A 224,477-nucleotide genomic window follows, 5' to 3' on the forward strand; every position below is an offset into this window, starting at 1 on the left:
GTCAAAGCGGATCACCACCTGCTCTGGCTACTGGTGTGAGCGCGGCTACGGTGATGAGATATCGGCTATCCCCTCCCCACAGGGCGTTTAGCGTGCGTTAGGCGAGCCGCAGTGGATTGCGCGCGCTTGATGGTGAGGCTTCAACGCCGGGCTGGGACTCTGCACGGCGCGGCCTCCGCTTTTGCGTGTCAGGCTGATCGCCTCGCTGCTACACTGTCCGTTTTTGTACCTAGAGGTTAGCTGTGGTCGTTACCTACCCGGATAGTCCCTACCGCCTGCACCAACCATTTCCTCCAGCGGGCGACCAGCCGGCGGCGATCAATCAGCTGACGGAAGGCTTGTCCGATGGCCTGATGTACCAGACCCTGCTTGGCGTGACGGGGTCCGGCAAGACTTACACCATGGCCAACGTGATCGCCCGCAGTGGTCGGCCGGCTATCGTCATGGCGCCGAACAAGACGCTTGCGGCCCAGCTCTATGCTGAGTTTCGCGAGTTCTTTCCTGAAAATGCGGTCGAGTACTTCGTTTCCTACTACGACTACTATCAGCCGGAAGCCTATGTTCCCAGCCGAGATCTGTTCATCGAGAAGGATTCGCAGATCAACGAGCACATCGAGCAGATGCGTCTGTCGGCAACTAAGGCACTGCTTGAGCGGACCGATGTCGTGATTGTCGCGACGGTATCGGCCATCTACGGTATCGGTGATCCCTCCGACTACCATGCGATGATCCTGCATCTGCGCGAGGGTGAGAAGAAGGCGCAACGAGACATCATCACGCGTCTGACGACGATGCAGTATGAGCGCAACGAGCTCGATTTCAAACGTGGTGTTTTTCGGGTCAAAGGGGACGTTATCGATGTGTTCCCGGCCGAAAGCGCGGAGCTGGCGCTACGCATCTCGTTGTTCGACGACGAGGTGGAAACCCTGTCCTTGTTCGATCCGTTGACCGGCCATGTGAAGCAGCGTGTTGGCCGCTTTACCGTGTTTCCGTCGAGCCATTATGTGACACCGCGGGCAACGGTGCTGCGGGCGGTCGAGACGATCAAGGTGGAGCTGGCGGAGAGGCTCGAGTTTTATCGGCGCGAACTTAAGCTGGTCGAGGCGCAACGGCTCGAACAGCGCACCCGCTTTGATCTCGAGATGCTCAACGAGATGGGCTTTTGCAAGGGCATCGAGAACTATTCACGTCATTTCTCAGGCCGCGCCGCCGGTGAGCCGCCGCCGACGCTGATCGACTACCTGCCACGGCAATCGCTCATGTTCATCGACGAATCGCACGTAACGATTCCACAGGTCGGGGGCATGTATCGTGGCGATCGTGCCCGCAAGCAGAATCTCGTGGATTATGGCTTTCGTCTTCCCTCGGCGATGGACAATCGGCCGCTCAAGTTTGAAGAGTTCGAGAAGCTGATGCCTCAATCCATCTTCGTATCGGCTACGCCTGCCGATTATGAGGTAACCCATCAGTCGCAGGTGGTGGAGCAGGTGGTGAGGCCGACGGGCCTGGTCGATCCGATCGTGCAGATGCGCCCGGTCGCGACGCAGGTGGATGATCTGCTGTCGGAGATCAATCTGCGGGTCAAGGTGCACGAACGGGTGCTGGTCACGACCCTGACCAAGCGCATGGCCGAGGACCTGACCGATTACCTGGGCGAGCACGGTGTGAAGGTGCGCTACCTGCATTCGGATATCGATACCGTCGAGCGGGTGGAGATCATCCGCGATCTGCGTCTGGGCGAGTTCGATGTGCTGGTCGGCATCAACCTGCTGCGCGAGGGGCTGGATATTCCGGAGGTCTCGCTCGTCGCCATTCTGGATGCGGACAAAGAGGGCTTCCTGCGTTCCGAGCGCTCGCTGATCCAGACCATCGGCCGCGCGGCCCGTCATTTGAACGGCACGGCAATTCTCTACGCCGACAGGGTGACCGAGTCGATGCGCAAGGCGATAGGCGAAACCGAGCGGCGGCGTGCCAAGCAGACGGCATTCAACGAAGCAAACGGAATCACGCCCAAGAGCGTGTCCAAGCGCATCAAGGATATCATCGACGGTGTTTACAGCAGCGAGGCGGCCCAGCGCAAGCAGCAGGTTGCCGAACGCGAGGCGGGTTATCACGCAATGAGCGAGAAGGACCTTACACGAGAGGTCAAGCGTGTCGAGAAGGAGATGCTCGATGCGGCGAAGAATCTGGAGTTCGAGCGTGCCGCCGAGTTGCGTGACCGGCTCAAGCACCTCAAGGAGATGCTCTTCGGCATCGAGGAGTGAGCCGGCCCAAGCTGGGAAGGGCGTGCGCGGCCTGGCGCACGCCTGCCGGGATCAGTGCTGCGATTCGCTCAGGTGCTTCAGATTGGCCAGGCCCTTGTCGAAATCAGGGCCAACCAGGCCATCCATCATCAAGGCAAGGTAGTGCATGAGCGGGTTGCCGCCCATGTCGCCGTCGTTACTCCAGGTGACCTTGGTCTGGCCGCCTTGTTCCTCGAGTGTCAGCTTGCCGTTGGAGCGGCTGTCGAAGTCGGGAAAGATCAGTTCGTATTCAAGCTGCTTGCCGGGTTCCACGTGTGTGAAGGTCATGGTGCCGTTGCCCTCGGTGCGGCTTTGCCAGCTCCATTTGGCGCCAACGCCTCGATCGGGGCCGGCATAGCTGAGTTGCATGGCTGGATCGCGGCGATTCCACTCGCTCCAGTGCTGCCATTGCCTGGGGGCATCGAGCTGGGCAAAGATGCGCTCGGCCGGTGCGGCGATCACGATGCTGCGGCTGACGTGATAGCCCGATGGCAGGAAAAAGCCGATCACGACAAGCAGCAGGATCAGCCCCAGCAGGGCCAATAGCATATTCTTCAGGAATCTCATTTACAGTCTTTCGATGTTGGCCCGCGGCCATTGGGTTGGGTCTTGCACGACCGCGCTAGTGTAGCCGTCTGTCTTGAGCACGACAAAACGCCCCGCTGAACGGGGCGTTGTGTTGCTGCATTGGCGGCTGGTGCCGTGCTTCAGTCGCGCAGCCAGGTTTGCGTGCGGCCGAGCAAGGCGATGCCCAGGTACCCGCGTACCTCGAGCTTCTTGCCGCCGTCGGTCAGCTTCATCTTGGCGCTGTAGACATTGCCTTCTTCCGGATCGAGGATCTGCCCGCCGTTGAACTGCTCGCCATCCTTCTTCAAACCCCAGAGGAAGGTCAGGCCGACGATCGGTTTGCCTTTTTTATCACCGGGGCACTTGTCGCACTTGCCGTTGGGATCGTCACCGGGTTTGACGGGGATGATCTTGAGCACCTTGCCTTTCAGCTCGCCGTTCTCCTCGTAGATCTGGACGACGCTGTTCTGCTTGCCGGTCTTGTCGTCAATGGTCTTCCAGGTGCCAACCGGAGATTCGGGATTGCTGTCCGCCCAGGTAGGGAGGGCCAGGGACGAGGCGAGCAGGGCCAGGGTGAGTGGAAGGTGGCGCATAGGGTTCTCTCCGGAATAGTGTAATTGCTCGGAGATTAAACAAGCGTTCGACCAAGGCGTCAAGTGGCTGTTGTCGAAAGGAAAAAAAGCAGCCCGGAAGGCTGGCCTGGGAAGGTCGCTTGGTGGCGCGGGGGGCAGCTGGTGGCGGGAGGCAGGAATCCGCACGAAAAAAAGGCCGGAATGGTTGTTCCGGCCTATCAGCACAGTGTGGAAGGTATTACTGGGTTTGGCAGGACAGGCTCACGGCCTGCCCCGCGCATTCTTGCCGCTTACTCTTCGCGAATCCAGGTCTGGCTGCGGCCGAGCAGCGATACGCCGATGAAGCCACGGACTTCGATCTTCTTGCCGCCATCGGTCACCTTCAGCTTCGAGCTGTAAACCTTGCCCGATTCCGGATCGAGAATGGTGCCGTCGGTGTATTCGTCGCCACTCTTCTTCAGACCTTCGAGGAAGACCAGGCCGATGATCGGCTTGCCCTTCTTTTCGCCTTCGCACTTGTCGCAGACTGGATTTTCCGGATCGCCCGGCTTCGGGAAACGGCCGGTGATCTTGCCGGTCAGCACGCCGTTCTGTTCGGTGATTTCAACGAGGCCACGCGGCTTGCCGGTGTTGTCGTCGATGGTCTTCCATTTGCCGACCGGGGAATCAGCCGCAGCCAGGGCCGGCAGAGCAATGCCAGCAGCCAGCAAAGCGACGACGGCGCCGCGGATCAGGGTTTGCACGTTCATGACAGCTCTCCTTGTGTTGAATCTTTTGTTTTGATGATATGGGCATAATCTTAAAAAGTACGGCCCCCCCCGTCAAGCATTTTTAGAGTAAACGCTCTCAAGTTGAACCGATTTTCCCTGGGCGGGGAAAAGCGGGTGGTCAAGAATGGTGGATGGGGCCGATAATGAGGCCCGTATTTGTTTTTGCTGATGAAAGCGCGTCCACCGGATGCTCATAGATACTCACTGCCACCTCGATGCCGCCGAATTTGACGCCGACCGTGACGATGTCGCGGCCCGCGCCCGCGCCTTGGGGGTGGCCCGCATCGTCGTGCCGGCGGTTGGCCGTTTCAATTTCGGCTCGACCTGCCGTATGCGGACGCTCTATGGCTGCGACATCGCGTTGGGCCTGCATCCGATCTATGTCGGGCAGCATCGCGACGAAGACCTGCCGGCCCTGCGCAAGCTGTCCGAAGATGTGCGCCCGGTGGCGATTGGCGAGATCGGGCTCGACGGCTTTGTGCCCGGCCTCGATATGGCGCGGCAGGAATGGCTGTTTGTCGAGCAGCTGAAGATCGCACAGACACTGGATCTGCCGGTGCTGCTGCATATCCGCCGCGCACAGGACCAGATACTGAAGTACTTGCGGCGTTATCGCGTCAAGGGTGGCGTGGCCCATGCCTTCAACGGCAGCCACCAGCAGGCCGACGAGTTCATCAAGCTCGGCTTCCGGCTTGGCTTTGGCGGCGCGATGACGTTCGAGCGGGCGTTGCGTATCCGCGAGCTGGCGGCCAATCTGCCGTTGGACAGCATCGTGCTGGAAACGGATGCGCCCGACATCGCGCCGGCGTGGGCCTACCGGCAGCGCAATACACCCGAATACCTGCCGCATATCGCCGAGGTGCTCGGCGGGCTGCGCGGCCAGTCGCAGGCGGCCGTTGCTCGCGCCACCACCGCCAATGCCGCTGCTACTCTGGGGCTGACTCTTTAACCAAACACGTCCCGCCGGGGACATCACCACCGATACCCACGCCCATGCTGTTACTTTTCCTGCTGTTGCCTTTTCTCGGGGCCTTGCTGATGCCCGCCACGGTGTGGCTCGGCCAGCGCACCGCCGCGTGGCTGGCTGGCGCTGTCTCGCTGGCTGGCTTCGTCTGGCTGCTGTGGCATGCACCGTGGCCTGGGCTCGATTTCTCGCTATCGCTGCCGTGGATGCCGGCCATCGGCCTCGCGTTTTCATTGCGCCTCGATGGGCTGGCCTTCCTGTTCGGCCTGATGATCACAGGCATTGGTGCTCTGGTCGTGCTCTATGCCCGGTATTACCTGCATCATGGCGATTCCAGGCCGCGCTTCTACGCCACCCTGCTGTTGTTCATGGGGGCCATGCTTGGCGTGGTGCTGGCCGACAACCTGTTGCTGCTGCTGGTGTTCTGGGAGCTGACCAGCCTCAGCTCCTTCCTGCTGATCGGCTACTGGCATGAGCGTACGGCGGCGCGGCAGGGTGCCCGCATGGCGCTGACGGTGACCGGCCTCGGCGGCCTGGCGCTGCTGGCCGGCGTGCTGATCCTCGGCGACATCGCCGACAGCTTTGCCGTGCGCGATGTCATCGCCGCGCGCGCGGCCATCATTGGCGATCCGCGCTACCCGCTGGCGCTGGGCCTGATCCTGCTCGGCGCATTCACCAAGTCCGCACAGTTTCCTTTCCATTTCTGGCTGCCGCAGGCCATGGCGGCGCCCACGCCGGTATCGTCCTATCTGCACTCGGCGACCATGGTGAAGGCTGGCGTCTTCCTGCTGGCGCGGCTCTATCCGGCGCTCGGCCATACCGACTGGTGGTTCGCGCTGGTGGCGCCGGTCGGGCTGGCAACGCTGCTGGTTGGCGCCTACTTCGCGCTGTACCGCGACGATATCAAGGGGCTGCTCGCCTATTCGACGATCAGCCATCTCGGCCTGATCACGTTGCTGTTCGGGCTCGATACCGAGCTCTCGGCCATCGCCGCGCTGTTCCATATCGTCAACCATGCCACCTTCAAGGCCAGCCTGTTCATGACTGCGGGTATCGTCGACCATGAGGCCGGGACGCGCGACATGCGCGTGCTGGGTGGGCTGGCACGCTACATGCCGTACACGGCGACGCTGGCGACCGTGGCTGCGTGCGCCATGGCCGGCGTGCCGCTGCTCAACGGCTTCCTGAGCAAGGAGATGTTCTACGACCAGACGCTGCAGGCCGCGCCGCTGGGCCCGTCCAACCTGCTGTTGCCGGCGCTGGCCTGGCTCGGGACGGCATTCAGCGTCGCCTATTCGCTGCGCTTCGTGCATGCGGTGTTTTTCCGCCGCAGCACGGCCGAGCTGCCGCGCATCCCGCACGAGCCGCCGCGCTGGATGCGCATCCCGGTCGAGCTGCTGGTCCTGCTGTGCGTGGCGGTTGGCCTGGCGCCGCATTACACGGTCGATACCGTGCTGCGGCTGGCTGCGCGCAGCGTGGTCGGCGAGACCTTGCCGCCGTTCGAGCTGGCGTTGTGGCATGGCATCAACCCGCCGCTGATCATGAGCGTGCTGGCCCTGCTGACGGGGCTGGCGCTCTATCGCTGGATGGCGCCCGTGGGGCGCATCGAGCGTACCGTGCCCACGCAGCTCGGCAGCCGGATTTTCTCGCATCTGCAACGGCGCCTGCTGTCGCTGGCGGGCAGGCTCGATCGCGCGATGCAGCACCCTGGTCTGCGCGCTTATCTGCTATGGCTCGTGCTGGCGGCGCTGGTAGCGGGCTGGGGCGGCTGGTGGCTGGCCGATGCGCAGTGGATGGCGACGGGCGCGACCTGGCAGCAGTCGAGCTGGGGCTTTCTCGCGCTGGCCGCGCTGGCGGCGGTCTCGGCCTTGCTCGCGGTGTGGTGGCGCAAGCGGCGCGTGCTGGCGCTGGCGGCTGTAGGGGTGACGGGCTTGATGGTGGCCTGGGCATTCGTGCAGTTTTCGTCGCCCGACCTGGCCCTGACCCAGGTGGCGATCGAGGTGGCGACCTCGGTGCTGATGCTGCTTGCCCTGCGCTGGCTGCCGCATGCCAGCGACAGTCGTCCCGATCCGATCCCGGTGCGGCTGCGCGATGCCGTGCTGGCGGTGTTGGCAGGGGCGGGCATGTTCGGCATCCTGCTTGCGGTGCTTGGGCGGCCGCTGGAGCCGATCTCCGGCTTTTACCTGGAGCACGCGCTGTCGCTCGGCGGTGGTGCCAACGTGGTCAACGTGATCCTCGTCGATTTCCGTGGTTACGACACCCTGGGTGAGGTGACCGTGCTGGCGCTGGCCGGGTTGCTGCTGGCCAAGCTGCTGGAGGACTACTCGCTGCGCACCGGCCCGGGGCCGCATGATTCCCTGCTGCTGGCCATCGGCGCGCGGCTGCTGCTGCCGTTTGCGCTGATGGTGTCGCTCTACCTGTTCCTGCGTGGCCATCAGCAGCCGGGCGGCGGCTTTGTCGCGGGCCTGGTGACGGCCGCGGCGCTTGTGTCGCAGAGCCTGGCCTTCGGCCTTGGCTGGTCGCACAACAGGCTGCGGCTGCATGCGACCTACTGGAGTGCCACCGGGCTGCTGCTCGCGCTGGTGACCGGGCTGGGCAGCCTGGGCTTCGATGCCAATTTCCTCACCAGCAGCCACGGCCACCTGCACTTGCCGCTACTCGGCGAGATCGAGTGGGCCAGCGCAGCCTTGTTCGACCTCGGGGTGTACCTGGTGGTCGTGGGCGCGACCATGAGCATGCTGGGCAAGCTCGCCGGCACGCAAGATCCGCATGCCGAGAAAGGATCGATCTGATGGAACCCGTGTTTGCCGCCGTGGTGGCGGTGCTGACCAGCTGCGGCGTGTACCTGATGCTGCGGCCGCGCACCTTTGATCTGGTGCTGGGGCTCACGCTGCTGTCGTATGCCGTCAACCTGTTCATTTTCGCCATGGGCCGGCTCACCGTCGGCGCGCCGCCGCTGTTGCGCGGCACGGCCGACCACTATGCCGACCCGCTGCCGCCGGCGCTGGTGTTGACGGCGATCGTGATCGGCTTCGCCATGACGGCCCTGCTGCTGACGCTCGCCGTGCGCAACCGCTTTGCCACGCGCAGCGATGCCAGCGACACGGGCGAGGCCGCCCATCCGCTGTCGCGGCGGGAGCAGCCATGATCCAGCACCTGTTGATCCTGCCGGTGCTGCTGCCCCTGCTGGCGGCCTGCGCCTGCCTGCTCGCGCCCGAGCGCATCGCCATCCGGCGCCTGATCGTGCTGCTCGCCAACGGCCTGCTCGCTGCCGTGGCGGCCGTACTGGTGTGGTGGGCCGACAGTGGCCTGATCTGGAACTACATGCTCGGCAGCTGGCCGGCGCCGTTCGGCATTGCGCTGCTGCTCGACCGGCTGTCCGCGCTGCTGCTGCTGACCACGGCGCTGCTTGCCAATGTCTGCTACGTATATGCCTGGGCGCGCGACTGGGACAAGCGCGGCAGCCATTTCCACGCCTTCTGGCTGCTGCAGCTGATGGGGCTGAACGGCGCCTTCCTGACCGGCGACCTGTTCAACCTGTTCGTCTTCTTCGAGGTGCTGCTCGCCGCATCGTACGGGTTGCTGATCCACGGCGACGGCGAGTTGCGGGTGCGCTGGGGGCTATCCTACGTGGCCTTGAACCTGGCCGGCTCGGCGCTGTTCCTGATTGCCGCCAGCCTGTTCTATGGCACGCTCGGCTCGCTCAACCTGGCCGACCTGGCGCAGCGCATCGCGGCGGCCGACCCCGATAGCTGGGCCTTGCTGCGCGTCGCTGGCATGCTGCTGTTCGTCGTGTTCGCGTTCAAGGCGGCGCTGCTGCCGCTGCACCTGTGGCTGCCCGGCGCCTATGGTGCGGCGAGTGGGCCGGTGGCGGCGCTGTTCGCGGTGATGACCAAGGTCGGCGTGTATGCCATCGTGCGCGTCTATTCGCTACTGTTCGGCGTCGAGGCCAACGGGCTGTCCGACCTGTTAGCGCCCTGGCTGTTGCCGCTGACGCTGGCGACCGTGCTGCTTGCGTCGCTGATGGCGCTGGCCGGGCGCAATCTGCGCCGGCTCAACGGCGCCCTGGTGCTGGGCTCGGTCGGCATGCTGCTGCTGGGGGTGGCGCTGCATCACACCGACAGCCTAGCCGCGACGCTGTTCTACCTGCCGCACAGCACGCTGGCGGTGGCGTTTCTCTATCTGTTCGCCGACTGGCTGCAGGCAAGACGTGGTGCGGTCGGCGACGGCTTCGCGCCGGGGCCGCGGCTACCGGTGCACAACCTCGGCGGCGTGGCCTTCCTGCTTGCCGCGATGATGGTGGCCGGCCTGCCGCCGTTCGGCGGCTTCCTGGCCAAGGCGTGGATGCTGCAAAGCCCGACCGCCAGCGGCTGGGTGTGGGGCATCGTGCTACTGGCGAGCGCGCTGACGCTGGTGGCACTGGCGCGCGCGGGCTCGCTGCTGTTCTGGCATCTGTCCGAGCACGAAACGCCGGCCAGCGACGAGGAGCAGACCGCCGCCGAGTGGGTGCCGATGCTCGCGCTCCTCTGCCTGCTCGTGGTGATCTCGTTCGGCGCCGGCCCGCTGGGGGACTACTGTCGCCGTGCCGCCGAGCAGCTGCGCGACCCGGCACAATACTGGCATTCGCAGCAGCAGGGCGGGGAGGGGCGGCATGGCGCCTGATCGCATGAAACTCGGGCTGCGCGCGTCAGTGCTGCTGTTCTGGCTCGCGCTCAACAGCAGCGTGGCGCCGGCACAGATCGCGCTCGGCCTGCTGCTGGCCTGGCTGATCCCGCTGTTCCTCGCGCGGCTGTGGCCCACGCCGCTGGGGCGCGTGCGGCGGCCCGGGCGGGCGCTGCGGCTGGCCGGCGTATTCCTCTACGACATCGTCGCGGCCAACCTGACCGTGGCGCGCCAGATCCTGTTCGAGGCGCCCAGGCTCCGGCCGGCCTTCGTCTACGTCCCGCTCGACATCGACGACCCGCTCGCGGTTGCGGTGCTCGGCGCGATGATCACGCTGACGCCGGGGACGGTGACGGTCGAGGCCGACGCGGCGGCGCGCAAGCTCGTGCTGCACGTGCTGCACACCGACGACCCGCTGGCGGTGGTCGAGGCGATCAAGCGCCGTTATGAAACCCCGTTGAAGGAGATATTCGCATGCTGAACTGGGCATTGCCGCTGGCCCAAGGGGCCGTCGTGCTGGCCATGCTGCTGGCGTTCTGGCGCCTCGTGCGCGGCCCCGATGCGGTCGATCGGGTGCTGGCGCTCGATACGCTGTACATCGACAGCATCGCCTTGCTGGTCCTGGTCGGCATCGAGTTGTCGGACAGCAGCTATTTCACCGTCGGCATCCTGATCGCGATGATGGGCTTCCTGTCGACGGTGGCGCTGGCGCGCTATCTCGCGCACGGCAAGGTATTTGGCTGAGGGCGCGATGATGGAGATGCTGATTGCCATATCGCTCATCGCCGGCGCCGGCTTCACGCTGATCGGCTCGCTCGGCCTGTGGCGGCTGCCTGACCTCTACATGCGGCTGCATGGCCCATCCAAGGCCACCACGCTCGGTCTGGGCTGCCTGCTGGTGGCGTCAATGCTGCATTTCAGCCGCAGCGGCTGGAGCCTGCAGGAGCTGCTGGTGACGTTCTTCCTGCTGCTGACGGCACCGATCAGCGCCCAGCTGCTGGCCCGTGCCGGGCTGGCCCGCCGCGTGCACTCGCAGGCCAAGGCGCCCGACGACGGGCACGCCGCGCCGCCAGCCGCGGCCGACGACTGATCGCTCGCCGCAGCCGGCTCAGCCCTGCCTGCGCCGCAGCAATGCGGTGAGGATCGGCGGCGTCAGCAGCGTGGTGAGGATCACCACCACCACGATCACCGAGAACATCAGCTCGCTGACCACGCCGACCTGCTTGCCGACGACGGCGAAGATCAGGCCGACCTCGCCGCGCGGCGCCATGCCCCAGCCGACCAGCCATTTGTCCACCGGGCCCGCGGCGAGCCCCGACACCAGCTTGCCCGCAAAGGCCACGGCGGCGATGGCGAGCGCGATGCCGAGCACTGCCGGGTCGAACAGCGTGGCGAGCCTCACCTGCATGCCGGTGTAGAGGAAGAACAGCGGCACCAGGAAATAACCGAGCGGCGCCATCAGGTCCTGCAGCCGATGGCGCGTGCAGCGTTCGAGCGCGGCTTCGACGGCCCGCCGCGTGCCCGGGTCGGCCTCGCCGATGGCGGCCCGCACCTCGCTGACCACCGGCGGCGGTGCGAATTTTGCGAACTGCACCTGATCGAGCACCAGGCCGGCCGCGAAGGCGCCGACGATGGGCGCGAGCCCGATGCGGTTGGCGGCGTAGGCGAACACCAGGCAGAACGCGATCAGCAGCGTGAATTTCATCCCCGTGCCGGTATGGATGCGCGACAGGGCACGCGACAGCGGGCCGGCACTGACGCGGCCGATGACGATGGCGGCGGCGAGGAACAGGATTGCCTTGCCGCTGATCCACACGATGTCGCCCACGCCGACCGAGCCGGTGCGGGCCACGGCCGACACCACCGCCAGGATCACCAGGCCGATCACGTCGTCGATGACGGCCGCGCCCAGCACGATCTGCGCCTCCTTCAGATGGAGCTTGCCGAGGTCCTGAAACACACGCCCGGTGATGCCGACCGAGGTGGCCGTCAGCGCCGCACCGAGGAACAGGTAGGCGTTGCCGGGCAGGCCCGGCATCAGCCACGGGCCGACCAGCAGCGTACCCAGTGCGAACGGCGCTGCGACACCCACGCAGGCCACCCAGAAGGCGCGCCAGCCCACGCTCTTCATCGTATCGAGATCGGATTCGAGGCCGATCTGGAACAGCAGGATGACGACGCCGAGCTCGGCCAGAAAGGCGATGATCGCATCGTGCCTGACACCCTCGAACAGCGGCACGCCAAGCAGCGTCAGGTTGCCCAGCAGTACCCCCATCAGCAGCTCGCCGAGCACTGCCGGCTGGCCCGCGCGCTCGATCAGCGTGGATAGCTTGGCCAACACCAGCAGCACGGCGATCCACAGGAAATGTTCGGCGGCCGGGGCATCACCGGCATGGGCCAGGGCCGGGAACAGCGTCGCGGCGGCGAGCAGGGGGCGGGGCAGTCTGGCGCGGCGGCCGGGCATGCGTATCTCCATCGACGGTTTGCCAGTATTGAAGCCCAAGCCTGGCCGGGCGTCCATTCGGAAAACACGTAGCAGCGCAGGCCGTACCGCCATGCCGTCAAGGCCCATGGCGGCGCGGCGGCCAGCCACCCGCCTTGATCTGTATCAAGATTGGCGGTTCATGATGCGCTTATATTGCACCGCAATATGAACGGGCATCGATACGGGAGCGACACATGGCGATAGAGCTATACAACGATGGCGAGCACATCTGCCTGATGTTCGAAGACCTGGTGGACGATACCGCGGGCGCCGTGCAGGCCAACCAGTTCCTCATCGTCACCGGCGGCGAGGGCGCCTTGATCGACCCCGCCGGCAACATGACCTATTCCTCGCTGCTGATGGCGATGAGCCGCTATTTCCCGGCGCGCGAGCTGAAGTACATCCTGGCCTCGCACCAGGACCCGGACATCGTCGCCTCGCTCAACAAGTGGATGGTGTCGTCCAACTGCAAGCTGGTCGTCTCCAAGCTGTGGGGGCGTTTCGTGCCGCATTTCTGCTCGGCGGGCAATCTCGACGGGCGCATCATCCCGGTGCCGGACGAGGGCATGAACATCATGCTCGGCGGGACCCGCATCAAGGCCGTGCCCGCACACTTCCTGCATGCCGAGGGCAATTTCCATTTCTATGACGAGCGCTCGAAGATCCTGTTCTCGGGCGATCTCGGCGCCTCGCTCGTGCATCACGAGGCGGTGGCCAGGCCCATCACCACGGCGGCCGAGGTGCGCGAGCACATCGCCTGCATGGAGGGCTTCCACCGCCGCTACATGGTGTCGAACAAGGCCTGCCGGCTATGGGCGGCGATGGCGTGCGAGATGGACATCGCCTGGTTGGTGCCGCAGCATGGCCGCAGCTTCAAGGGGCGCGAGGCGATCGGCGCCTTCATCGACTGGATCGAGCGGCTCGAATGCGGCATCGACCTGTTCACCGGGCAACACTACTGTGTGCCGGCCTGAGCCCAGCTATCCCTGGTCCCAGCCCCAGTCGGCCGTCGGCAGCGAGGCGAACGCCGCGCGCAGGCACTCGCCCCAGCCGCGGCGGATCTGCTGGAAGTAGGCGTCGTCTTCCTCGACACGGCGTTTGAGGCCTGCGCCGAGGCTGTCGGCGCGGTATAGCAGCATGTCGATCGGCAGGCCGACCGACAGATTGCTCTTCATCGTCGAATCGAAGCTGATCAGCGCGCACTTGGCGGCTTCGGGCAGCGCGGTCTGGTAGGAGATCACGCGGTCGATGATCGGCTTGCCGTACTTGGCCTCGCCGATCTGGAAATAGGGCGTGTCGATCGTGGCCTCGATGAAATTGCCCTGCGGGTAGAGGTTGAACAGCCGCTGGTGCTCGCCCGCAATCTGCCCGCCGAGCAGAAACGAGCAGCCGAAGTCGATATTCGACTGCGACAGCGCCGGGCCGTCGCGCTGGCCGATCTCGCGCAGGGTCTCGCCGACGAGGCAGGCCGCGTCGTACATCGAGGCGACGGTGTAGAGGTTGTGGCCGTCCGGCTCGGCCTTGGCGCGCTGGCGCAGCAGGCTGACCACGCTCTGCGTGGTGGCGAGGTTGCCGGCGGACAGCAGGACGAGCTGGCGTTCGCCTTCGCGCTCGAAGGTCTGCATCTTGCGAAAGGTCGAGACATGATCGACCCCCGCATTGGTGCGGGAGTCGGACGCGAACAGCATGCCTGTCTCCAGGCGCATCGCAACACAGTAGGTCATGGCATCAAACTAGCCGAAAGCCGCTGGGCGGACAAGCGTCGCGCTCATTGATCGTCGAGCCATACCCAGGCCGAGGCATCCATCTCTTCCGCGCCGCCGCCGTTGCGCACGCCGCGGATCGGGCAGGCGTCGAGGTAGTCCATGCCGATGGCGAGCTTCAGATGATTGTCGTTGGCCGGTGTGCCGTTGGCGATGTCGAAGCTGTGCCAGCGGCCGTTGATCCACGCCTCGGCCCAGGCGTGGCTCGCCACGTGGCGCGCCACATGGCCCGGCGAGTAGATGTAGCCGCTGACATAGCGCGCCGGCACGCCGAGATGGCGGCTGCACGACAGGAATACGTGGGTGTGGTCCTGGCATACGCCTTGGCCGCGCGCGAAGGCTTCGGCGGCCGAGGTCTGCACCGTGGTTTCGCCGGGCGTGAACGGCATGTGCTCGCGGATGGCGAGCATCAGCCTGGTCAGTGCGAACTCGATATGTGCCTCGTCGCGATAGCCATCGGCGAAGGCCTTCAAGGGCTCGTCCGGCGCCGTGAGCTCGGTGTGGCGCAGGAAGAACAGCGGCGGCAGCTTGTCTTCGGGCTCCGGCCCCAGGTCGTCGGTCTCGACCACGCCATGCGCCTTGATGCTGATTTCCTGGTGCGGGAAATCGAGCGTCAGCACGTGCAGGATGTTGCCGTAAGGGTCGACGCTCTTGAACGCCGGCACCGGCAGCTCGAGCTCCCAGTCGAGCACGCGCTGGCGCAGGCTGCTGTGCGGCGTCAGGCGCAGGTACTGGGTGCTGTGGCGCACCGGGGCATCGTAGCGGTAGATGGTTTCGTGGCTGATCGAGAGTCGCATGGTGTCGTGCCTTTCCGTTGTTGGGCCGGTGGCGCCTCGTGGGCGCTCAGGCGGCTTCCAGATAACTGCGATGAATGGCAAAGCCGAGCTGGGTGGTGTCGGCGATGAAATGGTCGAGGTAGCGCTGCAGGCCCTCGGCGAAGATGTCGTCGATATGGCCGTAGGTAAGCCGCGCCTTCAGTTCCGCCGCCAGACGCTTGGCCGGGTGGCCGGTGTTGCCCTCGATATTGGGCAGGATCTGCGAGATCTCGTCGAACGCCGCGCGCAGGCTGCGTGGCACGTCAGGGCGCAGGATCAGGAGTTCGGCGACACGCTGCGGCGTGATGCGGTCGCGGTAGATGTCGCGGTAGGCCTCGAAGGCGCTCACCGAGCGTAACAGCGCCGCCCACTGGTAGTAGTCGAGGATGTTCTCGCTGACCGGCTCGCTGTCCTTGATCTGCTTGAACTTCACATTGAGGATGCGCGCGGTGTTGTCGGCGCGCTCGATGAAGGTGCCGAGCCGCGAGAAATGAAAGGCATCGTTGCGCAGGATGGTGCCGTAGGTGACGCCACGGAACAGGTGCGAGCGCTCCTTCACCCAGTCGAGCAGCGCCGAGGCGGTGGCTGCGTCGAGGTCGCGCCGCGCCCACTCGCGCATTTCGAGCCAGGTCGCATTGAGCTGCTCCCACATCTCCGAGGTGATCTTGCCGCGCACGACTCGGGCGTTTTCGCGCGCATAGCGGATGCAGTTGAAGATGCTGGCCGGGTTGTCGGCATCGATCGCCAGCGCGCGCAGCACGGCCTCTGCCATGGGCTCGCCATAGCGCTCGCGGTAGCTCTCGGTCTGCCCGGTGACATCGAGCGGCACCATCAGCTCGGCGCTACCGCCGCCATGCAGCAGCGACATCTGCAGGCTCACGTCGAGCAGGCGCGCGGTGTTCTCGGCGCGCTCCATATTGCGCGCCATCCAGTACAGGCATTCGGCTGTGCGACTGAGCATTTAATCCTCCAGAATCCAGGTGTCCTTGGTGCCACCACCCTGCGACGAATTGACCACCAGCGAGCCCTCCTTCAGCGCCACGCGGGTCAGGCCGCCGGCGACCAGCTGCACCTTGCGCCCAGACAGCACGAAAGGCCGCAGGTCGATGTGGCGCGGGGCGATGCCGGCCTCGACGAACGTCGGGCAGGTGGATAAAGAGAGCGTCGGTTGTGCGATGAAGTTCGATGGATCTGCCAAAACGCGTGCGCGATAGGCCTCGATCTCGGCCCGGCTCGCGGCCGGCCCGACAAGCATGCCGTAGCCTCCGGCACCGTGGACTTCCTTCACCACCAGTTCGGGCAAATGTGCGAGCACGTATGCGAGATCGTCGGGCTTCCTGAGCTGCCAGGTCGGCACGCTGTGGAGGATGGGCTCCTCATCGAGATAGAAGCGGATCATGTCCGGCACATAGGGGTAGATCGACTTGTCGTCGGCCACGCCGGTGCCCACCGCATTGCACACGGCGACCCGCCCCTGGCGGTAGACCGACATCAGCCCCGGCACGCCCAGCATCGAGTTCGGATTGAATTCGAGTGGGTCGAGATAGGCATCGTCGAGCCGGCGGTAGATCACGTCGACGCGCTGCGGCCCCGCTGTGGTGCGCATGTGCACCAGGCCATCCTTGACGAACAGGTCCTGCCCCTCGACCAGCTCCACGCCCATCTGGCTCGCCAGGAAGGCATGCTCGAAATACGCGCTGTTGTACTGCCCCGGCGTGAGCACCACTACCGTCGGGTTGCCGACCTCGGGCGGCGCCACCGCGCGCAGCGTCTCCAGCAGCAGGTTGGGGTAGTGCTCGACCGGCGCCACACGGTGCCGGGCAAACAGCTCGGGGAACAGCCGCATCATCATCTTGCGGTTTTCCAGCATGTAACTGACGCCGGACGGCGTGCGCAGATTGTCCTCGAGCACATAGAAGCCGCCGTCGTGGTGGCGGATCACGTCGACCCCGGCGATGTGCGAATAGACCTGGTGAGGCAGGTCGAGCCCCTGCATCGCGATCTGGTAGCCCGTGTTGGTCAGGATCTGCGCCGCCGGCACCACGCCCGCCCTGAGGATGTGCTGCTCGTGGTAGATGTCGTGCAGGAAGCGGTTGAGCGCCGTCACGCGCTGGATGCAGCCGGTCTCGAGCGTCTGCCACTCGGCCGCCGAGATCACGCGCGGAATGGTATCGAACGGGATCAGCCGCTCGGCGCCGCTCTCGTCGCCATACACGGCAAAGGTGATGCCGACGCGGCGGAACAGCGTGTCGGCCTCGGCCTGCTTTTGCCGCAACCAGTCAAGCGGCTGCGGTTGCAGCCAGTCGTTGAACGCCCGGTAGGCGGGGCGGGGGATGCCGTCCAGCAGCATCTCGTCGTAATGGCTCGGGTCGAGCGGGGTGATGGCATGCATCGTGTGCGCTCCTCGTGTTGAGCAAGCTAGTGCAAGCGCCGTGCCAGTGTCGGTTTTCCAGCTAAAACAGTAGCTTAATCGGCAGCCATCGGCACGGTTCCGTGCCGGCGCACCCGATCGGTGCGCCGGCCGCCGGGTTTTGAGGCGGCCGCACGGGCACGCCTGAAGCCCGCGGATTTGCACCGTCCGCTGTACTACAGTTAGGTGGGGGCGGCGTCGACCCCCATTGCCTCCCGTTCGCCGGCGCGATGCCGACGTCCCTTACCGGCCCAAGCATGGACAAGGAGCTGACATGGCCAGATATTTTGAAGGCAGGCGACAAGTCGCGACGTTCTCTCACCTCTTGACCGACGAGCGGGCAAAAGTCGACTGCCGGATATTCGAGGAGTGGGTGGACATCGACAACAGCACCACCGTCCACTGTGGCGCCGAGGGCCAATGCACGGTCGAGAGGGAGATCGGGCTCAGCGAGAAGGCCACCTACACGCTGAAGGGCGCCATCGAGAGCACCATCGGCATCAAGGACGTGCTGAGCATCAAATCGCAGGTCGAGGAATCCATCGGCCACGAGGTGAACTGGAGCAGCGCGGTCAGGACAAGCAAGACCTTCCCCTACCGCGCGCCGAAGTGCGGCCGCTATACGCTCACCATCTACCAGTTGGTACGGATCTACGAGCTGACCTATTCCCGCAAGCGCTGGATCGCCTGGCAAGGCGAGGCATGGAGCCAGCGCTGGCTGCGGACCTTCCGCGAGGGCACCAACAACCACGATGCGCTGCCCGATGTCGAGCAATTCGACGACGGCTGCAAATGCGCCAGCCCGCCTGAGCATGCGCCGTCTGCCGACGGGGTGCTCGTGGTGGATTTCGGCCATATCAGCGTGCGCGCGCCCTACCGGCTGACCGACGACGGCTTCGAGGTGCAACTGGTCGACAAGGTGATTGCCTACAGCTTCACCGAGTACGCCTCGATCATGCGCGGCCTCGACAACGGCCTCGACACCGTGCTGCCGACCGACCTGATCCCCGCGCCGCTGCGCTTTCTTGGCGGCGTGCACGAGGCGGAGCTGGAAGCCAGGATCCAGCGGATCGTGATGGAAGAGGTGGGTACGGCCAGGCCGCTCGAAGGCGTGCTGATCGGCGCTGCCGCAGTGGGCCAGCTGTTGGTACCGCAAGTGCAAAAGCCGGAACCGCTCGAAGGCTGAAACGGGGCGTTGGCGCTGCGCCCGGCTCATGCCCATCGGGCTGGCGGCAAGCGGCGCGGGCTGGCGCAGGCGTGTGAACGGACGGGTCCCTGGGGCTCGATGCCGGCGAGGCGAGGCGAGGCGCGGCCCGTGCCAGTGCGCATGGGGCGTCCGCCAGGCCGCGGTGAGGCGGCCAATCATGGCTGGGCGCGTGGCCGGGAGCGGCGCCCAGTGTGCCGATTCGGCCGTAGAAGCGCGTGGACCAAATGCCCTTCAACCCTTATAGTGGCTGCCGATTTTGATTGTCATTCCGGATGCCCCTATGACCCTGTTTCGCATTGCCGGCCCGTCCGGCTCACCCGTAGCGCGGGAGGCCCGCCATGGCCGGTAGCAGCCTGCTCGTTCTGCTCGACGATATCGCCGCCATCCTCGACGACGTGGCGGTGATGAGCAAGGTGGCCGCGAAGAAGACCGCCGGCGTGCTCGGCGACGACCTCGCGCTCAACGCGCAACAGGTGGCCGGCGTCAACGCAGAGCGCGAGCTGCCGGTGGTGTGGGCGGTCGGCGTCGGCTCGCTGCGCAACAAGGTCATCCTCGTGCCGACCGCGCTGATGATCAGCGCCTTCGTGCCGTGGCTGGTGACGCCGCTGCTGATGCTGGGTGGCGCCTACCTGTGCTTCGAGGGCTTCGAAAAGCTCGCGCACAAGTTCCTGCACAGCGCGGCGGAGGACGATGCGCACCATGACGAGCATGCGCAGGCGCTGGCCAACCCGGCCATGGACATGGTCGCCTACGAGAAGGAGAAGATACAGGGCGCGGTGCGCACCGATTTCATCCTCTCGGCCGAAATCATCGTGATCGCCCTCGGCACGGTCGCCAACGCGCCGTTCGCGCAGCAGGTGGCGGTGTTGTGCGCCGTGGCGGTGCTGATGACGCTGGGCGTCTACGGCCTGGTGGCCGGTATCGTCAAGCTCGACGACCTCGGGCTCTACCTGAGCCGCAAGCGCGGCGCGGCCGGCGGCCTGCTGCGCGGCATCGGCACGCTGCTGCTGCACGCGGCGCCGCTGTTGATGAAGGCGCTGGCCGTGGCGGGCACGGTGGCGATGTTCCTGGTCGGCGGCGGCATCCTCACCCACGGCATCCCGGCCGCGCACGAGCCGATGCACCACGTCGAAACTGCCGTAGCGGCCATCCCCGTTGTCGGCGGTACGCTGGGCGCCATCACGCCGGCCTTGCTCAACGGCCTGGCCGGCATCGTCGCGGGCGCGCTGGTGCTGGTTGGCGTGACCCTCACGGGCCGTCTGGCCAAGGCCTGGCGGCGCTGACGGCCCCCGGAGCAGGCATCGAGCTGCATCACCCATGCGCCAAGTCGTGTACGCCCTGCTGGCGATCATCGCCGGGTTGATCATGCTGAGCAGCTATATCGGCCAAGACCGCGAGAATCGCCTGATCCGGCGCTACGGCGTGGCGGCCGTCGCGCAGCCCATTACCCGCTACACCGAGCGGCGGCATCGGGGCTACACCACCTATTCCGTCGAACTGCGCTTCGTGACGCGCTCCGAACGCGAGATGGTCGTGCCGCATGGCGTATCGAAGCGGATCATCGACAGGTTTGTGGCCGGGCAGCGCGTGACCCTGCATTACCTGCCGAGCGACCCGAGCAAGGTGCTGGTCGATGGCGACGACGGCAGCGAGGGCGACTGGCTGCTGCCGCTGCTCGGCGTGGCGGCGCTGATCTATGGCGGCTACGGGCTGTATTCGAAATACCGCGAGGCGATGGGCACCGCCTGAGTGCCTGTCCACGGCCTTGCCGCACCGCGCCGACTGGGGGCTACTTGCCTCGCCGCACTCCGCCGGTGACGGCGAGAGCCGGGTCTAGGACGAACAGCTGACGCTGATCTGCTGTGCCCACTCCGGCGGTAGCGCGGCGTAGCGATCCATCCCCGGCTGCTCGTCGAAAGGCGCGGCCAGCAGCGTGCGCAGCCGCTCGATCTCGCTGTAATCGCGCTCGATGGCCTGACGGATCGCCGTCTCGGCCAGATGGTTGCGCAGGATGTACTTGGGGTTCGCGCGCAGCATCGCCGCCTGGCGTTCGCGCGGATCACGGCTCTCCTGGGCGAGCCGCGCGGCGTAGTCGGCGGCCCAGTCGTCGAAGGTCTCGCGCTCGATGAACAGGTCGCGCAGCGGCGCGTTCAGCTCGCCCGGAATGAAGCCCGCCAGGCGGCGGAAGAATACGGTGTAATCGACCTGCCCCTGGTACAGCCGCCCGAACAGCTTCACGATCAGCTCCTCGTCCTTATCGCCTTGCGCCGCGAACCCCAGCTTGGCCCGCAGCCGCTGCCCATAAGCCGCCTCGAACAAGGGCTGGAAGCGCTTGAGCGCCTCGATGGTGGCATCCATGTCGAGCAGCGGGATCAGCGCCTGGGCGAAGCAGTGCAGGTTCCACAGCGCGATGTTCGGCTGCTGGTCGAAGGCGTAGCGCCCCGAGTGGTCCGAGTGGTTGCAGACATGGCCCGGGTCGAAGGCATCGAGAAAGCCGAACGGGCCGTAGTCGAGCGTCAGCCCCAGCACCGACATATTGTCGGTATTCATCACCCCGTGGCAGAAGCCGACGGCCTGCCAGTCGGCCATCAGGCTGGCGGTGCGGGCGATCACCTGATCCAGCAGTGCCTGGTAGGGCCTAGCCGCGTCGCGGCAGGCCGGGTAATAGTGGTCGATGACGAAATCGGCCAGCTCACGGATCGCATCGTGCTGATTGCGGTAAAAGAACACCTCGAAGCTGCCGAAACGGATGAAGCTCGGGCTCATGCGCAACACCACTGCCGCCGTCTCGGCCGTCTCGCGGTAGACCGGATAATCCGAGCCCATGATGCTGAGCGCGCGCGTGGTCGGGATGCCGAGGCCGTGCATCGCCTCCGAACACAGGTATTCGCGGATCGACGAGCGCAGCACCGCGCGGCCATCGCCCATGCGCGAATACGGCGTCTCGCCGGCGCCCTTGAGCTGCAGCTCCCAGTGCTCGCCCCGCTCGTTGCGCGCCTCGCCGAGCAGGATCGCGCGGCCATCTCCGAGCTGCGGCACGTAGACGCCGAACTGGTGCCCCGCATACAGCGCGGACAGCGGCTCGTGGCCCGGCAGCACCTGGTTGCCGGTCATCACCTGCTGGCTCACCGGGTCGTCCGCCGCCTCCGGCGCCAGCCCCAGCAGCGCGGCCGCATCGGGGTTGAAGGCGACGAGATAGGGCGAAGGCAGCGGCGTCGGCTGCTGGGCCGAATGGAATCTGCCGGGCAGGCGCGCGAAACGGTTGGTATAGTCGAGTTGCTGCAGGGTACGAGGCATGGTCATCAGGGGCGGCCCATCGGGCCGGGTAAGCGTCTGCCGACAATTATACGACCCATGCCTGCGACAAATAACGCCACTGATCAAAGGGTGATTGCAATGCAAAAACAAACCTTGGTGTCCACTGACTGGCTCGGCCAGCATCTGCGCGACCACGACGTCATCGTTGTCGACGTGCGCCACAACCTCGCCGACCACGAGGCCGGCCAGCGCACCTATGGCTTCTCGCACATCCTCGGCGCCCACTTCGTCAGCGTCGAGCGCGAGCTGTCCGGCCCCAGGACCGGCCACAACGGCCGCCACCCGCTGCCCACCATGGCCGGTATCAACAAGCTGCTGCGCCGGCTCGGCGTCACCACCGACAAGATCATCGTCGCCTACGACGACGCCGGCGGCATGTTCGCCGCGCGCATGTGGTGGATGATGCGCTGGATCGGCCTCTACAACTGCGCCGTGCTCGACGGCGGCTGGCAGAAATGGCTGGCCGAACACCGTCAGGTCAGCCGCGAGCTGCCGCATGTGCCCGAATCCGACATCCACTGCTTCGTGCAGGACAAGCTGCGCGTCGATGCCGACTACCTGCTGCAACACCTGGGTGACCGCGCCGCCATGCAGATCGTCGACGCCCGCGCCCCGGACCGCTTCCGCGGCGAAAACGAAACGCTCGACCCGGTCGGCGGCCATATCCCCGGCGCCCTCAACCGCTTCTTCCAGCACAACCTGACCGGCACCGGCGTCTTCAAATCCCCCGGCGAACTGCACCAGGAATGGACAACCCTGCTCGGCCCGCGCGAACCCGCCACGGTGGTCGCGCAATGCGGCTCGGGCATCACCGCCTGCCACAACCTGCTGGCCATGGAAATCGCCGGCCTGCACGGCGCCAAACTCTACCCAGGCTCGTGGAGCGAATGGTGCAGCGACGTGTCGCGGCCGGTGGAGACGGGGGAGTAGATGACTGGCGCTGCCTGCTGGAGGGTAGCAAGATGTGGCGGGCAAACATTGCCCGTCGGCGTGTGGCTCAGCCTGCGTGTGGTTCAGATTCGCGGCGGTTATCGCCTGGGCAACAAGTTACCCACACTGCTTGGCTGGGAATGAAGTGGGATACTGGACGTTGAATTACGACATCCAGAATTAAACAGTGCTTAGGCGTCTCAGAAAGAATACGCTGAGACGTCTAAGTCATGTCATGAAAAGTAATGCCTTTGCTGGATGAGTGTATAAAGCGGTCCAGGTTGTAAATTGTATGAAGCGCTTCATTCCGGTAGTTTTTTGCAAAAGCGAGCTCTTGCTCTCCGTCATTTATTGCCTCTGATACGACACTTAGCATTTTTTCGAAATGTTGAATCGCATCCACCGGCTTATCGGGGGTCGTTCCATCGATATCCCCAAGCATGCCAATCATGGCGCCGACTGCGTTGTCGGAAATTTCTCCCCTCTTGTAAAGCTCTCCTCCTAGTTCGGCTAGCTGCCGAGGGGTAATTTGTCGCAGATCATATTTTGACAGCAGTTGTATCAAATCTGCTGGCTTGTCAGTTATCGCTGCGTCATCTAGCTGATTCCCGATAGGAGATGCATTCTGGACATGGCTGTTTCGAAATGGCCCTATGTCCTGCACTTGGCTAGCGAACAGGTAATTCAGACCGATCTGCATGTCTGTCTCCAATATCAGGCAGGTTTCAGGCTAGTCAAGGTTGGCTATATTTTCAAAATTCAATTGCTTAGCTAAGAAGGTGTAGCCCGGATGCAGCCGCAAGGCGTAATCCGGGGGCCGACGGGCCGTGGCCATGTCCACCGGCTTGCTGTCGAGATACCGTGTGTTTCCCCGGATTCCGCTGCGCTGCATCCGGGCTACATTCGGGCTGGCAAGCCGTGACCGACCTGGCTGCCGCCCACGCAATACCGCCTCGCCGCCGCTCAGGCGGCGGTTCATACGTACTTCCCCCCGCTCAGCCCTGCCTGGGCGCCTTCAGAATCAGCACCTGCTGCGGTGCGAGCTTGAGCTCGCATGATTTGCCGCTGGCCGGCACGGCCTTGGCGGCGGGTTGCGACACCACGAGCTGCAGCGACTTGCAGTCGATGCCACCAGGCAGGCCGATGCTGGCGGGGCGGGCGGCGTAGTTGAGGGCGACCAGCAGGCGGGTGTCGCCCTGTTCGCGCAGGAAGGCGAAGATCGGTTCGTGTTCCTTGCTCAGCGCGGTGAAGCTGCCGGTCGACAGTGCCGGCTCGGCGGTACGCAGCTTGATCAGCGCGCGGTAGAAGCTGAGCAGCGAGCCGGGTTTGCCATCTTCGGTCGCGACATTGTGGGTCCTGGCGTTCTCGACCAGCGGGCGGAAGGGCTTGCCGCTGGTGAAGCCGGCGCCGTTACCGGCGGTCCAGCTCATCGGGCCGCGCAGTTCCTGGTCCTGTTGCGCGACCGGGGTGGAGGCCGACAGGCCGATTTCCTCGCCGTAGTAGATGAACGGCGTGCCGGGCAGCGTCAGCAGCGTGGCGGCGGCGAGCTTGTAGGCCGCTTCGTCGCCCTGCAGCTGCTGGTACAGCCGGTTGCCGGCAAACGCGTCGTGGTTGGCGAGCAGGGTGCCCATGCGCGCCACTGGCAGCGTCTTCAGCGTGTACAGCACGTCGGGCATCAGCCGGCCCATCTTCACGCTCTTGATGATGTGCTTTTGCAGGCCGAAGGCGAAGGCGCTGCCGCAGGAGTCGGGGGCGGCGAAGGCGCCGGGGTCGCTCGGGGCCTCGCACACCATGTAGCGCTTGCCGTACTGGTCGAGCAGCGCGCGCACCTTGTGCATGATCTGGTGGTTTTCCGGCTGGTTTTCCCACGCGACCGAGCTGTTTTCGACCAGCACGCCGACGGCATCGAAGCGGAAGCCATCGACGCCGCGATTGAGCCAGAACTTCAGGTTGTCGAGGTGGAAGTCGAGCACGGCCGGGTTGCGCAGATTGAAGTCGGGCAGCGCGTCGCCAAAGGCGCCGTAGTAGGCCTCGTCGCCGACCTCGTGCCAGGGGTCGCCCGAGAACGTGGTCCAGCCGCTCGGCTTGGGCTTGGCCCAGACATACCAGTCGCGGTAGGGCGAGGTTTTGCCGTCGGTGGCGGCGTCGAACAGCGGGTGCTCGGCCGAGCTGTGGTTGAGCGTGTAGTCGATGATCACGCCGATACCGCGCCGGTGCGCCTCGGCGATCAGGCGGTCGAAATCGGCGAGGGTGCCGTAGTCGGGCTCGATCGCGCGGAAATCGGTGACGTGGTAGCCGTGGTCGTGATCCTGGCTCTTGAAGATCGGCATCAGCCAGATGCCGGATACGCCGAGCGATTTGAGGTAGTCGAGGCGCGAGGTCAGGCCGTTGAGGTCGCCGATGCCGTCGCCGTTGCTGTCCTGGTAGGCGCGCACCAGTATCTCCACGAACACGCCATGCTGCGCCCAGCCCTCGGGCAGGCCGCTGTCGCGGGCCTCGACGGCGACCGGGCCCAGGTCGGGAATGCTGGCCGCCTGGGCGGCATGGAGGGCAATGAGGCCGGCCAGCGCGCAGCCGAGAAGCGATTTGATCACGGTGTCTCCATCCTGTTCTGATATGTTTGCGGCCTACGCTACACCTGTCTCGCCGCCGGCGCTTGATCAAACGTGCGGCGCGACCAACGGGCAGGGCGGTATTCGGCGCCGGCATGACCTAATCTCCATTTTTGGGGGAAATTGAAAAAAGTGTGTAAGAAGCGGCAGGGCCCCGCGACCAAACGGCGTGTGGCACCCTGCCATGTCGATCGGGGCGCTTGCCGGGGCCGTCGGCCGCGGCCGGTGCAATCCGGTCAGTTCATCGACTTTCACGGAGATACAGCAATGGACAAGAAACAAATGATGATCAGCGCAGCCCTCGCCGGTGTACTTGGCATGAGTCTGGCCGGCAACGCCATGGCCGACGAGGCGAAGCAGGACAAGTGCTACGGCATCGCCAAGGCCGGCAAGAACGACTGCGCGAGCGCCTCTGGCGCGCATTCCTGCGCGGGCCAGACCAAGGTCGACAATGACCCGAACGACTGGAAATACGTGCCCAAGGGCTCCTGCGAGAAAATGGGTGGCATGCCCAAGGCCGGCATGAAGAAGTAAGCCTGTGCGGGCGCCGCGATGGTGGCGCCCGTTTCTCCCGTCTTTGCCAAGAAGCCTCCCATGACCTTCACCACCCTGCCTGCCAGTGCCGGCATCGGCCTGCGCCTGCCGCATGTGCGCGAGATTATCGATACCCGCCCGGCGATCGGCTGGTTCGAGGTGCATGCCGAGAATTTCTTCGGCGGCGGCGCCAATCTTGCCGCGCTGATGCGCGTCAGGGCGGATTATCCGATCAGCCTGCATGGCGTCGGGCTCGGCCTCGGTTCGTCCGGGCCGCTCGACGAGCGCCATCTGGCCGCGTGGCAGGCGCTGATCGAGCGCATCGAGCCCGCCGCCGTGTCCGAGCACCTGTGCTGGAACCGCTGGCAGGGCGAGTATTTCAACGACCTGCTGCCGCTGCCCTATACCGAGGCGGCGCTGTCGCGCATGGTCGAGCGCGTGTCGCAATGGCAGGAGCGCATCGGCCGGCCGGTGCTGATCGAGAACCTGTCGAGCTATGTCGCCTTTCCCGAGGATGTGATCTCCGAGGCCGAATTCCTGGTCGAGCTGGCGCGCCGCAGTGGCTGCGGCCTGCTGCTCGACGTCAACAACCTGTATGTCAACGAGCGCAATCTCGGCCGCGATGCGCGGGCCGCGCTCGATGTGATTCCACCGGCGCTGGTGGCCGAGATCCATGTCGCGGGCTTCGAGCTGCGCGACGACGGCCTGCTGATCGACAGCCACGGCGCGCCGGTGTGCGATGCCGTGTGGGACTTGCTCGACGCCGCCTGCACGCGCTTTGGCCGCGTGCCGACCCTGCTCGAGCGCGACACGCATCTGCCGCCGCTGGCCGAGCTGCTCGCCGAGGCTGGCGAGATCGAGCGCAGGCTCGCGGCCCACCGGCCATCGCCGCATTCAGCCGCAGTGAAGGAGCTGACGCCATGAGCCTCGACGCAAGCCTTGGCCGTTTCGCCGGCGCGGTTGCGCAGGGCGGCGACAGCGACTGGCTCGGGCCGCATGCGCGCGGCGTGTCGGCCTACGCCGCCAACCGCCTGTTCAATCGCGCCGATGCGCTGGCCGAGGTCTACCCGACCCTCGTGCTGCTCGTGGGTGAGCCGTTCTTCGCGGCGATGGCCCGCGAATTCGCCCGCTGCACGCCGTCGTTGAGTGGCGACCTGAACTGCTACGGCGCCGGCCTGCCCGATTTCATCGCGGGCTTCGAGCCTGCGCGCGATCTGCCCTATCTGCCCGACATGGCGCGCCTCGACTGGGCCCGCCACCTGGCTTACTACGCGGCCGACGTGGCGGCCTTCGACCCGGCCGGCCTGGCGGCAACGCCGCCCGAGCGCCACGGCGCCTTGCCCGTGCGCCTGCACCCGGCCGTGGCGCTGGTCGAGTCGGGCTATCCGATCGTCTCCATCCTCGATGCGCACGACAGCGGTGCCTGGCCCGATCTCGGCCAGGGCGGCGAGACGGCGCTCGTCTACCGTGCCGCCAACCGCGTCCGGACGCGCCTCTTGGCCGCGCCGGAAGCCGCGCTGCTATTGGCCTGGCGCGATGGTGCCGATCTTGCCGGCGGGCTCGCCGCCGCGCTGGCCTGCGACGAGGCCTTCGATTTCAGCACCGCGTTGCCGCGCCTGATCGGCGACGAGGTGATCGCCGCCATCGGCTGACCCTTTTCCCATCCCAGCAGGAGTCGTCTCATGAACGCCACCGTTCAAGCCTTGATCCATCTCGCCAATCGCGCCATCGCCGCGCTCGACTGCGTGCTTGCGCCGCTCGTCGACCTCGCCGTGCGGCTCTATCTGGCCAGCGTGTTCTTCCAGTCCGGGCTTACCAAGATCGCCGACTGGAGCTCGACCGTGGCCCTGTTCCAGGACGAATACAAGGTGCCGCTGCTGCCGCCCGAGCTGGCAGCGGCGATGGGCACGGGCGGCGAGCTCGGCTTGCCGGTGCTGCTGGTGCTGGGCCTGGGCGGGCGCTTCGCGGCGTCCGGGCTGTTCGTCCTCAACGCCGTGGCGGTCTACTCCTATTACGACAGCCTGGTCGAGGCGACACGGCTGCACCATTATCTGTGGGGCGCGCTGCTGGCGATGCTGCTGGTGCACGGGCCGGGCGCGATCGCCGTCGACCGCTGGATCAAGCGGCGCTGGGGTAGCATCTGACCTGGCGGATAGCCGCGCCAGCCTTATAATTGAGGCCCGATGCCAGCCCGGCATCGGGCCTCTTTCATTGCCTGCCGAACCTATGCCCACGCCTCGTCGTCTCCTTGCCTGTGTCCTTCCGCTGGTGCTGGCCGCCAGCGCCACTGCCGCCAGTCTGCCGCCCGAGGTCGGCGTGCTGCTCAAGCAGGCCGGCGTGTCGCCCGAGCACGTGGCGATTTACGTCAAGCCGGCCGACAGCCGCAATCCGACGCTGAGCTGGCATGGCGATCGCGCGATGAGCCCGGCCTCGGTGATGAAGCTGCTGACCACCTACGCGGGGCTCGAGCTGCTCGGGCCGGCCTTCCGTTGGCAGACCGAGTTCCATGCCACCGGCGACATCGCCAATGGCGTGCTCGACGGCAACCTCGTGCTGCGCGGCGGCGGCGACCCCAAGCTGTCGCTCGAACGGCTGTGGCTGATGCTGCGCGAGTTGCGTGCGCGTGGCGTGCGCGAGATACGTGGCGACATCGTGCTCGACCGCCTGTACTGGCAGCCCCAGGCGGCCGACCCGAATGCCTTCGACGGCCATGGCTATCGCACCTACAACGTCGGACCCGACGCGTTTCTCGCCAATTTCCAGTCGGTCGAGCTGCGCCTGCGGCCCGCCGCCGGCAGCGTGGAACTGATGGCCGACCCGGCCTTGCCGTCGATGAAGCTCGACAACCAGCTCAGGCTCGACGGGGCTGACTGCGGCGACTGGAAGGAGAAGATCACGGTCAAGGTCGGCGACGATGGCCGCGTGCTGCTGCATGGGCCGCTTGCCGCGAGCTGTGGCGAGCGCCACCTGTATGTGAGCCTGTACAACCCGCCGCGCTATTTCGATGAGGCACTGCGCTGGATGTGGCAGGACATGGGCGGCCAGTGGCGCGGCAGGCTGCGCGACGGCCAACTGGCCGACTGGCCCGAGGCGCGGCCGCTGTTTGTGTTCGATTCGCTGCCGCTGGCCGAGGTGGTGCGCGACATCAACAAGTTCAGCAACAACACCCAGGCGCGCATGCTGTTCCTGGCGCTCGGCGGCGCCTACCAGCCCGTCGACGCGCTGCTGCCGCAGGCCGCGGCGCGCATCAAGGGCTGGCTCGCGGGCAAGCATCTCGATTTCCCCGAGCTGGTGATCGAGAACGGCTCGGGCCTGTCGCGCGACGAGCGGATCAGCGCCGAGCACCTGGGCCGCCTGCTCGAATCGGCGCTGACGAGCCCCGTCGGGCCGGAGCTGCTGTCGTCGCTGCCGGTGGTGGCGGTCGATGGCACCATGAAAAAGCGCCTGAGCGGCAGCGGCGTAGCGGCGCACATCAAGACCGGCTCGCTCGACGGCGTGCGCTCGGTGGCAGGCGTGGTGCACCTGCCGGACGGCCCGGTGATCGTCGTCGGCATCATCAACGACGCCAGGGCCGCTGCCGCCGTCCCCGCGCTCGATGCGCTGATCGAGTGGGCGGGGCGGCCTGCGCGGCCCTGAGGCACAGGCCGTGCAGGGGCCGCGGGCTAAAGCCGTACGGGGTGCGGTAACACCTATGCCAGCGCCGCGCCCCAAGCCCGGCGCCTACCCGGAGAGCCGCGTCCGTATTGGTGCTGCCTGATATCTTGGTTAGCAGGCGTGCTGCCTTGCAATGTGAGCAAGGTGTGGGTATCGGCATTATCTTGCATGGCAAGATACCTTGCGTTATGCTTGGTTGGTGACGCACTGGAAAGTGCGTTTTTGTGGCACAGCTATCTTGTGATGTAAGGTAGCTTTCAATAAAAGAGAGTAAATCCTAAGTCGATGAAAACACAGCTGAAAAAAGGGACGCTCGAGATGTGTGTGTTGGCCTTGCTGGAAAAGGCCGACAGCTACGCGTACGAAATAGTCTCGAAGCTGGCAGACGGGGTCGAGATGAGCGAAGGCACGATTTACCCATTGATGCGGCGCCTGCAGAACGAGGCCTGGGTGACGACCTATCTGGTCGAATCCGAGTCGGGGCCGCCTCGCAAATACTATAAATTGACGGATACCGGCCGGCAGGAGCTCGCCGGCATGAAGCAGGAATGGTTCGAGTTCCTGGCGGAAGTGAACAAGATTCTGGGGGAGGGCAATGAATAAGGAGCAGTTCCTCAAAAGCATGAGGAAGGAGTTGTCGCGGCTCCCCAAGGCTGAGCTCGACGAGATCATCGCCGATTATCAGGAATACTTTCACGATGGCATGGCCAGCGGGCGCAGCGAGGAAGAGATCGCCCGCGCGCTGGGCGATCCGAAGAAGCTCGCTCGCGAATTGCTGGCGCAGCAGCATATCGACGCCTGGAAGGCCGACAAGAGCATCGGCAACCTGATGCGCGTGGTGCTGGCCGTCGCCGCGCTGGGCAGCCTGAACCTGTTCCTCGCCATCCCGATGCTGGCCTTCATGGCTGTGCTGACCGTGTCCTACGCCTGCTCGATGGCCTTGATCGTCATCGGCATCGTGTTCGCGCTGAGCCTGATCCCAGGCTTCTCGTCGCTGACCGGGCTCAACGGCAACATCGTGATCGGCCACGACAGCAAGAATGCGAGCCTCGGCATCCAGCTGATGGATGACTACAAGGCTGGTGACGGCCAGCGCCGCGGCACGCTGCCCGAGCCGCCCGACGCACCCGAAGCGACTGAGCCGCCGGAACCGGACAGCGACATCCCACCGATTACGCCCGCTCCGAAAGGCCATGCGGCTGACACCGGGGTCAAGCTCGGCATCGGCGCCGACATCACCGGCGACGACGGCAGCGTGGTCCACATCGAGCGCAAGGACGGCCAGATTATCCGCCGCGAAATCCATGGCAAGAACGGCGACAAGGTGCTGATCGAGCGCGACGAAAAGGGCAACGAGCATGTGCGCATCGAGGGGGCGGACGGCGACCGCGTGGTGATCGACCGCCACAGCGACAAGCGCCCATCCAGCGTGCAGATCCACGACGCCAAGGGCCAGGATATCCATATCGAAGGGCTCGGCGGCATTACCCGGACGCAGGCGCAGCTTGCTGGCGCCGCGATCGGCATCGTCGGCGGCGGCCTCTGGCTGTGGCTCAATATGGTATTCACCCGCCTGGTGTTCCGCGGCTTCGTGCGTTATGTCCGCCTCAACGCGTCGATCATTCGCGGCCATGCGGGCGAAGCCAGGGAGGCAGCGCATGAGCTCAAGCGCGACCTGCGCGGCTAAGCACGACGGCCGCTGGCGGCGGCGCCTCGCGGCCAGGCTGCGCGCCAGCCTGATCGACGAGCCGGCGTTGCTACCGCCACTCGCGCTGGGCGTGCCCGTGGTGATCGCGCAGGCAGCGGGCGCCAATGGTTTCCTGAGTGGTTGCGGCGGCCTGCTGACCAGAGAAGATGCCGGTATCGCCAGCGTGTTGCTGCTCGATGGGCCGAGGGCGGGCCTGGTCTGGCGCTTTTATCGGCATGAGCTGGCGCGCGCCTGAGCGGGCCGACCAGCATCGAAGAACAAGGGGCTCACGCCCCTTTTTTCATGACTCGGCCGCGGCCGGGCGGCTTGCACCGCGCAGGCTGGCCGCCAGGCGGGTTTCGAACTCATCCACCGCGTGCGACGCCAGGCGGATCAGGTTAGCCAGCGCGGTGGCCGGCGATACCGTCGGCCGCGGTGGCTGGATCAGCCCATGCGGGTAGGGCTCGAAGGTGGTGGGCGGCTCGGTTTTGCTGTAGGCGTCGGCCAGCTGCGTCATGCGCTGCCGCAGGGCGGTATTTTCATGCCACAGATGAGTCAGTTGATCGGTATCGAGCCCGAGCGGCGAGCTGGCGGTCAGCGAACGTGTCAGGCCGGCGAAGGTCCTGAGTGCGGCATCTTCGAGCAGATGCTGGATTTGCCGCACGAAATGCCCGGCGCCGACGGCACCGCAATGCAGCCAGCCGGCCTGGCTCACCGGGGCCAGTGCGTCGAGGGCCGGCGCCGCCCGTTCGAGCTGGGCACGCGTGCCGCCGGCCATCAGGGCAAAGCCGTAGGGCACCCCCCAGGCGTTGCCCGCTACACCGACATCGAGATAGCCGACTTGGCGTGCGTCCAGCATCCGGGCACGCAGCGGGCTGTGCAGGCAGTCACCGTGGCCGCAGTCCACCAGCAGGTCGCCGGGTTGCAGCAGGTCGCCGAGCCGCGTCAGCCAGGCCTCGGCATGATCGGTATGGGCGGACTCGAGCCATAGCTGCCGGGGCCCCGTGAGCCCGTCCAACAACGCCTGTGCCGCGTCCGCCTCATGCGGCAGCATGAGGCAGGGCCGCCCTTGCTGGGCGAAGCGGTCGCCAAGATGGCGGCCGAGCGGGCTGGTGGCGAGTAAGGCGAGGTGCATGCGGGTCAGGGCCGACCCCCGGGGGGCGCCGTGCGCTCGGCACGGCTCTGGCGGCAGGAAAACTATACGCGCCGATTGTACGCGGAAACCCGTCGGCTTGCCCGCTCAAGTCTGTTACCGCTGGGTGACGCGGCAGGCCCGCGAATCAGCGCAGCCCCTGCAGCAGTTGCTGCAATGTCGCATCGTCGCTCAGGTGGCGGATGAACCAGTGCAGCGCCTTGCCTGGCTGCCGCGCGCGCCAGGCAAGGTTGAGCTGGGCCACGGGCTTGGCCTCCTGCACGTCGAGCACCCGCAGCCGCCCCTCGTCGACATAGCGCTGCGCCAGGCCGCGCGGCAGGAAACCCACGCCGAGCCCGGCGGCCTGGGCTTCGGCCTTCTGCCGGATATCGCTGACGGTCAGCACATCCTGGCCGGTGAGCAGGCCGGAGGTGCGTGGCGACAGCGCGCGCGAGCTGTCGGCGGCCGAAACGGCACGGTAGTGGCGGACCAGCTCGGGTGGCAGCGGCTGCTGTGCGCTGGCGAGCGGGTGGCTCGGTGCCACGGCGAACACGAATTCCACCTCGCCCATCGGCCGCACGCTGTAGCCGCCGCCGGGCGGGCCATCCTCCATGGCGCCGATGGCGATGTCGGCCCGTGTGGAGACCAGTGCATCCCAGGTGCCGCCGAATACCTCGGTCATCAGCTTGATGCGGCTGGCGCCGCCCGCTGCGTCGAAGGCCGCCATCAGCGGGTACAGGCAGCTCATGTCGATGAGGTCGGAGACCGCGATCTTGAGGTCGGTCTCCCAGCCGGTGGCGATGCGCTTGACGCGGCATTCGAGTAGGTTCGCGGCATCGAGCAGGTGGCGGCCTTCGCGCAGCAGCTCCTCGCCGGCCGGGGTCAGCTTGGCGCGGTGGCCGGAGCGGTCGAAGATGGTGACGTCGAGGTCTTGTTCCAGCTTCTGCACCGCGTAGGTCACGGCCGAGGGGACGCGATACAGCTCGTCGGCAGCTGCTGCGAAGCTGCCTTTGCGGTCGATGGCGTCGAGTACCAGCAGGGCGTCGAGAGAAAGGCGCATCTTCGGATTTTCTGAATGGCGATGATGTTTCTAAAAGCCCGTCCGGGCTCGCTTGCTTCAGTCTAGGCGTGAAGCCTGGCTATCGCCAGTGCGAGGCCGTTCGGAATTCGCAAAGCGTGGCGTGCGGGAAAGAAAAAGCCCCGACGAATCGGGGCTGGGCAGGTAGGCGGCGCGCCCCGGTCAGATTTCGACCTGGGTGCCGAGCTCGACCACGCGGTTGGGCGGAATCTTGAAGAAGTCGGTTGCCTTGACCGCGTTGCGCGACATGATCGCGAACAGCTTTTCGCGCCACAGCGCCATGCCCGGCATGTCGCTCGGGATCAGGGTTTCGCGCGACAGGAAGAACGAGGTATCCATCATGTCGAACACCAGGCCCTGCTTGCTGCAGTCTTCGAGAATCTCGGCGATTTCCGGGTCCTCCTTGAAACCGTAGGACGCCTGGACCTTGTAGAAAGTCTCGCCCAGGCGCGAGATCTGCACGCGGTCGATGTCGGGTACGAAGGGGATATCCTCGGTGATGACCGTCAGGATCACCACGCGCTCGTGCAGCACCTTGTTGTGCTTGAGGTTGTGCAGCAGCGCATGCGGCACGCCTTCCTGGTTCGAGGCCATGAAGATCGCCGTGCCCTGCACGCGGGTCGGCGGATGGGCTTCGATCGCCTCGACGAAGCTGGCGAGCGGCAAGGCATCGGCCGACATGCGGTCGAGCAGGATCATGCGGCCGCGTTTCCAGGTTGTCAGCAGGGTGAAGGTCACCAGCCCCATGACCAGCGGGAACCAGCCACCCTGGGAAATCTTCAGCGCATTGGCGCCAAGGAAGGCGGCATCGACGATGGCGAGCCCGATGAACAGCACGCCCAGCGCGAAACTGTTCCACTGCCACAGATTGCGCGCGACGATGAAGGCCAGGATGGTGGTGATCATCATCGTGCCGGTCACCGCGATGCCGTAGGCCGCCGCCAGGTTGCTCGAGGAGCGGAAGCCGAGCACCAGGATGATGATCGAGACCAGCAGCATCCAGTTGATCGACGGCACGTAGATCTGGCCGATCTCCTTCTCGGAGGTGTGCAGGATGTCGATGCGTGGGAAATAGCCGAGCTGGACCGCCTGGCGCGTCATCGAGAAGGCGCCGGAGATGACCGCCTGCGACGCGATCACGGTCGCGGCGGTGGCCAGCACCACCAGCGGCAGCAGCGCCCAGCGCGGCGCCAGCAGGAAGAAGGGGTTTTCGACTGCCGCGGGGTTGTGCAGTACCAGTGCGCCCTGGCCGAAATAGTTGAGCAGCAGGGCAGGCAGCACGAAGCCGAACCAGGCGTAGCGGATCGGCTGTTTGCCGAAGTGGCCCATGTCCGCGTACAGCGCCTCGGCCCCGGTCAGGGCCAGCACCACGGCGCCGAGCGCGATGAAGGCGTGCCAGGTGTATTCGGTGAAGAAGTGCACGGCGTGCCAGGGATTGATTGCCGACAGCACTTCGGGCGAATGGGCGATATTGGCCACGCCGAGCACGGCGAGTACCGCGAACCAGAGCACCATGATCGGGCCGAACAGGATGCCGACGCGGGCCGTGCCCCAGCGCTGCATGGCGAACAGGATCACGAGCACGGCAATGGTGATCGGCTCGATATAGTGTTCGAGTGATGGGGCGACCACATTCAGGCCCTCGACCGCCGACAGTACCGAGATGGCCGGCGTGATCATGCCGTCGCCGTAGAACAGCGAGGCGCCGAAGATGCCGATCAACATCATCAGCCACTTGCTCTTGGGGTGGGTATCGCTGACCGAGCGCAGCGCGAGTGTCATCAACGCCAGGATGCCGCCTTCACCCTCGTTGTCGGCACGCATGATGAACACCACATACTTGAGCGACACGACGATCAGGATGGACCAGAAGATCAGCGACAGGATGCCGAGCACATTGGCAGGCGTGGCCGGAATGGCGTGGGTGCCGGCGAAGCATTCCTTGATCGTATACAGCGGGCTGGTGCCGATGTCGCCATAGACGACGCCGATGGCGCCGAGCACCAAGCCGGCCAGACCATGTTTGCTACTACCTGCCTGCGACATTTTTCCTCCGTTGAGCAGGGCGCGTGAAGCGTGACCACTATTGCATGTTGTGGAGCTGCGAATCCGCCCGGGGCAGACGTGGCGACGAATGTTAGCACTTCGTTTGTAGGCCTAGAAGTGGGACTATAGGAAATATTTGTGCATTGCGACATATGCGTTTCGCGCCCGCTCGCGCCGTTGCTGGCGCTGCCGTCAATCCTCGCGATGGCGGCCGGCCAGGCTTTGCGGCGATACGACTGGCATGAGTCGCAGAGCGTGAATTATGCTTATGCCAATCCACCAAGCCCAATAAAGGACAAACCTGGCCATGAAACGCGTGATCTTCAATCAGAAAGGCGGGGTCGGGAAATCGACGATCACCATCAACCTCGCGGCGATTTCTGCCTGTGAAGGCCTGAAGACGCTGGTCATCGACCTCGACCCACAGGCCAACTCGACGCGCTACCTGCTCGGCAGCGAGACCGAGTCGGCCAAGCCGACCATCGCCGACTTCTTCGAGCAGACGCTGAGCTTCAGCCTGTATTCGAAAAAGGCCAGCGAATTCATCCACCCGACCCGCTTCGACAACCTGTTCGTGCTGCCGTCCGACGCGGCGCTCGCCGACCTGCAGACCAAGCTCGAATCGCGCTACAAGATCTACAAGCTGCGCGATTCGCTCAAGGAGCTGGAGAAGGAGTTCGATGCGATCTATATCGACACGCCGCCGGCGCTGAATTTCTACACGCTGTCCGCGCTCATCGCGGCCGACTCCTGCCTGATTCCGTTCGATTGCGATGATTTCTCGCGCCGCGCCCTGTATGGCCTGCTCGACAGCGTGCGCGAGATCCGCGAGGACCACAACGCCACGCTCGAGATCGGCGGCATCGTCGTCAACCAGTTCCAGGCGCGTGCGGCCCTGCCGACCAAGCTGGTGGACGAGCTCAAGGGCGAGGGCCTGCCGGTGCTGGATGCCTACCTGTCGTCCTCGGTCAAGATTCGCGAATCGCACGAGCTGGCGACGCCGATGGTGCACCTGGACGCACGGCACAAGCTGTCGCGCGAATATGCCGAACTCTACCGCGCGATACATGCGGGCTGACCTGCAGCCAGCGCGCCACGAGGCGAGGTTTAATGCCTGACAAGCTGCGACACCCGCGTGGCACTGCGCGCTCGCGGTTCGCCGTCCGTGGCGTGCTGGTCATCGGCACCGCGCTGTCTCTGGTGGTTGCGTGGCGGACCTGGGACGAGCAGCAGGCGCGGGCGCGGCAGCAGTTCGAGATGCTGGCGAATGGCCGGGTGCAATTGCTCGAACAGCAGCTGGTGCGGATGCAGGCCCATGTACAGCAATACCAGGCCTATTTCCAGGCCGAGCCGGACGGCAGCTACGAGCGCTTTCTGAACTATGCGACAGGGCTTGGTGGCAAGCCGCCGGGCATAGTGGTGGCCGGGCGCATCGCGCGCGTGCGTCACGATGCCGTCGCCGCTTTCGAAGCGCGCGCGCGCGTCGAGTTGCCGGGCGCGGAGGGGTTTCCGTGGCAGCGCGTGGTCTCCGGGCGACCCTATTATTATCCGCTGTATTTTGCTTCGCCGGCCAGCGTCTGGCCCAACGGCAGCGATATGCTGACTTATCCCACGTTGCGCAAGGCCATCGCCGATGCGCTGAATGCCGGGCATACGGTGGTCAGTACGCCATTCAGCGTGCCGCAGCAGCAGGCGTTGGCGCAGGGGGGGGTGGCCCTGCTGACGCCGATCGGCATGGGGGCGCCGGATGGGGCCAGTGGTCTGGTGTTCGGCGTGATCGACTTGGGCGCGCTGTTCGCGCCGCTATCGGCCAGGCGGCCGGGCGAGGCCGCGATAACGGTGACCGTGCTCGACGTCAGCGAGGCACATTTTGGCCGCCGCCTCTACCCGCTTGCCGAGGATGGCGCCGAAGCCAGCGTCAGCGCGCCGCCGGGGCTGCGCTACAGCCGTATCCTGCCGTTCGTGGACCGGCGCTGGGCGGTATATCTGGATGCCGACCCGACACTCGATTTCCGTGCCGCCTGGATCAACCTGGGGCTTGGTCTACTCGCTACCGTTGCGCTCGCGGTGCTGCTGCAGCTGGGGCAGACTCGGCAACGCTCGCTCAGCGAGCTGGCCGGCGAGCGCGCCCGCCGCGTGACGGAATCGAATGAGGCGCTGCGCTTGCTGCTGCAACAGCGCGAGGAGACCGAACGCGCCCTGCGCGCCTCGGAAGAACGCATGCGCAGCGTGCTCGACACCGCCAGCGACGCGATCGTGCTGTCCGACCGCCTGGGCCGCATCGAGCTATTCAACCCGGCGGCGGAGCGCGTGTTCGGCTACCCGCAGGCCGAGGCAATCGGTCTCCAGGTGGCGATCCTGTTGCAGGACTGGCAGGCGCAGGGAGCAGGCCCAGGCAATGCGGTCGACCTGCTGTCGCGCATGGCCGGCCAGATGCGCGAGGTCGTCGCGCTGCGCAAGAACGGCGAGCTGTTTCCGCTCGAGCTGACGGTCAACGAGGTACGGCTGTCCGGCGAAGGTTATTTCGTCGTGATCGCCCGCGAGATCACCGAGCGCAAGAAGGCCGAGCGCCTGCTGTTCGACAGCGAATACAAGCACCGCGCCATTCTCGACGCCTCCTTCATCGGCATCTGCGTGTTGCAGGATGGCGGGCTGCGCTACGTCAACCCGACGCTGGCCCGCTATTTCGCCTACGACCGCGAGCAGTTGCTGGCCATCCATGATCCGATGGGCCTGATCGCCGACGAATCGCGCCCGGCCTTCCAGGCGCTGCAGGCCGCGGCATTGCAGTCGAACGACACGCTGCGGCCGATCGAGATCGCCTGCATACGCCGCAACGGCAGCCAGTTCCATGCCTTGCTGACGCTGCAGCGCATCAATTACGACAATCGCCCTGGGCTGACCGGCTCGCTGCTGGATATTTCCGAGCGCAAGGCGGCCGAAGAGGCCGTGCGCCAGTCCGAGCAGAAGAATCGCACGATCCTGTCGGCCCTGCCCGATACCACGCTCCGCCTCGACCTGATGGGGTCGATTCTCGATGCGCGCAGCCCGGCGACGGAAGCCGGCCAGGCATTCAGCGACCTGCAGCCGGGCTCGATGCTGGAAGAGGTGCTGCCGCAGCGCGTCGCATCCCAGATGCGCACCGCCATGCTCGACGCCGAGCAGACCCGGCGCACGCAGCGGCTCGAGTTCGAGATGATGGTCGGCGAGCGCGGCATCGCGTTCGAGGCACGCCTGACGCAATACGGTCCGGCCGAGTTCCTGCTGATCCTGCGCGACATTACCGACCGCAAGCAGGCCGAGGCCGAGCTGATCCGCCACCGCGACCACCTGGCCGAGATGGTGAGCGAGCGCACGGCCGAGCTGCGGGCCATGCTCGACACCAGCCCGCTGGCCATGGCGCGCCTGTCGCAACGCTGCTTTGTCGACATCAACCGGGCGATGGTGGAGCTGTTCCTGCGGCCCGAGCCGGATTTCATCGGCCAGCCCACGCGCCTGCTGCACCCAGACGACGAGGCCTATCAGGTGCTGGAGCAGCGGATCTACCCGGTGCTGGCCAGCGGCGAGGTGTTCATCGACGAAGTCCGTTTCGTGGATGGCCAGGGCAACGCGTTCTGGTGCTCGATGTACGGCAAGGCGCTGGACCCGGCCAACCCGCTCGGCAACTCGGTGTGGGTGTACCAGGATGTGACCGAGCGCAAGATTTCGGAGCTCGCGCTGCACGAGGCCAAGGAGCTGGCTGAATCGGCCAACCGGGCCAAATCCGAGTTCCTCGCCAATATGTCGCACGAGCTGCGCACACCGATGCATGCCATCCTCGGCTTCGCCGACATGGGGCTCGGCAAGGCCGAGAGCGCCACGCGCGAAAAGCTGGCCCACTATTTCGACCGCATCCACGTGAGCGGCAAACGCCTGCTTGCGATCCTCAACGATCTGCTCGACCTGTCCAAGCTCGAGGCCGGCAAGATGCAATACCACCTCGCGCGTCGCGAGGTGTTGCCGATGATCGTGGAGGCAGTCGAGGAAATGCAGCAGATGGCGGCGGAAAAACGCCTCAAGCTCGAGGTGAGCGCGCTGGGCGAGAGCTGGGGCGACTTCGACGACCTGCGCATGAGCCAGATCTTGCGCAACCTGCTGTCGAACGCGATCAAGTTCAGCCCGCCGGACAGCCTGGTCGAGATCAGTTGCGGGCGCAGCGAATGGAACGGCCTGCCTGCCTTGTGGCTGCAGGTGCGTGATTTCGGCCCCGGCGTGCCGCCAGGCGAGATCGACCGCATCTTCGACAAGTTCATCCAGAGCAGTCAGACCAAGACCGGCGCCGGCGGCACCGGCCTGGGCCTCGCCATCTGCCGCGAGATCGTCGATGCCCACCACGGCGAGATCAGCGCGCATAACCTGCCGGGCGGTGGTGTATGCTTCGTGGTCTACCTTCCCGACAAGTCCAATCTGCAACTGACGTGACATCATGGAATCAGGAACCAGCGGCAACCTGCTCATCGTCGACGACGAACCCTTCAATCTGGAAATCCTCACCGAATACCTGCACGACGCGGGCTACGGCGTCACCGCGGCTGAAGACGGCCAGGCGGCGTGGGACATCCTGCAGCAACCCGGCAACCAGTTCGACGCGGTGCTGCTCGATCGCATGATGCCGCGCATGAACGGCATGGAACTGTTGGCCAAGGTCAAGGCGCTGCCCGAATTCGATACGCTGCCGGTGATCATGCAGACCGCCATGGGGTCGCCGGATTCGGTGCGCGAGGGCCTGCAGGCCGGTGCCTATTATTACCTGACCAAGCCCTTCGAGCGCGACACGCTGCTCGCCATCGTCGGCGCCGCCATCAAGGACCGCCGCGAGCAGCGCGCGCTGATCCGCCAGCTGGCGCAGCAGGTATCGACGCTGACCCTGCTCAGCCAGGGGCGTTTCCGCTTCCGCTCGCTCGAGGATGCGCAAAATCTGTCGGCGCTGCTGTCGTCGATGTGCCCGAATCCCGAAAAGGTGTCGCTGGGGCTGTCGGAATTGCTGATCAATGCCGTTGAGCATGGCAATCTCGGTATCAGCTATCGCGACAAGTCCGAGCTGCTCCATGCCGGGCGCTGGCGTGACGAAGTCGATGTGCGCCTGACCCTGCCGGCCTATTGTGCGCGCCAAGTGACGGTCGATGTCGAGCGCAGCGAGCAGGAGATACGCATCACCATCACCGACGAGGGGGAGGGCTTCGACTGGGCACCCTTCCTCGAATTCACGCCCGAGCGCGCCTTCGACCCGCATGGCCGCGGCATCTCGATGGCGCGCATGCTGAGTTTCGACCGGCTGCAGTATCAGGGCAAGGGCAACCAGGTGCTCGCCGTGGTGCGCCTGAAGCCGCTGGGGCTGCACTAAGCGACGCCCGCTGCTCTCCCCGTGCCGTGCCGCAACTCGGCCTAAGGCGCATCCCACCAGTAGTGCCGGCTCGGCGAGCGGTAAGCATGGACCTCGATGCCGGCCGGGCTCAGGTCGAATTGCAGCGCACCGTCCTCATCGGTACGCAGGATGCGGCTGCCGGCATCGCGATAGCGCTCGACGATGGCTGGTTTCGGATGGCCGAAGCGGTTGAGGTAGCCGGCACTGATGACCGCGTAACGCGGCGCGACCGCGGCAATGAAGCGCGACGACGACGAGGTGGCGCTGCCGTGATGGGGCACTGACAGGATGTCCGCCGCAAGCTGGGCCTGCCCGTCGAGCAGGTCCCATTCGCCATCCCGTTCCAGATCGCCCGTCAACAGCACACTGCCGTGCGGCGAATCGATACGCAGCACACAGCTCTTGGCGTTGTCCTTGATGCCGGCTTGCGCCAGCAGCGCGGGGCTCGGGCTCAGCATGGTGAAGCGGATGCCATCCCATGCCCAGTGCTGGCCCGTGACACAGGCGATCGGGCGTACCCCGCGTGCTGTCAGCGGATGGCCCGGTGGCAGTGACGATAACAGCCAGCCAACCGGCATCGCCGCCATCAGGGAGGCTGCGCCGCCGCTATGATCGGCATCGTTGTGGCTGACGACGAGGCCACCGAGCGTGCCGATGCCGCTGCCGCGCAGATAGGGCAGGATGTTGCGCACACCGGCATCGGTGTCGGGGCCGAGGCTCGGGCCCGCGTCGTAGAGCAGGCTGTGCCGGGCTGTCTGCACCAGCACCGCCAGACCTTGCCCGACATCGATAAAAACGACACGCAACACATCACGCTGCGGTGTATCGGGTGCTACCAGGAACAGCGGCAGCAACATCAGCCCGCCGAGCGGCCGGCCCGGCAGGCCCGCCGGCGCCAGCCACCAGACGACGCCGAGCAGCGCGAACAGTGTGGCCCAGGCCGGTGCGGCCGGCTGCGCCCACAGTGCATGGGGCAGGTCGGCGAGCAGCTGCAGCCCTGCCATGCCGAAGGCCAGCAGCGCGTGGGTGGGGATCAGCAATGGCGTGAACACGCAGCCCAGCAGCGACAGCGGTGTCACGATGCTGCCGATCAGCGGTATCGCCAAGGCATTCGCAACGGGTGACAGCAGCGGCAGTTGCTGGAAATACAGCAGCAGCGCAGGGGCCAAGCCCAGCGTGACGGCCCATTGCACGCGGCCCCACACGGGCAGCCAGTGGGGCGTGCCCAGCCGGTTGGTGCTGACCCACAGGATCAATCCCACCGCGCCGAACGACAGCCAGAAGCCCGGCGCGAGCACCGCCCACGGATCGAGCACCACGCAGGCACCCAGCGCCAGTGCAAGAATACGGCTCACCGCGACCGGCCTGCCACGCCATAGCGCGATACTGGCGATGGCCAGCATGTAGAGCGTGCGTTGGGCGGGCAGCGACCAGCCGGATAGCACGACGTAGCCGAGCGCGGCCACGCCGCCGACCACGATCGCAACCTTGCGCGGCGGCCAGCCGGTGCTGCTCATCCTGGCCGTGCGGCTCAACCACGCGCCAATGGCCCCGGCCAGTGACGCCACCAGCGTGATGTGCAGGCCCGATACCGAAACGGCGTGCGTGATGCCGGTCCGGGCAAACAATTGCCACTGTTCCGCCGGGATCGCCTGCTGATCCCCGATCGCCAGGGCCACCACCACCCCGCTGTATTCCCGCGTCCCCAATGTCGCCAACATGCGTTCGCGGATCGCCGCGCGCAAGCGGTTGACGAGGTGGATCGGCGCGAAGCTGGTGCCGTTCAGGCGTTGCGCCTGGCGTATCGACCCCGTGGCGCGGATGCCCTGCTGCAGCAACCAGCCCTCGTAATCGAAATTGAACGGGTTGGCTTGGCCGTGCGGGCGCTTCAGCCGCACGACCAGATGCCAGCGTTCACCCGGCTGAAAGCGCTCGGCCTCGCCACCGAACCGGGTCAGCTGCAGCCGCGACGGGATGTGGGCGCCCGGCGTCAGCACCTCATCCACATCCACCACCAGGCGGGTCGAGTGATCGCCATCGACGGGGAGCTCGCGGATCACGACTGCGATTGCCACGTCGCGCATTTCCCACTCGTGCGGCAGCTCGTCGGCCATGCGCCAGTTGGCCCACGCATTGGCCCAGCAGAAGCCGATGCCGACGGCGATGACAAGCTGTCCCAGCCGCTTGGCCGGTGCCGGCAGCATGCACACGATCAACGTGAACGGCAGCAGCGCCAGCCCGACCCACGGTGACGGCAGCCCGGCTTGCTGTTGCAGCAGCCAGTCGCCGAACACGAAGCCTGCAATCAGGCTGAGCGGCAGGTGTCGGTGTGGGGCCATCGGCGCAGTCGGCAGGAAGAGGCTCTTAGCATAGAGCAGGCGCGGTGGACTATCATGGCTTGTTCGCGTCGAGCGGGGCGCTTCGGGAGTGTGCGGGTGATTGCAGCTAGAATCGTCGATCCGAAAGCCTTTTTTGATGCCTTTGTCGAGGCGGCGGAGCCACACCATGCCGACCTGATGAAATACTGGCGGCGTGGCCTGGGCAAGTACACCGCTACCGTCCGCACCTTTCTGCCTGATGTGGCTAGCAGGCTGGGCCTTCAGCTGTACAACGGCGACTATTACACGCTCGATGCGGTGTTCTACCAGGAAAGGGACTTGGTGAATTTTTCAGCGCATCAGACATTCGTCAAGTACATCTGTGTCGCGTTCGAGCATGAGAATGCGATTGGCGGGTCTGCCAACGAGATTTGCAAACTTCAGCTGATAAATTCTCCGCTGAAGGTGCTCGTCACTTACGGCAATGAGGTGGACAGGTCGGACTATCTGGCACGATACGCCCGCATCATCGCCGATGCGGACACGTTTGGAGACCTCTCGACATTGAGGCGCCAGCTGGTGATTTTCGGAGAAGAGGGCGAGGGTATGCCGGTCTGGCATCCCTATCTCTATGCAGACAATGGATTCGTTTCGCTGATATGAGCACCCAACCATCCACCGCAGGCCATGGCCCAGCCCCATTGCAGCCTGAGCCCAAACGACAGGCACCATGACGCTCACAACACCGCAGCGCATGGCGCTGCTCTCGATCTGCACCTCGGTCGTGGTGCTCGGGCTCAAGTTCCTCGCCTACGGCCTGACCGGCTCCGTCAGCCTGTATTCGGACGCAATGGAATCCTTCGTCAACCTGGCGGCGGCGATGGTGGCCTTCGTCGTGCTGACTGTGGTGGCCATCCCGGCGGATGACGGCCATCCTTACGGCCACGACAAGGCCGAGTATTTTTCCAGCGGTGTCGAGGGCGGGCTGATCCTGCTCGCCGCGATCACCATCATCTACGAGGCCGTGAAACGGCTGCTGTCGCCCGCGCCGATTCACGATCTAGGCGCCGGCCTGCTGGTGTCGATACTCGCTTCGGCGATCAACGCCGGTGTCGCGCTGGTGATGCTGAGGTCGGCAAAGATTCACGACAGCATTACGCTGGAGGCCGATGCCAAACACCTGCTGACCGACGTATGGACCTCGGTCGGTGTCGTCGCCGGCCTGGCGGCGTTGCTGGTGGCGCCACCTAGCTGGCGGGTGCTCGACCCGCTGATCGCCATCGCCGTGGCGCTCAACATCATCAAGACAGGGGTGGACCTGCTGCGGCGCTCGCTCGACGGCCTGATGGATGCGACCTTGCCGCTCGATGACCTGGGGCGTATCCGCAGCGTCCTGCAGTCCAGGCTTGGCGACGACTATGACTTCACCGGCCTGCGCACCCGCAAGTCCGGCTCGCGCCGTTTCATCGAGTTCAACCTGCTGGTGCCGGGCTCGATGTCGGTGGATGCCGCACACCAGCTGTGCGATCAGCTCGAAGACGCGCTCAGCGAGGTGTTGAACAACGCCATGATCAATATCCACGTCGAGCCGGCCCGGAGAGGAGTGGGGCGGTCTGAAAACTAAGCTAGGAGCGCCTTCTGGATATCGCGCCCAGCTTGGCTTGTGAGCCAGCCCAGTGCTGCGCAGTTGAGCAATACGGTTGTCCAGAACCCGATCTGGAATGATGATTTGCTCGATTTGTGCCGGTATCGCCGTTGGGCTATCAGGGCGCCGGGCCAGCCACCCAGAAGGTCGGCAAGATGCAGCGTCGCCTCAGACGTGCGCCAGCGATCGTGCTGTGCGGCTATTTTGTCCTGCCGATAAAGATAGAAACTTACGATACTGAACAAAAAATAGGCTACCAGCACGGCAACATGCAATTTCCCTTGCATGACGGCAAGCACCGGAAAGAAAAGGAAGCAGCAAGCCAGCACGGGTAGAAAGCGGTCACCAAAAGATTTCTGATTGCACCGCAGGGATTGACGCTTGGTGTGCGCTATCAGTTGGACCGTGACCGCACGATAGCCCTTTTTGCCATCTTGCTCTTCTTTGTAGGTGACGATATCTCCAATCACGGGGCGTTGCTGTCCGCGCTCGAATGCGGTGATATGAACGAAGATACGCTTGGCGCTTCCGTGCCGGGTGACAAAGCCGAAGCCCTTTGCGTCATTCCAGTCGGTGATTTTGCCTTGGAAACGCACCAGCGGCCCCGTTTCAGTTCGTTGACGTTGGTTGAAGCCCTAACGTTGCCTTCTGCAGCTCCACCAGTTCACGGATGCCCTGTTCGGCGAGCGCCGTCATGGCGAGCATCTCGTCATGTGAAAACGGCTCCCCTTCGGCCGTCCCCTGGATCTCGACAAAACGGCCGTTACCGGTCATCACCACGTTCATGTCGGTCTCGCAGTCGCTGTCCTCTATGTAGTCGAGGTCGAGCACCGGCTGGCCCTGGTACACGCCCACCGACACCGCCGCGACATGATCCCGGATCGGCGAGGTGGCGAGCTTGCCGCTTGCGATCAAGCCGCTGATGGCATCGTGCACGGCAACGAAGGCGCCGGTGATGCTGGCGGTGCGCGTGCCGCCATCGGCCTGGATGACGTCGCAGTCGATATGGATGGTGCGGTTGCCGAGCTTGCTCAGATCGACCACGGCACGCAAGGCGCGGCCGATCAGGCGCTGGATTTCCTGCGTGCGGCCGGACTGTTTGCCGGCGCTGGCCTCGCGCCGCATGCGCGAGCCGGTGGAGCGCGGCAGCATGCCGTATTCGGCGGTCAGCCAGCCCTGGTTCTTGTCGCGCAGGAAGGCCGGAACCGTTTCTTCAACACTCGCCGTGCAGATGACCTTGGTATCGCCGAACTCGACCAGCACGGACCCTTCCGCATGCTTGGTGTAGTTGCGGGTAAGCGTGACTGGGCGTAGCTGGTTGGATTCGCGTTGGCTGGGGCGCATGGCAGACCTCGGGGATGGGAAGTCCGCCATTATACAACGGCATCGAGCGTCGCCCCCGGCAACACCCGCGCCACGGATTACTTCGAGTATTTCTCGATGGTGGCTTTGATCTCGGCGATGGCCGCCTCGATGTCCATCTCGCTGACTTCCTTGTCTGCACGCATGATCTGCTCGGCGTCGAGCTCCTTCAGGCGTGTGGTGAAGCTGTCCAGCGGCAAGGTCTTGGTGTGCACGGCATGCTTGTCATCAGAGGCCGTGTCTTCTTCCAGCCAGGTGATGCCGAGCACCGACAGGTTGTCGCCGTGCTTGCCGCCGCGCACTTCCGCGCGGTCCATCAATTGCGGGAGCGCATAGAGCACCGGGTAATTGCCGAGGAAGCTGACCAGCTCGTCTTCCGGCAGCGGCCCCCAGAAGCCATCCGTACACAGCAGCAGGGAATCTCCCTCGTGCAACGGCACCTTGCCGCCGGACTCGATCTCGGGGGGCGCGAGGCCACCCAGGCAGCTATAGATCTTGTTGCGCTCGGGGTGGCGCAGGGCTTCTTCCTCGGTCAGGAAGCCATTGTCGACCATCTGCTGCACCTTAGAATGGTCGCGCGTGTGGCTCAGGATGGCACCCTTGCGGAAATGATAGAGGCGGGAATCACCAGCGTGCGCCCAATAGGCGGTGCCGTCCTGCACCAGACAGGCGATACAGGTGGTGCGCGGCGTCTCGAGCAGGTGATGGTTGGCGGAATAATTGAGGATCGCGTCGTGCGCCTTCGCCAGCGAATCGACCAGGAAGGCCGCCGGGGCGTTGATGACGGGGCGCGCGCGTTTCTGGAACTGATCGGCCAGCAACTCGATGGTGATCTGCGAGGCCACCTCGCCGTGAAGATGGCCGCCCATGCCATCGGCGACTACCAGCAGCAAGGCGTCGCGGCTATAGGAATACCCAACCCGGTCCTGGTTGTATTTGCGGGCGCCGCGCCGGCTTTCTTGGTAGATGGAGAACTTCATGACCGTTATGGAATATGTTGTCTGGATAATTATAGGGTGATTGCAGGGCGGCGTAAAACGCTAAAGATCAGGCCTAGCGCATGCGAATCTTGGCCAGCGTACCCTTGAGGTTGCTCAGGATTGTGGCCTTGGGCGGCGGTACATGCGGCTTGTGGCTGAGGGCCTTCTGCAGCGCATGCACGCTTTGCGGGCGATCGAGATGGTTGAGCTTCAGGCACCAGTCGACGATATCCAGCAGTTCGTCCGAATACTTGCCTTTCCAGAGCTTCTTGGCCGACGCCAGCTTGTCGTCTTCCAGCCGTGCATCGGCCGCCTGTGGCGCAAAGCCGGCCATGCAGGCAAAGATGCTGGCGCCTACCGCATAGATGTCGGTCCACGGCCCCAAGTGCTCGCGCCCGCGGTACTGCTCGGGGGCCGCGAAGCCGGGCGTGTACATCGGTGTGAACCGCTTCACCTCGCTGGTCAGGGTTTGCCGTGCCGAGCCAAAGTCGAGCAGGACCGGGCTGGAGTCACGCCGGATATAGATGTTGGCGGGCTTGATGTCGAGGTGCAGCAGCTTGTTCAGGTGCACCTCCCGCAGCCCGTTGAGCATGTGATAGAACACATGCCGGATGATGTCCTCGCGTACCGACTGGTGCAGCTGGATCTCGCGCTGCAAGGTGCGGCCGCGCTCATACTCCATGGCCATGTAGACCGTCTCGTTGGCACGGAAGAAATTCAGCACGCGCACCACGTTCGGATGCTGGATGTGCGCCAGCGTCTTGCCTTCGTCGAAGAAGCACTTGAGGCCGAATTTGAACGTCGCGAGCTTGTCGGGGTCTGTAGCGACTATCTTGTCGCCCTCGGTGCGCAATACCAGCGAATTGGGCAGATACTCCTTGATCGCCACGGGCTTGTCGTTCTCGTCGTGAGCCAGATAAACGATGCTGAAGCCACCGGCCGACAATTGCTTGACGATCGTGTAGTTGAGCAACTGGTAACCACGGGGTAGAGGCCGGTTGGTTTGATTAGCCATCGCTGATATTGGTATATGGTATAGTACTTAAACCGGGCCATGCATTGTCATGGCTCCAGCCGCGCAAGTAAAGAGTCAAGTAATTACTCTATATAAGTATAGCCTAATAAATGCCTCCGCTCATAGCGGAAGCAGCCTACACGGAGCGCTCACCATGATTTTTAGCATGACCGGATATGCCAATACCAGCCGAGAATTAGGTGGGGTGTCGCTGACGCTGGATTTGCGCGCGGTCAACCACCGCTATCTGGAAGCGCAATTCCGCATGCCGGACGAGTTGCGCGTGGTGGAGCCCCAGTTGCGCGAGCTGATCGCCAGCAAGCTGTCGCGCGGCAAGGTCGACTGCCGTATCCAGATGAATGTGCAGGCCGGAGCGCAGACGACGCTGACGCTCAATCAGGCACTGGTCGAGCAACTGCTTGCGCTGAGCCGCCAGGTACGCTCCATCTCGCCCGATGCGGGCGAACTCAAGGTCGGCGAGCTATTGCGCTGGCCCGGTGTGCTGGCGACTGACGACGTGCCGGCCGAGCTGCTTCAGCAAACGGTAGTCGAGATGCTGAATCAGTCGCTCAACGACTTTTCGGCCAGCCGCCAGCGCGAGGGTGCCAAGCTCGCAGACATCATCCTGCAACGCGTGGCCAAGATGGAAGTGCTGGTCGATGAGGTTGAGCCCAAGATTCCCGCACTGGTCACGGCCTATCAGGAGAAGATCGGCGCCCGCCTCAAGGAGGCGATGGTCAACGTCGAAGATGACCGCATCCGCCAGGAATTTGCGATGTTCGCGCAGAAGATCGACGTCGACGAAGAGGTCGGCCGCTTGCGGACCCATCTGGGCGAGCTCAAGCGCATCCTCAAGGCCGGCGGATCGGTCGGCAAGCGGCTCGATTTCCTGATGCAGGAATTGAACCGCGAAGCCAATACCCTGGGTTCCAAGTCGGTGGCTGCGGATGTGTCGCAGATATCGATGGAGCTCAAGGTGCTCATCGAACAGATGCGTGAGCAGATTCAGAACATCGAGTGACGGCTTGGGCCGCAATGCCGGCTTGTGGTAATCTCATCGTTTATATTTTCCTCTGAGCTCGCACGGCGCGAGCCTGCCAACGCCAATGCAACAAGGTTCCATTTTTGTCGTGGTCGCGCCCTCCGGTGCTGGCAAGACGACGCTGGTCCGCGGCCTGCTTGCCGCGGATTGCGACATCAAGCTGTCCGTCTCTTACACGACTCGCGCGCCACGCGACGGTGAAACAGATGGCCTGGATTACCATTTCGTGACGCGCGAGCAGTTTCAGGAAATGGTCGGCCGAGGCGAATTTCTGGAAAGCGCCGAGGTCTACGGTAATTATTACGGTACATCCCAGCCCTGGCTCGCCGACCAGATCGCCGCGGGGCGGGATATCCTGCTCGAGATTGATTGGCAGGGCGCGCGCCAGGTGCGGCAACTGTTCCGCGAGGCCGTCGGCATTTTCATCATGCCGCCTTCGCGCGTCGAGCTGGAAGGCCGCCTGCGCGGTCGCGGCAAGGATAGCGAAGAGGTCATTGCCAAGCGGCTGGCGGCCGTTTGCGACGATATTTCCCATGTCGACGAGTTTGACTACGTGGTGGTCAACGACGATATCGACACCGCGATCGGGGACTTGCTGGCGATCGTGCGCAGCCAGCGCCTCAAGCTGGCTCAGCAGGCTGCCAGGCACCACATCCTGTTTGCCGAACTCAAGGGCGGTAGCCTTTGATGCAGTTGTGGCTTGCAAAATGCCGGCCACACTGCAAAATTGACAGTAATCCATTTAGTTAGCAAGGAAACACCATGGCCCGTATCACCGTTGATGACTGCCTGCATCTCATCCCCAATCGTTTTGATCTGACCCTGGCCGCAACCTACCGCGCGCGCCAGCTCGCCAACGGCGGCACGCCGTTCGTGGATGCCGGCAAGGATAAGTTCACCGTCATCGCATTGCGCGAAATTGCTTCCGGCCACGTCGGCACCGAGATCCTCAATCGGGGGCAGGCGTAAGCCGCCGTCGGCGAGGGGCCTGACATGCTGGGCGTGCAGCAGACGATTCCGTCCAAACGTCCCCCGGTCGGCCCCGACCCGGACCCCGTCTTGCCTGAAGCACAGGCACTGCTGGATAAGGTTTCCGCCTATCTGAAGCCGGAAGAAGTCCACCAGCTCGAAGTCGCATACCATTTCGCCGCGCGTGCCCATCACGGGCAGTTCCGCAAGAGCGGCGAGCCTTACATCACCCATCCTGTCGCCGTCGCCGGCATCCTGTCCGAGTGGTTTCTCGATTCGCAGGCGCTGTGTGCCGCGCTGATGCACGACGTGATGGAGGATACGGGCGTCACCAAGCTCGAGATTGCCGAACAGTTCGGCAAGCAGGTCGCCGATCTGGTCGACGGCCTGTCAAAGCTGGAACGCCTGGAGTTCCAGACCAAGGAAGACGCCCAGGCCGAGAACTTCCGCAAGATGCTGCTTGCGATGGCGCGCGATATCCGCGTCATCCTGATCAAGCTCGCCGACCGTCTGCACAATATGCGCACGCTGGAGGCGATGAACCCGGAAAAGCAGAAGCGCATCGCGCGCGAGACGATGGAAATCTACGCGCCGATCGCCAATCGCATCGGGCTCAACGCGGTATACCAGGAGCTGGAAGACCTGGGCTTCCAGTATGTCTACCCGCACCGCTACCAGGTGCTGGCGAAGGCCATGCGCGTCGCGCGCGGCAACCGTCGCGAGGTGGTGGGCAAGATCATGGATGCGGTGCGCGGCAAGCTGTCTGAATCCGGGGTCGAGGCGCTGGTGTCCGGGCGCGAGAAGCACCTGTTCTCGATTTACCGCAAGATGCAGGAAAAGCACCTGACCTTCTCGCAGGTGCTAGATATCTATGGTTTGCGCGTGATCGTCAAGGATGTGCCGTCCTGTTACCTCACGCTCGGCATGCTGCACGGCCTGTACAAGCCGATTCCCGGCAAGTTCAAGGACTATATCGCCATTCCCAAGGCCAACGGCTACCAGAGCTTGCATACGACCTTGTTCGGCCCTTATGGCACGCCGCTCGAGGTGCAGATCCGCACCCAGGACATGCACAAGGTGGCAGAAGCCGGCGTGGCGTCGCACTGGATGTACAAGTCGGGCAACGTGAGTATCAACGAGGTGCAGCAGAAGACGCACCAGTGGCTCAAGAGCCTGCTCGAGATCCAGTCGGAAAGCGGTGATTCGGTCGAATTCCTGGAACACATCAAGGTCGACCTCTTTCCGGACGAGGTCTACGTGTTCACGCCCAAGGGCAAGATCATGGCCATGCCGCAAGGCGCAACCGCTGTCGATTTCGCCTATGCCGTGCACACCGATATCGGCAACCGTTGTATCGCAGCCAAGATCAATTACGAGCTGATGCCATTGCGCACCATCCTGCGCAACGGCGATCGTGTCGAGATCATCACGGCCAGTACGGCCAAGCCGAACCCCAGCTGGCTCAACTTCGTCGCCACCGGCAAGGCGCGGTCGCACATCCGCCATTTCTTCAAGACAATGCGTTACGAAGAATCGGTTGCATTGGGCGAGCGCATGCTGAGCCAGTCGTTGCACGCACTGAAGACCGACCATGTCGAGCTGAGCGATGCGCTGTGGGAAGGGATGCTCAAGGAGTCCGGCGACAAGTCGCGGCAGGAAATCCTCTCGGACATCGGCCTCGGCAAGCGCCTGCCGGTGGTCGTGGCGCGGCGCCTGCTGCAGCTCTCCGGGCAGATGCCGGTGGAGGCGCAGAAGCCTGGTGCGATCACCATCTACGGTACCGAAGGCATGGCAGTGCAGTTTGCCAACTGCTGTAGCCCGATCCCTGGAGACCCGATCATCGGCATGGTCAAGAAGGGCCAGGGCCTCATCGTGCACACCCATGATTGCCCGGTGCTGCGCAAGAGCCGGCCTGACCCGGAAAAGATGCTCGACGTGCAGTGGGATCCGGCCGTCAAGCGCATGTTCGACGTCGCCGTCAAGGTGCTGGCGGTGCACGAGCGTGGCGCACTGGCGCAGATCGCCGCGACCATCGCCGATGAAGCCGCCAACATTCAAAATGTCCACATGGAAGATGAGCAGGCGCAGACGGCCTATTCGGTGCTCAATTTCACGCTGCAGGTCGAAAACCGGCAGCATCTCGCACGCGTGATGAAATCACTGCGCCAGCTGCAGGTGGTGGTCCGCATCAACCGCATGCGCACGCCCGGATGAGCGGGGCTTGCAGGTAAACCCGGGTTGGAAGTGCGCGAGGCGCGCATGATAGAATCGCTTCCCTTTCTCCCCCGTTTCATCCCGTGATTACTGTCCACATCAACGGCCAGGCTCAGGTCTTCGAGGCCCAGCTTACCCTGGCCGAGCTGCTTACCCGAATCGACTTGGCCGGCAAGCGGCTCGCGGTGGAATGCAATGGCGACATCGTGCCGCGTAGCCAGCATGGCGACGCCGTCATCGTGGATGGAGATCGTCTGGAAATCGTGGTGGCGGTCGGCGGTGGCTGACCTGCGCGGCGTGTCCCGTTGGCACGGCTATGTTCAACAAGGTTAAAGCATGACAACTCAAGCCCAGCATGATTTGCTGACGATCGCAGGCCAAGCGTATGGCTCGCGCCTGTTGGTGGGTACCGGCAAGTACAAGGATTTTGCTGAAACGCGTGCTGCCATCGAGGCAAGCGGCGCGGATATTGTCACGGTGGCGATCCGCCGCGTGAATATCGGCCAGGACCCGAGCCAGCCCAATCTGCTCGACGCCGTGCCGCCATCGAAATACACGATACTGCCCAATACAGCCGGCTGCTATACGGCCGACGACGCGGTGCGCACCTTGCGGCTCGCGCGCGAGCTGCTCGATGGGCACAAGCTCGTCAAGCTCGAGGTGCTGGGCGACCCCAACACACTGTTCCCCAATGTCCTGGAAACCCTGAAGGCCGCCGAAACGCTGGTCAAGGATGGCTTCGATGTGATGGTGTATACCTCCGACGACCCCATCATCGCCAGGCAGCTTGAAGAGATCGGCTGTTGCGCGATCATGCCGCTGGCGAGCCTCATCGGCTCCGGTATGGGCATCCTGAATCCCTGGAACCTGCGGCTCATCATCGAGCAGAGCAAGGTGCCCGTGCTGGTGGATGCCGGCGTGGGTAGCGCATCCGACGCGGCCATTGCGATGGAGTTGGGGTGCGATGGCGTGTTGATGAATACTGCCATTGCCCATGCTGGCCAGCCGATATTGATGGCCAGTGCGATGAAAAAGGCCGTGGAAGCCGGCCGGGAGGCTTTTCTCGCTGGCCGTATGCCAAGAAAGCTCTACAGCGCCGACCCGAGCTCGCCGATGAGCGGGTTGCTCGGCAAAAACTGATTTTAGAACGGCGCGCCAGGCCGCGCCTGACCCTCTCTGCAAGCAAGAAGTCTTCATGTCCAACGACGTCTACACCAACCCCGATGACCCCAAACTTCGCCCTATCCGCAGTTTCGTACTGCGGCAGGGGCATTTGACCGACGCGCAGGCGAGGGCCATCGACACGCTCATGCCGAAATGGGGGGTTGGCTACCAGCCTGTGGCAATCGACCTCGATGCAGCGTTTGGCCGGGCGGCGCCCAAGGTGCTCGAGATCGGCTTTGGCATGGGCGGTGCGACTGCCGATATCGCGCAGGCCAAGCCGGATGTCGATTTTCTCGGTATCGAGGTGCATAGCCCCGGGGTTGGCAACCTGCTCAAGCTCATCGACGAGCGCGGCATCGGCAACCTGCGCCTGATTCGCCACGATGCGGTCGAGGTGGTCGACAACATGCTCGCGCCACAAAGCCTCGACGGCTTTCATCTGTTCTTTCCCGACCCCTGGCACAAGAAGCGCCACCACAAGCGTCGCCTGGTGCAGCCGCCCTTCGTCGACAAGATCGTGCGATTGCTTAAGCCCGGCGCATACATCCACATGGCGACCGACTGGGAAGACTACGCCATCCAGATGCGCGAAGTGTTGTCGGCAAGTCCAGCGCTGGTGAACACCGCCGATGGCTACGCGCCGAAGCCTGAATATCGCCCGTTGACCAAGTTCGAGCAGCGTGGCCTCAACCTCGGGCACGGGGTGTGGGATCTGGTGTTCCGTCGCAAATGAACGTGCCAGTTGCCACAGGGGGGATTTTCGCCGAACAGCTTGAGCGCATCGTCGCCGGGCTGGTACGGGATGGGCTGGCGATCGAGACCGCCTTCCTGTCGCCGGCGCAGGTCGATGGCCTGCTTCGCGAGGCCCGCCAGTCCTGGGCTGCCGGCCGGTTTCACGCTGCGGGCGTGGGGCGGGGGCAGGCACAGCAACGTCAGGAGTCCATCCGTGGCGACCATGTGTTGTGGCTCGACGAGCACGCCCCGGCCGATGTGGCCCTGGCGGACTACCTGTCGCGCATGGATGCCTTGCAGCAGACGCTGAATCAGTCGCTCTATCTCGGGCTGTTTGAGTTGGAGACGCATTTTGCCGTCTACCCGCCGGGCAGCTACTATCGCTGTCATGTCGACAACTTCCGCGGTGCAGGTGAGCGCCGCGTGACGACCATTCTTTACCTCAATCCCGAGTGGCAACCCGAGCACGGTGGCGCCTTACGGATTTATCTCGAGGGTGAGCACGGCGCCTATCTGGATGTCCCCCCACTTGGCGGGACACTGGTTACCTTCCTGTCCGAGCGCTACTACCACGAGGTGCTGCCAACCACGGTGGATCGAATCAGCTTGACCGGGTGGTTCAGGCGACGCCCCTGAACGCCAGCCATCCAGATGCCCATACTCCACCGCCGCACATCGTTCAGACGATGGGGCGGTGGCTCTGCAGCTCCTGAACGACCAGCTTCGCCAGGTCGGTCAGCATGGTGATTTCCATCGCGTCCAGGTGCCTGGGGGCGCTATCGATGATGCAGAAGGTTCCGATCGCCACCCCGTTGTCCATTCTCAATGGCGCACCGGCATAGAACCGAATGCGCGGGGGGCCAGTTACCAGCGGGTTATCGGCAAAGCGGTCGTCCGTCAGCGTGTCTTCGATGACCAGCGGGGTGGCGGACAGAATGGCATGGCCGCAAAACGAAATCTCGCGAGAGGTCTCGCTGGCTGTCAGGCCGCATCTCGACTTGAACCACTGCCGATTGGCATCGACCAGGCTGACCAGTGCAATGGGTACATTGAAGAAGCCGGCGGCCATATTGGTGAGATTGTCGAAGTACTGCTCAGGCTCGGTATCGAGAATCAGCAGGCTGCGCAATGTCGAGATGCGCTCCTGTTCGTTGCTGGGTAGGCTCGGGGCTTGCATGGTTCGCGTCGATCTCTACAAGGGCGGGCGCGGCGGCGATTGTTTCGCCCCTCGCCAGCATGGGGGGGCTCTGCTATACTCGCGCCTCTCGAAATTTCGAGGCCGCCTGCGTCGGTGGTGAAATTGGTAGACACAACAGGTTTAGGTCCTGTCGGCTGCAAGGCTGTGGAGGTTCGAGTCCTCTCCGACGCACCAGAATATCAACGCCATTGGCCTGCGCCAATGGCGTTTTCGTTTTGTGGGTTCGCCCGTCATCTACCAGATTTGAGCCGGTTGAAATGCAGGGTGATCAGCCTTTGCTGTTCTGTCGTCAGCGGCTTCTTGGGCTGCAGATTCGCCAACGCTTCGGCCGTCATGTAGATCTTCGGGTCGTCCCTGAGGTGCTGCGTCACCAGTGGCGTGGCTTTGATGTTGGGGTTGGCATAATTCACCTTGTTGGATATCGCCGCCGCTACCTCCGGGCGAAGAATGTAATTGATCCATAGATGGGCGTTATCGACGTTTCTGCTGTCCTTCGGGATGGCGAGGCTGTCGATCCATAGCGTCGCCCCCTTGGTAGGGATTTCATATTCGATGCGGAACGGTTTTCGCGCTTCACGTGCTCGGTCCGCGGCGATATACACGTCGCCGTTGAATGCCAGCGCCACGCATACGTCCCCGTTGGCCAGCAGGTCGATCGGCGATGAGTTGAATACGCGGATGTCCTTGCGTACCGGCTTGATGGTCTGGTTGTTGTCTTCGAGCGCTTCCTTGCTGAAATCGTTGGCATCGCGCCCACGATAGATGTTGATCATGGAATAGACGTCGGAGCCGGTATCCATATAGGAAATGCCGCAGGCCCTGAGCTTGCGGGTGTAGTGGGGGTTGAACACCAATTCCCAACGATCCGCCGGCATGGGCTCGTCGCCTAGCGCCTTCCTGACCTTGTCCACATTGATGCCAAAAGCTGCGGTGCCCCACATATAGGGCACGAGATACTCGTTGTTGGGGTCGGCCTCCCTCATCTTCGCAAGGATGGCCGGGTCGAGATTGTCGAGATTCGTCAGCTTCGCCTTGTTCAGCTTCAGGTACAGCCCGGACTTGATCTGTCGCGCGGCGAATTCGAGTGAGGGCACGACGATGTCGTAGCCACTCTTGCCGGTCAGCAGCTTGGCTTGCAGGGTTTCATTGCTGTCGTATAGATCATATCTGACCTTGACTTGCTGGGCCTGGCCGAAGTCCGCCACCGTCGTCTCGCCAATATAGTCGTTCCAGTTGTAGATGTTGAGCTGGCCAGCGGCGTGGGCCATACCGGCGGAAAATGCCGCAATCAGGCTGGCGGCAACAAGGCAAAGGGGTCTGACGGGCATGCTCGGCTCTCCTGGTGGCTCAATATACGGTGACGTTGACGGTTCCCGGTTACGGCGTTGCCGGAACCGAGGCTCACTCCACTCTCATCGTAGTATCTAATTGTCATTTAGCGACCGCCGCGACCAGGGTGGTGGATGCTTGGCCGAAGGGCTCGCTACGCCCGCTGCCACAGCGCTTTAGCCTTACCGGCCGGGCCGGCTTGCCTGTTGGCCGGCCGGATGGCATCATTCACGGTTTGCAGTCAAACCGACTCTGCCGATTTTCGGGCCACGCTGGTCTTTGGCGCTGGCTGCGTGGATTGAATTCAAGTAATTGATCATTAAGGAATTGCAATGCAAGTGAATCTGGAGACACTGGGCCAGCTGGAGCGCCGTCTGAATATCGTTGTTCCGTTTGCACAGATCGACGGCGAAGTATCGAGTCGCCTCAAGCGCGTATCGCGCACCGCAAAAATCCAGGGCTTCCGCCCGGGCAAGGCGCCGATGCGCATCGTCGAGCAGTTCTACGGCCCACAAGTGCGTGAAGAAGTGCTGGGTGAAACGGTTCAGCGCAGCTTTTCGCAAGCTGTCTCCGAACAGAACCTGCGTGTAGCCGGCTATCCGCGTTTCGAGCCGGTTGCGGCCGAAGGCGAATCGACTGACTTCACGTTCAGCGCCGTGTTCGAAGTCTATCCGGAAGTCCAGGTCGGTGAGTTGTCCAGCGTCGAAATCGAAAACCCGGTCACCGCCGTGACCGAGGCAGAAGTCGACAAGACCGTCGACATCCTGCGTAAGCAGCGTACCAGCTTCAAGGCTGTCGAGCGCGCCGCCCAGGAAGGTGACCGCGTGATCATCGACTTTGCCGGCAAGATCGACGGTGAAGTGTTCGAAGGCGGCAGCGCACAGAATTACTCCGTTTGGCTGGGTCAAGGCCAGATGCTGAAGGACTTCGAGGCCGGCATCATCGGCGCGAAGGAAGGCGAAACCAAGGCCTTCGATATGACCTTTCCTGAGGATTACCACGGCAAGGATGTTGCCGGTAAGGCCGTATCGTGGGAAATCACCGTCAAGAACGTGGCTGAATCCGCACTGCCTGAGCTGAACGAAGACTTCGCCAAGATGCTCGGCATCGAAGACGGCGACGTTGCCAAGATGCGCGACGAAGTGAAGAAGAACGTCGAGCGCGAGGTCAGCCGCCGCCTCAAGGTCCGCACCAAGGAAGCCGTGCTGCAGGCACTGATCGACAACGCCAAGTTCGACGTACCCAATGCGCTGATCCAGCTCGAGGTTGGCCGCCTGCAACAACAGGCCGCCAACGATTTCGCTCAGCGCGGCATCGATGTCGCCAACATGCAGCTTCCTGCTGAACTGTTCATCGAACAGGCTACCCGCCGTGTTTCTTTGGGCCTGATCCTTGCAGAATTGGTGAAGCACCACAATCTGCAAGCCAAGCCGGAACAGATCCGTGCGATCGTGGAAGAGTTCGCCGAGTCCTATGAGCAGCCTGAAGACGTGGTCAAGTGGTACTACGCCAGCCGTGAGCGCCTGGAAGGGCCTGAAGCGTTGGCTACCGAAGAAAACGTCGTTGCTTGGGTCAAGACCCAGGCCAAGGTCGTGGACAAGGAACTCAGTTTTGATGAACTGATGGGGAATAAGTAATGTTCCAAAGATCGGATTGGCAGCCTCAAAACATCGGTTTGATCCCGATGGTAGTCGAGAGCAGTGGGCGCGGCGAGCGTGCCTACGATATCTACTCGCGTCTGTTGAAAGAACGTGTTGTATTTCTGGTCGGCCCGGTGACGGACGATTCTGCCAATCTGGTCGTGGCGCAGTTGCTGTTCCTCGAATCGGAAAACCCCGACAAGGACATCTCGTTGTACATCAACTCGCCCGGTGGTTCGATCACTGCCGGCATGTCGATCTACGACACCATGCAGTTCATCAAGCCCAATGTCAGCACGCTCTGCATTGGTCAGGCATGCAGCATGGGCGCGTTCTTGTTGGCCGCGGGCGAGAAGGGCAAACGTTTTGCGCTGCCCAACTCGCGCGTGATGATTCACCAGCCGCTGGGCGGCTTTCAGGGGCAGGCCTCGGATATCGAGATCCATGCGAAGGAAATCTTGTATCTGAAGGACAAGCTCAATCGCATGTTGGCCGATCATACCGGCCAGCCGCTGGATACTATCCAGCGCGATACCGACCGCGACAATTTCATGAGCGCCGAGGCTGCCCGTGAATATGGCCTGATCGACCAGGTCATCGCCACTCGCGGTTGATTTGCGCAAGCCGGGGCGGGCCGCTTGCGGCCCGTTTCCTACTTGACTGAAATTCGCTACACTGACCCGATATTCCGGGTCTTTCTCTCAGCTCTAGCGACGAGCTGCCATAGAAGTTCTCTTCCAGTTTTTTCGGGGATACGGCCATGTCCGACAGCAATGAAAAGATGCTTTACTGCTCCTTCTGCGGCAAGAGCCAGCATGAAGTACGCAAGCTGATCGCCGGCCCCCAGGTGTTTATCTGCGACGAATGTATCGAGTTGTGCAACGACATCATTCGCGAAGAAACCCAAGGCCAGCAGGCAGGGGACAAGATCCAGGGTGATAGCCGCCTGCCGGTTCCCGCCGAGATTCGTTCGATTCTCGATAGCTACGTGATCGGCCAGGATCAGGCAAAGAAAATCCTGGCTGTTGCCGTCTACAACCATTACAAGCGGCTGGCCCAGCAGGACCGCACGTCCGAGGTCGAGCTGGCAAAGAGCAACATTCTGCTGATCGGCCCCACTGGTTCGGGCAAGACGCTGCTCGCTCAGACGCTGGCGCGACTGCTCAATGTACCGTTCGTGATGGCCGATGCAACGACGCTGACCGAGGCCGGCTATGTCGGCGAAGATGTCGAGAACATCATCCAGAAGTTGCTGCAGAAGTGCGACTACGAAGTCGAGAAGGCGCAGCGCGGTATCGTTTATATTGACGAAATCGACAAGATTTCGCGCAAGTCCGATAACCCGTCGATTACACGGGACGTGTCGGGTGAGGGCGTGCAGCAGGCCTTGCTGAAGCTGATCGAGGGTACGGTTGCTTCTGTTCCCCCGCAGGGCGGGCGCAAGCACCCCAACCAGGAGTTCGTGCAGGTCGATACCACCAACATCCTGTTCATTTGTGGCGGTGCCTTCGATGGCCTGGAAAAGGTCATCCGCAACCGCTCGCAAAAAGGTGGGATCGGTTTTGGTGCACAGGTACATAGCAAGGACGACAACGTGGCGGTCGGTGAGACCTTCCGCGAGGTCGAGCCCGAGGACCTGATCAAGTTTGGTTTGATTCCCGAGTTTGTCGGCCGTCTGCCTGTCGTGGCGACACTGAAGGAGCTCGACGAATCTGCTCTGGTAACGATCCTGACCGAACCCAAGAATGCACTGGTTAAGCAATACCAGAAGCTGTTCGACCTCGAAGGGGTTGAGCTGGAAATTCGTGAGGATGCCCTGCGCGCCACGGCCCGCAAGGCACTCGCCAGAAAGACGGGCGCGCGTGGTTTGCGTTCCATCCTCGAACAGTCCCTGCTCGATACGATGTACGATCTGCCTAGCCAGACCGGCATCAAGAAGGTTGTGGTCGATGAAAACTGCGTCACCAACGGCACACAGCCCCTGATGATTTACGAAGATCAGGTGCAGCCGGCACAAAGCGCAAGCTAATCAGTTACATCCAGCCGTATATGAAAATCCGCCCGGTTTCCGGGCGGATTTTTTTCTACTGTGGCTAGGCAAATCGGCTAACATAGCCATAAGCCTGTCCCCTTGGGCAAAGCGGCGCCAGACTTGAATTATCCTGTGCCGCCTCCATCTGCCCACCTATCAACTACATGATCGGGTGAATGCCATGTCACAACAAGATGAACAATCTCCCAGCCTGTCGGTGTTGCCACTGTTGCCGTTGCGCGACGTAGTGGTCTTCCCGCACATGGTTATTCCGCTGTTCGTTGGCCGCCCGAAATCGATCAAGGCTCTGGAAACCGCGATGGAGGATGGCAAGCAGATCCTGTTGGTTGCCCAGAAGTCCGCTGCGAAAGATGAACCGCAGCCAGACGATCTCTACAACGTTGGCACCATCGCGACCGTGCTGCAGATGTTGAAGCTGCCTGACGGTACGGTAAAGGTGCTGGTCGAAGGTGCCCAGCGTGCCCTGATCGACAGTGTCGCCGACGAGCAGACTCACTACACCGCCAGCGTGACGCCCGTCGAAAACGACGATCGCGAGAATCACGAAGTCGAGGCAATGCGCCGGGCCTTGATTGGGCAGTTCGACCAGTATGTGAAACTGAACAAGAAAATTCCGCCGGAAATTCTGACCTCCTTGTCGGGTATCGACCAGGCGGGTCGTCTGGCGGATACGATCGCTGCGCATCTGCCGCTCAAGCTCGAGCAAAAGCAGGAAGTGCTGGAGATGTTCCCGATCAAGGCTCGGCTTGATCATCTGCTTGGCCAACTCGAAGCGGAAATCGACATTCTGCAGGTTGAAAAGCGCATTCGCGGCCGCGTGAAGCGCCAGATGGAGAAGAGTCAGCGCGAGTATTACCTCAACGAGCAGGTCAAGGCGATTCAGAAGGAGCTTGGCGAGGTCGAAGAAGGCGCGGACCTCGAAGAACTCGACAAGAAGATCAAGGCCGCAGGCATGAGCAAGGAAGCCAAGGCAAAAGCCGAGGCTGAGCTCAAGAAGCTGCGCATGATGTCGCCGATGTCGGCGGAAGCTACCGTCGTGCGTAACTACATCGATACGGTGATCGGCCTGCCCTGGAAGAAGCGTACCAAGATCAGCAAGGATCTGGCTCAGGCGGAACAGATTCTCGATCAGGATCACTACGGCCTGGATCGTGTCAAGGAGCGGATTCTCGAGTATCTGGCCGTCCAGCAGCGTGTTGACAAATTGAAGGCGCCGATCTTGTGCCTGGTCGGCCCTCCGGGGGTCGGCAAGACCTCTCTCGGACAGTCGATCGCACGCGCGACCAATCGGAAGTTCGTGCGCATGGCGCTTGGCGGTGTGCGCGACGAATCCGAGATTCGAGGCCATCGCCGTACCTATATCGGGTCCATGCCGGGCAAGATTTTGCAGAACATGACCAAGGTGGCGGTTCGCAATCCGCTGTTCCTGCTCGATGAAGTCGATAAGCTCGGCATGGACTTCCGTGGTGATCCGAGTTCGGCACTGCTTGAGGTGCTCGACCCTGAGCAGAATTCGTCGTTCGTCGATCACTACGTCGAGGTTGAATACGACCTGTCGGACGTCATGTTCGTCGCGACGGCCAACTCGACCAATATCCCGGCCCCGCTGCTTGACCGCATGGAGCTGATTCGTCTCGCTGGCTACACAGAAGATGAAAAGGTCAATATCGCAGAGCGCTACCTGATCCCCAAGCAGATGAAGGCGAACGGGCTGCAGGACGGTGAGCTGACTGTTGCTGAATCGGCGGTACGTGACATCGTGCGCTACTACACCCGCGAGGCGGGTGTGCGTAGCCTTGATCGCGAGATTGCCAAGATTGCGCGCAAAGTCGTGAAATCCTTGTTGCTAAAGAAGGATAAGGCAGCCAAAGCCGTGTCGGTGACCTCCCGTAGCCTGGAAAAATACCTGGGTGTGCGCCGTTATACCTATGGCCTTGCAGAGCAGGCCAATCAGGTGGGCCAGGTGACGGGCCTTGCATGGACCGAAGTCGGTGGCGAGTTGTTGACCATCGAAGCAGTCAGCTTACCGGGCAAGGGGAAGATGACGACCACGGGCAAACTGGGCGAGGTGATGCAGGAATCGATCCAGGCTGCGCTGTCGGTCGTGCGTAGTCGTGCGCGAAGCCTTGGCATCGACGAGGAGTTCTATCAGAAGAAGGATATCCACATCCACTTGCCTGAAGGAGCTACCCCCAAGGATGGTCCGAGCGCGGGTATTGCGATCAGCACCGCGATGGTCTCCGTACTGACTGGGATACCAGTTCGTTGCGATGTTGCCATGACCGGCGAGATTACCTTGCGTGGCGAGGTGCTGCCGATCGGTGGGCTCAAGGAGAAATTGCTTGCGGCACATCGCGGTGGTATCAAGGATGTGTTGATTCCTGAAGGCAACGTCAAAGATCTTGCTGATATTCCTGACAATATCAAACACAAACTGGCCATCCACCCGGTTAAATGGATCGATCAAGTGTTTGAGTTGGCGCTTGAACGTCGCCCCGTAGCATTGCCGGAGCATGATGACGGAATAAGTGCGCCGCCAGCAGCAGAAGAGTCCGCTACAGGCGCGGCTTTGAAGCACTAATCCGGCCGGCAATTTGCTTGACATTGCGATTTTGCCCTTGCTATAACAGCCCTGTAGGACGTTTGTGTTAAACCAATAACTGAGTGGAAAGGGGACGTTCGTGAACAAATCCGAATTGATCGATGCGATCGCCGGGCACGCCGAGATTTCCAAGGCTGCTGCTGGCCGTGCATTGGACGGCGCGATCGAAGCAGTCAAGGATGCACTAAAGAAGGGTGACATGGTAACGTTGGTTGGTTTCGGCACGTTCTACGTGGGTGAGCGTTCCGCTCGCAATGGCCGTAACCCGCGCACGGGCAAGACGATCAAGATCGCCGCTGCCCGCCTGCCGAAGTTCCGCGCTGGCAAATCGCTGAAAGAGTCGGTGCAGCCACAGAAGAAGTAAGCTGCAAAAAAATAAAAATACTTGCCACTTTAGAAAAGTATATGTATAGTGCCGGTCTCCGTTGCACAAGACGCAAGTCAGCGCGCAGCGAGATCGGGCGCTTAGCTCAGTTGGTAGAGCGTCTGCCTTACAAGCAGAATGTCGGCGGTTCGACTCCGTCAGCGCCCACCAGATCAAATTTGGAGCGGTAGTTCAGTTGGTTAGAATACCGGCCTGTCACGCCGGGGGTCGCGGGTTCGAGTCCCGTCCGCTCCGCCAAATTGCAAAAGGGTGAACTTAGGTTCACCCTTTTTGTTTTCTGTTTTACCCAATCATTATTCGAAATGCTTGCCGCCGGCCGTTTTATGGCTAGAATGACGCGCTGGCCCTTGTATTTATCACAACAGAATTAGTCTGGTTTCGAATTCACATGTTTGCATTTGCCGAGAAGTACAAAACGCCCTTGCAGGTCATGCTTGGCGTGATTGCCCTGTCATTTGTAGGGTTGGGTGTGGGGAGTTACAACGTATCGGAAGATCCGAACGTTGTGGCTGAGGTAGGCGGCCAGAAGGTTTCCCGCCAGGAGCTCGCCGGCATGATGCAGAACCTGCCTTCGACGCCAGAGGCCCGGGCCGAGGCGCTCAAGACGCTGATCAGCCAGCGCCTGCAGATTGTCCATGCCCAGAAGGAGGGAATGGCGATTTCTGATGCAGAGTTGGCGCATTTCCTGGCATCCCAGCCCGCACTCCAGGAAAATGGCCAGTTCAGCAAGGCGCGCTATGAGCAGCTGCTCAAGGCCCAAGGCATGTCCGCCGAGGCTTTGGAGGCCAAGGTGCGACATGACCTGTTGACACGACAGCTCGTCGGTAGCTTGCTCGATAGTGCATTCGTATCCCAAACCGCTGCGGCCAAGGTTGCGGCATTGCTTGGCGAGCAGCGCGAAGTGCTGGCTGCAACCATTGCGCCGGCGCAGTTCCGGGAGAAGGTCAAACTAGGAGCGGATGCAGCCAAGCAGTATTACGATGCCCATCTTGCCGAGTTCAAGCAGCCGGAGCAGGTTCGGGTCAAGTATGTGGTGCTGTCGCAGCAGGCGATTGCGGATCAACAGGTCGTCTCGGAAGACGAACTCCACAAGTATTTTGATGAACATAAGGCAAATCTCGGCGGGGAGGAGCGCAAGGTTGCTCATATTCTGCTGTCCGTTGCCGCAGATGCACCTGCCGCCGAGAAGGAAAAGGTCAAGGCAAAGGCTGAGGCCCTGTTGAAAGAAGTCCAGGCCACGCCCGGCAAATTTGCGGAGCTGGCTCGGCAGCAGTCGCAGGATCCTGGTTCTGCCGCAAAGGGTGGGGATCTCGGCTACTACGCAAAGGGTGGTGGTTTCGTCAAGCCGTTTGAGGATGCCGTGTTTGCAATGAACAAGGGCGAGATCAAGGGGCTGGTCGAGACCCAGTTTGGCTACCACATCCTCAAGCTCGAGGACGTCAAGACCAAAGGGTTTGACGACGTCAGGCCGCAGATCGAGGCCTTGCTGAAGGGCCAAAAGGCATCGCAACAGTTCCAGGGAGTTGCCGACAAATTCAATGATGTACTGTATAACCAGCCGGATAGCTTGGAGGCTGCTGCCGGTCAATTCAAGCTTGAAGTCAAGGAGAGTGGCTGGTTGGCCCGTGGCCAGGCCGCCGAGCCAGAGTTGAATAATCCCAAGGTGTTCGACGCTGTCTTCACTGATGATGTGGTGAAGAAAAAGCACAACAGCGAGGCCGTGGAGATTGCGCCGGGCAAGCTGCTGGCAGCCCACGTCCTGGACTATCGGGCGGCCGGGCAGCGTCCGCTGGCCGAGGTGCAGGATCAGATCATCGCCAAGCTGGCTGCAGCGCAGGCGCAGGAACTGGCCATCGCCGATGGCAAGGCCAAGCTAGCTGATCTGGTGGCTGGTAAACCCGTCGAACTCGCCTGGGGCGGGGCGCAGACCTTGTCCCGCCAAGCGGCCGGCACGGTCGATCCCGCCGTGTTGCGCGACATCTTCAAGGCGGATGGGGCCAAGCTGCCGATGTATGCTGGCGGGGCGATCGCCAACGGTTTTGTTATCTACAAGATTACCAAGGCTGTGCCGGTGGATGGTTCGGTAGACAAGTTGAAGCCGATTGCGGCCGGTCTGGCGGGCCTGGATGCCAAGGCACAAGGGCTGGCTTACCTGAAGGGGTTGGAGAGCCGTTACAAGGTTGAAATTCGAAAGGGTGCGCTGGAACGCGAATAAGCGTTACGGCATCTCGCTTGCAAAAACAAAGCCCGCTTGATGCGGGCTTTGTTTTTGGGCTGTATCCACACTGCCGGTTACGACTGGCCTGCGGGGGCCTGTGGGCCGGGAGGGATTTCTACTCAATTATGAATTGCTTCTCTAAAGCCGCTACAGGCATAGATCATCTATCCAACTATGACAAAAGTACCGGTGGAATTACCGTCATTTCGAGCGGGGGCTTGTTTATGCTCCTCGACACCGTTTTGGCGGGGTGAGCTTCGCTCCTGTCCATTGTGTTGTCTTTCATCGCGCATCTTGGGGCGTTCATGACGGTTTGAGGCCTTTGCGATGCGATTTTGGCTTTGCCTTTGCCGCATCCTCCTGACGAGCCTTGGCGCCGACTTTGGTGTCGAATGGGGGCTTGCCCTCGGACTTCTTTTCGCCCTTCCGCTTGTCGTCTTTTGTGGGGGCCGACACTGAGATCTTCTTGCTCGGGTAGTCCGCCTCTTCGAGCGGGCGCCCGGATAGGTGACTGATGCGAAGCTGTTGCCCGGATACCGACACGATCTTCAGTTTTTCGAACACCTCTTTCGGCATGCCTTCCGGTAATTCGAGCACGCTGTAGTTCTCATGAATGTCGATACGGCCGATGTATTTGGGGGCAAGGCCCGCTTCGTCGGCGATTGCACCGGCGATATTGGCCGGCTTCACGCCATGTTCATGACCTACCTCGATGCGGTACGTCTGCATGTTGACCGCGCCGTGGCGGGTTTTACGCTCGTTCTTCTGTGCTGCTGGCTTTTCAGCTTCCCCATGGCGTTCAGCGTGAGCTTTGCTATGCAATTTGTCACCGCGCAAACCGCCACTTTCGGATGCTGGTGAGGCCAATTTCTTGTTTGCGCGCTTGACCGCCGTCGGCGATTCGCCATCGCGACTGATGCGCAACTGCTGGCCGGCTACCCAGACCGTTTTGAGACGACTGAGGAGATCATCCGGCAGGCTGTCCGGCAAATCCAATGTGCTGTAGTCATCGTAGATTTCAATGCGGCCGATGTACTTGGAGTCCAGCGCCGCTTCGTTGGCAATGGCGCCAACAATGTTGCCCGGTTTGACGCCATGCACATGGCCAACTTCGATGCGGAAGGTTTGCATACCGGCCTCAGGCGTGCGGTCCACTCGCTGTTTTCTCGGGAACGCGGGTTGCTCGGTCATCTCCCGGTGTCTGTGGCGTTCCGGTTTGCCCTGGCGGTCATTGCGCACAACGCGGTCCGTCGGCTCTCGGAAACCTGCTTTGTCGTCCAACCCGATGCCTTTGGCCTGAGGTTCGCGCCTGTTCCTGTCGAGCAGCAGCGGTATGTCGCCACGCGCGAGTTTAGCCAGCGCAGCGGCGATCTCGATGGCAGGAACATTCTGTTCGCGCTCATAGTCTTCAATCAGCAACTGGAATTCCTCCAGCCCACCGGCTGCCAGCGTGTCGCTGATCTGGTCCTTGAATTTGGCGATGCGCACATCGTTCACTGCCTGGATGGTTGGCAGTTCCAGCGGTGCCACCGGCTGGCGCGTCGCGCGCTCAATGACCTTGAGCAGATTTCGCTCGCGTGGCGCAATGAATAGGATCGCCTCGCCGCTGCGCCCGGCACGCCCGGTCCGGCCGATACGATGGGTATAGCTCTCCGGGTCATGTGGCACGTCGTAGTTGATCACGTGGCTGATGCGTTCCACATCCAGCCCGCGCGCAGCGACATCCGTTGCCACCAGGATGTCGATCTTGCCGTCTTTCAGCTGTTGAATGGTGCGTTCCCGCTGCGGCTGCGCCATGTCGCCATTGATCGCGGCCGCCGAGAAGCCACGCGCCTGCAGCTTGGTCGCCAGCTCTTCCGTCCCCAACTTGGTCCGCGCAAAAATGATCATGCCGTCGAACGGCTCGGCTTCCAGGATGCGCGTCAGCGCATCGAGCTTGTGCATGCCACTGACCAGCCAGTAGCGCTGGCGGATGTTGTCCGCCGTGCCGGTCTTGGCGGCGATGGTGACTTCGGCGGGATTGTGTAGATAGGTTTGTGCGATGCGGCGGATCACGCTTGGCATCGTCGCTGAGAACAATGCGATCTGGCGCGATTCTGGCGTGCTTTGCAGAATGGTTTCAACGTCATCGATGAATCCCATGCGCAGCATTTCGTCCGCTTCGTCGAGCACCATCGTCTTGAGCTGCGAGAGATTCAGTGAGTTCTTTTCGATGTGGTCGATCACACGTCCAGGTGTACCGACGACCACATGCACGCCGCGCCGCAACGCCGCCAATTGCGGACCGTAACTCTGGCCGCCATAAATCGGCAGTACATGAAAACCGGGGATATACGCGGCGTACCGCTGGAACGCCTCGGCCACCTGGATCGCCAGCTCGCGCGTCGGCGCCAACACGAGGGCCTGCGGCGCCCCTGGCTTGATATCGATACCTGCAAGTATGGGTAGGGCAAAGGCCGCCGTCTTGCCGGTGCCGGTCTGCGCCTGGCCAAGCACATCGCGTCCCGCTAGCAACAGCGGAATCGCTGCGGCCTGGATTGGTGATGGGGACTCGTAGCCAAGGTCTTGCAACACGCGAAGCAAGGGCGGGTTTAGCTGAAGGTCGGCAAACAGCGGAAAGGACGTATCGGACATGGCGTTTCTCACAAAGATCTTCGGATCCTGTCTGGTGAAGGCGACAGAACAAGTGATGTAGTCTACGCCGTTACGACCTGGAAGAAATCTTGATTGCCGTTCAGCAGTGCGTGAGCCTGCTTGAGCACGGAGGATATCCGCCGTCGTCGACGATGCAAGGAACCGGCGATCAAGTTGCAGTTCTCCTGTGCGTAAACGGATACACTCTGACTCTCTTCCTGATTTTTTGCACCCTCATGACGTTCTCCTCTCTTGGTCTGATTGACCCCATATTGCAGGCGCTCGACGAACTCGAGTACAAAACCCCGACGCCAGTACAGATGCAGGCGATTCCCGCCGTCCTCGCCGGACGCGACCTGATGGCGGCAGCACAAACCGGAACCGGTAAGACGGCGGGCTTTGCGTTGCCATTGCTGCAACGCCTGATGACGGAAGGCTCGCCGGTGGGCAGCAATCGCGTACGTGCACTTGTGCTGGTGCCGACACGGGAGCTGGCAGAGCAGATGCATGCAAGTTTTCGTGGATACGGCCGGCATCTACCTTTGAGAGCCCACGTGGCCTACGGTGGCGTCAGCATCAATCCGCAGATGATGAAGCTGCGCAAAGGCCTCGATATCCTGATTGCCACGCCCGGTCGCCTGCTCGATTTATTTGGGAAGAACGCGGTCAAGTTCACGCAATTGCAGACTATCGTTCTTGATGAAGCCGATCGGATGCTCGACCTTGGATTTTCGCACGAGCTGGACGCCTTGATCGCCGCGTTTCCGAAGCACCGGCAGACACTACTTTTTTCCGCGACGTACTCGGACCCAATCCGCACGCTGGCGGTGTCGCTGCTCCGCGATCCCCTGACCATTGACGTCAGCCCGCGCAACAGCACAGTAGAAGGCATTAAGCATTGGCTCATTCCGGTCGACAAGAAACGCAAGTCCGAACTGTTTAGCTATCTGCTGCGGAAAAACGCCTGGGGCCAGGTACTGGTGTTTGTGAAGACTCGCCAGGGCGTGGAGCAATTGGTGGATACCCTGCGCGCGCAGGGTATCCGTGCCGACTCGATCCATGGCGACAAGCCTCAATCCGCCAGGCTACTTGCGCTCGAGCGGTTCAAGTCAGCCGAGGTGCAAGTCTTGATCGCGACCGATGTGGCCGCGCGCGGACTGGATATTGAGGATCTGCCACTCGTGGTCAACGTCGACCTGCCGATCGTTGCCGAAGATTACATTCACCGAACCGGCCGTACCGGTCGCGCTGGCGCAACCGGCGAAGCAATCTCACTGGTGTGTGCCGACGAGGTGCGGCAGTTATCGGCAATCGAAGTATTGATGCACCAGACACTGACGCGCATCGACGAGCAAGGCTTTGAGCCGGAGCATCGTGTGCCGCTGACTGATGCGCTCGGACAGGTACTGAAAAAACCGAAGAAACTCAAGAAACCCAGGTCTGGCAAACCCTGATCTACTTGGCGATTTTTAGGTGGCGGGCTATTAATTCTAAGGTATTGATTGTTTTTAATAAATATTAAGTTCTTGCCGACACCTGTTGCCTAATCGATCGGCGGTAAATCATTGGTTATCGGGTTTGCTTGGCAAGTAAACCGACCGATCTGCCGTCCACAAAATTCGCTTGTTAGCGATAGTTGTCGATAGCAGGAAAAAGTAAACCCCAGTAGAAACTGGGGTTTACATGGGCTATCTAGATAGATGCCGATAGTGCGGGGCAAGTGTTAAATCACTCCCACTCAATCGTCGCTGGCGGCTTGCCGGAGACGTCGTACACCACGCGATTGATGCCGCGTACTTCGTTGATGATGCGGTTGGATACGCGCCCAAGCAGGTCGTAAGGCAGTTCCGCCCAGTGGGCGGTCATGAAGTCACTGGTGACCACCGCGCGTAGTGCCGTTACATAGTCATAGGTGCGCCCGTCGCCCATCACGCCAACGGACTTAACCGGCAGGAACACGGCAAATGCTTGGCTGGTCTTGTCATACCAGCTCAGGCCGTCCGCATCCTTGGTATTGCGCAATTCCTCGATGAAGATGGCGTCTGCGCGGCGCAGCAGGTCGGCGTACTCGCGTTTGACTTCGCCGAGGATGCGTACGCCCAGACCAGGGCCGGGGAAGGGGTGGCGGTATACCATCTCGTGCGGCAAGCCCAGGGCAATGCCGAGCTGGCGGACTTCATCCTTGAACAGCTCGCGCAGGGGTTCGAGCAGCTTCAGATTCAGGGTTTCCGGCAGGCCTCCGACATTGTGGTGGCTCTTGATCGTGTGTGCTTTCTTGGTCTTGGCGCCAGCCGATTCGATCACGTCCGGGTAGATGGTACCTTGTGCGAGCCACTTTGCGTTTGGCAGCTTCTTGGCTTCGCGCTGGAAGACTTCGACGAATTCGCGGCCGATGATCTTGCGTTTGGCTTCGGGGTCGGTGACGCCCTCCAGGTGCTTCATGAACTCTGCGCTGGCATCGACATTGATGACCTTGACGCCGAGATTGCGGGCGAACATGTCCATCACCATGTCGCCCTCGTTCAGGCGCAGCAGGCCGTGGTCGACAAAGACGCAGGTCAGCTGGCTGCCGATAGCCTTGTGAATCAGTGCCGCAGCCACCGAGCTGTCGACGCCGCCGGACAGGCCGAGAATGACCTCTTCGCTGCCGACTTGCTGGCGAATCTTGCAGACCGCTTCGTCGATGTAGTTCGGCATGGTCCAGCTTGGTTTTGCGTCGCACACATGCAGCACGAAGCGATGCAGGATTTCTGCGCCGCGCTTGGTGTGGGTGACTTCCGGGTGGAACTGGACGCCATAGATATGGCGGTTTTCGTCTGCCATGCCGGCGATAGGGCAGGAGGGGGTTTCGGCGATCTGCTTGAAGCCCGGCGGCAGTTCGGTGACCTTGTCGCCATGGCTCATCCAGACGTCGAGCAGGCCGTGCCCCGCGTCGTTGGCGCGGTCCTGCAGGCCTTCCAGTAGCTTGGAGTGGCCGCGGGCGCGGATCTCGGCGTAGCCGAACTCGCGCTTGTCTCCTCCCTCGACCTTGCCACCGAGCACTTGGGCGGTCCATTGCATGCCGTAGCAAATGCCCAGTACCGGGATGCCGAGCTCGAACAGCTTCGGGTCGGCTTGATAGTCGCTCTCATAGACCGAGTTCGGGCCGCCGGAGAGGATGATCCCCTTGGGCTGGAAGGCGCGAATCTCGTCGATGCTCATGTCGAACGGATGCAGTTCGCAATAGACATGGGCCTCGCGTACGCGGCGAGCGATGAGTTGGGTGACCTGGGAGCCAAAGTCGAGGATGAGGATTTTGTCCATGGCTTGCTCTCTGAATTGAGGGGTGATGGAAGTGATGCGGTTGATCAGCCTTTATTGCGGATCAGGCGGGCTTTTTCGCGCTGCCATTCGCGATCTTTTTCCGCTTCGCGTTTATCGTGCTGCTTCTTGCCCTTGGCCAGGCCGATTTCCGCTTTGATGCGGCCCTTGCTGAAATGAAGGTCGAGCGGCGTCAGCGTATAGCCTGCGCGCTCCACCTTGCCGATCAGCTTGCGGATTTCTTCGGCCTTGAGTAACAGTTTTCTCGTGCGGAGTGGATCGGGCTTGATGTGCGTGGAGGCTGAGAGCAGGGGCGTGATGTGCGCGCCGATCAGGAAGATTTCACCGTTCTTGACGATGACGTAGGCTTCCTTGATTTGTGCCCGGCCCGCCCGGATGGCCTTGACTTCCCAGCCTTCCAGCACGATGCCGGCCTCGAACTTTTCTTCGATGAAGTAATCGTGGAAGGCTTTCCGATTGTTGATGATGCTCATCGCGCCGGGGAATCGGGTAAAATCGCGTATTCTAACAGTTTTTTCATGTCTGAACGATGCATCAAGTGGTAAAAACCGTGCTGGTCGAGCACACTGCAAAGCAAATGTACGATCTCGTCGAGGCCATCGGTACGTACCGCGAGTTCCTGCCCTGGTGCGCTGGTGCCGATCTGCTAGAACGTAATGGCAACGAAATTACGGCAACCTTGCACATCGACTATCACGGCCTCAAGCACAATTTTACGACCAAGAACACGCACCTGCCCGGTAGCCAGATCGACATGCTGCTGGTGGACGGGCCATTTCAGCATCTCGAAGGGCTGTGGCGATTCATCCCCCTGGGGGATGCCGCCTGCAAGATCGAGTTTCGACTGAGTTACGAGTTTTCCTCCGGCGTGCTGGAGAAGGTGATTGGCCCGGTATTCAACAAGATTGCCAATACCTTCGTCGATGCCTTCATTCGCCGCGCCGACAAAGTCTATGGGGCATGACCATGCGTGTCGAAGTGGTCTACGCGCTGCCGCAACAGCAACGCCTGATCGCGCTTGAGGTAGCCGAAGGCACGACGGCGGCGCAAGCGCTTACGCTGTCCGGTGTGATGACGGAATGCCGCGAGGCCGCTGACAGGCTACGCATGGGGATTTTTGGCCGGACCGTTGAAGGCGCCACGGTGCTGCGCGATGGTGATCGGGTGGAAGTCTATCGTGCCTTGCTGGCGGACCCGAAGGAAGTGAGGCGGACTCGCGTTCTTGCCGCAAAATCCAGGGGGTGTTGAGGTGGTGAAGCTGAACCGTTCCGCCTATTTGCCTCTGCGATCGAGCGGGCCGCGCAGACGTCGATCCGGTTTGGTATAGCTGCGGCGCTCCACGCCTGGCTGAAGCTGGATTTCGGCATGAAAGCGCCGATCCAGCGAAGCGCGCCGTTCCTTGCCTTCCCGACGCTCGATGCCTGCCGGCACGCCATTGACGAAATACATCTGCGCAGGCTGGATCAGCTGCTCGATGAACTCGAGCAGATCATTCTGCGCATAATGAGCCTTACCCTCTATCAGCATGAAGGAGATGACCGGGTCGCTGTTGCGGTCGCTTCTTAGCCATTCCGCCGCATTCTTGTGGAGCAGAAACGGCTGCAGGAACTCGGCTGCTTCCTGCTCGCTCAGCAACGTGTTCTTCCCCCCTTGGCTAGCGGCACCTTCTCGCTGCTTGAAATAATCCATCCAACGCCAAACGCTCATTTTCTTTCCATCTCCGTCCTTTGTTTCTCGACATTTCACGACGTCGGGAGTGATTGATGGAACCATAGCAAATTTCGCGCCATTTTCCGAAATCGTTGTGAAGTCAAAGGATTCTGCCTGGCCATCCGCAATATGACGCGATCAGTGTAAAAATTGCCGACGAACGTTGTTTTTGACTGTGTCGGGCGCGCAATGTTCCGTCATGCTGACTCGCAGGTGGTAAGCTCTGCGCCACCAATGCAAGCAAGGTCGATGATGAGTAAGGCTAAGACGGTTTATCAGTGCAGTGCCTGCGGCGGGCAGTCCCCGAAATGGCAGGGGCAATGCCCTCATTGCGGCGAGTGGAACGGCCTGCTGGAGGTCGTGGCCGGTACGGCCCCGCGCCGCTATGCGAGCTTGGCCGCCAGCAGTACGGTACAGAATCTTTCGAGCATCAGCGCGGCGGAAACGCCGCGGCATCCAACTGGCATTGAAGAGTTGGACCGCGTGCTGGGCGGCGGTCTTGTCCGTGGGGCGGTGATATTGATCGGGGGCGATCCCGGCATCGGTAAATCGACGCTGCTGCTGCAGGCCTTGGCCAAAGTGGTCGAGTCGCGCCAGGCGCTCTATGTCAGCGGTGAAGAGTCCGCCCAGCAAATCGCGCTGCGGGCCAAGCGGCTTGCGGTGGAGTCGGCGCCCATCCGGTTGTTGGCCGAAATCCGGCTGGAAAGCGTCCTGGCGACATTGGTGCAGGAGCAGCCCGAGGTGGTGGTGATCGACTCGATCCAGACGGTGTATACCGATAGCCTGCAGTCTGCCCCGGGCAGCGTGGCGCAGGTCCGCGAGTGTGCGGCGCAGTTGACCCGGCACGCGAAGCAGCATGGCACGACCATGATCCTCGTCGGCCATGTCACCAAAGAGGGGGCACTTGCCGGGCCGCGGGTGCTGGAGCACATCGTCGATACGGTGTTGTATTTCGAGGGCGATACCCATTCGAGCTTCCGGCTGGTGCGGGCCATCAAGAATCGCTTTGGCGCAGTCAACGAGCTTGGCGTGTTTGCCATGACGGACAAGGGGCTGCGCGGTGTTTCCAACCCCTCGGCCCTGTTTCTGTCCCAGCACGAAGAGCCCGTGGCGGGCTCCTGCGTGATGGTGACGCAGGAGGGGACTCGCCCATTGCTGGTCGAGGTGCAGGCGCTGGTGGATGAGGCGCATTCGCCCAATGTCCGGCGCTTGGGGGTGGGGCTGGAGCAAAATCGCCTGGCCATGCTGCTGGCTGTCCTGCATCGCCATGCCGGTATCGGCTGCTTTGATCAGGATGTGTTCGTCAATGCGGTCGGCGGCGTCAAGATTGCCGAGCCGGCCGCCGACCTGGCCGTACTGCTCGCCATCGTCTCGTCGCTGCGTAACAAGCCCTTGCCGGAAAAGCTCGTCGTGTTCGGCGAGGTTGGCTTGGCAGGTGAGGTGCGGCCGGTTCAGCGTGGCCAGGAGCGCCTGAAAGAGGCTGCCAAGCTTGGTTTCACCAAGGCCATCGTACCCAAGGCCAACCGGCCCAAGCAGGCAATCGAGGGGATGGAGATTGTAGCGGTGGAGCGCCTTGAGCAGGCTGTAGAAGGATGTCGCTGATCTGGGCTGGCGCTCAGTTGGTGCGCATCAGCTTGCGATAGTCGTATTCGTTGAACTCGAAGCAGTCGGCCGGGACGTCGTCACTGTCGGTGGTGTCGATGACCACTTTGACGTAACGCCCGATCTTGCGCCAGATCGCAATGGAGACCCGGTCGGCGAACGCCTGCTCGTTTTCGTCGGGCAGGAAGCTGGCTTCGGCCGAGGTCTGCAGAAAGTACACCTTGTTGCGCTCGATCTTGTGGACGTAATGCGGCGCAGTCCATGCCTCGCGTATCGCGAGCAGGGTTTTGTTCAATTCGGATGCACCCAGCGGGGCGACGGAGATGTGGACTCGGTAGTGCGTGCTCATCGCGGCTCCGTAGTGTCACAGACTAAAGGCGGACAATTCGTTTTATCACGAAGCCCCCACCGACTCAAGGCGATTTCGGCCTCGCGCTGAAAATGAAAAAAGGGGCCTTGGCCCCTTTTTTGCTGCTGGGTGCCAGGGCGGTTACTCGACCTTGGCCTTGCCGCGCAGGTCGCGCATCAGGGACTCCAGCTGCTTCTGCTGCAGGAACTGGGCGATCTGCGGCTTCATCTCGTCGAGGGAGGGTACCGGCGATTCGCGGACGTCTTCGAGTTTGATGATGTGGTAGCCGTATTCGGTCTTGACCGGTTCGGCCGTGATCTGGCCCTTCTGCAGCTTGGTCAGTGCATCGGCAAACGGCTTCACGTAGTTGCCCGGGTTGCTGTAGTCCAGGTCGCCGCCCTTGGCTGCCGAGCCCTTGTCTTCCGAGTACTTGGTCGCCAGTTGGTCGAACTTGGCGCCCTTCTTGAGCTGGCTCAACAGATCCTTGGCGGTCTTTTCGTCCTTAACCAGGATGTGGCGGGCACGGTATTCCTTGCCTTGCTGCGATTGGGCTGCCTTGAACTTGTCGTACTCGGCCTTCACGTCCGCATCGGCAACAGGGTGGCCCTTGATGTAGTCCTGTACATAGGCGCGGAATAGCACGCTTTGGCGAGCGACTTCCAGCTCGGCCTGCACGTCCGGCGTCTTGTCCAGGCCCTTCTTGACGGCTTCCTGCTCGACCAGTGCGCCGGTGATCAGGCTGTCCTTGATCGCGTTGCGCAGTTCCGGGGAGTCTTTCTGGCCGCGGGCGACCATGGCTTTCAGCTGCGCGTCCAGCTTGGCTTGCGGAATGGCCACGCCATTGACGACAGCCACGTTGGCGGGATCTGCGGCAACGGCAGCGGTGGCAATGGCGCCGGCGAGCAGCGCGGCAAGCAGACGGGAAGTGAGTTTCATGTGTTGTTGATCCTGATAGATTTAGACTTCTTCGGAGGAATAGGCCTGGATGCTGAGCGCGTGTATCCGGCTATGCATCATGTCGCCCAGCGCGCCGTAGATCAAACGGTGGCGTTCGAGACGGCTGCGCCCGGCAAACGCAGGCGATACGATGGTCATCCAGTAGTGTCCGCCGCCGCCCTTGGCGCCTTCATGGCCAGCGTGCTGCGACGATTCGTCATGGATTTCCAGGGTTTGTGGCATGAGCGCCTCTAGGCGCTCGCGCATCAATTCCATGGTGCCGGCAGAAACGGTCATGCCGGAAAGACTTTCTTGAACGGCTTGACGCTGACGCAAGCATAGACGCCCTCCGCCAGGTAGGGGTCCTGATCGGCCCAAGCTTGGGCGTCTTCCTGCGATGCGAATTCGGCAACGATCAGGCTGCCGCTGAAGCCGGCGGGGCCTGGGTCGTTGCTGTCGATTGCCGGGAATGGGCCGGCCAGCACGAGCCGCCCAGCCTCCTGTAGCGTCTGCAGACGGGCGAGATGGGCTGGACGCACGCGCAGGCGGGCGTCGAGACTATTGGGGGTGTCAGTGCCGACAATCGCGTAGAGCATTATTTACGGGGTTCCTGTTTTTCATCGATATGTTTGGCCAGCATCAGGCTTTGCAGCACGACAAAGACCAGCATCAGGCCAATGCCGCCGAACAGCTTGAAGCTGACCCACGTGGCCTCGTCGAAGCTGAAGGCGACGTAGAGGTTCAACGCGCCCATCAGTAAAAAGAATACAACCCACGACCACATGAGCCGGCTCCAGATTGCCTCCGGCAGCTGCATCTGGGCTTCCATCACGCTGCGGATCAGGTTTTTGCCCATGAACAGCTTGCTGACGGACAGCGCGAGAGCAAAGACCCAATAAAGCGCGGTTGGTTTCCACATGATGAAGGATTTGTTGTGCAGCAGCAGGGTCGCACTGCCAAGCCCTACCACTAGGACCAACGATAGCCACAGCATGGCATCGACCTTGCGGTGCTTGAACCAGGCCCAGCCCACTTGGGCAATGGTGGCTGCGATGGTGACGCCCGTTGCGGCGAAGATATCCTTGCTGAGGAAATACGTCGCGAAAAACAGGATGATGGGGAACAAATCGAACAGGAATTTCATAGCGGGCGATTATGCAATGGCATGCCAGCGTTGTCCACGCACCGGCGGTGCGTCGTGCTCGCCCCCATGTCAAGGCAACTGTCCATAGTGTTGCAGGCGCGCTGTAGCCGCGGTTTTCCAAGGGGTAGGCGATTTTGTTATCATATAAGGCCTGCCTCCAAGTTTTTCCCATGCTCAAGATTGATCTCCATTGCCACTCGAACTGCTCCGACGGCGCGCTTGCACCTGCCGAAGTGGCGGCTCGTGCCGTCGCGGCCGGATGTGACGTCTGGGCACTGACCGATCACGACGAGCTCAAGGGATTGGACGAGGCGCGTGCCGTGGCCGAGGCTGCAGGCGTGCGCTTCGTGCCTGGCGTCGAGATTTCCGTGACATGGGACAAGATGACGGTGCATGTCGTCGGCCTCAATATCGACCCGGCCAACGAAACCCTGCGTGCCGGCCTCGAATTCGTGCGTAGCGGCCGCGTGCGGCGCGCTCAGGCGATGGGGGTGGATCTCGCCCGCGCCGGTATCGCAGGGAGCTTCGAGGGCGCCTTGGCGCTGGCGGAGAACAAGGAAATGGTCGGCCGTACGCATTTCGCCCGCTTCCTGGTCGATAACGGCCATGTCAAGGATGTCCAGACTGCGTTCAAGAAGTTCCTGGTCAAGGGCAAGCCCGGCTACGTGCCGCACCAGTGGACGACCCTGGCCGATGCCGTGAGCTGGATCCGCGCTGCAGGTGGGCAGGCCGTGCTGGCCCACCCCGGACGCTACGAGATCGGCAAGGCGCGCATGCTGGCGCTGCTCGAAGAATTCAAGGCCGTGGGCGGCGTGGGCATCGAGGTGGTGACGTCCAATCATACGGCCGAGCATGTAACCCGCTTTGCCCGTCTGGCCGCCGAGTTTGGCCTGCTGGCTTCGTGCGGCTCGGATTTCCATAGCCCGACCGAGGGTTGGTGCAGCCTGGGCAAGCTGCCGGCCTTGCCGCTCAGCTGCACACCCATCTGGCACGATTGGCCGCTCGTGCATTGAGCGCCACCAAACCACCCCCATATTGAAACGATGGCACAATTTTTTTCCATACATCCAGAAACGCCGCAGCCGCGTCTGATCGCGCAGGCGGTGAAGATCATTCGCGAAGGCGGCGTGGTTGTCTATCCGACCGACTCCTGCTATGCCATCGGCTGCCAGATCGGCGACAAGGACGCGGTCGAGCGCATCCGGCGTATTCGCCAGGTCGACGACAAGCATCACTTCACGCTGGTCTGCCGCGACCTGTCCGAGCTGGCGACCTATGCGCGTGTCGACAATGCGCAGTTCCGCATGATCAAGGCCGCGACGCCGGGCAGCTATACCTTCATCCTCACGGCAACGAAGGAAGTGCCGCGCCGCTTGCAGCATCCCAAGCGCAATACGATCGGCCTGCGGGTGCCGAGCCACCCCGTGGTGCAGGCCCTGCTGGCCGAGCTTGGCGAGCCGCTGCTGTCATCGACCTTGCAGTTGCCCGGCGAAGAGCTGCCGCTCAACGACCCGTATGAAATTCGCAGCCTGCTCGAACATCAGGTGGACCTGATTCTCGACGGTGGCTATTGCGGTATGGAGCCGACCACCGTGATCGACCTGCATGAAGGTGAGCCGGTGCTGGTGCGCCAGGGCTGTGGCTCGTTGAAACCGTTTGGATTGGAGGACTGAGTGGGTGGAGAGTTGAATGCCGTGCAGACGATTGCGATCTATGCGCTGCCGGTGCTGTTCGCGATCACGGTGCACGAGGCGGCCCATGCTTATGCGGCTAAGCGTCACGGCGATGCGACGGCCTATATGATGGGGCGCATGACGCTCAACCCGTTGAAGCACATCGACCCGATCGGTACGGTACTGATTCCGTTGCTGGCGGTGACGCTTGGGGGCTTCCTGTTCGGCTGGGCCAAGCCGGTGCCGATCAATTTTTCCAACCTCAACAACCCCAAGAAGGACATGGTATGGGTCGCCGCGGCAGGGCCGGGCGCCAACCTGGCGATGGCCTTCATCTGGGCGATGCTGTACAACCTTGCCGCGCTGAACCCTACCGGTTATTTCGCCTTGCCACTCTCGCTGATGGCGCAGGCAGGCATCCAGATCAATGCGGTGCTGATGGTGCTCAACCTGCTGCCGATCCCGCCGCTCGATGGCGGCCGCATTGCCGTCGGCCTGTTGCCGCGCAACCTGGCCTTGCCGCTGGCGCGGCTCGAGCCCTATGGCATGTTCATTCTGGTCGGCTTGATGATCACCGGTATACTCGGCGTCATCATGCGGCCGTTTCTTGCCGCAACATTCAAACTGATTTCATTGTTTTTGTAAGGATTGGGAATTCACATGTTCGCCGACCGCGTCCTCTCGGGCATGCGCCCGACCGGCAGTCTGCACCTGGGCCATTATCACGGCGTGCTGAAGAATTGGGTCAAGCTCCAGAGCGAGCATGAGTGTCTGTTTTTCGTGGCCGACTGGCATGCGCTGACGACCAACTACGATGATCCGCAGATCATCGAGCGCAGCGTGTGGGATATGGTGATCGACTGGCTCGCTGCCGGCGTTGATCCGGCCCAGGCTACGCTGTTCATCCAGTCGCGCGTGCCCGAGCACGCGGAGCTGCATCTGCTGCTGTCGATGATGACGCCGCTGGGCTGGCTCGAACGCGTGCCGACCTACAAGGACCAGCAGGAGAAACTGAGCCAGAAGGACCTGTCGACCTATGGCTTTCTCGGCTACCCGCTGCTGCAGTCGGCCGACATCCTGATTTATCGCGCCAACCAGGTGCCGGTGGGCGAGGACCAGATCCCACATATCGAGCTGACGCGCGAGGTGGCTCGCCGCTTCAATCACCTGTATGGCCGTGAGCCCGGTTATCAGGAAAAGGCCGAGGCCGCCATCAAGAAGATGGGCAGCAAGAAGGCCAAGCTCTACGAAGAACTGCGCGATCGCTTCCAGGAGCAGGGCGATCAGGAAGCGCTCGAAGCCGCGCGCGCGCTGCTGGGCGAGCAGCAGAACCTGAGTCACGGCGACCGCGAGCGTCTGTTCGGCTACCTTGAAGGCGGCGGCAAGATGATCCTGTCCGAGCCGCAGTCCCTGTTGACCGAAGCCTCGCGCATGCCGGGGCTCGATGGGCAGAAGATGTCCAAGTCCTATGGCAACGCGATCTCGCTGCGCGAGGGTGCCGAGTCGGTCACCAAGAAGATCCGCACCATGCCGACCGACCCGCAGCGCGTGCGCCGCACCGATCCGGGCGATCCGGCCAAGTGCCCGGTGTGGCAGCTGCACGAGGTGTATTCGAACGACGACACCAAGCAGTGGGTGCAACAGGGCTGCAAGAGCGCCGGTATCGGCTGTATCGAGTGCAAGCAGCCGGTGATCGAAGGCGTGCTGCGCGAGCAGGAGCCGATGCGTGAACGCGCCCAGCTGTATCTCGACGACCCGACGCTGGTGAAGAACATCATTGCCGACGGCTGTGAGAAGGCCCGCAAGCTCGCGCAGGAAACCATGCGCGACGTGCGCGAAGCCATGGGGTTGAATTACTGATCCCGTCGCCGGGTGGCGCTGGTGCTCGCCGGCGCCACTGGCGTGATCGTCGACTGAAACCAACCATGAGAAACGCACTTATTCCCGTCGCCTTGATCGTGATCGGCATCGCCTGGCTGCTGGAGGAATTCCATGTCTTCCCCGAAGTCAGCTGGCTGTGGATCAGCGGCTTCATCGCGGGCGGCGTGGCGATTCTGGTGCTCGATGGCATCAACAAGAGTTCGGTCGTGACCGGCCCCTTGCTGATCGGCGCGGGCGTGACTACGTTTATCCGCCAGCATTTCGACCTGAGCCTGCACATGCAGTTGCCCGCCTTGATGATTCTGCTCGGTGTGCTGATGCTGATTGCCCGTTCGCCATCGATCCCCGATGTCACCGCTCGCCGCGGCGAGCCCAGCGTGAAAGATTGAGGCCGCCGGCCGCCGATATCGATGACCGTCATGCATACGCGCGCCGCCACCGGTTTGGCCCTGGCGGCGATTTTTCTTTGGGCCAGCCTGGCGTTGCTGAGCGTGCGCCTGTCTGCCGTGCCGCCATTCCTGCTGGTTGGCGTCAGCTTGTTGATCGGCAGCCTGGGTAGTATCCACCGCCTGCGCGAGTGGCGTGTGCCCCCGCTTACCTTGCTGCTGGGGTGCGCCGGGCTGTTCGGCTACCATTTCTGCCTGTTCCTCGCGCTGCGTCTGGCGCCCGCCTTGCAGGCCAATCTGCTGAATTACCTGTGGCCGCTGCTGATTGTCCTGCTGTCGCCGCTATTACTGCGCGGCTACAGATTGGGTCCCAACCACATCGTGGGCGGCTTGCTCGGCTTTGCCGGCGCGGCCGTGCTGATCGCGAGCCGTGGTTCGGTCAGCATCAGTAGTGCGCATTGGGGGGGCTATCTGCTGGCAATACTGGCCGCGTTCATCTGGGCGAGCTATTCGTTGCTGACCAAGCGGGTCGCGGCTTTTCCGACCGCTGCCATCGGCGGTTTCTGCGCGCTGTCCGGCATGCTGTCGCTGCTTTGCCATGCCGCGCTGGAGCCCGCCTACCGGCCCAGTTCGAGCGAGTGGGGGTTCTTGTTGATGCTTGGCATCGGGCCGCTCGGCGCGGCGTTCTTTCTGTGGGATGCGGCGCTGAAACGCGGGGATGCACGGACCATCGGCACGCTGGCCTATTTGACGCCGCTACTGTCGACTTCCCTGCTGGTGCTGTTCGGCGGCGGCGAGCTGACCTTGCCTGCGATGGCTGCGCTGGTGTTGATCCTCGGTGGCGCCTGGCTCGGTAGCCGGCCGGTGCGCCAGATGGCTGCTCAGTGAACAAAGCGATGACGGTCGAGCAAGCGGCACAGCCCCTAGCCAGCCTGTTTGGTGAGCCGGTGCTGGCGCTGCCGCAGGATCTCTACATTCCGCCCGATGCCTTGCGCGTATTCCTGGATGCATTCGAAGGCCCGCTCGATCTGTTGCTCTACCTGATCCGCAAGCAAAATATCAATGTCGTCGATATTCCGATGGCGCGCATTACCGCGCAGTACCTCGAATACATCGAGCTGATGCAGCAAAACCGGTTGGAGCTTGCCGCCGAATACCTGCTGATGGCGGCGGTGCTGATCGAGATCAAGTCGCGCATGCTGTTGCCGCGCCCTGCCGACATTGCGGACGAGGATGGCCTCGACCCGCGTGCCGAGCTCGTCCGCCGTTTGCTGGAGTACGAGCAGATGAAGCTTGCCGCTTTCAATCTGGACCAGCTACCCCAGGCCGACCGCGATTTCGCCTGGGCGCAGGCGGCGCTCGAGCAATCGGCCATGGTGCGCCACCCGGACGTCAGTATTGACGACTTGCGTGACGCCTGGCTCGGTATCGTGGCACGTGCCAAGATCAACCTGCACCACAAGGTTACGCGCGAGCAACTGTCGGTGCGCGAGCACATGACGCGCATTCTGCGTTTGCTGGCCGACGGACGTTTTCTGGCGTTTCGGCAGCTGTTCGACGACAATGCGGGCCGGCCGGTGCTGGTGGTCAATTTCATCGCCGTGCTCGAACTGGTGAAGGAGAGCCTGGTTTTCGTGACCCAGGAGCAGCCTTACGCACCAATCTATGTCAGACTCAGTTATGTCACCACAGAATCAGCTGAAACTGGTCATTGAGGCCGCTCTGTTCGCTGCGCAGGAGCCCTTGTCGGTATTCGACATCAAGCGCCTGTTCGATAGCGACATTCCGGCCGACAAGATTCGCAAGGCGGTGGCTGCTGTCAAGGCCGACTGGAGCGACCGCGGCATCGAGCTCGTCGAGCTGGCGTCGGGGTGGCGCTTCCGGGTGCGGGCCGAATTCATGGGGCACATCGAACGGCTCAATCCGGAGCGGCCGCCGCGTTATTCCCGTGCGGTGATGGAAACGCTGGCCATCATCGCTTACCGGCAACCCGTCACGCGTGGCGATATCGAACAGATTCGCGGTGTGTCGGTCTCCAGCAATATTGTCAAAACACTCGAAACCCGCGGCTGGATCGATGTCATCGGCTATAAAGAAGTGCCGGGCCGGCCGGGTTTGTATGCCACAACCAAGAAGTTTCTAGACGACCTGGGCCTGAGCTCCCTGAAGGAGCTGCCACCGCTCGAAGAGCTGGGCCAGCTAGTCCTCCCCGAGGTTCAAGAAGATGTCCAAACCGAGTAATCGCGCACCGCGCAACACCCAACAGTTTTTCAAGACCGGCGCGCCCGACGAGCGTGCCGCCGGCGGCCGCCGCCAACCTGATGCAAAACGTGCCGACCCTGCGGGCGGCCCGCGTCGAGGCAAGCCGTTTGCCGCTGCAGAAGCCCCGGTGGCTGGCCGCAAACCCGCCACTGGTGGCCGTTCCCGCCCGGCAGGCAAGGGCGCGGCGCATCCCGCCGACGAGTGGAGCGGCAAGCCGCCCTCGCGCGGCCAACGACCCGATGGCAGCGCGCCATCAACGGGGCGCCGCCCTGTTGCCGGCAGTCCGGCGGTTGTCGAAGGACAGGGGGAGGGCGCGCCGAGGCGTCGCCCACGCGTCATTGAGGCGGGCGCCCCCCAGGGGGCACCATTCGAACCCCATCAGCCCAAGCAGCAGGTGCAAAAGGCGCGCAAGCTGCGCGAGCGTGCCGGCTCGCTGAAGGAGCAGAAGCGCGCCGACGACCTGCGCGATCGCCGTGTCGATCCCAAGGATCTCGAGGACATGCGCCTGCAGAAGATCCTGGCGCTGACCGGGCTCGGCTCTCGCCGCGAGATGGAAGAGCTGATCTCCGCCGGCAGGGTGGAGATCAATTTCAAGGTTGCCGAGTTGGGGCAGAAGGTCAGCTATGGCGACAAGGTCAGGGTCGATGGCAAGAATGTGTCGCTCAAGTGGCCGGACCGCTTGCCGCGCGTGATTCTGTACCACAAGCAGGAGGGCGAGCTGGTCAGCCGCGACGACCCGGATGGCCGCGTGACCGTGTTCGATCGCCTGCCGGCGGTGAAGAGCAGCAAGTGGGTGGCGATTGGCCGCCTCGACTTCAACACCAGCGGCCTGCTGATGTTCACGACCTCGGGCGAGCTTGCCAACAATATGATGCACCCCCGTTTCGAGGTCGAGCGCGAATACGCGGTGCGTGTGCTCGGTGAGCTGACGCCGGAACAGATGAAGGAATCGACCAAGGGCATCACGCTCGACGATGGCGAGGCGCATTTCAATCGCATCGTCGATCAGGGTGGGGAGGGCCGTAACCACTGGTATCGCGTCATTCTCAAGGAAGGGCGCAACCGCGAGGTGCGCCGTATGTTCGAGCATTTCGGCCTGACGGTGAGCCGGCTGATCCGCGTACGCTTTGGCCCGGTCGATCTGCCTGGCCGGCTCAAGCGCGGCCACTGGCTGGAGCTCGAACCGCAGGACGTGCAGAAGCTGCTCAAGTGGGCCGGAATGAGCCGCTGAGGTGGGCGTCGGGATCGACGCCATCCCGCATCGGCTGACAAGCTATCTGCGCTTGTCCGGGCTGGGCTCATTGGCCGACATGCCGGGATTTACCGATGCCGTGATCGAGTCGGCGGCCCGGCTCGATGCCCGCCCAGCCAGCGCCCCGCAGCCGGCAGATGCGGCGGCGATCTATCGCTACCGCGTGCCCTTGCTCAGCGATGACGGGAGCTGCTCCGTCTTCGATGCGCTGGCGCCCAACCCTTATGATCTGTCGGCTGCGCTGGGGGGCGTACAGCCGCAGACTACCCGGCGACTGCTGCAGATCGGCGCGCTGCTCGACGAGACCCTGGCCGACATACCCTGCGACTGGCTTGGGGTCTACCAGCTGTGCGAGCGGCCGGTCGGGCCCGCCTTGGTCAAGCTTGCTTACCGCGGCAAGCCTAGCCGCGCGGAGTTTCCGCTGACGCCCGAGTTTGCCGCACACTCCAATAATAGTGCTGTCGGCCTGTCCGGCCAGGCTCGCGTCATCGATCATGTGGCGAGCTACGTCGAACGGGGTGGCGCCTATTACATCTGCGATCCCGCAGTGCAGGCGGAGGCTTGTCTGCCTGTCTTCGACCTGGATGGGCGGGTGATTGGCATCATCGACGCAGAGGACGCACAGCCAGCCCATTTCCAGGGGGCCAAGCTGGCACTGTTGGTGGCGCTCTGCCTGGCCCTGACAAGCTGGCTGCCGGTGCAGGCCCAGCCCTAATCCAGGCGCAGGCCGCGGATGCGTTCCAGTGGCGTCAGATCGAATTCTCCGGTTCGATCAAACGGCAGACGCCAGTTGGTGCTGCCCACAAAGGCCTCGCCACTCAGGCGGTAGGGGGCTTTGCCATTCCTGCCCAGTGCCTTGAGTTGTTTCAGCAGGTCGAACAGCTTCACATAGGCATCAACCTCCACCAGCTCCGAGTCGAGCCTGCGTATCGTCACCGCTTGGTTGGTCTGCCCCATGACGAATTCCTGGCCGGCTATTTCCAGCTTGTAGCGCAGGCCGTTGATCGGCAGGTCGATCGTATTCGGATTCTGCACGCGCAGCTTGATCAGGAAGTGCTGCTCCAGCAGATTGCCGTCGAGCAAGGTTACGCCCGCCAGACTCAGCTGCGGGGGCTGAGGCTTCTCCAGCAGCGTACCGCAGCCAGCAAGCAGGTAGGCCAATAGGGCGAGAATCAAATAGGTGAACCGTTGCATGGAGATTCCTCATGTCCTTGATCGGGCCATTGTAGCAATCCGGACGTAACGTGGGCTGAACGGATGGCTATCCACAGGCATGAGAATTTAACCTGTGGATAAGTTGCTTGCGGCTGCTTGCTTGGGGTAGGCTTTGTGTTTGGATGAGCAACGATAAGCGGCCTGTTTTTCATGATAAAACAAAGCCCTGCCTTGGGTTTTTGCTTGACATGGAACACAGGTAGTTTATTATTTGCTTATATGCTGACGTCAAAGTTGCGCTATACTAAGCCTAAGGCCCCGTGAAAAAAACGTGCCAAAAGGTCAAATAACAATGCGACGTGAGCAGATCGACGTCTTAAATCAGGGCAAACCCATCGAAAGATGGGGACGCAAAGTTTCCGGTCTACCGGGCGAGAGCCCCACGATAGCGGGATTGCTAAGAACGTTGAATCGGTTTAGCCTCCGAATTAGTGTCGAGGCCCGATTCTTCCTCTCTCAATACCCCCATCAAACCGGAAACAGCAGGGCTCGCTTTGAAATGGACGAGCTTGACCCGATGTTTTCGACATCGGTGTTAACGATGGGTATGAAATCATGAACAACACCGCACCGAACAAGGTTGTCTCTCTGAGTGACTATGATAAGGCTCGCAAGCCAGTCGCTGGCGAGCAGGGCTCCCTACTGTCCGAGTGCCGCGACATGGCGGCGGAACTGCTGTCAAAGTCGCTCGGCAAGATGCTCGACCGCATCGAGGAGTCGTTGTTCGAGCTTGCCGAGAAAGCCCTCAGCACCGACGTGCGCCAGATGTACATGGAGGCGCGCAGCAAGGCGCTCGAGCATCGCTCTGGCGTGGAGGCGGAATTCCGCCGCAATTTCCTGCAGGGCTTCAACAAGCGCCTGAGCAGCGGTGATGCCTCGTCGTTCAACAAGATCGATTTCTCCAAGCTGGAGTTGAGCCTCGTCGATGCTGACGACTTTGAGGCATCGCTCGCTGCGGCCGACATTGCCAAGCGCCTGCAGAGCAACTGCGGTGATGAGCTGCTGGCGCTCGACCGCCGCGTGGGTGAGCTGTTGAGCCTGCCCGAGCTCGGCGATGAAGACAACCCGATGGGCCCCAAGGCGATCTGCGAGGCTTTCAAGGATGCCTGCAACCAGTTGGAGACCGGGGTCAACGTCAAGCTGATCATCCTGAAACAGTTCGATCAGTTGATCTCTGACGATATCCAGGTCGTTTACCAGAACCTCAACCAGCACCTCGTCAAACGCAATGTATTGCCGGTGATCACCCCCGACATGCTGCGTCGCCGTGGCAGCGGCGCGGCCCCCACGGCACGCCCGACCAAGCCACAGCAGCCGGCAGCAGAGTTGCCGCCGCTGCCGCAGGCGGCACCGATGGCGCAGGGTGGAGAGGGTGAGCTGTTCTCGACGTTGCAGCAGTTGCTGTCTCGCAATGCCGGTGGCGCCCCTGCCGGTTTTGCGACCCCGCCCGGCGGTTTCCCCGAACTCAACACCGGTATGCTCGACATGCTGACCGATCTGCAGCACGGCAATTTCGAAACCGTGCTGGCCGGTGGCGCCGGCGTTGACGTCGGCTCGATGCTGGCGGGCACGCAGAACGTACTGCACGACATCAAGCGCTCGGCCATTGGCCAGCGTGCGAGCCAGGTCGATGCGATGACGATCGACATCGTCGCGATGTTGTTCGACTACATCTTCGACGACCGCCAGATACCGGACAAGATGAAGGCGCTGATCGGGCGCCTGCAGATTCCGGTGCTCAAGGTGGCGATGCTGGACAAGAGGTTCTTCTCCAAGAAGACGCACCCGGCGCGCCAGTTGCTTGATACCCTGGCGGCCGCTGCGATCGGCTGGAACGAGTCCGTTGGCGAGCAGGACCGGCTGTACACCAAGATCGACGAGATCGTCAGGAAGATTCTGGCGGGGTTCGAGGACAATCTCGAAATCTTCGACGATGCCAAGCAGGAGCTCGATGCCTTCCTGAGTGAGGAAGAGCGGCTGGCGCATGAGCGTGCCGAGACTTCGGCCAAGGTCATCTATGACCGCGAATGGCTGGAGATCGCGCGCGCGCTGGCGGAGGAAGAGGTCAACCGGCGCGTGTCGGCTAACGACATGCCGGACGTGATTCGTCAATTCCTCTCCATGCACTGGGTCAACCTGCTGCTGTCGGCCTACGTCAAGGAAGGCGGTGAGAGCGACACCTGGAAGCAGGGTCTGCAGACCATGGACGACCTGATCTGGAGCGTGCAGCCCAAGCGCTCTCCGGAAGAGCGCATGCGCTTGGTCGGCCTGCTGCCAAACATGCTCAAGCGCCTGGAGTCGGCGCTCGATATCAACCAGACGCCCAAGGATGCCCGCGAGAAGTTCTTTGCGGCCCTGGTGCAATGCCATGCTTCGGCCATCAAGGCGGGTATGGGGTCGGCCAAACTTGCCGAAGCCGGCGCGCTGCAATCGTCGGAGCCGATCTTTACGCCGCCACCCGCCTTGGTCGCTGTCGAAGAGCTGGTCCAGCAAGGTGCGCAGGAGCTGGTGCCGCTCGAAGACTTGCAGCCCAAGCCAGCGGCCAGCAGCTTTGAACTGGACCTGATTTCGTCGGCCAATGCGCGCCAGCCCGAAGAGTTGATCAAGTTGCGCGAGCAACTGCCAATCAAGCCGGCGGCGGATGCGGATGACTATGATGCGATGGCGGCCAATCTGGCGCGTGGCACATGGATCGAGTTCCGGCAGAACGATGAGAACCTGATCCTGGCCAAGCTGACCTGGGTCAGCCCGACCAAGAACATGTATGTGTTCACCAATCGCGAAGGCTTGAACGCGATGTCGATCAAGCTGGCTGGCCTGGCTGGCAAGTTGCGTAGCGGCGCGGCGCGGGTCGTTACCGAGGCGCCACTGGTCGATCGTGCTGTCAGCAGCATGCTGGATGCGTTGCAGAGCGGGGCCCGCGCCTAACTGCAGCCATCGTGCCCGATCAAGAAAAACGCCGCACGAATGCGGCGTTTTTCTTTGTCAGCCCGCATCGTCCTCCGCGAGCAGTGCGGCGACGTGCTGCGCCAGGTAGACCAGGCGTGGCCCCAGATCCTCTGTCAACTGCCGTGGGCGGATGCTGAAACCCGGCCCACCGCAGCTGAACACCACGACGTCCGACAATTCGGGGACGATGAGCGGTACCGCGACCGAGTTCACGTCCCGTTTCCATTCGCCGATCGACAGGCAGAAGCCGCGCCGGGCATAGTCTTCCATCGCGGCGCGAATGCCGATTTCCTGCTCCTGCCAGCGATCGCCCGCCCGCGCCTTGAGTTTTTCCATGATGTAGCTGCGTTCTGTGTTCGGCAAGCCGGCGAGAAAAGCGCGGCCGATCGAGGTCGTGGCGATCGGCATGTGCATGCCCACATCGAGCCGTAGCGTCACGGATGACCGGCTGCGGCAGTTCTCCAGATAGATCATGTCTAGCCGGTCGCGGGCGGCTAGCGATACCAGGGCATTGGAATAGTCAGCCAGGTCCTGCATCAAGGGGCGGACCAGCTCGCGGATGCGCAAGCTGCTGGCGGCGACATAGCCAAGCGACAGCACCGACGGGCCGATGCGATAGCCGTTGCCCTGCGCCGGGTGCAGGTAGCCGAGCTGCGTCAGCGTGTAGGTGAGGCGTGACACGGTCGACTTGGGCAGCCCGGTACGTCTGGCGATATCGCCGTTGCTGAGCGCCCGGTCGCCTACAGTGAAGCAACGCAGGATATCGAGTCCGCGGGCGAGGGCGGTGACGAACTGGCGGTCATCAGGCTGCTCGTCGTGGCTTGGTAAACTATCCATGTTCTGCAATGCGGCACAAATAGCCGCCAGTTTTGGCCGATGGTTGTCAGCATAGCGGCACTGGCTTATGTTTTCACTATCAATCAACTCACAACGTTCCGCATTGCGGAAAATACAGGATGGGCATCATGGCTGACAAAACTGCATTTCGTTGGGATGACCCGCTGTTGCTCGATGCACAGCTGAGCGACGAAGAGCGCATGATCCGCGACTCGGCGCGCGACTATTGCCAGGGCAAGCTGTTGCCGCGCGTGCGCGAGGCGAATCGCCACGAGTACTTTGACCGCGAGATCATGAGCGAAATGGGCGAGCTCGGCATGCTGGGGGCCACGATTCAGGGTTATGGCTGCGCCGGGGTCAATCATGTCAGCTACGGCTTGATCGCGAGGGAAGTGGAGCGTGTTGATAGTGGCTACCGCTCGGCCATGAGTGTGCAGTCGTCGTTGGTCATGTATCCGATTTACGCCTACGGCTCTGAGGCCCAGCGGGAAAAATACCTGCCCAAGCTAGCGAGCGGGCAGTGGGTGGGGTGTTTCGGCCTGACCGAGCCCAATCATGGCTCCGACCCTGGCGGCATGCTCACGCGGGCGCGCCGGGTGGACGGCGGCTGGCGGTTGTCCGGCGCCAAGATGTGGATTACCAATTCGCCGATCGCCGATGTCTTTGTCGTGTGGGGCAAAGATGAAGCCGGTGAGATTCGTGGTTTCATCCTGGAGAAGGGCATGCAGGGGCTGTCGGCACCCAAGATCGAAGGAAAATTCAGCCTGCGCGCCTCGATCACCGGCGAAATCGTGATGGACGCTGTGTTCGTGCCCGATGAACAGTTGCTCGATGTGAAGGGCCTCAAAGGGCCATTCGGCTGTCTCAACAAGGCCCGCTATGGCATTGCCTGGGGGGCCATGGGGGCCGCCGAGTTCTGCTGGCATGCCGCGCGCCAGTACACGCTCGACCGCCAGCAGTTTGGCCGCCCGCTCGCGGCGAACCAGATCATCCAGCTCAAGCTCGCCAATATGCAGACCGAGATCACGCTCGGGCTGCAGGCCGCGTTGCGTGTCGGCCGGCTGATCGACGAGGGGCAGTGGGCCCCCGAGATGATCTCGCTGATCAAGCGCAATAACTGCGGCAAGGCGCTCGACATTGCGCGCATGAGTCGCGACATGCACGGCGGCAATGGCATCTCAGACGAGTACGGCGTGATCCGGCACGTGATGAATCTCGAGGCGGTGAACACCTACGAGGGCACGCATGATGTCCACGCCCTGATCCTGGGCCGTGCCCAGACAGGCCTTCAGGCGTTCTTCTGAAATGGGGGCGCTGTCTCACCTCAAGGTGCTCGATCTGTCGAGGGTGCTGGCGGGGCCGTGGGCAAGCCAGATACTGGGGGACCTCGGTGCCGAGGTCATCAAGATCGAGCGTCCGGGCAGCGGCGACGATACCCGCGGCTGGGGGCCACCGTTCCTGCGCGACACGGACGGCAAGCCAACCAGCGAGGCCGCCTACTTCCTGTCGGCCAACCGCAACAAGCGTTCGGTCGCCATCGATATTGCCAAGCCCGAAGGACAGGCGCTGGTGCGCGAGCTGGCCGCGCAGTGCGACATCGTGCTGGAAAACTTCAAGGTCGGCGGGCTCAGGCAATATGGGCTCGACTACACCAGCCTCAAGGCGCTGAATCCACGGCTGATCTACTGCTCAATCACCGGCTTTGGCCAGGATGGCCCTTATGCCGACCGGGCCGGTTACGATTTCCTGATCCAGGGCATGGGCGGCTTGATGAGCCTCACGGGTGAGCTGGATGGCGACCCGCAGAAGGTCGGCGTCGCACTTACCGACATCATGACCGGCCTCTACGCCGCGATAGGCGTGCTCGCCGCCCTGGCCCACCGCGAGCGGACGGGAGAAGGGCAGCATATCGATCTTGCCTTGCTCGACGTGCAGATCGCCTGCCTCGCCAATCAGGCCATGAATTACCTGACGACCGGCGTGGCGCCGACACGGCTCGGCAACGCGCATCCCAATATCGTGCCCTATCAGGCCTTCCCGACCGCTGACGGCGACATCATCCTGGCGATAGGCAATGATGGCCAGTTCGCCCGCTTCTGCGAGGTGGCGGGCCAAGGCTGGGCCGGTGACGAACGCTTCGCCACCAATCGAGCCCGTGTCGATCACCGCCAGGTGCTGGTGCCGCTGATTCGCCAGACTACGGTCATGCGCACCACGGCAGACTGGATTGCTGCGCTGGAGCAGGCGGGGGTGCCATGCGGGCCGATCAACACGCTCGACCAAGTGTTTGCCGATCCGCAGGTTCGCCACCGGGAGATGCAGTTGAGCCTGTCCCATGCACTGGGTATCGGTGCGCCGTCGGTGGCCAGCCCGTTGCGGATGTCGTCCACGCCGGTCGACTACCGCCTTGCGCCGCCCATGCTGGGGCAGGATACGGCCGAGGTATTGCGCAACTGGCTGGGGCTGGACTCCGAGAGAATCGCCGCACTGCGTGCCGCCGGCGTGCTCTAGCAGGCCGCCAGGCCAGGGCGGCGAATCGCCCTAGAGCCGATAGGCCGACACCACCTGGCGCATCTCGGTGGCCAGGCGCTCCAGCATGCTTGCGTTGTCCGAGGTTTCCTGCGCTGCCGCGCTGGCTTCTTCCGCCATCTGGGCTATGCGCTCGATCTGCTGGGCGATGTTGTTGCTGGCGCTGCCTTGTTCGCGAATGGCATTGGTGATTTCGCTGACCATGCCGACGGTCTGGTGGGCGCTGCTGCCAATCTGGTGAATTGCCTGGCTGGCATCGTCGGCCCGTTTGACGCCGGCATCGACGTTGTTGACGGCGGCCTGCATGCTGCGGGCGACAAACTGTGCGCTCTCGCGCATGGAGCCGATGGTGCGCGTGATTTCCTGGGTCGCGCCGGAGGTCCGTTCCGCCAGCTTGCGTACCTCGTCTGCCACTACGGCGAAGCCCCGGCCTTGTTCGCCGGCCCGCGCCGCTTCGATTGCCGCGTTCAATGCCAGCAGATTGGTCTGGTCGGCGACTTCCTTGATCACGGCGATCACCTGGGCGACATCCTGGCTTTGCTGCTCGAGCAGCTGGATGCGCTCGGATGCCTCGCTGACCGACTCGGCAATGGTCTTGATATCGTGCACCGTCTGCGCGATGACCGATTCGCCCGAGGCCGCGAGCTCTCCCGCTTTCTCCGACAGCGCGTTGGCCTCGCTTGCGCGATCACCGACATGGTTGATGCTCACCGTCATTTCTTCGATGGTGGCGGCCGCGTTGGACGAGGACTCGCTCTGGCGGTTGGCTGCAATCGAGACCTGCTGCGATGTGCCGGCCATCTGGGTCGCCGCCTGCGCCACATTGGACGCCGCCGTGGCAATGCTCTGAAGATTTTGCTGCAAGCGATCGATCAGCTTGTTGAAGGCTTCGGTTGTCTCGCCAACCTCATCCCGGCCCGCGACGGTGGCGCGCTCGGTGAAGTCGAGCGAGGTTTCGATGTGATTGACCGCACCCCGCAAGCCGCGCAGTGAGCCGATGATGTGGCGATACAGGGTGAAGCTGAAGATGCCCGTCAGCAATACGCCTACCACGATGGAGACGATATTGATGATGCGGCCGGAGCGCACCGTGGCCTTGGTGGAGGCGTCCGCTTCGGCGGCCAGCTTGGCGTTGTACTTGATGTGGGCATTCAAGGCATTGATTGCAACGGTGACTTCTTTGGCCGCCTGGGTCACGGTCAGGTCCCGAGCCTGATCGCTTTGTCCCTTGCGTGAAAACTCCAGCACGCGGTTGCGAACGACGGCGTAGTTCGCGTAGGCCTGTCTGTCGGCTTCGAGCAGCCGCCTGTCCTCGTCATCGGAGATGATTTGTTCATAGCGTTTGAAGCTGTCCATCAACGCCTGTTCACCTGTGGTGATGATCTTGTCCTGCTCGGCCTTCTTGTTCTCGTCGTAGTTCAGGACATGCGACAGCGCTGCGCCGCGTACCGTCAGCAGCTCGCGCTGGCAGTCGGCCAACACCTCGATGCTGGGGACGACGTAGTCGTTCACAAGGTTGGCGGCACCACCCAGGGTCTGCTGCTGCTGGATCGCCACCCCACCGACGAAAAAGAGTGACAGCAAGGCGCAAGTGATCAGTAAAAGCAGCCGTTTCGCGATCGTCATGATACATCCCCCGTAGTGGCCCTAGCTCTGTGTTATAGGATTTGGGCGCGCGGATGCAAGCTCCGTGTTCGAGACGCGGAGGCGGGGGAGTGAAGGGGGATGGTGGAGGCTTGCAAGCGCGGGGCGAGGCTCCCCCGCGCTTGCATCGAGCGACGTCGTTTACAGCCGGTAGGCGGCTACCACGTCGTTCATCTGATGGGCCAGGCGGTCGAGCTCGGCCGCAGTGCTGGAGGTGCCGCCAGCCGCCGAGCTGACCTTCTCGGCCATGCTGGCGATGCCTTCGATCTGGCCGGCGATGCTGTTGCTGGCGCTGGCCTGCTCGCGGATGGCGTGGGTGATTTCATCGACCATGGCGACGACTTTGCTGGCGCCACCGCGGATCTGCACGATGGACTGTACCGCCAGGTCTGCGCGGCCGACGCCATGCTCGACCTTGGCCACGGCGCCCTGCATCGACGATACCGCCTCCTGCGCGCTGCGGCGCATGGCGTCGATGGTGCTGGCGATTTCCTGGGTGGAGCTGGCCGTGCGCTCCGCGAGTTTGCGCACTTCGTCGGCCACGACGGCAAAGCCGCGCCCCTGCTCGCCCGCCCGTGCCGCCTCGATGGCCGCGTTGAGGGCAAGCAGGTTGGTCTGGTCGGCCACTTCCTTGATCACCGCGACGACCGACGAGATCTGCTGGCTCTGCGCCTCGAGCTGATGGATGCGATCGGCGGCGCCGGCCACCGAGTGGGAAATGTCCTTGATGTCTGCCACTGTCTGACCGATGACGGTTTCCCCGGTTTCCGCCAGTTTGCCCGATTCTTCCGACAGTTGATTCGCCTCGGTGGCGCGGTCGCCAACGTGGTTGATGCTCACGGTCATCTGCTGGATCGTCGCGGCCATATTGGCCGATGCCTCGTTCTGCCGTTCCGAGGTGACCGACACTTCCTGCGCGGTCTCGGCCATCTGGTCCGCCGAGAGGGCGACTTCGCGCGCCGCGCTGGAGATGGTCTTGAGGCTGTCCTGCAGGCGATCGAGCAGTCGATTGAAGGCCTCGATGGTTTGCCCGACCTCGTCACGGCGCGAGACGGTGGCCCGCTGGGTGAAATCGAGGTTCTTCTCGATCGAGGTGACGACGTTGCGCATCTTGGAGAGCGAGCCGACGATGCTACGGTGCAGCAGCAGCCCGATCGTCCCGGTAACGGCGATGGCCGCGAGCACCACGCCCAGGCTGGCGGCGAAGCCGCTCTTGCTGTCGTGTTCGGCCTGGGCCTGGGCATCCGCCGCGATCTTGCCGTTGTAGCCGGCGTGATTGTTGAGCGCTTCCATCGCCTTCAGCGCCAGCGGCTTGCCCTCGTTGGCGGCCATATCCTTGGCCGAATCGCTCTGGTTCTGGCGCGACAGGTCCAGCTCCTTGTTCATCACCACGTAGTAGGCATTGATGGCCGCCTGGTCGGCTGCCAGCAGGGCGCGGTCCTTTTCGTCGACCGCCAGCTTGGCGTAGGCCTTGAGCTTGCCGTCGATCTCCTGCTGATGGGCCTTGATCGTCTGTTCGATGGCGGGGGTCTTGGAGTCGTCGTAGTTCAGCATGTGCACATAGGCCGTGAGCTGAATCTCGAGGAAGTCCTTGCGGATGCTGTCGATGGTTGTCACGCGGGGCATAACGTCGCTGGTTACCACATTGAGCTTGGTGTTGGCGTTGCGCACCTGAAGAAAGCTCAGGCCGCCTACGATCAGCAGCGCGACGATGCCGACCGCGATGAGTGCGAGCAGACGCTTGGCAATGGACATCGGTTGTCTCTCCTTGTGCTTGTTGTTCTGGCGTGTGTTACAGAATAGACGAGTGAAAGGCTGTTTGCCTGAAACTGTATATTATGATTTTCTGATTGTCATTCGGGTGCCGATCGCTTCCCCGCATGGCGCGCCAGCCGTCCCGCATGCAAGCTGGCCTAGCCGCCGAGCAGATGGTTCCTGACCTCACGCAGTGCGGCGGACAGCATCGCCAGATCGGGATTGGGCTGGGCCTGCAACTCGCCGAATACCATGCGGCAGGCGTTGACGGCTGCTTCGTGGCGGTTCAGCCAGGTGTCCACGGCATCCGCGCCGAGCAGCGATTGCCCGGTCTGCAACACGAGCGCCGTGAGTGCGCGCTGCTGCCGATAAAGGTCGTCGCGCAGCGCCGAGCGTGCCAGTGTGTTCCAGCGGTTGTCGCGCGGCAGGCGGTTGATGGCCGACAGCAGCCAATCGAATTGCAGCCGCGAGCCGATGTCGTGGTAGACGCCAGCCACCGCCAGCGGCTCGCTCTGGTTGGCATGCGAGATGTCGAGGATGTCGAGCGTCGACAGCATCGGCTCCGCATGGGCGATCTGCAGCAGCAGCGGCACCGGCACGCCCGCCGCGCGGTATTGCTGCACCAGCGCCTGGCAGCGCGCGCGTTCCTCGCCCATGACGAGTTCCGGCATGGCCTCGGCCAGCATGGCGACGCCGCTGCGGTAGTGCTCGACGATGTCAAGCCCGTCGCTGGCTACCCGGCAGTTGCGCAGCATCCAGCGCGTCGCGCGTTCCACCAGCTTGCGCAGTTCCAGTTGCAGCGCGGTCTGCGTGGCCGTGTCCACGCGGTTGTCGAGCGCCTCGATATCGGCCCAGCGCTGCGGCGCCTGGAACACCTGGCAGGCGGCGTGCCAGGCACGCGCCACGTCGGCGGGCGGGCTGCCGGTTTCCTCGTTGAGGCGGAACACGAAAGAAAGCCCCATGCGGTTGACCAGCTGATTGGTCAGGTGAGTGGCGACGATCTCGCGCTTCAGCGTGTGTTCGAGCATCTGGTCGGAGAAGCGTTGGCACAGCGCCTGCGGAAAATATTCGGTGAGCAGCAGCGTGAATTCCATCGCGTCGGGCAGCGGCGAGTCGAGCAGCTGTTCATACAGCTCGATCTTCGAGTAGGCGAGCAGCACCGCAAGCTCGGGCCGCGTGAGCCCCTGGCGCGCCAGCCGGCGCTCGGCGATTTCCTCTTCGCTCGGCAGGTATTCGATGCGCCGCGACAGCTTGCCACTGCGCTCCAGTGCCTGGATCAACCGCGCGTGCACGCCGAGCATCGGCGCCGCCAGCACTTCGGAATGGCTGAGCGCTGCCGTCTGCAGATAGTTGTCACGCAGCACGAGTGCCGCGACGTCGTCGGTCATCTCGGCCAGCAGCTGGTTGCGGTGCTTGAGCGTCAGGTCGCCTTCGGCCACCACGCTGTTGAGCAGAATCTTGATGTTGACTTCGTGGTCCGAGCAGTCGACCCCGCCCGAGTTGTCGATCGCATCGCTGTTGATGCGGCCCCCGCCCAAGGCGTATTCGATACGGCCGAGCTGGGTGAAGCCCAGGTTGCCGCCTTCGCCCACCACCTTGCAGCGCAGCTCGCGGCCATCGACACGCAGGCCGTCGTTGCCGCGGTCGTTGGCGTCGAGCTGGCTCTGGCGGCTGGCCTTGACATAGGTGCCGATACCGCCGTTGTAGAGCAGGTCGACCGGCGCCTTGAGCAGCTCGTGGATCAGCTCGTTCGGCGTCATCGCGCGGGCCTCCAGCCCCAGCGCGGCGCAGGCTTCGGCCGAGGGGGTGATCGACTTGGCGCTGCGTGCGTGGATGCCGCCGCCAGCCGAGATCAGCGAGGCATCGTAGTCAGCCCACGATGAGCGCGGCAGGCCGAACAGGCGCTCGCGCTCGACGAAGCTGGCCTCGGCATCCGGGTTCGGGTCGAGGAAGATGTGGCGGTGGTCGAAGGCCGCCAGTAGCCTGATATGGCGCGACAGCAGCATGCCGTTGCCGAACACGTCGCCCGACATGTCGCCGATGCCGACCACAGTGAAGTCGCTGCTCTGGATGTCGCGCCCCAGCTCGCGGAAATGGCGCTTGACCGATTCCCAGGCGCCACGCGCGGTGATCGCCATCTTCTTGTGGTCGTAGCCGTTGGCGCCCCCCGAGGCGAAGGCGTCGCCAAGCCAGAAGCCGTATTCGGCCGCCACCGCGTTGGCGATGTCGGAAAACGCGGCGGTGCCCTTGTCGGCCGCAACCACCAGGTAGGGGTCGTCGCCATCGTGCCGCACCACCTCGGGTGGCGGCACGATGGTGCTGCCCTGGCGGTTGTCGGTCAGATCGAGCAGGCCGCGGATGAAGGTCTGGTAGCAGGCGATGCCCTCGGCCAGCACGGCTTCGCGGTCGCCCGCCGGCGGCTGCTTGCAGACGAAGCCACCCTTGGAGCCGACGGGCACGATCACGGCGTTCTTCACCATCTGCGCCTTGACGAGCCCCAGCACCTCGGTACGGAAATCCTCCATGCGGTCGGACCAGCGCAAGCCGCCGCGCGCCACCTTGCCGCCGCGCAGGTGCACGCCCTCGACGCGCGGCGAGTACACCCAGATTTCGACCATCGGCTTGGGCAACGGCAGGAAATCGATCGCGCGCGAATCGAGCTTGAACGACAGATAGGGCTTGGGCGAGCCATCCGCCGCCATCTGGAAATAGTTGGTGCGCAGCGTGGCCAGGACCACGGTCAGAAAGCTGCGCAGGATGCGGTCATCGTCGAGGTTGGCGACCAGGTCGAGGCTGGCGCGGATCTCGGCGACCAGCGCATCGGTTGTGCTGGCGGTGCCCGGCTCGCGTGCGCTGGCGGGGTCGTGGCGCAGCGTGAACAGGCGCACCAGGCGGGCCACCAGCGGGGCGTGGCCGGCCAGGCATTGCTCGATGTAGCTCTGGCTGAAGGTGAGCCCCGCCTGCCGCAGGTATTTGCTGTAGGCGCGTACCAGCGCCACTTCGCGCCAGGCGAGGCCGGCACGCAGGATGAGGCGGTTGAGCCCGTCGTTTTCCGCCTCGCCCGAGAAGACGCGCGCAAAGGTTTCGGTGAAACGGCTGCGTACGGCCTCGTCGGCGAGCCTGTCGGCGTCGCCGAGCTGCAGGGCGAAATCGGTGATCCAGCCATTGCTGCCGTCATCCAGGTGGATGCCGTAGGGGCGTTCTTCGAGCACCTGCGCGCCCATGTTCTCGAGCATCGGCAGCGTGCGCGACAGGCTGATTTCGCCGGCGCGGAACAGCTTCAGGTGGGCGCGGTCGAGCGCCTGATTCAGCGCCAGGCCAATCGTGGCATCGTCACCGAGCGCCTCGAGCTTGAGGATGTCTTGCACCGCGTGGCGCGGCAGGAAATCTTCCCGGTAGGCCGCCGGAAAGGCGCGCCGATACTTGCGCAGCAGCTGATTGCCGCGTTCTTCGCCACAGCTCTCGATGAGTGCCTCGGCCATGGCATCCTGCCACGGGCGGCAAGCCTGGGCGACCTGGGCTTCAAGCAGCGCGCCGTCGAAGTCGGGCTGGCTGCCGGTGGGGATGCGGATGATGAATTCGATGCGCGCCAGCAGCGATTCGGACAAGGTCACCCAGAATTCGGCCGCCATGCCGGCAAAGGCATCGAGCAGGATCTGCTGCACCTTGTTGCGCACATCGGTATTCCAGTTGTCGCGCGGCACGAACAACAGGCAGGACAGGTAGCGGCGGTACACGTCCTCGCGCACGAACAGCCGGACGCGCTGGCGCTCCTGCAGGTTGACGATGCCGTGGCTGAATTCCGCCAGCGTCTCGAGCGGGATTTCGAGCAGCTCGTCGCGCGGATAGGTCTCCAGCACGTTGAGCAGCGCCTTCGCCTTGTGGCTGCCGGCGAGATAGGTGGAGCTCGCCAGCACCGCGTTGACCTTGTCGCGCAGCAAGGGCGTGGTGCGCGGGTTGGCGTTGTAGATGTCGGCGGTATACAGGCCGAGGAAGCGGTGCTCGCCGATGACCTTGCCGGCCGCGCTGTAGCGCTTGATGCCGATATAGTCGAGATAGCCGGTGCGATGCACGGTGGCGCGTGTATTCGATTTGGTCAGGATCAGCGGGTGCGGGTCGTGGGCACGCTTGCGGATGGCGGCCGGCAGCGCCTCGAAACTCTTCGAGTGGCTGCGCTCGGCCGTCTCGCGCAGGATGCCGAGCCCGCTGCCGGCGGCGATCTCCAGCCGGTCTTCGCGGCCGTGGTGGGTCAGCTCGTAACAGCGGTAGCCCAGGAAGGTGAAATGGTTGTCGGCAACCCAGCCGAGAAACGCCAGAATCTCGTTGCGTTCATGTTCGTCGGTATCCAGCTTTGCCCGGGTCAGCTCGCTGCTGGCGTCGTTCATGCGCACCAGCATCTGGCGCCAGTCTTCGACGGCGGCGCGTACCTGCGCGAGCACGTGGCTCAGCTCGTCGTGGATCGCTTTCAGCGCATCGGCCCCCGATTGGCGATCTACCTCGAAGTGCATATAGGATTCGAGCCGGCAATTGGGCGCATCCTTGTTGCACAGGCTCTGGTAGCCATGCCCGTCGTCGCGGCTCAGTGCCACCACGGGGTGCACGATCAGGTGGATCGTCAGGCCCCGCGTGTTGAGTGCCATGCTGACCGAGTCGACCAGAAACGGCATGTCGTCGTTCACCACCTCGATAACTGTGTGGGTCGACTGCCAGCCGTCGGTTTCGAAATCGGGGTTGTAGACCCGCACCAGCGCCTGGCCCAATTCGCGCGCGCGGCCAAGCTGCCAGTGGGCAAAGGCCGCGCCGAACAGGTCGAGCGGGTTGTGCTGGATCAGATCATCCTCGGCGACATCCGCATAATAGTGCTCGATGAAGGGCCCGATCTGGGCATCGAGGCCGGGCGCCAGCGCGCTGCGCGCATGTTCGAGTACCTGTTCCAGCAGGCGTTGTTTGGCGGTAAACGCAGACATGGCGGGCTCCTGTGGAGGCTCCAGTAGGTAAAGGTGGCCGCATCGGGCCGGGGTAATCCCACTATAGATCAATCCATCCCGGCGTATGTCCGGGGCCTCGTGCATTCGCGTGCCAATGGCTTTATGCTGTACAGATACAGGAGGAAGCCACAACAATGTCAGAAAACAAGCCCGCAGACCCCGCCCAACTTGCCGTACAGTTCAAGGACCTGATGGAGCGCGCGCAGCGCGTGAGCAACCGCTTGACCCGCCAGCCGGACAAGCAGTTTCACGTGCTCGATACGCAGATGATGATGCAGACGCTGCAGGACTGGGGTAGCCACCTGCTCGCCAACCCGAACAAGCTCGTGCAGATGCAGATGGCCTACTGGCAGGATGCCGCCGAGCTGTGGAAGCGCAGCTGGGAGCACTGGGCGCTGCAGGCGCCGGTTAAGCCGGTGGCCGACGCACCGGCCGGCGACAAGCGATTCAAGGACGATACCTGGGCCCAGCACGCGGCCTATGACTTCATCAAGCAGTCCTACCTGCTGGCGTCCAACCACCTGATGGGGGCCGTCGAGCGGACCGACGGGCTCGATCCGCACACGCGCAAGAAGGTCGCGTTCTACCTGCGGCAGATGGTCGATGCGATGTCGCCGACCAATTTCGTCGCCACCAATCCGCAGGTACTCAAGGAAACCATCGACAGCAACGGCGAGAACCTGATCCGCGGCATGCGCGCGATGCTCGACGACATGGAGCGCGGCGACGGCCGGCTCGCCACGCAGATGACCGACACCAAGGCATTCAAGCTCGGCGAGAACATCGCCGTCACGCCGGGTAGGGTGGTGTTCCAGAACGAGCTGATGCAGCTGATCCAGTACGCGCCCAGCACCGAGAAGGTGCACCAGCGGCCGCTGCTGATCATCCCGCCGTGGATCAACAAGTTCTACATTCTCGACCTCAAGCCCAAGAATTCGCTGATCAAGTGGGCGGTGGACCAGGGCCATACCGTGTTCGTCATCAGCTGGGTCAACCCGGACGAAAAACTCAGGTACAAGCATTTCGAGGACTACATGCTCGAAGGCCCGCTGGCCGCGCTCGACGCGATCGAAAAGGCGACCGGCGAGAAGGACGTCAAGGCGCTTGCCTACTGCATCGGCGGCACGCTGCTGGCCTCGACGCTGGCCTATATGGCGAGCAAGAAGGACAACCGCATCAAGGCCGCCACCTTCATGACGACGCTGATGGATTTCTCCGACATCGGCGAGCTCGAAGTCTTCGTCGACGAGCAGCAGTTCGAGCGCCTCGAGGCGCACATGAACGAGAAGGGCTATCTCGAAGGCCACCAGATGGCCGAGGTGTTCAACCTGCTGCGCGAGAACGACCTGATCTGGTCCTTCGTCATCAACAACTACCTGCTGGGGCGCGACCCGATGCCCTTCGACCTGCTGTACTGGAACAGCGACTCGACGCGCATGCCGGCCACCATGCACAGCTTCTACCTGCGCAATATGTACCTCTACAACCGGCTGCGCGAGCCAGGCGGCATCACGCTCGCCGACACGCCGATCGACCTGCGCCAGATCAAGACGCCGGCCTACTGGATCTCGACGCGCGAAGACCATATCGCGCCGTGGCAGACCACCTATCTCGGCACCAAGCTGCTGAAGGGCCCGAAGCGCTTCGTGCTCGGCGGCTCGGGCCATATCGCCGGCATCGTCAACCCGCCCGCTGCCAACAAGTATGGCTACATGACCAACGACGTGATCTGCGAGACCGCCGACGCGTGGCTGGCCGACGCCAAGCCCAACGAGGGCTCGTGGTGGCTCGACTGGGCCGAATGGGTCAAGCCCTACAACGGCAAGCAGGTCGCGGCTCGGGTACCGGGCGAGGGCGGCTTGCCGGCGCTGGAAGAGGCGCCGGGCAGCTATGTGAAGGCCAGGCTGGTCTAGGCTGGTCTGGTCGGTGTGGGCGGCGCGGACGTTGGCCTGGCACGTCCGCCTGGCGGGCACCCTGGCGTGCCCAGGGGCCGCGCCCCGCTTGCCTTGCAGCCTGGCCTGCGTTAGCGTGCGCCAGCGTCGATTTGCTCTGAGAGAACCCAAACATGCCTACTTCCCGATTCAGCACCAGCCGGTTGGCCAGGTGCTGCCATGGCCTGCTGCTTGGCGGGCTGGTGTCCCTCGGCGGCCTGGCCGCCTGCTCGTCCACCGCGCCGGTTCACGCCTACGAAGGCGACAAGCGCGCCGAACAGTCGCTCGCCCTGTTGACCGCCACCCAGTCCGGCCCGGCCGGGCTCGAGTTCTATTCGATCGACGGCCGCGTCTATGGCTCGCCGATGGGGCGGCCGCTGGCGGCCTATGTGCCGCCGGGCGAGCACGAAATCGTGCTGCGCTGGATACATGAATTCACGCCGAGCGACTACATCCGCTCGGAGGTCGTCTACCACCTGCGGGTCGCGCCAAGGCAGCGCTACACCTTCCGCTTCCAGGAAACCGTCGAGGACCAGGGCCGCCGTGTCGATTTCTGGGCCGAAGACGCGGCGAGCAGCGAGCACATCCAGCCGGACAGCAGCAAGGCGTTTTGATGTTCAAGGCTATCCGCATCGCCATCCTGCTGTTCATCCTGGTCAATGTCGCGCTGGCGACGGTGCTGGCCAAATACCGCACTACCGACTGGAAACAGCCGTTGCGCGTGGTGATCTACCCCCTCAACGGCGACCGCAGCGAGGCGAGCGCGGCCTATCTCACGAGCCTTGGCGACGCGAGCTTCGAGCCGATCGCCGTGTTCATGCAGGAAGAAGGCAGGCGCTACGACGTTGCGCTCAACGAGCCGGTGCAGGTGCGCCTCGGGCCGGTCGTCGACGAATTGCCGCCGGCGCCGCCGACATCGGGCAACCCGCTGGCGGTGATGGCCTGGAGCCTGCAGCTGCGCTACTGGGCATGGCGCCACGACACGGCGGCGGGCGGCAAGCCCGATATCCGGCTGTTCGTGCTCTATCACGACCCGGCCACCCATGCGGTGCTGGCGCACTCGCTCGGCCTGGAGAAGGGGCTGATCGGCGTCGTCAACGCGTTTGCCGCTCACTCGATGGCCGGCAGCAACAATATGGTGATCACGCATGAGATGCTGCATACGCTCGGCGCTACCGACAAATACGAGATGGGCAGCAATCTGCCGCGCTTCCCCGTGGGCTACGCCGAGCCCGAGCTCGCGCCGCGCTATCCGCAGCGCTTCGCTGAGATCATGGCCGGGCGTATCGCCGTCAGCGAACAGAAGGCGGTGATCCCCGATGGGCTCGCCACGACGCTGATCGGCACCGAGACGGCACGCGAGATCCGCTGGATGAAGTAGGGCCGGGCATCGCGCGGGTGTTTGCTTCTTGCCGGGCGAAATGTGACAATTCAAGCCTCACTGCTGCTGCCAGTTTTGTTGTTAAGTAAATGAATAGTAAAGATAAAGTCTCTGTCCTTTTCGTCTGCATGGGCAACATCTGCCGCTCGCCGACGGCCGAGGGCGTGTTCCGCCAGTATGTCGAAACCGCCGGGCTTGCACGCCGCGTGCTGATCGACTCGGCCGGCACGCATGGCTACCATGCCGGCGAGCAGCCCGACGCGCGCGCGATGGCGGCAGCCCTGCGGCGCGGCTATGACCTGAGCCAGCAGCGGGCGCGCAAGGTGGCGCCGGCCGACTTCGCCCGCTTCGACCTGGTGCTGGCGATGGACCAGGGCAATCTGCAGAATCTGCAGCAGATCTGTCCGCCCCAGCATGCCGCCAACCTGAAGCTGTTCCTGAGCTATGGCCGCCGTTTTGACGAGCGCGAGGTTCCCGATCCGTATTACGGCGGCGCCAATGGCTTCGAGCGGGTGCTCGATCTGATCGAGGATGCGTCCGAGGGCCTGCTGTCGGACGTGCGCAAGCGCTTGTCCAACGTCGTGGCCTAGACCCGAGCTGACCGGGCCGATGGTGTGAATGAAACGGGGCATCGCGCCCCGTTTTTCATTGCGGGGCAGCTTGCGGTTTGGGGGCCACTGCTTCGAACGCAATGCCCTTGCCGTCCGGCGAGGTGAACTTGCCCACGGTTTCGCCCTGTTTCTCCGCCTTCCGGTCGAGCTCGGTCAGCGTGCATTGCTGCAGGTCGATTTCGTACAGCGTCTTGCCGTCCTGCAGCTGGAACAGGTTGTCGTCGATCTGGCGCAGCTTGATCTCACCAAACTCGCTTTCATCGTCGAGGCGGTGCTTGCGCTGGCAGTCCGGCATGCGGGCCACGGTGAGCCAGCGCTCCCAGTCCCGGCTCCAGAAGGTGTTCTTGATACGCTGCAAGGTGAACGAGCGGCTGGCGTCGATCTGGTAGGAGCTGGTTTCCTGTTTGCAGCCGGTGAGGCTCATGCAGAGCAGGAGGAGGGCAGGAAGCAGGGGGGAGCGCGATTTCATTGCATGGAGGTGTCGTGCGATGCCAGCCGTCAGTATAGCCACAAGCCGCAATGCCGCGCCAATCGGGCGACCCGGCGATCCGCCTGCTGATGGTGCTTGGTGCCGGCGCCAGCGGGGAATGACTGCCTTTGCTGGCTTTTGTTAGTGTTGGTCCATTGCTGATCCGCCGCCGATCCGGCCCCGCCATTCAACGCGGCTTCAATACTGGCGCGCACTCAAGCCCGGCTGAGCAACTAGTCTTGCCTGCCAGCCTCGCGCCGCGCCCGCGCCCGCGCCCGCCAGGCGAGCCGGGTATGGGCGATCCACAAGGTGTTGACGGTGATGTAGCCGAGCACGGCGAGCGCCGTGGCCAGCGTCGGCAGGCCGACCAGCAGCGGCGTGCCGAGGCTCGTCATCCAGCCGAGGCCGGCGCTCAGCCAGTCGCCCGGTGCCAGCTGGGCAAACACAGGTGCCGCCACGGCGCGGGCATGCGTGCCGAGCAGCCATTTGCCGATTTCGAAGGCGAGCAGATAAAGCGGGACGATGGTCAGCGGGTTGGTATACAGCGTGGTGGCCATCGCCACCGGCAGGTTGCGCTTGAACGCGAGCGCCAGCAGCGCCCCGCTCAGCATCTGCAGCGGGCCGGGCACCAGGCCCGAAAACAGGCCGATCGCCACGCCGCCGGCGACCGAGCGGCGGTTCAGGTGCCATAGATTGGGGTGAGTGAGCCACGGCGCGATATGCCGCAGGTAACGGTGCTCGCGCAGCGTGTGGGGCTCGGGCAGGAAACGCTTGAAGAACTTGGGCCGCAAGGTTCCGTCCGTTCCCCTGATCCCGGGCCGTGCTCAGTGCAGCTGGGCTTCGCGCAGGAAGCGAACCACGCCGCGGTGCTTGACGAGGTAGCTACCTTCGCCGAGGTCTTGGGCTTCTTCGAGCTCGCGCACGGTGAAGTCGACTTCCTCGCCGTTGACCGTCATTTCCAGCAGCACGTCGTCCGTGTCGAGCTGGCCATGCACCGCGCGGATATAGCTCGGGCGAGCCACGTCATCGTTGAGTTGGATCAGGTCGGCGTTGTTTAGCTGGAGCAGGATGTCGGAGCGTAATGTCTTGTACATGGTGTGTACCTCGATAGCGGGCGCAGTGGTGCCTGCTATCGATATGCGGGCCAACTCCGGCTTTTCAAGCCCCTTGCAGCAGGCCGGCCAGCTTGTCGGCCGCGGTCGCCAGCTCGGCATTGGTGTTGAGCAGGTCGGGGCATAGCCGCAGGCGCTCGCCGCGTGCATCGATGTTGATGCCGAGCACCTTGAGCCCACGCGCGATCTCCGGTGCCTTGGGGTGGTGCACGCAGAGGAAGGCGCCGTGGCGGTGGTCGGCCCCCTGTGCCGCGATGCCGTGGGCAGCCAGCGCCTGCTTCAGCCACTGTAATTGCCCGAGCGAATAGGCGCGCAGCCGCTCGACGCCGATTGCCGCGAGAAACTCCTGGCCGCTGCGCGATTGATAGTAGGTCAGCACCGGTGGTGTCGATTCGAGCCAGGCGTCGCCGCCAGCGCCGAAGCGTAGCGGGTCGGGGCGCGCGTAGGCGAAGGGCTCGGCCTTGGCGAACCAGCCGGTATCGAGCGTGATCAGCCCCTGGCTGATGCTGTGCGGCGACACGTAGAGCCAGCAGGCGCCGGGCCCGCCACGCAGGTATTTGTAGCTGCCGCCGATGGCGAAATCGCAAGCCAGGTGGCCGACATCGACCGGAATCACGCCCACTGCGTGATAGACATCGACCAGCACGCGCGCGCCAACATCGTGACCATGCCGGATCAGATGTTCGAGATTGGCGAGAATCTGCGCCGTGGCGAACATTACCTGCGACACCACCACCAGGTCGGTCCCTGGCGTGATGGCGGCGATCAGCGCCTCGATGTCGTAATCACCCGCGGCATTGGGCTCGACATAGTGCAGCGCGATGCGGCCCATGGCCTGGTATTGCTTGAGGATGAAGTCGATCGAGTCGAATTCGCCGCGTGTCGTCACCACGCGGATCGGCTCGCGATAGCTGTTGAGCACCGCCCGCAACCCTTGCCCGGCGCTGGTCTTGGGCACCACGCAATCGGCCCGCGGCGCGCCGATCAGGGCTGCGATGCGCGCCCGGTAGTGCTGCTGCTCGGTGAGCCATGCATCCCAGGCGTCGTCCATGCGGTGCTGCCACAGGCTTAGCCCTTCGGCGACATCGTGCATCGCCTGGTCGAGCGGCCGGCCGAGCGAATGGTTGGCGAGGTAGATTTCATCGCGCGACAGTACCTGCGAAAACAGCGGCGCGATATGCAGGTGAACGGCCTGCTCGGTCAGCGCGTCGTCGCCGAGGTATTGCAGGGCGCGCTCGAGGTAGCTCGATATCATCGTCCAATCTCCGTGCGCACGTCGATCAGCTCTGGAAAGAAGGTCAGCTCCAGCGCGCGCTTGAGAAAGCTGACCCCGCTCGAGCCACCGGTGCCTTTCTGAAAGCCGATGATGCGCTCGACCGTCTTCATGTGGCGGAAGCGCCAGAGCTGGAACGACTCTTCGACATCGACCAGCTTTTCCGCCATCTCATAGGTATCCCAATGCGTTTTCGGGGCATCGTAGATCGCCTTGAACACCGGGATCAGCGCCGGGTTGCGCTGATAGGGCTGCGACCAGTCGCGCTCGATGCAGGCGGATGGCACGGGCAGGCCGCGCCGCGCCAGGTGGCGCAGGAATTCGTCGTACAGGCTGGGCGCATCGAGCAGGGCCTTGAGCGCCTGGTATTTCTCCGGCTCGTGGCGGAACACGTCGAGCATCGCCGCATGCTTGTTGCCGAGCAGGAATTCGATCGAGCGGTACTGGTGCGACTGAAAGCCCGACGAGCTGCCGAGTGCGGGGCGGAATTCGGCGTACTCCGACGGCGTCAGCGTCTCCAGCACGGCCCACTGTTCGAACAGCTGGCGCTGGATCTGCTTCACCCGCGCGAGGATCTTGAAGCAGGGGCCGAGCTGGTCCTGCCGGACGTAGCCGATGGCGGCCTTGAGCTCGTGCAGCATCAGCTTCATCCACAGCTCGGAAGTCTGGTGCTGCACGATGAACAGCATCTCGTCATGCAAGGGCGGGTTGGACAGCGGGCGCTGGCATGCCAGCAGTTCATCGAGGCAGAGATAGCCGCCGTAGCTCATGCGATCGGATAGATCGGTGACGATGCCCGGCTCGAGTTCGCGTTTGTTCACTTGTGGTGTCCCGTGGCGGTGAGGTCGTTCCATTGTTGGCTGCCATGGTCACGAAAGCAAGGAAGCACACCACCCCGGATGAGCCCCGCATACGCTGTGCGCCGGATGCGGGGCTGGGCCTGATTTGCCCGCCTGCGGGGCTAAACCGCGAGCCTGCAGGGCAGGCCTGGCGCTGCCCTGCGCCCCCTTGCCTGGCGTGCCCTGCAGGCCAATGCCCGGTCAGCCGTTGATGGGCTCTGCGCGGTGTTCGGCAAGGCGCACGCGCATCAGCCGGGCCGCTTCCACCATTGCCGACAGCGCGGTTTCGGTCTCGGGCCAGCCGCGTGTCTTCAGGCCGCAGTCCGGGTTCACCCACAGGCGTTCGAGCGGGATTACGCTGACTGCCTTGCCCAGCAGCCTGACCATCTCTTCCACGCGCGGGATGCGCGGCGAATGGATGTCGTACACACCGGGCCCGATCTCGTTCGGATAGGCGAACTCGCCAAAGCCTTCGAGCAGCTCCATATCCGAGCGCGAGGTTTCGATGGTGATCACGTCGGCATCCATCGCGGCAATCGCGGGCAGGATGTCGTTGAACTCGGCGTAGCACATATGGGTATGAATCTGTGTATCGTCGCGTACCCCCGATGCCGCCAGGCGGAAGGCACGCGCAGCCCAGTCCAGATAGGCCGGCCAGTCGCGGCGCTTGAGTGGCAGCCCCTCGCGGTAGGCCGGCTCGTCGATCTGGATGATGCCGATGCCGGCAGCCTCGAGATCGACCACCTCATCGCGGATGGCCAGTGCGATCTGCTGCGCCGTGGCGCTGCGCGGCTGGTCGTTGCGCACGAAGGACCACTGCAGGATGGTCACCGGCCCTGTCAGCATGCCCTTCATCGGCCGCTCGGTCAGGCTTTGTGCGTAGCGGCTCCATTCGACGGTCATCGGCTGCGGGCGGGAGACATCGCCGTAGATGATCGGCGGCTTCACGCAGCGGCTGCCGTAGCTCTGCACCCAGCCATGCTCGGTGAAGGCAAAGCCTGCCAGCTGCTCGCCGAAATACTCGACCATGTCGTTGCGCTCGGCTTCGCCGTGCACCAGCACATCGAGGCCCAGCGCCTCCTGCTTCTGCACCACGAGCCCGATTTCGGCGCGCATCGCGGCCTGATATTGCGCGTCGCTCAGCTCGCCGCGCTTGAATGCCGCGCGCGCCTGGCGGATCGCCGCCGTCTGCGGAAACGAGCCTATCGTCGTGGTCGGCAGCAAGGGCAGGGCAAAGCGCCGACGCTGGGCCGCCTGCCTGGCCGGGAATACTGATTGACGATGCTCGTCGTTCGCGCTGACATGGGCCAAGCGTGTCGCCACGGCCGGATCGTGGATGCGCGAACTGGTGGCGCGCGCGTCGATTGCCGCGCGGTTGGCCTGCAGCGCCTGATGCACGGCCACACGGCCCTGGTCGAGGGCGTGCTTGAGCAACCCCAGCTCGCCCAGCTTCTGGCGCGCAAAGGCGAGCCAGCTCCTGAGCTCGCCATCGAGCCGGGCCTCCTGCTCCAGATCGACCGGCACGTGCAGCAGCGAGCAGCTCGGCGCCAGCCAGAGCCGGTCGCCGAGCGCGCGCCGGGCATTGCCCAGTTGCTCCAGGCAACGGCCGAGATCGGCACGCCAGATGTTGCGGCCGTCGATGATCCCGGCCGACAGCACCTTGTCCGCCGGCCAGCCGGCCAGGAAGCGGTCGAGCTGCGCTGGCGCCCGCACCAGGTCTAGATGCAGGCCGGCAACCGGCAGGGCTTGCAGCCGAGCTGCGTGTTCCGCGACCGAATCGAAGTAGGTGGCCAGCAGCAGCTTGGGGCCTGTCTGCGACAGCATCTCGTAGACCGGCGCGAGGCGTGCCAGCCAGTGCGCGGGCAGGTCGAGCGTCAGTGCCGGCTCGTCGATCTGCACCCATTCCACGCCTTGTGCCGCAAGCTCTGCGAGCAGCGCCTGGTAGCAGGGCAGCAAGCGGTCGAGCAGGTCGAGGCGGTCGAATTCATGGTGGTGCGCCGAGCCGCAGCAGGCGGCTGCCTGCTCGTTGTGGCCAAGCCGTGCCTTGCCCAGCCAGAGGAAGGTCAGCGGGCCGATCAGCACCGGCTTGGCGGCATGGCCGAGCGCCCGTGCCTGGGCCAGCTCGTAGAGCAACCAGCGCGGGTCGAGCGTGAAGGTGGTATCGGGATGAAACTCGGGGACCAGGTAGTGATAGTTGGTATCGAACCACTTGGTCATCTCCAGCGCGAACTGACCGGCATTGCCGCGTGCCAGCTCGAAATACTGGTCGAGCGTGAGCTGCGGCCCGAAGCCGAAGCGGCGTGGTGCGCAGCCGAACAGCGCGATATGGTTGAGCACCTGGTCGTAGTAGGCGAAATCGCCGACGGTGACCCGCTCTAGGCCTGCCTCGGCCTGCCATTGCCAGTGTTGGCGCCGCAGCGCCGCCGCCTGGTCGAGCAGCGCGGCCTGGTTCAGGTCGCCTTTCCAGTAGGCCTCGACGCCGCGTTTGAGTTCGCGTTGGGCTCCGATGCGCGGAAAGCCCAGGGTATGAATGGTGGTCATTGCTCATGCTCCTGTATATGAACGAGTTGCATGATGGCCGTCTGTTGAATATGATTCAAACTCATTATTTTCAGAATTATCATCAATCATATTCATGCCGCAGCCGATACTCGAACTTCGTCATCTACGCACGCTGGCCGCCATCAGCGAGAGCGGCAGCCTGTCACGCGCGGCCGAGCGGCTGTATCTCACGCAGTCGGCGATTTCGCATCAGATCAAGGCCTTGGAGACGCATTACGGCGTCGAGCTGTTCGAGCGCAAGAGCCAGCCGCTCAAGCTGTCGCTTGCCGGGCAAGGCCTGCTGCAGCTTGCCGAGACCGTCCTGCCGCAGGTGGCGGCTGCCGAGCGCGACCTCGCCCGGCTGTCCGAAGGGCAGGCAGGCCAGCTGCGTATCGCGGTGGAATGTCATACCTGCTTCGACTGGCTGATGCCGGCGATGGACCGTTTCCGAGAGGCTTGGCCGGAGGTGGAGCTCGACATCGTGTCGGGGTTTCATGCCGACCCGGTCGGCCTGCTGCTGACTGATCGCGCCGATGTCGCCGTGGTATCGGAGCGCGACAATGCCGAACAGGGCGTCGCCTATCGGCCGCTGTTCGGTTACGAGATCGTGGCGCTGCTGGCCAAGCGCCACGTACTCACCGCCAGGCCGAGCCTGGTGGCGCAGGATTTTGCCGACCAGACGCTGATTACCTACCCGGTGCCCGACGACATGCTCGACCTGATCCGTCAGGTGCTGCGCCCGGCGGGCATCAACCCCAAGCGCCGCACCAGCGAGCTGACGGCCGCCATCCTGCAGCTGGTTGCCAGCCAGCGGGGCATCGCCGCGCTGCCTGCCTGGGCCGTCCAGGGCTATGTCGATCGCGGTTATGTGGCAACCCGGCCGATCGGGGAGGGGGGCTTGTGGGGAGAGCTCTACGGCGTGGTCAGGACGGCGGATGTCGAGAAGACCTTCGTCGCCGACTTTCTGTCCACCATGCGCGAGACATGCTTCAAGTGCCTGAGCGGCATCGTCGCACTATCCGGCTGATATTACCGGCAGGGCAGATCATCCAAACAAAAACGGCGCCGTGAAGGCGCCGTTTTTTTGCATCAAGCCAGCTCAGTCGGCTTGATAGACATAGGGCTTCTGCTTGACGCGCGATTCCTCGAAGCGCTTGTACAGATCGCGGTCGATTTCGCGATCCCACCAGGTGCCGCGATTTGCCTTCTGCTGTTCCTTCACCTCTGGGTTCTGGTCGAGAAAGCCGTTGATGAACTGGGTGAAGTCGGAAACGTAGTTACGGTCTATGGCCATGATTCTCGGGTTCCTGCGTATCGGCGGTTTGGTAGCCGGTCATTATAAAACGACTTGCCCCACGTGCCCAAGCTGTCTGCGCACGATCCAGCCGATATGTGCATCTTCGGTACACCTGCATCGTAATCACGGCTGTATTTTCAACACCCACCGGGCCACCCATGTCGGCAGAAAAAACAAGCCAGTGCTTGCTAGGCATGTCTATACGTTTACATGCAAACCGGCTGAATATTGCCGGACGCCCTGTTTTGGTACCCGCTACCGAGTGCACCAAAGCGGGTCGGCAAGCCGCTGATTTCCTGTAGCCGCAGCCACAATTTGTATCAGAGTGTCGCTATTTTGCAACACCGCAAATCACCAAAATTTGGCAACAAAATTGCGCAAATTTGTAAATTTATTTGTGTTGATTGCAATGTGGGCGAGGGTTGGCGAAACGAGCACCAACTTGCACTAACATGGCGCGCCGCCACGATTCAGGCAATGTTGCGTGCCTTCCGATATAAGTTATTGATCTTTATTTATAAAAGCTGGAAATAAAGGCGTGATGGAAAATGCCTATACAGATCGATGCTGGTTGGCACGTCGATTGCTTAAGGATCGAGGCGCAAATCTTGTGTGCGGCGCAGCATGGAATGCGTTTCTCACGGGATTTCTTTTTTGTTATGTTAGCAGCGCTATCTAGGGTTAAAGCTCTAAAGGTGGCAGTAAAAAACTGTTAAGAAGTTTGAACGTTCTCATGAGAGGGAGACGGCTTAAATGAAAATGAAACGACTAGCGTTCGCCATTGCGACGATCGGCTATGCCGGTGCGATCAACGGGATCGCATACGCAGAAGATTCGACTGACCAACCCCCCCCGCAGAAGGCCGAGCGGATCGAGGTGACTGGTTCTAGTATCAAACGCGTAGCAAAAGAAGGCGCTCTACCTGTTACCGTCGTCCGCAAAGAGGATATTGCGAGAACTGGTGCCACGAATGTAGAGGAGTTGGTCCAGTCGATCACGTCGACTAGCGCCGTTGGTGGTACGTCGACTGCGCAAGGCGCTGGGTTGTCAACGTATGGTATGTCCTCCGTGTCGATGCGTGGGCTGGGGGGTAACCGGACTCTTGTGCTGGTAAACGGCCGTAGGTTGGCAAATTATGCTACCGACGGTACGACAGTCGACATTAACAGCATCCCACTTTCCTCTATCGAACGCGTTGAGGTCCTGCGCGACGGCGCCTCCTCCGTATATGGTAGCGACGCGGTTGCCGGTGTAATTAACTTCATCATGCGGAAGAATTACAACGGTTTTGAGGCTAGTGCTTACACGGGAAGCCCAACGCGGAGCGGCGGCGGGCAGATCAACAAGGCAGGTTTCGTTGCTGGTACAGGCGACCTCGATGAGAACAAATTCAACCTGGTAGTCTCTGGGGACTTTTCTCATGACCGCGCGCTATATGGTGCAAACCGTACCTTTGCAAAGCGTGGCTGGAACGAATTCTTTGATAGTAGTGCTACTCCCAGTGGCAGACTGCAAGCCCCCTGGGCAATGGGCGTTCCCTTTAATCAGCAAAATCTCAAGACTTTAGGTAACCCTGCTGAATCTGATTGTTCTATGAACGGCAGCGCCATGGATGATAACTATGGCACTTGTCGCTATGACCCTTCTGACTTGGTGCCATTGGCGCCAACGGTAGATAGAGGCAATTTGTCGGCAAACTTCCGGTTTGCCTTGAGCCCAGCTCATGAACTGTACTCAACGGCTATCTACACCAGAACCAAGACTGTCACGCTTGAGCAGTACTCTCCTTATTCTCCGGTTTTCCTGGGTACGGACAACGCATTCCTGAACTCCGGGATTGAGCAGTCGATTCTGATTGGCCCGTCAAACCCTGTATACAACTCGACAATTGTTCCCTACCTCAATTCTATCGGTATGCCTCAATATATAGGTCAGCCGCTCGCTGTATCCTATCGTGCTTATGACGGTGGTCGACGTGAACATACGGATACCGCTGATCAATGGCATTTTGTTGCGGGGATGAAGGGGACTTTTGGCGCGTGGGATTATGATGCCGCCTATGTCTTCAATCAGAGTAAGGTGCAGGAAGATACCAACGGTGGCTATCAACTCCAGACCAAACTCGTTGATCTCCTGAACAAGAGCAATACGTTTAATCCATTCACGACCTTCCAAGATGCTGCCTTGGCTGAGCAGATCAAGGCGACAAACTACAATGGGATGATGGTCGCCTCAAAGCTGACGAATCAAGGGGTTGACGGAAAACTTTCCGGTGCGGTGTTCGAGTTGCCCAGCGGATCGTTGTCGGCCGCCGTTGGTGTCGGCGCGCACAAGGAGACGCTGGACTTTACGTCCAGTGCAGCAGCTCAGGGGGGCGATGTTTCGGGGTATGGTGCGGCGTTGATGCCATACAACAAATCCAGAAACAATCACTCTATGTTTGCTGAGGTGAACGTACCGATTGTCAAGCATCTTGAGGCGGATGTCGCAGTACGCTCAGATCACTACGAGACCATTGGTAGTGAAACCACACCTAAAGTGAGCCTGCGTTGGCAACCGCTGCAACAGTTTCTGTTGCGTGGCTCTTGGGGTAAGGGTTTCCGGGCACCATCTCTGCCGGAACTGTATACCCCTATCGTTGTTTCCTCGACCTCTCAATTTACCGATCCGGTTACCGGGGAAAAGAACCAGTTTAACCAAACCGCTGGTGGTAGCCCTGATCTCAAGCCAGAGCATACAAAGCAAATGTCGTTTGGCTTTGTTGTTGAGCCTGTATCTGGTGTTTCGGCTGGTGTCGATTTCTTCCGGGTTAAAGTCGAAGATCAGATCCTGTCTGGTACCGGCGGGGCGTTGTCTGCACAGGCAATTGTTGGCTTTGCCTCCGAGGGCAATTCCTTCTTTGCTCCGCTTGTCCAGCGCGCATGTCCGACATGCAACATCCAGTCGATCAAAAATACTGCACTCAATGGCGGTAACTTGGATGTTGCTGGGGTCGATATTGATCTGCGGTGGCGTGTTGGTAAGACGGAGATGGGGGCTGTCGATGTCGGCTTGAATGGTACCTACTTCAGTAAGTACGACTCGACCGATCCATCCGGCGCGACACAACATGCTGTGGCCCGAACCGTTGATGATGCTGGCAACATCTTGAACCCAACTCAGCAAGGCGGCGTAATCATGCGCTGGAAGCATGAGTTGACGGCTGGGGTGACTAATGCAACTTGGTCGGCAAGCGTGACCCAGAACTTCCAGAACGGATATTGGGACTTCCCCGATAATGATGGTGCACCGCACTGGGTTGGGTCGTTTGCCACATATGACCTGCAAGGAAACTACACTGCCATCAAGAACCTTAAACTCACGCTGGGCGTCAAGAATGTATTTGATAGCGACCCACCGCGTAGTAACGCAGGCGTGAATGTTGGTTACTTCCAAAGTGGCTACGATCCTTCTTACTATGACCCACGGGGGCGCTTCATCTACGGTAGCGTCAACTACAAGTTCAAATAATCGCGTGACCTGAACAGCTGTGCCAGCCTGATTTGTATGGCTGGCACAGCGTGTTTTTTGACGAACGACACCCGTTTTTGTATTTTTGATCAACTGCTTACGATTCTTGTGGTAAGCTGAATTTGTATATACAGCCGATCACCATCCAGCCGGTGCCGGCATTCTCAAAAAGCAACTAGCAATATTAGGAGTTCATAACATGCTGGATTTCATCATCGAGGTAAGTATTCTTTCTGGCGGCCTGGTTCCGCTGTTGGCCCTGGTTCTGTTGATCGCGCTTGCCGTGATCATTGAGCGCTGGTGGTATATCGCTCGTGTTGTGAAGATTGGTGATGCGATCGAGCATGACATTCTGCTGGTCAAGTACCAAAGCATCGAGCAGTTGCAGCAGGTGGCCAAGCACTATGAGGGTTCGCCGCAGGCCAATGTCGTCAAGGCTGCCGTCGCGTCGCGCGGCGAGAGCGCCGAGGCGATGGAGCGCCACATCGAAGAGGCGCTGATGTGGGAACTGCCCAAGCTCGACAAGAATCTGTGGGTACTCGACACCGCTGTGACGCTGGGCCCCTTGCTCGGCCTGTTCGGTACCGTCATCGGCATGATCGAGTCGTTCGGCGCGATCGGTAACCACGGTGTATCGAACCCCAACGCGATTACCGGCGGTATCGGCCACGCGCTGGTGGCAACGGCCGGCGGCCTGATGGTTGCCATCACCTCCGTGGGCTTCCTCAACTATTTCAACAAGCGCATCCGCCTCACCATCAACCAGCTTGAACTGGTGAAGATGATGTTGATCAACCGCCTGCATGGTGGTGGTATCGACCAAGCCGTGGCGCAGGGCCAGAAGACGGCTGCCGCGACCGCCAAGGTTAACGTTGCTGCGCAAGGTGCCTGATCATGCGCGGCCGTTATATGGAACATAAGGAACCTCGCATCGAGGTGATCCCGCTCATCGACATCATGATGTTCCTGTTGATCTTCTTCATGGTCGTGACCCTGAAGATGATGGAAGGAGCGGGCGTCACGCTGCAATTGCCGTCGTCGAAAACGGCACAGAGCATGCAGCCGCCGGTCAAGGTTGCGGTGGGCGTCAAGGAAGATGGCTCGATGCAGGTCGACAACCAGGCTGTGTCGCACGAGCAGCTGACTGCCTTGCTCAAGCAGAAGAAGTCCTCGGCACCCAAGGTTGAAGTGATCATCGCTGGGGATAAGGGCACTTCCCTGCAGACCTTGATGTCGGTGATGGATGATGTGCGGAGCGCGGGTATCACCGCTGTCGGCATCGCGACCAAGAAGGAAGCAGGAGGAGCCTGATGACCGCCATGACTGTTGCGGAAAAGCCGGGTACTCCGCTTTGGGCCGAATATCGGCCGGATCAGGACAGGTCCTTTTCCTTCAAGAAGGCCTTGCTGATCGCCGCGATCATCGAGATAGCCGCCTTGGGCGCGCTGACGATGATCCCGCCGACCGGCAAGCATATCGCCGAGAAGGATCAGGTCATGGAAGTGGTGGATGTGACCGAAGAGCCGCCTCCGCCGCCCCCTGAGCCCGAGAAGGTCGTCGAGCAGCCCAAGGAGATCGAAAAGATCATCGAGCGGTCGCAGGAGGCGCCCAAGCCTCAGGCCCAGCCTGAACAGGCGCCGATTCCGATGGAGGCGCCCAAGCAGGTTGATAGTGCTGCGGCGGCGCCAGGCGGGATGAGCGTACCGACTGCGGTGGGTGAATCCAGGCCTGCGGTGGGCAATCCTGCTCCCGATGCGAAGCCGACACCGCCAACTGGCCCGGAAAAGGGGCTGGTAGCGACCAAGAAAGTGGCTATCGAATTCCCGCGCAAGGCGCGTGAGAACGATATTCAGGGCTTGGTCGTGGCGCACGTCCATGTCGACGAAAACGGGGATGTCTCGGATGTCGACATCAAGAAGTTCCCGGCGGGCGGCTCGGTGTTGGCCTCTGAGGTGAAGCGCAAGCTGATGCAGTGGAAGTTTGCATCGGAAGGGCGCAAGCGCATCGGCCTTTACGAGATCAACTTTAAATTCAACGACGAAGAGGAAATGGTCGAGGGTCAATAAACCTGATTGCCTTCGAACGCCCACAGATCGTTTCAAAAGGTTGGGCGGTGATTCATCACCGCCCTTTTCATTGCCTACCCATACTCTGATTGGCTATGAACACTTCCCTCAGATCCAAAAGATCCAGCGGGAGTGGTGGTGTACCCGTGTCCCGACGCTTCGTGCAAGCGCTTGGTCAACTGGCATGCGCCGCTACTCTCTCCCTGGGCACCGCCTTGCCACTCTGGGCGGCTGCCGACATGAACAAGACCATGTATTTCAGCTTCGAGGCCGCCGAGACGGGCTTCGACCCCGCTGCCTACAGCGATCTTTACTCCAATATCGTCATCGCCAACATGATGGAGACCCTGCTGGAGTTCGATTACCTGTCGCGTCCGACGCGCGTGGTGCCGGGCACGGCCGCAGCCATGCCGGAAGTGCTCGATGGTGGGCGAACCTATATCTTCCATCTCAGGAAGGGCATCTACTTCGCGCCGCATGAAGTCTTCGGCGGCAAGAAACGCGAGCTGACGGCGCAGGACTATGTCTACAGCTTGCTGCGCCTGGTCGACCCGAGCACCAAGCGCCCCAATGCCTGGTTGCTGCGCGGCAAGGTGATCGGCCTCGACGAGAAGCTGGCCGAATACAAAAAGACCAAGCAGTTCGACCCGAATGTGCCGGTGGAAGGGCTCAAGGCGCTCGATCGCTACACCCTGCAGATCAAGCTGAAGAAGCCCGATTACGATCTGCCCTACATCATGGCCATGCCCAGTACGGTCGCCATGGCCAAGGAGATCGTCGACAAGTACGGCGACCAGGATGCGGGCGCCCACCCGGTCGGCACGGGCCCCTACATGCTGAAACAGTGGGAACGCGGTCACCGCATGGTGCTCGAAGCCAACCCGAATTTCCGTGGGTTGACCTATGCGCCGCCGGCCGATGCCAAGGGCGTCGACCAGAATGTTGCGAATCAGCTCAAGGGCAAGGTGCTGCCACTGATTGGCACGATCGACATCCGCATCATTGAGAGCGGCCAGGCGCAGTATCTCGACTTCCTGCGCGGTGGGCAGGACATCCTGGTCGATACCAAGCCCGAATACGCGGCGCTGGCGGCGCCGGGCGGCAAGCTCGACCCCAAGCTCGTCAAGAAGGGGATCCGCAGCTTCACCGAGCAGCAGCCGGAGATCGTCTACAACCACTTCAACATGGACGACCCGGTCGTCGGCGGCTATACGCCGGAGAAGGTTGCGCTGCGCCGGGCCTTCACGATGTCCTACAACTCGTTGAAAGAGGCGATGGTGCTGCGCAACGGGCAGGCCATCGAAGCCCAGGGACCGTGGTCGCCGGGCATCGTCGGCTACGACGCAAGCTTCAAGAACCCGTTTCACGCCTATAACCCGGCTCGCGCCAACGCCATCCTCGATACCTACGGCTACAAGGATGTGGACGGCGATGGCTACCGTGAACGGCCCGACGGCAAGCCGCTCGAGGTGGAATACCTGGGTACCGCAGGCAGCGGGCGCGAGCTGGAAGAGCAGATTCTCAACGCGTTCAGGGACATCAAGATCCGCGCGCGCACTGTCCAGGTATCGTTCCCGGACCTGATCCAGCGCCGCCAGAACGGCAAATACCAGCTGGCGGGCGGGGCGTGGATCGCCGACTACCCCGATGTCGACAACTTCCTGCAGCTGCTTTACGGCCCAAACACCGGCGAGGGCAACGATGCGCGCTTCAAGCTGCCCGAGTTCGACCGGCTGTACGACGACATCACCGCCATGCCCGATTCGCCCGAGCGGCAGAAGAAGGTGATGCGCATGGTGCGGCTGGCATCGGCCTATGCGCCGTGGAACTTCAACGTCCACCGCATCCGCACGCACTTTGCCCAAGGCTGGACGACGGGGTTTGCGAAACATCCGTTCGATCACGTCAAGTTCATGTACTACGACATCGACCTCGCCAAACGCGAGGCGTACAAGAAACAACAATAGAAAAGAGATAGAGGATCATGAAAAAGACTGCGATTTCACTCGCCTGCCTGCTCGCTGTGGGCCAGGCTTACGCGGCACAGCCGGGCCAGGTGCCGCTGCCAAATGCCACGCAGATCGCCACGCAATGCCAGCAGACGCTGGCCGATGCCAAGCGCCGTGTCGCCAGCCTTGAAAAGCTGCCGCTCGCCAAAGTCGGTAAGGACAACACCCTGCTTGCCTGGAACCAGCTCGACATCGTGCAGGAGAACCTGATCGGGCCCATCGGCCTGCTCGTGGAAACCAGCCCGGACGCGGCGGTGCGCAAGGCTGCCGACGAGTGCAGCCTGAAGCTGTCGGCCTATGCCAACCAGTATCTGCAGAGCGCCGCGCTGTACGCGCGCATCAAGGCGCTGCAGGTGTCGGACCCGATCGACATCGCCGCGCGCGACGACATTCTCGACAGCTTCGAGAGCCGTGGCGTGAACCTGCCCGCCGACAAGCGCGCCCGCGTGTCGGACATCCTGAACCGCCTCGACAAGCTGTCCCAGGACTTCGCGCGCAATATCCGCGACAACGCGACCAAGGTCGCGTTCAGCGAGGCCGAGCTCAAGGGTGTGCCGGCCGAGTTCTACGGCAAGCGTAGCAAGGATGCCGAAGGGCGCTACCAGTTTGCCCTCGATTATCCCGAGAACGACGCGATCATGGGCGGCGCCGAGAATGAAGCGACGCGCCGTGCCTTCTACACGGCGTTCAACCAGCGCGGCGGCGAGGCCAACCTCAAGCTGCTGGGCGAGGCCGTGGCCTTGCGCAAGGAGCTGGCGGGCCTGTTCGGCTTCGACAGCTATGCCGACTGGTCGCTCAAGCGCAAGATGGTCGGCAGCGCGGCGGTGGTGAACCAGTTCCTCGATGAGGTTCAGGCTCGCGTCGAAGCGCTGGAGAAAAAGGAGCTTGGCGAGCTGACCGCCGAGAAAGCCGCGTTCACGCACGATGCCAACGCAAAGCTGAACCGCTGGGACGTGATGTACTACGAAAAGCGGCTGCAGATGACCCGCTACAGCCTCGACCAGGACCAGGTGCGCGCGCAGTTCCCGACCGAGCCGACGATCGCCTGGATGATGAAGGTCACCAGCACGCTGTACGGCGTCGAATTCCGCCCCAACAAGCAGCTCAAGACCTGGCACCCGGAAGTGCGGGGCTATGACGTATTCGACGGCAAGAGCGGCCAGTATCTGTCGAGCTTCTACCTCGACCTGTTCCCGCGCGAAAACAAGTACAAGCACGCTGCGGCCTTCCCGATCCGCAGCGTGAGCCTGGCGGCACACCGCACGCCGGCGTCGGCGCTGGTCACCAACTTCAACCGCGACGGCTTCAATCAGGACGAGCTCGAAACGCTGTTCCACGAGTTCGGCCACGTGATGCACGGCGTGCTGTCGAAGACGCGCTATGTGCTCAATGCCGGCACCTCGGTCAAACGCGATTTCGTCGAGGCGCCGTCGCAGATGTACGAAGAGTGGGCGCGCCGCCCCGAGACGCTGAAGCTGTTCAGCGAGACCTGCCCGAGCTGCAAGCCGATCGACCCGGCGCTGATTGCGCGCATGAACGAGGCGCGCACCTTCGGCAAGGGGGTGCAGTATGCGCGTCAGCGCCTCTACGCGGCATGGGACATGGCGCTGCACGGCGCCAAGCCGGTTGATCCGCAGGCGGCCTGGGTCGAGATGGAAGGGCGCACGCCGCTCGGCCATGTCGATGGCACCATGTTGCCGGCCTCGTTCGGCCACATGATGGGCGGCTACGAGGCGGGCTACTACGGCTATATGTGGTCCGAAGTGCTCGCGCTCGACATGCTGTCCGGCTACGGCGACAACGTGATGGACGCCAAGACCGGCGCGCGCTACCGCTCGATCATCCTGGAGCAGGGCGGGCAGGTGCCGCCAATGCAGCTGGTAGAGCAGTTCCTTGGCCGCAAGCCCAATTCGGACGCATTCTTCCGTGAGATCACCGGGCAGCGCAACGCCGCCAATGTCGCCCAGGCGGGCGCCAGGGAGTAAGGTCGATGCTCGCATATTTCATCCGACGTGTACTGCAGATGATCCCCACCATCCTGGGGGTCATCCTGCTCTTGTTCCTGCTGTTCCATTTCTTTGCCGGTGACCCGGCGCAGGTGCTGGCCGGCAAGATGCCGAACGCCGAGCGCATCGCGGCGATCCGCAAGGAACTGGGGCTCGACGAATCGTGGCTGGTGCAGCTGTGGCTGTTCCTGAAACAGGTGCTGACCTTCGACTTCGGCCGTAGCTGGACCACCAACGAGCCGGTACGCGACATCCTCGCCGCACGGGTGCCGGTGACGCTGACCATCATGATCCCGGTGTGGATTCTGGAGGCCGTCATCGCCGTGGTGCTGGCGCTGGCCGTGGCCTACGTGCGCGGCAGCCTCACCGATCGCTCGGTGATGGCGGTGTGCACCGCGGCCATGTCGATCAGCCTGCTGCTCTACGCCGTCGTCGGGCAATGGCTGTTCGCCTACAAGCTCGGCCTGTTCCCGATGATAGGCTGGGGCGACGACCTGGCGAGCAATCTGTCGAGCTACGCGCAGCTGCCCATCATGCTGATCCTGTTCGTCGCCGTGGCGCCGAGCCTGCGGCTGTATCGCTCGTTCATCGTCGAGGAGATCAATCAGGACTATGTGCGCACCGCGCGCGCCAAGGGCGCCAGCGACAACCGCGTGATGTTCGTGCACGTGCTGCGCAACGCCTCGATTCCGATCATCACCAATATGGCGCTGTCTATCCCGGGCCTCGTGGTCGGCTCCTTCATCATCGAGCAGATCTTCGCCATTCCGGGGCTTGGCAAGGAGGTGATCCTGGCCGTCGAGAAGAGCGATTTCCCGGTGATCAAGGCGATCACGGTGATGATCGCGCTGTTGACGATGGTCGCCAACCTGCTGGTGGATGCGCTGTACAAGGTGCTCGACCCGCGTGTCGAATTGAAATGAGGGGCAACATGGCAAACGCACAAGGTTTTTGGGCACAAGCGATGCGGCGCCTGTTCTCGGGTTGGCTGGCGCGCATCTGCCTGGCCGTCCTGCTGGTCTTCTTCGCCGTCACGGCGGCGGGTTGGCTCGGGCTCGTTGGTTCGAGCTGGAACGAGCCGGTTGCCGTCTCGTATGCGAGCCCGAACTTCCTCGCCGATCTGCCCAACCCGCAGGGCGAGGCGAGCCGGCTCAAGTACGATAAGGTCGAGATGGATGCGGAGAGCCGCGAGGTCGACCCGCTGGCGCCGAACTACGCCAAGTTCGACGAGCTCGAGAAGCAGTACCACCAGACCGAGCGGACGCTGGACTGGACGCGCCCCTTCGGCGCTGACAAGCAGGGCCGCGACATCATAGAGAAGACGCTGCAGGCCTCGCAGGTGTCGATCACCGTGGGCGTGGTGGCGGCCATCGTCGCCGTCATGCTCGGCACGGCGCTAGGCGCGCTGGCGGGCTATTTCGGCGGCAAGACCGATGCCGCGCTGGAATGGCTCTACAACGTGTTCACGGCCATGCCCTACATCCTCTTGGTGATGGCGGTCGCCTCGATCATCACCACGCCCGGCGTGAGCACGGTGGTGCTGATCCTCGGAGTGACGGGCTGGACCGGCACCTACCGGTTGATTCGCTCCGAGTACATCAAGCAGCGCAGCCGCGAGTATGTGCAGGCCGCGAGCGCGATCGGGGCGAGCGACAGCCGCCGCATGTTCGTGCACATCCTGCCCAATGTCAGCCACCTGATGCTGGTGCAGCTGTCACAGCTGGTCGTTGATTTCATCAAGTCCGAGGTGGTGCTGTCCTTCCTGGGCTTTGGCGTGCCGACCAGCGCCGTGTCCTGGGGCATCATGATCAACGAGGTCCGCGTCGAGCTCGTCGTCGGCAAGTGGTGGCAGCTCGTCGCCGCCGCCGGCACGATGTCGCTGTTCGTCGTCACCTTCGGCCTGTTCACCGATCTGCTGCGCGATGCGCTCGATCCCAAGGCCCGCCGCAAATGAGCCGCGAGGAAAGCCAATCCATGTCGAATCAAGCATTGCTTGAGGTGAAAGACCTCAAGGTTGAGTTCAAGCTGGGGCAGGGGCAAAGCTTCACGGCCCTGAAGGGCGTCAGCTTCACCATCCCCGCCAACAGCGTCGTCGCGCTCGTCGGCGAATCGGGCTCGGGCAAGTCGGTCTCGGCGATGGCCGTGATGGACCTGCTGCCGCACGAGAATACCGTCATCGCGCCGGAGAGCCGACTGGTATTCGACGGCAAGAACCTGCTGGGCGAATCGAGAAACCAGCGCCGCGACCGCTGCGGCGCGCAAATGTCGATGATCTTTCAGGAACCGATGTCGTCGCTGAACCCGGTCTACACCGTCGGCAGCCAGATCGCCGAGGTGCTGCGCCTGCACAAGGGCTTGGGCAAGCGCGAGGCGCTCAGGCGCGCGGTGGAGCTGTTGCGCGAAGTCGGCATCCCCGAGCCGGAAACCCGCGCCAACAGCTATCCGCACGAGATGTCGGGCGGCCAGCAGCAGCGCGTGATGATTGCCATGGCGATCGCCTGCGAGCCCAAGCTGCTGATCGCCGACGAGCCGACCACGGCGCTCGATGTCACCATCCAGAAGCAGATCATCGAGTTGCTGATGAGCCTCAAGTCGCGTCACGGCATGTCCATCCTGTTCATCACGCACGACCTGGCGCTGGTGAAGGAGATCGCCGACCAGGTGGTGGTCATGCAGCACGGTGTGATCCGCGAGCAGGGGCCCGCCGCCGAGGTGTTCAGCGCGCCGAAGGACGCCTACACGCGTGCGCTGCTCGCCTGCCGGCCGACGCTCGACCGTCGCCCGCTGCGGCTGCCGGTGGTCGACGATTTCCTGCAAGGGCGCGAGCATGAATTGCCGCAAGGCGAGCGTGCGCGCGGCGTGGCGCCGAACGACCCGATCGTGCTCGAGGTGAAGCACCTGAAGAAGGTGTTCACGCAAAAGCGCGGCCTGTTCGGCAAGCACGAGATCCACGCGGTCAAGGATGTATCGTTCAAGCTCGCGCGCGGCAAGACGCTCGGCGTGGTGGGCGAGTCGGGCTCCGGCAAGACCACCATGGGCAAGTCGCTGATCCGCCTGCATGCGGCGCAGGGCGGCGAGGTGATCTACAACGGCAAGAACCTGCTCGGCCTGAGCGAGCGCGACTTCCTGCCGTACAAGAAGAAGCTGCAGATCATTTTCCAGAACCCGTATGCCTCGCTCAATCCGCGCTTCACCATCGGCCAGATCCTGATCGAGCCGATGCAGATCCACCGCATCGGCGCATCCGACGACGAGCGCGTGGCCAAGGCGCACTACCTGCTCAAGCGCGTGGGGCTCAACGAGCAAGCCTTCCACAAGTACCCGCACGAGTTCTCGGGCGGACAGCGTCAGCGCATCGGCATCGCGCGCTGCCTGACGATGGAGCCGGAAATCGTGATCTGCGACGAATCGGTCTCCGCGCTCGATGTCTCAGTGCAGGCGCAGGTGCTCAACCTGCTGCAGGAGCTGCAGGACGAGATGGGGATGAGCTATATCTTTATCTCGCACGACCTGTCGGTGGTGAAGTACATCTCCGACGAAGTGCTCGTGATGAATCAGGGCGAGATGGTCGAGTACGGCAACTCGGACGCGATCTACCACGACCCCAGGCACCCGTACACGAAGAAGCTGCTGGCGGCGATCCCCGGGCGAGTTTGACCTCGTTGATCGGGTGTCGGAGAACTAAGGCAGAGTTCTAGGCTCGCAGGCTCGCCAAGAACTTGCGGGGTTCCTGGCGGTGCCAGGAACTAAGGCAGTTCTAGGTTCGTAGACTTGCCAAGAACTTGCCTTAATCTCCGACGAAGTGCTGGTGATGAACCGGGGCGAGATGGTCGAGTACGGCAACTCGGACGCGATCTATCACGACCCCAAGCACTAAGGCAGTTCTAGGCTCGCGGGCTCGCCGAGAACTTGTCACGTTCCTGGCCGGGCTTGCCTCATGTAAAGAAGCCGCACTGCAGGGGCCGCAATCGCGGCCCCTGTCGTAAGGTTTGAACGGCCATATCAGAACAGGCCACCCGCGAAGGCGGCGCCACATCGATCATTCGACTGCTATTGGAGACGCCATGAAACCGACCATGAATACCGCTGTGCTGCTGGCAGCCTTGCTGGGCGCGGGTTACAGCGCTGCGGCCGAGCAGATCCCGGTGCGCGAGTTCTTCAGGAACCCGGAGCGCACCAATTTCCAGATCTCGCCCGACGGCAAGACCCTCTCCTTTACCCAGCCGGTCGAGCGGCGCCTCAATCTCTATGTGCAGCCGCTGGGCGGCGAGGCGAAGCAGGTGACGGCGGTGGCCGACCGCGACATCCGCCAGTATTTCTGGAAGGGTGACGACTACCTGCTATTCCTGAAAGACAATGGCGGCGACGAGAATTTCCACCTGTTCGCGGTGGACCGCGACGGCAAGACCACGCGCGACCTGACGCCGTTCGACAAGGTGCGCGTCGAGCTTATCGACGATCTGAAGGACCACCCGAGCGATGTCATCATCGGCTTGAACAAGCGCAACCCTGAAATCTTCGATGCCTACCGCCTCAACATTCGGACCGGCGAGCTCAAGCTGGTGGCGAAGAACCCAGGCAAGATCACCGGCTGGGTGACCGACCACGCAGGCCGCATCCGCGTCGCGACGAGCTCGGATGGTGTCAACACCAGCTTGCTGTACCGCAAGAGCGAGGCAGCGCCGTTCAGGACGGTGCTGACCACGAGCTACAAGGAAACGCTGCAGCCCTATACCTTCACCTTCGACAACAAGTACCTGTACGCGGGCTCCAACCTCAAGCGCGACAAGATCGAACTGGTGGTGTTCGACCCCGCCACCGGCAAGGAGCTGAAGCACCTCTACCGCCGGCCCGACGTGGACCTCGACGGCGTCAGCTATTCGCGCAAGCGCAAGGTGCTGACGACGGCCGACTACACCGACTGGAAAGGCGAGCGCGCCTATCTCGATAGCGAAACCGAGGCGCTGTACAAGACGCTCGAAGCCCGCCTGCCAGGCTACGAGGTGGCCATTGCCGCGAGCAACCGGAACGAGGATGTGTTCATCGTCGCCACCTACAACGACCGCACGCGCGGCAGCCGCTATCTCTACGAGGCCGGCACCGACACGCTGACCAAGCTCGGCGACGTCACGCCCTGGTTGCCGGAAGCCAGCATGGCGCCGATGAAGGCGATCAGCTACCGCTCGCGCGACGGGCTGACGATCCACGCCTACCTGACGTTGCCGCTTGGCAAGGAAGCGAAGCAGTTGCCGGTCATCGTCAATCCGCACGGCGGCCCGTGGCACCGCGACGAATGGCGCTTCAACCCCGAGGTGCAATGGCTCGCCAACCGCGGCTACGCGGTGCTGCAGCCCAATTTCCGCGGCTCCACAGGCTATGGCAAGCGCTTCTGGATGGCGAGCTTCAAGGAGTGGGGCGGCAAGATGCAGGATGACGTCAGCGACGGCGTGAAATACCTGGTCGACCAGGGCATCGCCGACCCGAAAAAGGTCTGCATCTATGGCGGCAGCTACGGCGGCTATGCGACGCTGGCTGGCGTTGCCTTCACGCCGGACCTGTACGCCTGCGCGGTCGATTACGTTGGCGTTTCCAACCTGTTCACCTTCATCAAGACCATTCCGCCTTACTGGAAGCCCTTCATCGAGCAGATGTACGACATGGTCGGCCACCCGGAGCGCGACCGCGCCTTGCTCGAAGCGCGTTCGCCGGTGTTCCACGTCGATCGCATCAAGGCGCCGCTGATGGTGCTGCAAGGCGCGAAGGACCCGCGCGTGAACATCGACGAATCGAACCAGATCGTCAATGCGCTCAAGGCGCGTGGTGTCGAGGTGCAATACATCGTCAAGGACAACGAGGGCCACGGCTTCGCCAACGAGGAGAACCGCTTCGATGCCTATGAGGCGATGCAGGCCTTCTTCGCCCGCTACCTCGATTGATCGGCCCCGGCCAGGGCGGCCCTGTGTCGCCCCGTCTTACCCTGTCATGATCGAAACGGCGGTGGCCTGATGCTGCCGCCGCTGCCGTCGGCGTGACACCATAACGCATGCTCGATTCGATACGAACCCAATACCGGCTGCTTGGCCGGCCATTTTCATTGTTCCTGCTGCAGGACTGGCTCACGCTGATCAGTATGCTCAGCGGCAAGGTCGGTCTCGCCTGGTGGATCGCCAGCCATGGCGGCGCACGCGACCTGGCCTGGTATGGCGCCTGCGTGTCGGGAGCGATCCTGGTGCTGACGCCGATACTCGCCCCCTTCGGCGACCGTTTCGACAAGCGTCTGGCCATCGCCTGGGCGCTGGTGGTGATGACGCTCAACGCGCTGGTGGTGGCGACCCTGTGCCAGCTCGGCATCTATCGCATCGGCCTGATCATCGGCCTGCAGCTGATCCACGCGGTGACGCTGGCGGTGATCATCCCGGCCACGCTGTCGGTCGCGGCCGACGTGGTCGAGACCACGCACCTGCAGCAGGCGCTGGCGGTGCAGAAGACGGCGCAGGCGCTGGGCCGCACCATTGGCCCGGCGCTGGGCGGGGCCGCCCTGGCCATCGCCGGCGAGGCCAGCGCCTTGTGGCTCGCGGCGCTGTTCGCGGGCATCTCGGCGTGGGCCACCTTCCGCGTCCCGCCGTTTGGCCGCAAGCCGCGTGCGGCGCCAACGCTCACACAGTGGTGGCACGATTTCCGCATCGGCATCCTGATGCGCTGGCGCATCCCGCTGGAGCGCTACTGGACCACGCTGTCCTTCCTCTTCATCCTGTTCTTCGCCCCGGCCACCGGCATGCTGATGCCCTTGATGGTGAAGGCGCGTGGGTTGTCGGGCGGCTGGCTTGGCGTGATGGAGATGGGCCTGTCGATCGGCATGCTGGTCGGGCCGCTGGCGCTGTCGCGCCACCTCAATGCGCGTTTTGGCCGCTACCGCGCCAATATCTTCTGCATCTGCGGCGAGGCCGTGGGCGTGTTCGTGGCGGGGCTGATCCATGTGCCGCTGGCGCTGGCCCTGTGCTTCGTGTTCATCGGCCTGTGCCTGTCCTGCTACGTGCTCAATGGGCAGACCCACCGCATGCTGGCCGTGCCGGACGATTTCCGTGCCCGGCTGATGGGCGTGAACATGGCGATCTACGAGTCGGGCTCGGCGCTCGGCGTGACGATCGCCGGCGTGGCGCTGCTCAGGTTGCCTGTCGATCAGCTATACCTGGTCTACGGCGTCATCATGGGCGTGCTGGCACTGGGGTTTACCGTTATTCCGGGTTACCGCCAGTTCATCAGCCTGCCGCACGAAGCCGTCAAGGATTACTACCGCCGTACTTATCCGCAGGCCTTTCAGGCCTGAGACGCGGCCCTTGTCGTGCCGTGATCAGGCGCCATGCGCGCCGCCTGGCTGACCACGACACGCGGGCAATCGACGACAGATTCAACAGGCAGTTAAAACAAAAGAGGAAAACATGATCGAGGAAATTAAACAACGCTTCCGGGCACTCAAGCCCGGCACCGCGTTCTGCGCGCTGCGCTTTGTCGAGGAAACCGGCGAGCGCCTGGAGGTACGGCAGGACGTCGAACAGCCGCTGACGAGCCAGACCGACCGGGGTGTGATGATCACGGTGATCGACGGTGGCGGATACGGCTACGCCGCCACCTCGGACCTGTCCACCGCCGGCCTGCAGGCCGCGCTGGATCGTGCCCGCGCCTGGGCGGCGGCGACGCGCAGCCATTCGGTGTTCGACTACGGCAAGGTTGCCCTGCCGCGCCCCACGGGCCGCTACCAGAGCCCCTCGCTGAGCCAGTCCCCGCGCTGGACGCGGCGCGAGCTGCTCGACCTGCTGATGGCCGAGTCGCGCGCCTGCAAGCTAGACGACCGCATCGTCGACTGGCATGCCTTCATCGAGCGCAAGCAAAGCCGCCAGCTGTACCTGACGCACGACGGCGCCGAGGTCGAGCAGCTGTTCGACTTCGTCATGCCGGGCCTTGCCGTGACCGCCTATGGCGACGGCGACAGCCAGACGCGCAGCCTCGGCGGCCAGTACAACGGTTATTGCCGCCAGGGCGGGTTCGAAATCCTGCAACAGGCCGGACTGATCGGCGCCGGCCGCCGCGTGGCGGAAGAGGCGATCGAGCTGTTGACGGCACCCAACTGCCCGAGCGGCACGATGGACCTGCTGCTGAAGCCCGAGCAGATGATGCTGCAGATCCACGAGTCGATCGGCCATCCGCTCGAGCTCGACCGCATCCTGGGCGATGAGCGCAACTACGCCGGCACCAGCTTCGTCACGCTCGACATGTTCGGCCAGTATCAATACGGCTCCGAGCTGCTCAACGTCAGCTACGACCCGACGCTGGCCCATGAATTCGCCGCCTTCGGCTGGGACGACGACGGCACGGCTGGCGCCAAGACCTTGCTGATCAAGCGTGGCAAGCTGCTCAAGCCGCTCGGCGGCGCGATCAGCCAGGCGCGCGCCGGCATCGACGGCGTCGCCAACTCGCGTGCCTGCTCGTGGAACCGCGCGCCGATCGACCGCATGGCCAACCTCAACGTCGAGCCGGGCGACAAGACGCTCGCGGAGATGATCGCCGGCATCGAGCGCGGCGTGATGATGGATACCAACGTCAGCTGGTCCATCGACGATTCGCGCAACAAGTTCCAGTTCGGCTGCGAGCAGGGCTGGCTGATCGAGAATGGCGAGATCAGGCATGTCGTCAAGAACCCCAACTACCGCGGCATCTCGGCCACCTTCTGGCGCTCGCTGAAAGCCGTCGGCAACATGAGCACCTTCGACGTGATGGGCACGCCGTATTGCGGCAAGGGCGAGCCTTCGCAGGTGATCCGTGTCGGCCATGCCTCGCCGGCCTGCCTGTTCGGCAATGTCGATGTGTTCGGTGCGGAGGAATAAACCATGATCAAACAATACTTCCACGACCTCGCCGACCATCTCGCGGCCCAACTCCAGCGCGGCGAGGACTACACCGCCTGGCTCGCCGGCGAGCGCTCCGACTTCGTCCGCTTCAACCATGGCAAGGTGCGCCAGGCGGGCGAGGTGAGCCAGCTCTACCTGACACTGCGGCTGATCCAGGGGCAGAAACATGTCAGCAGCCAGCTCACGCTGGCTGGCCGGCTCGATGACGACCGCGGTCAGCTCTCGGCAGAAGTCGCCAGGCTGCGCACCATGCTGGCCGATGTCGCCGCCGACCCGCACCTGTTACTGAACACCGCGCCGCAGTCAGGCGAGCATATCGAGCCCTCACGGCTGCCGGCCGCCGAGGCGATCGTCGACGACGTGGTGAATGCCGCCAACGGCTTCGATTTCGTCGGCTTTCTCGCCTGCGGGCCGGTGTTCAACGGCTTCGCCAATTCCTGGGGGCAGCGCAACTGGCAGGAGAAAGCCAGCTTCAGCCTCGACTGGAGCCTCTACGCCGGCGGCGACAAGGCGGTCAAGGCGGGTTACGCCGGCACCGAATGGGATCGTGACGCCTTTCGCGCCAAGTTCGACCATGCTGCCGCGCAGCTGTTGCTGTTGCAGCGCCCGGCCAAGACCATCGCGCCGGGCAGCTACCGTGCCTACCTGACGCCCGGCGCGCTGGCCGAGGTCATCGGCATGCTCAACTGGGGCGGTTTTTCCGAGAAACAGCTGCGCAGCAAGCGCAGCTCGCTGATCCGGCTCGCCGATGGCGAGCAGGCGCTGAATCCGATGGTATCGCTGCTCGAACATACGGCCGAAGGCCTGGCACCGGCTTTCCAGAGCGAGGGCTTCATCAAGCCGGCCAAGGTCGATCTGGTCAGGGAAGGCCGCTTCGCCGGCAGCCTGATCTCGCCGCGCAGCGCCAAGGAATACGGCATCGCGGCCAATGGCGGCAACGAGGGCGAAATCATGGAGTCGCTGCAGATGGCGGGGGGCGAGCTGGCGCAGGCGCGCATCCTGGCCGAGCTGGGCACCGGCCTCTACATCAGCAACCTGTGGTATCTGAACTTCTCCGACCGCATGAACTGCCGGCTCACCGGTATGACGCGCTTCGCCACCTTCTGGGTCGAGAACGGCGAGATCGTCGCGCCGCTCAACGTGATGCGCTTCGACGACAGCGTCTACCGCATGCTGGGCAAGAACCTCGAAGCGCTGACGCGCGAACGCGAGCTGCTGGTCGAAACGCAGACCTACGGCAGCCGCCAGACCAGCAGCCAGCTGTTGCCCGGCGCACTGCTGAGCGAGATGGCCCTGGTGCTCTAGGGCATTGCCCTGAGCGCAAATACCGGTGCGGCCTGCAGCGGCCTTGCAGGCCGCGCCGGTATTGCTTTCCAGGCCATCGGTAGCTCAACCGCTGGCTGGCCACGCCGCCGCCAGCCGCGCCGGCAACACCTCGCCGGCCTTGCCGTGCAAATTGAAGCTGGCCGTCGCATCGAGCGGCGTCGGCCTTGGGTTGACCGACACCACGGCGGCGCCGCTGTGGTCGGCCAGATAGGGCGCCGCCGCCGCCGGGCAGACCCGGCTCGACGTGCCGACCGACAGCAGTACGCTGCAATCCGCCGCGGCCTGCCGGGTAGCATCCAGCACAGCCTCCGGCAGCATCTCGCCAAACCACACGACATCGGGCTCACCGTGCGGGCAGGCCGGTGGCGAGCCGGCCTGCCCGCACCAGTTATCAGCCCGGTGATGCCGGACGAAGCGCTTCACCCGCCGGATATCGCCGTGCACTTCCAGCCATCCGGGCTGCCGACCTGCTGGTGCAAGCCGTCGACATTCTGCGTGAGCAGCGCCGGCTTCGGCACCCGGCGTACAAGCGCCGCAATCGCGCGGTGGACGAAGTTGGGCTGTACTGTTTCCATTCGCTCGCACCGCATACCACGCCCCCACCCGTTGCGAGTTGCGCTGGAAGGCGTCAGGTATTGCCAGGCCCTCCACGCGGTATTGCGACCACAAGCCGGTCAGCGCATCGCGGAAGGTTGGGCCGATTCGGCCGACTCGCCTGCACCGGTGAACACGACGACATGCTGGGCATGGCGGAGCTGATCGAGCTGGGGCGGGGGGAGGGCCATCGGTGATCCTCGGTCTAGGCAATGGCTTAGATGCAATTAATAGTAATTAACTATTATTATTGAAATAAATATAAATTAGATAAATCGTGGCTCGATGGCTAAAGTGAAAGTCGTTATCACTCACGACACAGAGACGGCCATGACATCACTGCAACAGCTCTTTGCTCATGAAGACTGGATCACGCTCTGGTCACACTTCGCTGCCAACGCCTGAACGCCCAAAGGAGACCCGTACATGAACCCCGCCCAGCACCTCACATCCAGCAACGGCGCCCCTGTCGCCGACAACCAGAATTCGCTCTCGGCCGGCCCGCGTGGCCCGCTGTTGCTGCAGGACTACCATCTGGTCGAGAAGCTCGCCCAGTTCAACCGCGAGCGCATCCCCGAGCGCGTGGTGCATGCCAAGGGCTCCGGCGCCTATGGCACTTTCACCGTCACGCAGGACATCAGCCGCTATAGCTACGCCAAGTTGTTCAGCCAGGTCGGCAAAGAGACGCCGGTTTTCCTGCGCTTTTCCACCGTCGGCGGCGAAAAGGGCTCGGCCGACACGGCGCGCGACCCGCGCGGCTTTGCGGTCAAGTTCTATACCGAGGAAGGCAACTGGGACGTGGTCGGCAACAACACACCGGTATTCTTCCTGCGCGACCCGAGCAAGTTCCCCGATTTCATCCACACGCAGAAGCGCGACCCGCAAACCAATATGAAGAATCCCGACGCGATCTGGGACTTCTGGTCGCTGTCACCCGAGGCGCTGCACCAGGTCACCATCCTGTTTTCCGACCGTGGCACGCCGGATGGCTATCGCTTCATGCATGGCTTCGGCAGTCATACCTTCAGCCTGATCAACGCGGCTGGCGAGCGCTTCTGGGTCAAGTTCCACTTCAAGTCGAAGCAGGGCGTGAAGAACCTGAGCCCGGCCGAGGCCGACCGGCTCGCCGGTGTCGATCCCGACTATGCGCAGCGCGACCTGTTTGCCGCCATCGAGCGCAAGGCATTCCCGCAATGGCGCGTCTGCATCCAGGTGATGCCCGAAGCCGATGCGGCGAACTACCGCATCAACCCCTTCGACCTGACCAAGGTCTGGCCGCACCAGGATTACCCGCTGATCGAGGTGGGCACGCTGGAGCTCAATCGTAACCCGGTCAACTACTTCGCCGAGGTGGAGCAGGCTGCCTTCGCGCCGACCAATATCGTGCCCGGTATCGGCTTCTCACCCGACCGCATGTTGCAGGGGCGCATCTTTGCCTACCCGGATGCACACCGCTACCGCATCGGCGCCAATTTCGCGCAACTGCCGGTCAATGCGCCGCGCTGCCCGTTCCACGTCAACCACCGCGACGGTGCGATGAGCGTGGGCGACAACGGCGGGGCAGGGCCGAACTACGAGCCGAACAGCTTCGGCACGCCGACGCAGAACCCGGCGGTCAAAGAGCCGCCACTGGCACTCGCCGGCGCTGCCGATCGCTACGACCATCGCAATGATGGCGACTACTACAGCCAGCCCGGTGCGCTGTTCCGGCTGATGAGCCCGGCGCAGCAGCAGTTGCTGATCGACAATATCGTCGCTTCGATGAAGGGCGTGACCCGGCGCGACATCGTGCTGCGCCAGCTCAAGCACTTCCATCTGGCCGACCCGGCCTACGGCATGGGCGTGGCGGCGGGCCTGGGCATCCCGGCGAGCGATTTCGCCTAGCCTCGCCGCGCCACGGCGGCTGGATCGGGCTCAGCCCCGGTCCAGCCGTTTCTTGTGCTTCGCGATATTGTCGTTGAGCTGGTGGATGATCTCGGTCGCCGTGCTGATGATCTGCTTGGGATTGAAGCCGGCCTTTGCCAGCTCGCGATAGAAGGTCTTGGCCAGCAGCTTGGCCATCTGGTCCGGGTGTTGCACGGCCGTGGGGGAAAACGGCGAGCGGCCTTCTTCCTGTTCCTGCGCCAGCGCCATCTGGGTGAAGCGCGAGTGCAGGGCGCTCTGCAACTGCATCACCTGGATCGACTTGCCGATGAACAGTGCGGCGATGTCGAGCAGGTTCTGGTCGTCGATATTGAACGGCCGGTTGTGGCGATTACCGCTGACATTGATGACGCCGATGATTTCGCCATTGAGCATGATCGGCGACGCGATCATTGATTTGCGCGGGTCGTCGCGCCGTCTGGCCGTCTTGGCATACGGGCTGCGTTCGATATCCTCGATCAGCAGTGATTTACCCGTGGCCAGCACCTGGCCGTCGATACCCTCGCCCTTGCGCACATTGCTGTCATAGGCCTTGGGGTCGATCGGGCCGAAGGTGGCGGCGAGCTTCAGGTGCAGCTCGGCCAGCTCCTCCTCCTGGCTCAGCAGCATGATCGAGCAGTAGTCGGCATGCAGCATGCGGGCCGCCAGCGCGACCAGCTCCTGCAGCTTGTCATCCTGGTTGCTGCCGGTATCTACGGCTGCCGTGATCGTCGCTAACTTGTCGAGCAGGCGGGCGGTGTTTTGCATGGAGTCCGTCCGGGTTCGGGAAAAGAAAACCGGCCCTGCGGCCGGTTTCAGTATAGGCACAAGCTGCCTTTGCGGCGAGCTTATGCCGGGACCGCTTCCTTCTGCGGTTTGGCCTGCTGCTTGGCCTCCTCGCGCAGATCCTTGCGCAAGATCTTGCCGACGTTGGTCTTCGGCAGGTCGGTGCGGAACTCGATCTGGCGGGGTACCTTGTAGGCGGTGAGCAATTTCCGGCAATGCTCGATCACGGCCTTCTCGGTCAGCCCCTGATCTCTTTTGACTACATAGGCACGCACCAGTTCGCCCATTTCCTCGTTCGGAATGCCGATCACGGCAACTTCGAGTACGCCCGGATGCTGGGCGATCACGTTTTCGACTTCGTTCGGGTACACATTGAAGCCCGACACCAGGATCATGTCCTTCTTGCGGTCGACGATGCGGATGCGGCCGTCTTCTTCGACCTGGGCGACGTCGCCGGTCAGCAGCCAGCCATCGGGCGTGATCACCTTGTGAGACTCTTCCGGGCGGTGCCAGTAGCCCCCCATGACATTCGGGCCGCGCACGCACAGCTCGCCAGGCTCGCCAATGCCAAGCTCGCGGCCTTCCTCGTCGCGGATGCTGACTTCGATCGACGGCAATGGCAGGCCCACGGTGCCGGTGAAGCTGCCGGTCTCCTGCGGGTTCACCGATACCACCGGCGAGGCTTCGGTCAGGCCATAGCCTTCGAGAATGACGCAGCCGGTGCGCTGTTGCCAGCGGTCGGCCACCGCCTCTTGCGTGGCCATGCCGCCCGACAGCGAGAATTTGAGGCGCGAGGTATCCACCTGCGCGAAGCTCGGGCTGTTGAGCAGCGAGTTGAACAGCGTGTTGACGCCGATGATCGCCGTGAACTTGGAGTCCTTGATGACCTTGATGAAGGTTTCCGCGTCGCGTGGGTTGGTGATCAGGATGTTCTTGCCGCCGACCATGAAGAAGGTGATGCTCGCGACCAGCGCAAACACGTGATAGATCGGCAGCGCCGTCACCATCACCTCATCCGCGCCGACCTGGGCGAGCGAGGTCACCTGCAGCACGTTGGCGATGATGTTGCGATGGCTCAGCATCGCGCCCTTCGACAGGCCCGTCGTGCCGCCCGTGTATTGCAGGAAGGCGAGGTCGGTGTTCTTCAGCGTCGGCTCATCGAGCTTCTGCCTGGCACCCGCCGCCATCGCGTCATTGAACTTGATCGCGTTGGGCAGGCTGTAGGCCGGTACCATCTTCTTCACGCGCTTGATCAGGAAGTTGACGAGCCAGCGCTTGGGCGCCGGGCACAGGTCGGCCAGCTCGGTCACGATCACGTGTCGCACCGGCGCTTTGCGCATGGCTTCCTGCAGCGTGGCGGCGAAGTTGGCCGCGATCAGGATGGTCTGCGCACCCGAATCAGTGAGCTGATGCGCGAGCTCGCGCGCGGTGTAGAGCGGGTTGACGTTGACCACGACCATGCCGGCACGCAGCACGCCGAACAGCGCGACAGTGTACTGCAGCAGATTGGGCATCATCAGCGCGACGCGGTCGCCCTGCTTGAGCCCGAGATCCTTTTGCAGGTACGCGGCAAAATCGCGCGAACGCTGGTCCAGCTCGCGGTAGGTCATCGGTGTCATCAGGTTGACGAAGGCAACCTTGTCACCGTGCTTGTCGACGGCGTCTTTCAGCATCGCCACCAGCGACGGGTAACGATCCGGATCGATTTGCTCGGGCGCCCCTTTCGGATAGCTCTTCAGCCAGATTTTCTCCATGAATTTCTCCTCGTTGTTCAAACCTGTCGGTGGATGATTATTGTTATGGAATATTTAGAGCGCTTGCTTTAGTCGGGCATCATATGCCAACCCTGCTGATTTGATAAGACTTTTCGGCTCATCAGGCGGGGGCTGAGCGGGGCGGCAGCCACCGAGCCCGCAACCATGTCGGCGGGTGATCGTAACAAATTAAGCCCAGCCCAGGCTATTTTGTTCGACAGTAAAACTGTTTTACATGGTGTATTGGGTCAAGCCGGAACCCGGCGGGCGTGCCGGGGGCCGCGCCAGTAGGGCCGCGAAGATACGTGTCTAGAGGGGGGAGCCGACCAGCTTAGGCTCGGGCGGCAGCGATTTCAGGTACTGGCGCAGCGGCAAGGTGTGCTCGCTGAGGTAGTCGCGGTAGTGGTCCATCAGGGCATAGCCAACCAGCTCCTTGGCCAGCACCCGCTTGAGCAGTGCCTGGTGAAAGCGGATATGCGCGGCGACGTCGATGTGCTCGAAAAACAGCTGCACGATGCGCCGGCGCAAGAGCGAGGTCGAGTTGCTGATCAGCTGCATCATCGTGCTGCCTTGCTGGCGCGACAGCCGGTTTTGCAGCTCCACCTCGATATCGACGACCTTGGCCATATTGCCGGGGCTTTCCAGCAGATGCAGCTGTTGCCGGAAGGTGTCTTCCAGCTCGTTGGAGGTGGCACGGTTGCCTTCGCGCTTGGCGGCAAACATGATCGATAGCGGCAGGAAGAAGGTCCACTGATCCAGCGCTTCCAGCAGGAATTTGCCACCGAGATCGAGCTCCTTGATGCTGAACACGCAGGCGAGAAAGTCGATCCCGCTGCATTCCTCGTAGTTCTCGATGGTGATGCCCGACCCCTGTACCGAGCGTATCAGGCCCATGCGCGCCAACTGCTTGAGGGCCATGCGTAACGAGGTACGGTCCACCCCAAGCTGATCCGCATACAGCCGCTCCGGTGGCAGGCGATCACCGGCCTTGAGGTCGCCAATGAAAATCTTGGCAATCAGATAGTCGGCAATCTGGTCGGGGAGGGTGCGGTTGGGGCTCATGGCGAAGCATCATAGCAACTTGGCGACCGCGCTGCATCGCCATGTTCCTGTTTTAGCAATAACTTATGAAGCACGGTGGCGTACGCGCCCGGCTTGCTATTGCGGCCTGAGCCGCGCCAACACCGCTTGCAGTGCCTGCGACTGCGAGGTGAACCTGACGCCGCTGCGAAACTGGCTGATGTTGCCAACCAGGGTCGAATGGACGACCTGGCACGCCAATTCGATTGCCTGGCGGCTGCCACGCGCCGGATCGGTCACTTCGAGGAAGAGCTGGTAGCGCATGCCGATCGGCAATGCCTCGTCGGACAGCAGGCCGGCACCACTTTGCGATATCTCGATTGCCCTGGCGTGAATGATGTTGCGCTTGCCGGCTTCCACGAGGGCGGCGCGCCAGCTGATCGTGGAGCGCGGGTGGGTACGTTGGTTGGTCATTGCTGCTATGTGGAGCGATTAATGTCGGAAAACGGAGCTGCGCGCGAGCGCAGCGGGAAGATTACCTCAAGCCAGGCGCCGCTGCATGGGTAAACGCGCAATGCTTGTCCCTGCGTAAGATTGGGGGGAAGCGCCTGCCGGTCTCAAAAGGGATTGTCAGGAGTTGTGCCATTCAATATATGTTTTGGTATAGTGACGATCATGCCCAAGGTCATTTCTTGAAGCTCAGTAAATGGACAGTACACAGATTGATGCGATGCGCGGCGCAGCCGACCGCGCGACCAGCCTGCTCAAGACGCTGGCGAACGAAGACCGGCTGATGCTGCTGTGCCAGATGGTCGGCGGCGAAAAGTGCGTGGGCGATTTCGAGGCGCTGCTCGATATACGGCAGCCTACCTTATCCCAGCAACTGGGAGTGTTGCGCAACGAAGGCCTCGTCAGCACACGTCGGGACGGCAAGCATATCTACTACTCGCTGGCGAGTAGCGAGGCCGTGCGTGTGCTCGAATTGTTGTACAGCCTGTATTGCCCGATCGCGGCGGCGGCATCGCCCGAAGAAAAAAGAAACCCCGGCCAGAGGTGAGGACCGGGGTAAAGGTCAGACGGAGAGCCGGGGCTGGCTTGAGTCCAGCCCCACTAAGCCAGCCCCGGGGAAGAAGCCGGCAAGCCCTGATTGCCGTGCGGTTAGATTGTCGGACAATCTGGCTTTTGTGTCAATAAACATTCCGCATGTCATATGCTGTGCCAGCTGGCGTGCGGCTGCCTGCTTGCTCAAGAAGGGGTTAGGTCGAACACTAGCTCGTGCCGCACCACCCAATCGGTGCCTTGCTGGACAAGAATCCTGACCTTCACGCCACTCGGCTCGACCAGGCACGGGAAGGTCGCCGGCGTGGCGCAACGGCGTGCCTGCTGGATCAGCCCAGGGCTGGCGTTGGGCAGTTTGCCCGCAGCAGCGGCGATATCGTCGGCACCCAGTGCGGAAAACTGCTGCCTCTCGTCGTCGCTGAACTGTGGCGCGGTGAAATCAGTCCCGTTCGCCATCTCTAGTGGGTGCCACGGCGATTGCTGCTGCTGGGCTGGCAGGGCAATGGTTGCCCCTTCGTAGATCAGGTTCAGCTTGTTTTCCAGCGCCGCTTCGAGCTTTATCCTGGCGCCTGGCGAATCGATGTGAAACCGATAATGCGAGAAGCTTTCGAGCGACTCGACGGAAAAGCGATAGCTTGGGCGATTCAGCTCGGTGAGCCGAATATTGCTGAAGCTGGCGCCGATGCCCCTGGTGTTGATTTCCAGGGAGCGGATTTCCTGAGCATGGGCCGACGCGGCACATAGGCCGGCCAGCGCGGCAAGGCGGACGAAACGGAGTAGCATGGCGGTTATAGATGTTGTTATGAAGATGCACGGCTATCATAGCATCTCGCTGTCATATTTAATTCATAGAGGAATAGCCGGTGGGGCACAAGCAGCAAGCGCCAGCGCACGACGAACGGGTGCGGATCGACAAATGGCTGTGGGCCGCGCGCTTCTTCAAGACGCGTTCGCTGGCTGGTGAGGCGGTCGAGCTGGGCCGCGCCTGGATCAACGGCGAGCGGGTGAAACCGGCGCGTGCGGTCAAGGTGGGCGACCGTGTCACCATCCGCCGCGGCGAGGATGAAGCCGATGTGCTGGTGCTGGGATTGTCCGAGGTTCGCGGGCCGGCACCCGTGGCGCAGCAGCTCTATGAAGAGACGCCGGAGAGCCTTGCCCGGCGGGCAGATCGCCGCGAGCAGGCGCAATGGCAGGGCGATGGCGGGTTCGAAGGCAAGGGCCGTCCGACCAAGCGTGACCGACGGCAGATGGGGCGCCTGACGGGCGGCTGAGCGACGCATTGGGCGCATGCGGCTTTTCACCTGCGTCGATTTCGGCTACGATTTTTTTACATGGCCAAGGCTTGGCCGGGTTTCTCCATCGCGATTTGCCTATTGCAATTTCTGCCATCGCGCACCATTTTTTTTTTATCCCGCATGTCTGCGGCTACCCAATTTAGCGAGGAACGTATGAGCGAACATATCCACCATGTGACCGATTCCACTTTCGAGGCCGAAGTGCTGCAATCGTCGACGCCGGTCATGGTTGACTACTGGGCTGACTGGTGCGGTCCGTGCAAGATGATCGCTCCCATCCTCGACGAAATCGCTCAGGAATATGCCGGTCGCCTGAAAGTTGCCAAACTCAATATCGACGAAAATCAGGGTACGCCCCCGAAATTCGGCATCCGCGGCATTCCGACCCTGATGATCTTCAAGAACGGCAATGTGGAAGCCACCAAGGTCGGCGCACTGTCCAAGTCGCAGCTGACCGCGTTCATTGACAGCCATATCTAAACCGGCTATCTTCCCCTCATAAATCGCATAAATCCGCCCCGGGAAGTCGATTCACAAGACCCGCTTCCCGGTCCGCAGAAGCCCTCCCGCGTTTACAAGCCGTTTTCCAACACCCTTCCCAATTCCGTTTTGTCACGGACACACCATGCATTTATCCGACCTGAAGCATTTTCACGTCTCGCAACTCGTGGACATGGCGATTGCCAACGAGATTGACGGCGCTAACCGCTTGCGCAAGCAGGATCTCATTTTTGCTCTGCTGAAGAACCAGGCCAAGAAAGGCGAGAGCATTTTTGGCGAGGGTACGCTGGAAGTGTTGCCCGATGGCTTCGGATTCCTGCGTTCGCCCGATACCTCGTATCTGGCCGGTCCGGACGACATCTATGTGAGTCCATCGCAGATTCGTCGTTTCAACCTGCATACCGGTGACACGATCGAAGGCGAGATCCGCACGCCGAAGGAAGGCGAGCGCTATTTTGCGCTGGTGAAGGTGGACAAGGTCAACGGCGAAGCGCCGGAGCATGCGAAGCACAAGATTCTGTTCGAGAACCTGACGCCGCTGTTCCCGACCGAGCCGCTCAAGCTCGAGCGCCCCATTCTCGGCGAGGAGAACACGACCGGCCGCGTGATCGACATGATCGCGCCGATCGGCAAGGGGCAGCGCGGCCTGTTGGTGGCGCCGCCGAAGTCCGGCAAGACGGTGATGCTGCAGCACATTGCACACTCGATTGCGCAGAATTACCCGGAGTGCTACCTGATCGTACTGCTGATCGACGAGCGCCCGGAAGAAGTGACCGAAATGCAGCGCTCGGTGAAGGGCGAGGTCGTCAGTTCGACGTTCGACGAGCCCGCCGCACGCCACGTACAGGTTGCCGAAATGGTGATCGAGAAGGCCAAGCGGCTGGTCGAGCACAAGAAGGATGTGGTGATCCTGCTCGACTCGATCACCCGTCTCGCGCGCGCCTACAACACCGTCGTACCGGCCTCCGGCAAGGTGCTGACCGGTGGTGTCGATTCGAATGCATTGCAGCGCCCCAAGCGCTTCTTCGGCGCCGCCCGCAATATCGAGGAGGGCGGCTCGCTGACCATCATCGCGACGGCCCTGATCGATACCGGCTCGCGCATGGACGACGTGATTTACGAAGAGTTCAAGGGCACCGGCAATATGGAAATTCACCTGGATCGCCGTATGGCTGAAAAGCGCTTGTATCCGGCGATCAACGTCAACCGTTCCGGCACCCGCCGCGAGGAACTGCTGATCCAACAGGACCAGCTGCAGAAGATCTGGGTGCTGCGCAAGCTGCTCTATCCGATGGACGACCTCGACGCGATGGAGTTCCTGCTCGACAAGATCAAGGGCACCAAGAACAACGGCGATTTCTTCGACTCGATGCGTCGTTGAAATCCGCGCAAGGTGCCCCCACTTGCAAATGGTGGGCATCTCACCCATAATCACGCGTTTTAAAGCGGCCCAGGTAAAACCCCTGTGCCCGCGTACTGAGGAAAAATCATGAAGCAAGGCATTCACCCGGAATACAACGAGATTACCGTTACCTGCTCCTGCGGTAATACTTTCCAGACTGGCTCGACCATGAGCAAGAATCTGCACGTGGAAGTGTGCTCGGCTTGCCACCCGTTCTACACCGGCAAGCAGAAGATCGTCGACACCGCTGGTCGTATCGACAAGTTCAAGCAAAAGTACAGCATGCTGGGCCGCAAGTAAGCGTCCATCTGCGTACCCGAGAAAGGCAGCCTTGGCTGCCTTTTTTGTTTTGCGCCACCTGCCTGGCGGGCTGGCCGCTGTCCATGCCGGTGGCGGCTAGGCCCTGCCTGCTATAATCGCGCCAACCTATCGATCGATCGCGCATGCTTACTTACACTCCCAGTACCGAAGCCCTGCCCCCCAAGGCCGATGAGCGGCCGTGGGCGCTATTCCTGTTGTGCATGTTGTGGCTGCTGCCCGGCATGATCGGGCATAACCCGTGGAAGCCGGATGAGCCGCACAGCGTCGGCATCGTCTACGGCATGTTGCGCGATGGCAACTGGTGGGTGCCCAGGCTGGCCGGTTTGCCGGTGCTGGAGGACGGCCCGCTGTACTTTCAGTTGTCGGCTTTTCTGGCGCGCCTGACAGCCGGCTGGCTGGCGGTACACGATGCGGCGCGCGTGGTGGCGACGGCCTTCGTGGCATTGGCGCTGACGTTTTGCGGCGGGATCGGGCGGGAGCTCGGTGGCCGCCGCTACGGGCGCGTCGTGGTGGTGCTGATGATAGGCTGCCTCGGCCTGCTGGTGCTGGGACATACGGCTACCAACGGCGTGGCGGCATTCTGCGGCTTTGCTGCGGCGTTTTACGGCATGTCGCTGTTTGCCCGCAACCCCTTGTGGGCGGGCGTCGCACTGGGGGGCGGGGCGGCGGTGTCGGCGATGTCGGCCTCGCTGTTCGAGCCGATTGTGCTTACCCTGATCGCGCTGGCGCTGCCGCTGTGTTTCCGCCACTGGCGCAGCCAGCGCTATGCCATTACCGGCCTGACTGCGCTGGTGACGGGCGGGCCGGCCATGCTGCTATGGTTTCTCGGTCTGCGGGCGAGCGACCCCGCCATGTTCGCGCAGTGGCTCGCACATGGCGCGTGGTTCCGCTTCGATGGCTTTGCCCACCCCTCCCGTCTGTCCGAAATCAGCTTCTATCTGCGCACCCTGCCGTGGTTCGCCTGGCCGGCCTGGCCGCTGGCGGTGTGGACGCTCTGGGACAGCCGCCTGACCGGCTATGCCCGCCCGCCCGTGCAGTTCTCCCTGCTGGTGCTCGGCATCATGCTGTCGGCGCTGGCCCTGTCGCCGGCGGTGCAGGATGACTACCTGCTACCCTTGCTGATTCCCTGCTCGGTGCTTGCCGCGATCGGGATCGACCGCCTGCGCCACGGCGCCGCGGCCGCGCTGAACTGGTTCGGCGTGATGACCTTCGGCATGCTGGGGCTGTATATCTGGCTTGGCTGGACGGCCGCGATGACCGGCATCCCGCCGCAGCTGGCGCGCCGTGGCGATACCGTGATTCCTGGCTTCCACGCCCGGTTCAGCTGGTTCGAGCTGATCGTTGGTGCGCTGCTGACGGCCGCCTGGGTATGGGCCGTGTCGCGCCGCCGCCAGATGGGACGCCAGGCGGTCAGCAGCTGGGCCGCCGGTCTGGCGCTGTGCTGGAGCTTGCTGATGTTGCTGTGGCTGCCGGCGATCGACTGGGTCAAGGGCTACCAGAAGGTGGCGGTGGAGCTGGCTCAGGCATTGCCTGGCCAGTATGACTGCATCGCGGCAGAGGGCATGTCGCCCGAGCAGGCCACGTTGTTCGCCTATCACGGCAATGTCGCATTGAAGCCGGATGCGGCAGGCCAGTGCCAGTTGCTGCTGGTGCAGGGCACCGGGGACGAGGTTGCGCCGCAGGGCGACTGGCGCAAGATATGGGAGGGCGCGCGCCCAGGTGATCGGCGCGAGCGTTTCAGGCTGTACCAGCGCTTCACCCCGGCCTCGATCCGCTTATGAACGCACGCGGTATCACTGCCCTGGTGCTGGCCGGCGGCCGTGCCGAGCGCATGGGCGGGATGGACAAGGGCTGGGTCGAGCTGGCAGGCAGGCCGCTGATCGAGCGCGTGATCGAGCGCATTGCACCGCAGGTCGGCTCGCTTTGCATCAGCGCCAACCGGCATGCGGATCGCTACGCCACGCTCGGCTACCCGGTCTTCGCCGACGACGAGGCTGGCTATCTAGGCCCGCTGGCCGGTGTGGTGACCGCGATGCGCCGGCTGGCGAGCTCGCACTGGCTGGTCGTGCCGTGCGACACGCCATTCCTGCCCTTGGACCTGGTGGCGCGCCTCGCGGCAACGCAGGCGGCCAGCGGGGCGGACATCGTGGTCGCCGCGGATGCTGCCCATCAGCACAATGCGGTGTTTCTCGCGAGCGCGTCCGTCTTGCCCGGGCTGGAGCAGCACCTGGCCAGCGGCAAGCGCAGTATCGGCGGCTGGCAGGGGGGCTGCCGCCATGCCTACTGCCTGTTCGACGATGAGTCGGCCTTCGCCAATGTCAATTCGCCAGATGAACTGGCCCGTTTCGCGGCCGGACCGGGCTCAGCCGCCGCGTCCTAGCCACGCGAAATCCACTTCCGGCGCCTTGCCGCCGACGATATCAGCCAGCAGCTGCGCCGAGCCACAGCTGTGCGTCCAGCCCAGCGGGCCATGTCCGGTGTTGAGGAACAGATTGCGCAGGCGCGTCTTGCCGATCAGCGGGATGTTGTCGGGCGTGGCGGGGCGCAGGCCGGTCCAGGTTTGAATGCTGTGGCGCGGGCCGATGTCGGGGAACAGCTCGTAGGCACGATCGATCAAGGCCTGCAGGCGCACCGGGTTGAGCGTGGTGTCGTAACCGTTGAGCTCGGCCGTACCGGCCATGCGCAGGCGTTGTCCGAGCCGCGAGATCACCAGTTTTCGGCCCTCGTCGGTCAGGCTCACGCTTGGCGCCACCTCGGGCTTGGCGATGTCGATGGTGATCGAATAGCCTTTGGCCGGGTAGACCGGGATGCGGATGCCGAGCGGGCGCAGCAGCAGCGGGCTGTAGCTGCCCAGGGCGAGCACGTAGCTGTCGGCCTGCAGCGTGCGGCGGCGCCCGCCTGCCGCCTCGATTTCGACGCCGCCGAGCCGGTCGCCGTTCTTCACCAGCTTGAGGATCTGCGTGTCCAGGCAATATTCCACGCCGTTTGCCGCATTGCGCGCCGCCAGCGCCAGGGTGAAACGGTGGGCGTCGCCGGATTCATCCGCAGCGGTGTAGATCGCCCCCTGCAGCTGTTGCCGGATTGGCGCCAGTGCCGGCTCGATGCGCAGCGCTTCGTCGACGGAGACGACGCGGCGGTCGTTGCCGAGGGAGCGCATCCATTCGGCGGCCTTCACGCCGCCTTCAAGCTCATGCGGGTCGGTGAAAAAGGTCAGTATGCCATTCTCTAGGTGGTCGTACTGCAGCCCCAGCTCGCGCCGCAGTGCCTGCAGGCAGCGCCGGCTGTGTATGCCGAGCGTCACCAGCTGGCGGATGTTGGTGCGTGCGCGGCTGGCGCGGCACTGCAGCAGGAATTGCAGGCCCCATTGCCATTGCCGCGGGTCTGCCCGCAAGCGGAACAGCAGCGGCGCATCTTCCCGGCCCAGCCAGCGCAGTATCTTGTGGATGGCCTCGGGATTGGCCCAGGGCTCGGCCTGGCCGACTGAGATCTGGCCGCCGTTGGCGAAGCTGGTTTCCATGCCGGCCGCCGGCTGGCGGTCGACGACGGTTACCTCGTGGCCGGCCTGGCGCAGATACCAGGCGCTGGTGGTGCCGACCACACCGGCACCGAGAACGATCACCTTCATGCTGACATCCTGAACTGCCCACGTAGCAACAAGAGCTGGCGGTGGGGGCTAGATGGTAGCCCAGACGGGGCCGTGCGCGCGAGTACAAATACGCCCGGCCACGGCAAAACTGTACCGCACCGATTTGGTGAAGCCTGTCACTGTTATGTTCCACCGCGTGGGCATAAGCTGTGCCGATCGTATCCTCCACCCCGGCGCGCCGCCATGAACAATCTATCGCTGTATCTCGCCACGGTCCTGATCTGGGGGTCTACCTGGCTCGCCATCAAGTTTCAATTGGGGGCGGTGCCCGTCGAGTGGTCGGTTGTCTATCGCTTCGGCCTCGCGGCGCTGCTCTTGCTGGCTTATTGCCTGGCACGTGGCCTCAATCTGCGCTTTTCCCGCCGCGACCATGCCTTCATGGCCTTGCAGGGCTGCCTGTTGTTCTGCCTCAACTATGTGCTGATCTACCACTCGGAGATGCATCTGAGCTCGGGGCTGGTGGCGGTGCTGTTCTCCAGCATCGTGTTCCTCAACACGCTCAATACGCGCCTGTTCTTTGGCACGCCGATCGAGCCCAAGGTCGTCGTCAGCGCGGCGCTTGGCTTTACCGGCATCAGCATGGTGTTCTGGCCGGAGCTGGCCAGCTTCAACGGACAGCAGGGGATGGCCGGCGTCTGGTTTGGTCTTGCGGCCACCACCTCGGCGTCGCTTGGCAATATGGTGTCGAGCCGCAACCAGCGCGCACAGATCCCGGTGATCCAGGGCAACGCCTTCGGCATGCTGTATGGCGCGTTGGCGGTGGCCGTCTATACCGTGCTGGCGGGCAAGCCGATGGTGTTCGACTGGGGCGGCGGCTATGTGTGGTCGCTGGTCTACCTGGCGGTATTCGGCTCGATTCTGGCGTTTGGCGCCTACCTCACGCTGATCGGCCGTATCGGTGCGGATCGCGCGAGCTACGCCGGCGTGGTGATCCCGATCGTGGCGCTGCTGCTGTCGACGGTGTTCGAGGGCTTCCAGTGGCATGCGAGCACGATCATCGGCATCGCCCTGTGCCTCAGCGGCAATGTGCTGATCCTGCAAAAGAAAAGGCCGACTCCCGTGCTGAAGCCGGCCGCGCAGGTCTGAGGCCGTCCGGCTACTCGATGGCTTCGAGCTCGGCTTGCAGCATCAGCCACTCTTCCTCCAGCTGCTCGAGCTTGCCGGCGATGTCGGCCTGCTTGAGCAGCGCGGCTTTCAGCGCTTCTTTCTGATCGGCCTCATACATGGCGCTGTCGGCGAGCTGGGCGTCGATCGCCTGCTTGTCGGCATGGAGCTTGTCCAGCGCCTGCTCGACTTTCTTCAGCTTGGCTTCCAGCGGCTTGCGCAGGCTCGACAGGCGATTGCGTTCCTCGGCCTCGGCGCGTTTCTGCGCCTTGCGATCGACGACCTGCCCGCTGGCTGATGGCGCGTCGCCCGCCGCAGCCTGCTGCTGGCGATAGTCGCGGTAATCATCGAGATCGCCGTCGAAGGGCTTCGCCGCGCCTTGTTCGACCAGCAGGAAGGTGTCGGTGGTCGCGCGCAGCAGGTGGCGGTCGTGCGAGACGACGATCAGCGAGCCTTCGAAGTCCTGTAGCGCCAGCGTCAGTGCCTGGCGCATCTCGAGATCGAGGTGGTTGGTTGGCTCGTCGAGCAGCAGCAGGTTGGGGCGCTGCCAGATGATCAGCGCCAGTGCCAAGCGCGATTTCTCGCCGCCCGAGAATGGTGCTACCGGCGCTAGCGCGTTGTCGCCGCGAAAATCGAAGCCACCGAGGAAGGCGCGCAGCTCGGCTTCCTTGGCATTCGGGTCGAGCCGCTGCAGGTGCTGCAGCGGGCTCTCGTCGTGGCGCAGCTGTTCGAGCTGATGCTGTGCAAAGTAGCCGATCTTGAGCCCCTTGCCCTCGATGCGGTTGCCTGCCAGCGGTGCCGCCTCGCCAGCCAAGAGCTTGATCAGCGTCGACTTGCCGGCGCCGTTCACGCCCAAGAGGCCGATGCGGCTGCCAGCCTGGATCGCCAGGTTGATGCGGTGCAGGATGACGCGGTCGCCGTAGCCCGCGTCGGCCTGCTCGATACGCAGCAGCGGGTTGGGGCTCGATTCGGGGGAGCGGAACGAGAACTCGAACGGCGAGTCGACATGCGCTGCCGCAATGCGCTCCATCCGCTCGATCGCCTTGACCCGGCTCTGCGCCTGCTTGGCCTTGGTGGCCTTGGCCTTGAAGCGGTCGACGAACGACTGCAGATGCGCGATCTCGCGCTGCTGCTTGGCGTAAGCCTGCTGCTGCTGCGCCAGGCGCTCGGCCTTCTGGCTCTCGAAGGCTTCGTAGTTGCCGGTGTAGAGCGTGATCTGGCGATTGTCGACATGGGCAATCGCGTTCACGGTGGCATCGAGGAAATCGCGGTCGTGCGAGATCAGCAGCAACGTGCCGGGATAGCTGCGCAGCCAGTTTTCCAGCCACATCACGGTTTCGAGATCGAGGTGGTTGGTCGGCTCGTCGAGCAGCAACAGGTCGGAGCGGCACATCAGCGCCTGCGCGAGATTCAGGCGCATGCGCCAGCCACCCGAGAAGTTTGACACGGCCGTCTGCATCTGGCTCTCGTCGAAGCCCAGGCCGGCCAGCAGCTTGGCCGCGCGCGCCGGCGCGGTGTAGCCGTCGGCATGCTCGATCAGGCCGTGCAGCTCGGCGATGCGGTGGCCGTCGTGCGCATGCTCGGCCTGGGCCAGGGCGGCTTGCAGGCTGCGCAGCTCACGGTCGCCGTCGATCACATAGTCGAGCGCAGGTGTCGAGAGGGCGGGGGTCTCCTGCGCGACGTGGGCGATGGTCAGCCGCGGCGGCAGGTCGAGGTCGCCGGCATCGGGGTGAAGCTCGTCGAGCAGCAGGCCGAACAGCGTGGATTTGCCGGCGCCATTGGCGCCGACCACGCCGATCTTTTGGCCGGCGTGGATGGTCAGGTTGGCCTGCTCGAAGATGGGTTTGAGCCCGCGCTGCAGGCTCAGGTTGCGTAGCGTAATCATGGGGCGCGAGTGTAGCAGAAACCCGGCAGCCGAGCCGGCCGCACGCCCCGGCAAGGATGTCAGGCGATCAGCTTGGCCGTGGTCTCCACCATCTGCTTGCACAGCGATTCGAGCGTGGACTGCTGGCGCGCATCGGCCAGCTTGCCGTCCGTCCCGAAGGCCTTGTGCGCGGCCGATACTGCGAGCTGTCCGGGCAGCACGAACACCTGCAGCGCATTGAGGATGTTGCGCAGATGAACCAGCCCGCGCAGCCCGCCCAGGCCGCCCGGCGAGGCGGCCAGCAGCAGCGCCGTCTTGCCGCTGTAGGGCACGAGGCCCGATTCGCCGTCAAGCTCGCGCGAGATCCAGTCGAGCGTGTTCTTCAATGCGGACGACACCGAGGCGTTGTTTTCGGGCGAAGCGATTACAAAGCCATGATGGCCCTTGAACAGCTCGCGCAGGCTGCGCGCGTGCGCCGGCATGCCTTGCTCGGTTTCGAGATCGCCATCGTAGACGGGCATCGGGTAGTCGCGCAGGTCGACGTAGCTGGCCTCTGCCCCCGCGGCGCGCACGGCCTCGGTCGCGGCACGGGCCAGTTGCTTGTTGTAGGAGCCGGCACGCGTGCTGCCGGCAAAGATCAGGATGCGTGGCGTGGGCATAGGCGGCTTCCTCAGCTCAGCTGGCTGGCGATCTTGAACTGGCCGCTCAGTGCCTTGTGGATCGGGCACTTCTCGGCCACCGCCAGCAGCCGTGCGCGCTGCTCGTCATCGAGACTGCCGTCGATACGGATCTGGCGCGTGAGCTCGTACAGGCCCGGCGATTCCGCATGGGTGACCTCGACATGAATGTTGTCGATCGGCCAGCCCTTGCGCTGGGCGTATAGGCTCAGGGTCAGCGCCGTGCACGAAGCCAGCGCGGCATCGAGCAGATCGTGCGGGCTGGGGCCTGAATCGGCACCGCCTACGCTGGCATCCTCATCGACAGTCAATTGATGTGAACGAATCTCGACCCGTTTTGCGAGTGGGGTCAGCCCTCCATGTACGACCACGGCCACGATGCCTCCTCTGTTCAAGTATGCCCGGCCCCGCTGTATTGCCTGGCCGGTAGAGCTTGCAGTGTAGTGGATGGCCGCCGCCGCGGGAAACGGAAAAAGCCGGCCAACAGATTCAATAATTTTGAATCGGTTGATTGGGCGGCAATTCAGTCAGTCCGGCTGGCAAATGGTGGGGAGGGGCGCCCGCCTCGGGGCTGGGCTCGGCCCTGGTAGCCGCGTGGGTGCTCAGGCTGCCGGCAGGTTATGCAGATCCCAGCGTGGCTTGACGGTGAAGCTGCCGTCGCCATGCGCGGCATGCTTGAGACGCTGCGCGCCGGCAAAGGCAATCATCGCGCCGTTGTCGGTGCAGAATTCCAGCGGTGGGTAGAACACCTGAAAACGGCGCTTGGCTGCGGCCGCATCCAATTGCTCGCGCAACTGGCGATTGGCGCCGACACCGCCGGCGATCACCAGCTGCTTGAACCCGGTCTGCTTCAGCGCCTTGAGCGACTTGCCGACCAGTACGTCGACGATAGCCTCCTGGAACGCGGCGCAGATGTCGGCGCGGGTCTGCTCATCGAGCTGGGGCTGTTCCCGCACCAGTGTCAGCACGGCCGTCTTGAGGCCGGAAAAGCTGAAATCGAGGTCCGGCGAATGCAGCATCGGGCGCGGCAGCTTGAAGCGCGTCGGATCACCCTTGTCCGCGAGCTTCGACAACGCTGGCCCGCCTGGGTAGCCGAGGCCGAGCAGCTTCGCCGTTTTGTCGAAGGCCTCGCCGGCGGCATCGTCGAGTGTCTCGCCCAGCAGGGTGTAGTGGCCGACGCCATCGACTTCCATCAACTGGCTGTGGCCCCCCGATACCAGTAGGGCAACGAATGGAAAGGCCGGTGCCGGTTGCGCCAGCAGCGGCGAGAGCAGGTGCCCTTCAAGGTGGTGCACGCCAATGGCGGGCTTGTCGAGCGCAAAGGCCAGTGCATTGGCTACGCTCGTGCCTACCAGCAGGGCGCCGGCGAGGCCCGGCCCCTGGGTGTAGGCGATGGCGTCGATGTCCCCGAGTCGCTTGCCGGCTGCCGCCAGGCATTCCTCCGTCAGTGGCAGCACGCGCCGGATGTGGTCGCGCGAGGCGAGCTCCGGCACTACGCCGCCGTATTCGGCATGCATGGCCATCTGCGTATGCAGCCGGTGGGCGAGCAGGCCCTGCTCGGTGTCGTAGAGCGCGATGCCGGTTTCGTCGCAGGAGGATTCGATGCCAAGGACAAGCATGATGGGTATCAGCGGGGGATCAACAGGGCCGCATATTTTATGCCCGGACCCCTTGCCGCGCCAAATCCTGTTGCCCTAACGTCTTGCCCTGACTGGAAGTTTTTCTTGGAAAAGGTGGCTTGGCGTGCTAACATCGCTTTTTTCCGTTTAACCCATTTTTTGGAATTGAGGTCGATTCATAATGCCTAGCGTCCGCGTCAAGGAAAATGAGCCGTTCGAAGTGGCTCTGCGCCGTTTCAAGCGTACTGTCGAAAAAACCGGTCTGCTGACCGAGTTGCGCGCTCGTGAGTTCTACGAGAAGCCGACCGCTGAACGTAAGCGCAAACTTGCTGCGGCCGTCAAGCGTCACTACAAGCGTCTGCGCAGCCAGACCTTGCCGCCGAAGATGTACTAAGCCGGCGTTCGACGCGATGGTCCCGAGGCCGCGAGCGCAAGCTCTGCGGCCTTTGTCTTTGATGGGAGAGATTGAATGAGCCTGAAGCAACGTATTCAAGAAGACATGAAGTCCGCCATGCGCGAGAAGCAGGCGCAACGCCTCGGCGCGATCCGCCTGCTGACGGCGGCGATGAAGCAGAAAGAGGTCGACGAGCGCATCGAGCTCAGCGACGAGCAGATCGTCGCGATCATCGACAAGATGATGAAGCAGCGCCGCGACTCGATCAGCCAGTACGAATCGGCTGGCCGCCAGGATCTGGCCGATCAGGAAAAATTCGAAATGACGGTGCTCGAGGCCTATATGCCGGCCCAGCTGTCGCAGGCCGAAATCGAGGCCGAGATTACCGCCGCCGTTACCGAGACGGGCGCCGCAGGCCCGCAGGACATGGGCAAGCTGATGGGCGTGTTGAAGCCAAAACTGGCAGGCCGTGCCGACATGTCCAGGGTGTCGCAGCTGATCAAGCAGAAACTGGCTGGTTAAATTCGTTGTCTAAGATGTAAAGGTCGCCGCACACGGTTTGACGTGCGGCGCTTTTTTATTGCTTGTTGAGACAACGTGGCCCGTATTCCCGATAGCTTCATCCAGGATTTGCTCAACCGCGTCGATATCGTCGACGTGGTGGATCGCTACGTGCCACTGAAGAAGGGCGGCGCCAATTACATGGCGTGCTGCCCGTTTCACAACGAGAAGAGTCCGTCATTCACCGTCAGCCCGACCAAGCAGTTCTATCACTGCTTCGGCTGCGGCGCCCATGGTACGGCGATCACCTTCATGATGGAACACGCCGGCCTGGGCTTCGTCGATGCGGTCAAGGAGCTGGCTCAGGGTGCCGGCATGCAGGTGCCGCAGGAAGAGCCGACCGTGGCCGACATCAAGGCCGCGCAGCAGCGCGCGGTGGTCGAGTCGCTCGACCTGCCGGGGGTGATGCGGCGTACCTGCGAGTATTACCGCGAACAGCTCAAGCGCAGCCCGCGCGCCATCCAGTACCTGAAGAAGCGCGGCCTGTCGGGCGAGATCGCCGCGAGATTCGGCCTCGGCTACGCACCGGAAGGCTGGCAGGCGCTCGAACAGGCTTTCCATGACTACGGCGCCAATCCGGCGCTGGTGGAGTCGGGGTTGGTCAAGGAAAAGGACGGCCGGCGCTACGACGTGTTCCGTGACCGTGTGATGTTCCCCATCGTCAATCAGCGCGGCGCCATCATCGGCTTCGGCGGGCGCGTGCTCGACGGTGGCGAGCCGAAATACCTGAACTCGCCCGAGACGGTGCTGTTCGAGAAGGGGCGCGAGCTGTATGGCCTCTATCAGGCGCGCCAGGCGATTCGCGATGCGGGCCGGGTGATCGTGGTTGAGGGCTATATGGACGTGGTGTCGCTGGCCCAGTTCGGGGTCGGTTACGCGGTGGCCACGCTCGGCACCTCGACGACGCCGTTTCATATCCAGAAGCTCATGCGCCAGTCCGATCGCATCGTGTTCTGTTTCGACGGCGACAAGGCCGGGCGCAAGGCCGCCTGGCGGGCGCTGGAGAATGCGCTGCCGATGCTGGCGGACGACAAGCGGCTGGAATTTCTGTTCCTGCCCGAAACCGAGGACCCGGACACCTATGTGCGCCATTTCGGCAAGGATGCGTTCGAGGACCTGATGGAGCGGGACGCCTTGCCGCTGACGGCGTTCATGTTGCGCGAGCTGGCGTCGCAGGTCGACCTGCAGAGCGACGAGGGGCGGGCCAGGCTGGTCAAGCTGGCGCAGCCGCTGGTCACGCAGATACAGGCACAGGCGCTGAGCCTGATGGTGCGCAAGCGCTTGGCCGAGCTGCTGGGGATCGAGGCCGACGAACTCGATCGCCTGTTCGGTATCCGCGTCGCGCGCCCATCCAAGCGTGGGAAATCCGCCCCGGCAGCGGGCGGCAAGCGCCAGCCGCTGTCGCGCACGCGCCAGATCATCCAGTGGCTGTTGCGCCGGCCGGGCTGGGCGCAGCACATCCGCCTGCCGGCGACCACGCAGGAAGACCCGGAAACCCTCGCCATGATTGCCTTGCAGCGCGCGCTGGCGGCCCAGCCGGGGATGGTGCATGCCGCCCAGGTGCTAGAGCATTTTCGCGATACGGAACATGAAGGCCTGCTCAGGCACGTCGCGGCGCAGGCGATGGACGAGAAGGACGCGTTCAGCGACGACGAGGCCTGGTCCGACCTCAATGGTTTGCTCGATCAGCTCACGCTGGGCGCCTTCGACGAGCGCATCGACTGGCTTCGCCGACGCTCGCAGAGCGCAGACTTCACGCTCGACGAGATGAAGGAACTCAACCAGCTGCTGGTCGAGAAAGACAGGGCACGACAGGGTGCCAGATGAGTTTTTGTGCCGGGTGAGTGAATCAAACGTTAACTATTCGGTCTATAACTCCGTTATAATCAACAGCTTTTTCAGTCAGGAACTCGGGATCACACGATATGGCGGCAGATCAACAATTCGACAAGCCTGAACTCCCTAACGACAAGGAAAATGGCCAGTCCGGGCGCCAGATGGCCCCCGTTGACGCCGAGGCGCGTCGGACCCGCCTGAAGACCCTGATCGTTCTCGGCAAGGAACGCGGTTACCTGACGTTTGCCGAGCTGAACGACCATCTGCCCGAAGACATGCTCGACGCCGAGCAGATCGAAGGCATCATTGGCATGATCGCCGACATGGGCATCATGGTGATGGACGAGGCACCCGATGCCGAGCAGCTGCTCATGTCGGATGCCACCCCCGCCGTGGCCGACGACGACGCCGTCGAAGAAGCCGAGGCCGCGCTCTCCACTGTGGACTCCGAGTTTGGCCGTACCACCGATCCGGTGCGCATGTACATGCGCGAGATGGGCACCGTCGAGCTGCTCACGCGCGAAGGCGAAATCGAGATCGCCAAGCGTATCGAAGAAGGCCTCAAGCACATGATCCAGGCGATCTCGGCTTGCCCGATGACGATCGCCGAGATGCTGCGCCTGGCCGAGATGGTCGAGAAGGATGAATTGCGCGTCGACGAGCTCGTCGACGGCATCATCGACCCCAATGCGGTCGAGGAAGAAGAAGCCGAATTCAACGCCCCGAGCGAGGAAGAAGAACTCGCCGCCGAGGAAGAGGAAGAAGACGAAGAGGGTGACGGTGGCGCCGCCGCCATCAGCGCCAATCTCGAGCAACTGAAGAGCGATGCGCTGGCCAAGTTCGCCGAGTTGCGCCCGCTGTTCGACAAGATGGTCAAGGTGCTGGCCAAGAATGGTGTCGGCAGCAAGCAGCACGTCGAGGCGCAGGAGGCGATTTCCGCCCAGCTGCTGTTCATCCGCTTCACCGTGAAGCAGATCGAGGCCATGTGCGACATGCTGCGCAAGCAGCTCGAAGAGATCCGCAGCCACGAGCGCGTGATCATGGAAATCTGCGTGAACCGCGCCGGCATGCCGCGCGACCTGTTCATCAAGAGCTTCCCCGGCAACGAAATCAACCACGACTGGGTGCTGGACCAGATCGGTCTCGCCAAGCCGTATTCCGATGCGCTGGAGCGCCAGAAGCACGCGATCTTCGACGCGCAGAGCCGCCTCGCCGCGATCCAGGAACGGGCGATGATCCCGATCCGCGAGCTGAAGGAAATCAACCGCCAGATGTCGACGGGCGAAGCGCGTGCACGACGTGCCAAGCGCGAGATGATCGAGGCCAACCTGCGCCTGGTGATCTCGATCGCCAAGAAGTACACCAACCGCGGCCTGCAGTTCCTCGACCTGATCCAGGAAGGCAACATCGGCCTGATGAAGGCGGTGGACAAGTTCGAATACCGCCGTGGCTACAAGTTCTCGACCTACGCGACCTGGTGGATCCGCCAGGCCATCACGCGCTCGATCGCCGACCAGGCGCGCACCATCCGTATCCCGGTGCACATGATCGAGACCATCAACAAGATGAACCGCATCTCGCGCCAGATCCTGCAGGAAACCGGCCTCGAGCCCGATCCCGCGTTGCTGGCGGTGAAGATGGAAATGCCGGAAGAGAAGATCCGCAAGATCATGAAGATCTCGAAGGAACCGATCTCGATGGAAACGCCGATCGGTGACGACGACGACTCCCATCTCGGCGATTTCATCGAGGACGCGGTGACCCTGGCGCCGTCTGACGCCGCCGTCTACGCCGGCCTGCGCGAAGCGACCAAGGAAGTGCTCGACACGCTCACGCCGAGGGAAGCCAAGGTGCTGCGCATGCGCTTCGGTATCGAGATGAACACCGACCACACGCTGGAAGAGGTTGGCAAGCAGTTCGACGTGACGCGCGAACGTATCCGCCAGATCGAAGCCAAGGCGCTGCGCAAGCTGCGCCACCCGACGCGCTCCGAGCGGCTGAAGAGCTTCCTCGACAACAGCGACGGCAACGCCCAGTAAGGCCCAGGCCGCGTCGGTAGCATGGCGCGGCATGGAAAGCTGCTATACAATGCGCGGCTTTCGGGCCTGTAGCTCAGTTGGTCAGAGCAGAGGACTCATAATCCACTGCTGCCACGGGCGACGAAGGCCCAAGATAGGTACGCAAGACCGGACGAAGAAGCCGGGTAAAATTAGAAAAAGGGCCGTTAGCTCAATAGGTTAGAGCAGTCGACTCATAATCGATTGGTAGCTGGTTCGAATCCAGCACGGCCCACCAATACCCCTCGTAGTTGTCCATTCGGTACAGTTTCGGTACAGTGGCGGAACGCACGCACTGTACCGAGGCCCTATGGCAACCATCGTCAAGACACCTTCCGGAACGTGGAAGGCCGTCATTCGCAAGACCGGCTTCCCGTCTGTCATCAAGACCTTTCGGCTGAAGAAGGATGCCGAGGACTGGGCGCGGCGCACCGAAGATGAGATGGTGCGGGGCATGTTCGTCCAGCGCGCGCCGTCGGAGCGGCTTACCTTCGAGAAGGCGATGCAGCGCTATCTTGCGGAGGTCACCCCGACCAAGCGCCTACTGACTCAAAACGGGGAGCGCAAGCGCTGTGTGCCGCTCGTGGACTTCTTCGGCAAGTATTCGCTGGCGGCGATTACGCCCGACCTCATTGCTGAGTATCGAGACAAGCGACTTGCCGGCGAGGACCGTCTGAAGGACGGCGAGCCACAGCCGAGGGCCGCCAACACCGTGCGCCTGGAATTGGCGTTGCTCGGACACCTGTTCACGATTGCGGTGAAGGAGTGGGGGCTGGGGTTGACCTTCAATCCGGTGTTGAATATCCGCCGGCCCGCTCCGGGGCCTGGCCGCAACAGACGCTTGACGCCGGACGAGGAGACGCGGCTACTGGCCGCCGTCGATCAGCACTCGAACCCGATGCTGGGCTGGATCGTGCGAATCGCTATCGAAACCGGCATGCGCTCGTCCGAGATCGTTACGCTGCGGCGTTCTCAAGTAGACATCGGTAGGCGCATCGTGCGCTTGATCGAGACGAAGAACACATTGCCGCGTACAGTCCCGTTATCCTTGGCCGCGACCGAGCAATTTCGTTCGGCGCTAGGCAATCCTGTTCGGCCTGTCGATACCGACCTGATTTTTTTCGGGGAGCCGGGCAAAGACGGCGCGCGTCGGCCATACAACTTCAATAAGGTGTGGCTGGACATCAAGAGGAAGGCCGGCGTTACCGATTTCAAATTTCACGACCTTCGGCACGAGGCGGTAAGCCGGTTCGTCGAGTCCGGCCTGAGCGATCAAGAAGTGGCATCGATCAGCGGCCACAAATCCATGCAAATGCTCAAGCGCTACACGCACTTGCGCGCGGAAGACTTGGTCGCCAAGCTGGACCGCTTGACTCGTTGACCTCTGTTGCGGCGGCTGACCCGCCGAGCATCGATCTGAGGCATCGCTTCAATGTTGGCGTACGGACAATCAGTCCGGCGCCATTCGCACTTCTGTGGCTTCGAAATCGAATAGTTCGCCTACCGGCACCTCAAGTGTCGCCGCCAGCTTGCAGATATTGACCAGTGCAATGTTCCGCTGCCCGCGCTCGACGCCACCGAGATAACTACGGGCGATGCCACTCTCCAGCGCCAGTTTCTCCTGCGGCCAGCCTTTTTGTTTCCTGACCTGCGCCAATCTTTTCCCGAACAAAATGCGCGGGTCCTTTTCGGTCATCTTTTCCTCGCCCAAATGGAAAAGATGCTATGAATCGAGCCACTATCAGGCCACGCCCTATGAGTGACAATGACGTACAAATATGGCATGATCCGATCGGGAAATGTCACTCATAGTGACCTTCAATCGGAGGATTCATGGCGTTGATGCGTAGAGGAATGAAGGTAGATCGCTTGGTGCGGACCTTGGGCGCGGCGATCGTTGTCTGTGGTCTGGGCGGCTGCGCCACGACCCAGTCGCAACCCGACGGTTCTACCCGCGTGAGGCTGTCGCTCGCAGACGCCCTCGGCGTCAAAGCCCCACCCACCAACGCTGGATCGGTGTCGCCGCCGGCTCCGCAGCAGTCCGCTCCGGGGCCGAGCACTCCGTTGCCGCCATCGATTCGCAGCAGCACACTGGCCAGCCTCTTTGCAAAGCACCCTTATGACGGCACATCCAAGACCTATTTCCCGCGCGTATCGGTGACCGTGACCGACTGGTCGCGCAATGACTGCTGGAACGCCGTGGCGACGATCTGGTGGAGCAAGGCCAGGTCCGAGCCTGTCGCGCCGTTCTCGGTTTGCTGGGGACAGTCGGTCGGCTTCGCCGTCAACAACGCCGCCAGCCTGCACCTGTTCATGCAGCAGATGGCGGTCGAGCATAGCGGCAACGTGCGCACCCCCGGCCCCAAGCCACCGATGCTCGCCATCCCGGACAGGCAGCCGTTCGGTGAAAGCAAGCAGCTCGCCTTCCAGGGCTTCATCGAGCAGCTCTTGCTCGATACCGGCTGGCAGGCCGGCGCGCCGACCAATCTCTGGCTGGTCGGTTATGACCAGAACGCCTTGAAGGCTGCGCCTGCCGACACGCCGGCGAAGGCATCGAACAAACCCCTGGACGGCAAGGCTAGGGCGTTGCTGGAACGGGCGCTCTCCTGCACGGGCATCGGCAAGCGCTTCGATTTCGCCGAATCCGCACTCAAGCAGGCGGGCTGGCGGCCCGAGCAGGGCGTCTCCCCGATTGCCCTCCCGGAGCCACTCAAGGTGTACGGATTGAACACCACGAAGATCGCCATCTCGCGCGACGGCGGCGAGCAGACCTATCGCAGTTTCCTGCCCGGCGTGAATTCGCAGCAAGTGGTCAAGGCGGCATCGCTAAAGCTCGGTAAGGACGGCAAGAGTTACGGTCGCGCGACCAAGCTGGGGGTGTTGACTCTCGGCACCGAGAACGGCGAAACCACGCTGACCTGCACGGTCGATACCGAAGGCGCGGAGGGCTGAACATGCAATTGCGGTGTCCTTGTTGTGGCAGCACCCAGGTTCAGCCGCACGCGGTCGTGCATGCGGACGGCACCCAGCGCGTCCGGCTCGATCATGCCGGCACCGTCGGCGGGGAATTCGCGCAAGTCACCAGCTACGGCACCCAGGCCACGGCGCTGGCCCAGCATTGCGCGCCGCCTGCGCCACCGTCGCCGATGCCGTTCGTGATCGCCTACGGCATCGCTGGCATTGTGATTTACAGGGCGATGACGGCTTGCGACGTGTTCGAGCGTGGCTGCCGGCTTGGCATGTCCGTGCTGGCAATGCTGGTTTACAACTGGAAGCAGGCCGCAGTCGGCCTGGGCGTCATCGCTGTGGGTTGGTTGCTGATGAAGGCTTGGTACCAGCAGGCTCAGGCGTACAACGTCTCCAAACGGCAGTGGCAGAACACCTGGTTCTGCCATGCCTGCGGTCGGAGCCACGTGCGAAGTTGAACCGGCGACCCGGCCGGTTATGGTAATTACCGTAATCGTAATTATCGTAATTGCGGTAACCGCCGCCCGTCGGCATGTCGGCCCTTGCATTTGGGTCTTTTTTGGACAAAAGTTAATTCAACTAGTGATTTAAATAAAACGCACATGGCCCGCCCCCGCACTGGACGACAGACCCCCGCCGAATATCAGCGTCGCTACCGCGAACGCAAGAAGGCCCAGCAGGCGCTGGCGCAGACCAACTGGATGCTGGATGCACGGCTCACCGACGCAATTCGGGACGAGGCGAAATCTCGTGGCATCCACGAGTCGCAGCTCGCGACGGAAATCCTCGAACGCTGGTACGAGGCGCGCTTCGGCGGCCCGCTGCCGCCGCTGGAAGAACCGGCCGCACCCACGCCATCCGCGCCGCAACCCGAACCGGAGGTCACCATGAACGCGCTGACTGAACTGCTGCTGGGCAAGCTGGAAGAACTCGGCTTCGTCATCCCCCTCCAGGGTATGGCCCGCCAGAGCCTGCGCGGCGACGCCGACAATGGTCTGACCGCCACAGTGGCACTGAACGACGCGACGGTGATCGAGTTTGGCCTGACCGAGCGCGTGGACGGCGCGACCTGCAACGTCCTGCATTGCGTGGTGGATACCATGACCCGCCGCGCTTGGCTCAGCAGCGAGGCGTATCCGGACCTCAACGGCGAGCGCGACGTGGACGCCCGTGGCCTGAATTCGCTCGCCGACGTGTTCGGCCGGCTACGCGACTTCATCATGGCCCGCCGCCGGCCGCTGCGGCTGGAGCAGATCATGGCCGGCTTGCCTGGCTGCCTGAGCAGCCCGCTGCCGCGCACGCTGCTGGCACGAGTGTTTCAGCGTGTAGGGCTGGAGCTGGTGTATTTGCCACCGCTCGGCGTGCCACGCGAGCCGATGCCGCTACCCGAAGTCGCGCTACATGACTTGGTTGAGCTGGCCAGCTACGCGCGTCGCGAAATGCTGCGCACCGGCAACGATCTGTGCCGGATCGAGCTCGACGATGGCAGCGAGTTGCTGGTTTTCCCGCCGGAAGCACGCGCCTTGGTGCATGCCGCGACCGGGGTGCGCGAACCGGCGATTGCGGCAGGGGCGAGATCATGAAGCCGGCGTTCGACGCCGCGCGGCTCGCCACCGAACTGCGCGGCACCGCCCACGATCTCCGTCTGTGCCTGGCCGAGCTGCTCGCCGAGGACCGCTCGCTGCTCGCCGACCTGCTATGCCATTTCCCGACGCGGATCGAGGAGCTGGCCGACGGGATCGCCGAGCGCCCGATCCCCGAGTTCACGCCTGGGTGGCCGGCGCGGGAGGCGTCCGCCGAGATGCATTTCGCGGCGCTGCTGGCGAGGCAGCGCTGGTGGGTGAACCGGCACGAAGTCGGGAGGCGGGCATGACGATCCGCGCCATCGCTTTCGATGCTTTCGGCACCCTGATCGGTTACGGCGGGCGGCGGATCAATCCGTATCTGCGGCTGGTGGACACCGCTCCCGGCAAGAAAGCGGCGCGTTTGCCGTTCCTCACCCGCAACGTGCCGGTGGACGTGTTTGCCGACGAATTGGGCCGGACGCACCTGCTGCCGGTCATCCAGCGCGAACTCGCCCAAGAAGTGGCCGGATTGCGACTGTTCGACGAGGTGGGCGTGACGCTGCGCAAGCTGCGCGCCGCCGGCATGCAAATCGCGGTGTGCAGTAACCTCGCCTACGAGTATGGAACGGCCGTGCGCCGGCTGCTGCCCGATCTGGACGCCTACCTGTTCAGCTATGAACTCGGGGCAGCGAAGCCGGACCCGACGATTTACGCGGCGACGTGTACGGCGCTTGGGTGCCGGCCACGCGAAGTGCTGTTCATCGGCGACAGCAGGCGCTGCGACTTCGAGGGACCACGGGCCTTCGGCATGCAGGCCGGGTGGCTGGACCGCAGGAGTGGCCTGACGCTGCTCGACGCATTGCAGGGAGTAGTTTGAAATGCGCTGGCGGCCCTTTCTGATCGCAGGCGCGCTGCAACTGGCCATGAGCCTTGCCTGGGCCGAGATGCCGGCGGCGCTGATCGAAGCCAATGCACCGTCTGCCAGCGACTGGGCTCGCGCCGCGCCGCTACTGCGTGCCGCCATCGAGTGCCGGGCATCGCTGCCGCCGAGCATCCCGGTGCGCGCCGTCTTTCGGCTGACCAATGGCCGCCTGGGTGGACATCACGCCTTCCCAGAGCCGTTGACCGTGTTCGACTCGCTTCGGGTGTCGGCCATGGCCATCGTCGAAGGAGCAGAAGGTGACGGCAGCAGTTATGCCGTCCAGCCCGAAGGGGTAACGAAGGCCGAAGTGATCCAGGCGGCGCGACTCCAGAAGTCCGGCGCGCGCTACATCCGCCGCGTCGAGGAAGGACTCCTCATGGCCAGCATGCCGCAGCCTGGTGTCGTGCGGTTGGTCTGTGTTCGGGATGGGCACCATGTGTGACGAATTCTGCGCACTTCGGCGACCACCCCACGATGCGACTCTCGACGAGCCGTCTCGACCTTCGGTGGCGACGCATGGCCGTGCAAGTCGCTCAGCGCGTTCACGTGTGAGCGTTTCAGCGTGCAACCTCCTTCCCTCTGCCGGAGTCATGTCGTGATCGTCGCCGAGTTGATCGCCAAGCTGCAAACCTTGCCACCCGATCTCCCGGTCATGACGGCCGGGGAGTACGGCTACGATCGCATCAAGGGCGTGCAGATCGCCGAAGTCGTGTACCAGCCGCGCGGCTGGTCTGGCGACTATTGGCCGAGGGAGGACGCAATCGGCGATACCCGTGAGGGCGAGCCGCTGTCAGCGGTCATCCTGCACTGGGGGGAGGTGCCGTGATCATCTTCCTCGATTTCGATGGGGTACTGCGCCCGGACGCCGTGTACCTCGAATGGGGCCGTCCAGTGCTCCGGGCTGAGGGCGAACTTTTCATGTGGACGGGTTACCTCGTCGAAGCGCTGGCCGGCCATCCCGGGGTGCGTACTTCAATTACCACGCGGTACCGGACAACATGCGCCGGTTGGCTGGTTTCCGTAGCGAGGTGTGCCGCGCATGGCGGCACGCCCTGATGCGACGGAGCCAGCGCCATCGGATGCCATGGGTCAGATTCAACCGCTTGGTACGCAAATACCTACCGCCATGCCGGGTCGTCCATCCTTACCCGTCCGAGCGGTTTCACGTCAGAACCTGAGGCAGGAGCCATATGCGGTAATGCTGCACGTACGGATCTGTGCGGGGGGGCGGGGGGTACCTGCTGTATACCGCCACGAGTTACGGCATCGCGGTGCGGAGTAGTGGCGCGCAGGACAAGCTGTTGTTGCGAGACAACCTGGAGCGCGACATCGGCTGGAGTTCTTATGGCGTCAGTGGCAATGCCGGAGACAGCTTCCAGCAAGCCAAAACCTATGATGGCTGGGGGCGGCTGACCAGCGTTCTGACGCGATCGGTGATGGGCGGCACCAATGTGCTGCAGAACACCCAAACCCAGTATGCCTATGACGCGCTCGGCCGGCCGACCAAGATCACCGATCCTGCGGCAGGTAGCACATCGATTGCCTATCAAGGGCTGACCACTCAAATCAAGGACAGCGCAACCGGCCACACCTGGACCAAGGTCAGCGACGTCATGGGCCGCTTGCGCACCGTCACCGATCCGCGCACCAAAACCCAAACCTACACTTACGATCCGTTTGGTAACCTGTTGACGGTGTTGGATGCCAAGGGCAATCAGGTAAGCATGACCTATGACGGGCGGGGCCGCATGACCTCGCGCACCGACCCGGATCTGGGTTCCTTGCAATACAACTATGACGGGCTGGATGAACTGGTTCAGCAAACCGATGCCAAGCTGAATACGGTGAAATTCGAGTACGACGTACTGGGCCGCGTAACCAAGCGGACTGAATCCGACCTGATCAGCCAGTGGACATATGACACGGCCGCGAATGGTATTGGCAAACCGGCCCAGCTGACGGCCAGTAACGGCTTCCAGCGAACCTACCAATACGACGGCTATGGCCGGCCGACTAGCCTGACCAACCTGATCGGCAGCAGCTTCACCACGTCCGTCGCCTACGACAGCGCGGGTCGCTTGGCCTCGCTCACCTATCCGACCGGCGTCAGCCTCGGCTACGGCTACCAGAACGGCTACCTGACCGAGGTGCGGCGAACCGATGCCGGCAACCAACTCTTGTGGCAACTGCAATCGCTGGACGCCTCGGGCCGCGTGCGCCAAGCCCGCCTTGGCAACGGCATGGTCGTCAGCCGTAGCTATGATGCGGTCAGCGACCGCCTCGGCGCCATCGTGTCCGGCCTGAATGGCGGCAACGAGGTACAGAACGAAAGCTACGGTTTCGACGACTCCGGCAACCTCTCGTGGCGCAAGGACGGCAACCGCTCCCTGATCGAAACCTTCGGCTACGACGAACTCGATCGCCTCACCAGCGCCCAGGTGATGGGAGCGGTGAACAAGACCTACAGCTTCGCTTACGACGATATCGGCAATCTCACCAGCAAGACCGATATCGGCAACTACAGCTACCCCACCGCCGGCAGCCGCTACCCGCATGCACCGACCAGCATCGGCAGCATGAGCGGCTCGTTCTCTTATGACGCCAATGGCAACCTGCTATCCGGTGCCGGTCGCACATACACCTGGACCAGCTACAACATGCCGCTGCACGTCACGCGGGGCACCAACGCGAGCGACTTCTGGTACGACGGCGAGCACAACCGGGTCAAGCAGGTCGCCAGTGATGGTACCACCACCATCTACCTCAACCCGCGCATCGACCTGGGTGCTCACTTTGAGCAGGTGAGCAATGGAGGGCAGACCTTCAACCGCCACACCATCTACGCTGGTAGTGAAGTCGTCGGCCAGATCGTTACGGGCAGTCAGAATGCCACCCGTTACTTCCACCATGACTATCTCGGCAGCGTGGTGGCCGTTTCGGATGCCAGCGGCAGCGTAGTGGAACGCTACAGCTACGACAGCTGGGGCAAGCGCCGCAACCTGGACGGCAGCGACGACGTGGCTGGCGGCTTGAAGTCGACTGCAGTGGATCGTGGCTATACCGAACACGAGGAACTGGATAACCTCGGGCTGGTGCACATGAATGCGCGGCTGTATGACCCGGCGGTGGGCCAGTTCGTGAGTGCTGACACGATGGTGCCGCACCCGGACAGCACGCAGGGGTTCAACCGCTATGCCTATGTGAACAACAATCCGCTGGTGTTTACCGATCCAAGCGGGCATGAGGACCGGTATGACCTGACATATTGGCGGGACGGGCCTTCGCATGGCATCGCCTACAATACTGGCCCTAACGGGTCTGGCGTGTATCAAATCGTATGCACCAACTGCTTGCGTGGTAGCGACCTTGGCGGCTTGTACTCCTCGCCAGGGACGGGTGGGGGCTCGCTACAATCGTGGCTCGATCAAGGCCATGGCTACGGCTACAGCCAGATCGGCTTCAACACCGGCAGCAACCTGTCGATCGTGCGCAACGGCGGTTTCACCGGTGGCGTGTCGACGATCATCTACACCAACACGACACCGGTGGCGCAGTCGTCTACCGGCGGCAGTACCGGTAGCAGTGCGCCACCCCCGCGACAGTTCGCGCCGGTGGAGGGGGCGTACAAGCCGGGGTCGATCCAGCTGACGGCCGTGGCGGGGTCCATAGCGAAAAACCTGCTGCCGGGTGTGGATTTTGCGCATAATGGCTGGCTGGCGGCCAAGGAAGGCGACTACGCCATGGCTGGCGTGTACGGGATTGGAGCGATCTCCGACGTCTTCCTCTTCGCGGTGACCGGCGGGCAGGAGAAACTGGTTGAGTCGGCGCTCAAGGAGGCGGTCGAGTACACGGTCGAGCATGGCGCAAACTATATTGCCAAGGAGGCGGGGGAGCATGCGGCTACGAATTTGGCGGCAAAGGAGGGTGTTGTATATCTGCGCAAAGATATCATCACCGGTGGCGAGTATGTCGGACAGGCAGAATCAGAGGCCCGGTATCTCGTTCGGCAATCGGAGCATGCTCGCGCAAACCCAAATGCTGATTTTGAGTTCCATATTCTGGAAAGAGCGCGTGCTGGCAAGGATTTGAACGTTGCTGAGGAAAGTTGGATTCGTGCTGGTGGAGGTCCAAAGTCGGCGGGTGGACGCCTTGAAAATGGGCGTTGGCAAATGAATGAGGCAGATTATCGTGCGGCAGGAGGAAAAGTTGACAGACCATAGCAGCCTGAATATAGGAACAAAGGCAATCGTTGGTGACGTGTTCCAAGTTCCTATTTCCGAGGAATGTGTAGGATTTGGCCAGATTCTCGCTATATACAAGGAGGAAATGCTGCTAATGGCCATTTTCGATATGCGAGCTGGGTACGATGAGGTCCCATCGATTGAATCGATTATCTCTGCTCGCCCAATTTTTATTTGCAACTCACTTGATGCGAAAATATGGCATGGTCAGTGGAAGATCATCGGAAACCATCCCCCTGACAGCGCAAAAATTCTACTTCCGAACTACAAAGTGAAGGTCGGTGATGGGTTCTATGTAGAGAACTATGCGGCAGACAAGACTCGTCTATGCAAAAATGAAGAGTTGGCCTCCTTGGAATTCCGCAGTTGTGTAGCGCCAATTCGTCTTGAAAATGCGCTCAAGGCTCATTGGGGATTTGTGCCGTGGAATGACGCCTACAATGCCCTACTTGCGGAGAATGCATTAAAGTCGACCTTGGTGGTAGTTGATCAATAAGCCATCGTAATACGAACCAACGCTTTCCGCGTACGCGGCAAAGGGGGGTACTTACGTTCTAAAGGACGCTGAAGGCACGGTTGTTAAGACCGGTCGAACAAACGACTTGGCGCGACGTGAAGCCGAGCATGGCCGCAATCACCCCGACAGGACCTTTGAAGTTGACAAACGTACAGACAACCGAGCGGCGCAACGAGGTCGGGAGCAAGATTTGCATGATGCGAATCCGAGTGCGCACGCGGCAAACGGTGGAATGGACAAGATCAATGGGATTAGCCCAACCAATCCAAGACGAGACGAGTATTTGATGGCCGGTAGGGAACTGCCATGAAGAAGCTGACCATTAATAATGGGACTGTGGTTCTGGTTCCCGTAGTCCCCGCGGGATTCGCGATAGGTGTTGTCATTCGAGCGGACGGTAAAGGACGTGCAGTCGGAGCCTTCTTCGGACCGAGGGTGAACAGTGCTTCGGATGTGAACGCATCCGAGTTGCAGCTGGAGTCTGCTGTGTTGGTATGTCGCTTCGGGGATCACGGCCTGCACACGAAGCGGTGGCCCATGATAGGCGTGATCCCGAGTTGGGGTAGCGCTCCATGGCACGTCACGAAGTTCTCCAGGCGACACGACAATCCTGATCTCTGCTACGTCACCGAGTACGACGAGTCTTTGAACGTAATCTCTGAGGTTGTCTTACCTGCTGCCGAGGGTAAGGCGTTGCCGGATGAAGCGCAGTACGGTTCTGGCGTCGTCGAGGCGAAGCTAGCCAAGCTCTTGCAGTAGCGGCAAAGATTGCAGAAGCTGCAGCAGATGCTGCGCTTGCCGCAGGTAAGCGGTCCGGGGCGGCTGCCGAGTTGAGAGTCGGAGACCGAGTATTTACTGGTGTTAGCGGTGAGGCAGTACCGCACAATCCTAGCGGCCAACTTGCCCGGGGCACGCGATCGCGTGTTCCCTGGATCGGGGCGGTTGGCGGCAAAAGCAGCAGGCGATTGCTGAAATGTCATGCAATCAGCCCTGGTGGGGGGCTGTGAATATTGGGGAACACGGATTTAGGTTAATGAAAAGCGAAAGAAAACTTCAAGATGTTTAAACCCTCAAAAATTCTGTGCGCTATGGTGTGTATGCTCCCGCTCTTTACTGCATGTAATAGCGGTGGTGGCGGAGACAATGGTTCGAGTCAGTCACCGTCCACCGCTATTACTGCCGTGAGCATCAGTGCCGACCAGAATTTGTCTGTTGATCCCAAGAATGGTTTTCCGGTGGTATTCGCAGCAGCCGGTGTACAGGGTGGTGTGGCGCCCATTCAATACAACTGGGATTTCGGCGAACCAGCAAGCGGGGTGCAAAACGGCGCGTCCGTTGCACAGGCGACGCATAACTTTGCGATACCTGGCGTGTATAACGTCAAGTTGACCTTGACTGATGCCAGGGCTCAAACTTTTCAAACGAGTAAAGCAGTAACGGTTATCGACCCAACTACAAATCCGAATCCAAACCCATCTCCAAATTTGCCGCCCGTTGCGAGCGGCGTGGTATCGCCGAGCACTGCGACGGCTGGCCAAACGCTCACCTTTGATGCGTCTACGGCGTCAGCCGGCACAGCGAACCAGCAAATCGTGTCATATTCATGGAAATTCCAAGATGGACAGGTGCTGAACGGAAAGGTCGTCAGCCGCACGTTTTCGGCAGTCAGCTCATATAGCGTGGAATTGACTGTCACTGACAATACCGGCTTGTCCGCTCGCACGTCCATGAACTTCGTGATTCAGGCTGCCGCGCCGACACCGTGCCCTGTACCGTCAGCCGGCTCCTTGGGCGCACCTGTGAGTGGGGTAGGAAATACGTTAGCGGCCGGTAGCGGACACAGCCTGGTACTTAAAAGCGATGGCACGTTTTGGGCCTCGGGGCTGGCTGCGAATGGTCAGCTCGGTGCGGGTTCAATGCAAAATTGCAGTCAGTTCATCCAGGTTCTCTCCGGTGTCAAGTCTGTCGCTGCGGGTGGCTTGCACAGTCTTGCGTTGAAAGCAGACGGTAGCCTATGGGCGACCGGAGACAATTCTTACGGTCAGCTTGGTACGGGAGACAAAACGAGCCATTCCAAATTTTTCCAAGTAATGACTGGTGTCAAAGAAATCGCTGCAGGTCGCTTTCAGAGCTTTGCAATCAAGGATGACAATAGTCTTTGGGCTGTTGGCGAAAACGGTGTTGGACAGCTTGGCGCTGGCAACACCGTGGACCAGTATCAGTTCGTCAAAGTTCTCGCCGATGTCAAAGCGGTGTCGTCGGGTGGGTTGCACACGCTTGTGCTGAAAATGAATGGTAGCCTCTGGGCGGCGGGTTGGAACGGCTTCTATCAGCTTGGGACCGGAGACACCGCGGACCAACATCAGTTTGTACAGATACTCGGGAGCGGCGTACAAGCCATTGCGGCCGGCTATCTGCATAGCCTGGTGGTGAAAACCGATGGTAGCCTGTGGGTGGTCGGGGCCAACGGCAATGGCGTCAGCGGTGGAGGAGCGGCGACCTATGGCCAGCTTGGCGTGCAAGCGCTACTGTCCGATCAGAATACGATTTGTACATCCGCTTACTGTAAGCAGCTTTTCCAGGTAATGAGCGGCGTGAAAGCGGTTTCTGCAGGGTATGGCCATAGTCTTGCGCTAAAAGCAGACGGTAGCCTGTGGGCGGCGGGATTCAACGAGTTTGGCCAGCTTGGAAATGGGAGCAACAACAACCAAGGCCAGTTTATGCAAGTGGCCACCGGTGTGCAAGGCATGGCGGCCGGATACCTTCACACACTTGCTGCGAAGACCGACGGAAGTCTCTATACGGTCGGCGCGAATAGCAATGGTATCGACTGTGGCGTTGTGCATTGTGATGCTAACTCCGGGGCGCCTCGGGTTGTATATGGGCAGCTTGGGACCGGCGATACTATGGACCACTCGACATTTGTCCGCGTAATGGCTGCGATTGCCATTGCGGGCCAGTAATACGAATTCGCCGTAACAAGGCGATAGCTTTTGCGGGCTGCGTAGAGCGGCAAAGACAGCAGCGACGGTAGAGAAGGACTTCTTCGCTGGCACGAAATACACGGACAAGGTGTTGGAGCAGGATCTGGATGATTGGATGGTCTACTACAATGAAAAGCGCACGCACCAAGGGAAGATGTGCTGTGGGCGAACACCCCTGCAGACCCTGATCGACGGCAAAATCCAATGGAAGGAGAAAGTAGGTAACCTGAACTGATCTGACAATCGGGCACCGTCAAAACGGGCGACTGTCAGATCAAGTCTGAACTTCTACACATAAGGCATGCGCGCCGTGGCCGCCGACGCCGGCTGTTTCGGTTTGTTCCGGTCTTGTTGATGTCCCGTTGCGAAATTCCGAGTGAGTCGCTAGCCAAGGGCGCTATCGGTGTAATCGTCGAGGAATTCTCTGAACCAGAGGAGGCTTACGAAGTCGAGTTCTGTGATGAAGATGGTGTCACTATTGCTCAGATTGCTCTACGCCCAAATCAATTTACTTGGCTCTGTTCTCGTTAACTGTTGATATACTGTAACTGTTAACAGTATTGGGGCGGCAAACATGGACACCCAAGAGTTCAAGACTCTGCTGACAACCTTGCAACAGTTGACGCAAACCCAACGCAGGAAGCTTGCGGCGGCATTGGCACGCAGCCAGCAAGGCGATGCCGTCTCGGTCATCGAGCAGTGTCTGGGTCAACCAACCCAGTGCCCGCACTGCGCCGCCGATCATCCTGTGCGTTTCGGTCGCGCTAACGGTCTGCAGCGTTATCGCTGCCACGCTTGCCGACGCACGTTCAACGCGCTCACCGGCACACCCATGGCAAGACTGCGCCAGCGTGACAAGTGGCTCGGCTACGCCGAGGCGTTACGCGATGGCCTGAGTGTGCGCAAAGCGGCGGCGCAGTGTGAGGTGCATCGCACCACCGCGTTTCGCTGGCGCCACCGCTTCCTCAGTAACCCCAAGGATCGCATGGCTGCTCATCTCACCGGCATCGTCGAGGCTGACGAAACCTTCCTGCGCGCTTCCCGTAAGGGCGATCGGCAGGTCAAGCTCACGCGCAAGCCACGCAAGCGTGGCGGTAGCGCCAAGAAGCGCGGCTTATCGGGCGAGCAGGTGTGCGTCCTGATCGCACGTGATCGCGGTGGCGCCACCCTCGATGCGGTCTTGCCCAACATGACCGATGCGGCATTACAGCAAGTCCTGGCGCCCATCGTCGATCGCGACGCCGTGCTATGCAGCGACGGCCGCCCCGCCTATGCACACTATGCGGCCGCGACGGACACGGCACATAAACCGGTGAATCTGTCGGCCGGCATTCGCGTCGTCGACAAGGTGTTTCATATCCAGCACGTCAATGCCTATCACAGTCGCTTCAAAGGCTGGATGGCACGGTTCCATGGTGTGGCGAGCAAGTATCTGCCCAACTACCTGGGCTGGCGACGCTTGCTGGAGAGTGCGCCAGGCGCTTGCCCGTCGCCCAGAACCGTCATGGATTGGGCGCTGGGGATTTGATCAATAGTTAATGAGAACAGAGCCAAACAAATCGACACAAGAAATTCTCGCCATATCCGATCCCTCAAACGATTCCTCGGCACCTCTGCGCAACGTCTGCAAATCTTTCGGTTTGCTCATGATTCGTTCGCCTTTACCGATGGCGCGTTATCTGACGCACCGCCTGCCCGTACCCAGACATCCACATCTTCTTTTTTGAATTTCCAGAAGCGGCCGACTTTGTGCCCCGGCATACCTTTGTTGGTCACCCAGGCATAAATAGTGTCTTTGGCCACGCCGCGGCAATCGGCGATTTCATCGACGGATAGCCAGCGGTCTTCCATATCTGCATCCAAATGGAATGCGCCGACCGGATGGGCGGCCACTTTACGGCAGTATACGTCATGACGTGGCTACAAGCCAGGTTGAGACTGGTTTGACCTAGTTTGACCGGGTAAAGGCCAAGCGAACGGGGTCAGTGCCGACTCGGAGGTGCCAAATGACTCGTCCACGGCGAAATCAACGTGATGGCGGCTCCGGCTCTTCCGATGAGGAATCGAGAGCATCGAACTTCAGAAGATAACGCTCCGCTTGCGAGAGCGTGCGTCGAGCGAGTTCGGAGAGACGTTCTTCACGCATCCGCACGTCTTCCAGCTTGGCGCGCACCGCTTGCATGGTGGCTGCCTGGGCTCGAAGGTCGGCTTGCTCCTGCGCCCATTCTTCCCGCGTCAGTCGCCGTCGCCGAGGGCCGATTCGCGCGAGAGCCGTGGGGCCGCCCACGTGTTCCCAGTATTCATCTTGGAATGTCTGCATTGCCTCGGTGTATGCCTTTCGCTGGAGCGCTGGATTTGCCGCACCTTTGGCGGCGGCGAATCCAGGGTGCAGACTTTTTACGTTCCCCGCAACGGGATCGACGATGTAGAAATGCAAGTGCGGATGAGGCTCGTCGAGGTGTTCGACGACGGCGCGGAGATTGCCTCCGAATTCGGCACGCAGCCACTCGACGGTGAGCCGCTTCCACTCTTCATAGCCGCTTCCATCTGACGGATAGCTCGCGACGCCGGCCAGTAGCACGGTCGCGTCCTTGCGCAGCCGGCGGCCGGCGGCGTCGCGGGCGTTCGCCTGTATGTCGATGAGCTCGGCTTCGACCTGCGCCAGGCTGAATCCATGAACCAGTGTCGGCGGCAACGGCTCGGTGACGTGATTGCACGCACCCGGTCTGCGGGCTGCTTCCGCCAAAATGTCGCCCGCCGACCACTTTGCCGCTGTGTTCTTCCTGGTCTTTTTCGGTGGCGTCAGCGAATAGCATTCGATGTGGACAAACTGCGAGGGCATGATTTCAGCCCCGGCGCACTGTGGACAAAATATAGTGACCGACTATATTTGTTCCGCGTGAACGCTCCACAAATGTCGGCCAGGGGCTCGCTGCCCCTGGACCCCGCCGGACAATGTGCGAACACTGTGTAAAGATGTCGCCGTCGATTGTGCTGCTATGTGGCGACTCGATGCCGAGGAATGTGCCGACAGTGTGTGATCTCGATGGCGAGCAATGTGTGAAGACTGTGCCATCTGTGTGTGAAGCACGTGGCAAAAACGGTGTCACGCCCGTCCAATCGCTCCCAGCGACGCGGAGGTGAAGGTCAAACACGGCCGATCACCTTCGTGCGCGTGAGCAGCTCTTCTTTCTCCGGCTTGTCGAGTAAGGCGTCCGCTGCGACGCCGACCTTATGGCTGTCATCCATTAGCAATATCTCGACGACTTGGCCGAGGCTGGCGGCGACCGCGAAATCGACCCGGCGCGCATCGGTGTATTGCCGAGTCAGCAGACAAGTTCCATCACTCACGACCATTACGTGGAGGCCGTGAGCACCGGACGACATGAAGTCCGGTTGCGGATCGGACCAGATGCGCAAGTGGTCGGCAGCGACACAAATCGACTGACTCCAACCGATCCCAGGAAGGACTCCGCCTTCGGTGACATCTCGCCAGACGAAGCGAGCATGCAACTCGGCGACCTGATCATGATTCAGCATTGAATTACTCCTCTGCGGTTGTCCGGCCATCCGTACCCGGCTTCCTGCCAACATGTAGGACTTTCGAAGCAGGCCGTTCTTAATAGAAAATTTCCTTCTCTTTGGTGGCTCATCCATGAGCCGCAACTCGCCCGGAACCGGCTCACCGATGCACCATCGACGTCAACGACGAGGCGCATAGGTGACCTGGTTCATGGGTGAGCTGTGGATAAACTGCTGTCGCCTCACGTGCTGGTATCGCTCTCGTCGGATGTGGCTCGCCATTTCCCGGCACTGCTCAGCAGCCGCTCCAATGACTTTCGCAGGTCGCCCGACATCGACCCGAGATCGATGTCGCCGATCTGCACGCCTTGACTACCTCGTTCGATGACCTGCACTTGCAGCTTGTCGATGCGGATCAGCACGGAGTTGTTCATCGATTGCGCTGCCACTGACTGTTTGAGCTCTTCCGTGACGGCCGAGACTTTGGCAGGGACGTAGTCCCAACGTCCCATCGCCACCGGCGTGCCATCCGAGCCGACGAGGGGGAAGTGTTCGACGAGCTGATAGACGTTGTGCCGTCCGGATTTCTGCTTTCGGATCAAACCGCTTTTGCCGAGCGACGCGAGCTCGCGCTTTACCTGGGCGAGCGAGAGGCCGGATTTCGTGGCGATGGTTGCAATCGCTGGCCCGGCCAGGCCGGTCTTGTAGTTGGCATGCGACTTGATGACCAGGTAAACCTTGCAGGCGGAGCCGCTCATCCGCGCAAGTTGCCCTCCATCGATGAGCGTCCGGAAGCAGTGGAACCACCAGCCATCGGCCTGCCACTCGTCTTGAGGGGCCTGAAGGGTGGGCAACTGCATTACGCCACTCCTTCATCGACGATTCGTGCAATATCCTCGGTACGGAAATGAACTCGGCGCCCAATCTTGCGTCGAGCCTTGCGCAGTAGCAGCCCCAAATCGGACTTGCCGTGCATCGTCATGCGCAGGCCGTCCTGGCTGCGATTCAGCACCCCCGCCAAGTCCGCCAGTGTCATCAATACGCCGAATTTTTGTACCAGCCGGTCCTCGGTCCGCATTCCTTGCCTCCGCTGCGCTCAATTGATCTGAGGTCAGCTTATCTGCGGTGGGCCGGCGATCGGTTTCACGTTATCCTTCAAAAAATGAGGCATTCATGAAACCACGGCTATGGCAAAACGTGATCTCGCCACCGACGCACTACGAACCAAGGGTTGGTATCGCCAGTTACAACATATCCTGCTCGGTGAAGTGACCGGACGTCCGGACGTGCCACGGATGCTGCATGCGATGGCTCTCAAGGGGCTCCCGATGCGGGAGGGCAGGGCTACCTATGGGCGATGGTATGACGGTAAGTGTCGGCCGGACGCTGATTATGTGAAGACGCTGACCGACCACCTCAAGGCTCTTGAATCGGCAGACAAGCTCGCGGCATCCGAGCGCAAAGTAGACGCTCGAAGGGGCCAGAATCCTGATGAGAATCAGGTGGCTTCCAAGCTGGAATACTGGTGGAGGGAGGTGGCTCCGGACTCACTTGCGGTCAAAGACAATCAGATTCGTCTGCTGGGCCATATCGACTGGTGGGCTGCCGCGACTGTGGACGCGGGGACGCTGCAAGGGCTGCTTCTTCCGATTTGGGATCGATGGGAACCCAAGATGCGGGGCGTTTGGTCGACTGCCGAAGGTGGTGAGCGCCAAAGATGGGAAATTGCGTCTTGGAAAGGGGAGCCGTCTCCCGGCCGAGTTCATTATGAACTGGCTCATTGTTTCGATCTCACAAGTATGGCTGTGTTCTTGGTCAGCCTATGCAACTTACCTTGGCCCAATCCGGAGATGGCGGCACACGACCTTCCATATCAACACGATACGGCCTTTTCGACCTGGTGCGTTGACACCGTATCGTGCTGCATGCTGGTCGAGCGTCTGTATCAGCAGCGGGGCGGCTCTTCCTACAGTTTGGCATCACCAGGAGTCGATGTGGCATCGAGGGTGTTGCGCCTAGTCATGGCAGATGACGAACGCAGCATGATGAAGCCCTCGTCCAGTCCCTACATTCCGCAGAACCGGCTACGCCAGTTGACTGACATCTTCAAGCGCAGCGGCGTGCCGGTAGACGATCCCATTCAATTCCATCGATCATTTTCCGCCCTCTCTGCGCTCATCGGGAAAATGCTGGAGGAATGCGGGAGCTCAACGACCGAAGTGGCCAGACTTCGGAACACCCAAATTCGCTGGCACTGGCCCCTCCCCGGTCGCGCGGAACAGTCGGTACAGTGACGGTACATCGCTCAGCTTCGTTGCGCTTCTGTAACGTTCTGTAAGCTACTGATAAATAATGATTTATTGCTCTCGGTAACTTCGGTCGATTTCGCTTAGATATCAGTAACTTATTGATTTGTAAGCAAACTCATAATCCTTTGGTCCAGGGTTCAAGTCCCTGCGGGCCCACCATTAAAAAACAAGGGGTTAGCGTATGCTAACCCCTTGTTCCATTCAGAATTTAGCCTTCAGGCTCCCTATGGGCTACTTTGCAAATGAATCAAAAGCCCTCTTTTGCCATCGAGACCCTACAGGGGAATATCCCTCACGGAGTTGACCCTTGATTGCCTCCTGTTTTGGTGGCAAAAATTATCGGTGTCGATGAGACGTGGCTTGCAAACACCAGGGGCGTCCACAAAAACATTCAGGATCCCCCTTACATTAAGCTCGGGGAAGGTCGCACCGCCCCAATTCGATACAAGCTGAGCTCGCTAGTTAGCTGGATGAACTCGTTTGAAGAGAAGTTGAGTGCCGTCCATAGGGTTGCTTGCGATGCACTGGCTGCATACGGAACAGCGTTTGATGTTAAAGAGTCATTTTAGTATCTCTAAATAGCGCCTATACTGTGATTCTGAAATCACAGAGTATTTCAATGCAGCTGACACTGGAAAAATTCCTCGACGGCGCCTGGCACCAAGCTGCCACCGTCGTGATAGATGCGCCACAGCGCGGTATCGTGTCCCCGTGTACGGTGGAATATCTGCCGGCGTATGCCCTTGCCCATCTCGATGCCAAGGGCCTTCCCGCGTTATCTGCGCATCTAGCAGTGTCGTTTAATCATCAACGCTTGCCGCACTGGGTGCCTTTCCTGCTGGACATCTTGCCCAACGGTTTCGGTCGTGACCTTTTGGTGGCTCAGGAAAACTGGCCCCGCCCCGATGGCCCGCACAATGATGCAAATGTATTGGTTCACGGCGCCAGCAACCCGGTCGGCAATCTTCGCATCGCCGAGGCTCATGCCTGGCTAACGGCTCAACTGCCGCAACCCGCTCAAGGCTGGCCGCTGGATGAGATGCGGCAAAACGATGCAGACTTTCTGGAATATGCGCGAGTGCATGGCACATTGGTCGCTGGGACCAGTACCCAGGGGCAAGCTGCCAAGCTATGGCTTACCTTACGGCAGGATGGTCTTTACTACGCAGACATCCTGGTGCCAGATGCGGAAGCCGCTGCGCACTATCTGCTGAAGATGCCGCGCAATGCGCGCGACGCGGTGCTGCTGCGGCATGAGTTCCACTGGCTGCAGTTGGCACAGACAGCAGGGCTGGATGTCCATGGCGAGCCCTTCATGTCGGGCGATCTGTTATTTATTCCGCGCTTCGACCGCCAACTTTTGAATGGTGGCGTACGCCGCCGTGCGGTCGAGAGCGCGTTCAGCCTAATGGGGATTGCTGCACATGCCCAACCACTCCGGCATGAGGACATCATTGAAGCATGGGTAAACCACGCGGATATGGATGCGCTGGGCTTTGGATTGCTGGAATACCTGAAGCGGGACATGCTGGGGTACTGCCTGCGCGTCGAAGACAATCATGGACGCAACACGGCGTTCTTCCTGGGTGAGCAAGGCATTAGCCTGACGCCGCTCTTCGATTTCTCGCCGATGTTCCTGGACGATGACCCGCCGGTACGTTCGACCTTGTGGCGGCAGTTTTCGCTGGGTTCGCACACCGAATGGCTAAAGCTATTCGATGTCTGGTTGCCAGGCATCATCGGTACTGACAACAGTGAAGACTTGCGCGCTCAGCTGGTAGCTTGGCAACCAAGCCTGAAGGCGACCTACGAGCAATTCCAGGCGCTAGCCCTGGACCCACGCACGGCGCCATGTGGCCAGCGCTTTGAAATCGCATTGGGGGTGCTCAATGCGCTACGCTAAGAAATCGCCAGAAGAACTGCAGGCCTTGCGTCGCACCCTGGTCAGCCGGCTGGCACAGTCCCAGCCTGGCGTGGCGGAAGCGGCCCGCTGGATAAGAGATTCGCTTGGCCTTAACCAGCGTGAGTTTGCCAAGCTGGTCGGGCTTAGCACGCCGCAGGTTGCACGGCTTGAGCGGGGAGAGGCCAATCCCACACTGGAGACGCTGCTGGCTGTCGGTAAACCCTATGGTTTGGGCATTGGGTTCAGCCATCCGGATATGCTGGTACAACAGTCAGCGCCAGCAACCGACATAACACCCAGTCAGGCGGTGGAGCCGAAAGTGAAAATCCCGCGGCTAAATTTCAACAAGCCTGCAGATGGCTAGTGTAGGTCAGATGGTTTCCAGCCCCACGAAATGAAGCCTAGTTCTCGAGAAGCGCGAAATGACGATAGTGAATGGGTATCGACCTGGAAATTGCCTTGAATAAGCTTCATGAGCTTTCCATGCAGGATGGAGACCTTGGTTTCGAGTATTGGTACAGCATCAGTCACTTGCTCAAGCGAGCCGCAGGTACGCAGGCTGGCCGGCCAACGGATTAGTGGATCAGGCTCATCGCCTTGATCTGCAGCCATACCTGGAGGCCGGGGCGCAGCGCCAGTGCGTCGAACGAGCGCCGTGTGATGCGGGCGACGATGTGGCCGCCGGCCAGCTCGCAACGGATCAGCATGTGGCCCGGCTGGGTGGCCGGCGCGAATGTCGAGACGACGGCGGGCAGGCGATTGAGGATGCTCGAGTCGGCATGCTCGGTCAGCGCAAGGCTGACGTCGCGCGCGTGGATGCGCACGCGGCTGGCCTGGCCCGCCTGCAAGCCGGAGGCGGGCAGCCACAGCGTGCCGCCGGCAAAGCCGAGTTGCGCCAGGCTGTAATGCGGATCGACGGCGTCGACATGGGTATCGAGCACCACGCTGGCCTCGTCGCTGAACTGGGCGGGCAAGTCGAGGCGAGACAGGGTGTCGGTCGGGGAGCCGGCAGCGACTACCCGGCCCTGGTCGATCAGCACTAGGTGATCGGCGAGGCGGATGACTTCCTCGATGGCATGGCTGACATAGACGATGGGCAGGTCGAGCTCGGCCTGCAGCCGCTCCAGATAGGGCAGGATATCCTGCTTGCGGCGGAAATCGAGCGCCGACAGCGGCTCGTCCAGCAGCAGCAGGCGAGGCGAGGTCAGCAGCGCGCGCGCGATGGCCACGCGCTGGCGTTCGCCGCCCGACAGCTTGGCCGGCGAGCGGTCGAGCAGATGCTCGATGCCGAGTAGCACCAGTGCCTGCTGCCAGCTCACGCGCCGGGCTGCGGGCGGGGTCCGCCGCAGGCCGTATTCGAGGTTGCGGCGCACCGACAGGTGCGGGAACAGGCTGGCCTCCTGGAACACCATGCCGAGCTCGCGCTGGTGCGGCGGCAGGCACAGGCCTTGGGCATCGTCCTGCCACACCTGCTCGCCCACCTGCAGCCGCCCGCGTGCCTTGGGCTCGAGCCCGGCCAGGCAGCGCAGGATCGTCGTCTTGCCCGAGCCCGATGCGCCGAACAGCACCGATACCCCGCTCAAGGGCAGGGCCAGGTCGACATCGAGGCGGAATTCGCCGTGATCGAGCGTGAAGCGTGCCTGGATGCTCATGACCGGGCCCCGCTGCGGTTGAGCAGATGCAGTGCCAGCAGCACACTGAAGCTGAACGCCAGCAGGCCGCCCGCCAGCCAGTGGGCCTGTGTGTATTCGAGCGCCTCGACGTGATCGAATATCTGCACCGATACGACGCGCGTGCGGCCCGGAATGTTGCCGCCTATCATCAGCACCACGCCGAATTCCCCCACGGTGTGGGCGAAGCTCATCACCGCCGCAGTGATCAGGCCGGGCCGTGCCAGCGGCAGCGCCACGCTGAAAAAGGTATCGAGCGGCGAGGCGCGCAAGGTGGCGGCGACCTCCAGCGGCCGTGTGCCGATGGCCTTGAAGGCTTGCTGCAAGGGCTGCACGGCGAACGGCAGCGAATAGAGCACCGACGCGATCAGCAGGCCGCTGAAGCTGAACGGCAGCAGCCCCCAGCCGAGGTGCCGCGTCAGCTGCCCGATCGGCCCCTGTTCGCCCATCAGCACCAGCAGATAGAAGCCGATCACGGTGGGCGGCAGCACCAGCGGCAAGGTGGTGACCACACCGACGATGCTGCCGGCCAGGCTGCGGCTGCGCGCCAGCCACCACGCAAGCGGGGTGCCGGCCACCAGCAGCACGAGCGTGGTGCTGGTGGCGAGCTTGAGCGTGAGGAGGATGGCCGACCAGTCGTCCGCGCTGAAACCCATCGGTATGCGCTTACAGCGAGTAGCCGGAGGCGGTGATGGCTGTGCGTGCCGCGTCGGATTTCAGATACTGCAGCAGTGCCTGCGCAGCGGGTTTGCCGCGGCCGTGTTCGAGCAGCACTGCGTCCTGGCGGATCGGCGCGTAGAGCGTCGGCGGGACGATCCAGGCCGAGCCGCTCTTCACCTTGCCGCCCTCGAATACCTGCGACAGCGCAACGAAGCCGAGCTCGGCATTACCGGTGGAAACGAACTGCTGGGTCTGCGCGATGTTCTCGCCCATGACGAATTTCGCCGCCAGGCTGTCATAGAGATTCAATGCCTTCAGCGTCTCGACCGCTGCCTGGCCATAGGGCGCGAGCTTGGGGTTGGCGATGGCCAGGTGTTCGAAATGGCCCAGCTTGAGCACGGCGCCTTGGTCGTCGACCAGGTTAGGCTTGGCGCTCCACAGCACCAGCTTGCCGATGGCGTAGGTGAAACGTGTGCCCGCCACGGCGGCGCCTTCCTTCTCCAGCTTGGCCGGGGTTTCGTCATCGGCCGCCAGCAGCACCTCGAACGGCGCGCCGCTCTTGATCTGCGCGTAGAACTTGCCGGTCGCGCCGACCGAGATCAGCGCCTTGTGGCCGGTGCTCTGTTCGAATGCGGCTGCGATCTTCTGCATCGGGCCGGCAAAGTTGGCGGCGACGGCGACCTGGACTTCGTCGGCATGAGCCGCCATGGACAGGAACAAGGCGGCGAACAGGGTGAGGCGGGGGGCGAGGCGAGGCATGGGAGGTCCTTTGCGGTGGGTTAGTCGAAGCTGGCCAGGATTACGTCGGAGGCCTTGAAGGTTGCGCAGGCGCGCTTGCCGACGGCGAGCCCGAGGCGCTCGATGCTGCTCTGCGTGACCACCGATGTCACCGTGCGACCGCCGGGCAGGCGCAAGGTCACTTCGGCGTTGACGGGGCCGGGATGGATGGCGTCGACCTCGCCCCACAGCCGGTTGGTGGCCGAGGTGCGCAGCGATTCGTCGGTCAGTAGCATGACGGCGGACGATTTGACCAGGGCGTAGATTTCGCGGCCCATGGCGAGCCCGAGGTTCTCCGCGCTGTCACGGGTGATGATGGCGGTCAGCAGGTTCTGGTCGTCGAGCCGCAGGCTGACCTCGTAGTCGACCTCGCCCGCGCGCAGGGCCCAGATCGCACCGAAGAACTGGTTGCGTGCGCTGGTGCGCATCGCCATGCGACGCATCAGCGAACGGAACTGGCCGACATCGCTGACGCCGATCTGCCCCAGCCGCTCGCTGACGCGATCGAGCGCTTCCTGGTATTCCTTTTCCATCGCCCGATATAGCGCGACCATCTGCCGGCCATAATCGGTGAGCTGGGTACCGCCGCCCTGGCGGCCGCCCACCGTGCGCTCGACCAGCGGGAAGTCAGCCATATTGTTCATCGCATCGACGGCATCCCAGGCGGCCTTGTACGACAGGGGCACGGCCTTGGCCGCCTGCGAGATCGAGCCGTGGGTGGCGATGGCCTCGAGCAGGCGGATGCGGGTGTCGCCGAGCAGCGCGCCGAGCTGGGTTTCGAGTGCAATCTTGCCGACGAGTTTGCTGCGGCTTGGTGGAGGCGCCGACGACGTCATGGTCAGGATCCGATATATAATTTTGTATATAGTTTAACGGGCATCGCGGCATGGTGGAATAGTCCTTTAGCGCTATTCCTCCGCTATGGTGGCGGCGCCAACACCGGCGCGCGTATAGTGACGGCGCCGTTTCTGTTCAACCAATAAAAAGGACCCAGACAATGAATATCAGCGCGCGCAACCAGTTCAGCGGTACCGTCGCCAGCCTCCAGGCCGGTGCGGTGAATGCCGAAGTGATCGTCGATCTCGGCGGCGGCACGCAACTCGCCGCCATCATCACCAACGCCAGCGTGCAGTCGCTCGGCCTGGCTGCCGGCAAGCCGGTCGTGGCCCTGGTGAAGGCATCGTCGATTTTGCTGATGACTGACGGTGGCGGCTTCAAGCTGTCCGCCCGCAATTGTCTCGCCGGCACGGTCAAGCAGGTGCGCGATGGCGCGGTGAACGCCGAAGTCGTGCTGGCTCTGCCGGGTGGCACGGAAGTCGTGGCGATCGTGACGCAGGAGTCGGTCGCGTCGCTCGGCCTCAAGGCCGGTGTGGCGGCGACGGCGGTGATCAAGGCCTCGGCCGTGATTCTCGGCGTACAGGGCTGATCCAGCCCCTGCAAGGCGCCGGCCGTGTCGCGCGGCCGGCGCCTGGTTCATCAGTTGAACAGCTTGATCACCTCCAGCGATTGCAGCCATTTGACGTGACGCGGCCCGGCGCGCAGGTCCTTGGCGGAAATCAGCGCGATCTGGCCCTCGTCGTCGTCAAGCAGCTTGCCGTTCTTCTCGAAGAACACCACCACCTCGTCGCCCAACGGCGAGTTGTATAGTTCCTGCCAGGAAAACACCGCCTTGTAGCCATCGCTGGCGGTAGCGACGATCACCATCTTCTTGGTGTCGTTGTGATCGCGGCTGACGATCTCGGCGCGATCGAGCACATCCTTCAGCTTCACCCCCTTGTATTGCTTGATCTCTTCCATGGTGGCGCCGCTCTGGCAGACGATTGGCATGGCGCCGATCTCGGCGGCCGGCATTTTCTTCAGGTCGGCCACCGTCAGCGTGAGCTGCTTGGCGACCGCACCGCTGACACTGACCGAGTGCGTGACATATTGGGCCGGGTTATCGACCTTGCCCGCCGCCTGGGCGACCAGTGGCAGCACGGTGAACGCGGCGGCAAGGCAGAGTTGTTTGAATGTGAGCATCATGTGTTCCTCGGATCAGAATCGGTATTGGCCGTTGACGAACCAGCCACGACCCGGCGACGGGTAGCCGTCCACCAGCTGGTAGTTGCGGTCGAACAGGTTGCTGGCGCCGGCCTCGACGGTGACGGCCTTGATCGGCGACCACGCGAGCTTGAGGTCGGATGTGGCATAGCTGCCGAGTTCGACCGTGTTCGAGCTCCAGCGGCTGCTCTCGTACTGGGTGAACCACACCGCGTGCCAGCCGGGCAGGAAGCCCCAGTCGGCGTAGCCGGTGAGCTTGTTGCGCGGCGTGCCGGTCAGCCTGTCGCTGCTCGAACGGTTGTCGCGCGACAGCAGGGTGTAGCTGCCACCCAGCGTGGTGTCCTGGCCGACGCGCTGGCGCAGGCCGAGCTCGAGGCCGCGCGCGACGACATGGCCGACGTTCTGCATCTGGCCACGGCCCGGCTGCACGTTGGAGACCATCTGGATCAGGTCGCGGATATCGCTGTAAAACACCGCCGCATCGACACTGCCGTTGGCCCAGGGCTCGCCCTGGAAGCCGATCTCGTAGTTGCGCGAGCGCTCCGGCTGCAGGTCCGGGTTTTCAATGGTGCTGCCCATGCGCAGCGAGTAGCGGTCTTTCAACGTCGGCAGCCGTGATTTGCCGGCGATGCTGGCGTAGACGCGGCCAGCGGCGATGTCCTGATAAAGGCCGAGCTGTGCGTTATTCAACGACTTGGCCGAAGGCAGCTGGTAGATGCCCGATTCGGTCGGTTTCAGTGTGTCGCGCGACAGGCCTGCGACCAGCTGCGTCGCTTCGCCCAGCGCGTAGCGGTCTTCCAGCGCGAAGGAGTGGATGTCGTCGCGGAAGGTCGCACCGCTGTTTTGCCCGTCGCTCTCGCGGTGGGTGTCGCGCTTGACGTAGAGCAGCGCCTTCAGCGTGTGGCCCTGCAGGCGGTCGCTCGACAGCTCGGCCGAGGCGCCGTTGCTGCTGTCGTCGTAGTAGCTCTCGCCGGTGGTGGTGTTGAGCACCTTGGCCTGCACCTGGCTGTAGCTCGCGTCCTTGTAGTTGATCACCGCGTTGGCGTAGGTGTCGTGATAGACGCGCAGCTTGATGGCTTCATTGCCCGTCAGCCGCGTGGTCGACAGCAGGTAGACGCTTTCCTTGTCCCAGTAGGGCCAGCGCCAGTAGCGTGGACTCTGGGTCGGGTCGGTCACTGGCGGCTGACCCTTGGCGCCGTGCTGGTAGACGTAGCCGAGCGCATACTCGTCGCCCTCGCGGGGCAGCCAGCCGAGCTTGACCGATTTCTTGATGTCGAGATGGTCCGAGTTCAGGCGGTGGCCGCCGTCCTCGACCGCGGTAGGCTGGAAATCGCCCGACAGCTTGAAGAAATCCTGGCTCTCGTAATCGGCGCCGGCCTGCAGATACCAGTTGTCCTGGCGCGTGCCGAGGTTGACGCTGCCGGTCCGCAGCTGGCCGCTGCCGACACCGGCGCGCACATCGCCCTCGAATGGCTTGGTCGGCTTGCGCGTCAGCAGGTTGATCGCGCCGCCCATGGCGTTGGGGCCGTACATCATCGAGCTCATGCCCTTGGCCACCTGGATGGCCGACAGATCGGCGGTGCGGAAGCGGCCGAGATCGACATAGCCATCGTAGGGCACATAGAGCGGGATGCCATCGACGAAGATCGGCATCTGGCGCGAGTCGTAGCCGCGCACATTGATCGTCTTCTCGTTGCGGCCGTTGGTCGCGATCATGACGCCCGGCAGCAGGTTCAGCGCATCGGCGACCGTGTCGCGGTTGAAGGTCTGGAAGTCGCGGCGGGTGACGACCGATGCTGCCTGGTCCTGGTGTAGCGTGCTGCGGTTGACGATGCGGCTGCCGGTGACGACGATGGTGCCCAGGTCGTTGGTGGCGTCGCTATCCTCGGCTGCTGCGTTCGATGCGAGGCCGAGCGAGGCGCACGCCAGCAGGACTGCATGGGCGAGCGCCCGCTGGCGCGGGAAGGTGGGTTTCTTATTGTGTTGCATGACGTTGATTGGCTCCCTTTGAGGTTGGCTGGCTTGATGGGCTCCACCCTCGCTGCGGTTTCCCGCAGTGTTTTTATTTGATGTTGTTGTGTATATAGCGATGGGCGAGCGAAGCACGCTCGTCCACCCAGGCCGCCGGCGGCGAGCTGCCCGGGCCTGTGGCGGGCAACGGCCATTCGACCGTGTCGTCGTCGGCGGCAGGCTGCTGCGCGTCGTCGTCGTCGAGCGTCAGCAGCAGCTCGGACAGGCGGTTCCAGCCCGAGCGGGGATTACCCATGCCGAGCAGCTCGCGCGCCGAGTCGCCGCCAGGGCCGATCAGGCCCAGCAGGCGGCAGGCCTGCACGCCCGCGCTATAGCGCTCGCCGTCGCAGCCGAGCCAGTTGAGCCCGGCCAGTTGCGGCAGGAAGGCCGCCAGATGTTGTCGATTGAGGCGCATCGCCGCGGCGATCTCGTCCTGGCTGGCCGGGCCGCGTTCCAGCAGCCATTCGAACAGGCCCAGTTCGAGCGCCGCGCGGACCAGCTGGAAGTGCCGGAAGCTGCAGATCAGTTGGCTGGCGTAGTCCATCTCGGCACCTCCCTCATCATCAATCATCTGTAACGTTATATTGTAAAAGATATAGCGAGGCGGCAATAGTCCAAACGGAGGAGCCCGCGCCTGTCGATTGGCGGGGGCGCCTTGCAATGCCAGCTCTTGCTGCCGACACTGAAACCATCGGCAAGCCGCCTGCCATGGCGAAGGAGGGGGAGATGAAGTTTCGCGACCGGATGCACGCCGCCGCATTGCTGGGCCAGGCCCTGCAGCGCTATCGCGGACAACGGCCGCTGGTGCTGGCCATCCCGCGCGGGGCGGTGCCCATGGGCCGTGCGCTGGCCGATGCGCTCGGCGGCGAGCTCGATGTGGTGATGGTGCGCAAGATCGGCGCGCCGTTCCAGCCTGAGTTTGCGCTGGCGGCAGTCGACGAGGCCGGCTGGGTGTACCGCAATCCGCATGGCGGCAGCGATGCGCAGACACTGCGCTACATCGAGGCCGAGCGCGAGCGGCAACTGGCGCTGATCCGCGAACGGCGTGCGCGCTACACGCCGGGCCGGGGGCCGGCCGATCCGCGCGGCCGCGTGGTGATCGTCGTCGACGATGGCTTGGCGACCGGCGCCACGATGATCGCCGCGCTGCATGCGCTGCGCGACAAGCAGCCGGCGCGGCTGGTGTGCGCGGTGCCGGTGGCGCCGTCCGATGTGCTGAGCAAGATCGGGCCGCTGGCGGACGAGGTGGTCTGCCTCGCCACACCCACCGACTTCAGCGCGGTCGGGCAGTTTTACGAGCGTTTCGACCAGGTCGAGGATGCCGAGGTGGTGGCTGTGCTGCACGGCACGGCGGGCGGGCCTGCCGGGCAAGACTGACGCGGCCCTGGGCTCAAGGCCTATGGCCGAGCCTGAGGCCGGCGATTTCCAGGCCCGCGCCCACGGCGAGCAGCAGGTAGCCCACGCCGCCCGCGGTGGCGGACCAGATCAGGAAGGCCCCGGCGATCAGCAGGGTGACGACGGCGGTGCGTCGTTTGGCTGGGTGTCGCAGCATGGTCGTTCTCCTTGCCTGGGGAGGTTCATGCTCGTTTAGACCGCCGAACCGGAAAACGGTTGGCTGCCCCGTGCAACGTGCCGTGTGCGGCATCGCACCGTTTTCTCGACCAAGCCCCGCCCGGCGGATGGGCGAGGCCTGCAGCTTTTCCTTGATGCCTTTTTCCACCCGATCGTCAGCGCGCGATCAGCCCCGCTCGCTGCCGGCATCGACCACCGCGAGCGCCGTCATGTTGACGATGCGGCGCACGGTCGAGCTGTTGGTGAGGATATGCACCGCGCGCGCCGCGCCGAGCAGGATGGCGCCGACCGTGACGCCGCCGCCCGCGGTCACGCGCAGCAGGTTGTAGGCGATATTGGCCGCATCGACATTGGGCATGATCAGCAGGTTGGCCTCCTGCGTCAGTGCCGAGTCGGGGAACACCGAGTTCAGGATGTCGCGCGACAGCGCCGCATCGCCGTGCATCTCGCCATCCACCATCAGCTCCGGGGCGGCCTTGCGGATCAGCTCGAGCGCGGCGCGCACCTTGGCGGCGCTAGCCGAGGTCGAGGTGCCGAAGTTGGAGTGCGACAGCAGCGCCACCGATGGCAGCACGCCGAAGCGGCGCACCTCGGCGGCCGCGAGCAGCGTGATCTCGGCCAGCTGTTCGGCCGTCGGCTCGTGGTTGACGTGGGTGTCGCAGATGAACAGCACGCGCTCCGGCAGCATCAGCATCTGCATCGCGCCGAAGGTGTTGACGCCCGGCTGCGGGCCGATCACCTGGCGCACGTAGTTGAGGTGCTCGCGGTAGATGCCGTGGGTGCCGCACAGCATCGCGTCGGCATGGCTGGCGCGCACCAGCATGGCGCCGATCAGCGTGGTGTTGCTGCGCATGCGCTCCTGCGCCAGCGCCGCCGTCACGCCCTGGCGCCGCGCCAGCTGGTAATAGCCCTGCCAGGCCTCGCGGTAGCGCGGGTCGTCGAGAATGTTCACACACTCGACATCGTCGTCGAGCCGCAGCCGCAGGCCGAATTTCTCGATGCGGCTCTCGATGATGTCGCGCCGGCCGATCAGCATGGGCCGCGCCAGCCCTTCGTCGACGACGATCTGTGCGGCGCGCAGCACGCGCTCGTCCTCGCCCTCGGCGTAGACCACGCGCTTGGGCGACTTGCGCGCCGCGTCGAACACCGGCTGCATGGTGGTGCCGCTCTGGTAGACGAAGTGGTGCAGCCGCTGGCGGTAGGCCTCCATGTCCGCGATCGGGCGCGTCGCCACGCCGCTGTCCATCGCCGCCTGCGCCACGGCCGGCGCGATCTTGACGATCAGGCGCGGGTCGAAGGGCTTGGGGATCAGGTATTCGGGGCCGAAGCGCAGGCTGTCGGCGCCATAGGCGTCGACCACCTCGTCGGGGATCTCGGCATGGGTGAGGTCGGCGATCGCGCGCACGGTGGCGAGCTTCATCTCCTCGTTGATCGTCGTCGCGCCGACGTCGAGCGCGCCGCGGAAGATGAACGGAAAACACAGCACATTGTTGACCTGGTTCGGGTAATCCGAGCGGCCGGTGCCGATGATCGCGTCGGGTCGCACGGAGAGCGCGTCCTCGGGCATGATTTCGGGGTTCGGGTTGGCCATGGCCAGGATGATCGGCCTGGTCGCCATGCCCTTGACCATCTCAGGCTTCAGCACGCCGCCGGCCGACAGGCCGAGGAAGATGTCGGCGCCGTCGATCACCTCGGCGAGCCGGCGCGCCGACGTATCCTGCGCATAGCGCGCCTTGTTCGGGTCCATCAGCTCGGTGCGGCCCTGGTAGACCACGCCGGCGATATCGGTGACGGTGATGTTGGCCATCGGCAGGCCGAGCCGCACCAGCAGGTCGAGGCAGGCCAGCGCGGCGGCGCCGGCGCCCGAGCACACCAGCTTGACCGCGCCGATGTCCTTGCCGACATAGCGCAGGCCGTTGAGGATGGCCGCCGCCGCGACGATGGCCGTGCCGTGCTGGTCGTCGTGGAACACCGGGATCTTCATCTTCTCGCGCAGTTTCTGCTCGATGTAGAAGCACTCGGGCGCCTTGATGTCCTCGAGGTTGATGCCGCCGAAGGTGGGCTCGAGGCTGGCGATGATCTTCACCAGCATGTCCGGGTCGGTTTCGTCGATCTCGATGTCGAACACGTCGATGCCGGCAAATTTCTTGAACAGGCAGCCCTTGCCCTCCATCACCGGCTTGCCGGCGAGCGGCCCGATATTGCCCAGGCCGAGCACGGCCGTACCGTTGGTGACCACCGCCACCAGATTGCCGCGCGCGGTCAGCTCGAAGGCCGCCGCCGGGTTGCCGACGATCTCGATGCAGGGCTCGGCCACGCCGGGCGAATAGGCCAGCGCGAGATCGCGCTGCGTGGCCATGGGCTTGGTCGGCACCACGGAAATCTTGCCGGGCGAGGGCTGGCGGTGATAGGCCAGGGCGGCATCGCGTAGTTTGTTGGACATCGTGTCTTTCCTCCGGTGGTGGCGTGTCGCGCCGCGCTCGTCGTGGGGCGGTCGTGCTTGTGGGCGCAGGCCAGGGCGCCATGGCTTGCTTCCCTTAAGGATAGTGATTTGTGCGCATTTCGTGAGCCGCCGGAAGTCCGCAGGTGGCGCTTGCGGAAAACCGCAGGTCGCAGCCGGCCCGGGCGCGGGAGGACAGCCCCACGGCCGCGTGCTATCGTGCGCCTGCTCAATCTTCCCGTGCCCCTGCCATGCTCGACGACCACGCCATCCACGCCGCCGCCCAACTGCTCGCCCAGCGCCGCCTGGCGGGCACGCCGGGGCCGCGCCTGCCCTTGTCCTGCCGGCCGTCGTCGGTGGACGAGGGGCTCGCGATCCAGGCCGCGACGGCAGCCGCGCTCGGCGATGGCGTTGGTGGCTGGAAGTGCGGCCTGCCGTCGGCCGAGCGGGTGGTGATCGGCCCGATCTACCGCAGCGTGATCCATGACGCCTCGCCGTGCCCGGTATGGGCCGGCCAGGGCACGGTGCGGGCCGAGCCCGAGCTGGCCTTCGTGCTCGGGCGCGACCTGCCGCCGCGGGCGACCCCTTACGATGAGGCCGAGATCGACGCGGCCGTCGCGGAGGCGAGGCTCGCGCTGGAATTGATCGATTGCCGTTACGATGCCCCGGACGACGCCGGTTTTCCCGAGCTGCTGGCCGACGGCCTGTTCAACCAGGGGCTACTGCTGGGGCCGCGCGTGCCGCTGGCCTATGCCCGGCGGGCAGCCGATCTTGCCATCACGCTGCGCCAGGGCGGGGAGGTCAGCCCGCTGGCAGGCCGCCATCCCGCTGGTCTGCCGCTGGCGCCGCTGTATTGGCTGGCCGAGTTCCTGCGCGGCCGCAATATGGGCTTGCAGGCCGGGCAGGTGGTGATCACCGGCTCCTACGCCGGCGTGCTCACGCTGCCGCTGGCGCAGCCGATCGAGATCGGCTTTGGCGAACTGGGCCAGCTGCAGGCGCAGTTCGCCGCCAGGGTTTGACGCTCAGGGCAGGATGAACGAGCTGCCCTGGGTGACGCTGATGTGGCGGTCGTCGCTGGCCGTGATGTGGAATTCCAGCTGCCGCGTGCCGTGCAGCTCGCCGTCGCCGGGCACCTGCACCGTGACTGGCAGCGGGCTGCTGCTGCCGGCCGGCACGGTGACGCTGAGCGCGCCCTGCTGGCGGATGCCGGGCAGGCCTGCCACGGCGATGTCGAAGCGGCGCGGCTGTTCGGCCAGGTTGTGAATCTCCAGCGTGTAGATATTCTCGATCGCGCCTTCGTCGGTCTCGCGCATCAGCGCGCCGCGGTCGCGGATCACGTCCACCCTTAACGGCACGCGCTGGCTCAGCATCACGCTGGCGCCGACCAGTAGCGCGAGCATCAGCCCGCTGTAGACCGCGATGCGCGGCCGCTTGAGGCTGCCCGCCCAGCGCTGCCCGGCGAGCATGCGCTCGGAGCCGTAGCGGATCAGGCCGCGTGCATAGCCGACCTTGTCCATCACCGTGTTGCAGGCGTCGACGCACAGGCCGCAGCCGATGCACTCGTACTGCAGTCCCTGGCGGATGTCGATGCCGGCCGGGCACACCTGCACGCAGATGCCGCAATCGACGCAATCGCCACGCGGGGCGGCTTGCGTCTGGGCTTGAGCCTGAACCTGGGTGTTCGGCTGCGCCTTGGCATGGCGCGCGCCGCGCGGCTCGCCACGGGCGGCATCATAGGTGACGGTAACCGTGTCGGCATCGAACATCGCGCCCTGGAAGCGTGAGTAGGGGCACATGTGCTTGCACACCTGCTCGCGCAGCACGCCGGCCTGCAGATAGGTGAACATGGCGTAGAACAGCAGCCAGAAGCCTTCCCACGGGCCGAGCGAGAAGTTCGCCAGATTGTGCGCGAGCGTCTTGATCGGGGTGAAATAGCCGACGAAGGTGAAGCCGGTGACGCTGGCCAGTGCCACCCACAGCAGGTACTTGGCGCCCTTGCGCGTGATCTTGCCGGCGTGCCACGGCGCCTGGTCGAGCCGGATGCGCGCCAGGCGCGAGCCCTCGGTCTTTTCCTCGATCCACATGAACATCGCGGTGTACACCGTCTGCGGACAGGCAAAGCCGCAGAACACGCGCCCGGCCACGGCGGTAAACAGGAACAGGCCGAAGGCCGCCAACATCAGCAGGAACGCGAGGTAGATCGCATCCTGCGGCCACAGCACCAGGCCGAACAGGTAGAACTTGCGCTCGACGATATCGAACAGCACCGCCTGGCGGCCCTGCCAGGGCAGCCAGCAGAGGCCGTAGAAGATCAGCTGGGTCAGCCACACCATGGCCCAGCGCAGGCTGTTGTAGCGGCCCTGCGTCGAGCGCACGTAAACCTTGTTGCCCTGCTTGTTGTAGAAGTCGATGCGTTGCGCGGCGGCGGGCCGGGCACTGTCGATGCTGCTCATGATGCGATCCCTGTGGCGGTTTGGCGATGCCAGTAGACCACGGGCGGGCGGGCTATAACAGATTCAGTTATGCTGATAGCTGACTAAAACAGTTTGTGGCCGCCATGACCCGCTACGAAGCCCTCGCGCAGTCGGTGATCGAGATGATTCAGCAGGGTGTGTTGCGGCCAGGCGAACGGATTCCGTCGATACGCGCCGCCAGCCGCCACCATGGCGTCAACCCGCTGACCGTGATGCAGGCTTACCAGCTGCTCGAAAGCCAGGGCTGGGTGCTGGCCCGGCCGCAATCGGGCTACTACGTGCGCGCGCGGCGCGGCCAGCGCCTGCCCGAGCCCGGCATGAGCCGGCCCGTGGCGCAGTCAGGCGAGCTCGATGTCAGCGACTTCGTGTTCGAGATACTGGAGGCGAGCAAGAACCCGGCGGTGGTGCCGTTCGGCTCGGCCTTCCCGAGCCCCATGCTGTTTCCGCTCGACAAGCTGGCGCGCTCGCTCGCCGGCAGCACGCGACGGCTCGACCCGTGGAGCACGGTGACCCACCTGCCGCCCGGCAACGAGGAGCTGCGGCGGCAGATCGCGCTGCGCTATCTCGCGGCCGGCGTCACGGTGTCGCCGAACGAGATCGTCATCACCTCGGGCGCGCTCGAAGCGCTGACGCTGAGCCTGCAGGCGGTCACCGAGCCCGGTGATCTGGTCGCGATCGAATCGCCGACCTTCTATGCGGCGCTGCAGGCGATCGAGCGGCTGCGCCTGAAGGCGATCGAGATCCCCACCCACCCGCGCGACGGCATCGACCTCGCGGCCCTGGGCGACGCGCTGGCACGCCAGCCGATCAAGGCCTGCTGGCTCATGACGAATTTCCAGAACCCCACCGGTAGCCTGATGCCCGACGACAACAAGCGCGAGCTGGTCGCGCTGCTGGCCCGCCACGCGGTGCCGCTGATTGAGGACGATGTCTACGGCGAGCTGTATTTCGGCGCGCCACCGCGCCATGCCAAGGCCGACGATCACGCCGGGCTGGTGCTGCACTGCGCGTCGTTTTCGAAATGCCTGGCGCCAGGCTACCGCGTCGGCTGGGTGGCGGCCGGGCGCTTCGCGCAGGCGGTGCAGCGGCTCAAGTTCATGACCACGCTGACCGCCGGCATCCCGGTGCAGGCCGCGCTGGCCGACTACCTCAAGCATGGCGGCTACGACACCCATCTGCGGCGCCTGCGGCGCACGCTGGCGACCCAGCAGGCGCAGATGAGCGAGGCGATCGGGCGGCTGTTCCCGCCCGGTACACGGCTGACCCAGCCCGAGGGCGGCTATTTTCTCTGGCTCGAACTGCCGCCCGCCGTCGATGCCGTCGCCCTGCACCGGCGGGCGCTGGAGCAGGGCATCAGCATCGCACCGGGGCCGATCTTCTCGGCCCGGCGCGACTACCGCAACGCCATCCGCCTCAACTGCGGGCACCCGTTCACCAGCCAGCACGAGGCGGCGCTGGCCCTGCTCGGGCAATGGGCGGCCGAGGCGGGTTAGGGCGCGGCACGGGCTGCCCCGGTGCGGTCGTCTGCCCGCTCATGGTGAGCCGCGATTGTGTTCCCCTCGGCGCTTGCGCCCGGGCCTCATGGCGCGACAGGGTGTCGTGGCTCGGCGTATAGGCCGCCGTGTTGGCGTGGGCCTCGCCGCTGGGCACCTGCCTCGATCCGGGCTGGCCACGCTCGCACCCGAGCTGACGCGCCGCCTTACTTGGCGCGGGGCTTCAGGCTGGTGACAAAGCGGTCGATTTCCTTCTGGTTGCCCTCACCCGCCTTGGGCCACGCCGCGGCGAGCACCAGGTAGCCGGCGTGGTACATGATCCGGCCGGACTGCTTGCCCGACGCCGTCTGCGCGACGATGTCCTTCGCCCGCGCGCCATCGACGGTGAGCGCGATCGACGACACGATCTTGCCGCGCCCATCCTGCTCCATGATGTTCTCCATATTGGCGAACGCCATGTCCAGCTGGCCCTGATCCACCTGCTGCGCGAACTCGAGCGAGATCGTCATCAGATTGCTGTCGCCGGACTGCGCCAGGCACATCCTGGCCTCGCTCGCATAGGGCACATTCTGGTCATGGCAGTCGAACGCCACCCCGGGCGGCGTCGACACGCTGACATTGCCATGGGCGAACACATAGGGCTGCCACCGGCCGCAGCCGCCGAGCAGCAGGGGCAACAGCAGGCACAGCGCGCGCAACGTAGGGGAGTGGGGCATGGGGTGTCCTGGGCGGGTGATGAAGGCGGGGCCGCAGCCGGAGAGGTTTTTTCCGCTGCGGCAAATCGAGCATTTTTCGGCGCGAGATGCTAGCCCGAGCCCCGGCATGCGTCAACGCGGCGCAAGCTGGGCATGCTGCGGCCACGGAGCAAAACAAAAGCCAGGCTCGCACCCGGCTTGGTAGGGAATGTGGACCGAAGGAGGATCGAACTCCCGACCTCTGCGTTGCGAACGCAGCGCTCTCCCAGCTGAGCTATCGGCCCGGTTTGAATTTTCAGCGTAGCCCAAGCCGGGGCGTCGCTCAAGCCATCTGCAGCGCGACCGCGAGCAGCAGGGCGGCGAGTTCGACGACTTCGACGCCGGCGCCGAGGCAGTCGCCGCTCATGCCGCCGAGCGTGCGCAGCAGCCAGCGGCGGTAGAGCCAGATGGCGACTGGCGTGGCCAGCAGCGCCGGTGCGGCCCAGGCCGAGGCGGCGAGCAGGGCCAGCAGCCAGGCCCAGCGTGCGCGGCGCGGCAGCGCCCAGGCGAATTGCTCGCCCATGCCAGGCGACAGCGCCGGCAGCGTCTGCCAGAACAGCACGCCGAGCCGCGCCCAGGCCGGAATCAGCAGCAGTGCGGCCCAGTGCTGGCCGCGCGCGAGCAGCATCAGCAGGACCAGCTTGCCGGCCAGGTGCAGGATCAGCGTGAGCACGCCGAAGCTACCGAGGTGCGGGTCTTTCATCACCGCGAGCAGCCGTTCGCGGTCGCGGTGGGCGGCGCCGAGCGCGTCGGCGACGTCGGCCAGGCCATCGAGGTGAAGGCCGCCGGTCAGCAGCGCCCAGGCGAGCACGCCAGCCCAGGCGGCGAGCCACGGATCGAGCCTGGCCGCCGGCCAGACGGCCGCCAGCAGGAGCGCGCCGAGCAGCAGGCCGACGAGCGGGAACCAGCGTGCCGATTCGGCCAGCCGCTCGGGGCGGAAGTCGCTGACCTGTGGCGTGGGCAGGCGGGTGAGGAACTGGATGGCGAGGATCAGGCGCGTCATGGCAGCATCAACCCGGCTGCGCGGGCGCGGTCGGCATCGAGCGCGGCGTCGAGCGCGTCGGTCAGGCGGTCGATGGCCTGCTCCAGCTGCGTTTCGGCCGATGCCGTGGCGTGGCTGCCGCAGCCGGCCCAGGCTAGCAGCAGGTCGAGCGCGGCCGGCTCGTCGAACAGGCCGTGCAGATAGCAGCCGAAGATCTGGCCGTCGGGGCTCAGCGCGCCGTCGCGACGCTGGCCGCCGTCGAGCCGTAGCGGCGACTGGCCGGCCGCGACTTGCGTGGCGCCGTGGTGGATCTCGTAGCCGCGCACCGGCGCGCACCGGCCGTCGAGGTTCAGCGTGCCGCTCACATTGGCGAGCTGCTTCACCGGTGCGAGTGTCGTGTCGAGCGGCAGCCAGCCCAGGCCATGGCTTACGCCGGCCGCGCCTTCGAGCCCGCTCGGGTCGGCGATGCTGCGCCCGAGCATCTGGTAGCCGCCGCAGATGCCGATCAGCTTGCCGCCGTAGCGCAGGTGCCGCGCGATGGCTTCATCCCAGCCGCGCTCGCGTAGCCAGGCCAGGTCGCCGCGCGTGTTCTTGCTGCCGGGCAGGATGATCAGGTCGGCGGGCGGGATGGCCCGGCCCGGCCCGACGAACTGGAAATCGACGCCGGGCAGGCGCCGCAGCGGGTCGAAATCGGTGTGGTTCGAGATATGCGGCAGCACCGGCACGACGATGCGGTAGCCGGCATCGCTGGCGGTGGTGCGCGGTACGGCATCCTCGGCGGCGAGGTCGAGCCCGTGCAGATAGGGCAGCACTGCAAGCACGGGCTTGCCGGTCTGCGCTTCGAGCCAGTCGAGCCCCGGCTGCAGCAGCGAGAGATCGCCTCGGAAGCGGTTGATAATGAAGCCGCGGATACGCGCCTGCTCGCTCTCGGTGAGGCAGGCCAGGGTACCGACGATGTGCGCGAACACGCCGCCGCGGTCGATGTCGGCGACGAGCCACACCGGGCAGTCGGCCGCTTCGGCGAAGCCCATGTTGGCGATGTCGTTGGCGCGCAGGTTGACCTCGGCCGGGCTGCCGGCGCCCTCGACGATCACCGCGTCGTGGGCGGCCGCGAGCCGCCGCCACGAGTCGAACACGGCGGCCTTCACCTGGCGTTTGTAGGCGTGGTAATCCACCGCGTCGAGGTTGCCGATCGGGTGGCCGTGGATGATGACCTGGGCGCGGCAATCGGTGGTCGGCTTGAGCAGCACCGGGTTGTGGTCGGTATGCGGGGCCACGCGACAGGCCGCCGCCTGCACCGCCTGGGCACGGCCGATCTCGCCGCCGTCGGCCGTCACCGCGCTGTTGAGCGCCATGTTCTGCGGCTTGAACGGCGCAACGCGCAGGCCACGGCGCACCAGCAGCCGGCACAGCGCCGTCACCAGCGTGCTCTTGCCGGCATCCGAGGTGCAGCCCTGAATCATCAAGGTAGTCAATCAAAGCTCCAGTATGTAAGGCCGCGCGTGGGCGATCGGCGCCGACCAGCGCTCGGCCGCGCCGAGCTGGCCCGCCTCGGCCAGCGCCATGCGGATCGGGCCGGCGTGGGTGACGACGATGGCAGCCTCCGGCGCCGCCAGCCGCCAGCCGGCGATGGCCTCGTGCCAGCGGCTGCGCAGCATCGCGGCGTTTTCGCCGCCGCCGGGGCGGTAGTGCCAGATGTCGGCGGCCCAGGCGTCGATCTCGCTGCGCGCGATGTCGTCCCAGCGCCGGCCTTCCCAGGTGCCGAAATCGAGCTCCTGCAGGCTGGGCCAGACGATGGGCGGTGCCGCCAGCCGCCCGGCCAGCGCGAGGCAGCGTTGCGCCGGGCTGCTGTAGACCGGCAGGCCGCGCCAGCCGTCGAGCGCGGCGACGCTGGCGTCGATCGCAGCGCTGTCGCAGGGCAGGTCCAGCCTGCCGTAGCAGAGGCCGCTGCCGCTGGCAACGGGGGGATGGCGCATCAGGATCAGTCGCATATCGTCCTCACGTACCGGGCACGAACCAGGTGCCGCCATCGTCGGCCAGCGCACGCACCGGGTGATGGTAGAGCGCGGACAGGGTTGCCGTCGTCAGCGTCTCGCCGAGCGGGCCCGCCAGCCAGCGGCCATCGCCGTACAGCAGCAGCGCGTGGCTGGCGAAGCTGCGCGCATGGTTCGGATCATGGCTGACGACGACCAGGCTGCGCCCGCTGGCGCGTTCCTCGCGCAGCACGGCCAGCGCCTGCTGCTGGTGGCGCAGATCGAGCTGCGACAGGGGCTCGTCGAGCAGCAGCAGGCTGGCCTGCTGGGCCAACGCGGTGGCGAGCCCCACGCGGCGGCGCTCGCCGCCTGACAGCGTGGCGAGGTCGCGCGCTTCGAGCGCCGCGAGGTCGAGCCGTGCGAGCTGCTGCCGCGCCAGATCGAGGTCGGCGCTGCTTTCCCAGTCCCAGCGGCCGAGGTAGGGGTGGCGGCCGGTCAGCACCTTTTCCAGCACCGAGATCGGGAACGGGCAGTCGTCCTGCTGCGACAGCCAGGCCTGCCGCCGCGCCCGCTCGCGCGCCGGCCACTCGGCCTGCGGCTTGCCGTGCAGCGCGACGTGGCCCTGTGCGGGTGCATGCCAGCCCGCCAGCGTGGCGAGCAGCGTGCTCTTGCCGCTGCCGTTTTCGCCGAGCACGAGCCAGGCCTCGCCCGGCCCGACCGACAGCGTCAGGCCCCGGCACAGCGGTTGGCCGCCCTGGGCGATGGTGAGGTCATGCAGCCCGAGCACGCTCATGCCGGGCTCCGGCGCTGGGCGAGTAGCCACAGGAAGATCGGTACGCCGACCAGCGCGGTGATCACGCCCACCGGCAGCTGCTGTGGCGCGAGCACGGTGCGCGCGGCGACATCGGCCGCAAGCAGCACGGTGCCGCCGCCGAGCGCGCAGGCGGGCAGCAGCAGGCGCTGATCCTGGCCGATCACCAGGCGCAGCGCGTGCGGCACGATCAGGCCGACGAAGCCGATCATGCCGGCGGTGGTGACGGCGACGGCGGTGGCGACCGCCGCGACGAAGTACAGCAGCCATTGCAGCCGTTGCGTCTGTGCGCCGAGCGCATGCGCGGGCTGGCGGCCGAGGCCGAGCAGGTTGAGTTCGCGCGCGAACGGCCAGACCAGCGCGAGCAGCAGCAGGAGCGCCGGCAGCGCCAATTGCCAGCCCGCGCTGGCGAGGTCGCCCAGCAGCCAGAACACCATGCCGCGCAGCAGGCCGTCCGGCGCGATGCTGAGCAGCAGCGAGCTGAGCGAGCCGCAGAACGAGGCGAGCGCCACGCCGGTCAGCAACAGCCGCGCCTGGCTTGACGAGTGGTCGCGCCCGGCCAACAGGAAGACGATGAGGATGCTGGCCAGCGCGCCGCCGGCCGCCGCCAGGTTGACGCCGGCCAGCCCGGCACCCGCCAGCACGGCCGACAGCGCGCCGACGCTGGCGCCGCCAGAGGTGCCGAGCACATAGGGGTCGGCCAGCGGGTTGCGCAGCAAGGTCTGCTGCAGCGCGCCAGCGAGCGCCAGCAGGCCGCCGACGGCCAGCGCGGCGAGCGTGCGCGGCAGCCGCAGTTCGAGCACCACGTCGCGCGCGAGCTGCGCCTCGGGGCCTGCCGACCAGAGCTGCCAGGGACGGTAGCTGGTGCTGCCCAGACACAGGCTGGCGGCAACGGCGGCGAGCGCGCACAGCGCCAGCAGCAGCAGCGTGCCGGCCAGCCGGGGGCGCGATAGCGGGCGGACGTGGCTCATCTGGCCTGGCGTGCCCGGTCGACGGCCTGGCACAGGTGCTCGACACCCAGCGGCAGGCGCGGCCCCATGCGCACCAGCAGGTCGGGCGGCAGCACTGCGAGCTGGCCCGTGCGCACCGCTGCGAGCCGCGGCCAGCGCCGCCAGCGGTCGAGCGATTTCGCGCTGTTGGTGCCGTCGCCGCCGGTGGCGATCAGCTCGGGATTGGCGACCAGCACCGCCTCGTCGTCCACCGTCGGCGTCAGCGTCGGCAACTCGGCGAAGACATTGACGGCGCCGCACACGCGCATCGCGTCGGAGATGATCTGCTGCTTGTTGACCGTCATCAGCGGGCGGTCCCAGATCTGGTAAAACACGCGCACCGGCGGCCTGGCCGCGTACTGGCTTTCGAGCCGCGCAATGTGCTCGCCGAAGCGGCGGGCCGCGGCGGCCGCATCGGCCTCGTGGCCGGCAAGCGTGCCGAGCCGTACCAGTGCTTTGGGCACGTCATCCAGCGTGCGCGAATTGTCGCGGAACAGCGGGATGCCGAGCGCCTCGACCTGCGCGAGCTGACGCGCCGGGTTGCCGGTCTCCCAGGCGACGATCAGGTCGGGCTTGAGCGCGCGGATGCGTTCGAGGTCGAAGCCGTTGTAGCCGCCGACACGCGGCAGCTTGAGCGCCTCGGCCGGGTAATCGCTGTAGCTGACGGCGCCCACCAGCAGTGGGCCGGCGCCGATCGCGAACAGGTCCTCGGTCAGGTGCGGCGCGAGGCTGACGACGCGGCGCGCGGGCTGGGCCAGCGTGATGGTGTGGCCGAGGTCGTCCTTGACCGATACCTGGGCCACCGCCGGTTGTGGCGCCGACAGGGACGCCAGCAGCGCAAGCGCCGCCGGCAAGGCCCGATGCAGCGTTGTGAGCAGCTGACGGGCAGGCAATGGGGCGCGCAGCGGCCGGGGCCTACTGGATGGACTGGCGAGGGCGCGTGCCGTCACCGCCATCCGGCCGCAAAGCCGCTCGTGCGGGCCCGTCCTCACCACTCGACGCCTTTCTGGGCGCGGATGCCGGCATGGAAGGCGTGCTTGGCCGGCTCCATCTCGGTCACCGTGTCGGCGATGTCGCGCAGGGCCTGTGGCGCTGCACGGCCGGTGATCACCACGTGCTGCATCTCGGGGCGCGACAGCAGGTCGCGTACCACCGTGTCGGTGTCGAGATAGCCGTAGGAGATGCAATAGGTCAGCTCATCGAGCACCACGAGGTCGACGCTCGCGTCGTGCAGCATCTTCCGCGCCATCTCCCACGCGGCCTGGGCCGAGCGCGTGTCCTGCTCGCGGTTCTGCGTATCCCAGGTGAAGCCGTCGCCCATCACGTGCCACTCGATATTGGGCTGGCGCGAAAAGAAGGCTTCCTCGCCGGTATCGGTGCGGCCCTTGATGAACTGCACAAAGCCCACCTTCATGCCGTGGCCCAGTGCGCGCGCCACCATGCCAAAAGCCGAAGAGGACTTGCCCTTGCCGTTGCCGGTGAGCACCAGCAGGATGCCGGTATCGATATTGGCCTCGGCGATCTTGCCGTCGATATGGGCTTTCTTGCGTGCCATGCGCGCGGCGTGGCGGGCGTTGCGGTCGTCTTCGCTGCTCATTATGTGTTTTCCTGTGGTCAGATTGTTATTTTGGCAGCGCCATGGCGATGGCGCCTAGCGCGGCATCGAGCCGGCGCGTGAATTCGTCGCGGCGGGATGCCGGCAGCGGGCCGAAGCGCAGCGCCGATGGCCTGTCGAAACGCCGGCACCACACCTGCTGCTGCGCCAGCGCCCGCTGCCAGACCGCCGCCCGCGGGGTCGGCACCCAGTGCAGCAGCGGTAGCGCCGCGGCCACGGTGAGCCCGGCGTGCGGCAAGGTGGCCGCCAGCCAGCGGCTGTCGTCCGCCAGGCGTTCGCGCTGCGCGGCCTGCCAGGCGGTGTCGGCGAGCGCGAGCCGGCCGGCCCATTGCGCCGGACCGCTGACGGCCCAGGGCCCGAGCGCCTGCTGCAGGCTATCGCGCATTGCCGCCTCGGCCGCGACAAAGCCGAGCCGCACGCCAGCGAGGCCGAAAAACTTGCCGAGCGAGCGCAGCACGATCAGCCCCGGGCGCTCGACGTGGGGCAGCAGGCTGTGCGCGGGCTCGCAGTCCGCGAACGCCTCGTCGACCACCAGCCAGCCGCCGCGCGCCGCCAGCCTTGCGTGCCAGCCCAGCAAGCGGTCGGCGGGCCAGCGCTGGCCGGTCGGGTTGTTCGGGTTGACCAGCACGAGCACCTGCAGCCTGTCGATCGCGGCGTCGATGTCTTCGGCTGCCAGCTCGACCACCGCATGGCCGTGGCGCCGCCATTGCCAGGCGTGCTCGGCATAGCTCGCCGCCAGCACGCCCACCCGGCCCGGGCGGCGCAAGGTCGGCAGCCGCTCGATCGCCGCCTGGCTGCCCGGCACCGCCAGCAGCTGCGGGCTGCCGTAATACTGCGCCGCCGCGTCGAGCAGGGCGGGGTCCGGCTCGGGCAGGCGCTGCCAGACGCTGGCCGGCACAGCGGGCAATGGGAAGCCGATGGGCGCGATGCCGGTCGAGCAGTCGATCCAGTCGTCGGGCGTGCCGCCAAATTCGGCGATGGCGCGCTGCAGGTCGCCGCCGTGGTGCGGTGGGGTCAACTCAGGCATCGGTAGCCCCCGATCGCGCACAACGCGGTGAGCCACGCGAGGCCGGTGTGCCGCACCAGGCGCAGCGCGCGGCCGATGTCGGCCACTGTCGGCGCCGCACCGCAGCCTAGCGTGGGGCGGGCCTCCAGCTGGCCGTGGTAGCGCGCCGCGCCACCGAGTTGGCATTGCAGCGCGCCGGCACCGGCGGCCATCACCGGCCCGGCGTTGGGGCTGTCCCATTGCGGTGCTTGTTGCTGCCAGCAGCGCAGGGCCGTGGCGGTGTGGCCGAGCATGGCGTAGCTCGCGGCGGTCAGGCGCGCGGGCAGCCAGTTCAGCACGTCATCGGCGCGCGCGGCCACGCGGCCGAAATGCAGGAAGCGTTGCGTGCGGTAGCCCCACATCGCATCGAGCGTGTTGGCGAGCCGGTGTGCGAGCGCCGCCGCGCCGCCACCCACGGCGAACCAGAACAGGCTGGCGAAGATCGCATCGGCGCCGTTCTCCAGCGTTGATTCGATCGCGGCCCGGCTCACGCCGCCGGCGTCGAGCCCGCTGCAGTCGCGGCTGACGATGCGGCTCAGGCGTTCACGCGCCGTCGCCAGGTCGCCGGCAGCCAGCGGCCTGGCGATCGCGGCGACATGTTGCTGCAGGCTGCGCGCGCCAAGGGCGAACCACAGCACGAGCGCATCGGCGAGCCAGCCCAGCGCGAGGCGCAGTGCGCAGAACACTGCCAGCGCGCCGGCCAGCAGCAGCGACCAGGCCAGCAGGCCGCGCCAGATGCCGCCGGGGCCGCAGTTCAGCCTGCGTTCGAGGCTGTCCGCCAGCCGGCCGAAGCCGACCAGCGGGTGCCAGCGGTGCGGCTCACCGATGGCCGCTTCCAGCAGCAGCGCCACGAGCAGCGCCCAGAGCCAGTCTGGCGCCGGCAGCTCAAGCATCGCGGTTGCTGACGCCGGCTTCGGCAAAGGTGGCCATCTCGCCATGCAGCGCGCAGGCGAGCTTGAGAATGGGGAAGGCCGCCGCCGCGCCGCTGCCTTCGCCGAGGCGCAGGCCGAGCTGCAGCAGCGGTCGCGCATCGAGTGCCGCGAGCACGCGGGCGTGGGCCGGCTCGGCCGACTGGTGGCCGAACAGCAGCCAGTCGCGCGTGCCCGGATTGAGGCGGCAGGCGGCGAGCGCGGCCACGCTGCTGATGAAGCCGTCGACCAGCGCCGGCAGGCCGGCTTGCGCCGCCGCCACATAAGCGCCGGCCAGCGCCGCGATCTCGCAGCCGCCGAGCGCCGCCAGCGTGCGCTGGGTGTCGTCCAGCACGTCGCCATGCAGGGCGAGCGCCTTGGCGATCAGCGCCGCCTTGCGCGACACGCCGCTGGCGTCGAGCCCGGTGCCGGGGCCGGCCAGCTCGGCCGGCGGGGCCGCCAGCCAGGCGCAGGCCAGCGCGCTGGCGCTGGTGGTGTTGGCGATGCCCATCTCGCCGGCGATGAAGCAGTCGGCCCCGGCCTCGACCGCGCGGCTCACGGCGGCGCGGCCGGCATCGAGCGCGGCGGCCAGCGTGGCCTCATCCATCGCAGCGGTGCTGAGGAAATTGGCGGTGCCGTGCACCCGCTTGGCCTGCACGACAGCGGGCCACTGGCTGGTATCGGCCGCCACGCCGCAGTCCACCACCTCGAAGCGCGCATTGATCTGCTTGGCCAGCACGCAGATGGCCGCGCCGCCCGTGGCGAAATTCGCCACCATCTGCGCGGTGACTTCTTGCGGGTAGGCCGATACGCCGGCCGCGGCCACGCCGTGATCGGCCGCGAAGATGCTGATCCACGGTGCCTCCAGCCGCGGGCAGGCGCGGCCCTGCATCGCCGCGAGGCGAACCGCGAGCGATTCGAGCTCGCCCAGGGCGCCCGCCGGCTTGGTCAGCACCTGCTGGCGTGCCAGCGCGGCACTGCGCGCGGCCTGATCGAGGGAGCGGGGGGCGCGTTGCCACCAGTGGTCTGTCATGCTTGATCCTTGTCGTGTGTGGATTTGACGGTCAGCGGGATGCCCGCGACGACCAGCGTCACGCGTTGCGCGAGCGCGGCGATGTCCTGGTGCAGGCGCCCGGCTTCGTCACGGAAGCGCCGTGCCAGCGCATTGTCGGGCACGATGCCGAAGCCGACTTCATTGCTGACCAGCAGCAAGGGCGCGTGGTGCCGTGCGATGGCCGCGAGCAGGGCTGCGCGCTCGGCCTGCCAGGCGGCGGTATCGTCGCGGCAGAGCCAGTTTGACAGCCACAGCGTCAGGCAGTCGACGACGACGAACTGATCCGGGCGCGCCGCCAGCGCCGTGGCCAGCGCCAGCGGCGCCTCCGCGCTGGCCCAGTGCGCGGGCCGCTCGGCCCGGTGATGCGCGATGCGTTCGCGCATCTCGTCATCGTGGGCCTCTGCGGTGGCGATCCAGGTCACCGGCCCGCCATGGGCCAGCGCCTGTGTGAGCGCATGGCGGCTCTTGCCGCTGCGCGCCCCGCCCAGGATCAGCTCGATGCTCATCGCATCTGCCAGCGCACGCCGATCAGGCCGTTGCGGCCGAGCGTGCCATAGTCCTTGACCTGCTGGTAATCGCGGTCGAAGGCGTTGTCGAGGCGGGCGACGAGCTGCCAGTTGCGGTCGATCTGCCAGCTGGCCGAGAGGTTGAGCAGCGCGTAGCCGCCCAGCCGCTGGCGGTTGGCCGGATCGTCGTAGCGCTGGCCCTGTGCCTGCACCTCGCTCTTGAGCTGCCAGGCGCCCTGCCGGTAGGCGACATGCACGCCGCCGCTGCGGCTGGCGCGACGGTTGAGGCGCTTGCCGTCATTCTTGCCGCCCGAAGTGTCGTGCGCATCGAGCCAGTCGTACTGGCCGCCGATGTCGAGCCCGCCGTTCTGCCAGCCGGCCTGCAGCGTGGCGCCCTGCAGCCGTGCGCGGCCGATATTGTCCGGTGCGTAGGTGGCCGGGTTGTACTGGATCAGCTCGCGTACATCGTTGCGATAGACGGTGAGCCCGCCATTCAGGCTGGCCGAGGCATAGCGCACGAACACTTCGCCGCCGCGCGATTTCTCGGGCTTCAGCGTCGGGTCGCCGTAGCCGGGGTAGTAGAGGTCGTTGAACGACGGCGCGCGGAAGCCGGTGGCGTAGCTGGTGCCGATCCGCCAGGCCGGGTCGAGCTGCCAGCTGGCGCCGAGCAGCCCGGTGGTGTGGTCGCCGAACTGCGAATTGTCGTCGCGACGCAGATTGCCCTGCACCGTCCACGCATCGAGGTGGGCGAGGTAGCCGGCGAGCCAGCTGTTGATGCGGCGGTGATCGACTTCGTAGGCGGTGGTGGTGGCGATGCGCTGTTCCAGCGTCTCGACGCCGAGCGTCGCGGTGCCCGGGCCGATCGCCAGCTCGTTCTGCCAGCCCAGCTGGCGCTGGCGTGTGGTGAAGTTGCTCTTGCTGTCGCTCAGATCGGTGCCCGATACCGGGTCGTAGCTGTCGCTGTCGTCGATGCTGTAGCCGGCCTGCACGCGCGAGGTCCAGATCTCGCTCAGGCGGTTGCGGCTCCACACCGTGGCCGAGCCCTGGCGGCCCTGCTCGCGGTAGTCATAGGCCTGCGCCACGCTGTCGTAGCTCACCGGGTCGGTGTAATAGCTGTCGAAATGGTTGCGCGCGCGCGCCGCCAGCACGCTGCCGCCGATCTCGTTGGCGGCATCAATGCGGTGGCTCAGCGACAGGCTCAGGCTGGTGTTGCGGTAGCCATCGCGATCGCTGTTGTAGCTCGCGTTGGCCGGGTTGCTGATCGAGCTCACGCCATCGGTCTGCGTGTGGGCGATGCCGAGGGCGTAGCGGGTGTTGCAGCTGCTGCCGCTCAGGCTGGCGCTGGCCTCGCGCGTGCCGAGGTTGCCCGCGCCGAGCTCGACGCTGGCGCGCGTTTCCTTGCCGCCCTGGCGCGTGAACACCTGTACCACGCCGCCGATCGCATCGGCACCATACAGGCTGGCGGCGGGGCCGCGCAGGATCTCGATGCGCTCGATCTGGTCGAGCGGCAGGTTCTGGATCGAGGCCTGGCCGACGGTGGCCGAGCTGTAGCGGATGCCGTCGATCAGCACCACGGTCTGCTGCGGGTTGGCCCCGCGCAGAAAGGCCGAGGCATTCTTGCCCGGCCCGCCGTTGGTGGCGATCTGCACGCCCGGCTGATTGGCGAGGATGTCGCTCAGGGTCTGGCCCGTGCGTGCGTCGAGATCCTTGCGTGTGAGCACGCTGACATCGCCGACCACCTCGCGCCTGGGCTGGGCGACGCGTGCTGCGGTGACGACGACCGTTTCGGCGTCGCCATCGCCGGCCTGCGCGTGGGCGCTCAGTGCCGGTAACAGGGCGATGAGGGAAACCAGGGGTTTACTGCGAAACTGCATGACAATCTCCGTGAGCCACGCCCGCTGCGTGGCGAGTTGTATAGGTTCACGGCAGGGAGAGTCAGGCAGGAGAAGGGCACGGCGGCGGCGCGCAGTGGGATCACCCGCTGCGTGCACCCTGCCGCGCGTCAATGTCCACCTTTCTAAAGTGGCGTTCCGAGGCCGGTATCCGGGCTCGCAAGACTTGATCTGGCCGCCTTCCCGCGAGATCGTCGCAGTGGCGTATCGGCCCATCCTCACTTGCTTACCGTTGCAGGGGCAGCACAGGTATCGCACCTGTTTCCCGTTTGACCGGCAATATGCCGGCACCTCGAAGGGGCCGTATTGTAGGCGCCATGCCTAGATTTGCAAAGCCGGATACACCTTGCGCCGCCTGGCACTGGCAGCGTCAGCCCGCCTTGTCGGCTCGGCATGGGTCTGGGCGCGGGTGGCCTTGCGCGACGGCGGGCACCCACCCGCCGCCGGGCCTTGGCGCATGTCAGCGCAAGCGGCGGGCGCGGCGCAGGCCCAGGCAGGCGAGCGCCAGCAGGCCCGGCAGGGCGAGGTCGAGCGGCTGATCGCCATGGCCGATCGTGCAGCCGCCGCCGCCACCGCCGCCGCCGGAGCTTCCGCTGCTGGTGCTTCCACCAGACGTGTTGCCGCTGCTGCTGCCACCCGTATTGCTGCCCGAGCCGCCGCTGACGGTGATCGTGGCCGTGGAGGTGTCCTGCGCGCCGGCGTCGTCGGTCACGGTCAGGTTGACGACGGCGGTGCCGCTACCAGTCAGCGTCAGCGTCACGCTGGAGGCCGCCGTCTGGTCGAGCGTGGCGACCGAGCCGCCGGCCGGGCTGACCGACCAGGCATATTGCGCCACCTGGTGGCCGCTGGCGGCTGCGCTGCCGCTGCCGTCCAGCACCAGCTTGGCGCCTACCGTGCCACTGCCGCTGCCGGTGATCGAGGCGATCGGCTTGTTGGCCTCCAGCACCGCGCCATAGGCGTTGAGCAGGCCGGCGCCGCAGGTCGTGGTGGTGCAGTTGCACTGGCCCTCGGCGTCGGTGCCGGTCGCGCCGACGACAGGGCAGGTCGGCAGGCTGCTGTCCACGGTGAAGGCATGGGCACTACGCTTCATGCGGCCGATCAACTGGCTGGTGGCGAGTGCCGGGTTGGCCGAGAACATCAGCGCCGCAACGCCCGAGGCCTGCGGCACGGCGAAGCTGGTGCCGACATTGACCTCGGTCGGCCCGGTGTAGCTATTGGCACCCGGCGTGGTCACGCCCTGGTTGGTCGTCGTCACGATGGGGTAGAGGCAGGGGCCGGTGGAATTGACGCAATTGCCGGCTGGCGCCGAAATGCCCACCTCGGTGCCAAAGCTGCTGTAGCCGACCTTCACGCCGTTGTGGCGCACGCCGGCCACGGCCAGTACGCCCGGGCAGTCGCCGGGCTCGTCCACCGGTCCGGTCTCGTTACCGGCCGCCGCGACGATCACCACGCCGCGGGCGGTGATCTCGGCAATGGCATCCTTGTAAGGCTGGGAGCAGGTGCCCGCGGCGCCGAGGCTCAGGTTGAGCACCTTGGCCGGAGTCGCATTGGCCGGCACCCCAGGCACCGGCAGGCCGGCCGCCCAGCGCATGGCGGCGATGATGTCGGAGTCGCGCCCGCCGCATTTGCCCATCACGCGCACCGGCTGCAGCTGCGAGCCCCAGCTCACCCCGGCCACGCCGAGTGCGTTGTTGCTGGCTGCCGCGATGATGCCGGCCACCTTGGTGCCGTGCCAGGTGCTGGCCGTGGGCTGGTCCGCGTTCGGGCCGGCGCCGCAGCCGCTGAATGCCGGCTGGGTCAGCTCGGCCGCCGTCACATAGTCGCCGGGGTCGGTCGGGTCGCTGTCCCAGCCGTCGCCGTCGTTCGAGCGGGTGATCTCGGACACGAAATCGAAACCGCTGACCAGCTTGGTGGCGAGGTCGGGGTGATCGGGACGGATACCGGTATCGAGCACCGCCACCGTCACCGCCGCGAGGCCGGTCGTCAGGTCCCAGGCCGCGACGGCGTTCAGGGCCGCCGGCTGCGTCGCCTGCAGATACCACTGCGAGCCGAACAGCGGATCGGACGGCAGCGCACGGATATGTTTGATGCCATCCGGCACGGCGTATTCCACATCGGGCAGCGCGCGCAGCTTCTCGGCCAGGGCCTGGCTCGTCATCCCGCTGGCCTTCAACACCTGTGTCTGGGTGGAGGGCTGCCCCACCGCCTTCACCTGAAAGCCCGCCAGCGAGGTGAAGGCCTGCGAGCGCTCGCCCGATTGGGCGCGCTTGAGCAGCAGCGGCGACTCGGCCCGCAGCTTGACGATGACCTGCGCGTCGGCGTCGGCCGCATGCGCGGCGGGGGTAAGGGAAAGAGCGGCCAGTGCCAGGCACAGGCGTCGGGACAGGATGGGCATGGTTTGCAAACCGTTACGAGAGTGGCTGGTTGGGAAGGGCACCCGTGGCTGGCGTGAGCCTGGGCCGTGCTGGCACTGGAGGCCGCCTGTACAGTATAGATGGCCGCCGAGCGCCGGCCTCGGTGGTGCACGGCGCGGCCAACACAATTTACCCTTTTTTGCATTTCACGTTCTACCGTGGCGAGGGCTGATGCCAGCGGGCCAGCGGCAAACCTGCCCCGCAATCCATGCCCGGCCCAATGACGGCCGAGCCGATTTGCGCCAGGTGCGCACCGGAGAAAAGGTATGGGCGCACCGCACCGGGCAGGAGGAAATCGCCACCCGGCATCGCGAGCAGGTCGAGGCCGCGTCATGATATGGCGATAATCGAATGTTTAATCTGGCCGTGATGTGTATATGGGCCTTGGCTACCCAGGCTGGATCGAATATCGGCAAGGATATACCCGAATATTCAAGCGCTTGCCCAATGCCGTTTGGCGTGTATATATTTCTTTTTTGGTATATGATAAATGCATTTTTGGCGATGTTAAATTTGCATTATATTTTCCGCAAAATGTTGCGATGCAGGAAAGTGGTTGGTAAGATAGGTCGAAAATATTCCAAATAATTACTCAAATGTCGTCCGATTAGTTGATTGACATTTCACGGTGGGGCGTAGCCTACAAGGCACATCACCACCGCACTGTGGGGTTTGTATGTACAAGAACACGCAAGTATCGCTGGCGGCGGCGATGATGGCGCTCGTCGTTGCCACACAGGCTCACGCGGGCGATGCCCCCGGCAAGGCTGCCCAGTCGCACGGCGGCCATATTCACGAGTTCGGCGCCTCGTTTGGCGATGGCGCCGGGTCATCCAACGATGTCGATAGCCAGGCAGAGCGGCCGGCAGCATTCCTGCGCACCCGCGGGGCGGCGTTCGAGATGTCGGGCGGGGCAGCGGGTGGTGCCTTCCTTTCTGGTGTCGATCATGTCACTCGGATCGGCGGCGTGACGCTCCGACCGCTGCCTGCCGCTGTTCCCGCCGTGCCGGAGCCTTCGTCGGTGCTCATGCTGCTTGCCGGTATCGGCGTGGTCGGCATGGCCGTATTGCGCCGCAAACACCGCGACTGAGCTCGCCTGCGGACATCCGTCTGATGTACTGAATCGTTCGTGCCGGCCCAGCGGGGCGGCATAGGCAAATTTTGACTTTTAGAAATGGGTTGGGGGAATCAATCGTGCGTCGTTTGCAGATTGCGCTAGTGCTGGCTTTGCCCGTATTGGGTGGCTTGGTCGCATGTGGTAAGAAGGAAGGTGCCGCTGATGCATCTCAAGTCGTTGCTAAGGTCGGCGGCAGCGAGGTCACCGTACACCAGCTGAATTTCGCGCTCGGCGGCTTGCAGGGCGTGCCACAGGAGCGTATTGCCGAGGCCAAGCGCCAGGTGCTCAAGGGTCTGGTCGAGCAGCAGCTGCTGGCGAACCAGGCGATCGAATCCAAGCTCGACCGCGACCCCAATGTGCTGATGGCCCTCGAAACGGCCAAGCGCCAGGTGCTGGCCAAGGCCTATCTCGAACGCCAGGTCGGCCAGGTGCCGCCGGTGGCCGAAGACAAGGTCAAGGCCTACTACAACGAACACCCCGAGCTGTTCGCCCAGCGCAAGATTTACCGCCTCAACGAGCTGAGCGTCGCCGACGGTGCCAAGTGGCTCGATGACGTCAGGAAGAAGAGCGAAGCCGGCGAGCCGATCGACGGCATCAAGTCTTACCTCGAACAGGCCGGCGCCAAGGTGGCGGCGGGCGCGGAAAACAAGCCCGCAGAGCAGCTGCCGCTGGCGATCCTGCCCAAGCTGGCCGCACTGGCCGACAAGCGTTCGATCGTCCTGCCGGGCGCCAAGGGCTTTACCGTCATCGAGGTCGACGGCACGCGTGCCGAGCCGGTCGAATTCGACAAGGCGAAGACCCTGATTTCTACCTATCTGACCAACCAGGTCAAGATGGAAAAGGTCAAGACGGCGATGGATCAAGCCAAGTCCAAGGTCCAGGTCAGCTATCAGGGCGAGTTTGCCGATGTCGGCAACACCGCCACCCCGGTCAAGGTCGAAGCCGCACCGGCACCAGCCGCAGGCAGCCATGAGCAGGCGATCAACCAGGGTGTGGGAGCGCTCAAATGATGCGCCGCGCGATCAAATCACTGCTCGTCGCCGCCAGCCTGCTGGGTGCGAGCAGCCTGTGGGCCGCCGAGGCCGAATATCAGCTCGGTGCCGGCGACATCGTCAGGATCGGTGTCTATGGCCAGCCGGACCTGGCCACCGAAGTCCGCGTCGGCGAAAACGGCAAGGTCGTGTTCCCGCTGGTTGGCGAGATCCCGGTTTCCGGCATCAGCTCTGCTGTTGCCGGCCAACGCATTGCCGATGCGCTCAAGCGTGGCGGCTTCGTCAAGCAGCCCGAGGTATCGGTGCTCGTCACCCAGTTCCGCAGCAAGCAGGTATCGGTGCTCGGCCACGTCAACCGCCCGGGCCGCTACGCACTCGACACCAGCAGTACCGTGTCCGACCTGCTGGCCATGGCTGGCGGCGCCGACCCGCAAGGTGCCGACGACATCGTGCTGATCCAGCAGCATGACGGCAAGACCACACGCCGCGAAATCGATCTGCTCGCACTGCTGCAAAAGGGTGACGTCAGCCTCAATCTCAACGTCGGCCAGGGCGATGTCATCTACGTCCCGCGCGCGCCCTTGTTCTACGTGTACGGCGAAGTGCAGCGCTCCGGCGCCTACCGCATCGAGCGCCAGATGACCGTTTCCCAGGCCCTGTCGCTCGGCGGTGGCCTGACGCCGCGCGGCAGCGACAGCCGCATCGTGGTCAAGCGCCGCGACGCCAAGGGCGCGGTGCAGACCGTGTCGATCGGCCTGGATGATCCCGTACAGCCTGACGACGTGCTGTTCGTCAAAGAGCGCGTTTTCTAATTTGAGGCCCGACTGTCCATGAACCTGAGCCAATTCCTAATCATTCTCCGCGCGAGGCGGAAGACGGTCTTCGTGACCTTCTTCTCGATCGTTGCGTTGGTGACCGTACTCAGCCTGCTATGGCCGAACAAGTACACCTCCACCGCCAGCGTGCTGGTCGACGTCAAGACCGGCGACCAGCTGACCGGCCTGGTGGCGCCTGCCGCCATGATGCCGAGCTATATGGCGACGCAGGTCGATGTCATCACCAGCCGCACCGTGGCAGCCCGCGTGGTGGAAAAACTGCACCTGGCGGACAACCCGCTGGTCAAACAGCAGTTCATGGACGATACAGAAGGCCGCGGCGACATCCGCTACTGGTTGGCGGATATCCTGTTGAGAAAGCTCGACGTCAAGCCGTCGCGTGACAGCAATGTGGTCGACATCAGCTTTTCCAATGAAAACGCGCAGTTCGCAACGCTGGTCGTCAATGCCTTCGTCGACGCCTATATCGAGACTAACCTCGAGCTGCGCGTGGCGCCGGCCAAGCAGACCTCCGACTGGTTCGAGCAGCAGCTGAAGGGCCTGCGCACCAGCCTGGATGCCTCGCAGCGCAAGCTGTCCGCCTACCAGCAGGATAAGGGCATCGTTGCCGTCGACGAGCGCCTGGACGTGGAAAACGCCAAGCTCGCCGAGCTGTCCAGCCTGGTCATCAATGCGCAGGGGCAGAAACTCGACACCGAGTCGCGCCAGCGCCAACTGGCCCAATCCGGCCCGACCTCGGCGATTCCCGACATCCTGAACAACCCGCTGATCCAGAACCTGAAGGCCGACCTGTCGCGCTCCGAAGCCCAGCTGGCCGAGCTGACCGAAAAGCTCGACCGCAACCACCCGTCGGTCAAGAACGCCACCGCTCAGGTTGAAAGCATCCGCCGCAAGCTCGATGCCGAAATCAAGACGGCCAGCAGCAGCATCGTCAACACCGCGCAGATGCAGCAGCGCCGCGAAGGCGATCTGCGTGTGGCAATGGCGGCGCAGAAGGCCAAGATTCTCGAACTCAACAAGCAGCGCGACGAAATGGCCCTGCTCACCCGCGAAGTCGAGAATGCCCAGCGCGCCTACGATGCGGCCCTGCAGCGCGCCAGCCAGACTAAGCTCGAAAGCCAGTCGAACCAGACCAACATCGTGTTGCTGACACGTGGCATCGAGCCCTCGCTGCCGTCGTCGCCCAAGGTGCTGCTCAACATCTTCCTGTCGATCATCCTCGGCCTGTTCCTCGGCGTGAATGCAGCTGTGGTGCGCGAAATGCTCGACCGCCGCGTGCGCGGACCGGAAGACTTGGCCATGGCGCTCGGCGTGCCGGTGCTCGCCATCCTGCCTGGTGCGGAAAAATCGACCAAGCGCTTCTGGCGTCGTAACTGGCGCGGCAAACGTGATATTCCCGACACCTTGCTGGGAGCACGCTGATCATGAATACGCGAGTGAATCCATCCATGCAGTTCGACGACGACACCGCCAGCCAGACGAGCGCGCAAAACTCCCTCGGGGGCAGCGCTGCGCTCGGCCGCATTCTCATCGACAGCGGCAAGCTGAAACGCGAGGACATCGACAAGATCACCGCCGCCCAACAGGAGCAGGGGCTGCGCTTTGGCGAGGCCGCCGTCAAGCTGGGCCTGGTGCGCGAGGCGGACATCCTGCAAGGCCTGTCCAAGCAGTTCTCGTTCAGCTGGATCGAGCCGAGCCAGACCCGCCTGTCGACCGAGCTCAGCGTGCTGCACGACCCGTTCAGCCGTGAAGCCGAGGCACTGCGCACGCTGCGCGGCCACCTGTTGCTGCGCTGGTTCGGCAACGGCAACAAGTTCCTGGCGGTCGGCGCGGACGACCGCGGGTCGGGCGTCACCCATACCGCCGCCAATCTGGCCGTGCTGTTCGCCCAGGCGGGCCTGCGCACCGTGCTGGTCGACGGCAACCTGCGCTTCCCGCGCGTCACCGATATTTTCGGTGCACTGGCCGGCAGCGGTCTGACCGAATGGCTCGCCGGCCGTGGCAGCCAGGGCTTGCCGGTGGCCGTGCCCGAGGTACGCAACCTGTCGCTGATCCCGGCCGGAGCTGTTCCGCCCAACCCGCAGGAGTTGCTGGCGCGGCCACGTTTCTTCGATGTGCTGAACAAGCTCGGCGAATACTTCGACGTCGTGCTCGTCGATTGCCCCGCCGCTCAGCTTGGTGCCGACTACGAAATGATCGCCAGCCGCTGCCGCGGCACCATCGTCGTGTCGCACCAGGACAACGCCCACATCAAGCGCCTGAGCCAGCTCAGCGCAGACATGCGGGCCAGCGGCGTCGAAATCTGCGGTGGCGTGCTGAACCGCTTCTGACGAGTAGCCCATGTCGACAATCATCGAACCGCGCGACACGTTGAAACCGGCCGCGGGGGCGCTGCTGCGCCTTTGGCTGCCGGTCGGCATCGCCTTCCTGCTGATGTTCGTGCCGACCATCCAGGCCCAGTTCAATGGCCTGTGGCGCGGCGAGGACCACCTGCACCAGCCGATCTCGCTGGCCATCGCTGCTTGGCTGTTCTGGATGAAGCGGGACACCTGGCTCGTGCAGGACGCCCATCCCAACTGGCTCTTAGGCGTGCCGCTGCTGGTGCTGGGGCTGGCTGTCTACATTATCGGCCGTTCGCAGGACTTGCCTGTGCTCGACATAGGGAGCGCCTTGCTAGTCGTGGCAGGGGTTCTGTTCGTGATGAGCGGAACCCGTCGTGCACTGGCGATGTGGTATCCCGTGTTGTTCCTGGCGTTTATCGTTCCCTTGCCTGGCGCGGTGCTGGATACGATCCTGGTGCCGCTCAAGATGCTTGTCTCAAACATCGTGGAGAACGGCCTGTATCAGATGGGCTATCCGATCGCACGCGATGGCGTGGTGCTCAATATCGGGCCCTATCGCATGTTCATCGCTGATGCGTGTTCCGGGCTCAATTCGATGATTTCACTGACGGCCATCGGTACGCTTTATACCTACATCCGCAACTACCCGAACAAGCTGCAGAACCTGATGCTTGTGCTCGGCATCCTGCCGTTTGCGTTCATCGCCAATATCGGCCGGGTTGCCGCGCTGGTGCTGTCTACCTACTACGGTGGCGATGCGGTGGGGCAGCAAGTGCATGACTGGGCCGGCGCGCTCGAAATCGCGGTGTTGATGCTCGGCTTTCTGCTGTTTGACAACATTGTGGCCTTTGTCTTTGCAAGAGTGGCGAGGGCGCATAAATGAGGCGGACCATTCTTCTTGCTTTGCTGATGGTGTGTGCAGCCGCACTGGCCCAGCTGTTCGAGCCGACCACGCGGCAATTCTCTGAGCGTTCCGAGCAGTCGCTGATGCAGCAGATTCCTCGGGCGTTTGGGGACTGGCGTGAGGTTGTCTCCAATGTGGATCCGGCCTCGTTGACGGTCAACACCGATGATCGCAACCAGCAGGTGCTCTCGGTTTACTCGGATACGCTGACCAGAACCTATACTGATTCCGTTGGTCGCACCGTGATGCTGGCACTTGCCTATGGCAAGGAACAGCATCAGGAGGCCAAGATACACCGACCGGAACTGTGTTATTACGCGCAGGGGTTCAGCGTTGTAGCGAAGCCATCCACCTCGATTGCCCTGGACGATAAACGCGTCGTGCCGGCCAACCACCTGCTGACGCACAGTCGTACCCGAGTCGAACCCGTGACTTACTGGATCCGCATCGGTTCCAGTATCTCTACCAGCGCCTGGCAGTCCAGGCGGGTCATTCTTCAGGAAGGTCTGAATGGCCGGATTCCGGATGGCATTCTCGTGCGCGTTTCAAGTGTGGTCTCAACGGAAGATGCGATCGAACCTTCGTTTGATCTACAGCAGAAGTTTCTGAGAGATCTTTACTCGTCAGTTCCCAACTCAACCAAGTCACTGCTTGTGGGGGCGATATGAAATACGTAAGACAACTGCTTTGGCTGTTATCCATGGTGTGCCTGGCTGGTTGCGCCAATGCGACACTGCCGGCAAAGCCTTTCTACCTTGGGCTTTCCGTCAGCGTGAACGATTCCAACCAGATTCTTAACTCAGCGAAGAATGTCGGGTCCAATTCGATCCGGCTGGACGTTCCCTGGCGCGACATCGAGAAAACCTCCGGGAGCCTCTCGATGCCAAGGGCGATTGATCAGCGGGTGGCCATGGCATTGGCACTGGGTATGGAGCCCGTGCTTATCCTGGCTTATGGCAATCCCTTGTATGACGGCGGCGACAAGCCGCGCAGCCCGGCGGCGATTGCGGCCTATGCCCGCTATGCAGCGTACGTGACCGACTATTTCAAGACCAAGGCCCGCTTCGTCGAGCTTTGGAATGAATGGGATGCGCAAACCGGATCAACTTCGCGCGCCACCCCCGAGGACTATGTCGCGCTGATCCGAGCTGCCTATCCGCGCGTCAAACAGGTTAATCCGGCTGTTGTCGTGCTGTCCGGCGGCATATCCGATGATGGCCTGCAAAAAGGGTTCATCGATGCCTTCATCCAGGCTGGGGGCTTGAACTATGTCGACGCGGTTTCTTTGCACCCCTACAACTTTTTCCATACCAGCGGCACCGCGCCGGAAGACTTGGTGACTTACCTTGACTCGATCGAGGCGAAATTGCGCGACGCATCTGGCGGTGCGGTCCCGATCTACATTACCGAAATTGGTTGGCCCAACTATCAGGGCTCCTATGGCGTATCACCGCAGGTTGCATCGTGGTATCTGCCACGCTTCATCCTGCTGGCTGCCTCGCGGCCTTACATCAAGGGTGTCTGGTGGTATTGCGCACGTGATCAGGGCGCCAGCCTGACCAACAAGGAGCACAACTTCGGCATCTTCACCTGGGATATGGCTGTGAAGCCTGCCGCCAATACCTTCGCCGGTCTTGCCAGCCTGATGAAAACTGCCACGGCTTTCAGCTCCACGCAGTCCGGCAACAAGTACACGGTAACGTTGAAAGATGCAACGCAGAAGAAAATCGCCGATGTGATCTGGTTTTCCGAGTCGATATCGAGCCCGACTTATGTCGCCGGCAAGACGCCAACGCCGATTTCCAAGGTTACTTCCGTTCCCGGTGCGACATCGATGACCACGATGGCGTTGACCGCTACGGTGACCAACGCGCAAGAGCCGATGGTCATCCGATAAGCGTCATCATTGGTATAGAGATCGAAACACAGTGCAAATCACTTACGTCATCCTGGCACTCACCGGCTTGTCTATCGCGCTTTCCGCATGGCTGCTGATCGCGCCCAAGGCATGGTGGCGAGTATCGGCCACGGCATCGGTTTTCCAGCTGTATACGGTGCCGCTCGGGGGTATCTTCCCGTCGCTGTCCTTCCTTTCTGCACTGGGGGCTGCCAACAGCCTCTGGCGCGGGGGCGGGGCCTGCTCCCGATTCTGGATGATGCGCTGGTATCTGCTGCTGTGCGGCACGCTATTGCTCAGCCTGGCTTGGTCCTCCAATCCAGTGAAGGGGATTCGCGAGGTCATCTACCTGCTGACCTTTGTTTTCCTGGTGGCGTCGAGTTATCTCATTGCGCGGCAGGATCGTACCATCATTCTGCGCGTGCTTTGCCTGCTCATGGCGTTTACCGTCGTGGAGGCGCTACTGACGATCTTGTTCCGCGTTGCGCCGTCGGTTGAGCTCCGCTTTTTGACCTCTCCGGTAGCCAGGTTCTTTATTTCGCCAAATACATTGGATGGCATGTTCGACGGCACAGTTACCATCTTGGATGCCGCAAAGGCTGGCGGATTCTTTCTTAACGCCAATGTGGCCTCCGTCTTCCTGGGCGTGAGTGCCGTGATTGCCTGGTATCTTTCCAAGATTGTGGACAGGCCATGGCTCCGTGTGGTTGCCGTGATCGACTGGCTGGCGGTGTTCTGCACCGGTTCCAAGGCAGGTATGGCGTTAGCGGTCGTTGTTCCATGCCTGATCGTGCTGTGGGAAATGGTGCGAGTCAGGCGTTTCAACGTGCTACACGTCATGGTGATCTTTGGTGCGCTGGTACTCGGCATCATCGGTTGGGAAGTCGGCCACGAATTTTTGGCCAACAGCAGCTTTTTCAAACAGTCGTCCGAAACGCTCGACTCCCGCGTCGTGATCTGGCGTTTTGCCGCCAGCATGGCGCACCAGCATTTACTGGCCGGGCTCGGCTTTGGTGGCTGGGAGGAGCGCTTCCCCCTCTATGCGCTGGCAAATGGCGTTAACCCCAATTTCCCACCGCATAACGCCTTTTTGATCTTGTGGACCAACAGTGGCATGCCCGCCGTGCTTGCTGGCGCTGCTTTCGTTGTTTCCACCCTGCTCACGCTATTGCGCTTCAGCCTCTCGCGTAACCCGCTGATTTCCCAACTCGGCATGGGGTGCCTCGGCGCCTACTTGTGGTTTTTCATCCAGAGCCTTGGTGAAAACTATGGACTCATGGGGGAAGCACATCTGACCCCTATCTTTGCGACGTTTATCGGACTTCTGTTTGCATGCGAAATGAACTCTCAACCCGAATGACGGATACGCCGCGCCGGTCGGTAGCCATTTTCCGACACCAGCTATTCAAGGCATCGGAGACCTTTGTTACCGAACAGGCATCCGCACTGTCTGGCTTTGCCCCGGTCTTTGTCGGGCGCAAGCTGGAAGGCACGCCATTCAGCGGTGCTGACTACCTGATCCCGGCTCGACTGACCGGCATCCGGTTATTGAGCTACATGGGGCTCATGCGAGGCATGCCATTCGTAGCGCCCATGCGCGAGCGCGGCGTCAAGCTGATTCACGCCCACTTCGGGGTGGAAGGCATGTACGCGACCGATATCGCGAAACGCCTGGACGTGCCGCTGGTCACGACCCTGCATGGTTTTGACGTCACCCTCAACAAATCCGACCTGCTGTCTTCCAAGAAGATTTCCTGGGTCAACTACGCACTCAACCGCCAGCGGCTTGCCCGACGAGGCAACCTGTTTATCTGCGTTTCGAAGTTCATTTACGAACGCACGCTTGCGCTTGGTTTTCCGGAAGCGCGGATGGTGCAGCACTACATCGGCGTGGATACGGCGAAGTTCAGCATCCGGCGGGAACACCCCGATCAGCAATACATCCTGCACGTGGCTCGCCTCGTGGAAAAGAAGGGTACTCGCTACCTGATCGAGGCGTTTGGCCAGATCGCAAAACGGCATCCGCAGGCCAAGCTGGTGATCGTCGGGGACGGTCCGTTGCGTGGCGAGTTGCAGCAACTGGTGGCGGCTTGCGGTTTGAGCCACGCCATCGAATTTCTTGGTATGCAGCCGCATGGCGAAGTCCGGCGCTGGATGCAACAGTCTTCCGTGTTTTGCCTACCCAGCGTCACCGCTGCTTCCGGCGATTCCGAAGGGCTGCCGATCGCGTTGCTCGAGGCGGCTTCGTCCGGCCTGCCGGCCGTCGTGACGCGTCACGCTGGCATTCCGGAGGGGGTTCGTGACGGGGAGACCGGCTATATCGTGGAAGAACGAGATGTCAATGGCATGGCCGAGGCGCTCGACAGCCTGCTCGGCGACGCAGGCTTGCGTCAGCGTATGGGGGAGGCAGCCCGGCAATTGGCAGAAACGGAGTTCGATTTGCGCGTTCAGACCGCCAAGCTTGAAATGCTCTACGAGGGGGTGTTGTGAGCCGCAAGCACATTCTGGTCTTGTCCCGCTCCCTACCGTTTCATAGCATCGGCGGCATGCAGGCTGTGGCCTGGGATCTGGTTGGGCAATTCGCCCGCGATGGTTTTCGGGTCACGGTGCTCACAACTGCCATCGAGGGGCGCCAGCAGCCATTCGAGGGCGATGGCGCAACCGTGGTGCCGCTGTCTGCCGCGCCTGCGGAAAAATATGGCGCTGCCTGGTGGAAGGCATCACGCCAGTATGTAAGCGAGCAGCTCGGGTCGGTCGATGCCGTGCTGAGTATCAGTGCGGCAGCGGCCGGCTTGTTGCCGCTCAAGTCTGCCATGCCAGATACCCGTTTCGTGTTTCAAGCCCACGGGACCTCGCTCGGAGAATTTGTTTCCAAATGGCGTTCCGGCAATCCGGTGCAATGGGCAAAGTCGGTCAAGAATCTCTACTGGATGGCGAAGGATGCTGCCATTTATCGCGGCTTTGATCGCTTCGTGCTGGTCGGCGATGTGATTCGCCAGCAGTTCGACGCCTGGCCCTTGAACTGGATGGTGAGCGGTAAGCCGTATGAGGTGATTCGCAACGGTATCGATACCAGCGTCTTCCGTCCCGATCAGATCTCCCGCGCCCGTGTGCGCGAGGAGTCGGGCTGGGTGGGCGAGGACAAGGTGATTGCCTATGCCGCACGCCTGCATCCGCAAAAAGGCGGGGAGTGGGCCTTGCGTGGTTTTGCCCAGCTCCGGCAAAAAGAGGCCAAGGCCAAGCTGTTGATGATCGGTGACGGCCCTGACCGTACCCGGCTTGAGCAACTAGCCCAGCAACTGGGGTTGAACGGTGCGGTTCGCTTTACTGGCGCCGTGCAGCGAGAACAGATTCCAGCCTTGCTCGCTGCGGGCGATGCATTCGTGTTTCCTACCGTGCGTCAGGAGGGCTTACCGCTCAATGTGTTGGAAGCGCTCGCGGTTGGCCTGCCTTGCGTCGTGTCCGATCTGACCAGGGGGGTGTTCGACGATAAGCTGCCGATCCGCTATGTCAAGGCGGAAGACAGTGCCGCCATGGCGGCGCAGCTGCATTCGGCCGTAAATGGCCGTCGTGCTTCCGCTTCGCTGCTGCTGCCCGATTACACCCTGGCACTCTGCGCCCAGCGCTACTACGAACAGCTAGGTGTGGCGTGACGGCGGCCGAGATGAGTGCGTCCGGGCAGAAGACCGGCATGTTCAGCCTGGTCAGGGCATTGCTGCTAGGGGGCATGGTAGGCAAGGTACTTAGTATCGGGCGTGAGCTGCTGGCAGCCTGGCTGTTCGGTACCGGCGTGGTGGCCGCTGCCTTCCGGCTGGCCCAGGCCGCCATGTTGATCCCCGTGCACTATGTGGTGTCCGAGGCGTTGAATGCCGGCTTTATTCCAACATACAGCCGTTTGTTGCAAGAGGCACCGGAGAAGGCGCATGAACTGCTCGATGCCCTACGCTGGGTCCTCCTGTGGTTCGCCCTGTGTGCCGCACTGCTGCTGGCGGTTGGCGCATCGCTATGGGTCAGCCTGCTGGCGCCAGGGTTCAGCGCCGCCGCTCACGCGATGGCTGTCGACCTGTTGCGGGTCTTTTCGGTGGCGATCCCGGCCTACGTGCTGACCGGCCTGTATGCCAGCGTCGAGATGGCTCACGGCGGCGGGCAGCTCGCCGCATCACGTGCCTCCATCCAGAGCGTCGGGCTGATTGCCGGCAGTTTGCTGGCATTCGGCCTTGGCCAGCCGATCTGGATTGCGGCAGGGTTCTCCTGTGCCTACGTTGTGTTGACGTTCTGGGGCAAGCGCATTCTCATGCGCCACGACATCGCCTTGCCGTTTCGCTGGCGCCTTGCTGATGGCGGATGGGCCATCCTGCGTGGATTCGGCCGCACCATGCGGCCCTTGCTGCTGATCCCCGTCTTGCTGCAAATCCATTTCAGCACCGAGCGTATCGTTGCGTCGCTGATTGGCGATCAGGTCGTGGCCGCGCTCGACTACGCCAAGTTCATTTCCGAAACAGCCGTGCTGCTATTGGCTGTTCCGTTTGGCCTGGCCGGCCTGGCCGGGTTTGCTCGGGAGGACGAGGCGGCGTTCCGCCGCAAGGCCGGCAGCGTGCTGTTGACGCTGATCCTTGTCTCCTTGCCGATTTCGGCGGTGGTATTGGCCAGCGCCGAGCCTATCCTGCGCTTGCTGTTCATGCGTGGCGCATTTGACGAAGGCTCGCTGCACACCACGCAGCTGATCCTGACTGGGCTTGGCATCGGTCTGTGGGCTCAAGTGGCGGGATACGCGCTGGTCAAGTTTCTCAACGCCCGCATGCGCAATCGCGAGGCCGTTGCCATCGTGGCCGTGGCGCTGACGTCGAACGTCTCATTCAATCTGTTGGCCTATCGCTGGCTCGGCCCTGCCGCGCTCGGTGTCGGTGCCTCGCTCTACGGCTTGCTGCTGCTTGGCCTCGGCGTCTGGCGCCTGAAGATTGCCGGCGTGCTGGCGAAACCGCTTGGCTTGCTGATTCTGCTTGCGGGAAGCTATCTGGCGCTGGTCCATTGGCTGATTCCGCTGGCGGCCAGGCAGCTTGTGCCGGCCATGCTCTGCGCGCTGTGTTTCTGGGGGGCTGCGCTGCTGCTGATCCCCCTCTTGCGGCGCCAAGTCTTGGAGATTTTCGACATGATTAGGAGACGGGCATGAAGCGCGAAGACATCGTTCTGCTCTCGACTGCGGATTGGGACAATCCATTCTGGACCAACAAGCAGCATGTTGCCGTCGAGCTCGCCCGACGCGGCCATAAGGTGCTGTACATCGATTCGCTTGGCCTGCGCAGGCCCTCCGCCAGCGCCCAGGACCTGAAGCGCATTTTCCGGCGTCTCAAGAAGTCGCTGCGGCCACCGCAAGCCGTGCGCGAGAACATCTGGGTGTGGTCGCCGCTGGTCATACCGTTCCAGCGTTATGGTTTCATCCGCTCGCTCAATCGGGTGCTGCTCAACGGTGGCTTGCGGTTATGGATGAAGTGGCTCGGCATCAAGCCACAAATCTTCTGGACCTACAACCCGATGACGCCACGACTGATCAGCGACAAGGGTTTTACAAAATCCATCTATCACTGCGTAGACGAGATCAAGGCGCAGCCGGGCATGCCTACAGAAGAGATCGAGGCCGCCGAGCATGAGCTGGTACGCGGCGTGGACCTGTGCTTCGTCACGGCAGAACACCTGCTGGAAACGCGCAAGGCGCTCAATCCGCGCACCTATTACTTTTCCAACGTCGCCGACTACGAGCACTTTGCCGCTGCGCGTGACTCGACCACACCCTTGCCCGCCGATCTGGCTGCAATCAAGGGGCCGCGCATCGGCTTCATCGGCGCGATCAGCGGCTACAAGATGGACTTCAAGCTGGTGCGCGCGGTAGCGGAAATGCACCCGGAATGGTCGCTCGTGCTGATTGGCAAGGTGGGAGAGGGCGACCCGTGGACCGACCCAAGCATTCTGGAAGGGCTACCGAACCTGCATCTGATCGGCCCGCGAGACTATGACAGCCTGCCAGCCTATCTCAAGGGTTTCGACGTGGCCATCCTGCCAGCCGCGTTGAATGAGTACACCAAGTCCATGTTCCCCATGAAATTTTTTGAGTACTTGGCGGCGGGTAAGCCGGTCGTGTCGACAAGGCTGCATGCCTTGCAAGGTTATGAACATGTTGCCTATCTGGCAGACGATGCCCGGGACTTTGCTGTTGGCATTGAACAAGCTTTGGGGGGCCGGACGGCAAGCGTCGACGAACGGCTCGATGTGGCAAAAGAACAGACTTATGAAAAACGCACAGAGCGCATGATGAAGCTCGTGGCTGAGCATGTTTAGTGTATGAGTATTCTAAAATTTTTCCAGCCGAAATTCCTCTTTGCATTAGCTAGGTCTTTGTGGATTAAAGCAAAGTATGGGCGTGATGTAAGGTTTAATTTATTTAAGGTGTACTTTGGTAAGAATTTCGATATCAGAGTTGTCGGTGGCGGTACTTTAGAAATAGAAACTTCAAATGGCCGCGTCTATTTTGATGATAATTGCAGGGTGATGTGCTCTGGCGGAAAGCTAAGAATCCAGTCTGGAACATTTTTTAACACAGGGTGCATAATTAATGTTCATGAACAAGTAGATATTGGCGCCGATTGTATGTTTGGACCAAGTGTCGCTTTATTTGATTCTGATCATGCATATTCAGAAAGAAATAAGAAATTCAAAGATCAAGGGTATATTAAAGCTAAGGTTGTGATCGGAGAAAATTGTTGGGTTGGAGCCAATACTGTAATTACCAAGGGTGTAAAAATCGAGAGTAATGTAATTGTTGGTGCTAACTCCGTTGTGACGAAACCTCTGGCTAGTCGCTCCATATATGCTGGTAACCCAGCCAGATTAATAAAAAATATCTGGGCTGATGATGGTGATAACAGGCTGAGCACGTGATTTTCTAGCGTTGTTTTTGCTTTAAAAATTGATGGTGTTATTGTAGGGGGTTGCTGTTGAAAATCGCGATTGTTCATGATTGGTTGACCGGTGTCGGTGGTGGTGAGCGCGTACTTGAGCAGATGCTGGAGTGCTTTCCGGATGCTGACGTATTCACACTGATCGATGTACTTGAAGAAAAGGATCGCTGGATCGTCAAGAACAAGCCCGTCAAAACCTCGTTCATTCAGCATCTGCCATTCGCAAAACGCCTTTACCGCAATTATCTGATGTTTATGCCGTTGGCGATCGAGCAGCTCGATGTCACGCAATACGATGTCGTGCTCAGTAGCTGCCATGCGGTATCGAAGGGCGTGATGACCGGCCCCAATCAGGTGCATGTTTCCTATGTGCATAGTCCGATCCGCTATGCCTGGGATTTGCAGCACCAGTATTTGCAGGAGGCGGGGTTGACCCGGGGGCTGAAGTCCTGGATTGCGCGCAAGATGCTGCACTACATCCGTATGTGGGATTACCGCACCGGTAGTGGTGTCGATAACTACATTGCCAATTCCCGTTTCATCGGCCGCCGCATCAAGAAGGTATATGGCAGGGATAGCGAGGTGATCTATCCACCGGTCGATACCAGTGCCTTCACGCTCAAGGAACAGAAGGAAGACTTCTACCTGACGGCGTCACGCATGGTGCCTTACAAGAAAATTCCGCTGATCGTCGAGGCGTTCAGCAAGATGCCAGATAAGAAGCTCGTCGTCATCGGTGCCGGACCGGAGTTTGATCAGGTAAAGGCCGTTGCAGGCCCGAATGTTTCGGTGCTTGGCTATCAGCCGTTCGAGGTACTCAAGGACCACATGCAGCGGGCAAAGGCATTTGTCTTTGCCGCGGAAGAGGATTTTGGCATTACGCCAGTCGAGGCGCTGGCATGCGGCACGCCGGTCATTGCTTACGGCAAGGGCGGGGTGACTGAATCGGTTCGCGGCCTGGGGGCGGATAAGCCGACAGGTGTATTTTTCCCGGAGCAGACGATCGATGCGATTGTCGAGGCGATCGCCGTGTTCGAGCGTGAGGGGGCATCTATTTTGCCAGCCAATTGCCGAGAACGTGCATTGCTTTTCTCTCCTGAGGTATTCCGCCGGCAATTGGTTGAAAAGGTAAACATGGCTATCGAAGCTCGTCAGAAAGAAATTCTTGCGGAATAACTAAAGGCCGGGATTTACCTTGTTTTGGTGAATGTATCTGTCTTAGTTAAAGCGTCTGATGATTATGCTTTCCTGAGTAAAAAGCCTTTATGAGTGGATGGAGCACGCCTTGCTCAAATGGCGCTCGCCCAGTATGTATTTCAGATCGCTGATTTAATAATCGCTTGCAAGATCTTCCGCCCGCATGGTTTGTGTGCTTGCGATGGTGGTGAGCTATTTTGTGGCTGGATGTCGATCGTGACGACATCAGGTCTAACTATTTGAATTGTTAGTAATTGGATGTGGACGCCATGAAAATTACAATCGTTGGTACGGGGTATGTTGGTCTGGTAACAGGCACCTGCCTGGCCGATGTCGGCAATGATGTCCTGTGTTTGGATGTCGATCCGAAGAAAATCGAAACGCTCAACAACGGCGGTATTCCGATCTATGAGCCGGGCCTCGAGGAGCTGGTCAAGCGCAATGCCGCGGCTGGCCGTCTGCGCTTCACCACCAATGTGGAAGAGGCCGTGGCCCATGGCACGATCCAGTTCATCGCGGTGGGCACGCCGCCTGACGAGGATGGTTCCGCCGACCTGCAATATGTGGTGGCTGCCGCACGTAATATCGGCCGCTACATGAATGAGTACAAAGTGGTCGTGGACAAGTCCACGGTGCCGGTGGGCACGGCCGACAAGGTGCAGGCCGCAATCCAGGACGAGCTCGACAAGCGCGGCCTGCGTCAGAGCTTCAGCGTGGTGTCGAACCCGGAATTCCTGAAGGAGGGCGCTGCGGTCG

211 protein-coding genes, 5 tRNA genes, 3 pseudogenes and 2 riboswitches (1 of these 221 running past the window's edge) are annotated in these 224,477 nt (G+C 63.1%); of the genes and pseudogenes, 133 read left to right on the plus strand and 86 right to left on the minus strand.

The genetic code is table 11. The annotated features are described in order from the left end of the window. Nucleotides 1-242 precede the first annotated feature (242 nt). Nucleotides 243-2,264 (plus strand): excinuclease ABC subunit UvrB, encoded by a 2,022-nt coding sequence (uvrB, locus tag ABWL39_RS06350; protein WP_367788245.1) that lies wholly within the window; start codon nt 243-245, stop codon nt 2,262-2,264. A gap of 51 nt (nt 2,265-2,315) precedes the next feature. Here the strand turns inward: uvrB and ABWL39_RS06355 are convergent, their stop codons facing one another. From ABWL39_RS06355 to ABWL39_RS06365, 3 genes are all read right to left on the minus strand, one after another. Beyond that, nucleotides 2,316-2,849, minus strand: coding sequence for an SRPBCC family protein (locus ABWL39_RS06355; RefSeq protein WP_367788247.1), 534 nt, complete (start codon nt 2,847-2,849; stop codon nt 2,316-2,318). A gap of 140 nt (nt 2,850-2,989) precedes the next feature. Further along, nucleotides 2,990-3,442, minus strand: a complete 453-nt coding sequence (locus ABWL39_RS06360) for a DUF2147 domain-containing protein (RefSeq protein WP_367788249.1) — start codon at nt 3,440-3,442, stop codon at nt 2,990-2,992. Between the two features lie 269 nt (nt 3,443-3,711). Continuing rightward, nucleotides 3,712-4,170 carry a DUF2147 domain-containing protein gene (locus ABWL39_RS06365; RefSeq protein ID WP_367788251.1) on the minus strand — a complete coding sequence of 153 codons (459 nt, stop codon included), beginning with the start codon at nt 4,168-4,170 and terminating at the stop codon, nt 3,712-3,714. 208 nt (nt 4,171-4,378) lie between these two features. Here ABWL39_RS06365 and ABWL39_RS06370 point away from each other — a divergent pair, with 208 nt between their 5' ends. From ABWL39_RS06370 to ABWL39_RS06400, 7 genes are read left to right on the plus strand one after another with little or no spacing between them, the layout of a single operon-like run. Then, nucleotides 4,379-5,140, plus strand: a complete 762-nt coding sequence (locus tag ABWL39_RS06370; protein WP_367788253.1) for a TatD family hydrolase — start codon at nt 4,379-4,381, stop codon at nt 5,138-5,140. A 44-nt stretch (nt 5,141-5,184) separates the two neighbouring features. Continuing rightward, nucleotides 5,185-7,947 carry a monovalent cation/H+ antiporter subunit A gene (locus tag ABWL39_RS06375; protein ID WP_367788255.1) on the plus strand — a complete coding sequence of 921 codons (2,763 nt, stop codon included), beginning with the start codon at nt 5,185-5,187 and terminating at the stop codon, nt 7,945-7,947. Next, complete coding sequence (locus tag ABWL39_RS06380) at nt 7,947-8,303, plus strand: Na+/H+ antiporter subunit C (RefSeq protein ID WP_367788257.1); 357 nt, start codon at nt 7,947-7,949, stop codon at nt 8,301-8,303. The genes ABWL39_RS06375 and ABWL39_RS06380 overlap by 1 nt, the downstream gene beginning before the upstream one ends. Further along, nucleotides 8,300-9,817: a monovalent cation/H+ antiporter subunit D gene (locus ABWL39_RS06385; protein ID WP_367788259.1), complete on the plus strand. Its 1,518-nt coding sequence runs from the start codon at nt 8,300-8,302 to the stop codon at nt 9,815-9,817. Before ABWL39_RS06380 ends, ABWL39_RS06385 begins: the two co-directional genes overlap by 4 nt. Before the next feature lie 4 nt (nt 9,818-9,821). Beyond that, the gene (locus tag ABWL39_RS06390; RefSeq protein WP_367788261.1) at nt 9,822-10,298 is read left to right on the plus strand and encodes a Na+/H+ antiporter subunit E; all 477 of its coding nucleotides are present in this window, start codon (nt 9,822-9,824) and stop codon (nt 10,296-10,298) included. Further along, entirely contained in the window at nt 10,292-10,561 is a 270-nt protein-coding gene (locus ABWL39_RS06395; RefSeq protein WP_367788263.1) for a K+/H+ antiporter subunit F, read from the plus strand. The genes ABWL39_RS06390 and ABWL39_RS06395 overlap by 7 nt, the downstream gene beginning before the upstream one ends. Nucleotides 10,562-10,577: 16 nt before the next feature. Next, nucleotides 10,578-10,907, plus strand: coding sequence for a Na+/H+ antiporter subunit G (locus ABWL39_RS06400; RefSeq protein WP_367788265.1), 330 nt, complete (start codon nt 10,578-10,580; stop codon nt 10,905-10,907). 18 nt (nt 10,908-10,925) lie between these two features. Here ABWL39_RS06400 and ABWL39_RS06405 read toward each other — a convergent pair whose 3' ends face one another. Next, a complete protein-coding gene (locus ABWL39_RS06405; RefSeq protein ID WP_367788267.1) occupies nt 10,926-12,281 on the minus strand; it encodes a cation:proton antiporter in 1,356 nt (451 codons plus the stop codon). A gap of 215 nt (nt 12,282-12,496) precedes the next feature. On the opposite strand from ABWL39_RS06405, the gene ABWL39_RS06410 reads away from it, so the two are divergent. Beyond that, the gene (locus tag ABWL39_RS06410) at nt 12,497-13,276 is read left to right on the plus strand and encodes an MBL fold metallo-hydrolase (protein WP_367788269.1); all 780 of its coding nucleotides are present in this window, start codon (nt 12,497-12,499) and stop codon (nt 13,274-13,276) included. Nucleotides 13,277-13,282: 6 nt separating this feature from the next. Here the strand turns inward: ABWL39_RS06410 and ABWL39_RS06415 are convergent, their stop codons facing one another. The 4 genes from ABWL39_RS06415 to ABWL39_RS06430 are packed head-to-tail and all read right to left on the minus strand — an operon-like array spanning nt 13,283 to nt 17,230. Beyond that, a complete protein-coding gene (locus tag ABWL39_RS06415; RefSeq protein WP_367788271.1) occupies nt 13,283-14,026 on the minus strand; it encodes a peptidase in 744 nt (247 codons plus the stop codon). A gap of 44 nt (nt 14,027-14,070) precedes the next feature. Beyond that, nucleotides 14,071-14,862, minus strand: a complete 792-nt coding sequence (locus ABWL39_RS06420; protein WP_367788273.1) for a transglutaminase N-terminal domain-containing protein — start codon at nt 14,860-14,862, stop codon at nt 14,071-14,073. A gap of 46 nt (nt 14,863-14,908) precedes the next feature. After that, nucleotides 14,909-15,841, minus strand: a complete 933-nt coding sequence (locus ABWL39_RS06425) for an alpha-E domain-containing protein (protein ID WP_367788275.1) — start codon at nt 15,839-15,841, stop codon at nt 14,909-14,911. Next, nucleotides 15,842-17,230 (minus strand): circularly permuted type 2 ATP-grasp protein, encoded by a 1,389-nt coding sequence (locus ABWL39_RS06430; protein WP_367788722.1) that lies wholly within the window; start codon nt 17,228-17,230, stop codon nt 15,842-15,844. Nucleotides 17,231-17,564: 334 nt separating this feature from the next. Here ABWL39_RS06430 and ABWL39_RS06435 point away from each other — a divergent pair, with 334 nt between their 5' ends. The 3 genes from ABWL39_RS06435 to ABWL39_RS06445 all read left to right on the plus strand — a co-directional run bounded on the left by ABWL39_RS06435 (nt 17,565) and on the right by ABWL39_RS06445 (nt 20,246). Next, a complete protein-coding gene (locus tag ABWL39_RS06435) occupies nt 17,565-18,476 on the plus strand; it encodes a hypothetical protein (RefSeq protein ID WP_367788277.1) in 912 nt (303 codons plus the stop codon). A gap of 359 nt (nt 18,477-18,835) precedes the next feature. After that, on the plus strand, nt 18,836-19,780 hold the full coding sequence (locus ABWL39_RS06440) for a DUF808 domain-containing protein (RefSeq protein ID WP_367788279.1): 945 nt from the start codon (nt 18,836-18,838) through the stop codon (nt 19,778-19,780). A gap of 34 nt (nt 19,781-19,814) precedes the next feature. After that, entirely contained in the window at nt 19,815-20,246 is a 432-nt protein-coding gene (locus ABWL39_RS06445; RefSeq protein ID WP_367788281.1) for a DUF3592 domain-containing protein, read from the plus strand. Nucleotides 20,247-20,330: 84 nt separating this feature from the next. Here ABWL39_RS06445 and ABWL39_RS06450 read toward each other — a convergent pair whose 3' ends face one another. Next, on the minus strand, nt 20,331-21,794 hold the full coding sequence (locus ABWL39_RS06450) for a YdiU family protein (RefSeq protein WP_367788283.1): 1,464 nt from the start codon (nt 21,792-21,794) through the stop codon (nt 20,331-20,333). A gap of 99 nt (nt 21,795-21,893) precedes the next feature. On the opposite strand from ABWL39_RS06450, the gene ABWL39_RS06455 reads away from it, so the two are divergent. Next, a complete protein-coding gene (locus tag ABWL39_RS06455; protein WP_367788285.1) occupies nt 21,894-22,745 on the plus strand; it encodes a sulfurtransferase in 852 nt (283 codons plus the stop codon). Between the two features lie 223 nt (nt 22,746-22,968). Here the strand turns inward: ABWL39_RS06455 and ABWL39_RS06460 are convergent, their stop codons facing one another. The 3 genes from ABWL39_RS06460 to ABWL39_RS06470 are packed head-to-tail and all read right to left on the minus strand — an operon-like array spanning nt 22,969 to nt 25,339. Continuing rightward, entirely contained in the window at nt 22,969-23,445 is a 477-nt protein-coding gene (locus ABWL39_RS06460; RefSeq protein WP_367788287.1) for a hypothetical protein, read from the minus strand. Nucleotides 23,446-23,475: 30 nt separating this feature from the next. Continuing rightward, on the minus strand, nt 23,476-23,724 hold the full coding sequence (locus ABWL39_RS06465; RefSeq protein ID WP_367788289.1) for a hypothetical protein: 249 nt from the start codon (nt 23,722-23,724) through the stop codon (nt 23,476-23,478). A gap of 16 nt (nt 23,725-23,740) precedes the next feature. Further along, entirely contained in the window at nt 23,741-25,339 is a 1,599-nt protein-coding gene (locus ABWL39_RS06470) for an alpha-amylase family glycosyl hydrolase (protein ID WP_367788291.1), read from the minus strand. Between the two features lie 285 nt (nt 25,340-25,624). On the opposite strand from ABWL39_RS06470, the gene ABWL39_RS06475 reads away from it, so the two are divergent. From ABWL39_RS06475 to ABWL39_RS06510, 8 genes are all read left to right on the plus strand, one after another. Continuing rightward, the gene (locus ABWL39_RS06475) at nt 25,625-25,891 is read left to right on the plus strand and encodes a DUF2282 domain-containing protein (protein ID WP_367788293.1); all 267 of its coding nucleotides are present in this window, start codon (nt 25,625-25,627) and stop codon (nt 25,889-25,891) included. Nucleotides 25,892-25,951: 60 nt separating this feature from the next. Continuing rightward, nucleotides 25,952-26,815 carry a DUF692 family multinuclear iron-containing protein gene (locus ABWL39_RS06480; RefSeq protein WP_367788295.1) on the plus strand — a complete coding sequence of 288 codons (864 nt, stop codon included), beginning with the start codon at nt 25,952-25,954 and terminating at the stop codon, nt 26,813-26,815. Further along, nucleotides 26,812-27,543, plus strand: coding sequence for a putative DNA-binding domain-containing protein (locus tag ABWL39_RS06485; protein ID WP_367788296.1), 732 nt, complete (start codon nt 26,812-26,814; stop codon nt 27,541-27,543). Before ABWL39_RS06480 ends, ABWL39_RS06485 begins: the two co-directional genes overlap by 4 nt. 30 nt (nt 27,544-27,573) lie before the next feature. Next, the gene (locus ABWL39_RS06490) at nt 27,574-28,035 is read left to right on the plus strand and encodes a DoxX family protein (RefSeq protein ID WP_367788298.1); all 462 of its coding nucleotides are present in this window, start codon (nt 27,574-27,576) and stop codon (nt 28,033-28,035) included. Nucleotides 28,036-28,117: 82 nt separating this feature from the next. Further along, nucleotides 28,118-29,527, plus strand: coding sequence for a D-alanyl-D-alanine carboxypeptidase/D-alanyl-D-alanine-endopeptidase (gene dacB / locus ABWL39_RS06495; protein WP_367788300.1), 1,410 nt, complete (start codon nt 28,118-28,120; stop codon nt 29,525-29,527). Nucleotides 29,528-29,830: 303 nt separating this feature from the next. Beyond that, the gene (locus ABWL39_RS06500; RefSeq protein ID WP_367788302.1) at nt 29,831-30,148 is read left to right on the plus strand and encodes a PadR family transcriptional regulator; all 318 of its coding nucleotides are present in this window, start codon (nt 29,831-29,833) and stop codon (nt 30,146-30,148) included. After that, nucleotides 30,141-31,232 (plus strand): DUF1700 domain-containing protein, encoded by a 1,092-nt coding sequence (locus ABWL39_RS06505; protein ID WP_367788304.1) that lies wholly within the window; start codon nt 30,141-30,143, stop codon nt 31,230-31,232. Before ABWL39_RS06500 ends, ABWL39_RS06505 begins: the two co-directional genes overlap by 8 nt. Continuing rightward, nucleotides 31,204-31,488, plus strand: coding sequence for a hypothetical protein (locus ABWL39_RS06510; RefSeq protein WP_367788306.1), 285 nt, complete (start codon nt 31,204-31,206; stop codon nt 31,486-31,488). The genes ABWL39_RS06505 and ABWL39_RS06510 overlap by 29 nt, the downstream gene beginning before the upstream one ends. A 45-nt stretch (nt 31,489-31,533) precedes the next feature. Here the strand turns inward: ABWL39_RS06510 and ABWL39_RS06515 are convergent, their stop codons facing one another. The 3 genes from ABWL39_RS06515 to kup form a co-directional block, all read right to left on the minus strand. Next, a complete protein-coding gene (locus tag ABWL39_RS06515) occupies nt 31,534-32,367 on the minus strand; it encodes an NAD(P)-binding domain-containing protein (protein ID WP_367788308.1) in 834 nt (277 codons plus the stop codon). 145 nt (nt 32,368-32,512) lie between these two features. Next, a complete protein-coding gene (locus ABWL39_RS06520) occupies nt 32,513-33,424 on the minus strand; it encodes a LysR family transcriptional regulator (protein WP_367788310.1) in 912 nt (303 codons plus the stop codon). 180 nt (nt 33,425-33,604) lie between these two features. Then, nucleotides 33,605-35,488 (minus strand): low affinity potassium transporter Kup, encoded by a 1,884-nt coding sequence (kup, locus tag ABWL39_RS06525; RefSeq protein ID WP_367788312.1) that lies wholly within the window; start codon nt 35,486-35,488, stop codon nt 33,605-33,607. 307 nt (nt 35,489-35,795) lie between these two features. On the opposite strand from kup, the gene ABWL39_RS06530 reads away from it, so the two are divergent. The 3 genes from ABWL39_RS06530 to ABWL39_RS06540 are packed head-to-tail and all read left to right on the plus strand — an operon-like array spanning nt 35,796 to nt 40,871. Next, complete coding sequence (locus tag ABWL39_RS06530; protein ID WP_367788314.1) at nt 35,796-36,566, plus strand: ParA family protein; 771 nt, start codon at nt 35,796-35,798, stop codon at nt 36,564-36,566. Between the two features lie 32 nt (nt 36,567-36,598). Beyond that, entirely contained in the window at nt 36,599-39,949 is a 3,351-nt protein-coding gene (locus ABWL39_RS06535; protein ID WP_367788316.1) for a PAS domain S-box protein, read from the plus strand. 4 nt (nt 39,950-39,953) lie between these two features. Beyond that, complete coding sequence (locus ABWL39_RS06540; RefSeq protein WP_367788318.1) at nt 39,954-40,871, plus strand: response regulator; 918 nt, start codon at nt 39,954-39,956, stop codon at nt 40,869-40,871. 41 nt (nt 40,872-40,912) lie between these two features. On the opposite strand, the gene ABWL39_RS06545 is transcribed toward ABWL39_RS06540, so the two are convergent. Then, on the minus strand, nt 40,913-43,231 hold the full coding sequence (locus ABWL39_RS06545; RefSeq protein ID WP_367788320.1) for a DNA internalization-related competence protein ComEC/Rec2: 2,319 nt from the start codon (nt 43,229-43,231) through the stop codon (nt 40,913-40,915). Between the two features lie 54 nt (nt 43,232-43,285). Here ABWL39_RS06545 and ABWL39_RS06550 point away from each other — a divergent pair, with 54 nt between their 5' ends. Both ABWL39_RS06550 and ABWL39_RS06555 read left to right on the plus strand, forming a co-directional pair. Then, a complete protein-coding gene (locus ABWL39_RS06550; protein WP_367788322.1) occupies nt 43,286-43,873 on the plus strand; it encodes a hypothetical protein in 588 nt (195 codons plus the stop codon). Between the two features lie 67 nt (nt 43,874-43,940). Beyond that, nucleotides 43,941-44,834: a cation diffusion facilitator family transporter gene (locus ABWL39_RS06555; RefSeq protein ID WP_367788324.1), complete on the plus strand. Its 894-nt coding sequence runs from the start codon at nt 43,941-43,943 to the stop codon at nt 44,832-44,834. Here ABWL39_RS06555 and ABWL39_RS06560 read toward each other — a convergent pair. The 4 genes from ABWL39_RS06560 to ABWL39_RS06575 form a co-directional block, all read right to left on the minus strand. Then, on the minus strand, nt 44,831-45,451 hold the full coding sequence (locus ABWL39_RS06560) for a DUF1294 domain-containing protein (RefSeq protein ID WP_367788326.1): 621 nt from the start codon (nt 45,449-45,451) through the stop codon (nt 44,831-44,833). The two genes, ABWL39_RS06555 and ABWL39_RS06560, sit on opposite strands and share 4 nt — an antisense overlap. Nucleotides 45,452-45,464: 13 nt before the next feature. Further along, complete coding sequence (rph, locus tag ABWL39_RS06565) at nt 45,465-46,199, minus strand: ribonuclease PH (RefSeq protein ID WP_367788328.1); 735 nt, start codon at nt 46,197-46,199, stop codon at nt 45,465-45,467. A gap of 77 nt (nt 46,200-46,276) precedes the next feature. After that, nucleotides 46,277-47,197, minus strand: a complete 921-nt coding sequence (locus ABWL39_RS06570) for a PP2C family serine/threonine-protein phosphatase (protein WP_367788330.1) — start codon at nt 47,195-47,197, stop codon at nt 46,277-46,279. Nucleotides 47,198-47,270: 73 nt separating this feature from the next. Next, nucleotides 47,271-48,212 carry a serine/threonine protein kinase gene (locus ABWL39_RS06575; protein WP_367788332.1) on the minus strand — a complete coding sequence of 314 codons (942 nt, stop codon included), beginning with the start codon at nt 48,210-48,212 and terminating at the stop codon, nt 47,271-47,273. Nucleotides 48,213-48,366: 154 nt separating this feature from the next. Between ABWL39_RS06575 and ABWL39_RS06580 the strand changes: the two genes are divergently transcribed. From ABWL39_RS06580 to ABWL39_RS06615, 8 genes are all read left to right on the plus strand, one after another. After that, complete coding sequence (locus ABWL39_RS06580; RefSeq protein ID WP_367788334.1) at nt 48,367-49,233, plus strand: YicC/YloC family endoribonuclease; 867 nt, start codon at nt 48,367-48,369, stop codon at nt 49,231-49,233. A gap of 85 nt (nt 49,234-49,318) precedes the next feature. Beyond that, nucleotides 49,319-49,942: a guanylate kinase gene (gene gmk / locus ABWL39_RS06585; RefSeq protein WP_367788336.1), complete on the plus strand. Its 624-nt coding sequence runs from the start codon at nt 49,319-49,321 to the stop codon at nt 49,940-49,942. Between the two features lie 74 nt (nt 49,943-50,016). Then, nucleotides 50,017-50,223 carry a DNA-directed RNA polymerase subunit omega gene (gene rpoZ / locus ABWL39_RS06590; protein ID WP_367788338.1) on the plus strand — a complete coding sequence of 69 codons (207 nt, stop codon included), beginning with the start codon at nt 50,017-50,019 and terminating at the stop codon, nt 50,221-50,223. Between the two features lie 24 nt (nt 50,224-50,247). Further along, entirely contained in the window at nt 50,248-52,437 is a 2,190-nt protein-coding gene (locus ABWL39_RS06595; protein ID WP_367788340.1) for a bifunctional (p)ppGpp synthetase/guanosine-3',5'-bis(diphosphate) 3'-pyrophosphohydrolase, read from the plus strand. 83 nt (nt 52,438-52,520) lie between these two features. Then, nucleotides 52,521-52,724 carry a sulfur carrier protein ThiS gene (gene thiS / locus ABWL39_RS06600; RefSeq protein ID WP_367788342.1) on the plus strand — a complete coding sequence of 68 codons (204 nt, stop codon included), beginning with the start codon at nt 52,521-52,523 and terminating at the stop codon, nt 52,722-52,724. 49 nt (nt 52,725-52,773) lie between these two features. Then, nucleotides 52,774-53,577: a thiazole synthase gene (locus ABWL39_RS06605; protein ID WP_367788344.1), complete on the plus strand. Its 804-nt coding sequence runs from the start codon at nt 52,774-52,776 to the stop codon at nt 53,575-53,577. A 55-nt stretch (nt 53,578-53,632) separates the two neighbouring features. Then, nucleotides 53,633-54,334 carry a tRNA (guanosine(46)-N7)-methyltransferase TrmB gene (gene trmB, locus ABWL39_RS06610; protein ID WP_367788346.1) on the plus strand — a complete coding sequence of 234 codons (702 nt, stop codon included), beginning with the start codon at nt 53,633-53,635 and terminating at the stop codon, nt 54,332-54,334. Next, nucleotides 54,331-54,969 (plus strand): 2OG-Fe(II) oxygenase, encoded by a 639-nt coding sequence (locus tag ABWL39_RS06615; protein ID WP_367788349.1) that lies wholly within the window; start codon nt 54,331-54,333, stop codon nt 54,967-54,969. Before trmB ends, ABWL39_RS06615 begins: the two co-directional genes overlap by 4 nt. Nucleotides 54,970-55,012: 43 nt before the next feature. Here the strand turns inward: ABWL39_RS06615 and ABWL39_RS06620 are convergent, their stop codons facing one another. Next, on the minus strand, nt 55,013-55,510 hold the full coding sequence (locus ABWL39_RS06620) for a GAF domain-containing protein (RefSeq protein ID WP_367788351.1): 498 nt from the start codon (nt 55,508-55,510) through the stop codon (nt 55,013-55,015). Nucleotides 55,511-55,618: 108 nt separating this feature from the next. Between ABWL39_RS06620 and ABWL39_RS06625 the strand changes: the two genes are divergently transcribed. Further along, nucleotides 55,619-55,705, plus strand: a tRNA-Leu gene (locus ABWL39_RS06625). A gap of 56 nt (nt 55,706-55,761) precedes the next feature. Here the strand turns inward: ABWL39_RS06625 and ABWL39_RS06630 are convergent. Next, nucleotides 55,762-56,859, minus strand: a complete 1,098-nt coding sequence (locus tag ABWL39_RS06630) for an extracellular solute-binding protein (RefSeq protein WP_367788353.1) — start codon at nt 56,857-56,859, stop codon at nt 55,762-55,764. A gap of 333 nt (nt 56,860-57,192) precedes the next feature. On the opposite strand from ABWL39_RS06630, the gene tig reads away from it, so the two are divergent. The 8 genes from tig to ABWL39_RS06670 all read left to right on the plus strand — a co-directional run bounded on the left by tig (nt 57,193) and on the right by ABWL39_RS06670 (nt 65,755). Then, a complete protein-coding gene (tig, locus tag ABWL39_RS06635) occupies nt 57,193-58,497 on the plus strand; it encodes a trigger factor (protein WP_367788355.1) in 1,305 nt (434 codons plus the stop codon). Next, nucleotides 58,497-59,114 (plus strand): ATP-dependent Clp endopeptidase proteolytic subunit ClpP, encoded by a 618-nt coding sequence (gene clpP, locus ABWL39_RS06640; RefSeq protein WP_367788357.1) that lies wholly within the window; start codon nt 58,497-58,499, stop codon nt 59,112-59,114. The genes tig and clpP overlap by 1 nt, the downstream gene beginning before the upstream one ends. Before the next feature lie 146 nt (nt 59,115-59,260). Beyond that, nucleotides 59,261-60,529 (plus strand): ATP-dependent Clp protease ATP-binding subunit ClpX, encoded by a 1,269-nt coding sequence (clpX, locus tag ABWL39_RS06645; protein ID WP_367788359.1) that lies wholly within the window; start codon nt 59,261-59,263, stop codon nt 60,527-60,529. Between the two features lie 184 nt (nt 60,530-60,713). Continuing rightward, nucleotides 60,714-63,134 carry an endopeptidase La gene (lon, locus tag ABWL39_RS06650; RefSeq protein ID WP_367788361.1) on the plus strand — a complete coding sequence of 807 codons (2,421 nt, stop codon included), beginning with the start codon at nt 60,714-60,716 and terminating at the stop codon, nt 63,132-63,134. A gap of 100 nt (nt 63,135-63,234) precedes the next feature. After that, nucleotides 63,235-63,519, plus strand: a complete 285-nt coding sequence (locus tag ABWL39_RS06655) for an HU family DNA-binding protein (protein ID WP_367788363.1) — start codon at nt 63,235-63,237, stop codon at nt 63,517-63,519. 95 nt (nt 63,520-63,614) lie between these two features. Continuing rightward, a tRNA-Val gene (locus ABWL39_RS06660) sits at nt 63,615-63,690 on the plus strand. Nucleotides 63,691-63,700: 10 nt separating this feature from the next. Continuing rightward, a tRNA-Asp gene (locus ABWL39_RS06665) sits at nt 63,701-63,777 on the plus strand. A 151-nt stretch (nt 63,778-63,928) separates the two neighbouring features. Then, a complete protein-coding gene (locus ABWL39_RS06670) occupies nt 63,929-65,755 on the plus strand; it encodes a SurA N-terminal domain-containing protein (protein WP_367788365.1) in 1,827 nt (608 codons plus the stop codon). 306 nt (nt 65,756-66,061) lie between these two features. On the opposite strand, the gene ABWL39_RS06675 is transcribed toward ABWL39_RS06670, so the two are convergent. Next, nucleotides 66,062-68,392, minus strand: a complete 2,331-nt coding sequence (locus tag ABWL39_RS06675; protein WP_367788367.1) for a DEAD/DEAH box helicase — start codon at nt 68,390-68,392, stop codon at nt 66,062-66,064. Between the two features lie 236 nt (nt 68,393-68,628). On the opposite strand from ABWL39_RS06675, the pseudogene ABWL39_RS06680 reads away from it, so the two are divergent. Beyond that, a pseudogene (locus ABWL39_RS06680) lies at nt 68,629-69,834 on the plus strand (DEAD/DEAH box helicase); the annotation flags it as partial. A 286-nt stretch (nt 69,835-70,120) separates the two neighbouring features. Here the strand turns inward: ABWL39_RS06680 and guaA are convergent. After that, complete coding sequence (gene guaA, locus ABWL39_RS06685; protein WP_367788369.1) at nt 70,121-71,695, minus strand: glutamine-hydrolyzing GMP synthase; 1,575 nt, start codon at nt 71,693-71,695, stop codon at nt 70,121-70,123. Between the two features lie 44 nt (nt 71,696-71,739). Continuing rightward, on the minus strand, nt 71,740-72,186 hold the full coding sequence (smpB, locus tag ABWL39_RS06690) for an SsrA-binding protein SmpB (protein ID WP_367788371.1): 447 nt from the start codon (nt 72,184-72,186) through the stop codon (nt 71,740-71,742). Between the two features lie 56 nt (nt 72,187-72,242). On the opposite strand from smpB, the gene ABWL39_RS06695 reads away from it, so the two are divergent. Together ABWL39_RS06695 and ABWL39_RS06700 are read left to right on the plus strand one after the other, a co-directional pair. Then, nucleotides 72,243-72,677: a type II toxin-antitoxin system RatA family toxin gene (locus ABWL39_RS06695; RefSeq protein ID WP_367788373.1), complete on the plus strand. Its 435-nt coding sequence runs from the start codon at nt 72,243-72,245 to the stop codon at nt 72,675-72,677. Between the two features lie 2 nt (nt 72,678-72,679). Then, the gene (locus ABWL39_RS06700; protein ID WP_367788375.1) at nt 72,680-72,961 is read left to right on the plus strand and encodes an RnfH family protein; all 282 of its coding nucleotides are present in this window, start codon (nt 72,680-72,682) and stop codon (nt 72,959-72,961) included. A 24-nt stretch (nt 72,962-72,985) separates the two neighbouring features. Here ABWL39_RS06700 and ABWL39_RS06705 read toward each other — a convergent pair whose 3' ends face one another. After that, entirely contained in the window at nt 72,986-73,402 is a 417-nt protein-coding gene (locus tag ABWL39_RS06705) for a hypothetical protein (RefSeq protein WP_367788377.1), read from the minus strand. A gap of 273 nt (nt 73,403-73,675) precedes the next feature. On the opposite strand from ABWL39_RS06705, the gene radA reads away from it, so the two are divergent. Further along, on the plus strand, nt 73,676-75,025 hold the full coding sequence (gene radA, locus ABWL39_RS06710; protein ID WP_367788724.1) for a DNA repair protein RadA: 1,350 nt from the start codon (nt 73,676-73,678) through the stop codon (nt 75,023-75,025). 13 nt (nt 75,026-75,038) lie between these two features. Here radA and ABWL39_RS06715 read toward each other — a convergent pair whose 3' ends face one another. From ABWL39_RS06715 to ABWL39_RS06735, 5 genes are all read right to left on the minus strand, one after another. Then, on the minus strand, nt 75,039-75,374 hold the full coding sequence (locus tag ABWL39_RS06715; protein WP_367788379.1) for a hypothetical protein: 336 nt from the start codon (nt 75,372-75,374) through the stop codon (nt 75,039-75,041). A gap of 141 nt (nt 75,375-75,515) precedes the next feature. Beyond that, nucleotides 75,516-76,310, minus strand: a complete 795-nt coding sequence (locus ABWL39_RS06720) for a peptidylprolyl isomerase (protein WP_367788381.1) — start codon at nt 76,308-76,310, stop codon at nt 75,516-75,518. A 21-nt stretch (nt 76,311-76,331) separates the two neighbouring features. Then, nucleotides 76,332-76,607, minus strand: coding sequence for a BolA family protein (locus ABWL39_RS06725; RefSeq protein ID WP_367788383.1), 276 nt, complete (start codon nt 76,605-76,607; stop codon nt 76,332-76,334). Continuing rightward, on the minus strand, nt 76,604-76,906 hold the full coding sequence (locus tag ABWL39_RS06730; protein WP_367788385.1) for a YciI family protein: 303 nt from the start codon (nt 76,904-76,906) through the stop codon (nt 76,604-76,606). Before ABWL39_RS06730 ends, ABWL39_RS06725 begins: the two co-directional genes overlap by 4 nt. Beyond that, nucleotides 76,906-77,454, minus strand: a complete 549-nt coding sequence (locus ABWL39_RS06735; RefSeq protein ID WP_367788387.1) for a septation protein A — start codon at nt 77,452-77,454, stop codon at nt 76,906-76,908. Before ABWL39_RS06735 ends, ABWL39_RS06730 begins: the two co-directional genes overlap by 1 nt. A 170-nt stretch (nt 77,455-77,624) precedes the next feature. Here ABWL39_RS06735 and ABWL39_RS06740 point away from each other — a divergent pair, with 170 nt between their 5' ends. The 10 genes from ABWL39_RS06740 to ABWL39_RS06785 all read left to right on the plus strand — a co-directional run bounded on the left by ABWL39_RS06740 (nt 77,625) and on the right by ABWL39_RS06785 (nt 85,623). After that, entirely contained in the window at nt 77,625-78,467 is an 843-nt protein-coding gene (locus ABWL39_RS06740) for a 3',5'-nucleoside bisphosphate phosphatase (RefSeq protein ID WP_367788389.1), read from the plus strand. Nucleotides 78,468-78,497: 30 nt separating this feature from the next. Further along, nucleotides 78,498-79,127, plus strand: coding sequence for an L-threonylcarbamoyladenylate synthase (locus ABWL39_RS06745; RefSeq protein WP_367788391.1), 630 nt, complete (start codon nt 78,498-78,500; stop codon nt 79,125-79,127). Next, a complete protein-coding gene (locus ABWL39_RS06750) occupies nt 79,128-79,772 on the plus strand; it encodes a site-2 protease family protein (protein WP_367788393.1) in 645 nt (214 codons plus the stop codon). A 15-nt stretch (nt 79,773-79,787) separates the two neighbouring features. Beyond that, nucleotides 79,788-80,987: a tryptophan--tRNA ligase gene (locus ABWL39_RS06755; RefSeq protein ID WP_367788395.1), complete on the plus strand. Its 1,200-nt coding sequence runs from the start codon at nt 79,788-79,790 to the stop codon at nt 80,985-80,987. Nucleotides 80,988-81,052: 65 nt separating this feature from the next. Further along, complete coding sequence (locus ABWL39_RS06760) at nt 81,053-81,397, plus strand: hypothetical protein (protein ID WP_367788397.1); 345 nt, start codon at nt 81,053-81,055, stop codon at nt 81,395-81,397. Between the two features lie 30 nt (nt 81,398-81,427). Then, complete coding sequence (locus tag ABWL39_RS06765) at nt 81,428-82,282, plus strand: DMT family transporter (RefSeq protein ID WP_367788399.1); 855 nt, start codon at nt 81,428-81,430, stop codon at nt 82,280-82,282. Between the two features lie 8 nt (nt 82,283-82,290). Beyond that, on the plus strand, nt 82,291-83,109 hold the full coding sequence (locus ABWL39_RS06770; RefSeq protein WP_367788726.1) for a ScpA family protein: 819 nt from the start codon (nt 82,291-82,293) through the stop codon (nt 83,107-83,109). Beyond that, nucleotides 83,075-83,635: an SMC-Scp complex subunit ScpB gene (scpB, locus tag ABWL39_RS06775; RefSeq protein ID WP_367788401.1), complete on the plus strand. Its 561-nt coding sequence runs from the start codon at nt 83,075-83,077 to the stop codon at nt 83,633-83,635. The genes ABWL39_RS06770 and scpB overlap by 35 nt, the downstream gene beginning before the upstream one ends. Beyond that, nucleotides 83,619-84,887: a 23S rRNA pseudouridine(2605) synthase RluB gene (gene rluB / locus ABWL39_RS06780; protein WP_367788403.1), complete on the plus strand. Its 1,269-nt coding sequence runs from the start codon at nt 83,619-83,621 to the stop codon at nt 84,885-84,887. The genes scpB and rluB overlap by 17 nt, the downstream gene beginning before the upstream one ends. A gap of 1 nt (nt 84,888) precedes the next feature. Then, complete coding sequence (locus tag ABWL39_RS06785; RefSeq protein ID WP_367788405.1) at nt 84,889-85,623, plus strand: GAF domain-containing protein; 735 nt, start codon at nt 84,889-84,891, stop codon at nt 85,621-85,623. On the opposite strand, the gene ABWL39_RS06790 is transcribed toward ABWL39_RS06785, so the two are convergent. Continuing rightward, complete coding sequence (locus ABWL39_RS06790) at nt 85,620-86,102, minus strand: LEA type 2 family protein (protein ID WP_367788407.1); 483 nt, start codon at nt 86,100-86,102, stop codon at nt 85,620-85,622. The genes ABWL39_RS06785 and ABWL39_RS06790 overlap by 4 nt on opposite strands. 336 nt (nt 86,103-86,438) lie before the next feature. After that, nucleotides 86,439-86,525: riboswitch (cyclic di-GMP riboswitch) on the plus strand. Between the two features lie 153 nt (nt 86,526-86,678). On the opposite strand from ABWL39_RS06790, the gene ABWL39_RS06795 reads away from it, so the two are divergent. Next, a complete protein-coding gene (locus ABWL39_RS06795; RefSeq protein ID WP_367788409.1) occupies nt 86,679-89,051 on the plus strand; it encodes a DUF1631 domain-containing protein in 2,373 nt (790 codons plus the stop codon). Between the two features lie 57 nt (nt 89,052-89,108). Here ABWL39_RS06795 and ABWL39_RS06800 read toward each other — a convergent pair whose 3' ends face one another. Continuing rightward, nucleotides 89,109-89,909, minus strand: a complete 801-nt coding sequence (locus ABWL39_RS06800) for an IclR family transcriptional regulator (RefSeq protein ID WP_367788411.1) — start codon at nt 89,907-89,909, stop codon at nt 89,109-89,111. A 128-nt stretch (nt 89,910-90,037) separates the two neighbouring features. Between ABWL39_RS06800 and ABWL39_RS06805 the strand changes: the two genes are divergently transcribed. Further along, the gene (locus ABWL39_RS06805) at nt 90,038-91,213 is read left to right on the plus strand and encodes an acyl-CoA dehydrogenase (protein ID WP_367788413.1); all 1,176 of its coding nucleotides are present in this window, start codon (nt 90,038-90,040) and stop codon (nt 91,211-91,213) included. 1 nt (nt 91,214) lies between these two features. Continuing rightward, nucleotides 91,215-92,420 carry a CaiB/BaiF CoA transferase family protein gene (locus tag ABWL39_RS06810; RefSeq protein ID WP_367788415.1) on the plus strand — a complete coding sequence of 402 codons (1,206 nt, stop codon included), beginning with the start codon at nt 91,215-91,217 and terminating at the stop codon, nt 92,418-92,420. Nucleotides 92,421-92,450: 30 nt separating this feature from the next. On the opposite strand, the gene ABWL39_RS06815 is transcribed toward ABWL39_RS06810, so the two are convergent. The 3 genes from ABWL39_RS06815 to ABWL39_RS06825 all read right to left on the minus strand — a co-directional run bounded on the left by ABWL39_RS06815 (nt 92,451) and on the right by ABWL39_RS06825 (nt 100,804). Then, nucleotides 92,451-94,064, minus strand: coding sequence for a methyl-accepting chemotaxis protein (locus ABWL39_RS06815; protein ID WP_367788417.1), 1,614 nt, complete (start codon nt 94,062-94,064; stop codon nt 92,451-92,453). A gap of 159 nt (nt 94,065-94,223) precedes the next feature. After that, entirely contained in the window at nt 94,224-95,837 is a 1,614-nt protein-coding gene (locus ABWL39_RS06820) for a methyl-accepting chemotaxis protein (protein ID WP_367788419.1), read from the minus strand. Nucleotides 95,838-95,995: 158 nt separating this feature from the next. After that, nucleotides 95,996-100,804, minus strand: coding sequence for an NAD-glutamate dehydrogenase (locus ABWL39_RS06825; RefSeq protein ID WP_367788421.1), 4,809 nt, complete (start codon nt 100,802-100,804; stop codon nt 95,996-95,998). A 155-nt stretch (nt 100,805-100,959) separates the two neighbouring features. Here ABWL39_RS06825 and ABWL39_RS06830 point away from each other — a divergent pair, with 155 nt between their 5' ends. From ABWL39_RS06830 to ABWL39_RS06845, 4 genes are all read left to right on the plus strand, one after another. Next, the gene (locus ABWL39_RS06830) at nt 100,960-102,738 is read left to right on the plus strand and encodes a PHA/PHB synthase family protein (RefSeq protein ID WP_367788423.1); all 1,779 of its coding nucleotides are present in this window, start codon (nt 100,960-100,962) and stop codon (nt 102,736-102,738) included. Nucleotides 102,739-102,890: 152 nt separating this feature from the next. Then, the gene (locus ABWL39_RS06835; RefSeq protein WP_367788425.1) at nt 102,891-103,370 is read left to right on the plus strand and encodes a hypothetical protein; all 480 of its coding nucleotides are present in this window, start codon (nt 102,891-102,893) and stop codon (nt 103,368-103,370) included. Further along, on the plus strand, nt 103,370-104,137 hold the full coding sequence (locus ABWL39_RS06840; protein WP_367788427.1) for a hypothetical protein: 768 nt from the start codon (nt 103,370-103,372) through the stop codon (nt 104,135-104,137). The genes ABWL39_RS06835 and ABWL39_RS06840 overlap by 1 nt, the downstream gene beginning before the upstream one ends. Nucleotides 104,138-104,226: 89 nt before the next feature. Continuing rightward, nucleotides 104,227-104,727: a low molecular weight protein-tyrosine-phosphatase gene (locus tag ABWL39_RS06845; RefSeq protein WP_367788429.1), complete on the plus strand. Its 501-nt coding sequence runs from the start codon at nt 104,227-104,229 to the stop codon at nt 104,725-104,727. 55 nt (nt 104,728-104,782) lie between these two features. Here ABWL39_RS06845 and ABWL39_RS06850 read toward each other — a convergent pair whose 3' ends face one another. The 6 genes from ABWL39_RS06850 to metE all read right to left on the minus strand — a co-directional run bounded on the left by ABWL39_RS06850 (nt 104,783) and on the right by metE (nt 110,982). After that, nucleotides 104,783-105,172: a hypothetical protein gene (locus ABWL39_RS06850; protein WP_367788431.1), complete on the minus strand. Its 390-nt coding sequence runs from the start codon at nt 105,170-105,172 to the stop codon at nt 104,783-104,785. Between the two features lie 278 nt (nt 105,173-105,450). Then, nucleotides 105,451-106,008: a DUF2062 domain-containing protein gene (locus ABWL39_RS06855; RefSeq protein ID WP_367788433.1), complete on the minus strand. Its 558-nt coding sequence runs from the start codon at nt 106,006-106,008 to the stop codon at nt 105,451-105,453. A gap of 33 nt (nt 106,009-106,041) precedes the next feature. Continuing rightward, nucleotides 106,042-106,311: a hypothetical protein gene (locus tag ABWL39_RS06860; protein ID WP_367788435.1), complete on the minus strand. Its 270-nt coding sequence runs from the start codon at nt 106,309-106,311 to the stop codon at nt 106,042-106,044. Between the two features lie 64 nt (nt 106,312-106,375). Next, the gene (locus ABWL39_RS06865; protein ID WP_367788437.1) at nt 106,376-107,584 is read right to left on the minus strand and encodes an aminotransferase class V-fold PLP-dependent enzyme; all 1,209 of its coding nucleotides are present in this window, start codon (nt 107,582-107,584) and stop codon (nt 106,376-106,378) included. Then, entirely contained in the window at nt 107,581-108,456 is an 876-nt protein-coding gene (gene kynA, locus ABWL39_RS06870; protein ID WP_367788439.1) for a tryptophan 2,3-dioxygenase, read from the minus strand. The genes ABWL39_RS06865 and kynA overlap by 4 nt, the downstream gene beginning before the upstream one ends. Nucleotides 108,457-108,642: 186 nt before the next feature. Then, the gene (gene metE, locus ABWL39_RS06875; protein ID WP_367788441.1) at nt 108,643-110,982 is read right to left on the minus strand and encodes a 5-methyltetrahydropteroyltriglutamate--homocysteine S-methyltransferase; all 2,340 of its coding nucleotides are present in this window, start codon (nt 110,980-110,982) and stop codon (nt 108,643-108,645) included. Nucleotides 110,983-111,076: 94 nt separating this feature from the next. On the opposite strand from metE, the gene ABWL39_RS06880 reads away from it, so the two are divergent. After that, nucleotides 111,077-112,009 carry a LysR family transcriptional regulator gene (locus tag ABWL39_RS06880; protein WP_367788443.1) on the plus strand — a complete coding sequence of 311 codons (933 nt, stop codon included), beginning with the start codon at nt 111,077-111,079 and terminating at the stop codon, nt 112,007-112,009. Nucleotides 112,010-112,081: 72 nt separating this feature from the next. Here the strand turns inward: ABWL39_RS06880 and ABWL39_RS06885 are convergent, their stop codons facing one another. Further along, a complete protein-coding gene (locus ABWL39_RS06885; RefSeq protein WP_367788445.1) occupies nt 112,082-112,276 on the minus strand; it encodes a DUF3460 family protein in 195 nt (64 codons plus the stop codon). Nucleotides 112,277-113,032: 756 nt separating this feature from the next. On the opposite strand from ABWL39_RS06885, the gene ABWL39_RS06890 reads away from it, so the two are divergent. From ABWL39_RS06890 to ABWL39_RS06950, 13 genes are all read left to right on the plus strand, one after another. Next, nucleotides 113,033-115,789 (plus strand): TonB-dependent receptor, encoded by a 2,757-nt coding sequence (locus tag ABWL39_RS06890; protein WP_367788447.1) that lies wholly within the window; start codon nt 113,033-113,035, stop codon nt 115,787-115,789. 199 nt (nt 115,790-115,988) lie between these two features. Continuing rightward, nucleotides 115,989-116,681: a MotA/TolQ/ExbB proton channel family protein gene (locus ABWL39_RS06895; RefSeq protein WP_367788449.1), complete on the plus strand. Its 693-nt coding sequence runs from the start codon at nt 115,989-115,991 to the stop codon at nt 116,679-116,681. A 2-nt stretch (nt 116,682-116,683) separates the two neighbouring features. After that, on the plus strand, nt 116,684-117,100 hold the full coding sequence (locus ABWL39_RS06900) for an ExbD/TolR family protein (RefSeq protein WP_367788451.1): 417 nt from the start codon (nt 116,684-116,686) through the stop codon (nt 117,098-117,100). Continuing rightward, on the plus strand, nt 117,100-117,855 hold the full coding sequence (locus tag ABWL39_RS06905; protein ID WP_367788453.1) for an energy transducer TonB: 756 nt from the start codon (nt 117,100-117,102) through the stop codon (nt 117,853-117,855). The genes ABWL39_RS06900 and ABWL39_RS06905 overlap by 1 nt, the downstream gene beginning before the upstream one ends. Nucleotides 117,856-118,094: 239 nt before the next feature. Continuing rightward, nucleotides 118,095-119,822: an ABC transporter substrate-binding protein gene (locus ABWL39_RS06910; RefSeq protein ID WP_367788455.1), complete on the plus strand. Its 1,728-nt coding sequence runs from the start codon at nt 118,095-118,097 to the stop codon at nt 119,820-119,822. 17 nt (nt 119,823-119,839) lie between these two features. Continuing rightward, complete coding sequence (locus ABWL39_RS06915; RefSeq protein WP_367788457.1) at nt 119,840-121,849, plus strand: M3 family metallopeptidase; 2,010 nt, start codon at nt 119,840-119,842, stop codon at nt 121,847-121,849. Between the two features lie 5 nt (nt 121,850-121,854). Next, nucleotides 121,855-122,793, plus strand: coding sequence for an ABC transporter permease (locus ABWL39_RS06920; protein WP_367788459.1), 939 nt, complete (start codon nt 121,855-121,857; stop codon nt 122,791-122,793). Nucleotides 122,794-122,801: 8 nt separating this feature from the next. Continuing rightward, a complete protein-coding gene (locus ABWL39_RS06925; RefSeq protein ID WP_367788461.1) occupies nt 122,802-123,824 on the plus strand; it encodes an ABC transporter permease in 1,023 nt (340 codons plus the stop codon). Continuing rightward, entirely contained in the window at nt 123,821-125,527 is a 1,707-nt protein-coding gene (locus ABWL39_RS06930; protein ID WP_367788463.1) for an ABC transporter ATP-binding protein, read from the plus strand. Before ABWL39_RS06925 ends, ABWL39_RS06930 begins: the two co-directional genes overlap by 4 nt. A 407-nt stretch (nt 125,528-125,934) precedes the next feature. Then, nucleotides 125,935-127,806: an alpha/beta fold hydrolase gene (locus tag ABWL39_RS06935; RefSeq protein WP_367788465.1), complete on the plus strand. Its 1,872-nt coding sequence runs from the start codon at nt 125,935-125,937 to the stop codon at nt 127,804-127,806. A 107-nt stretch (nt 127,807-127,913) separates the two neighbouring features. Beyond that, entirely contained in the window at nt 127,914-129,197 is a 1,284-nt protein-coding gene (locus ABWL39_RS06940) for an MFS transporter (RefSeq protein WP_367788467.1), read from the plus strand. Nucleotides 129,198-129,309: 112 nt separating this feature from the next. Beyond that, entirely contained in the window at nt 129,310-130,752 is a 1,443-nt protein-coding gene (locus ABWL39_RS06945) for a TldD/PmbA family protein (RefSeq protein WP_367788469.1), read from the plus strand. A 3-nt stretch (nt 130,753-130,755) separates the two neighbouring features. Further along, a complete protein-coding gene (locus tag ABWL39_RS06950; protein ID WP_367788471.1) occupies nt 130,756-132,081 on the plus strand; it encodes a TldD/PmbA family protein in 1,326 nt (441 codons plus the stop codon). A gap of 84 nt (nt 132,082-132,165) precedes the next feature. On the opposite strand, the gene ABWL39_RS06955 is transcribed toward ABWL39_RS06950, so the two are convergent. Beyond that, complete coding sequence (locus tag ABWL39_RS06955; RefSeq protein WP_367788473.1) at nt 132,166-132,546, minus strand: NAD-dependent deacetylase; 381 nt, start codon at nt 132,544-132,546, stop codon at nt 132,166-132,168. Then, nucleotides 132,522-132,677 carry a Sir2 family NAD-dependent protein deacetylase gene (locus ABWL39_RS06960; protein ID WP_367788475.1) on the minus strand — a complete coding sequence of 52 codons (156 nt, stop codon included), beginning with the start codon at nt 132,675-132,677 and terminating at the stop codon, nt 132,522-132,524. Before ABWL39_RS06960 ends, ABWL39_RS06955 begins: the two co-directional genes overlap by 25 nt. A gap of 445 nt (nt 132,678-133,122) precedes the next feature. On the opposite strand from ABWL39_RS06960, the gene ABWL39_RS06965 reads away from it, so the two are divergent. Next, complete coding sequence (locus ABWL39_RS06965) at nt 133,123-134,580, plus strand: catalase (RefSeq protein ID WP_367788477.1); 1,458 nt, start codon at nt 133,123-133,125, stop codon at nt 134,578-134,580. Between the two features lie 30 nt (nt 134,581-134,610). On the opposite strand, the gene ABWL39_RS06970 is transcribed toward ABWL39_RS06965, so the two are convergent. The 4 genes from ABWL39_RS06970 to ABWL39_RS06985 all read right to left on the minus strand — a co-directional run bounded on the left by ABWL39_RS06970 (nt 134,611) and on the right by ABWL39_RS06985 (nt 138,632). Beyond that, complete coding sequence (locus tag ABWL39_RS06970) at nt 134,611-135,366, minus strand: GAF domain-containing protein (RefSeq protein WP_367788479.1); 756 nt, start codon at nt 135,364-135,366, stop codon at nt 134,611-134,613. 80 nt (nt 135,367-135,446) lie between these two features. Beyond that, a complete protein-coding gene (locus ABWL39_RS06975; protein WP_367788481.1) occupies nt 135,447-137,138 on the minus strand; it encodes an AMP-binding protein in 1,692 nt (563 codons plus the stop codon). A 309-nt stretch (nt 137,139-137,447) separates the two neighbouring features. Next, nucleotides 137,448-138,200 carry a FadR/GntR family transcriptional regulator gene (locus ABWL39_RS06980; RefSeq protein ID WP_367788483.1) on the minus strand — a complete coding sequence of 251 codons (753 nt, stop codon included), beginning with the start codon at nt 138,198-138,200 and terminating at the stop codon, nt 137,448-137,450. Between the two features lie 96 nt (nt 138,201-138,296). Next, nucleotides 138,297-138,632: a PilZ domain-containing protein gene (locus ABWL39_RS06985; protein ID WP_367788485.1), complete on the minus strand. Its 336-nt coding sequence runs from the start codon at nt 138,630-138,632 to the stop codon at nt 138,297-138,299. A gap of 232 nt (nt 138,633-138,864) precedes the next feature. Here ABWL39_RS06985 and ABWL39_RS06990 point away from each other — a divergent pair, with 232 nt between their 5' ends. Beyond that, complete coding sequence (locus ABWL39_RS06990; RefSeq protein ID WP_367788487.1) at nt 138,865-139,215, plus strand: ArsR/SmtB family transcription factor; 351 nt, start codon at nt 138,865-138,867, stop codon at nt 139,213-139,215. Nucleotides 139,216-139,403: 188 nt separating this feature from the next. On the opposite strand, the gene ABWL39_RS06995 is transcribed toward ABWL39_RS06990, so the two are convergent. After that, nucleotides 139,404-140,000 (minus strand): hypothetical protein, encoded by a 597-nt coding sequence (locus ABWL39_RS06995; protein ID WP_367788489.1) that lies wholly within the window; start codon nt 139,998-140,000, stop codon nt 139,404-139,406. Nucleotides 140,001-140,080: 80 nt separating this feature from the next. On the opposite strand from ABWL39_RS06995, the gene ABWL39_RS07000 reads away from it, so the two are divergent. The 6 genes from ABWL39_RS07000 to mobA all read left to right on the plus strand — a co-directional run bounded on the left by ABWL39_RS07000 (nt 140,081) and on the right by mobA (nt 145,116). After that, a complete protein-coding gene (locus ABWL39_RS07000; protein ID WP_367788491.1) occupies nt 140,081-140,488 on the plus strand; it encodes an RNA-binding S4 domain-containing protein in 408 nt (135 codons plus the stop codon). Between the two features lie 177 nt (nt 140,489-140,665). Next, on the plus strand, nt 140,666-140,992 hold the full coding sequence (gene trxA / locus ABWL39_RS07005) for a thioredoxin TrxA (RefSeq protein WP_367788728.1): 327 nt from the start codon (nt 140,666-140,668) through the stop codon (nt 140,990-140,992). 145 nt (nt 140,993-141,137) lie between these two features. After that, the gene (gene rho / locus ABWL39_RS07010; RefSeq protein ID WP_367788493.1) at nt 141,138-142,394 is read left to right on the plus strand and encodes a transcription termination factor Rho; all 1,257 of its coding nucleotides are present in this window, start codon (nt 141,138-141,140) and stop codon (nt 142,392-142,394) included. Nucleotides 142,395-142,502: 108 nt separating this feature from the next. Further along, nucleotides 142,503-142,715, plus strand: a complete 213-nt coding sequence (rpmE, locus tag ABWL39_RS07015; protein WP_367788495.1) for a 50S ribosomal protein L31 — start codon at nt 142,503-142,505, stop codon at nt 142,713-142,715. A gap of 143 nt (nt 142,716-142,858) precedes the next feature. Further along, entirely contained in the window at nt 142,859-144,517 is a 1,659-nt protein-coding gene (locus ABWL39_RS07020) for an ArnT family glycosyltransferase (RefSeq protein WP_367788497.1), read from the plus strand. Continuing rightward, complete coding sequence (gene mobA, locus ABWL39_RS07025; protein ID WP_367788499.1) at nt 144,514-145,116, plus strand: molybdenum cofactor guanylyltransferase MobA; 603 nt, start codon at nt 144,514-144,516, stop codon at nt 145,114-145,116. The genes ABWL39_RS07020 and mobA overlap by 4 nt, the downstream gene beginning before the upstream one ends. On the opposite strand, the gene ABWL39_RS07030 is transcribed toward mobA, so the two are convergent. Further along, nucleotides 145,099-146,361, minus strand: coding sequence for a D-amino acid dehydrogenase (locus ABWL39_RS07030; RefSeq protein ID WP_367788501.1), 1,263 nt, complete (start codon nt 146,359-146,361; stop codon nt 145,099-145,101). The two genes, mobA and ABWL39_RS07030, sit on opposite strands and share 18 nt — an antisense overlap. A gap of 204 nt (nt 146,362-146,565) precedes the next feature. Between ABWL39_RS07030 and ABWL39_RS07035 the strand changes: the two genes are divergently transcribed. Then, nucleotides 146,566-147,468 (plus strand): DMT family transporter, encoded by a 903-nt coding sequence (locus ABWL39_RS07035; protein WP_367788503.1) that lies wholly within the window; start codon nt 146,566-146,568, stop codon nt 147,466-147,468. Between the two features lie 10 nt (nt 147,469-147,478). Here ABWL39_RS07035 and ABWL39_RS07040 read toward each other — a convergent pair whose 3' ends face one another. The 4 genes from ABWL39_RS07040 to tsaD form a co-directional block, all read right to left on the minus strand. Continuing rightward, nucleotides 147,479-149,371: an ATP-binding cassette domain-containing protein gene (locus ABWL39_RS07040; protein ID WP_367788505.1), complete on the minus strand. Its 1,893-nt coding sequence runs from the start codon at nt 149,369-149,371 to the stop codon at nt 147,479-147,481. Between the two features lie 59 nt (nt 149,372-149,430). Continuing rightward, nucleotides 149,431-150,009, minus strand: a complete 579-nt coding sequence (locus tag ABWL39_RS07045) for an NADPH-dependent FMN reductase (RefSeq protein ID WP_367788507.1) — start codon at nt 150,007-150,009, stop codon at nt 149,431-149,433. Nucleotides 150,010-150,020: 11 nt separating this feature from the next. Next, nucleotides 150,021-150,404 carry an OsmC family protein gene (locus ABWL39_RS07050; RefSeq protein ID WP_367788509.1) on the minus strand — a complete coding sequence of 128 codons (384 nt, stop codon included), beginning with the start codon at nt 150,402-150,404 and terminating at the stop codon, nt 150,021-150,023. Nucleotides 150,405-150,629: 225 nt separating this feature from the next. Continuing rightward, nucleotides 150,630-151,646, minus strand: a complete 1,017-nt coding sequence (tsaD, locus tag ABWL39_RS07055; protein WP_367788511.1) for a tRNA (adenosine(37)-N6)-threonylcarbamoyltransferase complex transferase subunit TsaD — start codon at nt 151,644-151,646, stop codon at nt 150,630-150,632. A gap of 181 nt (nt 151,647-151,827) precedes the next feature. Between tsaD and rpsU the strand changes: the two genes are divergently transcribed. From rpsU to ABWL39_RS07085, 6 genes are all read left to right on the plus strand, one after another. After that, a complete protein-coding gene (gene rpsU / locus ABWL39_RS07060; RefSeq protein ID WP_367788513.1) occupies nt 151,828-152,040 on the plus strand; it encodes a 30S ribosomal protein S21 in 213 nt (70 codons plus the stop codon). Between the two features lie 75 nt (nt 152,041-152,115). Further along, nucleotides 152,116-152,562 carry a GatB/YqeY domain-containing protein gene (locus tag ABWL39_RS07065; RefSeq protein WP_367788515.1) on the plus strand — a complete coding sequence of 149 codons (447 nt, stop codon included), beginning with the start codon at nt 152,116-152,118 and terminating at the stop codon, nt 152,560-152,562. 75 nt (nt 152,563-152,637) lie between these two features. Then, complete coding sequence (dnaG, locus tag ABWL39_RS07070) at nt 152,638-154,428, plus strand: DNA primase (protein ID WP_367788517.1); 1,791 nt, start codon at nt 152,638-152,640, stop codon at nt 154,426-154,428. Between the two features lie 98 nt (nt 154,429-154,526). Continuing rightward, complete coding sequence (rpoD, locus tag ABWL39_RS07075; RefSeq protein WP_367788519.1) at nt 154,527-156,476, plus strand: RNA polymerase sigma factor RpoD; 1,950 nt, start codon at nt 154,527-154,529, stop codon at nt 156,474-156,476. 179 nt (nt 156,477-156,655) lie between these two features. Beyond that, nucleotides 156,656-156,732 (plus strand) — tRNA-Ile (locus ABWL39_RS07080). A 72-nt stretch (nt 156,733-156,804) separates the two neighbouring features. Next, the gene (locus ABWL39_RS07085) at nt 156,805-157,875 is read left to right on the plus strand and encodes a site-specific integrase (protein ID WP_367788521.1); all 1,071 of its coding nucleotides are present in this window, start codon (nt 156,805-156,807) and stop codon (nt 157,873-157,875) included. 69 nt (nt 157,876-157,944) lie between these two features. Here ABWL39_RS07085 and ABWL39_RS07090 read toward each other — a convergent pair whose 3' ends face one another. Further along, on the minus strand, nt 157,945-158,190 hold the full coding sequence (locus ABWL39_RS07090; protein ID WP_367788523.1) for a helix-turn-helix domain-containing protein: 246 nt from the start codon (nt 158,188-158,190) through the stop codon (nt 157,945-157,947). Between the two features lie 137 nt (nt 158,191-158,327). Between ABWL39_RS07090 and ABWL39_RS07095 the strand changes: the two genes are divergently transcribed. The 16 genes and pseudogenes from ABWL39_RS07095 (at nt 158,328) to ABWL39_RS07170 (ending at nt 171,218) form a co-directional block, all read left to right on the plus strand. Then, complete coding sequence (locus ABWL39_RS07095) at nt 158,328-159,446, plus strand: hypothetical protein (RefSeq protein WP_367788525.1); 1,119 nt, start codon at nt 158,328-158,330, stop codon at nt 159,444-159,446. Nucleotides 159,447-159,448: 2 nt separating this feature from the next. After that, nucleotides 159,449-159,919 (plus strand): hypothetical protein, encoded by a 471-nt coding sequence (locus tag ABWL39_RS07100; protein WP_367788527.1) that lies wholly within the window; start codon nt 159,449-159,451, stop codon nt 159,917-159,919. A 144-nt stretch (nt 159,920-160,063) separates the two neighbouring features. After that, entirely contained in the window at nt 160,064-161,044 is a 981-nt protein-coding gene (locus ABWL39_RS07105) for a hypothetical protein (RefSeq protein WP_367788529.1), read from the plus strand. Beyond that, on the plus strand, nt 161,041-161,334 hold the full coding sequence (locus tag ABWL39_RS07110) for a hypothetical protein (protein ID WP_367788531.1): 294 nt from the start codon (nt 161,041-161,043) through the stop codon (nt 161,332-161,334). The genes ABWL39_RS07105 and ABWL39_RS07110 overlap by 4 nt, the downstream gene beginning before the upstream one ends. Further along, the gene (locus tag ABWL39_RS07115; protein ID WP_367788533.1) at nt 161,331-161,903 is read left to right on the plus strand and encodes an HAD family hydrolase; all 573 of its coding nucleotides are present in this window, start codon (nt 161,331-161,333) and stop codon (nt 161,901-161,903) included. The genes ABWL39_RS07110 and ABWL39_RS07115 overlap by 4 nt, the downstream gene beginning before the upstream one ends. A 1-nt stretch (nt 161,904) precedes the next feature. Further along, entirely contained in the window at nt 161,905-162,390 is a 486-nt protein-coding gene (locus tag ABWL39_RS07120) for a hypothetical protein (RefSeq protein ID WP_367788535.1), read from the plus strand. A 153-nt stretch (nt 162,391-162,543) separates the two neighbouring features. Beyond that, the gene (locus ABWL39_RS07125) at nt 162,544-162,774 is read left to right on the plus strand and encodes a hypothetical protein (RefSeq protein WP_367788537.1); all 231 of its coding nucleotides are present in this window, start codon (nt 162,544-162,546) and stop codon (nt 162,772-162,774) included. Then, nucleotides 162,771-163,004: a hypothetical protein gene (locus ABWL39_RS07130; RefSeq protein WP_367788742.1), complete on the plus strand. Its 234-nt coding sequence runs from the start codon at nt 162,771-162,773 to the stop codon at nt 163,002-163,004. Before ABWL39_RS07125 ends, ABWL39_RS07130 begins: the two co-directional genes overlap by 4 nt. Continuing rightward, nucleotides 162,917-163,126 (plus strand): annotated as a pseudogene (locus ABWL39_RS07135) (RNA-directed DNA polymerase); the annotation flags it as partial. The gene ABWL39_RS07130 and the pseudogene ABWL39_RS07135, both read left to right, overlap by 88 nt. Nucleotides 163,127-163,249: 123 nt before the next feature. Further along, nucleotides 163,250-166,168: an RHS repeat domain-containing protein gene (locus ABWL39_RS07140; protein ID WP_367788539.1), complete on the plus strand. Its 2,919-nt coding sequence runs from the start codon at nt 163,250-163,252 to the stop codon at nt 166,166-166,168. Continuing rightward, nucleotides 166,122-166,685, plus strand: a complete 564-nt coding sequence (locus tag ABWL39_RS07145; protein ID WP_367788541.1) for an Imm26 family immunity protein — start codon at nt 166,122-166,124, stop codon at nt 166,683-166,685. The genes ABWL39_RS07140 and ABWL39_RS07145 overlap by 47 nt, the downstream gene beginning before the upstream one ends. Before the next feature lie 327 nt (nt 166,686-167,012). Then, nucleotides 167,013-167,465, plus strand: a complete 453-nt coding sequence (locus ABWL39_RS07150) for an Imm26 family immunity protein (RefSeq protein WP_367788542.1) — start codon at nt 167,013-167,015, stop codon at nt 167,463-167,465. Nucleotides 167,466-167,887: 422 nt separating this feature from the next. Further along, complete coding sequence (locus tag ABWL39_RS07155) at nt 167,888-169,669, plus strand: PKD domain-containing protein (RefSeq protein ID WP_367788544.1); 1,782 nt, start codon at nt 167,888-167,890, stop codon at nt 169,667-169,669. Nucleotides 169,670-169,775: 106 nt separating this feature from the next. Beyond that, nucleotides 169,776-169,925: pseudogene (locus ABWL39_RS07160) on the plus strand (IS481 family transposase); the annotation flags it as partial. A gap of 119 nt (nt 169,926-170,044) precedes the next feature. Next, nucleotides 170,045-170,221 carry a DUF4926 domain-containing protein gene (locus tag ABWL39_RS07165; RefSeq protein ID WP_367788545.1) on the plus strand — a complete coding sequence of 59 codons (177 nt, stop codon included), beginning with the start codon at nt 170,045-170,047 and terminating at the stop codon, nt 170,219-170,221. A 43-nt stretch (nt 170,222-170,264) separates the two neighbouring features. Then, on the plus strand, nt 170,265-171,218 hold the full coding sequence (locus ABWL39_RS07170; RefSeq protein ID WP_367788546.1) for an IS1595 family transposase: 954 nt from the start codon (nt 170,265-170,267) through the stop codon (nt 171,216-171,218). 116 nt (nt 171,219-171,334) lie between these two features. Here ABWL39_RS07170 and ABWL39_RS07175 read toward each other — a convergent pair whose 3' ends face one another. The 5 genes from ABWL39_RS07175 to ABWL39_RS07195 form a co-directional block, all read right to left on the minus strand. Next, complete coding sequence (locus tag ABWL39_RS07175) at nt 171,335-171,541, minus strand: helix-turn-helix domain-containing protein (protein WP_367788547.1); 207 nt, start codon at nt 171,539-171,541, stop codon at nt 171,335-171,337. Nucleotides 171,542-171,716: 175 nt separating this feature from the next. Continuing rightward, the gene (locus ABWL39_RS07180; protein ID WP_367788548.1) at nt 171,717-172,532 is read right to left on the minus strand and encodes a plasmid recombination protein; all 816 of its coding nucleotides are present in this window, start codon (nt 172,530-172,532) and stop codon (nt 171,717-171,719) included. A 305-nt stretch (nt 172,533-172,837) separates the two neighbouring features. Continuing rightward, entirely contained in the window at nt 172,838-173,230 is a 393-nt protein-coding gene (locus ABWL39_RS07185; RefSeq protein WP_367788549.1) for a hypothetical protein, read from the minus strand. Between the two features lie 224 nt (nt 173,231-173,454). Beyond that, nucleotides 173,455-174,072 (minus strand): helix-turn-helix domain-containing protein, encoded by a 618-nt coding sequence (locus tag ABWL39_RS07190; RefSeq protein ID WP_367788550.1) that lies wholly within the window; start codon nt 174,070-174,072, stop codon nt 173,455-173,457. Then, nucleotides 174,072-174,290: a DNA-binding protein gene (locus ABWL39_RS07195; RefSeq protein WP_367788551.1), complete on the minus strand. Its 219-nt coding sequence runs from the start codon at nt 174,288-174,290 to the stop codon at nt 174,072-174,074. The genes ABWL39_RS07190 and ABWL39_RS07195 overlap by 1 nt, the downstream gene beginning before the upstream one ends. A gap of 109 nt (nt 174,291-174,399) precedes the next feature. Here ABWL39_RS07195 and ABWL39_RS07200 point away from each other — a divergent pair, with 109 nt between their 5' ends. The 4 genes from ABWL39_RS07200 to ABWL39_RS07215 all read left to right on the plus strand — a co-directional run bounded on the left by ABWL39_RS07200 (nt 174,400) and on the right by ABWL39_RS07215 (nt 178,003). Next, nucleotides 174,400-175,506, plus strand: a complete 1,107-nt coding sequence (locus tag ABWL39_RS07200; protein WP_367788552.1) for a hypothetical protein — start codon at nt 174,400-174,402, stop codon at nt 175,504-175,506. 634 nt (nt 175,507-176,140) lie between these two features. Next, on the plus strand, nt 176,141-177,424 hold the full coding sequence (locus tag ABWL39_RS07205; RefSeq protein WP_367788553.1) for a HipA domain-containing protein: 1,284 nt from the start codon (nt 176,141-176,143) through the stop codon (nt 177,422-177,424). Further along, nucleotides 177,411-177,788, plus strand: coding sequence for a helix-turn-helix domain-containing protein (locus ABWL39_RS07210; RefSeq protein WP_367788554.1), 378 nt, complete (start codon nt 177,411-177,413; stop codon nt 177,786-177,788). Before ABWL39_RS07205 ends, ABWL39_RS07210 begins: the two co-directional genes overlap by 14 nt. Before the next feature lie 71 nt (nt 177,789-177,859). Beyond that, nucleotides 177,860-178,003 (plus strand): hypothetical protein, encoded by a 144-nt coding sequence (locus ABWL39_RS07215; protein ID WP_367788555.1) that lies wholly within the window; start codon nt 177,860-177,862, stop codon nt 178,001-178,003. On the opposite strand, the gene modC is transcribed toward ABWL39_RS07215, so the two are convergent. From modC to ABWL39_RS07235, 4 genes are read right to left on the minus strand one after another with little or no spacing between them, the layout of a single operon-like run. Then, a complete protein-coding gene (gene modC / locus ABWL39_RS07220) occupies nt 178,000-179,076 on the minus strand; it encodes a molybdenum ABC transporter ATP-binding protein (protein WP_367788556.1) in 1,077 nt (358 codons plus the stop codon). The genes ABWL39_RS07215 and modC overlap by 4 nt on opposite strands. After that, nucleotides 179,073-179,750 (minus strand): molybdate ABC transporter permease subunit, encoded by a 678-nt coding sequence (gene modB, locus ABWL39_RS07225; protein WP_367788557.1) that lies wholly within the window; start codon nt 179,748-179,750, stop codon nt 179,073-179,075. The genes modC and modB overlap by 4 nt, the downstream gene beginning before the upstream one ends. Nucleotides 179,751-179,760: 10 nt before the next feature. Then, nucleotides 179,761-180,513, minus strand: coding sequence for a molybdate ABC transporter substrate-binding protein (gene modA, locus ABWL39_RS07230; RefSeq protein WP_367788558.1), 753 nt, complete (start codon nt 180,511-180,513; stop codon nt 179,761-179,763). 20 nt (nt 180,514-180,533) lie between these two features. Continuing rightward, a complete protein-coding gene (locus ABWL39_RS07235; protein ID WP_367788559.1) occupies nt 180,534-181,367 on the minus strand; it encodes a TOBE domain-containing protein in 834 nt (277 codons plus the stop codon). Nucleotides 181,368-181,528: 161 nt separating this feature from the next. Between ABWL39_RS07235 and ABWL39_RS07240 the strand changes: the two genes are divergently transcribed. Further along, nucleotides 181,529-181,957 carry a molybdopterin-binding protein gene (locus tag ABWL39_RS07240; protein ID WP_367788560.1) on the plus strand — a complete coding sequence of 143 codons (429 nt, stop codon included), beginning with the start codon at nt 181,529-181,531 and terminating at the stop codon, nt 181,955-181,957. A 50-nt stretch (nt 181,958-182,007) separates the two neighbouring features. On the opposite strand, the gene ABWL39_RS07245 is transcribed toward ABWL39_RS07240, so the two are convergent. The 3 genes from ABWL39_RS07245 to ABWL39_RS07255 form a co-directional block, all read right to left on the minus strand. Next, nucleotides 182,008-182,553: a molybdopterin-dependent oxidoreductase gene (locus ABWL39_RS07245; RefSeq protein WP_367788561.1), complete on the minus strand. Its 546-nt coding sequence runs from the start codon at nt 182,551-182,553 to the stop codon at nt 182,008-182,010. 12 nt (nt 182,554-182,565) lie between these two features. Next, nucleotides 182,566-184,560, minus strand: a complete 1,995-nt coding sequence (locus ABWL39_RS07250; protein WP_367788562.1) for a TonB-dependent receptor plug domain-containing protein — start codon at nt 184,558-184,560, stop codon at nt 182,566-182,568. Nucleotides 184,561-184,633: 73 nt separating this feature from the next. Next, the gene (locus ABWL39_RS07255; protein ID WP_367788563.1) at nt 184,634-185,125 is read right to left on the minus strand and encodes a hypothetical protein; all 492 of its coding nucleotides are present in this window, start codon (nt 185,123-185,125) and stop codon (nt 184,634-184,636) included. 182 nt (nt 185,126-185,307) lie between these two features. Here ABWL39_RS07255 and ABWL39_RS07260 point away from each other — a divergent pair, with 182 nt between their 5' ends. Continuing rightward, a complete protein-coding gene (locus ABWL39_RS07260; RefSeq protein WP_367788564.1) occupies nt 185,308-185,958 on the plus strand; it encodes a phosphoribosyltransferase in 651 nt (216 codons plus the stop codon). A gap of 13 nt (nt 185,959-185,971) precedes the next feature. Here the strand turns inward: ABWL39_RS07260 and ABWL39_RS07265 are convergent, their stop codons facing one another. Next, nucleotides 185,972-186,133 (minus strand): hypothetical protein, encoded by a 162-nt coding sequence (locus ABWL39_RS07265; RefSeq protein ID WP_367788565.1) that lies wholly within the window; start codon nt 186,131-186,133, stop codon nt 185,972-185,974. 186 nt (nt 186,134-186,319) lie between these two features. After that, nucleotides 186,320-188,596, minus strand: coding sequence for an NADP-dependent malic enzyme (locus tag ABWL39_RS07270; RefSeq protein WP_367788566.1), 2,277 nt, complete (start codon nt 188,594-188,596; stop codon nt 186,320-186,322). Nucleotides 188,597-188,844: 248 nt separating this feature from the next. Here ABWL39_RS07270 and ABWL39_RS07275 point away from each other — a divergent pair, with 248 nt between their 5' ends. Then, nucleotides 188,845-189,612, plus strand: a complete 768-nt coding sequence (locus ABWL39_RS07275; protein WP_367788567.1) for a fumarylacetoacetate hydrolase family protein — start codon at nt 188,845-188,847, stop codon at nt 189,610-189,612. A gap of 3 nt (nt 189,613-189,615) precedes the next feature. On the opposite strand, the gene ccoG is transcribed toward ABWL39_RS07275, so the two are convergent. Beyond that, entirely contained in the window at nt 189,616-191,046 is a 1,431-nt protein-coding gene (ccoG, locus tag ABWL39_RS07280) for a cytochrome c oxidase accessory protein CcoG (RefSeq protein ID WP_367788568.1), read from the minus strand. Between the two features lie 104 nt (nt 191,047-191,150). Between ccoG and ABWL39_RS07285 the strand changes: the two genes are divergently transcribed. Continuing rightward, entirely contained in the window at nt 191,151-192,560 is a 1,410-nt protein-coding gene (locus ABWL39_RS07285) for a PLP-dependent aminotransferase family protein (RefSeq protein WP_367788569.1), read from the plus strand. Between the two features lie 206 nt (nt 192,561-192,766). Here ABWL39_RS07285 and ABWL39_RS07290 read toward each other — a convergent pair whose 3' ends face one another. The 15 genes from ABWL39_RS07290 to ABWL39_RS07360 all read right to left on the minus strand — a co-directional run bounded on the left by ABWL39_RS07290 (nt 192,767) and on the right by ABWL39_RS07360 (nt 207,464). Beyond that, nucleotides 192,767-193,276, minus strand: a complete 510-nt coding sequence (locus ABWL39_RS07290) for a hypothetical protein (protein ID WP_367788570.1) — start codon at nt 193,274-193,276, stop codon at nt 192,767-192,769. A 190-nt stretch (nt 193,277-193,466) separates the two neighbouring features. Further along, nucleotides 193,467-193,539 (minus strand) — tRNA-Ala (locus tag ABWL39_RS07295). A 38-nt stretch (nt 193,540-193,577) separates the two neighbouring features. Continuing rightward, nucleotides 193,578-194,297: an adenosylcobinamide-GDP ribazoletransferase gene (gene cobS / locus ABWL39_RS07300; RefSeq protein WP_367788571.1), complete on the minus strand. Its 720-nt coding sequence runs from the start codon at nt 194,295-194,297 to the stop codon at nt 193,578-193,580. Then, nucleotides 194,294-195,751: a cobyric acid synthase gene (locus ABWL39_RS07305; protein WP_367788572.1), complete on the minus strand. Its 1,458-nt coding sequence runs from the start codon at nt 195,749-195,751 to the stop codon at nt 194,294-194,296. Before ABWL39_RS07305 ends, cobS begins: the two co-directional genes overlap by 4 nt. Further along, the gene (locus tag ABWL39_RS07310; protein WP_367788573.1) at nt 195,752-196,267 is read right to left on the minus strand and encodes a histidine phosphatase family protein; all 516 of its coding nucleotides are present in this window, start codon (nt 196,265-196,267) and stop codon (nt 195,752-195,754) included. Nucleotides 196,268-196,274: 7 nt separating this feature from the next. After that, on the minus strand, nt 196,275-197,042 hold the full coding sequence (locus ABWL39_RS07315) for an ABC transporter ATP-binding protein (RefSeq protein ID WP_367788574.1): 768 nt from the start codon (nt 197,040-197,042) through the stop codon (nt 196,275-196,277). Next, nucleotides 197,039-198,031: a FecCD family ABC transporter permease gene (locus ABWL39_RS07320; RefSeq protein ID WP_367788575.1), complete on the minus strand. Its 993-nt coding sequence runs from the start codon at nt 198,029-198,031 to the stop codon at nt 197,039-197,041. Before ABWL39_RS07320 ends, ABWL39_RS07315 begins: the two co-directional genes overlap by 4 nt. After that, the gene (locus tag ABWL39_RS07325; RefSeq protein ID WP_367788576.1) at nt 198,028-198,942 is read right to left on the minus strand and encodes a cobalamin-binding protein; all 915 of its coding nucleotides are present in this window, start codon (nt 198,940-198,942) and stop codon (nt 198,028-198,030) included. Before ABWL39_RS07325 ends, ABWL39_RS07320 begins: the two co-directional genes overlap by 4 nt. Before the next feature lie 95 nt (nt 198,943-199,037). Further along, on the minus strand, nt 199,038-199,646 hold the full coding sequence (gene cobO / locus ABWL39_RS07330) for a cob(I)yrinic acid a,c-diamide adenosyltransferase (RefSeq protein WP_367788577.1): 609 nt from the start codon (nt 199,644-199,646) through the stop codon (nt 199,038-199,040). Between the two features lie 25 nt (nt 199,647-199,671). Next, a complete protein-coding gene (gene cobD, locus ABWL39_RS07335) occupies nt 199,672-200,691 on the minus strand; it encodes a threonine-phosphate decarboxylase CobD (protein ID WP_367788578.1) in 1,020 nt (339 codons plus the stop codon). Beyond that, complete coding sequence (locus ABWL39_RS07340; RefSeq protein ID WP_367788579.1) at nt 200,679-201,602, minus strand: CobD/CbiB family cobalamin biosynthesis protein; 924 nt, start codon at nt 201,600-201,602, stop codon at nt 200,679-200,681. Before ABWL39_RS07340 ends, cobD begins: the two co-directional genes overlap by 13 nt. Next, a complete protein-coding gene (cobT, locus tag ABWL39_RS07345) occupies nt 201,595-202,650 on the minus strand; it encodes a nicotinate-nucleotide--dimethylbenzimidazole phosphoribosyltransferase (RefSeq protein WP_367788580.1) in 1,056 nt (351 codons plus the stop codon). Before cobT ends, ABWL39_RS07340 begins: the two co-directional genes overlap by 8 nt. Beyond that, a complete protein-coding gene (cobU, locus tag ABWL39_RS07350; RefSeq protein WP_367788581.1) occupies nt 202,647-203,177 on the minus strand; it encodes a bifunctional adenosylcobinamide kinase/adenosylcobinamide-phosphate guanylyltransferase in 531 nt (176 codons plus the stop codon). Before cobU ends, cobT begins: the two co-directional genes overlap by 4 nt. Further along, a complete protein-coding gene (locus ABWL39_RS07355) occupies nt 203,174-205,051 on the minus strand; it encodes a TonB-dependent receptor (RefSeq protein ID WP_367788582.1) in 1,878 nt (625 codons plus the stop codon). Before ABWL39_RS07355 ends, cobU begins: the two co-directional genes overlap by 4 nt. 142 nt (nt 205,052-205,193) lie before the next feature. Then, nucleotides 205,194-205,379: riboswitch (cobalamin riboswitch) on the minus strand. A gap of 150 nt (nt 205,380-205,529) precedes the next feature. Beyond that, the gene (locus tag ABWL39_RS07360) at nt 205,530-207,464 is read right to left on the minus strand and encodes a S8 family serine peptidase (RefSeq protein ID WP_367788583.1); all 1,935 of its coding nucleotides are present in this window, start codon (nt 207,462-207,464) and stop codon (nt 205,530-205,532) included. 695 nt (nt 207,465-208,159) lie between these two features. On the opposite strand from ABWL39_RS07360, the gene ABWL39_RS07365 reads away from it, so the two are divergent. The 16 genes from ABWL39_RS07365 to ABWL39_RS07440 all read left to right on the plus strand — a co-directional run. Beyond that, entirely contained in the window at nt 208,160-208,573 is a 414-nt protein-coding gene (locus tag ABWL39_RS07365) for a PEP-CTERM sorting domain-containing protein (RefSeq protein WP_367788584.1), read from the plus strand. Nucleotides 208,574-208,677: 104 nt separating this feature from the next. Continuing rightward, complete coding sequence (locus tag ABWL39_RS07370) at nt 208,678-209,610, plus strand: EpsD family peptidyl-prolyl cis-trans isomerase (protein ID WP_367788585.1); 933 nt, start codon at nt 208,678-208,680, stop codon at nt 209,608-209,610. Continuing rightward, nucleotides 209,607-210,404 carry a polysaccharide export protein EpsE gene (gene epsE, locus ABWL39_RS07375; RefSeq protein ID WP_367788586.1) on the plus strand — a complete coding sequence of 266 codons (798 nt, stop codon included), beginning with the start codon at nt 209,607-209,609 and terminating at the stop codon, nt 210,402-210,404. Before ABWL39_RS07370 ends, epsE begins: the two co-directional genes overlap by 4 nt. 18 nt (nt 210,405-210,422) lie before the next feature. Further along, nucleotides 210,423-211,850, plus strand: coding sequence for a chain length determinant protein EpsF (gene epsF, locus ABWL39_RS07380; RefSeq protein ID WP_367788587.1), 1,428 nt, complete (start codon nt 210,423-210,425; stop codon nt 211,848-211,850). A 2-nt stretch (nt 211,851-211,852) separates the two neighbouring features. Then, nucleotides 211,853-212,758, plus strand: coding sequence for a polysaccharide biosynthesis tyrosine autokinase (locus ABWL39_RS07385; protein ID WP_367788588.1), 906 nt, complete (start codon nt 211,853-211,855; stop codon nt 212,756-212,758). A gap of 10 nt (nt 212,759-212,768) precedes the next feature. Continuing rightward, nucleotides 212,769-213,653: an exosortase gene (xrt, locus tag ABWL39_RS07390; RefSeq protein WP_367788589.1), complete on the plus strand. Its 885-nt coding sequence runs from the start codon at nt 212,769-212,771 to the stop codon at nt 213,651-213,653. Further along, on the plus strand, nt 213,650-214,342 hold the full coding sequence (epsI, locus tag ABWL39_RS07395) for an exosortase-associated protein EpsI, B-type (RefSeq protein WP_367788591.1): 693 nt from the start codon (nt 213,650-213,652) through the stop codon (nt 214,340-214,342). Before xrt ends, epsI begins: the two co-directional genes overlap by 4 nt. Next, entirely contained in the window at nt 214,339-215,571 is a 1,233-nt protein-coding gene (locus tag ABWL39_RS07400) for a cellulase family glycosylhydrolase (protein WP_367788593.1), read from the plus strand. Before epsI ends, ABWL39_RS07400 begins: the two co-directional genes overlap by 4 nt. 31 nt (nt 215,572-215,602) lie before the next feature. Next, nucleotides 215,603-216,931, plus strand: a complete 1,329-nt coding sequence (locus ABWL39_RS07405; RefSeq protein WP_367788595.1) for an O-antigen ligase family protein — start codon at nt 215,603-215,605, stop codon at nt 216,929-216,931. After that, the gene (locus tag ABWL39_RS07410; RefSeq protein WP_367788597.1) at nt 216,928-218,061 is read left to right on the plus strand and encodes a glycosyltransferase; all 1,134 of its coding nucleotides are present in this window, start codon (nt 216,928-216,930) and stop codon (nt 218,059-218,061) included. Before ABWL39_RS07405 ends, ABWL39_RS07410 begins: the two co-directional genes overlap by 4 nt. Then, nucleotides 218,058-219,224 (plus strand): glycosyltransferase family 4 protein, encoded by a 1,167-nt coding sequence (locus ABWL39_RS07415; protein ID WP_367788599.1) that lies wholly within the window; start codon nt 218,058-218,060, stop codon nt 219,222-219,224. Before ABWL39_RS07410 ends, ABWL39_RS07415 begins: the two co-directional genes overlap by 4 nt. A gap of 11 nt (nt 219,225-219,235) precedes the next feature. After that, a complete protein-coding gene (locus ABWL39_RS07420) occupies nt 219,236-220,741 on the plus strand; it encodes a lipid II flippase MurJ (protein ID WP_367788601.1) in 1,506 nt (501 codons plus the stop codon). Next, entirely contained in the window at nt 220,738-221,904 is a 1,167-nt protein-coding gene (locus ABWL39_RS07425; RefSeq protein ID WP_367788603.1) for a glycosyltransferase, read from the plus strand. Before ABWL39_RS07420 ends, ABWL39_RS07425 begins: the two co-directional genes overlap by 4 nt. Before the next feature lie 3 nt (nt 221,905-221,907). Then, entirely contained in the window at nt 221,908-222,504 is a 597-nt protein-coding gene (locus ABWL39_RS07430) for a DapH/DapD/GlmU-related protein (protein WP_367788605.1), read from the plus strand. Nucleotides 222,505-222,560: 56 nt separating this feature from the next. Continuing rightward, nucleotides 222,561-223,700 (plus strand): glycosyltransferase family 4 protein, encoded by a 1,140-nt coding sequence (locus tag ABWL39_RS07435; RefSeq protein ID WP_367788607.1) that lies wholly within the window; start codon nt 222,561-222,563, stop codon nt 223,698-223,700. 290 nt (nt 223,701-223,990) lie between these two features. Further along, nucleotides 223,991-224,477: the 5' portion of a UDP-glucose/GDP-mannose dehydrogenase family protein gene (locus ABWL39_RS07440; RefSeq protein ID WP_367788609.1), read on the plus strand. Its footprint extends 854 nt past the window's final position; the window shows 487 of its 1,341 coding nt (coding positions 1-487); it begins with the start codon at nt 223,991-223,993; its stop codon lies off the right edge, out of view.

The organism is Chitinivorax sp. PXF-14 (genome assembly GCF_040812015.1).
Classification (GTDB): Bacteria; Pseudomonadota; Gammaproteobacteria; order Burkholderiales; family SCOH01; genus JBFNXJ01.

Bases quoted from the DNA above. Each gene is read 5' to 3' on its own strand.
- ABWL39_RS07270 (WP_367788566.1), bottom strand. From the start codon at position 188,596: ATGTCCAACAAACTACGCGATGCCGCCCTGGCCTATCACCGCCAGCCC.
- ABWL39_RS06970 (WP_367788479.1), bottom strand. From the start codon at position 135,366: ATGCAAAACACCGCCCGCCTGCTCGACAAGTTAGCGACGATCACGGCA.
- ABWL39_RS07085 (WP_367788521.1), top strand. From the start codon at position 156,805: ATGGCAACCATCGTCAAGACACCTTCCGGAACGTGGAAGGCCGTCATT.
- ABWL39_RS07115 (WP_367788533.1), top strand. From the start codon at position 161,331: ATGACGATCCGCGCCATCGCTTTCGATGCTTTCGGCACCCTGATCGGT.
- rpoZ (WP_367788338.1), top strand. From the start codon at position 50,017: ATGGCCCGTATCACCGTTGATGACTGCCTGCATCTCATCCCCAATCGT.
- ABWL39_RS06385 (WP_367788259.1), top strand. From the start codon at position 8,300: ATGATCCAGCACCTGTTGATCCTGCCGGTGCTGCTGCCCCTGCTGGCG.
- ABWL39_RS07035 (WP_367788503.1), top strand. From the start codon at position 146,566: ATGAACAATCTATCGCTGTATCTCGCCACGGTCCTGATCTGGGGGTCT.
- ABWL39_RS07185 (WP_367788549.1), bottom strand. From the start codon at position 173,230: ATGCTGAATCATGATCAGGTCGCCGAGTTGCATGCTCGCTTCGTCTGG.
- ABWL39_RS06840 (WP_367788427.1), top strand. From the start codon at position 103,370: ATGTTCAAGGCTATCCGCATCGCCATCCTGCTGTTCATCCTGGTCAAT.
- ABWL39_RS06945 (WP_367788469.1), top strand. From the start codon at position 129,310: ATGATCGAGGAAATTAAACAACGCTTCCGGGCACTCAAGCCCGGCACC.
- ABWL39_RS06605 (WP_367788344.1), top strand. From the start codon at position 52,774: ATGACAACTCAAGCCCAGCATGATTTGCTGACGATCGCAGGCCAAGCG.
- ABWL39_RS07255 (WP_367788563.1), bottom strand. From the start codon at position 185,125: ATGGACTACGCCAGCCAACTGATCTGCAGCTTCCGGCACTTCCAGCTG.
- epsE (WP_367788586.1), top strand. From the start codon at position 209,607: ATGATGCGCCGCGCGATCAAATCACTGCTCGTCGCCGCCAGCCTGCTG.
- kup (WP_367788312.1), bottom strand. From the start codon at position 35,488: ATGTCGCAGGCAGGTAGTAGCAAACATGGTCTGGCCGGCTTGGTGCTC.
- ABWL39_RS06925 (WP_367788461.1), top strand. From the start codon at position 122,802: ATGGCAAACGCACAAGGTTTTTGGGCACAAGCGATGCGGCGCCTGTTC.
- ABWL39_RS06490 (WP_367788298.1), top strand. From the start codon at position 27,574: ATGAACGCCACCGTTCAAGCCTTGATCCATCTCGCCAATCGCGCCATC.
- ABWL39_RS06755 (WP_367788395.1), top strand. From the start codon at position 79,788: ATGTTCGCCGACCGCGTCCTCTCGGGCATGCGCCCGACCGGCAGTCTG.
- ABWL39_RS07170 (WP_367788546.1), top strand. From the start codon at position 170,265: ATGGACACCCAAGAGTTCAAGACTCTGCTGACAACCTTGCAACAGTTG.
- ABWL39_RS06540 (WP_367788318.1), top strand. From the start codon at position 39,954: ATGGAATCAGGAACCAGCGGCAACCTGCTCATCGTCGACGACGAACCC.
- ABWL39_RS07430 (WP_367788605.1), top strand. From the start codon at position 221,908: ATGAGTATTCTAAAATTTTTCCAGCCGAAATTCCTCTTTGCATTAGCT.
- ABWL39_RS07290 (WP_367788570.1), bottom strand. From the start codon at position 193,276: ATGCCCCACTCCCCTACGTTGCGCGCGCTGTGCCTGCTGTTGCCCCTG.
- ABWL39_RS07150 (WP_367788542.1), top strand. From the start codon at position 167,013: ATGAAGAAGCTGACCATTAATAATGGGACTGTGGTTCTGGTTCCCGTA.
- ABWL39_RS07410 (WP_367788597.1), top strand. From the start codon at position 216,928: ATGACGGATACGCCGCGCCGGTCGGTAGCCATTTTCCGACACCAGCTA.
- ABWL39_RS07040 (WP_367788505.1), bottom strand. From the start codon at position 149,371: ATGATTACGCTACGCAACCTGAGCCTGCAGCGCGGGCTCAAACCCATC.
- ABWL39_RS07240 (WP_367788560.1), top strand. From the start codon at position 181,529: ATGAATATCAGCGCGCGCAACCAGTTCAGCGGTACCGTCGCCAGCCTC.
- ABWL39_RS06865 (WP_367788437.1), bottom strand. From the start codon at position 107,584: ATGATATCGAGCTACCTCGAGCGCGCCCTGCAATACCTCGGCGACGAC.
- ABWL39_RS06390 (WP_367788261.1), top strand. From the start codon at position 9,822: ATGAAACTCGGGCTGCGCGCGTCAGTGCTGCTGTTCTGGCTCGCGCTC.
- ABWL39_RS06805 (WP_367788413.1), top strand. From the start codon at position 90,038: ATGGCTGACAAAACTGCATTTCGTTGGGATGACCCGCTGTTGCTCGAT.
- scpB (WP_367788401.1), top strand. From the start codon at position 83,075: ATGTCACCACAGAATCAGCTGAAACTGGTCATTGAGGCCGCTCTGTTC.
- ABWL39_RS06670 (WP_367788365.1), top strand. From the start codon at position 63,929: ATGTTTGCATTTGCCGAGAAGTACAAAACGCCCTTGCAGGTCATGCTT.
- ABWL39_RS07090 (WP_367788523.1), bottom strand. From the start codon at position 158,190: ATGACCGAAAAGGACCCGCGCATTTTGTTCGGGAAAAGATTGGCGCAG.
- ABWL39_RS06935 (WP_367788465.1), top strand. From the start codon at position 125,935: ATGAAACCGACCATGAATACCGCTGTGCTGCTGGCAGCCTTGCTGGGC.
- ABWL39_RS06890 (WP_367788447.1), top strand. From the start codon at position 113,033: ATGAAAATGAAACGACTAGCGTTCGCCATTGCGACGATCGGCTATGCC.
- trmB (WP_367788346.1), top strand. From the start codon at position 53,633: ATGTCCAACGACGTCTACACCAACCCCGATGACCCCAAACTTCGCCCT.
- ABWL39_RS06430 (WP_367788722.1), bottom strand. From the start codon at position 17,230: ATGCTGCTGGACGGCATCCCCCGCCCCGCCTACCGGGCGTTCAACGAC.
- ABWL39_RS07095 (WP_367788525.1), top strand. From the start codon at position 158,328: ATGGCGTTGATGCGTAGAGGAATGAAGGTAGATCGCTTGGTGCGGACC.
- ABWL39_RS07165 (WP_367788545.1), top strand. From the start codon at position 170,045: ATGTCCCGTTGCGAAATTCCGAGTGAGTCGCTAGCCAAGGGCGCTATC.
- tsaD (WP_367788511.1), bottom strand. From the start codon at position 151,646: ATGCTTGTCCTTGGCATCGAATCCTCCTGCGACGAAACCGGCATCGCG.
- modC (WP_367788556.1), bottom strand. From the start codon at position 179,076: ATGAGCATCCAGGCACGCTTCACGCTCGATCACGGCGAATTCCGCCTC.
- ABWL39_RS06550 (WP_367788322.1), top strand. From the start codon at position 43,286: ATGGCTTGTTCGCGTCGAGCGGGGCGCTTCGGGAGTGTGCGGGTGATT.
- clpP (WP_367788357.1), top strand. From the start codon at position 58,497: ATGTTCCAAAGATCGGATTGGCAGCCTCAAAACATCGGTTTGATCCCG.
- ABWL39_RS07020 (WP_367788497.1), top strand. From the start codon at position 142,859: ATGCTTACTTACACTCCCAGTACCGAAGCCCTGCCCCCCAAGGCCGAT.
- ABWL39_RS06725 (WP_367788383.1), bottom strand. From the start codon at position 76,607: ATGACCGTTTCTGCCGGCACCATGGAATTGATGCGCGAGCGCCTAGAG.
- gmk (WP_367788336.1), top strand. From the start codon at position 49,319: ATGCAACAAGGTTCCATTTTTGTCGTGGTCGCGCCCTCCGGTGCTGGC.
- modB (WP_367788557.1), bottom strand. From the start codon at position 179,750: ATGGGTTTCAGCGCGGACGACTGGTCGGCCATCCTCCTCACGCTCAAG.
- rpsU (WP_367788513.1), top strand. From the start codon at position 151,828: ATGCCTAGCGTCCGCGTCAAGGAAAATGAGCCGTTCGAAGTGGCTCTG.
- ABWL39_RS06575 (WP_367788332.1), bottom strand. From the start codon at position 48,212: ATGGCTAATCAAACCAACCGGCCTCTACCCCGTGGTTACCAGTTGCTC.
- epsI (WP_367788591.1), top strand. From the start codon at position 213,650: ATGAGGCGGACCATTCTTCTTGCTTTGCTGATGGTGTGTGCAGCCGCA.
- cobS (WP_367788571.1), bottom strand. From the start codon at position 194,297: ATGACGCGCCTGATCCTCGCCATCCAGTTCCTCACCCGCCTGCCCACG.
- ABWL39_RS06405 (WP_367788267.1), bottom strand. From the start codon at position 12,281: ATGCCCGGCCGCCGCGCCAGACTGCCCCGCCCCCTGCTCGCCGCCGCG.
- dacB (WP_367788300.1), top strand. From the start codon at position 28,118: ATGCCCACGCCTCGTCGTCTCCTTGCCTGTGTCCTTCCGCTGGTGCTG.
- ABWL39_RS06700 (WP_367788375.1), top strand. From the start codon at position 72,680: ATGCGTGTCGAAGTGGTCTACGCGCTGCCGCAACAGCAACGCCTGATC.
- ABWL39_RS07265 (WP_367788565.1), bottom strand. From the start codon at position 186,133: ATGCTGCGACACCCAGCCAAACGACGCACCGCCGTCGTCACCCTGCTG.
- ABWL39_RS06485 (WP_367788296.1), top strand. From the start codon at position 26,812: ATGAGCCTCGACGCAAGCCTTGGCCGTTTCGCCGGCGCGGTTGCGCAG.
- ABWL39_RS06810 (WP_367788415.1), top strand. From the start codon at position 91,215: ATGGGGGCGCTGTCTCACCTCAAGGTGCTCGATCTGTCGAGGGTGCTG.
- ABWL39_RS06895 (WP_367788449.1), top strand. From the start codon at position 115,989: ATGCTGGATTTCATCATCGAGGTAAGTATTCTTTCTGGCGGCCTGGTT.
- ABWL39_RS06770 (WP_367788726.1), top strand. From the start codon at position 82,291: ATGACGGTCGAGCAAGCGGCACAGCCCCTAGCCAGCCTGTTTGGTGAG.
- ABWL39_RS06760 (WP_367788397.1), top strand. From the start codon at position 81,053: ATGAGAAACGCACTTATTCCCGTCGCCTTGATCGTGATCGGCATCGCC.
- rluB (WP_367788403.1), top strand. From the start codon at position 83,619: ATGTCCAAACCGAGTAATCGCGCACCGCGCAACACCCAACAGTTTTTC.
- lon (WP_367788361.1), top strand. From the start codon at position 60,714: ATGTCACAACAAGATGAACAATCTCCCAGCCTGTCGGTGTTGCCACTG.
- ABWL39_RS07105 (WP_367788529.1), top strand. From the start codon at position 160,064: ATGGCCCGCCCCCGCACTGGACGACAGACCCCCGCCGAATATCAGCGT.
- epsF (WP_367788587.1), top strand. From the start codon at position 210,423: ATGAACCTGAGCCAATTCCTAATCATTCTCCGCGCGAGGCGGAAGACG.
- ABWL39_RS06815 (WP_367788417.1), bottom strand. From the start codon at position 94,064: ATGACGATCGCGAAACGGCTGCTTTTACTGATCACTTGCGCCTTGCTG.
- ABWL39_RS07420 (WP_367788601.1), top strand. From the start codon at position 219,236: ATGAGTGCGTCCGGGCAGAAGACCGGCATGTTCAGCCTGGTCAGGGCA.
- ABWL39_RS06830 (WP_367788423.1), top strand. From the start codon at position 100,960: ATGTCAGAAAACAAGCCCGCAGACCCCGCCCAACTTGCCGTACAGTTC.
- ABWL39_RS07120 (WP_367788535.1), top strand. From the start codon at position 161,905: ATGCGCTGGCGGCCCTTTCTGATCGCAGGCGCGCTGCAACTGGCCATG.
- ABWL39_RS07310 (WP_367788573.1), bottom strand. From the start codon at position 196,267: ATGCGACTGATCCTGATGCGCCATCCCCCCGTTGCCAGCGGCAGCGGC.
- ABWL39_RS06455 (WP_367788285.1), top strand. From the start codon at position 21,894: ATGCAAAAACAAACCTTGGTGTCCACTGACTGGCTCGGCCAGCATCTG.
- ABWL39_RS07250 (WP_367788562.1), bottom strand. From the start codon at position 184,560: ATGCAACACAATAAGAAACCCACCTTCCCGCGCCAGCGGGCGCTCGCC.
- ABWL39_RS07045 (WP_367788507.1), bottom strand. From the start codon at position 150,009: ATGCCCACGCCACGCATCCTGATCTTTGCCGGCAGCACGCGTGCCGGC.
- ABWL39_RS07385 (WP_367788588.1), top strand. From the start codon at position 211,853: ATGAATACGCGAGTGAATCCATCCATGCAGTTCGACGACGACACCGCC.
- ABWL39_RS06820 (WP_367788419.1), bottom strand. From the start codon at position 95,837: ATGTCCATTGCCAAGCGTCTGCTCGCACTCATCGCGGTCGGCATCGTC.
- ABWL39_RS07180 (WP_367788548.1), bottom strand. From the start codon at position 172,532: ATGCCCTCGCAGTTTGTCCACATCGAATGCTATTCGCTGACGCCACCG.
- ABWL39_RS06445 (WP_367788281.1), top strand. From the start codon at position 19,815: ATGCGCCAAGTCGTGTACGCCCTGCTGGCGATCATCGCCGGGTTGATC.
- ABWL39_RS07175 (WP_367788547.1), bottom strand. From the start codon at position 171,541: ATGGAAGACCGCTGGCTATCCGTCGATGAAATCGCCGATTGCCGCGGC.
- ABWL39_RS07355 (WP_367788582.1), bottom strand. From the start codon at position 205,051: ATGCAGTTTCGCAGTAAACCCCTGGTTTCCCTCATCGCCCTGTTACCG.
- ABWL39_RS06900 (WP_367788451.1), top strand. From the start codon at position 116,684: ATGCGCGGCCGTTATATGGAACATAAGGAACCTCGCATCGAGGTGATC.
- ABWL39_RS07190 (WP_367788550.1), bottom strand. From the start codon at position 174,072: ATGCAGTTGCCCACCCTTCAGGCCCCTCAAGACGAGTGGCAGGCCGAT.
- ABWL39_RS06795 (WP_367788409.1), top strand. From the start codon at position 86,679: ATGAACAACACCGCACCGAACAAGGTTGTCTCTCTGAGTGACTATGAT.
- ABWL39_RS06720 (WP_367788381.1), bottom strand. From the start codon at position 76,310: ATGAAACTCACTTCCCGTCTGCTTGCCGCGCTGCTCGCCGGCGCCATT.
- ABWL39_RS07210 (WP_367788554.1), top strand. From the start codon at position 177,411: ATGCGCTACGCTAAGAAATCGCCAGAAGAACTGCAGGCCTTGCGTCGC.
- ABWL39_RS06915 (WP_367788457.1), top strand. From the start codon at position 119,840: ATGAAAAAGACTGCGATTTCACTCGCCTGCCTGCTCGCTGTGGGCCAG.
- ABWL39_RS06570 (WP_367788330.1), bottom strand. From the start codon at position 47,197: ATGAAGTTCTCCATCTACCAAGAAAGCCGGCGCGGCGCCCGCAAATAC.
- ABWL39_RS07315 (WP_367788574.1), bottom strand. From the start codon at position 197,042: ATGAGCGTGCTCGGGCTGCATGACCTCACCATCGCCCAGGGCGGCCAA.
- ABWL39_RS06985 (WP_367788485.1), bottom strand. From the start codon at position 138,632: ATGACCAACCAACGTACCCACCCGCGCTCCACGATCAGCTGGCGCGCC.
- ABWL39_RS06965 (WP_367788477.1), top strand. From the start codon at position 133,123: ATGAACCCCGCCCAGCACCTCACATCCAGCAACGGCGCCCCTGTCGCC.
- rph (WP_367788328.1), bottom strand. From the start codon at position 46,199: ATGCGCCCCAGCCAACGCGAATCCAACCAGCTACGCCCAGTCACGCTT.
- ABWL39_RS06765 (WP_367788399.1), top strand. From the start codon at position 81,428: ATGCATACGCGCGCCGCCACCGGTTTGGCCCTGGCGGCGATTTTTCTT.
- ABWL39_RS06950 (WP_367788471.1), top strand. From the start codon at position 130,756: ATGATCAAACAATACTTCCACGACCTCGCCGACCATCTCGCGGCCCAA.
- ABWL39_RS07065 (WP_367788515.1), top strand. From the start codon at position 152,116: ATGAGCCTGAAGCAACGTATTCAAGAAGACATGAAGTCCGCCATGCGC.
- ABWL39_RS06885 (WP_367788445.1), bottom strand. From the start codon at position 112,276: ATGGCCATAGACCGTAACTACGTTTCCGACTTCACCCAGTTCATCAAC.
- ABWL39_RS06460 (WP_367788287.1), bottom strand. From the start codon at position 23,445: ATGCAGATCGGTCTGAATTACCTGTTCGCTAGCCAAGTGCAGGACATA.
- ABWL39_RS06990 (WP_367788487.1), top strand. From the start codon at position 138,865: ATGGACAGTACACAGATTGATGCGATGCGCGGCGCAGCCGACCGCGCG.
- ABWL39_RS07200 (WP_367788552.1), top strand. From the start codon at position 174,400: ATGGCAAAACGTGATCTCGCCACCGACGCACTACGAACCAAGGGTTGG.
- ABWL39_RS06745 (WP_367788391.1), top strand. From the start codon at position 78,498: ATGGCACAATTTTTTTCCATACATCCAGAAACGCCGCAGCCGCGTCTG.
- cobU (WP_367788581.1), bottom strand. From the start codon at position 203,177: ATGAGCATCGAGCTGATCCTGGGCGGGGCGCGCAGCGGCAAGAGCCGC.
- ABWL39_RS06360 (WP_367788249.1), bottom strand. From the start codon at position 3,442: ATGCGCCACCTTCCACTCACCCTGGCCCTGCTCGCCTCGTCCCTGGCC.
- ABWL39_RS06980 (WP_367788483.1), bottom strand. From the start codon at position 138,200: ATGAGCCCCAACCGCACCCTCCCCGACCAGATTGCCGACTATCTGATT.
- ABWL39_RS06905 (WP_367788453.1), top strand. From the start codon at position 117,100: ATGACCGCCATGACTGTTGCGGAAAAGCCGGGTACTCCGCTTTGGGCC.
- ABWL39_RS06930 (WP_367788463.1), top strand. From the start codon at position 123,821: ATGAGCCGCGAGGAAAGCCAATCCATGTCGAATCAAGCATTGCTTGAG.
- ABWL39_RS06715 (WP_367788379.1), bottom strand. From the start codon at position 75,374: ATGAGCACGCACTACCGAGTCCACATCTCCGTCGCCCCGCTGGGTGCA.
- mobA (WP_367788499.1), top strand. From the start codon at position 144,514: ATGAACGCACGCGGTATCACTGCCCTGGTGCTGGCCGGCGGCCGTGCC.
- cobO (WP_367788577.1), bottom strand. From the start codon at position 199,646: ATGAGCAGCGAAGACGACCGCAACGCCCGCCACGCCGCGCGCATGGCA.
- ABWL39_RS06395 (WP_367788263.1), top strand. From the start codon at position 10,292: ATGCTGAACTGGGCATTGCCGCTGGCCCAAGGGGCCGTCGTGCTGGCC.
- ABWL39_RS06555 (WP_367788324.1), top strand. From the start codon at position 43,941: ATGACGCTCACAACACCGCAGCGCATGGCGCTGCTCTCGATCTGCACC.
- ABWL39_RS06800 (WP_367788411.1), bottom strand. From the start codon at position 89,909: ATGGATAGTTTACCAAGCCACGACGAGCAGCCTGATGACCGCCAGTTC.
- ABWL39_RS07285 (WP_367788569.1), top strand. From the start codon at position 191,151: ATGACCCGCTACGAAGCCCTCGCGCAGTCGGTGATCGAGATGATTCAG.
- ABWL39_RS06545 (WP_367788320.1), bottom strand. From the start codon at position 43,231: ATGGCCCCACACCGACACCTGCCGCTCAGCCTGATTGCAGGCTTCGTG.
- ABWL39_RS07205 (WP_367788553.1), top strand. From the start codon at position 176,141: ATGCAGCTGACACTGGAAAAATTCCTCGACGGCGCCTGGCACCAAGCT.
- ABWL39_RS06400 (WP_367788265.1), top strand. From the start codon at position 10,578: ATGCTGATTGCCATATCGCTCATCGCCGGCGCCGGCTTCACGCTGATC.
- ABWL39_RS06675 (WP_367788367.1), bottom strand. From the start codon at position 68,392: ATGTCCGATACGTCCTTTCCGCTGTTTGCCGACCTTCAGCTAAACCCG.
- metE (WP_367788441.1), bottom strand. From the start codon at position 110,982: ATGACCACCATTCATACCCTGGGCTTTCCGCGCATCGGAGCCCAACGC.
- cobT (WP_367788580.1), bottom strand. From the start codon at position 202,650: ATGACAGACCACTGGTGGCAACGCGCCCCCCGCTCCCTCGATCAGGCC.
- ABWL39_RS07235 (WP_367788559.1), bottom strand. From the start codon at position 181,367: ATGACGTCGTCGGCGCCTCCACCAAGCCGCAGCAAACTCGTCGGCAAG.
- ABWL39_RS06835 (WP_367788425.1), top strand. From the start codon at position 102,891: ATGCCTACTTCCCGATTCAGCACCAGCCGGTTGGCCAGGTGCTGCCAT.
- ABWL39_RS06735 (WP_367788387.1), bottom strand. From the start codon at position 77,454: ATGAAATTCCTGTTCGATTTGTTCCCCATCATCCTGTTTTTCGCGACG.
- ABWL39_RS07195 (WP_367788551.1), bottom strand. From the start codon at position 174,290: ATGCGGACCGAGGACCGGCTGGTACAAAAATTCGGCGTATTGATGACA.
- ABWL39_RS06370 (WP_367788253.1), top strand. From the start codon at position 4,379: ATGCTCATAGATACTCACTGCCACCTCGATGCCGCCGAATTTGACGCC.
- ABWL39_RS07425 (WP_367788603.1), top strand. From the start codon at position 220,738: ATGAAGCGCGAAGACATCGTTCTGCTCTCGACTGCGGATTGGGACAAT.
- ABWL39_RS06730 (WP_367788385.1), bottom strand. From the start codon at position 76,906: ATGCTCTACGCGATTGTCGGCACTGACACCCCCAATAGTCTCGACGCC.
- ABWL39_RS06530 (WP_367788314.1), top strand. From the start codon at position 35,796: ATGAAACGCGTGATCTTCAATCAGAAAGGCGGGGTCGGGAAATCGACG.
- ABWL39_RS06920 (WP_367788459.1), top strand. From the start codon at position 121,855: ATGCTCGCATATTTCATCCGACGTGTACTGCAGATGATCCCCACCATC.
- ABWL39_RS07260 (WP_367788564.1), top strand. From the start codon at position 185,308: ATGAAGTTTCGCGACCGGATGCACGCCGCCGCATTGCTGGGCCAGGCC.
- ABWL39_RS07030 (WP_367788501.1), bottom strand. From the start codon at position 146,361: ATGAAGGTGATCGTTCTCGGTGCCGGTGTGGTCGGCACCACCAGCGCC.
- smpB (WP_367788371.1), bottom strand. From the start codon at position 72,186: ATGAGCATCATCAACAATCGGAAAGCCTTCCACGATTACTTCATCGAA.
- tig (WP_367788355.1), top strand. From the start codon at position 57,193: ATGCAAGTGAATCTGGAGACACTGGGCCAGCTGGAGCGCCGTCTGAAT.
- cobD (WP_367788578.1), bottom strand. From the start codon at position 200,691: ATGCCTGAGTTGACCCCACCGCACCACGGCGGCGACCTGCAGCGCGCC.
- ABWL39_RS06410 (WP_367788269.1), top strand. From the start codon at position 12,497: ATGGCGATAGAGCTATACAACGATGGCGAGCACATCTGCCTGATGTTC.
- ABWL39_RS07365 (WP_367788584.1), top strand. From the start codon at position 208,160: ATGTACAAGAACACGCAAGTATCGCTGGCGGCGGCGATGATGGCGCTC.
- ABWL39_RS06740 (WP_367788389.1), top strand. From the start codon at position 77,625: ATGCTCAAGATTGATCTCCATTGCCACTCGAACTGCTCCGACGGCGCG.
- ABWL39_RS06380 (WP_367788257.1), top strand. From the start codon at position 7,947: ATGGAACCCGTGTTTGCCGCCGTGGTGGCGGTGCTGACCAGCTGCGGC.
- ABWL39_RS06850 (WP_367788431.1), bottom strand. From the start codon at position 105,172: ATGAGCCTCACCGGCTGCAAACAGGAAACCAGCTCCTACCAGATCGAC.
- ABWL39_RS06995 (WP_367788489.1), bottom strand. From the start codon at position 140,000: ATGCTACTCCGTTTCGTCCGCCTTGCCGCGCTGGCCGGCCTATGTGCC.
- ABWL39_RS06465 (WP_367788289.1), bottom strand. From the start codon at position 23,724: ATGAACCGCCGCCTGAGCGGCGGCGAGGCGGTATTGCGTGGGCGGCAG.
- rpoD (WP_367788519.1), top strand. From the start codon at position 154,527: ATGGCGGCAGATCAACAATTCGACAAGCCTGAACTCCCTAACGACAAG.
- ABWL39_RS07360 (WP_367788583.1), bottom strand. From the start codon at position 207,464: ATGCCCATCCTGTCCCGACGCCTGTGCCTGGCACTGGCCGCTCTTTCC.
- ccoG (WP_367788568.1), bottom strand. From the start codon at position 191,046: ATGAGCAGCATCGACAGTGCCCGGCCCGCCGCCGCGCAACGCATCGAC.
- ABWL39_RS06595 (WP_367788340.1), top strand. From the start codon at position 50,248: ATGCTGGGCGTGCAGCAGACGATTCCGTCCAAACGTCCCCCGGTCGGC.
- clpX (WP_367788359.1), top strand. From the start codon at position 59,261: ATGTCCGACAGCAATGAAAAGATGCTTTACTGCTCCTTCTGCGGCAAG.
- ABWL39_RS06500 (WP_367788302.1), top strand. From the start codon at position 29,831: ATGAAAACACAGCTGAAAAAAGGGACGCTCGAGATGTGTGTGTTGGCC.
- ABWL39_RS06845 (WP_367788429.1), top strand. From the start codon at position 104,227: ATGAATAGTAAAGATAAAGTCTCTGTCCTTTTCGTCTGCATGGGCAAC.
- ABWL39_RS06420 (WP_367788273.1), bottom strand. From the start codon at position 14,862: ATGCGACTCTCGATCAGCCACGAAACCATCTACCGCTACGATGCCCCG.
- ABWL39_RS07245 (WP_367788561.1), bottom strand. From the start codon at position 182,553: ATGATGCTCACATTCAAACAACTCTGCCTTGCCGCCGCGTTCACCGTG.
- modA (WP_367788558.1), bottom strand. From the start codon at position 180,513: ATGCCTCGCCTCGCCCCCCGCCTCACCCTGTTCGCCGCCTTGTTCCTG.
- ABWL39_RS06940 (WP_367788467.1), top strand. From the start codon at position 127,914: ATGCTCGATTCGATACGAACCCAATACCGGCTGCTTGGCCGGCCATTT.
- ABWL39_RS07100 (WP_367788527.1), top strand. From the start codon at position 159,449: ATGCAATTGCGGTGTCCTTGTTGTGGCAGCACCCAGGTTCAGCCGCAC.
- ABWL39_RS06620 (WP_367788351.1), bottom strand. From the start codon at position 55,510: ATGCAAGCCCCGAGCCTACCCAGCAACGAACAGGAGCGCATCTCGACA.
- ABWL39_RS06910 (WP_367788455.1), top strand. From the start codon at position 118,095: ATGAACAAGACCATGTATTTCAGCTTCGAGGCCGCCGAGACGGGCTTC.
- kynA (WP_367788439.1), bottom strand. From the start codon at position 108,456: ATGGAACGACCTCACCGCCACGGGACACCACAAGTGAACAAACGCGAA.
- ABWL39_RS06375 (WP_367788255.1), top strand. From the start codon at position 5,185: ATGCTGTTACTTTTCCTGCTGTTGCCTTTTCTCGGGGCCTTGCTGATG.
- ABWL39_RS06440 (WP_367788279.1), top strand. From the start codon at position 18,836: ATGGCCGGTAGCAGCCTGCTCGTTCTGCTCGACGATATCGCCGCCATC.
- ABWL39_RS06630 (WP_367788353.1), bottom strand. From the start codon at position 56,859: ATGCCCGTCAGACCCCTTTGCCTTGTTGCCGCCAGCCTGATTGCGGCA.
- ABWL39_RS06520 (WP_367788310.1), bottom strand. From the start codon at position 33,424: ATGCGCCTTTCTCTCGACGCCCTGCTGGTACTCGACGCCATCGACCGC.
- trxA (WP_367788728.1), top strand. From the start codon at position 140,666: ATGAGCGAACATATCCACCATGTGACCGATTCCACTTTCGAGGCCGAA.
- ABWL39_RS06475 (WP_367788293.1), top strand. From the start codon at position 25,625: ATGGACAAGAAACAAATGATGATCAGCGCAGCCCTCGCCGGTGTACTT.
- xrt (WP_367788589.1), top strand. From the start codon at position 212,769: ATGTCGACAATCATCGAACCGCGCGACACGTTGAAACCGGCCGCGGGG.
- ABWL39_RS06510 (WP_367788306.1), top strand. From the start codon at position 31,204: ATGAGCTCAAGCGCGACCTGCGCGGCTAAGCACGACGGCCGCTGGCGG.
- rho (WP_367788493.1), top strand. From the start codon at position 141,138: ATGCATTTATCCGACCTGAAGCATTTTCACGTCTCGCAACTCGTGGAC.
- rpmE (WP_367788495.1), top strand. From the start codon at position 142,503: ATGAAGCAAGGCATTCACCCGGAATACAACGAGATTACCGTTACCTGC.
- ABWL39_RS07275 (WP_367788567.1), top strand. From the start codon at position 188,845: ATGCTCGACGACCACGCCATCCACGCCGCCGCCCAACTGCTCGCCCAG.
- ABWL39_RS07340 (WP_367788579.1), bottom strand. From the start codon at position 201,602: ATGCTTGAGCTGCCGGCGCCAGACTGGCTCTGGGCGCTGCTCGTGGCG.
- ABWL39_RS06695 (WP_367788373.1), top strand. From the start codon at position 72,243: ATGCATCAAGTGGTAAAAACCGTGCTGGTCGAGCACACTGCAAAGCAA.
- ABWL39_RS06880 (WP_367788443.1), top strand. From the start codon at position 111,077: ATGCCGCAGCCGATACTCGAACTTCGTCATCTACGCACGCTGGCCGCC.
- ABWL39_RS06960 (WP_367788475.1), bottom strand. From the start codon at position 132,677: ATGGAAACAGTACAGCCCAACTTCGTCCACCGCGCGATTGCGGCGCTT.
- ABWL39_RS07110 (WP_367788531.1), top strand. From the start codon at position 161,041: ATGAAGCCGGCGTTCGACGCCGCGCGGCTCGCCACCGAACTGCGCGGC.
- ABWL39_RS07400 (WP_367788593.1), top strand. From the start codon at position 214,339: ATGAAATACGTAAGACAACTGCTTTGGCTGTTATCCATGGTGTGCCTG.
- ABWL39_RS06355 (WP_367788247.1), bottom strand. From the start codon at position 2,849: ATGAGATTCCTGAAGAATATGCTATTGGCCCTGCTGGGGCTGATCCTG.
- ABWL39_RS06365 (WP_367788251.1), bottom strand. From the start codon at position 4,170: ATGAACGTGCAAACCCTGATCCGCGGCGCCGTCGTCGCTTTGCTGGCT.
- ABWL39_RS06580 (WP_367788334.1), top strand. From the start codon at position 48,367: ATGATTTTTAGCATGACCGGATATGCCAATACCAGCCGAGAATTAGGT.
- radA (WP_367788724.1), top strand. From the start codon at position 73,676: ATGAGTAAGGCTAAGACGGTTTATCAGTGCAGTGCCTGCGGCGGGCAG.
- ABWL39_RS06615 (WP_367788349.1), top strand. From the start codon at position 54,331: ATGAACGTGCCAGTTGCCACAGGGGGGATTTTCGCCGAACAGCTTGAG.
- ABWL39_RS07215 (WP_367788555.1), top strand. From the start codon at position 177,860: ATGGGTATCGACCTGGAAATTGCCTTGAATAAGCTTCATGAGCTTTCC.
- ABWL39_RS06535 (WP_367788316.1), top strand. From the start codon at position 36,599: ATGCCTGACAAGCTGCGACACCCGCGTGGCACTGCGCGCTCGCGGTTC.
- ABWL39_RS07145 (WP_367788541.1), top strand. From the start codon at position 166,122: ATGAGGCAGATTATCGTGCGGCAGGAGGAAAAGTTGACAGACCATAGC.
- ABWL39_RS06860 (WP_367788435.1), bottom strand. From the start codon at position 106,311: ATGTACAAGACATTACGCTCCGACATCCTGCTCCAGCTAAACAACGCC.
- ABWL39_RS06480 (WP_367788295.1), top strand. From the start codon at position 25,952: ATGACCTTCACCACCCTGCCTGCCAGTGCCGGCATCGGCCTGCGCCTG.
- ABWL39_RS06505 (WP_367788304.1), top strand. From the start codon at position 30,141: ATGAATAAGGAGCAGTTCCTCAAAAGCATGAGGAAGGAGTTGTCGCGG.
- ABWL39_RS07320 (WP_367788575.1), bottom strand. From the start codon at position 198,031: ATGAGCCACGTCCGCCCGCTATCGCGCCCCCGGCTGGCCGGCACGCTG.
- ABWL39_RS06705 (WP_367788377.1), bottom strand. From the start codon at position 73,402: ATGGATTATTTCAAGCAGCGAGAAGGTGCCGCTAGCCAAGGGGGGAAG.
- ABWL39_RS06790 (WP_367788407.1), bottom strand. From the start codon at position 86,102: ATGCAACGGTTCACCTATTTGATTCTCGCCCTATTGGCCTACCTGCTT.
- ABWL39_RS06435 (WP_367788277.1), top strand. From the start codon at position 17,565: ATGGCCAGATATTTTGAAGGCAGGCGACAAGTCGCGACGTTCTCTCAC.
- ABWL39_RS06415 (WP_367788271.1), bottom strand. From the start codon at position 14,026: ATGACCTACTGTGTTGCGATGCGCCTGGAGACAGGCATGCTGTTCGCG.
- ABWL39_RS06975 (WP_367788481.1), bottom strand. From the start codon at position 137,138: ATGGAGAAAATCTGGCTGAAGAGCTATCCGAAAGGGGCGCCCGAGCAA.
- guaA (WP_367788369.1), bottom strand. From the start codon at position 71,695: ATGGACAAAATCCTCATCCTCGACTTTGGCTCCCAGGTCACCCAACTC.
- ABWL39_RS06425 (WP_367788275.1), bottom strand. From the start codon at position 15,841: ATGCTCAGTCGCACAGCCGAATGCCTGTACTGGATGGCGCGCAATATG.
- ABWL39_RS06450 (WP_367788283.1), bottom strand. From the start codon at position 21,794: ATGCCTCGTACCCTGCAGCAACTCGACTATACCAACCGTTTCGCGCGC.
- ABWL39_RS06825 (WP_367788421.1), bottom strand. From the start codon at position 100,804: ATGTCTGCGTTTACCGCCAAACAACGCCTGCTGGAACAGGTACTCGAA.
- ABWL39_RS06515 (WP_367788308.1), bottom strand. From the start codon at position 32,367: ATGCACCTCGCCTTACTCGCCACCAGCCCGCTCGGCCGCCATCTTGGC.